211 protein-coding genes, 2 tRNA genes and 2 pseudogenes (1 of these 215 running past the window's edge) are annotated in these 226022 nt (G+C 60.8%); 126 read left to right on the top strand and 89 right to left on the bottom strand.

The window, feature by feature from the left end; translation table 11 throughout:
* From FHT76_RS12280 to FHT76_RS12260, 5 genes are all read left to right on the top strand, one after another.
* Positions 1-474 carry the 3' end of a short-chain fatty acyl-CoA regulator family protein gene (locus FHT76_RS12280; protein WP_183860157.1) on the top strand. It extends 939 nt beyond the left edge of the window, so the window shows 474 of its 1413 coding nt (coding positions 940-1413); its start codon lies off the left edge, out of view; it ends in the stop codon at positions 472-474.
* A gap of 129 nt (positions 475-603) precedes the next feature.
* A complete protein-coding gene (locus tag FHT76_RS12275; protein ID WP_183860155.1) occupies positions 604-1704 on the top strand; it encodes a polyamine ABC transporter substrate-binding protein in 1101 nt (366 codons plus the stop codon).
* 93 nt (positions 1705-1797) lie between these two features.
* Positions 1798-2940, top strand: coding sequence for an ABC transporter ATP-binding protein (locus FHT76_RS12270; RefSeq protein WP_183860153.1), 1143 nt, complete (start codon positions 1798-1800; stop codon positions 2938-2940).
* A 3-nt stretch (positions 2941-2943) separates the two neighbouring features.
* Positions 2944-3855, top strand: a complete 912-nt coding sequence (locus tag FHT76_RS12265; RefSeq protein ID WP_114711504.1) for an ABC transporter permease subunit — start codon at positions 2944-2946, stop codon at positions 3853-3855.
* 2 nt (positions 3856-3857) lie between these two features.
* Positions 3858-4676, top strand: a complete 819-nt coding sequence (locus tag FHT76_RS12260) for an ABC transporter permease (RefSeq protein ID WP_016552816.1) — start codon at positions 3858-3860, stop codon at positions 4674-4676.
* Here FHT76_RS12260 and FHT76_RS12255 read toward each other — a convergent pair whose 3' ends face one another.
* Complete coding sequence (locus FHT76_RS12255; protein WP_183860149.1) at positions 4677-6557, bottom strand: AsmA-like C-terminal region-containing protein; 1881 nt, start codon at positions 6555-6557, stop codon at positions 4677-4679.
* A gap of 161 nt (positions 6558-6718) precedes the next feature.
* Here FHT76_RS12255 and FHT76_RS12250 point away from each other — a divergent pair, with 161 nt between their 5' ends.
* Positions 6719-8671, top strand: a complete 1953-nt coding sequence (locus FHT76_RS12250) for an acetoacetate--CoA ligase (protein WP_183860147.1) — start codon at positions 6719-6721, stop codon at positions 8669-8671.
* Between the two features lie 222 nt (positions 8672-8893).
* On the opposite strand, the gene FHT76_RS12245 is transcribed toward FHT76_RS12250, so the two are convergent.
* Positions 8894-12616 carry a PAS domain-containing sensor histidine kinase gene (locus tag FHT76_RS12245; protein WP_183860145.1) on the bottom strand — a complete coding sequence of 1241 codons (3723 nt, stop codon included), beginning with the start codon at positions 12614-12616 and terminating at the stop codon, positions 8894-8896.
* A gap of 213 nt (positions 12617-12829) precedes the next feature.
* Here FHT76_RS12245 and FHT76_RS12240 point away from each other — a divergent pair, with 213 nt between their 5' ends.
* The 3 genes from FHT76_RS12240 to FHT76_RS12230 all read left to right on the top strand — a co-directional run bounded on the left by FHT76_RS12240 (position 12830) and on the right by FHT76_RS12230 (position 14687).
* A complete protein-coding gene (locus tag FHT76_RS12240) occupies positions 12830-13279 on the top strand; it encodes a phasin (RefSeq protein WP_259185609.1) in 450 nt (149 codons plus the stop codon).
* Between the two features lie 127 nt (positions 13280-13406).
* A tRNA-His gene (locus FHT76_RS12235) sits at positions 13407-13483 on the top strand.
* Positions 13484-13697: 214 nt separating this feature from the next.
* On the top strand, positions 13698-14687 hold the full coding sequence (locus tag FHT76_RS12230; RefSeq protein ID WP_183860143.1) for an aldo/keto reductase: 990 nt from the start codon (positions 13698-13700) through the stop codon (positions 14685-14687).
* A 124-nt stretch (positions 14688-14811) separates the two neighbouring features.
* On the opposite strand, the gene ppk2 is transcribed toward FHT76_RS12230, so the two are convergent.
* Both ppk2 and FHT76_RS41400 read right to left on the bottom strand, forming a co-directional pair.
* Entirely contained in the window at positions 14812-15729 is a 918-nt protein-coding gene (gene ppk2 / locus FHT76_RS12225; protein WP_183752579.1) for a polyphosphate kinase 2, read from the bottom strand.
* 58 nt (positions 15730-15787) lie between these two features.
* Positions 15788-16105 (bottom strand): annotated as a pseudogene (locus tag FHT76_RS41400) (inorganic phosphate transporter); the annotation flags it as partial.
* 682 nt (positions 16106-16787) lie between these two features.
* Here FHT76_RS41400 and FHT76_RS12215 point away from each other — a divergent pair.
* The 4 genes from FHT76_RS12215 (at position 16788) to FHT76_RS12200 (ending at position 19407) form a co-directional block, all read left to right on the top strand.
* Entirely contained in the window at positions 16788-17444 is a 657-nt protein-coding gene (locus tag FHT76_RS12215) for a hypothetical protein (RefSeq protein ID WP_246712554.1), read from the top strand.
* A gap of 492 nt (positions 17445-17936) precedes the next feature.
* The gene (locus FHT76_RS12210) at positions 17937-18182 is read left to right on the top strand and encodes a helix-turn-helix domain-containing protein (protein ID WP_016552825.1); all 246 of its coding nucleotides are present in this window, start codon (positions 17937-17939) and stop codon (positions 18180-18182) included.
* A gap of 236 nt (positions 18183-18418) precedes the next feature.
* The gene (locus tag FHT76_RS12205; RefSeq protein ID WP_259185607.1) at positions 18419-18874 is read left to right on the top strand and encodes a hypothetical protein; all 456 of its coding nucleotides are present in this window, start codon (positions 18419-18421) and stop codon (positions 18872-18874) included.
* A gap of 65 nt (positions 18875-18939) precedes the next feature.
* Positions 18940-19407: a DUF4174 domain-containing protein gene (locus FHT76_RS12200; RefSeq protein ID WP_259185606.1), complete on the top strand. Its 468-nt coding sequence runs from the start codon at positions 18940-18942 to the stop codon at positions 19405-19407.
* A 21-nt stretch (positions 19408-19428) separates the two neighbouring features.
* Here the strand turns inward: FHT76_RS12200 and FHT76_RS12195 are convergent, their stop codons facing one another.
* Both FHT76_RS12195 and FHT76_RS12190 read right to left on the bottom strand, forming a co-directional pair.
* Positions 19429-20310 carry a LysR family transcriptional regulator gene (locus tag FHT76_RS12195; protein ID WP_183752571.1) on the bottom strand — a complete coding sequence of 294 codons (882 nt, stop codon included), beginning with the start codon at positions 20308-20310 and terminating at the stop codon, positions 19429-19431.
* Positions 20307-20621, bottom strand: a complete 315-nt coding sequence (locus tag FHT76_RS12190; RefSeq protein WP_183860136.1) for a putative quinol monooxygenase — start codon at positions 20619-20621, stop codon at positions 20307-20309. Before FHT76_RS12190 ends, FHT76_RS12195 begins: the two co-directional genes overlap by 4 nt.
* A 186-nt stretch (positions 20622-20807) precedes the next feature.
* On the opposite strand from FHT76_RS12190, the gene FHT76_RS12185 reads away from it, so the two are divergent.
* From FHT76_RS12185 to FHT76_RS12150, 8 genes are all read left to right on the top strand, one after another.
* Positions 20808-22304, top strand: coding sequence for a CoA-acylating methylmalonate-semialdehyde dehydrogenase (locus tag FHT76_RS12185; RefSeq protein ID WP_183860134.1), 1497 nt, complete (start codon positions 20808-20810; stop codon positions 22302-22304).
* A 211-nt stretch (positions 22305-22515) separates the two neighbouring features.
* Positions 22516-22998, top strand: coding sequence for an iron-responsive transcriptional regulator RirA (gene rirA, locus FHT76_RS12180; RefSeq protein ID WP_016552831.1), 483 nt, complete (start codon positions 22516-22518; stop codon positions 22996-22998).
* 331 nt (positions 22999-23329) lie between these two features.
* Positions 23330-24925 carry an ABC transporter substrate-binding protein gene (locus tag FHT76_RS12175; protein ID WP_183860132.1) on the top strand — a complete coding sequence of 532 codons (1596 nt, stop codon included), beginning with the start codon at positions 23330-23332 and terminating at the stop codon, positions 24923-24925.
* Positions 24926-25015: 90 nt separating this feature from the next.
* The gene (locus FHT76_RS12170; RefSeq protein ID WP_183752561.1) at positions 25016-26020 is read left to right on the top strand and encodes an ABC transporter permease subunit; all 1005 of its coding nucleotides are present in this window, start codon (positions 25016-25018) and stop codon (positions 26018-26020) included.
* A gap of 9 nt (positions 26021-26029) precedes the next feature.
* A complete protein-coding gene (locus tag FHT76_RS12165) occupies positions 26030-26920 on the top strand; it encodes an ABC transporter permease subunit (protein WP_183860130.1) in 891 nt (296 codons plus the stop codon).
* 1 nt (position 26921) lies between these two features.
* Positions 26922-27758, top strand: a complete 837-nt coding sequence (locus FHT76_RS12160) for an ABC transporter ATP-binding protein (protein WP_183860128.1) — start codon at positions 26922-26924, stop codon at positions 27756-27758.
* Positions 27755-28594, top strand: coding sequence for a dipeptide ABC transporter ATP-binding protein (locus FHT76_RS12155; RefSeq protein WP_259126546.1), 840 nt, complete (start codon positions 27755-27757; stop codon positions 28592-28594). Before FHT76_RS12160 ends, FHT76_RS12155 begins: the two co-directional genes overlap by 4 nt.
* Before the next feature lie 52 nt (positions 28595-28646).
* Positions 28647-29180: a gluconokinase gene (locus FHT76_RS12150; protein WP_259126547.1), complete on the top strand. Its 534-nt coding sequence runs from the start codon at positions 28647-28649 to the stop codon at positions 29178-29180.
* Between the two features lie 8 nt (positions 29181-29188).
* Here the strand turns inward: FHT76_RS12150 and FHT76_RS12145 are convergent, their stop codons facing one another.
* The 3 genes from FHT76_RS12145 to FHT76_RS12135 all read right to left on the bottom strand — a co-directional run bounded on the left by FHT76_RS12145 (position 29189) and on the right by FHT76_RS12135 (position 32063).
* A complete protein-coding gene (locus FHT76_RS12145) occupies positions 29189-30436 on the bottom strand; it encodes an FAD-binding oxidoreductase (protein ID WP_259126548.1) in 1248 nt (415 codons plus the stop codon).
* Positions 30437-30510: 74 nt separating this feature from the next.
* Positions 30511-31011 carry an isoprenylcysteine carboxyl methyltransferase family protein gene (locus FHT76_RS12140; RefSeq protein WP_183752551.1) on the bottom strand — a complete coding sequence of 167 codons (501 nt, stop codon included), beginning with the start codon at positions 31009-31011 and terminating at the stop codon, positions 30511-30513.
* On the bottom strand, positions 31011-32063 hold the full coding sequence (locus FHT76_RS12135; RefSeq protein ID WP_259126552.1) for a type III polyketide synthase: 1053 nt from the start codon (positions 32061-32063) through the stop codon (positions 31011-31013). Before FHT76_RS12135 ends, FHT76_RS12140 begins: the two co-directional genes overlap by 1 nt.
* A gap of 162 nt (positions 32064-32225) precedes the next feature.
* On the opposite strand from FHT76_RS12135, the gene FHT76_RS12130 reads away from it, so the two are divergent.
* The 3 genes from FHT76_RS12130 to FHT76_RS12120 are packed head-to-tail and all read left to right on the top strand — an operon-like array spanning position 32226 to position 34259.
* Positions 32226-32813, top strand: coding sequence for a tetratricopeptide repeat protein (locus tag FHT76_RS12130; protein ID WP_259126553.1), 588 nt, complete (start codon positions 32226-32228; stop codon positions 32811-32813).
* A gap of 52 nt (positions 32814-32865) precedes the next feature.
* Positions 32866-33471, top strand: a complete 606-nt coding sequence (locus tag FHT76_RS12125; RefSeq protein ID WP_259126554.1) for an RNA polymerase sigma factor — start codon at positions 32866-32868, stop codon at positions 33469-33471.
* Positions 33468-34259 carry an anti-sigma factor gene (locus FHT76_RS12120; protein WP_259126556.1) on the top strand — a complete coding sequence of 264 codons (792 nt, stop codon included), beginning with the start codon at positions 33468-33470 and terminating at the stop codon, positions 34257-34259. Before FHT76_RS12125 ends, FHT76_RS12120 begins: the two co-directional genes overlap by 4 nt.
* A 137-nt stretch (positions 34260-34396) precedes the next feature.
* Here FHT76_RS12120 and FHT76_RS12115 read toward each other — a convergent pair whose 3' ends face one another.
* The 5 genes from FHT76_RS12115 to FHT76_RS12095 all read right to left on the bottom strand — a co-directional run bounded on the left by FHT76_RS12115 (position 34397) and on the right by FHT76_RS12095 (position 39531).
* Positions 34397-36610, bottom strand: coding sequence for a xanthine dehydrogenase family protein molybdopterin-binding subunit (locus FHT76_RS12115; RefSeq protein WP_259126557.1), 2214 nt, complete (start codon positions 36608-36610; stop codon positions 34397-34399).
* Positions 36607-37584: a xanthine dehydrogenase family protein subunit M gene (locus tag FHT76_RS12110; protein ID WP_183860112.1), complete on the bottom strand. Its 978-nt coding sequence runs from the start codon at positions 37582-37584 to the stop codon at positions 36607-36609. Before FHT76_RS12110 ends, FHT76_RS12115 begins: the two co-directional genes overlap by 4 nt.
* A 3-nt stretch (positions 37585-37587) precedes the next feature.
* Positions 37588-38229 carry a (2Fe-2S)-binding protein gene (locus FHT76_RS12105; protein WP_210296591.1) on the bottom strand — a complete coding sequence of 214 codons (642 nt, stop codon included), beginning with the start codon at positions 38227-38229 and terminating at the stop codon, positions 37588-37590.
* A gap of 183 nt (positions 38230-38412) precedes the next feature.
* Positions 38413-39318 carry an AraC family transcriptional regulator gene (locus FHT76_RS12100; RefSeq protein ID WP_246712553.1) on the bottom strand — a complete coding sequence of 302 codons (906 nt, stop codon included), beginning with the start codon at positions 39316-39318 and terminating at the stop codon, positions 38413-38415.
* Between the two features lie 139 nt (positions 39319-39457).
* Positions 39458-39531: transfer RNA gene (locus tag FHT76_RS12095), tRNA-Gln, on the bottom strand.
* 256 nt (positions 39532-39787) lie between these two features.
* Between FHT76_RS12095 and FHT76_RS12090 the strand changes: the two genes are divergently transcribed.
* Genes FHT76_RS12090 through FHT76_RS12080 form a run of 3 tightly spaced genes read left to right on the top strand, consistent with a single transcriptional unit; the run spans position 39788 to position 42491 of the window.
* Complete coding sequence (locus FHT76_RS12090; RefSeq protein ID WP_183860111.1) at positions 39788-41320, top strand: Ppx/GppA phosphatase family protein; 1533 nt, start codon at positions 39788-39790, stop codon at positions 41318-41320.
* A 9-nt stretch (positions 41321-41329) separates the two neighbouring features.
* Positions 41330-42049 carry an RlmE family RNA methyltransferase gene (locus tag FHT76_RS12085; RefSeq protein ID WP_183860109.1) on the top strand — a complete coding sequence of 240 codons (720 nt, stop codon included), beginning with the start codon at positions 41330-41332 and terminating at the stop codon, positions 42047-42049.
* A gap of 58 nt (positions 42050-42107) precedes the next feature.
* Entirely contained in the window at positions 42108-42491 is a 384-nt protein-coding gene (locus FHT76_RS12080; RefSeq protein WP_183752531.1) for a VOC family protein, read from the top strand.
* 3 nt (positions 42492-42494) lie between these two features.
* On the opposite strand, the gene FHT76_RS12075 is transcribed toward FHT76_RS12080, so the two are convergent.
* Positions 42495-43919: an MFS transporter gene (locus FHT76_RS12075; protein ID WP_183860108.1), complete on the bottom strand. Its 1425-nt coding sequence runs from the start codon at positions 43917-43919 to the stop codon at positions 42495-42497.
* A gap of 253 nt (positions 43920-44172) precedes the next feature.
* Here FHT76_RS12075 and FHT76_RS12070 point away from each other — a divergent pair, with 253 nt between their 5' ends.
* From FHT76_RS12070 to FHT76_RS12060, 3 genes are all read left to right on the top strand, one after another.
* The gene (locus tag FHT76_RS12070) at positions 44173-45165 is read left to right on the top strand and encodes an MBL fold metallo-hydrolase (protein WP_183860106.1); all 993 of its coding nucleotides are present in this window, start codon (positions 44173-44175) and stop codon (positions 45163-45165) included.
* Positions 45166-45343: 178 nt separating this feature from the next.
* Positions 45344-46828, top strand: coding sequence for an IMP dehydrogenase (guaB, locus tag FHT76_RS12065; protein WP_183860104.1), 1485 nt, complete (start codon positions 45344-45346; stop codon positions 46826-46828).
* 2 nt (positions 46829-46830) lie between these two features.
* The gene (locus FHT76_RS12060) at positions 46831-47391 is read left to right on the top strand and encodes a hypothetical protein (protein ID WP_183860102.1); all 561 of its coding nucleotides are present in this window, start codon (positions 46831-46833) and stop codon (positions 47389-47391) included.
* Between the two features lie 2 nt (positions 47392-47393).
* Here FHT76_RS12060 and FHT76_RS12055 read toward each other — a convergent pair whose 3' ends face one another.
* On the bottom strand, positions 47394-48311 hold the full coding sequence (locus FHT76_RS12055; protein ID WP_183860100.1) for a LysR family transcriptional regulator: 918 nt from the start codon (positions 48309-48311) through the stop codon (positions 47394-47396).
* Positions 48312-48406: 95 nt separating this feature from the next.
* On the opposite strand from FHT76_RS12055, the gene FHT76_RS12050 reads away from it, so the two are divergent.
* The 3 genes from FHT76_RS12050 to FHT76_RS12040 all read left to right on the top strand — a co-directional run bounded on the left by FHT76_RS12050 (position 48407) and on the right by FHT76_RS12040 (position 50668).
* Positions 48407-49162 (top strand): SDR family oxidoreductase, encoded by a 756-nt coding sequence (locus FHT76_RS12050; protein ID WP_183860099.1) that lies wholly within the window; start codon positions 48407-48409, stop codon positions 49160-49162.
* A 101-nt stretch (positions 49163-49263) separates the two neighbouring features.
* Positions 49264-49686 (top strand): MAPEG family protein, encoded by a 423-nt coding sequence (locus tag FHT76_RS12045; protein WP_183860097.1) that lies wholly within the window; start codon positions 49264-49266, stop codon positions 49684-49686.
* Between the two features lie 106 nt (positions 49687-49792).
* Complete coding sequence (locus FHT76_RS12040) at positions 49793-50668, top strand: dienelactone hydrolase family protein (RefSeq protein ID WP_259185605.1); 876 nt, start codon at positions 49793-49795, stop codon at positions 50666-50668.
* On the opposite strand, the gene FHT76_RS12035 is transcribed toward FHT76_RS12040, so the two are convergent.
* Positions 50669-51574 carry a hydrogen peroxide-inducible genes activator gene (locus FHT76_RS12035; protein WP_259185615.1) on the bottom strand — a complete coding sequence of 302 codons (906 nt, stop codon included), beginning with the start codon at positions 51572-51574 and terminating at the stop codon, positions 50669-50671.
* A 375-nt stretch (positions 51575-51949) separates the two neighbouring features.
* Between FHT76_RS12035 and FHT76_RS12030 the strand changes: the two genes are divergently transcribed.
* Complete coding sequence (locus tag FHT76_RS12030; RefSeq protein ID WP_246712551.1) at positions 51950-52582, top strand: TetR/AcrR family transcriptional regulator; 633 nt, start codon at positions 51950-51952, stop codon at positions 52580-52582.
* A gap of 3 nt (positions 52583-52585) precedes the next feature.
* On the opposite strand, the gene FHT76_RS12025 is transcribed toward FHT76_RS12030, so the two are convergent.
* Complete coding sequence (locus tag FHT76_RS12025; RefSeq protein WP_210296590.1) at positions 52586-53542, bottom strand: LysR substrate-binding domain-containing protein; 957 nt, start codon at positions 53540-53542, stop codon at positions 52586-52588.
* Positions 53543-53743: 201 nt separating this feature from the next.
* On the opposite strand from FHT76_RS12025, the gene FHT76_RS12020 reads away from it, so the two are divergent.
* The gene (locus FHT76_RS12020) at positions 53744-54043 is read left to right on the top strand and encodes a DUF1127 domain-containing protein (protein ID WP_114711580.1); all 300 of its coding nucleotides are present in this window, start codon (positions 53744-53746) and stop codon (positions 54041-54043) included.
* 86 nt (positions 54044-54129) lie between these two features.
* Here FHT76_RS12020 and FHT76_RS12015 read toward each other — a convergent pair whose 3' ends face one another.
* The 5 genes from FHT76_RS12015 to FHT76_RS11995 form a co-directional block, all read right to left on the bottom strand.
* Positions 54130-54990 carry a DUF937 domain-containing protein gene (locus FHT76_RS12015; RefSeq protein ID WP_183860090.1) on the bottom strand — a complete coding sequence of 287 codons (861 nt, stop codon included), beginning with the start codon at positions 54988-54990 and terminating at the stop codon, positions 54130-54132.
* Between the two features lie 86 nt (positions 54991-55076).
* Positions 55077-56450 (bottom strand): glutamate--cysteine ligase, encoded by a 1374-nt coding sequence (locus FHT76_RS12010; RefSeq protein ID WP_183860088.1) that lies wholly within the window; start codon positions 56448-56450, stop codon positions 55077-55079.
* Between the two features lie 149 nt (positions 56451-56599).
* The gene (locus FHT76_RS12005) at positions 56600-57337 is read right to left on the bottom strand and encodes a 16S rRNA (uracil(1498)-N(3))-methyltransferase (protein ID WP_183860086.1); all 738 of its coding nucleotides are present in this window, start codon (positions 57335-57337) and stop codon (positions 56600-56602) included.
* Positions 57338-57350: 13 nt separating this feature from the next.
* Positions 57351-58850, bottom strand: a complete 1500-nt coding sequence (locus tag FHT76_RS12000; protein ID WP_259126583.1) for an inorganic phosphate transporter — start codon at positions 58848-58850, stop codon at positions 57351-57353.
* Between the two features lie 64 nt (positions 58851-58914).
* Positions 58915-59427: an NUDIX hydrolase gene (locus FHT76_RS11995; RefSeq protein WP_183860082.1), complete on the bottom strand. Its 513-nt coding sequence runs from the start codon at positions 59425-59427 to the stop codon at positions 58915-58917.
* 255 nt (positions 59428-59682) lie between these two features.
* Here FHT76_RS11995 and FHT76_RS11990 point away from each other — a divergent pair, with 255 nt between their 5' ends.
* Together FHT76_RS11990 and FHT76_RS11985 are read left to right on the top strand one after the other, a co-directional pair.
* The gene (locus FHT76_RS11990) at positions 59683-60573 is read left to right on the top strand and encodes a LysR substrate-binding domain-containing protein (RefSeq protein ID WP_183860079.1); all 891 of its coding nucleotides are present in this window, start codon (positions 59683-59685) and stop codon (positions 60571-60573) included.
* Between the two features lie 92 nt (positions 60574-60665).
* A complete protein-coding gene (locus tag FHT76_RS11985; protein WP_183860077.1) occupies positions 60666-61823 on the top strand; it encodes an adenosylhomocysteinase in 1158 nt (385 codons plus the stop codon).
* Between the two features lie 30 nt (positions 61824-61853).
* On the opposite strand, the gene FHT76_RS11980 is transcribed toward FHT76_RS11985, so the two are convergent.
* On the bottom strand, positions 61854-62852 hold the full coding sequence (locus FHT76_RS11980) for a zinc-dependent alcohol dehydrogenase family protein (protein ID WP_183860075.1): 999 nt from the start codon (positions 62850-62852) through the stop codon (positions 61854-61856).
* Between the two features lie 106 nt (positions 62853-62958).
* On the opposite strand from FHT76_RS11980, the gene FHT76_RS11975 reads away from it, so the two are divergent.
* Positions 62959-63810, top strand: a complete 852-nt coding sequence (locus FHT76_RS11975) for a LysR family transcriptional regulator (protein WP_183860073.1) — start codon at positions 62959-62961, stop codon at positions 63808-63810.
* 12 nt (positions 63811-63822) lie between these two features.
* Here the strand turns inward: FHT76_RS11975 and FHT76_RS11970 are convergent, their stop codons facing one another.
* A complete protein-coding gene (locus tag FHT76_RS11970; protein WP_259126586.1) occupies positions 63823-64719 on the bottom strand; it encodes a LysR family transcriptional regulator in 897 nt (298 codons plus the stop codon).
* Positions 64720-64853: 134 nt separating this feature from the next.
* Between FHT76_RS11970 and FHT76_RS11965 the strand changes: the two genes are divergently transcribed.
* From FHT76_RS11965 to FHT76_RS11950, 4 genes are read left to right on the top strand one after another with little or no spacing between them, the layout of a single operon-like run.
* A complete protein-coding gene (locus FHT76_RS11965; protein WP_183860071.1) occupies positions 64854-66293 on the top strand; it encodes an FAD-linked oxidase C-terminal domain-containing protein in 1440 nt (479 codons plus the stop codon).
* Positions 66290-67495 carry a glycolate oxidase subunit GlcE gene (gene glcE, locus FHT76_RS11960; protein WP_183860069.1) on the top strand — a complete coding sequence of 402 codons (1206 nt, stop codon included), beginning with the start codon at positions 66290-66292 and terminating at the stop codon, positions 67493-67495. The genes FHT76_RS11965 and glcE overlap by 4 nt, the downstream gene beginning before the upstream one ends.
* 5 nt (positions 67496-67500) lie before the next feature.
* The gene (gene glcF / locus FHT76_RS11955) at positions 67501-68814 is read left to right on the top strand and encodes a glycolate oxidase subunit GlcF (RefSeq protein ID WP_183860067.1); all 1314 of its coding nucleotides are present in this window, start codon (positions 67501-67503) and stop codon (positions 68812-68814) included.
* A gap of 36 nt (positions 68815-68850) precedes the next feature.
* Positions 68851-69291 carry a hypothetical protein gene (locus FHT76_RS11950; RefSeq protein ID WP_259126589.1) on the top strand — a complete coding sequence of 147 codons (441 nt, stop codon included), beginning with the start codon at positions 68851-68853 and terminating at the stop codon, positions 69289-69291.
* A gap of 30 nt (positions 69292-69321) precedes the next feature.
* Here FHT76_RS11950 and FHT76_RS11945 read toward each other — a convergent pair whose 3' ends face one another.
* Both FHT76_RS11945 and FHT76_RS11940 read right to left on the bottom strand, forming a co-directional pair.
* Positions 69322-70002 (bottom strand): L,D-transpeptidase, encoded by a 681-nt coding sequence (locus tag FHT76_RS11945; RefSeq protein ID WP_183860065.1) that lies wholly within the window; start codon positions 70000-70002, stop codon positions 69322-69324.
* A 135-nt stretch (positions 70003-70137) separates the two neighbouring features.
* A complete protein-coding gene (locus tag FHT76_RS11940) occupies positions 70138-70881 on the bottom strand; it encodes a L,D-transpeptidase (protein WP_183752468.1) in 744 nt (247 codons plus the stop codon).
* Between the two features lie 209 nt (positions 70882-71090).
* Between FHT76_RS11940 and FHT76_RS11935 the strand changes: the two genes are divergently transcribed.
* Complete coding sequence (locus tag FHT76_RS11935) at positions 71091-71720, top strand: DNA-3-methyladenine glycosylase I (protein WP_183752466.1); 630 nt, start codon at positions 71091-71093, stop codon at positions 71718-71720.
* Positions 71717-72193, top strand: coding sequence for a hypothetical protein (locus tag FHT76_RS11930; protein ID WP_183860063.1), 477 nt, complete (start codon positions 71717-71719; stop codon positions 72191-72193). Before FHT76_RS11935 ends, FHT76_RS11930 begins: the two co-directional genes overlap by 4 nt.
* 7 nt (positions 72194-72200) lie before the next feature.
* Here FHT76_RS11930 and FHT76_RS11925 read toward each other — a convergent pair whose 3' ends face one another.
* Positions 72201-72905: an HAD family hydrolase gene (locus FHT76_RS11925; protein ID WP_016552882.1), complete on the bottom strand. Its 705-nt coding sequence runs from the start codon at positions 72903-72905 to the stop codon at positions 72201-72203.
* Between the two features lie 233 nt (positions 72906-73138).
* Between FHT76_RS11925 and FHT76_RS11920 the strand changes: the two genes are divergently transcribed.
* On the top strand, positions 73139-74188 hold the full coding sequence (locus tag FHT76_RS11920) for an aldo/keto reductase (RefSeq protein WP_183860061.1): 1050 nt from the start codon (positions 73139-73141) through the stop codon (positions 74186-74188).
* Between the two features lie 53 nt (positions 74189-74241).
* On the opposite strand, the gene FHT76_RS11915 is transcribed toward FHT76_RS11920, so the two are convergent.
* The 6 genes from FHT76_RS11915 to FHT76_RS11890 all read right to left on the bottom strand — a co-directional run bounded on the left by FHT76_RS11915 (position 74242) and on the right by FHT76_RS11890 (position 78917).
* A complete protein-coding gene (locus FHT76_RS11915; protein WP_183752460.1) occupies positions 74242-74601 on the bottom strand; it encodes a DUF305 domain-containing protein in 360 nt (119 codons plus the stop codon).
* Between the two features lie 71 nt (positions 74602-74672).
* The gene (locus FHT76_RS11910; RefSeq protein WP_183860059.1) at positions 74673-75038 is read right to left on the bottom strand and encodes a hypothetical protein; all 366 of its coding nucleotides are present in this window, start codon (positions 75036-75038) and stop codon (positions 74673-74675) included.
* A gap of 187 nt (positions 75039-75225) precedes the next feature.
* Positions 75226-75963: a class I SAM-dependent methyltransferase gene (locus FHT76_RS11905; protein WP_183860057.1), complete on the bottom strand. Its 738-nt coding sequence runs from the start codon at positions 75961-75963 to the stop codon at positions 75226-75228.
* Positions 75938-76912 carry a ketopantoate reductase family protein gene (locus tag FHT76_RS11900; RefSeq protein ID WP_183860055.1) on the bottom strand — a complete coding sequence of 325 codons (975 nt, stop codon included), beginning with the start codon at positions 76910-76912 and terminating at the stop codon, positions 75938-75940. The genes FHT76_RS11905 and FHT76_RS11900 overlap by 26 nt, the downstream gene beginning before the upstream one ends.
* A 208-nt stretch (positions 76913-77120) precedes the next feature.
* The gene (locus FHT76_RS11895; RefSeq protein ID WP_183860750.1) at positions 77121-78008 is read right to left on the bottom strand and encodes an amino acid ABC transporter substrate-binding protein; all 888 of its coding nucleotides are present in this window, start codon (positions 78006-78008) and stop codon (positions 77121-77123) included.
* A 150-nt stretch (positions 78009-78158) separates the two neighbouring features.
* A complete protein-coding gene (locus FHT76_RS11890) occupies positions 78159-78917 on the bottom strand; it encodes a hypothetical protein (RefSeq protein WP_259185604.1) in 759 nt (252 codons plus the stop codon).
* A gap of 138 nt (positions 78918-79055) precedes the next feature.
* Between FHT76_RS11890 and hisS the strand changes: the two genes are divergently transcribed.
* From hisS to hisG, 3 genes are read left to right on the top strand one after another with little or no spacing between them, the layout of a single operon-like run.
* On the top strand, positions 79056-80570 hold the full coding sequence (hisS, locus tag FHT76_RS11885; RefSeq protein WP_183860051.1) for a histidine--tRNA ligase: 1515 nt from the start codon (positions 79056-79058) through the stop codon (positions 80568-80570).
* Position 80571: 1 nt separating this feature from the next.
* Positions 80572-81690 carry an ATP phosphoribosyltransferase regulatory subunit gene (locus FHT76_RS11880; RefSeq protein WP_183860049.1) on the top strand — a complete coding sequence of 373 codons (1119 nt, stop codon included), beginning with the start codon at positions 80572-80574 and terminating at the stop codon, positions 81688-81690.
* Positions 81690-82385, top strand: coding sequence for an ATP phosphoribosyltransferase (gene hisG / locus FHT76_RS11875; RefSeq protein ID WP_183860047.1), 696 nt, complete (start codon positions 81690-81692; stop codon positions 82383-82385). The genes FHT76_RS11880 and hisG overlap by 1 nt, the downstream gene beginning before the upstream one ends.
* A gap of 79 nt (positions 82386-82464) precedes the next feature.
* Here the strand turns inward: hisG and FHT76_RS11870 are convergent, their stop codons facing one another.
* Positions 82465-82908 (bottom strand): DoxX family protein, encoded by a 444-nt coding sequence (locus FHT76_RS11870; RefSeq protein WP_183752443.1) that lies wholly within the window; start codon positions 82906-82908, stop codon positions 82465-82467.
* A 219-nt stretch (positions 82909-83127) separates the two neighbouring features.
* On the opposite strand from FHT76_RS11870, the gene FHT76_RS11865 reads away from it, so the two are divergent.
* Positions 83128-83838, top strand: a complete 711-nt coding sequence (locus FHT76_RS11865; protein ID WP_183860045.1) for a glutathione binding-like protein — start codon at positions 83128-83130, stop codon at positions 83836-83838.
* A 64-nt stretch (positions 83839-83902) separates the two neighbouring features.
* Here FHT76_RS11865 and FHT76_RS11860 read toward each other — a convergent pair whose 3' ends face one another.
* The 3 genes from FHT76_RS11860 to groES form a co-directional block, all read right to left on the bottom strand.
* Complete coding sequence (locus FHT76_RS11860) at positions 83903-84349, bottom strand: hypothetical protein (RefSeq protein ID WP_183860748.1); 447 nt, start codon at positions 84347-84349, stop codon at positions 83903-83905.
* A gap of 709 nt (positions 84350-85058) precedes the next feature.
* Complete coding sequence (groL, locus tag FHT76_RS11855) at positions 85059-86699, bottom strand: chaperonin GroEL (protein ID WP_183752439.1); 1641 nt, start codon at positions 86697-86699, stop codon at positions 85059-85061.
* A gap of 72 nt (positions 86700-86771) precedes the next feature.
* Positions 86772-87068, bottom strand: coding sequence for a co-chaperone GroES (gene groES, locus FHT76_RS11850; RefSeq protein ID WP_004675403.1), 297 nt, complete (start codon positions 87066-87068; stop codon positions 86772-86774).
* A 324-nt stretch (positions 87069-87392) separates the two neighbouring features.
* Here groES and chrA point away from each other — a divergent pair, with 324 nt between their 5' ends.
* From chrA to FHT76_RS11815, 7 genes are all read left to right on the top strand, one after another.
* On the top strand, positions 87393-88802 hold the full coding sequence (gene chrA / locus FHT76_RS11845; RefSeq protein WP_183860043.1) for a chromate efflux transporter: 1410 nt from the start codon (positions 87393-87395) through the stop codon (positions 88800-88802).
* Between the two features lie 101 nt (positions 88803-88903).
* The gene (locus FHT76_RS11840; RefSeq protein ID WP_183860041.1) at positions 88904-89752 is read left to right on the top strand and encodes a TIGR01459 family HAD-type hydrolase; all 849 of its coding nucleotides are present in this window, start codon (positions 88904-88906) and stop codon (positions 89750-89752) included.
* A 27-nt stretch (positions 89753-89779) separates the two neighbouring features.
* On the top strand, positions 89780-90763 hold the full coding sequence (locus tag FHT76_RS11835) for a bifunctional riboflavin kinase/FAD synthetase (protein ID WP_183860039.1): 984 nt from the start codon (positions 89780-89782) through the stop codon (positions 90761-90763).
* A gap of 133 nt (positions 90764-90896) precedes the next feature.
* Complete coding sequence (locus tag FHT76_RS11830; RefSeq protein ID WP_114711644.1) at positions 90897-91094, top strand: DUF3311 domain-containing protein; 198 nt, start codon at positions 90897-90899, stop codon at positions 91092-91094.
* Positions 91084-92559, top strand: a complete 1476-nt coding sequence (gene mctP, locus FHT76_RS11825) for a monocarboxylate uptake permease MctP (RefSeq protein ID WP_259126605.1) — start codon at positions 91084-91086, stop codon at positions 92557-92559. The genes FHT76_RS11830 and mctP overlap by 11 nt, the downstream gene beginning before the upstream one ends.
* A 281-nt stretch (positions 92560-92840) precedes the next feature.
* Complete coding sequence (gene ileS, locus FHT76_RS11820) at positions 92841-95765, top strand: isoleucine--tRNA ligase (protein WP_259126606.1); 2925 nt, start codon at positions 92841-92843, stop codon at positions 95763-95765.
* 133 nt (positions 95766-95898) lie between these two features.
* On the top strand, positions 95899-96525 hold the full coding sequence (locus FHT76_RS11815; RefSeq protein ID WP_114711652.1) for a hypothetical protein: 627 nt from the start codon (positions 95899-95901) through the stop codon (positions 96523-96525).
* 192 nt (positions 96526-96717) lie between these two features.
* On the opposite strand, the gene FHT76_RS11810 is transcribed toward FHT76_RS11815, so the two are convergent.
* Positions 96718-97155 (bottom strand): nucleoside deaminase, encoded by a 438-nt coding sequence (locus tag FHT76_RS11810; protein ID WP_259126822.1) that lies wholly within the window; start codon positions 97153-97155, stop codon positions 96718-96720.
* A gap of 90 nt (positions 97156-97245) precedes the next feature.
* Between FHT76_RS11810 and FHT76_RS11805 the strand changes: the two genes are divergently transcribed.
* Genes FHT76_RS11805 through FHT76_RS11795 form a run of 3 tightly spaced genes read left to right on the top strand, consistent with a single transcriptional unit; the run spans position 97246 to position 100710 of the window.
* Positions 97246-99249: a pseudouridine synthase gene (locus FHT76_RS11805; protein ID WP_259126608.1), complete on the top strand. Its 2004-nt coding sequence runs from the start codon at positions 97246-97248 to the stop codon at positions 99247-99249.
* Positions 99230-99790 (top strand): 16S rRNA (guanine(966)-N(2))-methyltransferase RsmD, encoded by a 561-nt coding sequence (gene rsmD, locus FHT76_RS11800; protein ID WP_183860027.1) that lies wholly within the window; start codon positions 99230-99232, stop codon positions 99788-99790. Before FHT76_RS11805 ends, rsmD begins: the two co-directional genes overlap by 20 nt.
* 23 nt (positions 99791-99813) lie before the next feature.
* Entirely contained in the window at positions 99814-100710 is an 897-nt protein-coding gene (locus FHT76_RS11795; RefSeq protein ID WP_259185602.1) for a patatin-like phospholipase family protein, read from the top strand.
* A gap of 15 nt (positions 100711-100725) precedes the next feature.
* Here the strand turns inward: FHT76_RS11795 and FHT76_RS11790 are convergent, their stop codons facing one another.
* On the bottom strand, positions 100726-100875 hold the full coding sequence (locus tag FHT76_RS11790; RefSeq protein WP_183752417.1) for a hypothetical protein: 150 nt from the start codon (positions 100873-100875) through the stop codon (positions 100726-100728).
* 977 nt (positions 100876-101852) lie between these two features.
* Complete coding sequence (locus FHT76_RS11785; RefSeq protein ID WP_259126611.1) at positions 101853-103661, bottom strand: monovalent cation:proton antiporter-2 (CPA2) family protein; 1809 nt, start codon at positions 103659-103661, stop codon at positions 101853-101855.
* Positions 103662-103780: 119 nt separating this feature from the next.
* Here FHT76_RS11785 and FHT76_RS11780 point away from each other — a divergent pair, with 119 nt between their 5' ends.
* From FHT76_RS11780 to lpxK, 6 genes are all read left to right on the top strand, one after another.
* The gene (locus tag FHT76_RS11780) at positions 103781-105127 is read left to right on the top strand and encodes a TldD/PmbA family protein (RefSeq protein WP_183860021.1); all 1347 of its coding nucleotides are present in this window, start codon (positions 103781-103783) and stop codon (positions 105125-105127) included.
* Positions 105128-105144: 17 nt separating this feature from the next.
* Entirely contained in the window at positions 105145-105954 is an 810-nt protein-coding gene (locus FHT76_RS11775; RefSeq protein ID WP_183860019.1) for a 3'(2'),5'-bisphosphate nucleotidase CysQ, read from the top strand.
* A 61-nt stretch (positions 105955-106015) separates the two neighbouring features.
* On the top strand, positions 106016-106261 hold the full coding sequence (locus FHT76_RS11770) for a DUF4170 domain-containing protein (protein WP_113571286.1): 246 nt from the start codon (positions 106016-106018) through the stop codon (positions 106259-106261).
* Between the two features lie 141 nt (positions 106262-106402).
* Positions 106403-107722: a lipid IV(A) 3-deoxy-D-manno-octulosonic acid transferase gene (gene waaA / locus FHT76_RS11765; protein ID WP_183860017.1), complete on the top strand. Its 1320-nt coding sequence runs from the start codon at positions 106403-106405 to the stop codon at positions 107720-107722.
* A 14-nt stretch (positions 107723-107736) separates the two neighbouring features.
* Positions 107737-108450: an HAD family hydrolase gene (locus FHT76_RS11760; protein WP_183860015.1), complete on the top strand. Its 714-nt coding sequence runs from the start codon at positions 107737-107739 to the stop codon at positions 108448-108450.
* A 106-nt stretch (positions 108451-108556) separates the two neighbouring features.
* Positions 108557-109597 (top strand): tetraacyldisaccharide 4'-kinase, encoded by a 1041-nt coding sequence (lpxK, locus tag FHT76_RS11755; RefSeq protein WP_183860013.1) that lies wholly within the window; start codon positions 108557-108559, stop codon positions 109595-109597.
* Positions 109598-109640: 43 nt separating this feature from the next.
* Here lpxK and FHT76_RS11750 read toward each other — a convergent pair whose 3' ends face one another.
* Both FHT76_RS11750 and mutL read right to left on the bottom strand, forming a co-directional pair.
* Complete coding sequence (locus tag FHT76_RS11750; protein WP_007530431.1) at positions 109641-109871, bottom strand: DUF2093 domain-containing protein; 231 nt, start codon at positions 109869-109871, stop codon at positions 109641-109643.
* A 69-nt stretch (positions 109872-109940) separates the two neighbouring features.
* A complete protein-coding gene (gene mutL / locus FHT76_RS11745; RefSeq protein ID WP_183860011.1) occupies positions 109941-111755 on the bottom strand; it encodes a DNA mismatch repair endonuclease MutL in 1815 nt (604 codons plus the stop codon).
* A gap of 177 nt (positions 111756-111932) precedes the next feature.
* On the opposite strand from mutL, the gene FHT76_RS11740 reads away from it, so the two are divergent.
* On the top strand, positions 111933-113654 hold the full coding sequence (locus tag FHT76_RS11740) for a response regulator (RefSeq protein ID WP_183860009.1): 1722 nt from the start codon (positions 111933-111935) through the stop codon (positions 113652-113654).
* A gap of 176 nt (positions 113655-113830) precedes the next feature.
* Positions 113831-115132 carry a bifunctional diguanylate cyclase/phosphodiesterase gene (locus tag FHT76_RS11735; RefSeq protein ID WP_246712550.1) on the top strand — a complete coding sequence of 434 codons (1302 nt, stop codon included), beginning with the start codon at positions 113831-113833 and terminating at the stop codon, positions 115130-115132.
* Positions 115133-115191: 59 nt separating this feature from the next.
* Here the strand turns inward: FHT76_RS11735 and FHT76_RS11730 are convergent, their stop codons facing one another.
* The 5 genes from FHT76_RS11730 to FHT76_RS11710 all read right to left on the bottom strand — a co-directional run bounded on the left by FHT76_RS11730 (position 115192) and on the right by FHT76_RS11710 (position 119281).
* Complete coding sequence (locus FHT76_RS11730; RefSeq protein ID WP_183860007.1) at positions 115192-115809, bottom strand: PRC-barrel domain-containing protein; 618 nt, start codon at positions 115807-115809, stop codon at positions 115192-115194.
* Positions 115810-116061: 252 nt separating this feature from the next.
* Positions 116062-116949 (bottom strand): SMP-30/gluconolactonase/LRE family protein, encoded by an 888-nt coding sequence (locus FHT76_RS11725; protein WP_183860005.1) that lies wholly within the window; start codon positions 116947-116949, stop codon positions 116062-116064.
* 5 nt (positions 116950-116954) lie between these two features.
* On the bottom strand, positions 116955-117587 hold the full coding sequence (locus FHT76_RS11720; protein ID WP_183752391.1) for a 2-dehydro-3-deoxy-6-phosphogalactonate aldolase: 633 nt from the start codon (positions 117585-117587) through the stop codon (positions 116955-116957).
* Between the two features lie 15 nt (positions 117588-117602).
* Entirely contained in the window at positions 117603-118520 is a 918-nt protein-coding gene (locus FHT76_RS11715) for a 2-dehydro-3-deoxygalactonokinase (protein ID WP_259185599.1), read from the bottom strand.
* The gene (locus FHT76_RS11710) at positions 118520-119281 is read right to left on the bottom strand and encodes an SDR family NAD(P)-dependent oxidoreductase (protein WP_210296617.1); all 762 of its coding nucleotides are present in this window, start codon (positions 119279-119281) and stop codon (positions 118520-118522) included. The genes FHT76_RS11715 and FHT76_RS11710 overlap by 1 nt, the downstream gene beginning before the upstream one ends.
* A gap of 112 nt (positions 119282-119393) precedes the next feature.
* Here FHT76_RS11710 and FHT76_RS11705 point away from each other — a divergent pair, with 112 nt between their 5' ends.
* The 11 genes from FHT76_RS11705 to FHT76_RS11655 all read left to right on the top strand — a co-directional run bounded on the left by FHT76_RS11705 (position 119394) and on the right by FHT76_RS11655 (position 130357).
* Complete coding sequence (locus FHT76_RS11705; protein ID WP_183859999.1) at positions 119394-120188, top strand: IclR family transcriptional regulator; 795 nt, start codon at positions 119394-119396, stop codon at positions 120186-120188.
* A gap of 198 nt (positions 120189-120386) precedes the next feature.
* Positions 120387-121118, top strand: a complete 732-nt coding sequence (locus tag FHT76_RS11700) for an autoinducer binding domain-containing protein (RefSeq protein ID WP_183859997.1) — start codon at positions 120387-120389, stop codon at positions 121116-121118.
* Positions 121119-121624: 506 nt separating this feature from the next.
* The gene (gene apbC / locus FHT76_RS11695) at positions 121625-122779 is read left to right on the top strand and encodes an iron-sulfur cluster carrier protein ApbC (RefSeq protein ID WP_183859995.1); all 1155 of its coding nucleotides are present in this window, start codon (positions 121625-121627) and stop codon (positions 122777-122779) included.
* A 397-nt stretch (positions 122780-123176) separates the two neighbouring features.
* The gene (locus FHT76_RS11690; protein ID WP_183860744.1) at positions 123177-124151 is read left to right on the top strand and encodes a magnesium transporter CorA family protein; all 975 of its coding nucleotides are present in this window, start codon (positions 123177-123179) and stop codon (positions 124149-124151) included.
* Positions 124152-124169: 18 nt separating this feature from the next.
* A complete protein-coding gene (locus FHT76_RS11685) occupies positions 124170-126068 on the top strand; it encodes a potassium transporter Kup (protein ID WP_259185597.1) in 1899 nt (632 codons plus the stop codon).
* Between the two features lie 161 nt (positions 126069-126229).
* The gene (locus FHT76_RS11680) at positions 126230-127408 is read left to right on the top strand and encodes a cell wall hydrolase (RefSeq protein ID WP_183859993.1); all 1179 of its coding nucleotides are present in this window, start codon (positions 126230-126232) and stop codon (positions 127406-127408) included.
* A 281-nt stretch (positions 127409-127689) separates the two neighbouring features.
* Complete coding sequence (locus tag FHT76_RS11675) at positions 127690-128034, top strand: AtpZ/AtpI family protein (protein WP_183752378.1); 345 nt, start codon at positions 127690-127692, stop codon at positions 128032-128034.
* 73 nt (positions 128035-128107) lie between these two features.
* Positions 128108-128860 carry a F0F1 ATP synthase subunit A gene (locus tag FHT76_RS11670; RefSeq protein WP_016552933.1) on the top strand — a complete coding sequence of 251 codons (753 nt, stop codon included), beginning with the start codon at positions 128108-128110 and terminating at the stop codon, positions 128858-128860.
* Positions 128861-128929: 69 nt separating this feature from the next.
* Positions 128930-129157, top strand: a complete 228-nt coding sequence (locus tag FHT76_RS11665) for a F0F1 ATP synthase subunit C (protein WP_016552934.1) — start codon at positions 128930-128932, stop codon at positions 129155-129157.
* Between the two features lie 78 nt (positions 129158-129235).
* Complete coding sequence (locus tag FHT76_RS11660; RefSeq protein WP_183752376.1) at positions 129236-129862, top strand: F0F1 ATP synthase subunit B; 627 nt, start codon at positions 129236-129238, stop codon at positions 129860-129862.
* A 3-nt stretch (positions 129863-129865) separates the two neighbouring features.
* Positions 129866-130357: a F0F1 ATP synthase subunit B gene (locus FHT76_RS11655; protein WP_114711695.1), complete on the top strand. Its 492-nt coding sequence runs from the start codon at positions 129866-129868 to the stop codon at positions 130355-130357.
* An 80-nt stretch (positions 130358-130437) separates the two neighbouring features.
* Here FHT76_RS11655 and FHT76_RS11650 read toward each other — a convergent pair whose 3' ends face one another.
* Together FHT76_RS11650 and FHT76_RS11645 are read right to left on the bottom strand one after the other, a co-directional pair.
* The gene (locus tag FHT76_RS11650; RefSeq protein ID WP_259185596.1) at positions 130438-131127 is read right to left on the bottom strand and encodes a ribonuclease HII; all 690 of its coding nucleotides are present in this window, start codon (positions 131125-131127) and stop codon (positions 130438-130440) included.
* Between the two features lie 111 nt (positions 131128-131238).
* Complete coding sequence (locus FHT76_RS11645) at positions 131239-132396, bottom strand: PA0069 family radical SAM protein (protein WP_183859991.1); 1158 nt, start codon at positions 132394-132396, stop codon at positions 131239-131241.
* Between the two features lie 137 nt (positions 132397-132533).
* Between FHT76_RS11645 and FHT76_RS11640 the strand changes: the two genes are divergently transcribed.
* Together FHT76_RS11640 and FHT76_RS11635 are read left to right on the top strand one after the other, a co-directional pair.
* On the top strand, positions 132534-133052 hold the full coding sequence (locus tag FHT76_RS11640) for a glycosyl transferase (RefSeq protein WP_183859989.1): 519 nt from the start codon (positions 132534-132536) through the stop codon (positions 133050-133052).
* A gap of 176 nt (positions 133053-133228) precedes the next feature.
* Positions 133229-133546 carry a hypothetical protein gene (locus FHT76_RS11635; protein ID WP_183752362.1) on the top strand — a complete coding sequence of 106 codons (318 nt, stop codon included), beginning with the start codon at positions 133229-133231 and terminating at the stop codon, positions 133544-133546.
* A gap of 30 nt (positions 133547-133576) precedes the next feature.
* Here the strand turns inward: FHT76_RS11635 and moaB are convergent, their stop codons facing one another.
* The 4 genes from moaB to FHT76_RS11615 form a co-directional block, all read right to left on the bottom strand.
* On the bottom strand, positions 133577-134128 hold the full coding sequence (gene moaB / locus FHT76_RS11630) for a molybdenum cofactor biosynthesis protein B (protein WP_183859987.1): 552 nt from the start codon (positions 134126-134128) through the stop codon (positions 133577-133579).
* A complete protein-coding gene (locus FHT76_RS11625) occupies positions 134112-135020 on the bottom strand; it encodes a 4-(cytidine 5'-diphospho)-2-C-methyl-D-erythritol kinase (protein ID WP_183859985.1) in 909 nt (302 codons plus the stop codon). Before FHT76_RS11625 ends, moaB begins: the two co-directional genes overlap by 17 nt.
* A 6-nt stretch (positions 135021-135026) precedes the next feature.
* Positions 135027-136856 (bottom strand): tetratricopeptide repeat protein, encoded by a 1830-nt coding sequence (locus FHT76_RS11620; RefSeq protein WP_183752357.1) that lies wholly within the window; start codon positions 136854-136856, stop codon positions 135027-135029.
* Positions 136857-136985: 129 nt separating this feature from the next.
* Positions 136986-138002, bottom strand: coding sequence for a polyprenyl synthetase family protein (locus tag FHT76_RS11615; RefSeq protein WP_016552944.1), 1017 nt, complete (start codon positions 138000-138002; stop codon positions 136986-136988).
* A gap of 108 nt (positions 138003-138110) precedes the next feature.
* Here FHT76_RS11615 and FHT76_RS11610 point away from each other — a divergent pair, with 108 nt between their 5' ends.
* Both FHT76_RS11610 and FHT76_RS11605 read left to right on the top strand, forming a co-directional pair.
* On the top strand, positions 138111-138338 hold the full coding sequence (locus FHT76_RS11610) for a DUF2007 domain-containing protein (protein ID WP_016552945.1): 228 nt from the start codon (positions 138111-138113) through the stop codon (positions 138336-138338).
* 7 nt (positions 138339-138345) lie between these two features.
* Positions 138346-139122, top strand: a complete 777-nt coding sequence (locus tag FHT76_RS11605) for a tRNA1(Val) (adenine(37)-N6)-methyltransferase (protein WP_183860742.1) — start codon at positions 138346-138348, stop codon at positions 139120-139122.
* On the opposite strand, the gene FHT76_RS11600 is transcribed toward FHT76_RS11605, so the two are convergent.
* A complete protein-coding gene (locus tag FHT76_RS11600; protein WP_183859983.1) occupies positions 139119-140459 on the bottom strand; it encodes an Nramp family divalent metal transporter in 1341 nt (446 codons plus the stop codon). The two genes, FHT76_RS11605 and FHT76_RS11600, sit on opposite strands and share 4 nt — an antisense overlap.
* A 168-nt stretch (positions 140460-140627) precedes the next feature.
* Here FHT76_RS11600 and FHT76_RS11595 point away from each other — a divergent pair, with 168 nt between their 5' ends.
* From FHT76_RS11595 to FHT76_RS11560, 8 genes are all read left to right on the top strand, one after another.
* Positions 140628-141488, top strand: a complete 861-nt coding sequence (locus FHT76_RS11595; protein ID WP_183752353.1) for a S49 family peptidase — start codon at positions 140628-140630, stop codon at positions 141486-141488.
* 19 nt (positions 141489-141507) lie between these two features.
* Positions 141508-141702 (top strand): hypothetical protein, encoded by a 195-nt coding sequence (locus FHT76_RS11590; RefSeq protein WP_016552949.1) that lies wholly within the window; start codon positions 141508-141510, stop codon positions 141700-141702.
* 77 nt (positions 141703-141779) lie between these two features.
* The gene (locus FHT76_RS11585) at positions 141780-142739 is read left to right on the top strand and encodes a glycine--tRNA ligase subunit alpha (RefSeq protein ID WP_183752351.1); all 960 of its coding nucleotides are present in this window, start codon (positions 141780-141782) and stop codon (positions 142737-142739) included.
* Between the two features lie 336 nt (positions 142740-143075).
* Positions 143076-143627, top strand: coding sequence for a LemA family protein (locus FHT76_RS11580; RefSeq protein WP_114711716.1), 552 nt, complete (start codon positions 143076-143078; stop codon positions 143625-143627).
* A gap of 92 nt (positions 143628-143719) precedes the next feature.
* Positions 143720-144979: a 3-phosphoshikimate 1-carboxyvinyltransferase gene (gene aroA, locus FHT76_RS11575; RefSeq protein ID WP_183859981.1), complete on the top strand. Its 1260-nt coding sequence runs from the start codon at positions 143720-143722 to the stop codon at positions 144977-144979.
* 40 nt (positions 144980-145019) lie between these two features.
* Positions 145020-146960 (top strand): DUF2207 domain-containing protein, encoded by a 1941-nt coding sequence (locus FHT76_RS11570; RefSeq protein WP_183860740.1) that lies wholly within the window; start codon positions 145020-145022, stop codon positions 146958-146960.
* A 124-nt stretch (positions 146961-147084) separates the two neighbouring features.
* Positions 147085-148356 (top strand): phosphoribosylamine--glycine ligase, encoded by a 1272-nt coding sequence (gene purD, locus FHT76_RS11565; RefSeq protein ID WP_183859979.1) that lies wholly within the window; start codon positions 147085-147087, stop codon positions 148354-148356.
* 103 nt (positions 148357-148459) lie between these two features.
* Positions 148460-148924 (top strand): plant virulence effector HPE1-like domain-containing protein, encoded by a 465-nt coding sequence (locus tag FHT76_RS11560; protein ID WP_183859977.1) that lies wholly within the window; start codon positions 148460-148462, stop codon positions 148922-148924.
* Positions 148925-149359: 435 nt separating this feature from the next.
* Here the strand turns inward: FHT76_RS11560 and FHT76_RS11555 are convergent, their stop codons facing one another.
* Complete coding sequence (locus tag FHT76_RS11555; RefSeq protein ID WP_183859975.1) at positions 149360-150886, bottom strand: winged helix-turn-helix domain-containing protein; 1527 nt, start codon at positions 150884-150886, stop codon at positions 149360-149362.
* A gap of 292 nt (positions 150887-151178) precedes the next feature.
* On the opposite strand from FHT76_RS11555, the gene FHT76_RS11550 reads away from it, so the two are divergent.
* Positions 151179-152996 (top strand): methyl-accepting chemotaxis protein, encoded by a 1818-nt coding sequence (locus FHT76_RS11550; protein WP_183859973.1) that lies wholly within the window; start codon positions 151179-151181, stop codon positions 152994-152996.
* A 77-nt stretch (positions 152997-153073) separates the two neighbouring features.
* Here the strand turns inward: FHT76_RS11550 and FHT76_RS11545 are convergent, their stop codons facing one another.
* On the bottom strand, positions 153074-153580 hold the full coding sequence (locus FHT76_RS11545; protein ID WP_183859971.1) for a DUF523 domain-containing protein: 507 nt from the start codon (positions 153578-153580) through the stop codon (positions 153074-153076).
* 96 nt (positions 153581-153676) lie between these two features.
* On the opposite strand from FHT76_RS11545, the gene FHT76_RS11540 reads away from it, so the two are divergent.
* A complete protein-coding gene (locus FHT76_RS11540; RefSeq protein ID WP_183859969.1) occupies positions 153677-154117 on the top strand; it encodes a YqaA family protein in 441 nt (146 codons plus the stop codon).
* Positions 154118-154230: 113 nt separating this feature from the next.
* Here the strand turns inward: FHT76_RS11540 and glyS are convergent, their stop codons facing one another.
* Positions 154231-156408, bottom strand: a complete 2178-nt coding sequence (gene glyS, locus FHT76_RS11535) for a glycine--tRNA ligase subunit beta (protein WP_183859967.1) — start codon at positions 156406-156408, stop codon at positions 154231-154233.
* Positions 156409-156612: 204 nt separating this feature from the next.
* Between glyS and FHT76_RS11530 the strand changes: the two genes are divergently transcribed.
* The 5 genes from FHT76_RS11530 to ubiA all read left to right on the top strand — a co-directional run bounded on the left by FHT76_RS11530 (position 156613) and on the right by ubiA (position 162745).
* Complete coding sequence (locus FHT76_RS11530) at positions 156613-158922, top strand: Tex family protein (protein ID WP_259185595.1); 2310 nt, start codon at positions 156613-156615, stop codon at positions 158920-158922.
* A 135-nt stretch (positions 158923-159057) separates the two neighbouring features.
* Positions 159058-160317, top strand: coding sequence for a cyclopropane-fatty-acyl-phospholipid synthase family protein (locus tag FHT76_RS11525; protein ID WP_183859963.1), 1260 nt, complete (start codon positions 159058-159060; stop codon positions 160315-160317).
* A gap of 57 nt (positions 160318-160374) precedes the next feature.
* Positions 160375-160956 (top strand): histidine phosphatase family protein, encoded by a 582-nt coding sequence (locus tag FHT76_RS11520; protein WP_183859961.1) that lies wholly within the window; start codon positions 160375-160377, stop codon positions 160954-160956.
* 70 nt (positions 160957-161026) lie between these two features.
* A complete protein-coding gene (locus tag FHT76_RS11515; RefSeq protein ID WP_183859959.1) occupies positions 161027-161746 on the top strand; it encodes a hypothetical protein in 720 nt (239 codons plus the stop codon).
* Between the two features lie 39 nt (positions 161747-161785).
* Complete coding sequence (ubiA, locus tag FHT76_RS11510; protein WP_183859957.1) at positions 161786-162745, top strand: 4-hydroxybenzoate octaprenyltransferase; 960 nt, start codon at positions 161786-161788, stop codon at positions 162743-162745.
* Between the two features lie 73 nt (positions 162746-162818).
* Here ubiA and FHT76_RS11505 read toward each other — a convergent pair whose 3' ends face one another.
* A complete protein-coding gene (locus FHT76_RS11505; RefSeq protein ID WP_016552966.1) occupies positions 162819-163385 on the bottom strand; it encodes a DUF6101 family protein in 567 nt (188 codons plus the stop codon).
* A 299-nt stretch (positions 163386-163684) separates the two neighbouring features.
* On the opposite strand from FHT76_RS11505, the gene FHT76_RS11500 reads away from it, so the two are divergent.
* Entirely contained in the window at positions 163685-166405 is a 2721-nt protein-coding gene (locus tag FHT76_RS11500; protein WP_183859955.1) for a DUF1217 domain-containing protein, read from the top strand.
* 21 nt (positions 166406-166426) lie between these two features.
* Here the strand turns inward: FHT76_RS11500 and FHT76_RS11495 are convergent, their stop codons facing one another.
* Genes FHT76_RS11495 through FHT76_RS11485 form a run of 3 tightly spaced genes read right to left on the bottom strand, consistent with a single transcriptional unit; the run spans position 166427 to position 169514 of the window.
* Positions 166427-167854: an FAD-binding oxidoreductase gene (locus tag FHT76_RS11495; RefSeq protein WP_259126636.1), complete on the bottom strand. Its 1428-nt coding sequence runs from the start codon at positions 167852-167854 to the stop codon at positions 166427-166429.
* A 19-nt stretch (positions 167855-167873) separates the two neighbouring features.
* The gene (locus FHT76_RS11490) at positions 167874-168848 is read right to left on the bottom strand and encodes an L-threonylcarbamoyladenylate synthase (RefSeq protein WP_259126637.1); all 975 of its coding nucleotides are present in this window, start codon (positions 168846-168848) and stop codon (positions 167874-167876) included.
* 57 nt (positions 168849-168905) lie between these two features.
* On the bottom strand, positions 168906-169514 hold the full coding sequence (locus tag FHT76_RS11485) for a DUF6656 family protein (RefSeq protein WP_183859950.1): 609 nt from the start codon (positions 169512-169514) through the stop codon (positions 168906-168908).
* A gap of 415 nt (positions 169515-169929) precedes the next feature.
* On the opposite strand from FHT76_RS11485, the gene FHT76_RS11480 reads away from it, so the two are divergent.
* Entirely contained in the window at positions 169930-171174 is a 1245-nt protein-coding gene (locus FHT76_RS11480) for an aromatic ring-hydroxylating dioxygenase subunit alpha (protein WP_259126640.1), read from the top strand.
* Between the two features lie 72 nt (positions 171175-171246).
* Here FHT76_RS11480 and FHT76_RS11475 read toward each other — a convergent pair whose 3' ends face one another.
* Complete coding sequence (locus FHT76_RS11475) at positions 171247-172236, bottom strand: glycoside hydrolase family 25 protein (RefSeq protein ID WP_259126642.1); 990 nt, start codon at positions 172234-172236, stop codon at positions 171247-171249.
* A 155-nt stretch (positions 172237-172391) separates the two neighbouring features.
* Here FHT76_RS11475 and FHT76_RS11470 point away from each other — a divergent pair, with 155 nt between their 5' ends.
* Complete coding sequence (locus FHT76_RS11470) at positions 172392-172925, top strand: BA14K family protein (protein WP_259126643.1); 534 nt, start codon at positions 172392-172394, stop codon at positions 172923-172925.
* A 52-nt stretch (positions 172926-172977) separates the two neighbouring features.
* Here the strand turns inward: FHT76_RS11470 and FHT76_RS11465 are convergent, their stop codons facing one another.
* Positions 172978-173973: a transporter gene (locus FHT76_RS11465; RefSeq protein WP_183752309.1), complete on the bottom strand. Its 996-nt coding sequence runs from the start codon at positions 173971-173973 to the stop codon at positions 172978-172980.
* A 215-nt stretch (positions 173974-174188) separates the two neighbouring features.
* Here FHT76_RS11465 and FHT76_RS11460 point away from each other — a divergent pair, with 215 nt between their 5' ends.
* The 4 genes from FHT76_RS11460 (at position 174189) to FHT76_RS11445 (ending at position 181086) form a co-directional block, all read left to right on the top strand.
* On the top strand, positions 174189-175967 hold the full coding sequence (locus tag FHT76_RS11460) for an acyl-CoA dehydrogenase (RefSeq protein ID WP_183859942.1): 1779 nt from the start codon (positions 174189-174191) through the stop codon (positions 175965-175967).
* Between the two features lie 9 nt (positions 175968-175976).
* Complete coding sequence (locus tag FHT76_RS11455; RefSeq protein ID WP_259126646.1) at positions 175977-176729, top strand: crotonase/enoyl-CoA hydratase family protein; 753 nt, start codon at positions 175977-175979, stop codon at positions 176727-176729.
* Between the two features lie 193 nt (positions 176730-176922).
* The gene (locus tag FHT76_RS11450; RefSeq protein ID WP_183859938.1) at positions 176923-179010 is read left to right on the top strand and encodes a methyl-accepting chemotaxis protein; all 2088 of its coding nucleotides are present in this window, start codon (positions 176923-176925) and stop codon (positions 179008-179010) included.
* A 252-nt stretch (positions 179011-179262) separates the two neighbouring features.
* Positions 179263-181086: a HAMP domain-containing methyl-accepting chemotaxis protein gene (locus tag FHT76_RS11445; RefSeq protein WP_183859936.1), complete on the top strand. Its 1824-nt coding sequence runs from the start codon at positions 179263-179265 to the stop codon at positions 181084-181086.
* Positions 181087-181145: 59 nt separating this feature from the next.
* Here the strand turns inward: FHT76_RS11445 and FHT76_RS11440 are convergent, their stop codons facing one another.
* Both FHT76_RS11440 and FHT76_RS11435 read right to left on the bottom strand, forming a co-directional pair.
* On the bottom strand, positions 181146-182396 hold the full coding sequence (locus FHT76_RS11440; RefSeq protein WP_259126649.1) for a class I SAM-dependent RNA methyltransferase: 1251 nt from the start codon (positions 182394-182396) through the stop codon (positions 181146-181148).
* Complete coding sequence (locus FHT76_RS11435; protein ID WP_259126652.1) at positions 182393-183139, bottom strand: TlyA family RNA methyltransferase; 747 nt, start codon at positions 183137-183139, stop codon at positions 182393-182395. Before FHT76_RS11435 ends, FHT76_RS11440 begins: the two co-directional genes overlap by 4 nt.
* Positions 183140-183423: 284 nt before the next feature.
* Here FHT76_RS11435 and FHT76_RS11430 point away from each other — a divergent pair, with 284 nt between their 5' ends.
* The gene (locus FHT76_RS11430; RefSeq protein ID WP_259126653.1) at positions 183424-185361 is read left to right on the top strand and encodes a methyl-accepting chemotaxis protein; all 1938 of its coding nucleotides are present in this window, start codon (positions 183424-183426) and stop codon (positions 185359-185361) included.
* A gap of 196 nt (positions 185362-185557) precedes the next feature.
* Positions 185558-185956, top strand: coding sequence for a VOC family protein (locus tag FHT76_RS11425; protein ID WP_259126655.1), 399 nt, complete (start codon positions 185558-185560; stop codon positions 185954-185956).
* A 48-nt stretch (positions 185957-186004) separates the two neighbouring features.
* On the opposite strand, the gene dxs is transcribed toward FHT76_RS11425, so the two are convergent.
* From dxs to FHT76_RS11405, 4 genes are all read right to left on the bottom strand, one after another.
* The gene (dxs, locus tag FHT76_RS11420) at positions 186005-187927 is read right to left on the bottom strand and encodes a 1-deoxy-D-xylulose-5-phosphate synthase (RefSeq protein ID WP_259126656.1); all 1923 of its coding nucleotides are present in this window, start codon (positions 187925-187927) and stop codon (positions 186005-186007) included.
* A 106-nt stretch (positions 187928-188033) separates the two neighbouring features.
* A complete protein-coding gene (locus FHT76_RS11415; RefSeq protein ID WP_259126658.1) occupies positions 188034-188957 on the bottom strand; it encodes a pirin family protein in 924 nt (307 codons plus the stop codon).
* Between the two features lie 120 nt (positions 188958-189077).
* Positions 189078-189329, bottom strand: a complete 252-nt coding sequence (locus FHT76_RS11410; RefSeq protein ID WP_003545921.1) for an exodeoxyribonuclease VII small subunit — start codon at positions 189327-189329, stop codon at positions 189078-189080.
* Positions 189330-189331: 2 nt separating this feature from the next.
* Positions 189332-190267: a histone deacetylase family protein gene (locus FHT76_RS11405; protein ID WP_183859924.1), complete on the bottom strand. Its 936-nt coding sequence runs from the start codon at positions 190265-190267 to the stop codon at positions 189332-189334.
* A gap of 159 nt (positions 190268-190426) precedes the next feature.
* Between FHT76_RS11405 and FHT76_RS11400 the strand changes: the two genes are divergently transcribed.
* A complete protein-coding gene (locus tag FHT76_RS11400; RefSeq protein ID WP_183859922.1) occupies positions 190427-190822 on the top strand; it encodes a thioesterase family protein in 396 nt (131 codons plus the stop codon).
* Here the strand turns inward: FHT76_RS11400 and FHT76_RS11395 are convergent.
* Genes FHT76_RS11395 through FHT76_RS11385 form a run of 3 tightly spaced genes read right to left on the bottom strand, consistent with a single transcriptional unit; the run spans position 190819 to position 192688 of the window.
* Positions 190819-191382, bottom strand: a complete 564-nt coding sequence (locus FHT76_RS11395; RefSeq protein WP_016552984.1) for a biotin transporter BioY — start codon at positions 191380-191382, stop codon at positions 190819-190821. The genes FHT76_RS11400 and FHT76_RS11395 overlap by 4 nt on opposite strands.
* A 23-nt stretch (positions 191383-191405) precedes the next feature.
* A complete protein-coding gene (locus FHT76_RS11390; protein ID WP_183859920.1) occupies positions 191406-192014 on the bottom strand; it encodes an energy-coupling factor transporter transmembrane protein EcfT in 609 nt (202 codons plus the stop codon).
* Positions 192011-192688, bottom strand: coding sequence for an energy-coupling factor ABC transporter ATP-binding protein (locus FHT76_RS11385; protein WP_183859918.1), 678 nt, complete (start codon positions 192686-192688; stop codon positions 192011-192013). The genes FHT76_RS11390 and FHT76_RS11385 overlap by 4 nt, the downstream gene beginning before the upstream one ends.
* A gap of 147 nt (positions 192689-192835) precedes the next feature.
* Between FHT76_RS11385 and FHT76_RS11380 the strand changes: the two genes are divergently transcribed.
* Positions 192836-194026, top strand: a complete 1191-nt coding sequence (locus tag FHT76_RS11380; protein ID WP_183859916.1) for a winged helix-turn-helix domain-containing protein — start codon at positions 192836-192838, stop codon at positions 194024-194026.
* A gap of 123 nt (positions 194027-194149) precedes the next feature.
* On the top strand, positions 194150-194494 hold the full coding sequence (locus tag FHT76_RS41395; RefSeq protein ID WP_246712549.1) for a KTSC domain-containing protein: 345 nt from the start codon (positions 194150-194152) through the stop codon (positions 194492-194494).
* 91 nt (positions 194495-194585) lie between these two features.
* Here the strand turns inward: FHT76_RS41395 and ribB are convergent, their stop codons facing one another.
* The 3 genes from ribB to FHT76_RS11360 all read right to left on the bottom strand — a co-directional run bounded on the left by ribB (position 194586) and on the right by FHT76_RS11360 (position 200132).
* Positions 194586-195689 carry a 3,4-dihydroxy-2-butanone-4-phosphate synthase gene (ribB, locus tag FHT76_RS11370; protein WP_183752277.1) on the bottom strand — a complete coding sequence of 368 codons (1104 nt, stop codon included), beginning with the start codon at positions 195687-195689 and terminating at the stop codon, positions 194586-194588.
* A gap of 10 nt (positions 195690-195699) precedes the next feature.
* On the bottom strand, positions 195700-196797 hold the full coding sequence (gene aroC, locus FHT76_RS11365) for a chorismate synthase (protein ID WP_183859914.1): 1098 nt from the start codon (positions 196795-196797) through the stop codon (positions 195700-195702).
* A 161-nt stretch (positions 196798-196958) separates the two neighbouring features.
* The gene (locus FHT76_RS11360; protein ID WP_183859912.1) at positions 196959-200132 is read right to left on the bottom strand and encodes an EAL domain-containing protein; all 3174 of its coding nucleotides are present in this window, start codon (positions 200130-200132) and stop codon (positions 196959-196961) included.
* A 245-nt stretch (positions 200133-200377) separates the two neighbouring features.
* On the opposite strand from FHT76_RS11360, the gene FHT76_RS11355 reads away from it, so the two are divergent.
* Positions 200378-200638: a DUF1344 domain-containing protein gene (locus tag FHT76_RS11355; protein ID WP_016552992.1), complete on the top strand. Its 261-nt coding sequence runs from the start codon at positions 200378-200380 to the stop codon at positions 200636-200638.
* A gap of 6 nt (positions 200639-200644) precedes the next feature.
* Here FHT76_RS11355 and FHT76_RS11350 read toward each other — a convergent pair whose 3' ends face one another.
* The 4 genes from FHT76_RS11350 to FHT76_RS11335 form a co-directional block, all read right to left on the bottom strand.
* Positions 200645-201235 carry a histidine phosphatase family protein gene (locus FHT76_RS11350; protein ID WP_183859910.1) on the bottom strand — a complete coding sequence of 197 codons (591 nt, stop codon included), beginning with the start codon at positions 201233-201235 and terminating at the stop codon, positions 200645-200647.
* 82 nt (positions 201236-201317) lie between these two features.
* Positions 201318-202136 (bottom strand): enoyl-ACP reductase FabI, encoded by an 819-nt coding sequence (gene fabI, locus FHT76_RS11345; protein WP_016552994.1) that lies wholly within the window; start codon positions 202134-202136, stop codon positions 201318-201320.
* 123 nt (positions 202137-202259) lie between these two features.
* Positions 202260-203426, bottom strand: coding sequence for a DnaJ C-terminal domain-containing protein (locus FHT76_RS11340; protein ID WP_183859908.1), 1167 nt, complete (start codon positions 203424-203426; stop codon positions 202260-202262).
* A 234-nt stretch (positions 203427-203660) separates the two neighbouring features.
* Positions 203661-204119 (bottom strand): RT0821/Lpp0805 family surface protein, encoded by a 459-nt coding sequence (locus FHT76_RS11335; protein WP_016552996.1) that lies wholly within the window; start codon positions 204117-204119, stop codon positions 203661-203663.
* Positions 204120-204185: 66 nt separating this feature from the next.
* On the opposite strand from FHT76_RS11335, the gene pdxH reads away from it, so the two are divergent.
* On the top strand, positions 204186-204806 hold the full coding sequence (gene pdxH, locus FHT76_RS11330; RefSeq protein ID WP_183859906.1) for a pyridoxamine 5'-phosphate oxidase: 621 nt from the start codon (positions 204186-204188) through the stop codon (positions 204804-204806).
* 12 nt (positions 204807-204818) lie between these two features.
* Here the strand turns inward: pdxH and FHT76_RS11325 are convergent, their stop codons facing one another.
* Positions 204819-205871: a polysaccharide deacetylase family protein gene (locus FHT76_RS11325; RefSeq protein ID WP_183859904.1), complete on the bottom strand. Its 1053-nt coding sequence runs from the start codon at positions 205869-205871 to the stop codon at positions 204819-204821.
* Positions 205872-206099: 228 nt separating this feature from the next.
* Here FHT76_RS11325 and FHT76_RS11320 point away from each other — a divergent pair, with 228 nt between their 5' ends.
* Positions 206100-207380 carry a D-alanyl-D-alanine carboxypeptidase family protein gene (locus FHT76_RS11320; protein ID WP_183859902.1) on the top strand — a complete coding sequence of 427 codons (1281 nt, stop codon included), beginning with the start codon at positions 206100-206102 and terminating at the stop codon, positions 207378-207380.
* Positions 207381-207438: 58 nt separating this feature from the next.
* On the top strand, positions 207439-207741 hold the full coding sequence (locus FHT76_RS11315) for a pyrophosphatase (protein WP_259185594.1): 303 nt from the start codon (positions 207439-207441) through the stop codon (positions 207739-207741).
* A gap of 3 nt (positions 207742-207744) precedes the next feature.
* Here FHT76_RS11315 and FHT76_RS11310 read toward each other — a convergent pair whose 3' ends face one another.
* The 3 genes from FHT76_RS11310 to FHT76_RS11300 all read right to left on the bottom strand — a co-directional run bounded on the left by FHT76_RS11310 (position 207745) and on the right by FHT76_RS11300 (position 210347).
* Entirely contained in the window at positions 207745-208242 is a 498-nt protein-coding gene (locus FHT76_RS11310) for a GNAT family N-acetyltransferase (RefSeq protein ID WP_183859898.1), read from the bottom strand.
* An 18-nt stretch (positions 208243-208260) separates the two neighbouring features.
* Positions 208261-209676: a metalloprotease TldD gene (gene tldD, locus FHT76_RS11305; RefSeq protein ID WP_183859896.1), complete on the bottom strand. Its 1416-nt coding sequence runs from the start codon at positions 209674-209676 to the stop codon at positions 208261-208263.
* Between the two features lie 83 nt (positions 209677-209759).
* Entirely contained in the window at positions 209760-210347 is a 588-nt protein-coding gene (locus FHT76_RS11300; RefSeq protein WP_016553003.1) for an invasion associated locus B family protein, read from the bottom strand.
* A 338-nt stretch (positions 210348-210685) separates the two neighbouring features.
* Between FHT76_RS11300 and coxB the strand changes: the two genes are divergently transcribed.
* From coxB to FHT76_RS11270, 6 genes are all read left to right on the top strand, one after another.
* On the top strand, positions 210686-211579 hold the full coding sequence (gene coxB / locus FHT76_RS11295; protein WP_183859894.1) for a cytochrome c oxidase subunit II: 894 nt from the start codon (positions 210686-210688) through the stop codon (positions 211577-211579).
* Between the two features lie 17 nt (positions 211580-211596).
* Positions 211597-213300, top strand: coding sequence for a cytochrome c oxidase subunit I (gene ctaD / locus FHT76_RS11290; protein ID WP_016553005.1), 1704 nt, complete (start codon positions 211597-211599; stop codon positions 213298-213300).
* A 69-nt stretch (positions 213301-213369) separates the two neighbouring features.
* The gene (locus FHT76_RS11285; protein ID WP_183752256.1) at positions 213370-214326 is read left to right on the top strand and encodes a heme o synthase; all 957 of its coding nucleotides are present in this window, start codon (positions 213370-213372) and stop codon (positions 214324-214326) included.
* Positions 214326-214460 (top strand): hypothetical protein, encoded by a 135-nt coding sequence (locus FHT76_RS11280; RefSeq protein ID WP_259126687.1) that lies wholly within the window; start codon positions 214326-214328, stop codon positions 214458-214460. Before FHT76_RS11285 ends, FHT76_RS11280 begins: the two co-directional genes overlap by 1 nt.
* A gap of 1 nt (position 214461) precedes the next feature.
* Positions 214462-215067: a cytochrome c oxidase assembly protein gene (locus FHT76_RS11275; RefSeq protein ID WP_040673970.1), complete on the top strand. Its 606-nt coding sequence runs from the start codon at positions 214462-214464 to the stop codon at positions 215065-215067.
* Between the two features lie 58 nt (positions 215068-215125).
* A complete protein-coding gene (locus FHT76_RS11270) occupies positions 215126-216004 on the top strand; it encodes a cytochrome c oxidase subunit 3 (protein WP_114711812.1) in 879 nt (292 codons plus the stop codon).
* 61 nt (positions 216005-216065) lie between these two features.
* On the opposite strand, the gene FHT76_RS11265 is transcribed toward FHT76_RS11270, so the two are convergent.
* Positions 216066-216707, bottom strand: coding sequence for a chloramphenicol phosphotransferase CPT family protein (locus FHT76_RS11265; protein WP_183752254.1), 642 nt, complete (start codon positions 216705-216707; stop codon positions 216066-216068).
* A 130-nt stretch (positions 216708-216837) separates the two neighbouring features.
* Here FHT76_RS11265 and FHT76_RS11260 point away from each other — a divergent pair, with 130 nt between their 5' ends.
* From FHT76_RS11260 to FHT76_RS11235, 6 genes are all read left to right on the top strand, one after another.
* Positions 216838-217221 carry a DUF983 domain-containing protein gene (locus FHT76_RS11260; RefSeq protein WP_183752252.1) on the top strand — a complete coding sequence of 128 codons (384 nt, stop codon included), beginning with the start codon at positions 216838-216840 and terminating at the stop codon, positions 217219-217221.
* A complete protein-coding gene (locus FHT76_RS11255; protein ID WP_183859892.1) occupies positions 217214-217963 on the top strand; it encodes an SURF1 family protein in 750 nt (249 codons plus the stop codon). The genes FHT76_RS11260 and FHT76_RS11255 overlap by 8 nt, the downstream gene beginning before the upstream one ends.
* Before the next feature lie 62 nt (positions 217964-218025).
* Entirely contained in the window at positions 218026-219027 is a 1002-nt protein-coding gene (ispH, locus tag FHT76_RS11250) for a 4-hydroxy-3-methylbut-2-enyl diphosphate reductase (RefSeq protein ID WP_183859890.1), read from the top strand.
* A gap of 108 nt (positions 219028-219135) precedes the next feature.
* On the top strand, positions 219136-220101 hold the full coding sequence (locus FHT76_RS11245) for a homoserine kinase (protein WP_183859888.1): 966 nt from the start codon (positions 219136-219138) through the stop codon (positions 220099-220101).
* Positions 220098-220538 (top strand): ribonuclease HI, encoded by a 441-nt coding sequence (gene rnhA / locus FHT76_RS11240; RefSeq protein ID WP_183859886.1) that lies wholly within the window; start codon positions 220098-220100, stop codon positions 220536-220538. Before FHT76_RS11245 ends, rnhA begins: the two co-directional genes overlap by 4 nt.
* Before the next feature lie 92 nt (positions 220539-220630).
* Positions 220631-221434: an endonuclease/exonuclease/phosphatase family protein gene (locus tag FHT76_RS11235; RefSeq protein WP_183859884.1), complete on the top strand. Its 804-nt coding sequence runs from the start codon at positions 220631-220633 to the stop codon at positions 221432-221434.
* Between the two features lie 63 nt (positions 221435-221497).
* Here the strand turns inward: FHT76_RS11235 and fdhA are convergent, their stop codons facing one another.
* Positions 221498-222688, bottom strand: coding sequence for a formaldehyde dehydrogenase, glutathione-independent (fdhA, locus tag FHT76_RS11230; protein ID WP_183859882.1), 1191 nt, complete (start codon positions 222686-222688; stop codon positions 221498-221500).
* 259 nt (positions 222689-222947) lie between these two features.
* Here fdhA and FHT76_RS11225 point away from each other — a divergent pair, with 259 nt between their 5' ends.
* The gene (locus FHT76_RS11225; RefSeq protein ID WP_183752238.1) at positions 222948-223256 is read left to right on the top strand and encodes a Dabb family protein; all 309 of its coding nucleotides are present in this window, start codon (positions 222948-222950) and stop codon (positions 223254-223256) included.
* A gap of 15 nt (positions 223257-223271) precedes the next feature.
* On the opposite strand, the pseudogene FHT76_RS11220 reads toward FHT76_RS11225, so the two are convergent.
* The 3 genes and pseudogenes from FHT76_RS11220 to FHT76_RS11210 all read right to left on the bottom strand — a co-directional run.
* A pseudogene (locus FHT76_RS11220) lies at positions 223272-224168 on the bottom strand (metal ABC transporter solute-binding protein, Zn/Mn family); the annotation flags it as partial.
* 16 nt (positions 224169-224184) lie between these two features.
* A complete protein-coding gene (locus FHT76_RS11215; RefSeq protein WP_183859878.1) occupies positions 224185-225057 on the bottom strand; it encodes a metal ABC transporter permease in 873 nt (290 codons plus the stop codon).
* Entirely contained in the window at positions 225054-225794 is a 741-nt protein-coding gene (locus FHT76_RS11210; protein ID WP_183859876.1) for a metal ABC transporter ATP-binding protein, read from the bottom strand. Before FHT76_RS11210 ends, FHT76_RS11215 begins: the two co-directional genes overlap by 4 nt.
* Between the last annotated feature and the right edge of the window lie 228 nt (positions 225795-226022).

Here is a 226022-nt window from a genome sequence, read left to right as displayed (position 1 = left end):
ACGCTGCAGCGTCCGGGTGCCTCCGGCATTCCATTCTTCATGATGGAGATCGATGCGGCCGGCCACCGGCTGCGGCGTGCGGGAGCGCAGGGCTTCCCGCATTCGCGTTTTGGCGGCGGCTGTCCCAAGCTGAACATTCATGCGGCCTTCCTTCAGCCCGGCCAGATTCTTGCCGAAACGGTCGAACTGCCGGATGGCGGTCGCTACCTCACCGTCGCCCGGACGCTCGAGGGGCCGAACGTTGCGTTCGGCGAGCGGGTGAGGCGCACGGCATTACTACTCTGCTGCGAGGCGGCGACCGGTGAAGCGTCGGTCTATGGTCAGGTTGTAACTGCGCAGCAGCCGGTCCTGATCGGACCCGCCTGCCGCTTGTGCGAGCGGCGCGGTTGCCTCTCGCGCGCTGAACCACCCGTCACACGACCGCTAGGCCTCGATGAGATGGTTACAGGCCTCAGCAGCTTCGACTTTCAATGACTGTGAAATGATTGAGACTACTGGTTTTTGCGCTTGTGGGCTCTCGAAAACCTTTCTAGTCTGCCTGCAAAACCAGAGGGGCGGCGTCCGCAAACGGCACCGCAAAGCAAGAAGAAAACAGGAGATAGCATGAGGTCAGTAATCGCAAGACTTGCAGCGGGCGCCGTTATACTCGCGTTCGCCGCTGCGCCGTCCTTTGCGCAGGAGCGTGTGGTCAACATCTACAACTGGTCGGACTACATCGACAGCTCCATCCTAGAAGACTTTACCAAGGAAACCGGCATCAAGGTCGTCTACGACACCTTCGATTCCAACGAGACGGTTGAAACAAAGCTGCTCGCTGGCGGCACCGGTTACGACGTGGTCGTGCCGAGCGGTGACTTCCTTCAACGCCAGATCCAGGCGGGCGTCTTCCAGAAGCTCGACAAATCCAAGCTGCCGAACCTCTCCAATATGTGGGATATGATCCAGCAGCGCACCGCGATGTACGACCCCGGCAACGAATACGCCGTGGACTACATGTGGGGCACCAACGGCATCGGTTACAACAAGAAGAAGGTCGCCGAGATCCTCGGACCCGACGCAAAGGCGCCGGGCCTTGAAGCAATCTTCGATCCGGCGGTTGCGGCAAAATTCAAGGATTGCGGCATCTATATGTTGGATGCACCAAAGGACGTCATGCCGTCGGCCTTGACCTATATCGGCCTTGACCCCAATTCGAGCAAGCCGGCCGATCTGCAGAAGGCCGGCGAACTGCTGGAAAAGGTAAGGCCCTTCGTCCGCAAGTTCCATTCCTCGGAATATATCAACGCCTTGGCTAACGGCGATATCTGCATCGCGTTCGGTTACTCCGGCGACATCTTCCAGGCCGCCAACCGCGCGACCGAAGCCAAGAATGGCGTCGAAGTCGGTTATTCCATTCCGTCACAGGGCGCGCAGATGTGGTTCGACATGATGGCGATCCCGGCGGATGCCAAGCACGTCGCCGAGGCGCACGAATTCCTCAACTACATGATGAAGCCTGAGGTCATCGCCAAGGCCAGCAACTATGTGTTCTACGCCAACGGCAACAAGGCGTCGCAGCAATTCATCGACAAGGAAGTCCTTGACGACCCGTCGGTCTATCCGAGCGAGGACGTAATGAAGAAGCTCTACAGCGTCACACCATGGGATCCGAAAACGCAGCGCACCGCGACCCGGATCTGGACGAAAGTCGTCACCGGCCAATAACGAAGATTAGGCCCGGCCGGTAACGCCCGGGCCTTTTCTTTCCGTGCCGGCCTCGGGGAAGCCGGCTCTTAGAATGACTTTTCGGGGCACAATATGAAGTCACTTGGCAATATCCGCCGTTCCTTTTCACCGTGGACAGACCCGGCATCGAAGCCGTTTATATCGTTCAACAACGTCACGAAGCGATTTGGCGACTTCACGGCCGTCGACGACCTGTCTTTGAATATCTATCACCGCGAATTCTTTGCTTTGCTCGGGGCTTCCGGCTGCGGAAAATCGACGCTGCTGCGCATGCTTGCAGGCTTCGAGCAGCCGACTTCGGGCGAAATCGTCCTCGACGGCACAAACCTTGCCGGCACGCCGCCCTACAAGCGGCCGGTCAACATGATGTTTCAGTCCTACGCGCTCTTTCCGCATATGACCGTGGAAAAGAATATCGCCTTCGGCCTGCGCCAGGATGGCATGCCGAAGGAGGAGATTGCCGAGCGCGTTCTGCAGATGCTGAAGATGGTGAAGCTCGAAAAGTTCGCCGCGCGCAAGCCGAACCAGCTGTCTGGTGGCCAGCGCCAGCGCGTTGCTCTGGCGCGTTCGCTCGCCAAGCGGCCGAAGGTGCTACTGCTCGACGAGCCGCTTGGCGCGCTGGACAAGAAGCTGCGTGAGGAAACGCAGTTCGAGCTCATGGATCTGCAGCAGAACCTCGGCCTGACCTTTGTCGTGGTCACCCACGACCAGGAAGAGGCGATGACCATGGCCGATCGAATTGCGGTGATGAGCCACGGCAAGGTCGTCCAGGTGGCGACGCCGGCCGAGATCTACGAGGCGCCGAACTCCCGCTTTGTTGCTGACTTCATCGGTGACGTGAACATCTTCGATGGCAAGGTCGCGAGCGCGAATGACAGCACCGTCGAGATTGCCGTCGACCAAGATTTCTCGATCAGCGTCGTCACCCCCGAAAAGCCGACCATGGGCTCGTCTGTCGGCTTCGCGATCCGTCCGGAAAAGCTCAAGGTTTCACGCAAGCCGCCTGCCAATCCAAAGGTGAACGCGGCCTCCGGGGAACTGTGGGACATCGGCTATCTCGGCGACATGACGGTTTTCCACGTGAAGCTGACGAGCGGCAAAGTGGTCAAGGCCTCGCTTCTCAATGCCCAACGCGCCGTCGACGATCCGTTTACTTACGATCAGGAAGTCTGGATCACCTTCGCCGAGGATGCCGGCGTCCTTCTCAAGGATTGAACCATGGGCAAGCTCGGTTCCGCTTTCTACAATCGCCTGGTCATCATCGTTCCCTATGTCTGGCTGCTGCTGTTCTTCCTGGCGCCGTTCTTCATCGTCTTCCGCATATCGCTGTCGACGACGGCAATCGCCATGCCCCCCTACGAGCCGGTTTTTTCGCTCGGTGATGGCTTGGCCGGTTTCTGGGAAAAAGTCGGCACCTTTTCCTTCGACAACTATAGCTACCTCATCGATGATCCGCTCTATGTGAACGCTTACATATCGAGCCTGGTGATCGCCGGCATCTCGACGTTCCTGACGCTGCTGATCGCCTATCCGATCGCCTACGGCATGGCACAGGCGCCGCGCAGCATTCGTCCGACGCTGCTGATGCTGGTCATCCTGCCGTTCTGGACGAGCTTCCTTATCCGGGTCTACGCCTGGATCGCGATCCTGAAGCCGGAAGGATTGTTCAATCAGCTTCTGCTATCGCTGCACGTCATCGACACCCCTCTGATCATCCTGAACACCAACGTCGCGGTCTATATCGGCATCGTCTATTCCTACCTGCCGTTCATGGTCCTGCCGCTCTACTCCTCGCTGGAAAAGATGGATGGCACCTTGATCGAAGCTGCGCAGGATCTTGGCTGCACGCCGATCAGCGCGTTTTGGCGAGTGACTTTCCCGCTGTCGCTGCCCGGCGTCGTCGCCGGCTGCATGCTGGTGTTTATCCCCGCTGTCGGCGAGTTCGTTATCCCCGATCTCCTTGGCGGATCGCAGACGCTGATGATCGGCAAGACGTTGTGGAACGAATTCAATTCCAACCGCGACTGGCCAGTGTCCTCGGCGGTCGCGACCATCCTGCTGCTGATCCTGGTGATCCCGATCGTGTTCTTCCAGAACGCGCAGGCCAAGGCCGATGAGCAGGGGAGATAGACATGCTGAGATGGACCCGTTTCAACGTCGCTTCCGTCGCGCTCGGCTTCGCGTTTCTCTACCTGCCGATCGTTCTTCTGGTCGTGTTTTCCTTCAACGAGTCGAAACTCGTGACCGTCTGGGGTGGCTTTTCGGCCAAATGGTACGTCTCGCTCCTTCATAATCAGGCTTTGCTCGATGCGGCCTGGGTGACGATCCGCGTCGGGATACTCTCGGCCACCGCGGCAACGATCCTCGGAACGCTCGCCGCGATCGCTCTGGTGCGTTACACGCGCTTTCGCGGGCGCATGCTGTTTTCCGGCATGGTGTACGCGCCGCTGGTCATGCCCGAGGTGATCACCGGCCTGTCGCTTCTGCTGCTCTTCGTCGCAATCGGCCTGGACCGCGGCTTCTGGACGATCACGCTGGCGCACACGACGCTGACCATGTGCTTCGTTGCCGTTGTCGTGCAATCGCGGCTGCTGAGCTTCGACCGATCGATCGAGGAGGCAGCCCAGGATCTCGGCTCGCCGCCCGTGCGGACGTTCTTCGAAATCACGCTGCCGATTATTGCGCCTGCAGTGCTTTCCGGCTGGATTCTCGCCTTCACATTGTCGCTGGATGACCTTGTCATCGCGAGCTTCACCTCCGGCCCCGGAGCGACGACGCTGCCGATGAAGATCTACAGCCAGGTCCGCCTCGGGGTAACGCCCGAGATCAATGCGGTCTGCACTATTCTGATCGGCATCGTGGCGATTGGCGTCATCTGTGCATCGACGATCACGAAGCGCCGCGAACTGCAGCGCGAGCGGGACGAGCGTGCGGCGGCAAACGCGCCGTGACTATTTGGTCGACCCCTGCTGCGTGACCGGGGCAGGCGAGATAACCGGCTCCGGCCACGCACCGCCAACGAAGAATGGCAGAGGCGGCAAGCTCGGTGATACCGTTGGGTCGGTCGCCTCGATCGTTCCCGACAAGGCCAATCCACTCGACCGATAAGGAATGACGCCCGAAAGGATCAGCGTCTGCTGCGGTCCCTCGATCCGTGCCCCGTGGATTGTCGCTGCGCCGTCCGCGAGGTCCGCGGTGATGTCGAAATTGTCGAAAGCGAAGGCGCGATGGGATACTGAATTCAAGGGAAAGAAGTCGGCTCGTGCTGCCTCTTCGCGCACCGCTTCCGCATCAAATCCTGGAAGTGAGCCCGACCGCGCGCGGAAGGCGATCCTTCCCGTCACGTCGCTGGCCCCAGCCTTCCAGAGCGGCATCGATGTCTTCACCGACATGTCCAGAGAACCCGTTGCAAGCGGCAGCGGTCCTTGGAGCTGAAGCCGCTCGATCAGGCCGGCAAAGTCGGCACCCCGGATCGACAGTTGCAATCTGCCACCGCCGTCGAAATCTCCACGCATCGCCTCCAAGTGAGCAGATAGTTCGCCGCCCTCGAATTGGCTGTCGCCGATGTCGAACTTCGCCTCGTTGCTGGAAACGATGATGCTGGCCCCGACGTCCGATAGCGTGAAAGGCTCCACCAGCGCCTGCTTGGCGGAAAGCCGCAGGTCGAGGTCCAGCTTTTGCAGAAGTCCGCCATCGGGCGGTCCATCCGCCTCACCGGCGGCCAGGCGCAGGATAAACGCATCGAACAGCGACCGGAAGTTCATTTGGTCGAAAGCGAGCGTGCCACCAAGCTTGGCGCGCTTGCCCGGTGGAAAGGCCACATCCATCGCACCGCGCGCATTCGATCCATTCATGCTCATGTTGACATTGTCGAAGCGGAAGCCGTTCGGCACCGACGCGACATCCGTCTCGAGCGAGAAGGTCCGAAGGGTCGCGATACCCGGCAGCGATCGGTCGACCCATGTCAGCAGTGCCGGCATGTCGGGGATGCTGAGCGCCATGTTGCCGGAGAGGTCGAAGAGATGCGAGATATTTGCCACCCCTTGGAACCGCGCTGTAAGCAGGCCGGAAGTCAGCGACGCCGTCATCTCCGCGCTCTTGCCGCCGAAGATGAGCAACGGGCTGCGGGAGGAAAAATCGAGCTTCAAATCCTGTCCGCTCGTCCGTGCGATCAGCACGGCGGTGATTGGGCTCGACAGTTTGCGCCAGCTGACATCGGCCGTCACGCCGTCGAAACGGAACGTCCTGCCGCTGGCGACGTCGGCGACATTCACTGTCCCGTCCTCAACGGTAATCGCCCCGATGGCGGCATCCAGTTTTTTGTCGAGGACTTCTCTTCCGCCTTCTTCGCGCGCATTGGCGATCGCCTTTGCCAGAAGCCCCTCATTGGTCCAGTCGATCACGCCGCTGCTTTCACGCGTCAGCAGCAGGTTGGGGCGCAGAAGATGGAACTCGTGGAAGCTTGCACGCCCTCTGATCGCGTCAATCAGGCTGAATTCGGCGGAAAGGCTTTCGACCGTTCCAAGCAGCTTGGCGCCGTCGTCTTTCTGGCGAACGGAGATCTTGCTGAGGATAATCCGAGGCGTCGGCCAGAATTCGATGACCGGCTTGCCGGCGATCTCTGCACGATAGCCTGCCCATTTCGAAAGCGCATCCTCAATGCCGGATCGAACAAGGCCGGTGGAAATCAGATAGGGGGCGGCCACCCGAAGCGCGACGAAGATAGACAAGACAACGAGCAGCGTGACTGTTACCAGCCTCGCAAAGCTTGGCAACCAGCCGGTCACTGGCCTGATTTTGTTCCACCACCGCGGCTGTCGTGACGTCCCCATATAATCCGCCAGTCTCTTTGGGTAATTGCCCTTAATGCTCTGAAATGCCGGATATATCAAATGCCGTTTGCTTGCAAATACATGCCGCTGGCCGTGCTCGTCACTGCCTTTATAAGCTGATATTGCATTGTATATAGGCGAGCGAACAGAAGGAGTGTCGAATGCGCGACGATAAGCCACTTTGGGTGCCATCTCAGGCATCGATCGAGGCAAGTCCGATGTATGCCTTCATGAAGAAGTGCAACCGCGACTTTGGGCTCTCACTGGCAGGCTATGGCGAACTGCACGCATTTTCTGTCGCTGATCGGGAGCGGTTCTGGACATCCGTCTGGGACTTCTGCGGTGTCAAAGGCGAGCGCGGAATGCCGGCGCTTATCAATGGCGATGTCATGTTGGATGCGCGCTTCTTCGCTGATGCCACCCTGAATTTTGCCGAGAATCTGCTTTGCCAAGAAGGCGCCGACGATGCCCTGATTTTTCGCGGCGAGGACAAGGTCGCCGACCGCTGGAGCTGGGATCGGCTGCGCGATTTAGTTTCCAGGCTGCAGCAGGCGTTCAAGGCGATGGGCGTCGGCTCCGGGGATCGCATTGCGGCGATGATGCCGAACATGCCGGAAACGGTGGCCTGTATGCTGGCCGCCGCTTCGATCGGCGCGATCTGGTCGTCGTGTTCGCCAGACTTCGGGGAGCAGGGCGTGCTCGATCGGTTTGGTCAGATCGAGCCGAAGCTCTTTATCGCCTGTGACGCCTATTGGTACGGCGGCAAGCTGCAGGATGTGAAGACCAAGGTCGCGGCCGTGACAAGGCAACTTGGCGTGCCCTGCCTCGTCGTCCACTATGCCGGCGATGCAGCCTCTGTTGTCAACGAGACACCGGGTGGCAAGACGCTGGAAGACTTCATTGCGTCCTTTGAACCACGTCCGGTCGAGTTCACGCGGCTGCCGTTTTCCCATCCCCTCTATATTCTCTTCTCGTCGGGAACGACCGGCGTTCCGAAGTGCATCGTGCACTCCGCCGGCGGCACATTGTTGCAACATCTCAAGGAACACCGGCTGCATTGCGGCATTCAACCCGGCGAAAAGCTCTTCTATTTCACCACGTGCGGCTGGATGATGTGGAACTGGCTGGTAAGCGGACTGGCGGTCGGGGCCACTGTCTGCCTCTTCGATGGCTCGCCTTTCGCGCCCGATGGGAATGTGCTGTTCGACTTTGCCGCAACCGAGAAGTTCGCCGTTTTTGGAACGTCGGCGAAGTATATCGACGCGGTCCGCAAGAGCGGGCTGACACCACGAACAAGCCACGACCTTTCCAGCCTGCGGCTGATGACGTCGACCGGATCACCGCTTTCGCCCGAGGGCTTCACCTTCGTCTATGAAGGTATCAAGGAAGACGTGCAACTCGCTTCCATTTCCGGAGGGACGGACATTGTCTCCTGTTTCGTCCTCGGTAATCCTTTGCAGTCGGTCTGGCGTGGCGAGATCCAAGGCCCCGGCCTTGGTCTGGCGATGGATGTCTGGGATGACGACGGCAAGCCGGTTCGGCAGGAAAAGGGCGAACTCGTTTGCACCAAGGCCTTCCCTTCGATGCCCGTGATGTTCTGGAACGATCCGGACGGCGCAAAGTACAAGGCAGCCTATTTCGAGCGTTTCGACAACGTCTGGTGCCACGGCGACTTTGCCGAGTGGACAGAGCATAACGGCATCGTCATTCATGGACGATCCGACGCCACGCTCAACCCCGGCGGCGTCCGCATCGGAACGGCCGAGATCTACAACCAGGTGGAGCAGATGGGCGAAGTCGCAGAAGCGCTCTGCATCGGCCAGGAATGGGATGACGACGTCCGAGTCGTTCTCTTCGTTCGCCTGGCGCCCGGCGCAGCCCTTACCGAGGAATTGACGAAGGCGATCAAGAGCCGCATTCGCACCGGCGCCTCGCCTCGCCACGTACCTGCGAAGATCGTTGCCGTCAGTGATATTCCCCGCACCAAGTCGGGCAAGATCGTCGAGCTTGCCGTGCGCGAAATCGTCCACGGCCGGCCGGTCAAGAACAAGGAGGCGCTCGCCAATCCAGAGGCACTGGAGCTGTTTGCGGGGCTCGAGGAATTGCGTATCTGACCGAGAGAAATAACGAGCCGGTTACAAGCTTTCACCTTTGAGAGATTGAGGACCGTGGCAACCTTTTGTTAAGAGACGTTGGTCAGAAGTGAATTCAACTTGGGGCTGCGCATGAACGATGCAGCCGGAGCGGTTGGCTCCCAAAACATGATGTTGGACTGACTAAGCCCTTGTTGAACAGCACCCAAACTCTGAGGCAGCCTTTTGGCTGCCTTCTTTTGTTCAGCCTGCGAGGACCCGCTGCGACGGGAAGGCGATCTCGACCAATGTTCCTTCGTTGGGTGCGGAGCTAATCGCGAAAATCGCGCGGTTGGCATCTACCATCGCCTTGGTGAGCGGCAGGCCAAGCCCCGTGCCGTCACCGCGGTGTCGCGACTGTGCGGAAACCTGGCGGAATGGCTTCATGGCCTGCTCGAGTTCGCTGCGCGTCATGCCGACACCGGTATCACGCACGCGCAAGACGACGCTGCCGTTTGCCTCGTAGGAGGTTGATACGACGATCTGCCCCCCAGCCGGCGTGAACCGGATCGAGTTGGAAAGGACGTTGAGCGCGATCTGCTTGATCGAGCGAAGATCCGCAACGACATCGGGCACAGCCTGGGAGAGGGCGGTGCGGATGATCACGCGTTGGCTGTTTGCCTGCGGTTGGAGCAACGAAACTGCCTCCGAAATCGCATTGTTCAGGTCGATGGCGCCGAAGTCCAGTTCCATTTCCCCGGCCTCGATCTTCGAGATGTCCAGCAGGTCGTTGACGATGTCGAGGACGTGGCGGCCGGAACGACCGATGTCATTGGCGTATTCGACATAGCGCGGATGCCCGATGGGACCGAAGCGCTCGGTTGCCATCATGTCGGAAAAGCCGATGATTGCATTGAGCGGTGTGCGAATCTCGTGGCTGACACGCGCCAAGAAATCCGTCTTGTGTTCGTTGGCGGTCTCCGCAGCGCTCTTGGCGTTTCGAAGTTCGTCTTCCGTGCGTTTCCATTGGGTAATGTCGCGAATGACCGCGCAATAGCCGCTGGAGGAGGTGAGCCGTCCCATCGTCATGAAGAGCGGCACAAAACCGCCGCCGGCCTCGCGTCCGATCACTTCGCGGCCATCGTTGAGCACGCTTGCGACGCCATGGCCCGACAGGCCGCCGAGGTAGTCGAGTACAGCCTTCTGGCTCTCATGCGCAAACAGCATGACGAACGGCTTCCCGCGGGTTTCGTCCTCGTCGTAATTAAAAAGCGCGCTGGCGGAGCGATTCATCGAACGGATGTCACCCTCCGCGCCGATCACCACGACCCCGTCTGTTGCCGTTTCGAGGATCGACCGCAGCTCCTCGACCTCCACCTGCAGCTTGGCGACCTTCTCCAGCATCCTTTCGAAGGAGCGGGGCTCCGCAGGCGGCACAGGTCGCGTCGGAACCACCGCATCACTTGCTGCCGGCATCAGGGCGAGCATCAAGGCGCTGCTTTCTTCCCAGCGAATGGACTGCAGCCGTGCCGTGACTGGAATGAGACTATCGTCGGCCGTTACCAGCATCATCGAGCCGGAGCTGCCGGCGCTGCCTTCGAGCTCCGAGCGCTGCAGCAGCGCATCGATGCCGCCCACCTCGCTTAATTCCTCAAGCGTGTTGTAGCCGGTCAGTCGCATGAACTCCGGGTTCGCGTGGATCAATTCGTCGCCGGCGTGCACGAGGACGGCGACGGGGAGCTGGTCGACGGTCGCGGCGGACAGTCCCCCGATCATTTTGGCGCGCGGCGGAATGAAGCTTGCCAGCATATCCATTTGGCTGACGGTTTCTTCCAGCCCTTCGGTCACATCGTCTTCACCAGGCTCGCTGGTATCGACCGTCTCGCCTTCACCGGCCTCAGCCTTGGTGATGTCTTGATCTTCAAACGAGGCGTCTGTGGCCGCTTCATCAACATGCCCGGTGATTGCCTGCGTATCCGCTGCGGGCGCGTCATGCCGTTCAGTCTCGCTCACCGTAGGCTCTTCGTCGCGCACTTCCGGCTCTCGGACGCCGAAGGCTTCGAGCCGTTTGGCGATCTCGCGGAAATTTGCCTGCTCGGCCGAGGTTAGCCGCGGGCCGACGCCATGCAGTTGCACGATCTTGTCCGTCAGGCGACGGCTTGGGGTTTCGACAATCCGCAAGGCCGGCGGCTCGGCGGCTGGCGACGGATTGACTGACAGCTCGGTCCTCACTTCATCGTCAGAGTCGGCGGTAGCAGGTTCCTCTGCGGCGGGCGCTTCGGATGGGGGCGTCGTTGCCTCTGTCTCGTCGCTGGCCGCCACTTCTTCGGCGCGCGCCGGCGCCGCATCATCCTCGGAGGCCTCTGGCTGGTCGGGTATTGCGGCGTCATCGATCAAGCCGTTCGGACCAAGCGTCAGTCCAAGCGCCAGAGGGTCTTCGGCCGCATCGGACAGGCGCACGACGCCAAATCCTCGAAAGCCGTCGAATTCGCGGCTGCGTGTATAGGTGGGCAGGGCTGCGAGATCGACCGGTACGGCCAGGCTCGTTCCCTCGATTGGCCAATGAATCGTCTTGCCGGACCAGGTGTCGCGGCGCGCCAGAGCTTCGCTGATCTTGCCTTCAGGATCGAGATTGAAGAGCGCCGCAATGTCGCTGAACGGCGTGCCGATGATATCAGCCGCATGCGGTCCCACCGCTTCGGCAAACTCATTTGACACCTCGCTGAACCGCCCTGCCGCGTCGATTTTCCAGACGAAGCGGGTGGCGCGGCTGTTCGGGTGGAAAACGAAGGCATCAGCCTTGGCAGCCGGCTCAGGTTCCGGCTGCTCTCTCTCTGCAGCGATTTCGACACCATGATCGGTTGTCCCCGGGCTTTCCACAGCTGGCGTTTCTGCCGGAATCTCTCCGGCCGCCGTCGATTCCTCGCTCGAGGCGATAGAACCCGGCTCGTTCCCGGCTCCATCCGATATTGTTTCCATTGCCGGTACGTCCGCATAGGCTTGGACAGAGTGTCCTTCGACCGGCGCGGGCGACTCACCGGCGTTTTCCGATACCGGCCCGTCCTCGTGGCTCATCACCTCAGGAGCCGGCTCGGCGTCCATCGCTTCTTCGGCGATTGCAGCAGGGTCCGAGTTCACCGCTTCCACGACATCGCTTTCATGGAGGTTCTCGTCGAGAGGCTCTTCCAGGTCTTCGATGCCGGCAATTGCATCGATCGCATCGACGAAGTTTGCTGTCTCTGGCGCCTCGTTATGGTTAACGGCGGCTGTGGATAAGTCGTCTTCAGGGGCCGTCGGGGTGTCAATCGGGTCGAGGTGCCCGATGACGGTTTCCACCGCAAAAAGCAGATTGAGCACCGGCTCATCGCTGAGTCGTCCGACGGCCGCCGGAAGGTAGCCCTTGCCGGTCGCGACGGGCCGCTTCACCAATCGATCGGCATGATCGCCGGCCATCGTGGTCATGGCCTTGGCGGTCTGCTGTGTGACACTGAGCGCTGCGAAACCGGGGGAGGCGGCGATGATTTCGCCGCCAGCGCCGATTACAGCCATATGCGTATCCGGGTCGTCGAGCCCTTTGAGCATCTGTTCTGCGGAGGCCTTGATCGACAGTGCACGAGTCGCGACCGGCAGCGACAGGAGAACGGCGCGCTCGCCCGAGGAAAGGCGGATTAGTTCTACCGTTGCCTGAACGGCAACGCGCTGGAAGCCCCTGGCAATTCGGATCATGAAGTTGCGGCTGTCGCCCACATTCACAAGCTGCCGGGCTGTCACCTGCAACTGGCGAAAGGTGATGTCGGCGCCGTCGATGCCCTGGTCCAGCAGGTCGTAGACTGCCGATTGCCCGAAGAGTTCAGCGCCAGCGCCGTTTGCCCAGAGAGCACGGCTGAGATCCGCCGAAAGCAGCACCATCGCTTCGCCGCGCGAAAAACGTTCCCGCACGCGTGGATGCACGGCGATGTCGATGAACGGATATTGGACTGCGGGCATGATCGAACCTTCAGCTTCGGTCATTCTGAAATTAATAGTCTATTAATAACGATAGGCCGGAATGGGGTCCAGAACAGCCCTCGGCTTTCGGCCGAAAAGGTTAACGTGTTGTGCGACGCACAAAGATGTTGCAATGCACAAATACTTGCGCTATATAATGAACATCTAACCTACGAGGCGATATCCATGCCGAGGCAAAAGGAGCACAAACCAATGGCGACCATAAAGATGGACGACGTTTTTTCAATGTCGTCGTTTGATCCTTCCAAGTTCACTGAATCCTTCCGGGATTTCGCGGAAAAGGGCGCGCAGCAGTCGCGCGAAGCCTACGCGAAGATGAAGACCGCTGGCGAGGACGCGAGCAAGACGCTCGAAGCAACGGTTCAGACAGCCCAGGCCGGCGCTGTTGAAATCGGCCACAAGGCAATCGACGCTCTGCGCACGAACGCCGAAAACTCGCTGACGCACATGGAAGCTCTGCTTGCCGTCAAGTCAGTCGCCGAACTCGTCGAACTGCAGACCACCTTCCTGCGCAAGCAGGTCGAGCTGACGATCGAGCAGGCCAAGGCGATGCAGGAAACCTCCAAGCAGGTTGCCGAAAAGCTTGCCAAGCCTTCCAAGGAAGCTGCTGAAAAGGTCATGGCCTCCTTCAAGGCGGCCTGATTTTTCGAGACGACACACGAAGAGGCTGGACCATTTGTCCGGCCTTTTTGTATATTGGGGAGAGATAGGACTTGAATTAATTTCCAAGTCCTCGTATGTGACCCCCGTCGCGTCGGACGCGATTTGTGCGGTTGTAGCTCAGTTGGTTAGAGCGCAGGTTTGTGGCACCTGAGGTCGGAGGTTCGAGACCCCCCAACCGTACCATTCTCCCCCAAGAAAATTAGTTGCAGTACGCGGGTGGTGAAGAAGCCATCCTTATACGTCGCTCCGACGAGCGATGTCGCCTCGCCCGCCTTTCCGCGGCAGGTCCTTCACTCCGCACTCTCACTTTTTGCCTTGCACCCGAGCGCGATAAGGCTAGGTTCGCTACGAACAGCCGCCCGGCTGGTTTCTTATAAACATTCGTAGGAGATTCGTGATGGAGTATCGTCGTCTTGGCAAATCAGGCCTGAAAGTCAGCGAATTCTCCTTCGGATCTTGGGTCACCTTTGGCAAGCAGGTGGAGGGCGGCGATGCGGTCAGCCTGATGAAGCTCGCCTATGACAACGGTGTGAACTTCTTCGACAATGCCGAAGGCTATGAGAGTGGAAAATCCGAACGTGTCATGGGCGAAGCGCTCAAGACGCTCGGCTGGAGCCGCGATAGCTTCATCGTCTCCAGCAAGGTCTTCTGGGGTGGTGAGAAGCCGACGCAACGCGGGCTGTCGCGCAAGCACGTGACCGATGCCGCTCACGCCGCGCTGAAACGGCTGCAGGTCGAGTACCTGGACCTCTATTTCTGCCACCGGCCGGATATCGATACGCCGATCGAAGAGACGGTTCGGGCGATGCACGATCTCGTGGCGCAGGGGAAGATCCTCTACTGGGGAACCTCGGAATGGTCGGCGCAGCAGTTGACCGAAGCCTATGCCGTCGCGCGAGATCTTCGCATCACGCCGCCAACGATGGAGCAACCCCAATACAACATATTCGAGCGCCAGAAGGTGGAAGCCGAATATCGGCCACTCTACGATCTTCTGGGTCTCGGAACCACGATCTGGTCGCCGCTTGCGTCGGGCGTCCTCACCGGCAAATACAATGACGGTGTGCCGGCTGACAGCCGCATGAACCTTCCCGGATACGAGTGGCTGAAGGAGAAGCTATCGAGCGATGCAGGCCGCGCCCAGCTCGCAAAGGTCCGCGAGTTGGCGAAGCTTGCAGACGAGATCGGGATATCGATCACGCACCTGGCTCTGCTGTGGTGCCTGGCCAACAAGAACGTCTCGACCGTCATTCTTGGCGCATCGCGCACAAGTCAGTTGCAGGATAATCTTGCCGCCCTTTCGCATAGGGACAAATTGACGCCAGACGTGCTCGACCGGATCGACACAATCACCGGAAACAGACCGGCGGCGCCCCAGCGGTTCTAACTGCGCTAGACCCGCAGGGCCGCACGCGAGCCGACCGTCTTGCGACCGGCCGGAGCACTTGGCTGGATGCGTCGTCACGCGGAGGCCCGGTCTGGCGGGCGTAGCCCGTCAGACACAAGGCGGGTCAATACTTCGGGGGAACGTAGAGCTCCTGCGGCAGCACCTTGCGCTCGTAGTCGGGATTGAAGACGCGGTCGGGCAGCGTGATTTCCTCGTGTGGAACATCGCCGTAGGGTATTTGCTGCAGCAGGTGATCGATGCAGTTCAGTCGGGCACGCTTCTTGTCGTTGCCTTCCACGATATGCCACGGCGCTTCGGGAATATTGGTGCGCGCGAAAGTCTCTTCCTTGGCCTTCGTATAGGCCTCCCAGCGGACGCGCGATTGCAGGTCCATCGGCGACAACTTCCACTGCTTCAGGGGATCGTGAATGCGCACGAGGAAGCGCATCTGCTGCTCTTCGTCGGTGATCGAGAACCAGTACTTGACGAGCCGGATGCCGGAACGGACGAGCATGCGCTCGAATTCCGGAACGTCGTTGAAGAATTGATCGACCTGGTCCTCGGTCGCAAATCCCATGACGCGCTCAACGCCAGAGCGATTGTACCAGGAGCGATCGAAGAGGACGATTTCACCGCCGGCTGGCAAATGCGGCACGTAGCGCTGGAAGTACCACTGCGTCTTCTCGCGGTCGGAAGGGGCGGGCAAAGCGACGGTGCGGACGACACGCGGATTGAGGCGCTGCGTGATGCGTTTGATCACGCCGCCCTTTCCTGCGGAGTCGCGACCTTCGAAGATCACGACAACCTTCTCTTTGTTATAGACCACCCAATCCTGAAGCTTGATCAGCTCCGCCTGCAGCGACAACAGCGCGCGGAAATAGTCGAGCCTCGGGATCGAGACCGGATGGGCGTTTCGATAGATCTTGCGGATTGCGTCGGAGAGTGCCGGTTCCGAGAGTTCCAGCTCATAATCCTCATCGAGGGTGTCGGCCAGTTCGGCCTCAAGCCAATCTGAATGTTCGGTGTCGGATTTGTTGTTCATGGACGTTCACCCTCAATGCGTTCGTGGCAAGGTTTGAAGTAAGGTTGCCGAGCCGGCGTCAGAACAATTGGCGCAAGACGACAAACAAAAGAAAGGCGATCATGGTCGAGGCAGGAAATGTCAAAATCCACGCCGTCAGCATGTTCCTGACCGTCGACCATTGCAGCCCCGAGCCGTTCGCGGCCATCGTCCCGGCCACACCGGACGATAGTACATGTGTCGTGGAAACCGGCAATCCCAGGTGATCGGCTGCACGGATCGTTGCCATTGCCACGACTTCGGCAGCGGCACCTTGGCCATAGGTCAAGTGCGTCTTGCCGATTTTCTCGCCGACCGTGACGACGATGCGCTTCCAGCCGACCATTGTGCCGAGCCCCCCAAGTTCCGCCGGCATCGACCGTGTGTAGATGACGGTCGCAACGGCGTTGGCCGTGTCATGGAAGCCGTTTACGAACTCGAAGCCGAGCGCAATGAGCAGCGCGATCCCAAGCAGAATCCAGGAAACGGCGACGGCGCTGGTTAGCTCCCGGCCAAGCGCGTAGGCAACATAACCAAGTCCTGCAAGGAGCAGAATCAAGAAGACTGGGAGGAACCATCTTCCTGCGCTGCGTCCCTCCAGTGGGTGGCTCGCTCGATCGTGACGATGTTCTTCACCCTGAACTATTGTCATCTTTCGGCTCCTCTTGGGACTGGCCCTTAGTCGGGTCTATTCCCATAGAATGAAGCTCCTGTGACATCAGGCGCCCGGCCTGTGCATTGAGTGCAAAGAATTTCTCATCTTATACGTGCGGCTTTCCTTGAATTAGGCAAAGATACATTGCGATATCTCTATATGGACGCGGTTCAGCCACCTTCTCGCCGCCCTTTGTTCATTCTTTACTAATAAATCCATTGCCGGGGAACGGGGCACCAAAGAGGGATCACAGACTGTCGGAACGTTAATTCGCTCACTTGTAGATGCCGATCGATATCGGCGCCTGGTGCGATTTCCCGTGTCCTGACACTCAGACCTACCTGCGTTCCAACGCTGTGATCCAAAGAATGAAAGGTGCATAAGTATGGGATTTACTCTCCTTATTCAGACTCTCAGCCAAGATCCTGCAGTATCAATCAAGTCTGCATTGAGAATAGTGCATTTCATTGGGTTGGCACTCGGGCTTGGCGCCGCAACAGTGCTCGATCTTCTTGTGTTGCGGTTTTTGGTCAGAGGCAAGATCACCGAAGATCATTGGAAGGTCTTCAAGTTCGGCTCTAAAGTCGTTAACTGGGGCCTGATCCTGCTCTGGGCCACAGGACTTGGTTTTCTCACTTATTATGGTGCGTTCGATCCGGCGAAGCTGGGCAATGAGAAGATCTGGGCCAAGATGACCATCGTGCTCATCCTGACCGTCAACGGCGGCTTTATCCACTCCGTCATCCTTCCGCGTGTAAAGAAGCAGATCGGTCGTTCGATTATGGAAGGCCTGCCGTCGTCGCATCGTAGTGTGTTTATCGTCTCTGGTGCGATTTCGGCCGTCTCCTGGTACGTGCCGATGATGCTCGGCGCGCTGCCGCAACTCAACTTCGCAGTGCCGATGGGTACAATCCTGCTCGCCTACGCGGCCCTGCTGGGCTCGGCGATCTTGTTTGCCCACGCATTGCTGTTCGTCGTCCCGACCGGAAGCTCTGAGGACGCTTCAGAGGAAGACGTCGCTTTGTCCGCCAAGTTTGCGTGACAGCCACATTGAGGCGCGTGATCTTCGGGCCACCCGCTACATGATCCCTTGACCTAGCGGTATCGTTGGATCCTACCTTTATCCGCTCGGCCTGGACTTGCTTCGGAAAATGCCTTGCCCCTTTTCGAAGCAAGTCCGGCCACGCATCGGTCTTTGCCGATGCGCCTAACCAGGAGCCTTGGCTCTTGTCTCATTTGCCCGATTTCGATCGCAATGATTCGTCCTCAAGCCGATGTGAATGCCTAAAAATAGGTGACAAATCGCCGCGTGCCGGCCGTTTTTTACATCGATGGCAGCGTGGATGAAGCGGGCGGGACTGTCAGGCAAATGTGCTTTGCTTACAAAGGACAATGGGGTTTTAGGACCCGGTTCGGCTTCCCGCTGGCGGGCTCTGGCCGATCACGAATTAACCATACTGCATTGCAAATCGTGATCGGGAGTGCCATTTTCCCGCCGGGGGCTAATTCAGAGTGATTTCAGAAGGAGACTTAAATGTCCATTTCGCTCAGCAATCTGGATGCATCCAAGGCTACCGCCGTTTCGGCCGTGAATGTAGCCGGTGCTGTACGTGCCGCTCGTGAGGCGGTCGGCTATAGCGTCGACGACCTCGCAGTAACCTGCGGTTTGGTTGTTAATGAGATTGAGGAAATCGAGAGCGGTGAGGATGCTGATCCCGCCAAGCTCAAGCGGATCGCCTCTGCACTGCAGGTGCCGGTCTCATCGTTTGTTCCGATGTGAACATAATCTCAGGGCCGGGCGGCATTTGCCGCCTGGCCTTGCCTGCCTTCAGGCACCTTAAAACGACCCTTAATCCTTCTTTAACTTTTCCCTCCGAACCGGCTGAACGCTTTTGCCCGCAAAGGGTAGTTTTACCGTCGCTGATTGTGCGGTGCGTTAGCAACTTCATAGCAAATCTCCCTCGAACGAGCCGAGCGCCACCGCGCTGCGGTGGTTTACTGTATCGGGGAGGTAGAATGAGCCGGGTACGCATTGGCGCCACGCGGATTGACTTGAACGAAATCATCAAGCGCGGCGTGCTTGCCGTCTTTTCCGTTCTCGCGGTCTTGCTGCCGATCCTGAAGGTTAGTTCCCTGGGTGAATCCGACGATGTTGTTCTCGGTGACTTTCCGCTCCTGGGCGGCGCTGCCTATCTGTTACCGGTGGCATTTCTCTGCGGCCTTGCGACCGTTGTCATCGATGGCATGAGGGCGCATGCGCGCTTCATCGACATGGCCGGACTGATCGTCGCGTTCGTCGCCGTCCTGCGCGGCGCCTATGCTCTTGGCTCAAGTTCTGCGCCGGGCGCGGCAGCTGGATCCATGCAGAGGCTGGATCAGCTGGCGCAGGTTTCCCTGTCCTACGGCAGCATAGCCTTGTTGCTGGTGCTGCTCGGTGCCATCTGGCAATTGCGGAAATCCTGGCGCAGCTGAGCCCCGTTGCGGTGGATGGAACCGTCCATACTCCTTCGACGTTCCGTCGAGAGGAGATAATGTGCATGTCGAAAACGCTTCTATATGGTGCCACCAAGGTGGATGAGGACAACAGCGCCTATTCCGCCCTCACAAGTCTCGAGCAGTTTCAATGGCGCAATCGCGTCCTGGTCATCTTCGCGGATAAGAAGAATGCACGGGCCGCGCGCCAGGAAAATCAACTCCTTGCCAACCGGGATTCCTTGCAGGAACGCGACATCGTCCTTCTCAAGATTGTCGGCGGTAGCGTGAGAGTGCTTTTCGGGGCAGGTGAAAATCTCGACGCTGCGGCGATCGCAAGCGAACTCAGCAATCCGACGGTTGGAGATTTTGTCGCCTTTCTTGTCGGCAAGGACGGGACGGTGAAACTGAAGGTCGGCGAGCCGATCACGAGCGGCGAATTGTTCACGATTGTCGATGGCATGCCAGTGCGCGCAGCGGAGGTCGCTGCAGAGAAGCAGCAGATCAGCGACGAGCCTGACAGGCGCGACTGACCATCATGCGCTGCGCCGGTGTCACAGGAATATGTGGCGCTCGGCAGCGACGAGTTCCTGCAGGAAATCGGAAACCGTGCGCACCCGCACGAGTTCCCGCGCGCTCTCGTGAAATGTCGTCCAATATGCCCGCCGGATCGAAATATCCGGCAGGATGCGTACGAGTGCCGGGTGCTGGCGCGCGATGTAATCATGCAGGATGCCGATGCCGGCGCCTGAGAGCACCGCTTCTGTCTGCCCCGTCGCCGATGAAATCTCGAAGCCGGCGTTCCAGTTGCGCATCACCTCTCCGGTGAAATTCAGCGACTGCGAGAAGATCAGATCCTCGACATAGCCGATACGCCGATGCTGCTTCAACTGCTCTGCATCGGCGGGCAGGCCATTGAGTTCGGCGTAGCTCCTCGACGCATAAAGTCCGAGCGTGTAGTCGGTCAGTTTGGCCGAGACCAGGCGGCCTTGCTCGGGCCGCTCCAGCGTGATGGCGATATCGGCCTCGCGCTGTGAGAGTGAGAACGACCGCGGCACCGGCACAAGCTGGATCTTCAGTTCCGGATGGCGCTCGATCAGCCGACCGATGCGGGGCGCAAGAAACGAAACCCCGAAACCATCCGGTGCTCCCACGCGCACGGTTCCCGCGATTGCCGTATCCGTGCGACCGAGATTGGCCTGCACGGAAAGCATTTCGGTTTCCATTCGCTCTGCGGAGGCAAGGAAAACCTCGCCTTCCGCCGTCAGTTCGCAGCCGTTTGTGCGGCGGACGAAGAGGCGGCTCTTCAGTGCCTCCTCCAGCGAAGTAAGGCGCCGCGAGAGCGTGGCGTGGTTTAGACCCAGCCTCTTTGATGCGGCCAGGATCTGACCTGTGCGGGCAACGGCGAGGAAGATGCGAACGTCGTCCCAGTTCATGGCTTGCCGTGCATGGCGATTGGATCGACGTCGAGCAACGTCAGGGACGTCACCATACCCGCGGTCGCGCTCTTGTATTTGAGGAAATGCGGAGTCTGCAGGTGTGCTTCATACGCCGCCTGGCTCGCGTACACCTCGAGAATACGAATGCTGTTGGGACTGTCCTTGACGGAGACCGCATTCAGCGACAGAACGCCGGGCTCCAATGCGACGGACGCCTCGATCTCCTCGGCCAGCAGAGCCCGATAGGATTCAAGCTGATCGGAGTCGATCTCGAGCTCCGCTATTCTGACAACCAGTTTCCCGCTCATCGAGCACTATCTCCTCTCCAGTTTGGGCCGGCCGTGGTAGTCTGGTCATGTCCTTTGCAGGCCTTGAGGAAGCGCAGCTCGATTTGCCGGGCTTCAATTTGTGCACAACGGTTGCTTATCGCAGCTCATTGATTTGTGCAAATTGTAGTGCGAATGTTCGCCATCCAAAAAACAGGAGGAGCACTCATGCGTGAGATTGGTCATTTCATCGGCGGCAAGCATGTCGCCGGCACCAGCGGCCGCACCAGCAATGTCTACAATCCGGCCACCGGTGAAGTTCAGGCAACGGTAGCGCTCGCGAGCGTCGAGGACATGCGCGCCGCGGTCGAGAACGCCAAGGCCGCTCAGCCGAAGTGGGCCGCCACCAACCCGCAGCGTCGTGCACGCGTTTTCTTCAAGTTCGTCGAGCTGCTGAACAAGCATATGGATGAACTCGCCACCCTCCTGTCCACCGAGCACGGCAAGACGGTCGAGGATTCGAAGGGTGACATCGTCCGCGGTCTGGAAGTCTGCGAATTCGTCTGCGGCATCCCGCACCTCCAGAAGGGCGAATTTACCGAGGGCGCGGGTCCGGCAATCGACATGTACTCGATGCGCCAGGCAGTCGGCATCGGCGCGGGCATCACCCCGTTCAACTTCCCGGCCATGATCCCGATGTGGATGTTTGCGCCGGCAATCGCCTGCGGCAACGCCTTCATCCTGAAGCCGTCCGAGCGCGATCCGTCCGTTCCGATCCGCCTGGCAGAACTCATGATCGAAGCTGGTCTTCCGGCCGGTATCCTCAACGTCGTCAACGGCGACAAGGCTGCAGTCGACGCGATCCTCACGGATCCCGATATCGGTGCTGTTTCCTTCGTCGGCTCCACACCCATCGCCCGTTACGTCTATGGAACGGCTGCCATGAACGGCAAGCGCGCCCAGTGCTTCGGCGGCGCCAAGAACCACATGATCATCATGCCGGATGCCGACATGGATCAGGCCGTCAACGCTCTGATGGGCGCAGGCTACGGCTCTGCCGGCGAACGCTGCATGGCGATCTCCGTCGCCGTGCCGGTCGGTGAGGACACCGCCAACCGCTTGGTCGAGAAGCTGGCACCGAAGATCGAGTCGCTGCGCATCGGCCCTTACACCGACGACAAGGCCGACATGGGTCCGCTCGTCACCAGGGACGCCTATAACAGGGTCAACGGCCTCATTGACCGCGGTGTGGAGCAGGGTGCCAAGCTCGTCGTCGATGGCCGCGGCTTCAAGCTGCAGGGATACGAGGACGGCTACTTCGTCGGCGGCACGCTGTTCGATCATGTCACGCCCGACATGGACATCTACAAGACCGAGATCTTTGGGCCGGTCCTTTCCGTCGTCCGCGCCAAGAACTACGAGGAAGCCCTCGATCTGCCGATGAAGCACGAATACGGCAATGGCGTCGCGATCTATACCCGCGACGGCGATGCCGCCCGCGACTTTGCATCGCGCATCAACATCGGCATGATCGGCATCAACGTGCCGATCCCGGTTCCGCTCGCCTACCACTCCTTCGGCGGCTGGAAGGCATCAAGCTTCGGCGACCTCAATCAGCACGGTTCGGACTCGATCAAGTTCTGGACCAAGACCAAGACGATCACCGCCCGCTGGCCCTCAGGCATCAAGGACGGCGCCGAGTTCGTCATGCCGACGATGAAGTAAGGCAAAGGAACGAACCTTATCGAATTGGGGGCTGCGGCCCCCAATTTGCATTTCGGGATGTCGGCGCGTAGGCACCTGGGAACTGTTGCAGAAGCAATTGTCGCGGCAATCGGTCTCACATAAGGTGAATATGGTTTTCATATTTTGGAATTGTTCAAAACTAGCAAAGCCCCTATATAGACGATTGTAGACGACGATTCTGGAGATCGGCATGCGTTTGACCAAGCAGACCAACTATGCGGTTCGCATGTTGATGTATTGTGCTGCCAACGATGGGCAGTTGAGCCGGATTCCTGAGATTGCGAGGGCATACGGCGTTTCTGAACTGTTCCTGTTCAAGATCCTGCAACCCCTCAACAAGGCAGGTCTCGTTGAAACCGTCCGCGGCCGCAACGGCGGCGTGCGGCTCGGCAAGCCGGCGAAGGACATCAGCCTGTTCGACGTCGTTCGCGTCACTGAGGACAGTTTTGCGATGGCAGAATGCTTCGAAGACGACGGCATGGTCGAGTGCCCGCTTGTCGATAGCTGCGGTTTGAACTCTGCCTTGCGCAAGGCCCTCAACGCCTTCTTCGACGTGCTGACGCAATATTCGATCGACGACCTCGTCAAGGCACGACCGCAGATCAACTTCCTGCTTGGCCTGACCGGCGAACAGGAACACCGCAAGCCTCGCGTGGCGGCACCCGCCGCCTGATCAGCGATGACAAAGTTTTGATAGGCCGTGGCTGCGTCAAGCGCCGCGGCCGTTCCGTTTTAGGGGAGTTTTTGTCGGTAAATTCGCGTGAAGCGTGTGCGCAAAAGTCGCCATCGACGCGAAATTATACCAAATGCGACAAGAATCGAGTTTATCCAGTCCGATTATTTCTAAATACGGCCCATTTTTGGCGGAAAATTACTAAAGTTGTCCGCGTGGAAAAATTTTCCACTTCGGTCGTTGATTTCAGCAAACAAATGTCGTTCCATCTGCCGTCATTCCGGGGTCCCCCGGGGTCTCAAATAAAAGAACAAATCTGGGAAATGATATCATGAAAAAGATGTCTGTCTTGCTGGCCGCGACGGTCCTGGCTTCGGCCATGGCATCCGCAGCCTGGTCCAAAACGCTCGTTTACTGCTCCGAAGGGTCGCCGGAAGGCTTCGATCCGGGCATCTACACTGCAGGCACCACCTTCGACGCTTCCTCGCGTACGGTTTATAGCCGTCTCGTCGAGTTCCAGCACGGGAAGACCGAAATCGAGCCGGGCCTGGCCGAAAGCTGGACGGTTTCCGACGACGGTACGGTCTACACCTTCAAGCTGCGTCCGGGCGTAAAGTTCCAGACGACGGAATTCTTCACGCCAAGCCGTGATCTGACCGCTGACGACGTCGTCTTCTCGTTCGAGCGCCAGCTGAAGGCTGATAGCCCGTGGGCGAAGTACGTTGCTGGCGTTTCCTACGAATATGCTGCTGGCATGGGCTTCCCGGAACTCATCAAGTCGGTCGAGAAGGTCGATGACCTGACCGTCAAGTTCACGCTGAACCATCCGGAAGCACCGTTCCTTGCCGACCTCGCAATGGACTTCGCGTCCGTCGTGTCCAAGGAATATGCCGACAAGCTGCAGGCTGACGGCAAGATGGAACAGATGAACCAGATGCCGCTCGGCACCGGTCCGTTCACCTTCGTTGCCTACCAGCCGGATGCCGTCATCCGCTACAAGGCCAACGAAACCTACTTCAAGGGCAAGGAAAAGATCGACGATCTCGTTTTCGCGATCACCCCGGACGCTTCCGTCCGCGCTCAGAAGCTGAAGGCCGGCGAATGCCACATCATGCCTTACCCGAACGCTGCTGACGTCAAGGATCTTCAGACGGACTCGAGCCTCAAGGTTCTGGAACAGCCGGGCCTGAACGTTTCCTACCTCGCCTACAACACGCTCCAGGCCCCGTTCGACAAGGCCGAAGTGCGTCAGGCGCTGAACATGGCGATCAACAAGCAGGCGATCGTCCAGGCCGTCTTCCAGGGCGCCGGCCAGGTTGCCAAGAACCCGATCCCCCCGACGATGTGGTCGTATAACGACGACATCAAGGATGACGTCTACAACCCGGACGAAGCAAAGAAGATGCTCGAAAAGGCTGGCGTCAAGGATCTCTCGATGAAGATCTGGGCAATGCCGGTTTCGCGCCCGTACATGCTGAACGCACGTCGCGCCGCTGAACTGATGCAGGCTGACCTCGCCAAGGTCGGCGTCAAGGTCGACATCGTCACCCATGAATGGGCTGAATACCTGAAGCTCTCCAAGGACAAGGCCCGCGACGGTGCTGCGATCCTCGGCTGGACCGGCGACAACGGCGACCCGGACAACTTCCTTGACACTCTGCTCGGCTGCGAAGCCGTTGGCGGCAACAACCGCGCGCAGTGGTGCAACAAGGAATTCGACGATCTCGTGAAGAAGGCCAAGAAGACCGCCGACGTCGCAGAGCGCACCAAGCTCTACGAACAGGCACAGGTCGTCTTCAAGAAGGAAGCTCCGTGGGCGACCATCGATCACTCCACGGAATTCGTACCGATGAGCGCCAAGGTTTCCGGCTACGTGCAGGATCCGGTCGGTGTTCACCGTTTCGACGGCGTTGATATCGCCGAGTAATCAAAATTATGCAAAGATGCCCGGCAATCCCGGGCTTGGCCGGCGGTCAGGTTTGATACCTGACCGCCGGAACACTATGGACACTTGCCAATGTTGCGATTTCTCATCGGACGCCTTGCGATCCTGATCCCAACCTTCATCGGCGTTTCACTCATCGCCTTCTCGTTCATCCGACTGCTGCCCGGTGACCCGGTCATGCTGATGTCGGGCGAGCGCGTGATGGCGCCGGAACGCCATGCCCAGGTCATGCATGATCTCGGCCTCGATCGACCGGTCTACGTTCAATACCTTGATTACCTCGGCAACGTGGTGCAAGGCGATCTCGGTTCGTCGATCGTTACCAAGCGCCCGGTTCTGCAGGAATTCGGCTCGCTCTTCCCGGCGACGCTCGAGCTTTCGCTTTGCGCGATCATTTTTGCCATCGTGCTTGGCATTCCCGCCGGCGTCTTTGCCGCGGTCAAGCGAGGAACCTGGTTCGACCAGAGCGTGATGGGCGTTGCCCTCGTCGGCTATTCGATGCCGATCTTCTGGTGGGGCCTGCTGCTCATCGTTCTCTTCTCGAACACGCTGCACTGGACGCCCGTGTCCGGTCGTATTTCGCTGATGTATTTCTTCAAGCCGGTGACCGGCTTCATGCTGATCGACAGTCTGCTCTCCGGCCAGGCCGGTGCATTCAAGTCGGCGTTCGTCTCGCTCATCCTGCCGACAATCGTCCTCGGCACCATTCCGCTTGCGGTCATCGCGCGCCAGACGCGCTCGGCCATGCTGGAAGTGCTCGGTGAAGACTATGTACGAACCGCTCGCTCGAAGGGCCTAGCGCCCTTGCGCGTCGTCGGCTTGCACGCGCTTCGCAACGCGATGATCCCGGTCGTGACGTCGATCGGTCTGCAGGTCGGCGTGCTGCTCGGCGGCGCGATCCTGACGGAAACGATCTTTTCCTGGCCGGGCATCGGCAAATGGATGGTCGATGCCGTCTTCAAGCGTGACTACACCGTTGTGCAAGGCGGCCTGTTGCTCATTGCCGGCATCATCATGATCGTCAACCTGATCGTTGACCTCATGTACGGTCTCATCAATCCACGTATTCGTCACTAGGAGCGGCTTATGAGTGCGATAACCACCAAGTCGACCCAGCCGTCAGGGCTCTCTGAGTTCTGGTATTACTTCTCCCGCAACAAGGGCGCCGTCATCGGCCTCGGCGTCTTTCTGTTGGTGCTGGTGATGGCGATCTTCGCGCCGTTGATTGCACCGCATGATCCGAACGTTCCTTTCGACGGCATGCAGCGCGTCCCGCCGGTTTGGGCGGAAAAAGGCAACCCGATGTTCCTGCTTGGAACCGATGCCGTCGGTCGCGATATGCTGTCGCGCCTGATTTATGGAACGCGCTTCTCTCTGTTCATCGGCCTTGTCGTCGCGTCGCTTTCGGCTGTCGCCGGCGTGCTGCTCGGTCTTGTCGCCGGGTATTTCCGCGGCCGCACCGATACTTTCATCATGCGCGTCATGGATATTATCCTGGCTTTCCCGTCGCTGCTGCTCGCTCTGGTGCTGGTCGCCGTTCTCGGACCGGGCCTGCTGAACGCCATGATCGCCATCTCGATCGTCAACCAGCCGCATTTCGTGCGCTTGACGCGCGCCGCCGTGATCAGCGAGCGCGAGAAGGAATATGTTGTCGCATCGCGCGTGGCCGGCGCAGGCACTTTCCGTCTCATGTTCAAGACGATCCTGCCGAACTGCCTGGCGCCGCTGATCGTTCAGGCGACACTCGCATTCTCCGCTGCGATCCTCGATGCCGCCGCCCTCGGCTTCCTTGGCATGGGCGCCCAGCCTCCGACATCGGAGTGGGGCACGATGCTCGCCGATGCGCGCGAATTCTTCCAGAGCTCTCCGTGGCTCGTCACTTTCCCGGGTCTTTGCATTCTGATCACCGTTCTCGCTATCAATCTGATGGGCGACGGACTGCGCGATGCGCTCGACCCCAAACTGAAGAGGTCCTGAGATGGCACTTCTTGAAATCGAAAATCTCGTCGTCGAGTTCCAGACCTCCACGGGTCCGTTTCGTGCCGTCGATGGCGTATCGCTGAAGGTTGATGCGGGCGAAGTCCTGGCAATCGTTGGCGAGTCGGGATCCGGTAAGTCGGTCTCCATGCTGGCTGCGATGGGCCTCCTGCCGTGGACCGCAAAGGTGACGGCAGACAAGATGGTCTTTGACGGCCGCAATCTGCTTGGCATGTCGGCAAGCGAACGACGCAAGATCATCGGCAAGGATATGTCGATGATCTTCCAGGAGCCGATCGCCAGCCTCAATCCGTGCTTCACCGTAGGCTTCCAGATCGAGGAGGTCCTGCGGATCCATCTCGGGCTTGATAAGGCTGCGCGGCGGAAGCGCGCGATTGAGCTGTTCGAGGCTGTTGGCATTCCCAACCCGGCCGAACGGCTCGGCCACTTCCCGCACCAGATGTCGGGCGGCCAGTGCCAGCGCGTCATGATCGCCATCGCGATCGCCTGCAATCCGAAGCTCTTGATTGCCGACGAGCCGACTACCGCACTCGACGTCACCATCCAGAAGCAGATCCTCGATCTGCTGATGCGGCTGCAGACGGAGCACCGCATGGGTCTCATCATGATCACCCACAACATGGGCGTGGTCGCCGAGACGGCCGATCGCGTGATCGTGCAGTACAAAGGACGCAAGATGGAAGAGGCCGACGTCCTGTCGCTCTTCGAGTCTCCGAAGAGCGACTACACGAGAGCACTGCTCGCCGCCCTGCCGGAAAACGCCACCGGTGACCGACTGCCGACCATCGGCGAGATTTTCAAGGGAGCGGCCCAATGACGCCAGTCCTCGAAGCAAAGAACATTGTCCGCAACTATTATCTGCCGGGCGGTCTCTTCAAGAAGGAGAGAACCGTACATGCCGTCAAGGGTGTGAGCTTCAAGGTGGAGCAGGGCAAGACACTGGCGATCGTCGGCGAAAGCGGTTGCGGCAAGTCGACGCTCGCCCGCATCGTCACGATGATCGATCCGGCGAGCGGTGGCGATCTCTTCATCGACGGCAAGAAGGTCGATATCGCTGCAGGCGATCTGACACCGGAAATTCGCCGTAAGGTGCAGATTGTCTTCCAGAACCCCTACGGCTCGCTGAACCCGCGCAAGAAGATCGGCGACATCCTGATGGAGCCCCTGATCATCAACACCGATACGCCCGCCCCCGAGCGGCGCGAATTGGCGATGGCGATGCTCAAGAAGGTCGGCCTGCAGGAGATCCATTTCAATCGCTATCCGCACATGTTCTCCGGCGGCCAGCGCCAGCGTATCGCGATCGCCCGCGCTTTGATGCTGAAGCCGCGGCTCCTGGTTCTCGATGAGCCGGTGTCTGCACTCGACCTTTCGGTCCAGGCTCAGGTTCTCAATCTGCTCGCGGATTTGCAGGACGAGCTGAACCTCACCTATGTCTTCATCAGCCACGATCTCTCGGTCGTTCGCTACATGGCCGACGACGTCATGGTGATGTATTTCGGTGAGGCTGTGGAGTATGGCGCGCGGGATCAGGTTTTCAACGATCCGCAGCACAGCTATACGAAGACCTTGTTTGCTGCGACACCGCGCGCCGATGTCGACACCATTAAGGCTCGCCTTGCGCGCAAGAGTGCGGCACTCGCCGCGTCATAGGAATATGGTTCTCCCCGTTCCGGGAGTGCCGGAACGATAAGAGAGATAAACGATGCCAGAGACCAACAAGACCCCTCATGCCATCATCGTCATGGGGGTCAGTGGTTGTGGCAAATCCTCAATCGGCCTGAAGATTTCGGACGCCCTCGGCATGCAATTTGTCGAGGGTGACCAGCTTCATCCTGCGTCGAATGTCGAGAAGATGTCGAAGGGCATTCCGCTGACCGATGACGATCGTATTCCGTGGCTCGACCTCATCGGTCAAACTATGAAACAGGCGCTCGATCGCGGGCAGGGCGTCATCGTTTCCTGTTCGGCGTTGAAACGCACCTATCGCGACCGGCTGCGCAACGCCGTGAACGGCAACCTGTTCTTCGTTTATCTGTCAGGTTCGAAAGAGCTGCTGACGAAGCGGATGGGTGAGCGGAAGGGCCACTTCATGCCCCCATCATTACTTGAAAGCCAACTCGCGACACTGGAAGTGCCGACCGGCGAGCCCGGCGTGGTGACGGTCGATATCGATGACAGCATCGACGGGATTGCAAGGGCGGCACTCCGGGATTTGTCGGGACTCGGTATCGCCTAGGGGAGAGTTCACGGATTGAAACGCTGCGGCGAATAGGCGGAAAGATCGACGAATGGCCTCTCGCCGGTCATGACCTCAGCCAGAGCACGGCCTGTAACCGGCCCCAGCGTCAAGCCGTGGTGGGCGTGGCCGAAGGCGAACCAGAGCCCATCATGCCGCGGCGCTTTTCCAATGATAGGCATCATATCAGGGGTGCACGGGCGAGCGCCCATCCAGGGCTCCGGATCAAGCCTTTCGCCGAGCGGAAAGACCGTGCGCGCCACCTTCTCGGCTCGATCGAGCTGCACGGGCGTCTTTGGCGCATCCATGGCGGCGAATTCAGCGCCCGTCGTCAGTCGTATGCCGCGGTTCATCGGTGCAAGGAAATAACCGCGCTCAGCATCGAGCGTCCAGTTGTTGAGGGTCGCATCCTTTGCCGCGGCATAGTGCATGTGGTAGCCGCGCTTGACGCCGAGCGGAAAGGCATAGCCGAGCCGTCGGGTTGCTACCGCGGCCCAGGGGCCGAGCGCCAGGACCGCATCCTCCGCGTCCAGCGAGCCTTCGCTGGTTACCACCCTCCAATTTGCCCCAGAGCGGCCGAGAGAGTTGGCATCACCGGTCAGGTATCTACCGCCCAGGCTTTCGAAATAAGCGCGATAGGCCATCGTCAGCCCGTGCGGATCGAGAACCGACCAAGGATCGCGCCAGCGTAGGCCGCCGACGAAATCTCCGTTGATGTGGGGCTCCAATCGCGCAACGCCAGCAGCATCCAGCTGCTCATAGCTGATCCCGAATTCCGCCCGCAGCCGTTCGGCCTCGGCAAATTCTGCATCACGCTTGCCGGCCGTGCGGAAGATCTCCATCCAGCCATTCTTGCGGATCAGGTGCTGCGCATTGGACGCCTCGATCAGATCATTGTGCTCCGATATCGAGTGCTGGATCAGCGGCGCATAGGCGCGGGAAATCATTTCGTGGCGTTTGGCGTTGGAATTCCACCAATAGCGGGCGAGGAAGGCAAGTTGGCCGGGCAGCGCCTTGAGATGATAGTGGGCATCGATCCGGTTGTTGAAAGCGTAGCGGACCAGAACGCCGAGCTGTTGTGGAAAGCCGTAGGGAACGACACCCTCGCGTTGAATGAGTCCGGCATTACCAAAGGACGTTTCCTTGCCTGGCGCCTTGCGATCGATCAATGTCACCTGCCGTCCCCGGCGCTGCAGATGGATGGCTGTCGATACGCCGACGATCCCGGCGCCAAGCACAATTGCGTTCTTTGTCATTTCCGTGCATTCCACCTATTTCAGGCAATGAAAATGCCGCTCCGGCAAGTCGCACGCAAACGAAAAATTGCGTTTCATTTCAAAAACATTGCGGTTCTCAACGCCTCATTTTCCGCTTTGATGCGGACGTAGAGTACCGCCGCGTTCAGCGCCGAAAATATCGCGGCGTAGACGGGCATCCCAAAGGCGAGGGGAAGGACGGCGATCTCGCCGGCGACGACCGCATAGTTCGGATGCGTCATGAACCGGTACGGTCCACCGCTGACGAGGGGAGCGCCGGGCAGCACGATGATGCGTGTCGTCCACCGCCCCTTGAGCGTGCCGATGACCCAGAGACGACCTGCCTGCAAAACCACGAAAACGGCCAACCACACTGGGTCGATCGGGCGACCAATTGCCAGCAGCCACAATCCGGCAATCCAGCAGCTGTGCAGCGCCACCATGTAGCGATAGTGCTCCGGCGCGACCTCCTTCGCGCCGCTGTCCAAAAGCGCCCGCGTATTGCGGCGGGCGAGAACGAGTTCCGCGAGGCGCTGGGCCGTCACGAAGGCGAGGAGGGCAACAGAGGGCCACATTACGCGACCCTCTTCAACGTTACGCAGCTCGCCGCAAAGCCTGGCCCCATTGCGACCATGGCGCTACGTGGCGGCAATCCGGCCTTCAAGACGCGTTCCAGTACGAAAAGGATCGTCGGCGAGGACATGTTGCCATATTCGGCGAGCACGGCGCGCTCATGATCCAGTTTTCCTGCTTCGAGTGACAGAGCGCTTTCCAAAGCTGTCAAGACTCGCGCGCCGCCGGGGTGACAGATGAAGCGATCGATATCGCACCGGGACAGGCCGTTACGCGCCAGTATTCCGTCGACGGCGGGGCCGAGTTCAGCCTCGGCAAAGGGCGGCAGCGACTGGGCGAGAACCACGCCAAAGCCGGTATCGTCGATCTTCCAGCCCATGATGCCCAGCGTATCGGGGAAAAGGTGCTCGCCCGTCGACTCGACCTCAGCCTTGCCATGCGGCCCCGCCCGGAGAACGCAGGCCGCCGCGCCATCGCCGAAAAGAGCCGTGGCGATAATGTTGGCGCGTGTCAGTTCGTCGAGCCGGAACGCGAGCGTGCAAAGTTCGATGGTCACGAAAAGCACGGTCTTGCCCGGCCGGTCGCGGGCAAACCGCGAGGCAATGGCGAAGCCCGAAACGCCCGCAGCGCAGCCGAGCCCGAAAACGGGAACACGTTCGATATCCGAGCGAAAGCCCATTTTTTGCGCGAGCTGTGCATCAAGGCTCGGTGTCGCGATCCCAGTGGATGAGACGGTGACGATGCAGTCGACGTCACGCCCCTGCAGTCCCGCCTGTTTCAGCGCGTTGGTGGCGGTTTCGAAGAACAGGCTGCGTGCCACCTCGCCATATGCTTCCATCCGGTCCTGCCAGCCGTGCGGTTCGATGAACCACTCCAGTGGACGCGCGGCATAGCGCTTCTTGATGCCGGAATTTTCGAAGACGCTGGCAAGGTGAGAGAAATCCTTGAATCGGGACGAAAACAGCCGGGCGGACGTCTCCGCTGCTTCCTTCTGGGTGATGACATGCTCTGGTGTCGCGACGGCAAGACTCAACAGTTTTACGGTATCACTCACGGAATGCTCCTTTTGGCCGGCGCGAACGGCTAACACCTCAGCTTCGCATTTATTCGCCGGCGGTGCAGCGCAGCGCTCCAAAAAAGAAGAACAAGCAATCGAATAAACTGCCATTCAACAGTGTTCACTCGCCGCCAACGTCATTTTCTTAGGAGATATCCCATGACGATCGCGACTGTTCGTATTGCTTCCATCCTGGTCGGCGGCTGCATTGCCGCTTTCGCGCTTTCGGCTCCCGCTTTTGCAGTGGGTGGCGGTGGCAGCGGCGCTGGTGGCGGCAGCGGTGCCAGTGGCACGGGCGGCAGCAGCGGCACCATGCCGACCTGCAAGAAGGGCCAGCTGTATGACAAGAAAACAAGGAGATGCGTCAAGCAGAGCAGCGCCAACGTGACGGAGGAAAACCGCACGGACTATGCCTATTCGCTGGCAAAGGCTGGCCGCTACGAAGAAGCGATTGCCATGCTCGATACGCTGAAGGACCCGAACACGGCTGAAGCCCTGAACTACCGCGGCTACGCCACCCGCAAGCTCGGCCGCACGGACGAAGGTATTTCCTACTACCTGAAATCCGTCGAGATCGATCCGAAATATGCGCAGGTTCGCGAATATCTCGGCGAAGCCTACGTGGTTAAGGGTCGCCTCGATCTCGCCAAAGAACAGCTCGAAGTGATCAAGACGCTTTGCGGCAGCACCGAGTGCGAGGAATACGAGGACCTCCACGAAGCAATCATGAAGCCCTCTAAGATGTGATTTCCGGCGACTGGACAGGAGCGCGCAATCACGGTTGACAGGAACCCTCCAAATGCCGTTCGCGTACACCACATTTCCTGCCTATAGTCCTGCAACGCCAAAGCCGCCGGTACAACCGGCGGCTTTGGAAGGAAAACTTGTGGCGGAGGCTCACATCGCAAGCGAAGCCGATATCAGAAGCGGCCTGGCGGACAATCTGCTGCGGCTGTGGCGCTATGGCCTTGTGCTTTCGCATCGCCGCGACGTTGCCGACGATCTCGTGCAGCAGACCTGTGTCCGCGCGCTTGAGCGTGTCGGGCAGTTCGAAACGGGAACCCGGCTGGATCGATGGTTGTTTTCCATCCTGCATTCCATCTGGCTGAATGAGATCCGGTCGCAACGAGTGCGCCTTGGTCGGGGCTTCGTTGATGCCGACGAGGCCTTGGTCGTCGATGGTGCCCGCGAAACGGAAACACATGTCATGGCGAACCAGGTTCTGCGACTGGTCAATACGCTGCCGGACGCGCAGCGGGCAGCCGTGTTCCTCGCTTACGTAGAAGGTCTTTCCTACAAGGAAGTAGCAGACGTATTGGACATCCCGATCGGAACGGTGATGAGCCGCCTTGCTGCCGCGCGCGCCAAGATCGCAGCCAGCGTATCGGGGGGAGGGGACACATGAGCGACAAGAACAAAATCCCCTCCGATGAGGAATTGACGGCCTATATCGACGGTGAGTTGTCGAATGCCGAGGTATCGCGCATCGAGGCGGTTCTGGGCTCTGACGAGCATGCGGCCGCAAGGCTGGCGTTCCTGTCGCAGAGCAGCCTGTCATTCCAGCAGGCCTTCGAACCATTGCTGTCCGCGGCACCGAAGGCGAGGCTCGATGCGATGCTGGGCATTCTGCCGGCCGAGGCAAGGCCGGTTCGGGCGCGCTCCAATCGCCGCGGCTTCCTGGCTGCGCTTGCCGCCTGCCTGGTCGCCGGTGTTGTGGCCGACCGGGCCGTCATCGGCATTCGCAACCGCGTTCACGCACCCGACGAAAGCAATGAATGGCGGGCCGTGGTCGCCGAATACATCGCTCTCTATACGCCAGACACCCTGGCCGGACCGTCGCCATCCGCCGAAGCACAGGTCGCCCAACTCGCGCGCCTCGACGACAAGCTTGGCCTCTCGTTGTCCCCTGAAGCCGTGTCGCTGCCGGGCATCGAGTTCAAGCGCGCACAGATGCTGCAGTATGACGAAAAGCCGCTCGCGCAGATTGCCTATCTCGATCCCGAGACCGGACCGCTGGCGCTCTGCATCGTTCGCTCGGATGTCGGCATGAAGGAGCCTGACGTCGAAGGCCGAAATGGCATGAACGTCGTCTACTGGTCGAACGCAACGCACGCCTTCATGTTGATCGGCCGCATCCCGATCGATCGGATGCAGGAACTGGCGGATGGTGTCAGGGCAAGGATGTCGGCGTAGTCTCGGCCAGGTGTGGCCGAGTGGGCATCGGTTGGCCCTCTAGGCCAGGCTCTCCTCGTCTGCGCGAGGCCAGGATATTGTCTTCCAGACCGAGGCAATTCCATTGCCTGCATCCGATCCGGAAGACCATTTGATGGCTATGCGGTCAGCATATCTTCGATCCGGATCGGCAGGGTTCGCACGCGTTTGCCTGTCGCATGGAAGATTGCGTTTGCGATCGCTGGAGCGGTGCCGACGAGTGCTATCTCGCCAAGGCCCTTCACGCCGAGCGGGTTAACGTGAGGGTCGACTTCCTCCACGAAGTGTGCCTCCAACGTCGGGATGTCGAGGTTTACCGGCATCAGATAGTCGGCCATGTGAGCGTTGACCGGGCGGCCATCGCGCGGATCGAGTGCCGTCTGCTCCATAAGCGCCATCCCCATGCCGCCAATCATGCCGCCGGTGCACTGACTGCGGGCGAGAAGAGGATTGACGACGCGACCGATCCCATAGGCACCGACGATGCGGCGGACGGTGATCGTGCCCACATCCGGATCGATGGCGACCTCCGCAAATACAGCTCCGAAGGAGTGCATCGAATATCGCTCCGCCACGCTCGGATCGCGCTGCGCGGATCCACTGGCTTCGATCGGACCGCGGTTGGCGACAACAATGTCCTGATAAGAAATGCCCAATGACGCTTCGCCGCGGCGCCGAAGCGTGCCTTCGCGCCATTCAAAATCTTCTATCGACGTTCCCGAAACCGGCAAGTTGGCGCTTGTGGTTGCAAGCCGAGTCGCTTCTGCCTGCACCTCGAGACAGGCAGCACGGATTGCCGACCCGACTGACGCCATCGTCCAGGAGCCACCGTGCGAGGGTGTTTGCGGATAGTCCGACCTTCCAAGCTTGAAACGGATTCGCTCCAACGGGAGGCCGAGGAATTCCGCCGCCACCTGGCTCATGGAAGTATAGGTTCCTGGACCCATGTCGCTGGCGGCTGCCTCTACCTCGGCCGTTCCGTCTGCAAGCAATCGCACTCTCGCGTTTGCCGGTGCATGGAAGGCCGGATAGGTCGCGCTGGCCGTTCCCATGCCGATAAGAAGACGCCCGTCGCGCATGGAGCGCGGTTGGGCGGTTCGTCGCTTCCAGCCAAAACGCTCGGCGCCGAGGTCGTAACATTGGATGAGCGACCTGCTGGAGAACGGCTTGTTTTCGCCTTCATCGATATCAGGTTCATTACGACGCCTCAGCTCGATGGGGTCGATACCGAGTTTGTAGGACAATTCGTCGATAGCGCTTTCGAGCGCAAAGATGCCGCTCGCCTCGCCGGGACCGCGCATATGATTTGGCGTGCTCGTGTCGAGCTGCGCCAAGCGGTAGCCGGTCTGGACGTTGGGGCAGGAATACAAGTAGTCGGTGACCGAGGTTAGCGCCTCCGTAAATTGCTCATAGCGGCTCGTTTCTCCCGTACCTTCATGGATCACAGCGGTAAGCCTGCCCTCTGACGTAGCACCGAGCGCAACCCTCTGAAAGGTGCGTGGCCTGTGACCGGTTGTGAAGAACATCTGCTTGCGGGTGAGCACGAGCTTGACCGGCCGTCGGATCTGGCGCGCCGCCAGTGCTGCCAGCGTAACGTGCGGCCACGTCCTGAGGCTGGTTCCGAAGGCGCCTCCGATAAAGGGACAGATGACTTCGACATTCTCCAGCGGCAAGCCGAATACTGCCGCGATTTCGGCTTGCTCATTGACCAGATATTGGCTCTTGCTCCATAGGGTCACACGGTCGCCGCTCCAGGATGCGACCGTTGCGTGCGGCTCCATTGGATTGTGGTTCTCACGCGCAATATTGTAGGTCTCGTCAATGACGACAGGCGCCTCGGCCACTGCCTTATTGGCATCCCCTCGTGATCTGTCGACGCTACCCGCTTCCGGAATGATGCGCTCAACCCTCCGATCCGTCGGGTCCGTGAGCGGCTGCTGGGCTTCATAGGAAATGTGCAGTTCTGCGGCAGCCCGCTCGGCATGATCGATGCTGTCCGCAACGACTACGGCGACGGGCTGGCCGTAGAAGCGCACCTTGTCGTCCTGCAGGACATGAAGGCGGTCCCCCGACGCCGGATCGATGATGGCCCTATGCGGCAGATAAGGCAGCCGTTCGGCGTTACGATGGCTGATGACGGCGATGACGCCCGGCATCTTCTCGGCGGAAGTGCTGTCGATATCGGTGACCGTACCGAGGCCGATCGTGGAACTGACGATGGCGGCGTAGGCTTGGCCAGGTTGATTGAAGTCGGCCGCGTATCGGGCGCCGCCCGTCACCTTCTGCGGGCCGTCGACTCTAGTTCTGGCTGTGCCGATGAGATTGGTTGTCATGCGACTTCTCCTGCCATTTCGAGGGCACGGACAATGGTCCGCGGCAGTAGCTCCACCTTGTAGTGGTTATGGCTTAATGGACGGGCACCGTCGGTCGCCAGATGGGCGGCAGCCTCGAAGCTTGCGCGATCTGCGGCATTGCCGGCAAGGGCCGCCTCGCAGGCTCGCAGACGCCAGGGCTTGGTGCCGACCCCGCCCACAGCGATACGCGCTGAGCGGATCAGCCCGTTGTCGACATCGATCGCGACTGCCGCCGAAACAAGCGCGAACTCATAGGAAGCCCGGTCGCGTACCTTGAGATAGCGTGCGCGTCGGCTGTGGGGTCCGCCGGGGACGCGGATCTCCAGGATCAACTCGGCCGGAAGGAGCGTATGCTCCAGATGCGGAGTGTTTCCGGGCAATCGGAAGAGGTCTTCGACGGGGAAACTGCGCTCGCCTTGCGGACCCCTGACCCGCATTGTCGCGCCGAGTGCGACGAGCGCGACCGCGACATCCGAGGGATGTGTCGCGACGCATTGATCGCTGGTGCCAAGGATCGCGTTGCCCGCATTGAGGCCGTCGATCGCGGCACAACCGGAGCCGGGAGCCCGCTTGTTGCAGGCAGCGTCCAGCATCCGGAAATAAGGACAGCGGCATCGCTGCAGCAGATTGCCGCCCATCGAAGCCATATTCCGCAATTGTGGCGAAGCGCCTTCGATCAGGCTCTCCGCGATCACCGGCTGCAGGCGCTGCACGTCCGGGTGGGTAGCAACGTCGGACATCCGGGCGAGCGCGCCAATAACCAGATCCTCACCATCCACTCGAACATCGCCCAAGGGGAGGGCGTTGATATCCACGAGCTGATCCGGCCGTTCGACCTCCTCGCGCATAAGATCGACAAGCGTCGTTCCGCCGGCGATGTAGCGCGCGCCGGCGGCTGCGGAGGCTATCGCGGCTTCGGTGTTACGTGCCTTTTCCAATACAAACGGAAGCATGGGTCAGCTCCTTTCGGCCGCGTCAGCGATCGCAGCGACGATGCCTGGATAGGCGCCACAGCGACAGATATTGCCGCTCATCCAGAACCGGATATCCTCGAGGGACGCCGCATGGCCCTCGGCAATGCAGCCTAGTCCCGACATGATCTGGCCAGGAGTGCAGAACCCACACTGCAGGCCTTCATGCTCCACGAACGCCTGTTGCAGTGGATGAAGCTCGCCGTTCCTTTCGAGCCCTTCGATGGTTTCGATTTCGGCTCCGTCATGCATGGACGCCAACGTCAGACAGGAAACGATACGTCTGCCGTTGAGGAGAATAGTGCATGCGCCGCAGGCGCCCTGGTTGCAGCCCTTCTTCGTGCCGGTGAGATCAAGAGTTTCACGCAAAACGTCGAGCAGGGATTGCCGGGAATCGACCTGAAGTTCTCTTGCCGTTCCATTCACGACGAGCCGAACCGGCCCTGTCACGCCGCTGGTTGTCACGCTTGGCGGGGACGACTGCGATTCAGCATGGGACACGGACGCGAGTGACACGACGCCTCCCGCCATCTGAAGAACCGTGCGGCGTGAAACCGATATCGAAGCGGCGGAAGAGTGCTCCTCCGGTCCAGCCTCATTTGACAATGTCTGGTTTTGATTGGTCATCTTGGCCTCCTGACGCGGACCGCGTGCGAGGCTTGGCCAGTTAGCCAGCCCCCACCGCACCTTCGCTTAACGCTATCTGCCGATTGCTCGCAGACCAGTGCACAGAGTGCTGTTTTTTGTATGCCAGTGCTACCTTGCAATAAAGCGCCGTGGCCCGACGGGACCGTGTCGGATGGAGCTTGCCTAGAGGCTGCGAAGGCGCCGCCACGAGCCGGGTGTGACACCAACCGCCTTGGAAAAGCTACGCGTGAAGTGGCTCTGATCGGTAAAACCGCATTGATGGGCGATCAATTCGATCGGCACGGAAGGCTTCAGAAGTAGATTTTTTGCTCGTTCTATCCGCTGCGCCTGCAACCACTGAAGCGGCGGCAGGCCCGTCGTGGCCTTGAATTCGCGTGCGAAATGGCTGCGTGACAGGCCACACCCGCGAGCGAGTTCCCCAAGACCGATCTTGCCGTCGAGGTTCGCCAGCAGCATCTCCTTCGCCCGACGCTCTTGCCACTGCGCCAGTCCCCCACGGATCGCATGTACGACCGCAGGCCGCTCGGCATACGCAACGCTGATGTGCGTCAACAGAGCCAGCGCAATGCCATCAGCAAAAAGCTGAGTCGCAGTCTCCTGCTGCTCGAAAGCGGTTACCAGGCATTCGCCCAGATTTCTGATCACGCCATCATCGAAGGCCACGCCGCTGGCGGTGCGGAGCGACCCGACCGACCCCAGATCGTGCTCGTCGTGGAACTGCTGCAATGCCTCATGCGACGCATACATGGACACACAGTCGACAGCTCCACGAGTCAGCGAGGCATGTTCCTCGTTGAGGTCAAGGAAAAGAAACTGCCCGGCATTGAGCGGCATCGCGGGCATTGGTCTGTCATTGACCCAATAGGGATACTCGGCGAGATAGCGCCGCTGGAGGCAGATCAAGTAGCCGTTGCTCCGTTCCATGCGGACCGGAGCTTCGTTTTCCGGTTCATTCCAGCGCAATCGACCGCCGGTAACTTCCGCCAGTTGCAAAAAGCGCGTGGAAAGGGTGCGAGGTTGCTCCAACCCCACAAATCGACCGATGCTCCGTCCAAACTCCTTCGCCATCGTCGCCCCCGGTGTGGAAACCAGCCATGTAAATAGCATTGCGCAGGGGAATTCAAAGCGAAATCAAGTTACCGTGGGAGGTGGTAGGGCTGCCGGGACTAAGGTCAGAGGGAGATCGGCACGCAGCAAAGTGGAGAATTGGCTGGGGAACCTGGATTCGAACCAAGATCGACGGAGTCAGAGTCCGCTGTTCTACCATTGAACTATTCCCCAGCAGCTGCGGCGCTCGAAGCGGCTCCGCTGGTGTGCGGCGCTTATAAACAAAAGCTGGCGGATTGCAAATACCTGTTTCGAAAAAAATGACCAGGGATTTTGCAGCGGGTTTTGATCTCAAAAAGTTGGCTTATTTCGCAACTGCCAAAAAGAATTTGGTGATTTCGCGATGCGCTGGTATCTTCGCGGCAACGCAAAATCGAATGAGCGCCTGCTGCATACCTTCTGGACTTGCGCGGTGCGATGGAAAAAGAACGTGGAAGACCCCGAAGGCGGCCAAGGGCCGCAAGGTAACGGGGCGTTGGCGGCAGGGCGCAAGGACGGCAAGAAGTCCAGGCGCCGCAAGGGCAAGCGTGGCGGGCAATCCCGCAGCGCGAACCAGTCCGCTCAGCATGTCCTCTCAGGCGAGACCGGAGAGGCGGCACGCCCAATCGAAGCCGGCAACGCGGCGCGCAAGCGAAAGCGTCGCCGTCGTGGTATAGGCGCCTCAGGCGAAGCCGCGCAACAACATCGTCAAAGCAACGAAGTTTCCGCCATCGCAGCGCAAGCAGCTCGCGTTGACAGCGAGTCGGTACCGAGCCGCCGCAATCGCCGCAAGCATCGCGGCAAACGCGGTCTGCAGGGACGTCCCCTGGTGCATGAGAAGCCGGTCGGACGTCCAGCTCAGCCGCAGCAGGCGACCCAAGGGAGCGACACCGCTGAATCGCGGATAGGTCAGAACGAGAATCGGGCGCCGCGGCAGGCCGAAAATGGGTACCGCAATCACGGCGAACATCCGTGGCCGGACGAGCTCTATGCCGCTCTCGATCTCGGCACCAACAATTGCCGCCTGTTGATCGCGCAGCCGACGCGGCCCGGCCAGTTTCGCGTCGTCGATGCCTTTTCGCGGATCGTGCGCCTCGGCGAAGGATTGGCGGCAAGTGGTCGGCTCTCCGACGATGCGATGGATCGGGCGGTCGATGCGCTGCGCGTCTGCGCTTCCAAGCTGAAAAGCCGTGAAATCCGCCGGATGCGGCTGATCGCCACCGAGGCCTGCCGGCAGGCGGTCAACGGCGCCCAGTTTCTCGAGCGCGTTGTGGCCGAGACCGGCCTCGAACTCGAGATTATCGATAGGGAGACGGAAGCGCGGCTCGCCGTTTCCGGCTGCTCGTCTCTGGTCGGTCGGGAGACACGGTCGGTTGTCCTCTTCGATATCGGCGGCGGCTCCTCCGAAATCGCGGTCATCCGCATCGGCGATAGCCGCTTCAATCGCCTCGCCAATCACATCACGCATTGGACCTCGCTTCCCGTCGGCGTCGTGACGCTTTCGGAGCGTCACGGCGGGCGGGATGTCACGCCGGACGTCTTTGAAGGAATGGTCGTGGAGGTGGAGGGCATGCTTGAGCGCTTCGATTGCCCTGCGATCGACATCGGTCATGCCGGTGACTTCCATCTCATCGGCACATCAGGAACGGTGACGACGTTGGCCGGCGTTCACCTCGATCTGCCGCGCTACGACCGGCGCAAGGTCGATGGTATCTGGCTTTCCGACGACGAGGTCTCGGCTATGCAGGCCAAGCTTCTGTCGTGGGATTTCGCCAGCCGCGCCGCCAATCCCTGCATCGGGCCGGATCGCGCCGACCTGGTGTTGGCCGGTTGCGCCATTCTCGAAGCGATCCGCCGTCGCTGGCCGAGCCCCCGTATGCGTGTTGCCGATCGCGGCTTGAGGGAAGGCCTGCTGACGGACATGATGGCGGATGACGGCGTCTGGCGGCGCCACCGCAACCGCCGCGGTCAGCGCGGCAAATAGGGGACAAGCATGGCGAAGCCAACCATTGCGGGCAACCGCACCGGCCGCAAACTCGGTCAGCGCGTCAAGAACAAGAAGATGAAGGCGTCGTCGCGGCAATGGCTGCAGCGCCACATCAACGATCCCTATGTGCAGCGTGCCCAGCTGGAAGGCTATCGCGCCCGCGCCGCCTTCAAGCTGCTAGAGATCGACGAGAAGCACAACATTCTGAAGGGCGCCCGCCGCATCATCGACCTCGGTGCCGCACCGGGGAGCTGGTCGCAGATCGCCGCCAAGGTCACAGGCTCCACGGACGAAGATATCCGCGTCGCGGCGATCGACTTCCTGGAGATGGATCAGCTGCCGGGCGTGAAGATCCTGCAACTCGATTTCCTGGATCCGTCGGCGCCGGCGCAGCTGATCGAGGCGGTCGGCGGCACGCCGGATGTGGTGATCTCGGACATGGCGGCGCCGACGACCGGCCACCACCGCACCGACCATTTGCGTACCATGCATCTCTGCGAAGTCGCGGCCCACTTTGCCGTCCAAGTCCTGGGTGAGGGCGGCCACTTCCTGGCGAAGACCTTCCAGGGCGGCACGGAGCGCGATCTTCTCAACATGCTGAAGCGGCATTTCAAGCAGGTAGTTCACGTCAAGCCGCCGTCGTCGCGTGCGGAGTCGGTCGAAATGTTCCTGCTGGCGAAGGGCTTCAAGGGACGGCAACCCGAACCAGATATTTCGGAAGCTTGATCTTTGGGCTGGTCTTGAGTGATGATCGATGCCCCCAGACCTGGAATGCCCGGCTACCATGCTCCTATACGTTACCCTCGGAACCAATGATATCGATCAGGCGAGGCGGTTTTACGACATCGTCCTGCCAGTGCTCGGTTACCGCCGTCAACGCTATTCCGAAGAAGAGATCGGCTACGCCGCAGATGGCGACACCCGCTGCCGGCTCTGGGTCGTCACCCCGTTCAATCGCCGGCGGGCCTCCAACGGCAATGGTTCTATGGTCGCGCTGCATGCCGAACGCCGAGCGGATGTGGATGCGTTCCACGCTGCGGCACTGGCCGCAGGCGGCGTCGACGAAGGCGCGCCGGGATTGCGGCCGTTCCATGCCAATTTCTATGCCGCCTACGTTCGAGATCCGGACGGCAACAAGCTGAGCGCTGTCTGCGAAACTCCGGAATAGCCCTTACTTCACCGCTTGCTGTGCGGCCTCGATTGTTGCTGGGGAGATGCGCTTTACCCGGTGGCCGGAGACGACCGCCCCGGCGCTCTTGTCCATCCGGATGAAAGGGATCGTTGCCACGACCGTCAGGACCGCGATGACATAGAAGGCGATGTGGAAGTCGGCCACCTGCAGTGCCTCGCCGCGGAAATAGATCGAGGTCTCGAGGATTGCCGCGGCAACCGCGACACCAAGCGCCAGGCTAATCTGCTGCATCACCGAACTCATGGAGGTAGCCTGGCTCGCCTGCGCATCTTCGATGTCGGCAAAGGCCAGCGCATTGACGCCCGTGAAGAAGAACGAGCGCGAGAAGCCGCCGACAAGAAGGACGGCGATGATGACCAGGTGCGGTGTTTGCGGCGTGAAGAAGCCCGTCACCACCGTCACAATCGTCGTGACGCCCGCTGCCGAAAGCAGCGTCGTGCGGAAGCCTGCCGCCGCAAAGACGCGGCGCGCCATGAACTTGGTGGTGATCGCGCCGATCGCGCCGGCAAAGGTGATGAGGCCGGATTGGAACGGCGTCAGACCGAAGCCGAGCTGCAGCATCAGCGGTGTCAGGAAGGGCATTGCGCCGATGCAGATGCGAAACAGTGTGCCGCCGGTGGTCGATGCCCGGAAAGTCGGGTTTTTGAAGAGGTTCAAATTGAGGATCGGCGCTGGATGCCGTTTGGCATGGCGTACATAGAGAAAACCGCAGATGAGACCGATTGCCGTCGCCGTGATGCCGATCACAGGCGGCAGAGCCGGCAGGCTGACGACCGAGAGGCCGAAGACCACGCCGGCCGCCGAAAACGATGTCAGCACGAAACCCGTCACGTCAAGCTTTGGCGGCGCGGTCGCTTCCACCTCCGGCAGGAAGATTGTCGCGAGCCAGACGCCGATGATGCCGACCGGCACATTGATCAGGAAGATCCAGTGCCAGGTAAAATAGGTGGTGATGAAGCCGCCGAGTGGCGGTCCGGCCAAGGGGCCGACCAATGCCGGGATGGTCAGCAGCGCCATCGCCGAGACGAGCTCGCTTTTCTTCGTCGTCCGCACCAGCACCAGGCGGCCGACCGGCGTCATCATCGCGCCGCCCATGCCCTGTAGGAAGCGGGCGACCACGAACTCGATCAGGCCGGACGAGATCGCGCAGAAGATGGAGCCGACGACGAAGACGCAGATGGCAAGGCGAAAGATGCGCTTGGCGCCGAACCTGTCAGCCATCCATCCGCTGATCGGAATGAAGACAGCGAGCGATACCATGTAGGAGGTCAGCGCCAGCTTCAGCGTGATCGGCCCGACATGGAGGTCGTTGGCGATGGCGGGGAGGGCGGTTGATATGACGGTGGAGTCCATCTGCTCCATGAAGAGAGCGACGGCGAGGATCAGCGGAACAATGCGGTTCATGCGCGAATGCCTTGAGGGTCTTGCGAAGGCGTCTGGGGGCCTGTGCTCTGTAGTCCTCGGGAAGACCTCTGCCAACCCCTCATTCCGCTTCTGAAACACGTTTGCATCACGTCTGCGTGAGACTGCTTGCTCAGCAATTTCAACGGTCAAGATTGACATATGTTCGTTTCGGCCAGCTGCAAGAAAGATGGCAGCGGTTCGCTATTTGGGGGCTGGGCGGCAACGATGTCGAACGCTATTGGAAGGATGGGATATGGCAGTACCGTCGGGGATGAAACGGCGCACCTTATTTGCAGCGGGCATCGGCCTGCTGGCGGCGCCGATGATTTTGACAGAGACGGCCGCAAGGGCCGCAAGCGGAGACAAGACCAAGATGGATGCGACGACGCAGCCCCAGTTCAATCAATTCAAGCTCGGCTCCTATAAGTTTACCGTCTTTAAGGACGGCGCCAATGTTGGTGAAAAGCCCTACGAGACATTCGGGACCAATCAGAAACCGGAAACTGTCCAGGAACTGCTCGCGAAGAATTTCCTGCCGACCGAGAAGTTCGTCAATTCCTATGCGCCGACGTTGATCGATACCGGCTCGGACGTCATCCTTGTTGATACCGGCTTTGGCGAAGGCGGCCGTGCGCGAGGCAATGGCCAGCTTCGCGATGGCCTGAAGGCGGCTGGCTATTCGCCCGACGACATCACTGTGGTCGCGCTCACCCACCTGCATGGCGACCATATCGGCGGGCTGATGGAAGGCGGGGCTCCGGCCTTCAAGAATGCGCGCTACGTCATCGGCCAGATCGAATATGACTTCTGGACCGACAAGGCCCGCGAGGGCACGCCGGCCGAAGGCGGCCACAAGGCGGTTCTCGCCAACGTGGTGCCCCTTGCCGAAAAGGCGACGTTCATTGGCGACGGCGGCACCGTCACAAGCGGCATTACCGCGATGCTGGCACCGGGTCACACGCAGGGTCACATGGTTTTCCACGTCGAATCCGAGGGCAAGCGCCTGGTGGCAACAGGCGACACCGCCAACCACTATATCCTGTCGCTGCAGAAGCCGGATTGGGAGGTTCGTTTCGATATGGACAAGGCCCAGGCCGCTGCCACCCGTCGCAAGGTGTTCGGCATGATCGCCGCCGAGAAGATCGCCTTTGTCGGCTACCACATGCCGTTCCCGTCGGTCGGCTTCGTCGAGACCTACGAGGACGGCTATCGCTTCGTTCCGAAGACCTACCAGTTCGACCTGTGAAGTCGCTGCATGGCAGCCATACCGGGCCCGGCGGACACGCCGGGCTTTTTGCTATTCCCTTCCTGTCATAGACGTGTTACCAGCCCTCGCCAACTTCCAAAGCAACCCTTGCACACCGCCGGTGCGGACGATTCGTTCCGGGAGGCGTTGCATTTTTCTTAATTGAAGGAAATTGGCCATGGCTCGCATCATAGAAACGCCAACCGGTTTGGACGCACTCACCTTCGATGATGTGCTCCTGCAGCCCGGTCATTCCGAGGTTCTGCCCGGTCAGACGAGCGTCGCAACCCGCATCGCGACCGACTTCGAGCTGAACATTCCGATCATCTCTTCAGCCATGGACACTGTCACGGAAAGCCGTCTCGCGATCGCCATGGCGCAGGCCGGCGGCCTCGGTGTCATCCACAAGAACCTGACGCCGGCCGAGCAGGCCGAGCAGGTCCGCCAGGTCAAGAAGTTCGAAAGCGGCATGGTCGTCAACCCGGTGACGATCGGCCCCGACGCGACGCTCGCCGACGCGCTCGCCTTGATGAAGATCCACAGCATCTCCGGCATTCCCGTCGTCGAAAAGACCGGCCGTCTCGTCGGCATTCTGACGAACCGCGACGTTCGCTTCGCCTCCGATCCGAGCCAGAAGATCTACGAGCTGATGACGCGAGAGAACCTCGTCACCGTCAAGGAAAGCGTCGACCAGCAGGAAGCCAAGCGCCTGCTGCACGCTCATCGCATCGAGAAGCTGCTGGTGGTCGATGGCGAGGGCCGTTGCGTTGGCCTCATCACCGTCAAGGATATCGAAAAGTCGCAGCTGAACCCGAATGCATCGAAGGATGCGCAGGGTCGCCTGCGGGCCGCCGCCGCCGTCGGCGTCGGTGACGATGGTTTCGAGCGCGCCGAGCGCCTGATCGAAGCCGGAGTCGACCTTCTCGTTGTCGATACCGCGCATGGCCATTCGCAGGGCGTTCTGAATGCCGTGGCGCGCGTGAAGAAACTCTCCAACTCCGTGCGGGTCATGGCCGGCAACGTCGCCACATCTGATGGTACCAAGGCGTTGATCGATGCCGGTGCGGATGCCGTCAAGGTCGGTATTGGCCCGGGCTCGATCTGCACCACGCGCATCGTTGCCGGTGTCGGCGTCCCGCAGCTCGCCGCCATCATGTCGGCCGTCGAGGCAGCACGGGCGCAGGATATCCCTGTCATCGCCGACGGCGGCATCAAGTTCTCCGGCGACGTCGCCAAGGCGATCGCGTCAGGCGCCTCCGCCGTGATGATCGGCTCGCTGCTTGCAGGCACCGATGAAAGCCCCGGCGAAGTCTATCTCTACCAAGGCCGTTCCTTCAAAGCCTATCGCGGCATGGGCTCCGTCGGCGCCATGGCGCGCGGCTCGGCAGACCGTTACTTCCAGGCGGAAGTGCGTGACACGCTGAAGCTCGTGCCTGAAGGCATCGAAGGCCAGGTTCCCTACAAGGGTCCAGTATCCGGCGTCCTGCACCAGCTCGCAGGCGGCCTCAAGGCGGCGATGGGCTATGTCGGTGGCAAGGACATCAAGGACTTCCAGGAGCGCGCGACCTTCGTGCGCATCTCGGGTGCCGGTCTTCGCGAAAGCCATCCGCATGACGTGACGATCACCCGCGAGAGCCCGAACTATCCGAGCGCTGGCGGCTGAGAATGAACGCGGGCAGCCGTATTCCACTCTGGATTATCGCGCTGCTCGCGGCCATCTGCATCGGTGTGCTTGCGTGGACGACATTCGGCTTTGTCGTCCCCTTCAAGCACGAGACCGGGCAAGCGGTTCTCGATATCTATTTCGCCGGCTATGACGAGTTGACCGTCGGTCGCATGCAGCGGCTCCTCGGCGAGAACGATGTTGCCAATAGTCTGCTGCGGGCCATGTACGCCGGTCCCGAGCTGATCTTTCCGGCACTTCTGACCGCACTCCTTTTGCTGGTCTTGATGAAGTTGCGGCCGGGCGGATCCTATTTTGCGCGTCCGATCAGTCCTGCCCTCATTAAGCTCATCTATGTGCTGCCCTTTGTTTACGGTCTTGCGGACTATGGCGAGAACATCGCTAGCTTGATTGCCTTTGGCGGCAGTGCCTGGGCAGACCGGGCCGCCGAGCTATTGCCATGGATGACTCGGCTGAAATTCGCGAGCCTCGCCATCTGCCTGATCATCATCGCCCGTTTTGCTATCGTTCGAGCCATGCACCGCGGCGACGGCGAACGGTAGCCTTATCGCGGCCACCTCCAGGGCGGATTGGTAAGGCGGGCTGCCATGAACTCCGCCAACACCTCGACCTTTGCCGGTCTTGCGCGTGCAGATGGCGTGACAAAATAGAGTGCACCGCTCGGCAGGCTCCAATCAGTCAGGATCGCCTTCAAACGCCCGTCAGCCAAGTATTCGCTGGCCATGAACTCCGGTAGTTCGCAGATGCCGAGGCCGCGCAGCGCCATTGGGATCAATGCCTCCGAGTTGGTCGCCCGGAGCGGACCGGTTGGCGTGACGAATTCCTCGTCGCCAGCCTTGTTCGTCAGGCGCCAAATGTCCTGTCGCGGGCGATAGGCATAGCCGAGGCAGTGGTGAGCGGCCAGCTCGCGTGGATGCTGCGGGCATCCGTATTTCTCAATATAGGCGGGCGACGCCAGAATGAACGGGGCAACCGGCGCGAGCCGCCGGGCGATCAGCGATGAGTCGGGCAGGACCGCGATGCGCAGCGCTGCATCAAAGCCTTCCGCCACAAGATCGACGCTCGCGTCGCTCATGTGAAGGTCGATTGTGATATCCGGGTAAAGCTCGAAGAAGTCAGGCAGGATCGGCGCAATCCAGTGGACACCGAACGTCATCGGCGCCGCCAGCCGGATCAGACCGCGCGGACGGCTCGACAATTCGAGCGCCGCTTTCTCGATTTCCTCGGCATCCGTATAGATCCGCGACGCCCGTTCGGCGAGACGGAGGCCGAACTCGGTTAGCGATAGCTGGCGCGATGTGCGATTGAACAGCCGGGCGCCCAGCCTCTCTTCCAGGCGTGCGACGCCGCGCGAAACGGTTGCCACGGAGATGCCGAGTGTCTTCGCGGCGCGGGCGAACGACCGTTCCTCCGCCACTTTGGCAAACATTGCGAGACCTTCGAAATCCGGCAGCTTCATCATTTCATTTCTGCAACAATGGATTTCATGCCTTTCTATTCCGAAATGATCGCGTCGTCCATATCTCCTGCTCAGTCGAACAAAAGGAGACGACTGATATGACACAGAGACTGAACGGGAAGATTGCGGTCATCACAGGCGCGACATCGGGGATCGGCCTCGCCACCGCCAAGCGTTTCGCTGCCGAAGGCGCGCGCCTCTTCATCACTGGACGCCGGGCGGATGTGCTCGAGGCGGCCGTCGCCGAGATCGGCGGCAACGTCACCGGCATCCAGGCTGATTCCGCCAAGCAGGCTGATCTCGATCGCCTCTTCAATCGCGTGAAGGACGAAGCCGGTCGCATCGACGTTCTCTTCGTAAATGCAGGCGGCGGCTCATTCGCGCCGATTGGCCAGATCACCGAAGAGCAGTTCGACGACACGTTCAATCGCAATGTGAAGGGCGTGCTCTTCACGGTGCAGACGGCGCTGCCGCTGCTCGGCAACGGCTCGTCGGTCATTCTAACCGGCTCGACCGCTGGCGCGACCGGTACGCCAGCCTTCAGCGTCTACGCTGCCTCCAAGGCAGCGATCCGCAACTTCGCACGCAACTGGATCCTTGACCTGAAGGATCGCGGCATCCGCATCAACACCCTGAGCCCCGGCCCGACCGAAACCACCGGCCTGGTCGAACTCGCCGGCAAGGACAAGGCACAGCAGCAGGGTCTTCTCGACTATCTCGGCTCGCAAGTTCCGATGGGTCGCGTTGGCCGCGCCGAAGAAATCGCCGCCGCCGCTCTGTTCCTCGCCTCGGATGAATCGAGCTTCGTCACCGGCGCAGAACTCTTCGCCGATGGTGGCATAGCTCAGGTCTGATGCCAGCCTCGCCCGTCGCAGAATTGCGGCGGGCATTTGCGGCGTTCGCGGTTTTCCTCTACAGCACGGAAATAAAACGGAAAACTGCAAGGAAAGACAGCATGACCGGCTACGAGATGTTTTGGCCCATTATCGCCCACGTAGCCTTGGTTTATTTGCTCTACATGCTGCTCGGCTATCGCCGCCGGCAGCTGGTTCAGGCGGGCAAGGTTCGCCGATCGAACTACCGCGAAAATCGCGACGAGCCGCTGGAAGGTCTCGTCGTCAAGAATTGCTTGGCCAACCAATTCGAACTCCCCGTGCTGTTCTATGCCTGCTGCGTCCTCCTCTACATGACCGAAGCCGACAATCTGGTCGCCGTCGGGCTTGCCTGGGCCTTCGTTGCACTCCGCTATCTGCACGCCTTCGTGCACGTCACCAGCAATGACCTCCGTTACCGCAGTCCGCTTTTCGGGGCTGGCTACGTGGTGCTCGGCGCTATGTGGGTTTGGCTGGCCATCTGGATGGTCTTTCCTAATGGCTGATCGGCTGAACCGCTTGAAGTAACGCAGTTTTGTTCCCGCGTTACCGGTCACTGACCTATCTTCCCCGACAGGTGAAAGCCAACAGGTAGGGAACGGGAGACCTCACATGGACAAGCCGGAAATCACGCAGGCGATGATCAACGCCTACGACGAATATACGCATCTGACACTCGACCGCCGCAACTTCATGGACAAGCTGACGAAACTGGCCGGTTCCGCCGGTGCAGCGGCCGTCATCGCGCCGATGCTCGCTGCCAACAAGGCGAGCGCGGAGATGATCTCGGCCGATGACAAAAGGCTGGTGGCCAAGGACGTCACCTATCCCGGCGGCACTGGCGAAATGAAAGGCTACCTCGTCGAACCCAAGGATGCCTCCGGAAAGCTCGGCGCCGTGATTGTCATCCACGAGAACCGCGGCCTGAACCCGCACATCCGCGACGTTGCGCGCCGCATGGCGCTGGAGGGCTTCATCGCCTTGGCCTCGGACTTCCTTTCCCCTCAGGGCGGTACGCCTGAAAACGAGGACAAGGCCCGCGAGATGTTCGCCAAGCTCGATCGGCCCGCTACCGTCGCGAATGCCGAAGCGACGCTGACCTATCTGGGCAAGCTCGATAATTCCAACGGCAAAGTCGGTGTGATTGGATTCTGCTGGGGCGGAGGGCTCGTCAACGATTTTGCTGTTGCCTCACCGGACCTGAAGGCCGGCGTCGCTTACTACGGTGCTCAGCCGAAGGCGACCGATGTACCAAACATCAAGGCGGCGCTGATGCTGCATTATGCTGGCCTCGACGACCGCATCAACGCCGGCATCGACGCCTACAAAAAGGCATTGCAGGAAAACGGCAAGGACTTCCAGATCTTCGTCTACGACGGCGTCAACCACGCCTTCAACAACGATACGTCGTCGGCGCGATACGACAAGAAGGCCGCCGACCTTGCCTGGACGAGGACGGTCGAATTTCTGAAGAAGAACCTCGGCTGATCAGGCGGGCAGCTCGCGCGGGGTAGGGGCGACGGCAACGATCGCCTCCGCCAGCGCCTCCATCTCCTTGCCGCGATGGTTGCTGCGCCGCCAGGCAAGGCCGATTTCGCGCGACGGCTGTGGATCGGTGAAGGGAACGATACGGATCGAATTGCGGCTGGTCTCGGTCGGAATGGCCATTTCGGGGATAAGTGTCATCCCCATGTCGTGCGACACCATCTGCAGCAGCGTCGCCATCGACGTCGCGCCGAAATTGACCAGGCTGCGCTTGCCGGCGCTGCAGACGGCGAGCGCCTGGTCGCGCAGGCAATGACCCTCCTCGAGCAGCAGCAGGCGATCGACATTTACTTCATGCTCGGTCAGCGGGGATGTCAGCACGGCCTCGCCGTTATCCGCCACCGCCATGAAGAAGCGGTCGGTGAAGAGTGGCCGCGTCTGGATGCCTTCGATATCGAGCGGTAATGCCGCGATCACGGCGTCGAGCTTTCCGGTCAAAAGGTCCGCCATCAATCGATCTGTGACCGCTTCCCGCAACTCCACCTCAACGCTTGGATAGGTCTTACGCAAATGCGGAACGAACTGTGGAACGAGGTAGGGGGCAACCGTCGGAATGATCCCGATGCGGATCAGTCCTTCAAGCGTGCCGCCGCCCTTTCGCGCGGTCTGCTCGAGCAGGTCGACCTGATGCAGAATGGCGCGGACGTAGTGCAGGACTTCCTCGCCCTTCGGCGTCAGGATGGTGCTCTGCCGGGTTCGCTCGACAAGCTTGGCGCCGAGATACTCTTCCATCTCCATGATCTGCGTCGACAGGGCCGGCTGGCTGATGTGGACCATTTCGGCCGCCCTGCCGAAATGGCGTGTCGTTGCCAGTGCATCGAAATAGCGCATCTGTCGCAGGGTCAGCATGATAAGTTCTTTCAATCGAATGTCTCAGTAAATACGATTGGAAGTTATCGAAGGTCAATGAATTTACGACAGGGGCCGCTGGGTAGTCGGCATTGTAGCAGCCGATGGCGGGATGGGTGCCGCGACGCCGGCTGCTGCGAATCGGTAGTGCCCAAACAAGCGGCACGAGCGCGCATCGAGCGACCGCGATTGCGTTCGCTTGCGGTCGAAACTGGACCAAATCCGGGTGTATCACCCCGATTTTGCTATGCTTTTCTGGATCCGTACAATCCAATCTATCTCGTTTACGAGTCGTGAAGACCTGCATGTCATATCGGCAAAAAGGCGCCGGCATGAATGTCCTCCGTCGCTCCACATAGAACAAATGGGAACGACATGAAGGTCGGAAGTTTGGATCGTATTGGCCTCCGCCGGAAGCCAAAGCAGGAACGCAGTATTCAAAGGCTCGACCTGATCTTGTCGGCCGCAGCAGCAATTATTGCCGAAAAGGGCGTAAGCGCCATGCGAATGACGGAACTGGCCGTCGCCGCCAAGGTGCCGATCGGCTCCGTCTATCAGTATTTTCCAGAGAAGGCCGCGATCGTCAAAGCGCTCTTCGACCGCCATGCTTCGGCAATTCAGGCCCGTATCGCCGAGGCTTTTTCGTCAGTGCACTCTGTCGATCATGCGCTTGAGGTGCTCGCGGCGACGATCGACTGGCACTACGAAGACTATCGTAACGACGCCGCCTATCTCGGTATCTGGATGGGCACCGAGACTGACCACGATCTGTTGCGCCTCAACATCGAGCACAGCAAGCGGATTGCCGACATTTTTCAAGATGCCGTCCGCCGCGTCGCCCCCGAACTGTGTGCGGCCGACATGCAGGCCAGAACCTACCTCTTCAGCCATTTGCTCGGCGCCTCGATCCGCCTTGCGGTCGTCAGCGAGGACACGCTCGCCAGGCGCATTCTCGACGAGTGGAAGCGCGTGATCCGCACGGCCTTCCTCTCGCCGGTTGCTGCGTGACGGCTACCAGCTCGGAACGACGCTGGCGACCTTGAGGCGGGGCTGGACCCGCCCATAGGCGTTCTTCACATCAGGCTCCAGATTGTCGTCGACGACAGCGGGCGTGATGTTGTCAAGGCAAGCGGTGATATGGGCGGTGATCGCGTTCATGAGCGACAGGGAGACGCCCGGCCGTTTCATGATGCCGATCTGGACCGGGGGGAGGGCAGGGAAGCCATCCGCCTGGCTCAGCACCTTCATCCCCGTGCGCAGCGCCGATTCCGGCATGACGGAAACGGCCATGCCAGCGAGGACCGCGGCTGCAACGACCGTGCACGACCAGCTGGTGAACAGAATTTGATGTTCGCGGCCGACGGCATCGAGTGCTGAGCAGGCAAGCTGACGCCACTGGCAGTCGCGACGCCCGACGGCAAGCGGCACCGGCGCATCGTCACGGATAGGATGGTTCGCCGAGCCGACCCAGCAGAGGGGTTCGGTTCGCACGACGTCCGACATGCGCTCGCGCGGATTATGCGTCACCAGCGCGATATCGAGTTCGCCGCGATGCATGCGCTCGGCGAGGTCCACCGAAGGCTCGCAGACGATATAGAGTTCGACGTTCGGATGCGTCTTGGCGAAGCGGCCAATGATCTCCGGCATGTAGCGGTCGGCATAGTCATCGGGCGTGCCGATGCGCAGCGTACCCTCGAGACGGTTGTCGTCGAAGGCGGCGATCGCCTCGTTGTTGAGGCGGATCATGCGTCGAGCATAGTTCAAGAGCTTTTCGCCCTCGGCGGTCAGGCGGTTGCCGCGACCGTCCTTGATGAAGAGCTGCTTGCCGATGCGCTCTTCAAGCCGTCGCATCTGCATGGAAACGGCCGATTGCGTCTTGTAGACCCTGTCGGCAGCCTTGGTGAAGCTGCCGGAATCCACGATTGCGATGAAAGTCTGCAACTGATCGATATCAAGAGGCGCTGACATGATCTCACCCATAAAGTTCTCTGATGGTAATCATTAGAAACATTCGTTGGACTGATCAATAGGTGTTTGGCATCTTCGGGATGCAAATCAAGCAAAGTGAAGGACAGACATCCTGCCTGTCCGAACCGATTTCAACCGATGCCCTCCCGCTCGACCTCGCGGGAGGGGTGGGTTGTTGCGCGCCTATGAAAGGATCGTCCCATGCGCACGACAGACCGGATACTCGAACTCGACTGCAGCCCGACCTCGCTGACGTTTGCTCAGCGCGTCGCACATGGCTTTGCAACGCTGTCATCCGTACTGCGCGTGTTCCGCAATCGTATGGAGATCAACCGGCTGCACGAGCTCGATGACAATCAATTGAAGGATATCGGCCTTTCAAGGACCGATCTCACTTCCGCGTTCCTGGCGTCCACCTTCTTTGAAGATCCGTCGGAACACCTGACCCGCTCCGCGAGCGTTCGCGGACGTAAGTCGCTCTTCCGGTCCCGAAAGGATTAAGGCCGGCCCAGTTTTTCCCCGCAGGGTGATAGCCAATAGCCCTGCCTCTTGCCCGGTGCCGGCCTCCCAGCCGTCTCCGGGTTTTTTTATGCCTTGGGGGGAGTGGGGGGCGCCTTGGGCATATAGGTCTCGAAGATCGCTTCCATGCTTTTCTGGTAGTTCTTCTGGACCTCGAGTCCGCTATCGAACATGTTGTTCAGCATGTCCATGTAGTTTTCGGTTTCAGCCTTTGCCTGCTCCTTCGGCGCTTCGGCTGGTTTCGGTTCGACCGGCTTTCCGAGCGAGCCCATCATTTCCTGAAACGCCTTTGCAAAAGGATTGTCGAAAAACGGGTTGGTGACGGCCTTTTGGGCCTCTGGCTTTTGCATGCCGAACATCAGCTGCATCGCCTGCGTGAAAGGGTTGTCGAAGATGCTGGGCTCGGGTGCCGCCGCCTGCTTCGGCGCAAAGCCGGTGCTTTCAAGCCATTTCTGAATGCTCTCACCCATCGCCGTGTTGACGAACGGATTGACTGGCGCCGTCATCTGTCCCATCGACTGCTTGAAGAGGCCCCCCATCAGCGTATCGGCCATGACGGGCAGCATCTGCTTGTAGATCTCCTGTCCGATGCCGGTCATCTGGGCCGCCTGCGCCGCGACGGCCCGCGAGACTTCCTTGGAACCGAACAGCTGCGCGAGGATGTTGTTGCCGTCCGAGATCCCTTGCGGCGTAAAGGCCTTGCTCATGTCCTCAAAATATTTGGTGTAGTTCCCGGAGGCGACCGCCTGCATCAATCCCATGAAGTCGTAAGGGTTGCTGGTGCTTCGCTTCAGGCCGGCGGAAAATGCCGGCATGAGCGCCGCAATCGCCTTGGCGGTCTGCTCCTGAGCCAGATTGAACTGCTTGGAGACCGCATCCATCGCCGCGCCGTTCTGGGCCTGCATCATCATGTCGAAGAGTGGCAGCATGGTAATCCCCTTCCCGGTTTCGCAACGCGTAATTGCGTCACTATAGCCGGAAAAAGGAATGCGCAAACCCCTTTTTGTAGAAGGGCTTAGTATTGATATTCTTCGAAGACCGGCTCAACCGAACCGTTCCAGCGGCCGTGATAGAGCGCCAACAGGTCCTCGGCCAACGTCGCCTTCTTGGCCATGACTTCGTCGAGCGGTGCAAGGAAGATGGTTTCGTCCTGGCCTTCCTTGTTGAGCTTGTTGCGCGCCGTTAGACCCGCCTTCGAAACGGCGATCACTTCGCGCGCGGTTTCATAGAGCTCATGCCCGCGGAACTTTGCCTTTAGGCCCTGAGAGGGGACGGCGTCACGCAAGGCGTTGACCTCGTCGAATGTCCAGTCCTTGGTCAGCATATCGGCGTCTTCGAGCGCCGCGTCATCGTAGAGAAGGCCGACCCAGAAGGCCGGCAACCCACAGATGCGCCGCCAAGGCCCGCCATCCGCACCGCGCATCTCGAGGAAGCGCTTCAGGCGCACGTCGGGGAAAAGCGTCGAAAGATGGTTCGTCCAGTCCCCCATGGTCGGCTCCCATGCGGCGACTTCGCCCTTCAGTGCACCGTTCATGAACTGCCGAAAGGTGACGTGGGTACAGTCGTGATAGTGCCCGTCGCGCACGATGAAATACATCGGAACATCGAGGGCCCATTCGACATAGTCATGGAAGCCGAAATCGTCGCGGAACGTGAAGTCCAACAGACCGGAGCGATTGTTGTCGGTGTCGCGCCAGATGTCGCCACGCCAAGAGAGCAAGCCGTTGAGCTTGCCTTCGGTAAAGGGCGATGAGGCAAAGAGGGCGGTTGCCAGAGACTGCAGCTTCATCGAAACGCGCATCTTCTTGCGCATGTCGGCTTCCGAAGAGAAGTCGAGGTTCACCTGGATCGTGCAGGTGCGATACATCATGTCGAGACCCTTGGATCCGACCTTCGGCATGTAGCGGGTCATGATCTCGTAGCGGGATTTCGGCATGACCGGCGTCTCGGCCAGCGTCCACTTGGGGCTGCCGCCGATACCGAGGAAGCGGATGCCCATCGGTTCTGCGATCTCGCGCAGCGTGGCCAGGTGAGTATTCGATTCCTTGCAGGTCTCGTGGATCGTTTCCAGCGGTGCGCCGGAAAGTTCGAACTGGCCGCCTGGCTCGATCGAGATGGCGCCCATTCCCTTCGGTTCGCCAAGGCCGATGATGTTCTCGCCATCCATGATCGGATCCCAGCCTGACTTTTGCTGCAGTCCTTTCAATAGCGCCGAAATGCTGGCCTCGCCGAAGTACGGCACGGGGCTGTTGTCGGCACGAAAGAAGGCGAACTTCTCATGCTCGGTGCCGATGCGGAATTTTTCTTCAGGCTTGCTTCCCGCAGCAAGATAATCGGTCAGCTCCTGAACCGAAGAGAGTGGCGTCTGGTCGGTGGTATCGCGAGCCATTCAAGTCTACCTGCAATGGGAGAGCGCCTGGGAAAACCCGGGCAATTGGAAGGGTGATTAGGACCGCTCCCACGTATGTTGCAAGTGAAATTGTTTCAACGGTCCATCAAAAAAATAGCAGCATATTTCGGCCGCGACCGATCCTAAGGTTAATTCCAGTCGCCAATCGACGCCTGAATGACCGCCATGGCAGCCACCGCCGCCGTATCCGCCCTGAGGATCCGCGGCCCGAGCGGGATCGCGGTGACGAAATCGAGGCTGCGCAGTCGCGCGCGTTCCTCCTCGGAAAAGCCGCCCTCCGGGCCGACGAGGAGCGCCAGCTTTCGCTCGCTGACTTTGGACAGGAGTGGAAGTGGGTTCTGCCCTGCATCGCCTTCGTCGCAATAGACGATGCGGCGATCGCTCGGCCAAGTATCCAAGAGGTCGAACAACCTCACCGGCTCGGCAACTTCAGGGATAGCAAGAATGCCGCATTGCTCCGCAGCCTCGATGACGTTTGCCCGCAGCTTGTCGAGATTGGTGATCTTACCTTGCACATGCTGGGTCAGCACGGGCCGCAACACGCCGGCACCCATCTCGACCGCCTTCTGCACCAGATAATCCAACCGGCCGACTTTCAGCGGCGCGAAGAGATAGTGCAGGTCGGAAGGGACCGGTTGTGGTCGCGTCTGCTCCTCGGGGATCATTACAATCCGCTTCCGCGACGGAAAGGTCAGGCGCGCCTTCCACTCGCCGTCGCGACCGTTGAAAACGAGCAACTCGGCGCCTTCGGCCATCCGCAGCACGTTGGCGAGATAGTTGAATTGATCTGCCGTTGCCTCCACCGTCGCTCCGGCAGCAAGAGGGGCATCTACGAACAACCGTTGCATCCGGAAATTGGCGCGCATCGAAAGGTCCTGCTCAAACAAAGAGCGCGAACATAACCCAATAGATCATGGCTGCAAGCGCTGCGGAGGCCGGAACGGTGATGATCCAGGCAGCGATGATCGTCATGAAATGCGAACGGCGAACGAGATAGCGACGGCGAACCTCATGTGTGTTCGGATCTTCGGGCTCGTCGGTCGCGAAGCTTTCGGCCTTCCGGCGCATGTATGCGATGCGGCGCTTCGAATGCCGGGTGTACCACTCGCGGAAGAAGCCGACGCCGAACACGGAGCCGACCGCGATATGCGTCGTGCTGACGGGCATACCGAGCCATGAGGCGACGATAACGGTGAAGGCCGTCGACAGCGCCACGCAATAGGCCCGCATGGGGTTGAGCTTGGTGATCTGCTCACCGACCAGACGGATCAGGCGCGGCCCGAAGAGCAACAGACCGATGGAGATGCCGAGAGCGCCAATCAGAAGCACCCAGATCGGCGGCTTCCCATGCGTACCCTCAGGGGACGCACCGACCGCGCGCACGATTGCTGATAGCGGGCCGACGGCGTTCGACACATCGTTGGCACCATGCGCAAAGGAGAGCAAGGCGGCCGAGCCAATCAAGGGGATTTGGAAAAGGACGCGCAGCGAGCTGTTGCGGTTTTCAAGCCCAACCGACTGTCTGCGGACGAACGATCGTGCTGCGAGCCACCCGACGATCCCGGCGCCGAACCCGAAAAGGATGATGGTGAGCGGGGTGAACTCATTGGTCGCTTCGAGCTGCAGGGCCATGTACGACGTGAAGCCACCGATCATCATGGCAATCAGCACCGGCACCCAACTCCGCGCCGCCGCGATCTTGTCATCGCGGTAGATAATAAGGGTTTTCACCATAAAGAGCAGGCCGGCTGCTATCACCCCTCCGAGCAGAGGGGACGTCACCCAGGCCGAGGTGATCTCGATCATCACCCGCCAGTTCACTGGCGCCGGACCGACCGCGCCGACGCCGGCTCCAATCACCGCGCCGACGATCGCATGCGTGGTCGAGACCGGTGCATTCATCCAGGTCGCAAGGTTGATCCACAAGGCGGCGGCCATTAGTGCCGCCATCATGATCCAGCCAAGCGTCCCCGGAGGCACCTGCACAGTATCGACGATGCTTGAAGAGATGGTCTTGACGACCTCGCCGCCGGCAATTGTCGCTCCAAGAATCTCGAAGATGGCGGCGATGACGAGCGCTTGCGCCATCGTCATCGCACGCGCGCCCACCGCTGCGCCGACGTTGTTGGTGACGTCGTTCGCGCCGATGTTCATGGCCATGTAAGCGGCGAGCGCCGCGGCGGCGATTACGAGGACGGCGCCGGGCCGGTCAAAGACATAGACGCCGGCAAAAAGCATCGCGAGCCCGAGAAAGACCAGCGCGATGCCTGGTGCCACCAGCTTTCGCAACACGAACTTCGTGGCGTCCTCGACATGCGTAAGCTTGTCGAGATCCTTGTCGAGCGTTCGTTTCGTGAGGACGGCTGGTCGTTCGGGCATGCTATTCCTTGGCGTTCATTCCTGCTTTAACGTTGCCAAGTTTAGCAGTGCAAGATGGCAGTATTCACTCCGCCGGAATTTGTTTTGGCACACTTGCCGCGAATTGGTCCTGCATGCGGCGCTTGAAAAGCAGAAAGATCTCCCGAAGCTCCGGTTCGTGGACGCACGTCGCGGCTTCGTCGCAGGAAACCCACTCGGTCTTGCGCTCGCCTTTCTCTTTGAAATTCTTGGCGATGCTAGCGACTTCGAGGGCGTAGACCTGAACCCTGCAGGTTACGCTGAGGCCGTTCTTCAAGACCTTGGGATAGGAATAGGTACCGAGGATTTCACTCTCGACCGTCCCGCGCACGCCGGCTTCCTCATAGGCCTCGCGGGCCGCGACCTCGTAGGCGGTACGTCCGTCCATCGGCCAGCCTTTGGGGATGACCCAGCGGCCAGTGTCGCGGCTCGTTAGCAGCAGCACCTCGATCTCGCCTGTCTTCTTCTTCACCCGATAGCAAAGCGCAGCATATTGTTGACGCGGTGGGCGTCTGAACATCAGCTGTACGTCAGAAGCGAGACGGGCGAGGAGAGTCAACGGTCGGGTCACCTTTTATTTTAGTTCCTTCGATCAGCTATATTAGTATCCAATGGAAAGCTTGCGCGATCCATACGTCTTTCAAGTTTTCCAGCGGGATTTGATACTTATCAATAAGGCAGCTTCCGCTTCGCTACGGTTCGGAAAATCCGCCAAATACTATCCTGATTCCGCCATTGCACAGGTGTTCAATGTGCACCCGTCTTGCATTCGGATCAACGACGGGGTCATGTCATACACTGTTATGTCAATACTATGGTAACCATGCGTCTTCCTCCTCTAAAAGCAGTCCGTGCCTTCGAAGCCGTTTGCCGTCACGGAAGCATTCTCGGCGCTGCCGCCGAGCTTGGGGTGGTCCGGGGCGCGGTGCGCCAGCAGATCTCAATTCTGGAAAACTACTTCGGCGAGAAACTATTCGAACGCGACGGGAGAAAATTGGCTGCAACCACGAAAGCTGTACAGTTCGCGGAGGCCTCCAATGCCGCACTTGCGACGCTGGAACGCGCCGCTGCAGATTTTGTCGGTGCGGGGCATCGCCGCATCCGCTTGGGCGTACCTTCCGCCTTTGCCATATGGTGGCTGATGCCACGGCTTGCAAACATGCAGGATGCGCTTGGCGTCGTCGAGGTCGATATCGTGCCGATGACGGTCGTCGAGCCGTTGGCGCTGCATCCTGAACTCGATGCGGTCATTATGGGCGCCGAATACCGGCCGGCGGTAGGAGTGACGGCGGTCAAGTTTATGGAGGACGAATTTGGGCCCATCGCGACGCCCGATCTTGCAGACCGGATCGCGAGAGATCCTCGGCTGATGGCGGAGGTCACGGCTCTTTTCAGCCGCACTGCGCCAACCCTTTGGCAGGAGTGGTTTGCCGAGAGCGGTACACTGGCAGTGACGTTTCGGCGCAAGCAGGAGTTTGAAGATCTGCTTCTGGCAATCGGGGCGGCCCGATCAGGAATCGGTGTCGTTCTCGCGCCACGCGCAGCCATCGAGGATGATTTGCAGCGCAAAGTGCTTGCGGCACCCTACGGCTTCGTTCGCCGATCGGCCGGCTATAGCCTGTCGTGTCGCGACGCTGACACGAAGAAGCCTGCATTCTCCGCACTTCGAGATTGGTTGGTCCGGTTGGGCGCGGCAACCCAATAGGCAGATTTTCTGCCCTATTGCGAAGAATTATCTCCATGGCCGAAAAGCGTGGCCGGGTCTAACACTGCATTAGCAGCAGAAGGACACGGAATATGCAGAGAGACGCAACCCGCATCGAATGGATCGGCAACAGCTGCCGATTGCTCAAGGCAACGGCGGCGGAATTCGAGAAAACCCAACCGTTCGCCGGTCTGACCATCGGCACCGGCATCCATCTGGAGCCGAAGACCGTAGCGCTGCTGATGACACTCAAGGCCGGTGGCGCACGGCTCGTCTGCACCGGAAACCTGAACAGCACGCAGCCTTCGACCGTCGAGTTTCTTCGTTCGCAAGAGATCACCGTGTTTGCGACCCAGACGACGGACCCGGTCGCGCATCACAAGAGCCTCGAGGCGGTTGTTGCGGAAAGGCCGGATCTGCTGCTCGACAACGGCGGCGACCTTTTTGCGATCGCGGCCGAGGCTCCTTACGCTGGCCTTCTCGGGGGGACGGAGGAGACGACGTCCGGCCGCACACGTCTGCTGCCGATGCGGGAAAAATTGAATATGCCGATCCTGGTCATCAACGACAGCCCGATCAAGCAGTTCGCCGAAAACAAGCATGCCGTCGGCCAGAGCCTGTTCGAAAGCTACATGCGCTTCACCAATCGCTCGACCAACGGCAAGCGTGTGACGGTTTTCGGCTATGGCGCCTGCGGCAAAGGCACTGCAGCCTGCTTCCGCAATGCGTTTTCAACCGTCAGCGTCGTTGATATCGATCCAGTGACTGCGCTAGAGGCGCACCTCGACGGCTTCTCCACGCCGCTGCGCAACGAGGCGATTGCCTCAGCCGACGTGCTTGTCACCGTTACCGGCTTTCCCGCGATCGTCACCGCCGCCGACCTCCCGCTGATCAAGGATGGCGCGATCCTGATGAATGGTGGACATTTTCCGCATGAGATCGATGTTGCGGCGTTTCGACAGCACCCCGAAGTCGTCCGGATCGATCGCTACGAGGCGGACCATATCGAGACCTTGCACCTGAGGGATGGCCGCTCTTTCCATATTCTTGGCGGCGGGCATATGGCAAACCTTGCCGGCCCCCGGCCGCTCGGCAATTCCGTCGAATCGATGGATCTTGGTTTTACGCTGCAGGCGCGCTGCCTTGAGCGTGTCGCCAGGCGCGAAGTCGGCGCCGAGAGCTGCATCGTCCCGGTGCCGAGGGATATCGACGCGATGGTGGCAAGCGCCTATCTCGATCTGGCGCGTTAAGGAGAGGGCGCGGCGCGCGCCCTTCAAACTTTAGGCGATCTCAACCACCAGCTTGCCGTTTGCCTGACGGCTTTCGATTAGAGCATGGGCTTCCGCGACATCGGAAAGTCCGAAGCGACGCGCGTCCAGCCTTGGCATCAGCTTTCCGGCCTCGACGAGTTTGCCGACCTCACGCAGGATCTTGCCGTGGTGGCTTCGACCTTCGCCGGTCAGAAGCGGCAGCAGCGTAAACACTCCCGAATAGGTTGCCGCTTTGAACGACAGCGGGGCAAGCGCGTGTGTTCCCCATCCGAGCGCGCTGACGACGTGACCGAAGCGGCCGATCGCCTGGAAGGCAGTGTCAAGGCTGGCGCCGCCGACCGTATCGTAGACGATGTCGAAGCCTTTGCCCCCCGCGTGATTGACGACATAGTCCGTCACGGTCTCCACCCGGTAGTCGATCGGCGTTGCTCCGAGGCTTCCGAGGTAGTCAGCCTTGGCGGCACCGTCGACGGCAAATACATCGGCACCTACGGCTTTTGCGATCTGTACGGCAATGTGCCCGACGCCGCCGCCGGCGCCGAGGACAAGAACCTGCTGACCATCGCGGACATTGGTGCGATCGACCAGGCCCTCCCAGGCGGTAATGGCGATCAGCGGCAGCGCTGCTGCCTCCCGCATCGAGAGATTGTGGGGCTTCGGCGCGAGCAGCCTGGCGTCAACCGCCGCGAATTCAGCCAGCGAGCCTTGGATGCCGCCGACGCCACCGGTCATGCCGTAAACCTCGTCGCCACGGCGGAACTCGGTGACGCCGGGACCTACCTGCTCGACGACTCCGGCCAGATCAATGCCAAGAACGGCGGGAAACGGATGCCGCGCATGGGCGGCATTGCCGGCACGGATCTTGGTGTCCAAAGGATTGACGCCGCTCGCCTTGATCCGAACCAAAATCTCACCCTCGCGTGGCGTCGGTTCGGCGATCTCGACCAAGCGGAAATCGGCGTTCGGCGCGTCGATCAGGAGCGCCTTCATCGTTGTGGACTGAGACATGCAACTCTCCGTTCGTTTGAATTGCCCGGAGAATGCGCCGTTGATGTGCGAATGGAAATGAAAGAGAATGCACGATGTCCATGCATTTTTGTTTGGGAGCCGGATAGTGGAATGGAGCGATCTCAAGCTGTTCCTGGCGATCGCCCGCCATGGAACTCTCGGCGCTGCCGCCCGCAGCCTCGGCCTGACGCAGCCGACGATGGGGCGTCGCCTTCGCGCTCTGGAAGTTTCGCTCGGCCAGACGCTGTTTCAGCGGACAGCCGACGGCTTTGTGCTGACGGACGAGGGCACGGCCGTCTTCACGCACGCCGAACGGATGGAAGAGGAAGCGCTGGCTCTCGAACGTGAACTCGCCGGACAAAGCCGGCAGTTGAGCGGCTTCCTACGCCTGTCGTCGTCGGAGTGGTTCGGTGCACATGTGCTTGCGCCGGTGCTTGCGGAATTCTCGCTGCGCCATCCGAAGATCGTCGTCGAATTGCTGACCGATAGCCGCCTGCTCAGCCTCTCCCGCCGCGAGGCGGACGTCGTCGTTCGGATCGCGCCCTTCACCGAGCCTGATGTAATATCGCGCAAGCTGCTGCATATCGAGTACCAGCTCTATACGCGCCGGGGCGCAGAGCATCCGAAGGCAGGGGATGGCGCAGGCGCGCGCCTGGTCACGATGGACGAAGCCTTCGGCGGCATGCCCGATGTCATGTGGCTGGCGCGCGTCCTGCCAAAGGCCGAGATCGCCATGCGCAGCAACAACCGCGATGTGCAGGCGACGCTGTGCAGGAATGGCGCGGGGCTCGCCGTCCTGCCGCGCCCCCTCGGCGATGCGATCGCTGACATCGAGCCGGTCGATCTCGGCGAAGCCCCGCCTGGGCGCGACACCTGGATCGGTTATCACCGGGACATGAAACGGCAGGCCCGCCTGCGGGCGCTCCTCGATCTCGTCATCGAGAGGCTGGCGAGTTGACCAGTGAAAGCTCTAGCGTTCCCAATAGGGGACCGGGCCGTAGACCTCGGCGAGATAGTCGATGAACAGCCGCACCTTGGCCGGCAGGAACTGGCGGCTTGGGTAGATTGCCGACAGCGTCACGCTGCGCGACCCCTCATAGGCAGGGAGAATGTGCACCAGCCGACCATCCTTCAACTCGCGGCTGATGTCCCAAGTGGAGCGCAGCGCAATGCCGAGCCCAGATATCACGGCCTCACGCACGACCTCGCTGGAGTTCGTCACAAGCATCCCTTCCGGCCGGAGTGAAAGCGGGCCCTCAGGCCCTTCCAGTCGCCAGGCATCGTTGTTGTGAGCAGGCAGACAGCGGTGCTGCTTCAGGTCTTCGATCGTTTCCGGCGTGCCGTTGGCGGAAAGATAATCGGGGGAGGCGCAAAGCAGGCGCCTGACCGGCGCGAGTCGCCGCGCGACGAGGCTCGAATCCGTCAGTTCCGCAATCCGGATAGCAAGGTCAAAGCCTTCACCGACGATGTCGGTGAACTCGTCGCTGAGCACGAGATTGATCGCAACCCCGGGATGCATGTCCATGAAGGACTTCAGGTGTGGGGCGACATGCGTGCGCCCGAAGGAGGTCGGCGCCGTCACCTTCAGCGTCCCCTGCATCTGCGCCGAGCGCCCGGAGATATAGTATTCGGCCTCCTCGATCCCGGCGAGAATGCCGAGGACGCGATCGTAAAAGCCCTGGCCAGCTTCCGTCAGCGAGATTTGCCGCGTCGTGCGCTGCAAAAGCCGCGTGCCCAGCCGATCTTCCAGCCGTTTGATGCGTTTGGAGACTACGGCCGGTGAGAAACCGAGCGCCCTGCCGGCCAGCGACATGCTCCCGGTCGAAACGACTTTTGCGAAAATTTCAAGGTCACCCAGATTGGTCATACGCTTAGATTGTTTGTCCTTTTGGAATAAGTGCTTAGCATTTGCGCCATAATCGGGAAAGTGTTAAGCCCGTTCGAGCCGGCAGCGCGGAGGATGCGCCGGGTTTTCGCTGCCGCCGGCGAAGGGAGGGAGCCATGTCCGACACCATTTCGTTTCTCGCCCCGCGTGCCGACGTGCTTGCTCGCCGCCGGCAGATTGTTGCCGATCTCATCGACCTGCTGCCGCCGGAATGCTTGGTTCATGAGGCGCGCGAACTGATGCCGTTCGAGACCGATGCCTTCGTTTCCTACCGCCGCATGCCGCTTGCTGTTGCCTTGCCGCGGACAACCGCGGAGGTGGCCGCCGTGATGAAATACTGTCACCGCTACGGTGTCCCGGTGGTGCCGCGTGGTGCGGGAACCTCGCTGTCGGGCGGCGCGATCCCGCAGGAGGATGCGGTCGTCGTCTGCGTCTCAAAGATGAACCGCATCCTCGATATCGATCTTCCCAATCGCGTGGCGGTTGTCGAAGCCGGCGTGACCAATCTGAATATCTCGGAATCCGTCTCGGTGGATGGTTTCTTCTATGCGCCCGATCCCAGCTCGCAGCTGGCCTGCACGATCGGCGGCAATATCGGCATGAATTCGGGCGGCGCGCACTGTCTGAAATACGGGGTTACGACCAATAACCTGCTCGGCGTCAAGATGGTGATGACTGACGGCACTGTCATCGATCTCGGTGGCAAGGCGTTAGATGCGGCAGGCTACGATCTGCTCGGCCTCGTCTGCGGACACGAGGGCCAGCTGGGGATCGTCACCGAAGCGACGGTCCGCCTGATTGCCAAGCCCGAGGGCGCGCGGCCGGTCCTGTTCGGCTTCGATACCTCAGAAGAGGCAGGGTCCTGCGTCGCTGACATCATTGCGTCAGGCATCATTCCGGTTGCCATCGAATTCATGGACAAGCCGGCGATCGAAATCTGTGAAGCCTTTGCCAAGGCCGGCTACCCCCTGGATGTCGGCGCGCTGTTGATCGTGGAGGTCGAGGGATCGGAAGCGGAAATGGACGACATGCTGAAGAGCATCGTCGAAATCGCCCACAGGCATGGCGTGAAGACCGTCCGCGAATGCCAGTCGGCAACCGAGGCGGCGCTGATCTGGAAGGGCCGGAAGTCGGCCTTCGGCGCCACCGGGCGCATCGCCGATTATATCTGCATGGACGGCACCGTGCCGCTCAGCCAGCTTTCCTACGTGCTGAAGAAAACCTCTGAAATCATCGATCGCCATGGGCTTCGCGTCGCCAACGTGTTCCATGCCGGTGATGGCAACATGCACCCCCTGATCCTCTTCAATGCCAACGATCCGGACGACGCCGCACGTGCGGAAGCCGCGGGCATGGAAATCCTGAAGCTGTGTGTCGATGCCGGCGGCTGCCTGACGGGCGAACATGGCGTCGGCATCGAAAAGCGAGACCTGATGCGCCATCAATATTCCGAGGCGGACCTGGCGCAGCAGATGGCGGCACGCGCCGCTTTCGATCCGGCCTGGCTCCTGAACCCGTCCAAGGTCTTCCCGCTCGAGGGACGTCCGGCCGCATGATCGATCTATTGCCTATGACGGATGACGAGGCTGCGGCAATCGTCCGCAGCCATGCACAGGCAGGCAAGCCGCTGGCGATCTGCGGCGGCAACACCCGTTCCGGTTTCGGAAATGCAGTCGCGGCGGAAAGTCGGTTGCGTTCGTCCAACCTGAGCGGCATCACGGCTTATAATCCCGGCGAGATGGTTTTGACTGCACGATCTGGAACGCCAATGTCCGAGATCGAAGCCGCACTCGCTGAGAACGGCCAGATGATGGCCTTCGAACCGATGGATCATCGGCCGGTCATGGGTACATCGGGCGAGCCGACCATCGGCGGCGTTTTTGCCGCCAACGTTTCGGGGCCGCGCCGTTTTGTGGCCGGGGCCGCACGCGACAGCCTGCTTGGCGTGAGCTTCATCAATGGCAAGGGCGAACTGATCAAGGCGGGCGGCCGCGTGATGAAGAACGTGACCGGACTGGATCTCGTCAAGCTGATGGCCGGCTCGCATGGAACGCTGGGGTTGCTGACGGAAGTGACCTTCCGCGTGCCGCCGCGACCGCGAACTGAAGCGACGATTGTCGTTTCCGGCCTCAACGATGCCGAAGCCGCCAACGCCATGGCGGCGGCGATGGCCTCGCCAGTCGAAGTCTCCGGCGCCGCGCATCTGCCGATGACCGTATCCTGGAAATTTCTCGACAGTACGCTTTCGGGAGGCGAGGCGACCTGTCTGCGCATTGAAGGCCTGCCTGGCTCCGTTGAAGCCCGCGCAGCCAAGCTCGTTGCGGCCATGCAAGCGTTCGGATCGGTCACGCGGTTGGAGCAAAACGAGAGCGTACGCCTTTGGAAAGACATCCGGGATGCCGCCCCTTATGCTGACGGCACGATGCGGCCCGTTTGGCGGGTTTCTGTCGCGCCAACCATCGGCCATCAGCTGGTCGCGGCCCTCCGCCTCGAAGCCGGCGTCGACGCATTCTACGACTGGCAGGGCGGGCTGATCTGGATGCGGATGGAGGCGGATGCCGATGCGGATCTCCTGCGCCGTTTCATCAAGGCGCTGGGCGGTGGCCACGCCACGCTGATGCGGGCGCCCGAACCAATGCGGGCATTGACGGCCGCCTTTCAGCCGCAGCAGGAGGCGGTGGCCTTGCTCTCGCAGCGACTGAAACTGAAATTCGATCCCGCCGGCATCTTCAATCCCGGGAAGATGGCAGGAGCCTGAAGGCAATGCAGACCAATTTTACGCCCGCCCAGCTTGCCGACCCTCATGTCGCCGAATCCGAGCAGATCCTGCGCAAATGCGTGCATTGCGGCTTCTGCACCGCGACCTGTCCGACCTATGTGACGCTCGGCAACGAACTCGACAGCCCGCGCGGGCGCATCTACCTGATCAAGGACATGCTGGAAAACGGGCGCCCGGCGGATGCCGAGGTGGTCACCCATATCGACCGCTGTCTCTCGTGTCTCGCCTGCGTGACGACCTGTCCCTCCGGGGTCGACTACATGCACCTCGTCGACCATGCACGGGCACACATCGAGAAGACCTACAAGCGTCCTTTCATGAACCGGCTCGTGCGCGCCATCCTTGCCGCTGTCCTGCCATATCCTGATCGGTTTCGCCTTGCGATCAAGCTGTCGTCGGTGGGCCGACCGTTTGCCGGGTTCCTTCAGCACTCGCCCGCATTGAAGCCATTTGCCGCAATGCTGGCGCTGGCGCCGCGACATATCCCTCCCGCCTCGATCTATGCAGCACCGGCAAGCCACGCGGCGGCCGGTGAAAAGCGCGGACGCGTCGCGATCCTAACCGGCTGCGCGCAGCCAGCCCTCGATCCAGGCATCAACGAGGCGACCATCAAGCTGCTGACGCGACTGGGTGTTGAGGTGGTCGTACCCGAGGGGGAAAGTTGCTGCGGCTCGCTCGTCCATCACATGGGACGCGAAGAGCAGGCGTTAGCAAGCGCACGCGCCAACGTCGATGTGTGGACGGGTGAACTCGAAAAGGGTGGGCTCGACGCGATCATCATCACCGCTTCCGGCTGCGGCACGACGATCAAGGATTACGGTCACATGCTGCGGCTCGATCCCGCCTACGCCGAAAAGGCGGCGCGCATCTCGTCGCTGGCGAAGGATGTCACCGAGTACCTTGCGTCGCTTGACCTGCCGGCCCAGATGCCGAAAGGCGTCATCGTCGCCTATCACTCCGCCTGCTCGATGCAGCACGGCCAGAGGATCACGATGGCGCCGAAGCAGCTGCTGAAGGCGGCCGGCTTCAACGTCCGCGATCCCGCGGAAGGCCACCTCTGTTGCGGATCTGCCGGTACCTACAACATCATGCAGTCCGATATTTCCGAAGCGCTCAAGACCCGCAAGGTCAGGAATATCGAGGCGACGAAGCCGCATGTGATCGCAACCGGCAACATCGGCTGCATGATGCAGATCACGACCGGGACAGCAATTCCGATCGTTCACACGGTCCAACTGCTGGACTGGGCCTACGGCGGAGATGTACCGGAAAAATTAAAGGATTTGCCCTTAGCTTAGCGGCGCTGGATCGTCCGGCAATCTCAGGAGCCCGCTATGTACCGCACCATCCTCGCGTTCACGCTTCTCTGCGGTGCGACCAATGCCGCCCACGCAGCCACTCGTTTCTTCTGCTCGGCGGATGACAAGAATGTGCGCTTCACGGTGGAAAGCGGCTTCGAGGCGGAAGGCGGCCACAAGCTCAATCATTTTCGCGGCGCTCTTGTGGTGAAGAGCGGCGATGCACCCCAGGCGCTACAGAAGATTGCCGTGACGTCGGAGAACCTGACGCACCACTGGTCACACGATGGCGAATTGCGGCTGGAAGTATTCTATGAGGATGGAGACGACCCTAAGGGGCAGGGCGCCAGCCTGATCGTGACCGCCGGCCAGCGCGGCAAATCGATGACGACATTCTCGGGCGCCTATGAGCTTGCTCTTGAGGGCGGCGCGAAGCCGCTTAGCGTGACCGGCAAGGTCAGTTGCGGATCGAAGTAGGCGGCCGTCGCCGGCCGCCAAATATTTGCATTAGCCGCCGAATAGCGTCCGCAGGATGTCGATGCCGCGATCGTCGAAGCTGATTTCGCCCTGCTTGTTGCCTGGGCCGACAACGATGACCTTCGTGCCGACAGGAGCGCGATCGTAGAGATCCATCACATCCTTGTTCATCATGCGAATGCAGCCGGACGACATGTTGAGGCCGATCGACCACGGCTGGTTGGTGCCGTGGATGCGGAAGGACGTGTCATTGCCACCCTTGTAGAGATACATCGCGCGGGCGCCGAGCGGATTGTCTTCGCCACCTTCCTGGAAGGCCGGGAGGATGTGGCCTTTCGCAGCTTCGCGAACCCGCATTTCAGGCGGTGGCGTCCAGCCCGGCCACTCTGCCTTGCGGCCGATCTTGACGACGCCCGACCAGCCGAAGCCTTCGCGACCGACGCCGATGCCGTAGCGCGTCGCGCGGTCCTTGGTCTCGACGAGATAAAGGAACTTGTTGTTGGTATCGATGATGATCGTGCCGGGTGCCTCGTTGGTGACGAGGTGGACGCGTTGGCGCTTGAACTGCGGCTTGACCGATTTCGGCTGCACGGCGACCCGAACGACAGGCGCAGCGTCATGAGCGGGCGCGATCGGCTGTGCCGACACAGATGTGGATACGGAAGAGACCAGAAGGCCGGCGGCTGCGAGAGCCGTCGCGAATTTCAGCATATTTGATTCCCTCAAAGCAAAACCGGACCGAAGCTAACCGAACTTCGATCCAGTTCAAGATGTCGGGGGCGGAATGAAGCGGCTGCGATGTTTAATTGCAACTATGCTTGGCTCCGCGCCGGTATTGATGAGCCTTTACATGACGATGACGCGAGTTCCAACCTTTACGCGCTCGTAAAGGTCAACCACGTCTTCGTTGCGCAGTCGGATGCAGCCGGAAGAAACGGCATTGCCGATCGTCCAGGGGGCGTTGGTGCCGTGGATGCGATAAAGGGTAGAGCCGAGGTACATGGCGCGTGCGCCAAGTGGATTCGCAGGCCCACCGTCCATGCGCGCCGGGAGATAATGGCCCTTGGCGGCTTCGCGACCGATCATTTCCGACGGCGGCGTCCAATCCGGCCACTCGGACTTGCGGGTGATCTTGTGCACGCCAGCCCATTCGAAGCCCGGCTTGCCGACGCCGACGCCATAACGCCGAGCCTTGCCGCCGTCCATCACCAGATAGAGGAAGCGGTTGTTGGTATCGATAACGATCGTGCCGGGCCGCTCCTTGGTGTCGTAGCTGACAATCTGCGGCAGATACTGTGGCTCAAGCTGACGACGGATGACGGGAACGCCGGGATTAGTGGCGGATACCGGCTGTGCCCTGGTAGCAGGAGTGCCACCGAAGACGCCGGACGTGAATAGACCACGCGGCGCGAAGGCCGGTTGCCGGTAAACGACGGGGCGAACCTTGCCGCCGCCGAGCTGCATGGTCCACGGGGCTGCGAGATCTGGGCTCAACACGACCGGCGGGCGCGTCGTGTAGCGGTCGTCGCCGAGCGCAGCCGTGGAAAAGACGCCGAGCATCGCTGCGGCGAGCAAAAGGGATTTCATCATCGGACGGACTCTCTACAAATGGCCGAAAATGTGCGGACGGCAGCGGCCGCCTTGCTTCACGCTGCCACCGTTCCCGCCAGTGAATGGTAAATCTGAACTCATTCGAATCCGAAGCGGGAGATAAACTTTTCGTCAGGGTTATCGTTCGGTTTGGAAACAGAGTTTGCAAATGGTAAAGCCGGATTCGCAGCAGGAGAGCGAAGCGAGACATGAGCGATACGGGCATCATCATCGGTGAAGACGGCAAGAGCCGCTGTCACTGGCACGCCAACCTCCCGGACTACCTCAAGTATCACGACGAGGAGTGGGGACGACCCGTCACCGATGATATCCGCCTCTTCGAAAAGATCTGCCTGGAAGGGTTTCAGTCGGGTCTCTCCTGGCTCACCATCTTGCGTAAGCGCGAGAACTTCCGCGCTGCCTTTGCCGGCTTCGACTTCGAGAAGGTCGCGCTCTTCGACGACGCCGATATCGCGCGCTGCCTTGCCGATCCCGGCATTGTGCGTCATCGCGGCAAGATCGTTTCGACGATCAACAATGCTGGCCGAGCGATCGAGTTGCGGCAGGAGTTCGGGTCGCTCGCCCGCTATTTCTGGAGCTTCGAGCCCGGCCATAGCGATCGCCCGAAGGTGGTCGATCGCGCCACTGTCATGGCCAACCCGACAACGCCGACATCGGTCGTCATTTCCAAGAATCTGAAGAAGCGCGGCTGGACGTTTGTCGGTCCGACCACAGTTTATGCCTTCATGCAGGCAATGGGTCTCGTCAACGATCACGTCGAAGGTTGCTACTGTCGCGCCGAGGTGGAAGCGATGCGCGATGCGCTGGTGCGCCCATGAAGGGGCTCGCGGCAACCGTCGCGTTGTGCCTGCTGGCGTCCGCTGCGTTCGCGCAGTCACCTGAGCTGCAGCCTGGCGAACGACTGGAGAAACTGCAGTTTCCGGCCGCCACTATGGAACTCAAGGGCTGGACGAAATTCGGCAACGGACGCGTCTACACGCTTCCCGTCAAGGCTGGCCAGCATGTGAAGATCAGCTTCTCGACCAAGAGCAAATTTGCTTTCCTCTCGATCTTTAATCTCGCGACACCCGATGAGGAGGCGATCTTCGGGACGGACGAGGATGGCGAAAGCTATAATATCACCGTGAAGGACAGCACCACCTGGCTGCTGCGGCCCTACTACTCCAAGGTCTCGCCACGCAGGGGGCTAGGCGCGCCCTACAGCATTCTCGTCGAGCCTCAGGCGGCAGCACCGCCACCGGCTGCTCCCGCCGACAAGCAATCGCCGTCGCCGCTCTTTCCTCCAAGGTGACAGCAGGTTAGCCGAGGCCTTCGATCAGGCCGCGCAGTTCCCCCAGATGTTCGATCTTGCGGAAGCGCGGCGCATCTTTCGGCTCCTCGACATGCTCGACCACCCAGGTGAGCTCGTGCGGCACGAAGACGCCGTAGCTGCCGGCGGCGATCGCCGGGACGATGTCTGATTTCAGCGAATTGCCGACCATCATCGCCCGTTCCGGGCCACCCCCGACCTTGGAGAAGATCCGGCGGTAGGTTACAGCAGTCTTGTCGGAAACAATCTCGACCGCGTGAAAGAAATCGCCGAGCCCGGATTGCGCCAACTTGCGCTCCTGATCGAACAGGTCGCCCTTGGTGATCATCACCAGCAGGTAGTTCTCCGAGAGTGCCGCCAGCGTCTCCTGAACGTGCGGCAGGGTCTCGACCGGGTGGGAAAGCAGGTCTCGGCCGGTGTCGAGAATGCTGGCAATGACGCTGGCAGGGACCTTGCCTTCAGTGACTTCGATCGCCGTCTCGATCATCGACAAGGTAAATCCCTTGATGCCGAAGCCGTAGTGGCGGAGATTGCGCTTCTCGGCCTCGAGCAGTCGCTCCGACACCCTCGGGCCGTCTGCAAAATCAGCCAGCAGTTCGGTGAAATGCGCCTCGGTCAGCCGATAATATTGCTCGTTCTGCCAGAGCGTGTCGTCGGCATCGAAGCCGATGGTTGTCAGCGCGCGGGTCGTCATCCGTCATCTCCGAGTCATCAAGTAGAATTTATTGGAGGCCGGGCGCGAAACAAGGGGATGCGAATGGTCGGATGGTAACGGACACGTTGAAATACCGTCGGTTCGCCTTACATCGATAGGGCCTCTCGCACAGCCGCATTTTGGCTGTTCCTGTCTCGACCAGGCCAATAACCAAAAATCAATTCAACCGTCTTTAGGTCGCGCTCGCGGCCGTCACAAGGAAATCTCCGACCATGCGTTACAATCAACTTGGAAATACTGGACTGTTCGTCTCGGAAATCTGCCTCGGCACGATGACATTCGGTGCCGCCGGCGAAAACAATCTCTGGGGTTCCATCGCTGACGTCGACCAGAAGGCTGCCGATCAAATCGTCGAAAAGTCGCTGGCATCAGGGGTCAACTTCATCGATACGGCAGATGTCTACTCCTTCGGTGAGTCCGAAAAACTGCTCGGCCAGGCACTGAAAAACCTCGGCGTTCCCCGCAAGGACGTCGTGATTGCCACGAAGGTCTATGGCACCATGGGCGACAAGCCGAATGATCGTGGCGCTTCGCGCGGGCACATCATGGATTCGGTCGAGGCCAGCCTGAAGCGTCTTCAGACCGATCATATCGACCTTTATCAGATCCACGCCACCGACACGGTCACGCCGATCGACGAGACGCTGCGCGCCTTCGACGATCTCGTTTCTCGTGGTTTGGTGCGCTATGTCGGCGTTTCCAACTGGCAGGCATGGCGCATTGCCAAGGCGCTTGGCATCTCCGAGCGTCGCGGCTTCGCTCGGTTCGAGACGGTGCAGGCCTATTATTCCATCGCCGGCCGCGATCTGGAACGCGACATCGTGCCGATGATGCAGGAGGAGAAGCTCGGCCTGATGGTCTGGTCGCCACTGGCGGGCGGCCTACTCTCCGGCAAGTATGGGCCGGGAGCGCCTGGCAACGGCGAAGGTCGCCGCGCTGCGTTTGACTTCCCGCCAGTCGACAAGAATCGCGCCTGGGCCTGCGTTGCCGTGATGCGCGAGATCGCCGAAAAGCACGGCACGAGCGTCGCTACTGTCGCGCTTGCCTACATTCTCGCGAAGCCGTTCGTGACAACCGTCATCATCGGCGCCAAGCGGGTCGAGCAGCTCGACCAGAACCTGGCGGCGGTCAACCTGAAACTCGATGCGGACGATTTGAAGAAACTCGATGAGGTCAGCGAGCTTGCGCCTGAATATCCGGGTTGGATGCTTTCGCGACAGGGTGCCGGCCGTCGGCCGGAGCCATTCCAGCCGAAGGCCTGATTGAAGTTTCGTGAAACGGACGCCGGGGCTTGCTGCTCCGGCGTCCTTGGCTATTACTTGCCGTGCGCCTTCAGCCAGGCCTGCATGTCGGCGATTTCGGCCTCCTGGGCCTTGATCACGGCTTCCGCCAGCTTGCGGATTTCCGGATCCTTGCCGTATTGCAATTCGATCTTCGCCATGTCGATCGCGCCCTGATGGTGCGGGATCATGCCCCGGACGAAGTCGACGTCGGTATCGCCGCTATATTTGAGCATCATGTCCTTGTGCATCTTCGCGTTCGCCTCCGCGAACGCGTGGCTCGATGCACTGTGATCGCCCATCGGCTTGCTCATGTCCATCGGCGCATCCTCCGCGAAGAGGGGCGTGGCAGAGAGGGCAAGCGTTGCAGCAAGAGCGAGAGTTTTCAGAGACATGGGATTACCTTCCTCTGTCTGATACTGGGGTTCAATGCGCGGCCGAAGCCGCGGCGTTTCATGAAAACCGGTCAGACAAGCCGGGGAGGCGGCGCCAGGGGCTGAGGGCGTGCATCCCGCATCGCATCGGCCGGTCCAGGGGCAGGATAGGAAAATACGTGCTTTCCGGCTGCCGCGAACACCATCGGCGGCGGCACGACGAGACAGGCTGAGCAGAAGGGCATGTGCACCATGCCGCTGGCTGAACACGGATCCTGTTGCGCAGGCGCGGATTTCGCGTTCTCGCCCATGTCCATTCCGGCCACATGATGGTGTTCGACACTGGAGGTCGCTGCGACGGTCTGCATCGACAGGCATGTCGGACAGCCAGCCCAGGCGGACATGGTGCCGTAGGCCATCCAGGCAAGTGCCATCGCGATGATTGCAAAAAAGCGCATGCCGTCAAAATAGGAACACGACGCAAAGAAGCCAAGCTGCATTTTGCGGATTTGGCAGACACTGGTCGCGTGGGCCACATCGGCCCGAGGCGAACATCAGATGGCGGTCCGAAAGACATCGGAGGATGCGCGGCCTTGAAGGCCACTCCTTCCGGCAGGGCCACCCACCAAGCACGGCGAGCTGACACTAGTTCCTGTATTGGTAGACTCTCCCGAAGCGATTGGGCATCAGGAATATTTGTTCAGCTTCGGAGAACCCGGCTTCACGGCCCATCGCCTTCCATGTGTCGGCCTTTTCCGGGAAGTCGGCGAGCCTCATATGCGCGTCCATCGCCGCAAATTCTTCGTCCGTTAATGCAGCCCACACATTACGATAGGCCGAGAACCGATCAAAATGTTCTTCCCGGTTTTCCTCGTCGAGAAGGGTGGGTTCCCAGATCAAAAACAGGCCGTCACGGCTCAATGTATCGCGCACATCTTTCATCAATCGGACCTTTCCGTCCGGCTGGAGATGATGCAGCGACATGCCAATCCATACGAAGTCCACGGTGTCGGACCAGTCGGCCATTGCTTCGGCAAAATCGCCACACCGCAGGTCGATAGGGCACGGCAAGTCCTTCAGCGATTCCCTCGCGAGATCCAACGACTGCGGAGAGAGGTCGATCCCGTAATAGTGGCCGATGGCACTCCCCTTCAACGCACCCGCCGAGGCAACTGCATCCCCGCAAGCGATATCGAGAAATTTGAACGGCTTGGGCATCTCCTGGGACAACAGTGTGCGCAGCAAGCCATAGACCTCGCGGTGAAACATGAGGTTTTCGCCGACGATCTTCCGGTAAGTTGCCAGATGTTTATTGAACATGGCTTGTGCATCGTCGGTGGCCGCCGAAGCAGTGCCTTCAGCCTGATTTCGCAAGGTCTCCATTCGTTTCCCTCCCAGAAAAGCCGTCAGCCGTGGAGTTGAGTGTACCCTTCGCGTAGAGATGCAGCGCGCGATAAACCGCCGTGTGTGATGGCGTCGGTATGCCAAGGCCGTTCCCAAGCGCGTGCATTCGCCCTGAAAGCCAGGCAAGTTCCAGTGGTTTTCCGTTCAAGAGATCATTGGCCATCGATGAGCACGTATCGGGCGGCAGGTTCTGCCAGATCGATTCAGCGTACGCTTCATATTCGTCCTGCATCGGGTGACCGGCTGCCTTCGCCACCGCCATGCCCTCATCCCGCAACTGGGCAAGCAATGTGCGAGACTCAGGATCTGTCAGGATCGATCCAATTCCGGATCGAATTAAGCTGGTCGCACCCGAGAACGCGCAGAGCGTCACGAACTTGGTCCAGAGCGTCTGATCGATATCTTCGACCGTCTGCAGCCCAATGTCTCCGGCCTGGATGGATGCCGCGAGCAACGCACTGATCACCGGGTCACGATGCCCGCCGATATAGAACTGCCCTGCACCACCGAGATGCACGATCAGGCCGGGCTGTTTTATGTATCCCGAAATGTAGGCAGCGCCGCCGACAACCTGTGACGGCGGCACCAGCCGACCCAGGGTCTCGACGCTGTCGATGCCGTTTTGCAACGTCACCACTCTCGTTTCCGGCCCGACCATCGGCACGATTGCCGCAGCCGCCGTGTCGCTGTCATAGAGCTTAACGGCGAAGAAAACGATGTCGACATGGCCGACCTCGCCGGGCGTCGCAGTCGCCTTCACATGTGGCAGGCTGAGATTGCCGAGCGGACTTTCAAGCTGCAGTCCGTTGCTTCGCATTGCCTCGAGGTGGGGCCCCCGGGCAATAAAAGTGACATCATGGCCCGCGACAGCGAGCCGTGCACCAAGATAGCCGCCGATGGCGCCCGACCCCATGATCGCGATCCGCATGGCCGCCCCCTCCGACGACAAACCTGTGGCTGCAAAATCAATATAGCCATTGCTACCTTAGACCACAATCAAGTGGTTCGCATGACAGCGTCGCAGGGACGCTGCTGGCTCAAGATGGTCTTCCCTTTCGAAGTCGCTCTTCGCACCGTCCGCCCAAGCGCCCATCCTCCCAAATAGACGGGCCGTACGCTTCGCTCCGCATTTGATATCAATCGGGCACATGCTCCATGATGATTTGCGTGTGCAGCATCGGTGCCGCCTCCGCTCCGAAATAGCTTTCCAGCAGCGGCAGAAAATCGTCTGACAGGTAGAAAGCCGTCAAGGCACGATCGGCCAGCAAGCGGAAGTCGGCGTCGTCGCGACGCAGCCCTATCGCATAGGGTTCGTGCGTAAACAGGCGATCGCCGATCTCAAGCGAGGACGGATCGCGCGCCCGCGAAGCCAGGCTGGCGAGCAGCGCCTGATCCGCGATATAGGCATCGATCTTGCGATCCTCGAGTGCGGCGAGCCCGTCCTCATGCGTCTGGAAATCGGCAAGCTTGGTCTTCGATACCTGGGTTGCCAGCGCCTCGCGCAGTGTCACTCCCGTCGTCGTATTGGCACGCACGCCGATGACGCGCGTCGAGGCGACATGCTCGCTAACGGCGCGAACAGCAGGCTTCTCGAGAAAAAGCGTTTGCAGATAGTTGGGCGAATCCTTGCGGAGCAGTGCAGTCGCCCCGGTCAGGAAGATGGGCTGCGAGAAGTCGACTATTTCGCGCCGCTTCAAATTGACGGTGATCGCGCCGCAAAGCAGATCGACCTCTCCATTTTTCACCGCGTCGAAGCCGCTGGCGAGAGTCGTCTCGATGTATTCGCGCTTCAGCTGCGGAACCTGGTGTTCTATTTCATCGGCGATCTTGCCACAGAGGTCGATGGCGTATCCCGTCGGATTGGCGCCCGCCTTGCTGGAGGAAAAGGGCGCTTCGTCGGCGATGTAGCCGATGCGCACGCTGCTGCGCTCAGTGATCGTATCGAGCGTCGCAGCGGCCGCCGCGAAAGCCGTAAGGCAAAGAGCAAGATGCGCTAGCAGAAACCGTCTCATGCACTTCGTCATAGGCATGATCCTCATCCTCGAGCGGTTGCGATTTCAAAGGCGTACACGCAGACTATGGGCTGCCTGCCATTTGTCAACCAAGGACACGTCGGCGGTGCTCGAACTGGCGACATCGCCCCGAGCGAGACCCGGGCTCGGACGAGCCGACGCTCAATATGCCGCAACAACCTTGTGCACGATCTGATAGTCGGCGCTTTCCTCGCCGATCGGCGCCACGGGCCATGTCCAGTCGGCTTGAACCGATCGCAGCGACACACCATGCAGCAAGTCGGCCTCTTCATGGACCTTCCCGGTGCGGTCGATGACGGCATAGGAGACATCGGTGATCAGGCAAGTCTTGCAAGGCGCCGCTTCCAATGCCGACCGGTGCGCCTGGATCAGCTGTGCGACAGTATCGGCGGGCAGGGCGCCTTCCTGCTCCGCCTCGAAGCGTCGTTTCACGCCTCGACCGATCTGCGAGAGGAGATTGGCCGAGACCACGAAGTCGACATACGGAACGGTTCTCAGGAAGGCGAGGGGTTCCGGCTGCCTGCCCGCCGCGAGGTCGTCATAGCCTGAAAGGTCGCGCTCAATCAGCCGAACGTTCTTGTAGCCTTTCCGCCGCAGCCACAAGCGTGTCGAGGCGAGATGCACGAGATCGACGAGCACGACAGTATCAAACGTCTGGGCCAGCTCCTCGATCGGTACGTCGCGCAGCAAGCCGGATCCCAGGATGACCGCCGTTCTCCTCTGCCGCAGGCCGGTCATGGCGCTCCTTATGGCGTCCTTGCTCCTCTCCTCGTGCTCTGCCCATTGCCGGCTGCAGCGGCCGGCGCGGGACCAGAGATTGACGGAGTATCGGATGAACCGGCGATGCGCCTTCAGCGTCACCGGAACGGTCGCGGCATAGAGAAGCGCCTCCGCGATCATGATAGAGCTCCTGCCATTCGATCCATTCCTACTCGTTCAATCGATTCTGTGTTCCGGATCAAGGGCCTTCGCCCTTGCCGCATCCGGCCCTTTCCGCTAGGAAACCGCCACTGTCACAGCGAGCGGAATACCTTGGAAATGAACGACAAGCAGAAGAAACCACAAAAGCTCAAGGCCAGACTTCCCCGCGGCTTCGTCGATCGTTCGGCAGCCGACATTCGCGCCGTCAACGAAATGACCGCGAAGATCCGGGAAGTCTATGAGCACTATGGTTTCGATCCTGTCGAAACCCCGCTCTTCGAATACACCGATGCGCTCGGCAAGTTCCTGCCCGATGCCGACCGGCCGAACGAAGGCGTCTTCTCGCTGCAGGATGACGACGAGCAGTGGATGTCGCTCCGCTACGACCTGACGGCGCCGCTCGCCCGTCATGTCGCCGAGAATTTCAACGAGATCCAGCTGCCGTACCGCACCTATCGCGCCGGCTACGTTTTCCGCAACGAGAAGCCAGGCCCAGGTCGCTTCCGCCAGTTCATGCAGTTCGACGCCGATACCGTCGGTGCTCCCGGCGTGCAGGCCGATGCCGAAATGTGCATGATGATGGCCGATACGCTGGAAGCCCTCGGCATCAAGCGCGGCGATTACGTCATCCGCGTCAACAACCGCAAGGTTCTCGACGGCGTTCTCGAAGCGATCGGTCTCGGAGGTGATGACAAGGTCGGCCAGCGCCTCAACGTGCTGCGCGCCATCGACAAGCTCGACAAGTTCGGTCCTGAGGGCGTGGCACTCCTGCTCGGCCCCGGCCGCAAGGATGAGTCCGGCGATTTCACCAAGGGCGCAGGCCTCGACCAGAGCCAGATCGACAAGGTCCTCTTCTTTGTCGGCATCAAGGATTATGCCGAAAGCGCAGCCCAGTTGGCGGAACTCGTTGCCGGCACATCCAAGGGTGCTGAAGGCGTTGAAGAGCTGAATTTCATTGGCGCATTGGTCAGAAGCGCGGGCTACCAGTCCGACCGCGTCAAGATCGATCCGTCGGTCGTGCGCGGCCTCGAATATTACACCGGCCCCGTCTACGAAGCCGAGCTTCTGTTCGATGTCACCAACGAGAAGGGCGAGAAGGTCGTCTTCGGTTCCGTTGGCGGTGGTGGTCGCTACGACGGCCTCGTCTCCCGCTTCATGGGCCAGCCGGTGCCGGCTACCGGCTTCTCCATCGGTGTTTCCCGCCTGATGACGGCGTTGAAGAACCTTGGCAAGCTCGGCCAGGCCGAGGCCATCGAGCCGGTTCTGGTCACGGTCATGGACGGCGATGTCGACGCGATGGGCCGCTACCAGCGCATGACGCAGGACTTGCGCTCCGCCGGCATCCGCGCCGAAATGTTCCAGGGCAACTGGAAGAAGTTCGGCAACCAGTTGAAATATGCCGACCGCCGCGGCTGCCCTGTCGCCATCATCCAGGGAGGTGACGAGCGGGCGCAGGGCGTCGTGCAGATCAAGGACCTGATCGAGGGCAAGCGCCTGTCGGGCGAGATCGAGGACAATGCCAGCTGGCGTGAGGCCCGTGTTGCCCAGGAAACGGTTGCGGAAGGCGACCTCGTCGCCAAGGTGAAGGCAATTCTGGCGGCGCAGGCCGAAGACCGGAATAGGGCGGGCTGAGATGGCCCTGATCAATCTGCCGGACTTTTCCGGCGAGCTTCTCTCAGAGTTTGCGGCGCGAAAGACGGAGCGGGTGGATACGCCCGTCATCCAGCCGGCCGAACCGTTTCTTGATATTGCCGGTGAGGATCTTCGCCGGCGTATCTTCATGACCGAAAACGAGACGGGCGCCAGTCTTTGCCTGCGGCCGGAGTTCACGATCCCTGTCTGTCTGCGCCATATCGAGAGCGCCACCGGCACGCCGAAGCGCTATTCCTATCTCGGTGAAGTTTTCCGCCAACGGCGCGAAGGCGGGAGCGAATTCTATCAGGCCGGGATCGAGGATCTTGGCGACATCAACATAGCCGCTGCTGATGCACGGGCGATCGGTGACGCGATCGGCGTCTTGGAGCGCGTCGTTCCCGGCAAGTATCTTTCGGTTACGCTGGGCGACCAGGCCGTCTTTGAGGCAGTCGTACAGGCGCTTGGTCTGCCGCTCGGGTGGCAGAAACGGCTGATCCATGCCTTCGGCAACATGAGTCAGCTCGAAGCTCTGCTGGCGAGCCTCGTCAGCCCTCAGTTCGTGACCGGGCTCAGTGACGAGATCGCGCGTCTGATTGCCGCCGACAATGAAGCAGCGCTTGTTGCACACATCGATGCGACGATGCAGGCGACCGGCTATTCGACGAATGCGAGCCGCTCGCCGCTGGAGATCGCGCGCCGCTTGAAGGAGAAGCTGATCCTCTCCGAAACGCGCCTTGATGATGCGGCCTTCCGCGTGCTGGAGGAGTTCCTGTCGCTGAACGTGCCGCTGATCAATGCCTCGGCCGCGCTGGCCGGTTTTGCCGATGCCGCGGGCCTCAAGCTTGGCAACGCCCTTGCGCGCTTCGACGGCCGTGTGGCCGCTCTGGCCAATGCCGGCGTCGATCTGGCGCTGATCGACTACCGCGCAGCCTTTGGGCGTCCACTGGATTACTACACCGGTCTGGTTTTCGAGATCGGCGTGCAGGGCACTTCGGCCGTTCTCGCCGGTGGCGGTCGTTTTGACCGGTTGATGACCTTCTTGGGCGCCAAGGAACGCATTCCCGCCGTTGGCTTCTCGCTCTGGCTGGATCGCATCGAAGCGGAGAGGGCTGCCTGATGACGATTACCATCGCATTGCCTTCCAAAGGCCGGATGAAGGACGATGCCTCGGCGATCTTCGAACGCGCCGGCATCAGGATCACCGCTGTCGGCAACGATCGCTCCTATCGCGGACGCGTCGAAGGCTGGGACGACGTCGAAGTCGCCTTCCTCTCGGCTTCGGAGATTTCTCGCGAGCTTGGCAACGGCACCGTCGATTTCGGCGTCACCGGCGAAGACCTCGTTCGCGAAGGTTTGGCGGAGGCTGACAAGCGCGTCGAGGTCTGCGCGCGGCTCGGCTTCGGCCATGCCGATGTCGTGGTTGCCGTTCCCGAAATCTGGCTCGATGTCGACACCATGGCCGATCTCGGCGACGTTGCATCCGATTTTCGCGCCCGTCACGGCCGCCGTCTGGCGATCGCCACGAAATATTGGCGGCTGACGCAGCAATTCTTCTCCAGCCAGCACGGCATCCAGCTGTACCGGATTGTCGAGAGCCTGGGGGCAACCGAAGGGGCGCCTGCCTCGGGATCAGCCGATATCATCGTCGACATCACCTCGACCGGCTCTACCCTTCGCGCGAATAATCTGAAGGTCCTGTCCGACGGCGTCATCCTTCGCTCGGAGGCCTGCTTCGTCCGGGCGCGCAAGGAAACCCACGCTGGCGATGCGACTGTTCAGCGGCTGATCGACGCCGTTCGTTCGGCACTCTGAGCGATCGTCAGACCGAAACGTAAAAAAACCCGCCGTCAGCTGACGGCGGGTTTTTTATGCTTGGGAGGAGCCTGATGGCTTAGGCGACTGCGTAGACGCCGCGGCGTGCGTCGAGCGAATAGAGGCCGGGGCCGACGATCGCGAGGAAGATGTAAGCGCCGGCCAGCGTGAAGTTCTTCATGACCATGATCTGGTTCAGGGCATTGATCCAGCCGAGGGCAGCAGCCGGGAAGTCCGGAACGTTGACCGTAGGCAGGTGGAAGACAATGGCGGTGAATGCACAGAACGCGGCCAGCAGCCAGCCGATGATCTTGGTCTGGTAGCCGACGAGGACGGCAAGACCGGTCACGAATTCAAAGGCACCTGCGAGATAGGCAAGCGCGCTGGAGGCCGGAAGACCAGCACCGGCGATCATGCCGGCCGTGCCAGCCGGATCGGTCAGCTTGCCGAAGCCGGCATAGATGAACATGAAGGAGAGGAGAATACGAGCAACAAGAATGATGGCGTTATTGGTATTCGACATGGGACAAAGTCTCCGTTTGTGAATGACGTTTGAGGTCTCTGTGCCCCCGGCACGGTTTCAACCTCGGATGCCGTTTTGTCGCCTTTTTTTGCCGTCGTGAAAAGATAGACGGAAGCGGACGCTTTGTTCTCTATTATTGAACGACGCATCGGTCGCGATGGCGGCTTGCCATTGGCAATAACCCTCTTCTATGGTCGGCCACCCAAGATGGAGACCCCAATGGCAGATCTTTCCGCTTTTCCGATCACGACGCGCTGGCCGGCAGCGAACCCCGACGTTATCCAGCTCTATTCGTTGCCGACGCCGAACGGCGTGAAGATATCGATCGCGCTTGAAGAACTCGGCTTGTCCTACGAGCCGCACCTGATCTCGTTCAACACCAATGACCAGAAATCGCCTGAGTTCGTGTCGCTCAATCCGAACGGCCGCATTCCGGCGATCATCGATCCCAATGGTCCGGACGGAAAGCCGATCGGCATTTTCGAGTCCGGCGCGATCCTGCTCTATCTCGCCGAGAAGACCGGCAAGCTCATTCCATCAGACGCAGCAGGGCGCTACGAGACGATCCAGTGGGTCTTCTTCCAGATGGCTGGTATCGGACCGATGTTCGGGCAATTCGGGCACTTCTACAAGTTTGCGGCCGACAAGGTCGCCAACAACTCCTACCCGATGGAGCGCTATCGCGACGAATCCAAGCGCTTGCTGAGCGTGCTGGAAGCGCGCCTCCAGGGCCGCCAGTGGATCATGGGCGATCTCTATACCATCGCCGATATCGCGACCTTCCCATGGCTGCGCGGCGCCGACATTTTCTATGGCGGACGCGAAGTGCTTGACTACAAGAGCTTTCCGGCGGTCGTGGACTGGCTCGACCGCTGCATCGCCAGGCCGGCATCGGAGAAGGGATTCAACATCCCGGCGCGCCCGGCATAAGCCGAAACATGGCAACGACAAAAGCCGGCCTTTCAGGGGCCGGCTTTTTTGTGCGCGGAAGGTATTACTGGCGCCGCGCGAACTCGCTGCCGGTGTTGGTTTTGAATCGCGGAAAGACAAAAACGCCGAGCAAGCTGCCATGGGAGGCGTCATCATGACCGTTCGACTCGCCCATACAGAACAAGGGCTGGCGGAAGCCATTCGGCATCATGATCGTGGTCGAGAAGCAGAACGATGAAGAGAGAGTCGCGGCCTGCTCGAAGAGGTCCAGGATGTGATCGTGATCCTTCGGGTCGTAGCAGCGCATAAGGCTGACAAGGCCGCATTCACGCGCCGGCAGCCCGTGCAGCATCGCGCTCCATTCCTTCAGGTGGATGATGCCCGTGGAAAAATCTCCGACCCAGGTCTCGGAAATGGAAAACTGCGCCAGCAGGTCAGGGTCGTGATTGCTGACGTCGAGTGAACCCGGCATGAGCGGTGCCGCGGTGGTGGTTTTAGCAATTTTGAACAAATTTTTCCCCAGCTTAGGTACAGCTTCCCCCGCTGCACGTCCGGCAAGAATGGGCAGGTTCATGCTGCGCCGCGCATCATGCTCGGCCACCTGCGAAATGGGGTCTGGATGTCGGCACTGCTAACGGAGCCGCTTCCAATTCCGCGGGAAAAACGCACAACTTATGGTATATTTTCTGGAGGGGTTTTTCCCGAGCTCGCCCTCGCGTTCCCGTGGTCGGCAGCGAATTGGATCGCGACCGTCGGCGGATGAACGCGCGCCGAATGCAGCGCGGATTTATAGGCGCTTTTATGCAAACGGCAATCTGCTTTTTGCATAGTGCCGGTCTCCACTGTGAGTGGAAAAACGGCAGGAAAACTGCTCGAGGGGCGCAGAAAGCACCAAAGGTGGACAATTTTCTGAGGTGTAAGCGGTTTCACCTGCCATTTGTGTGAAAAAACATGCACGAAATTGCGTCAGCGAGGAAAGCAGTCCGCGGTAGAAAAAATGCAAGCGCGCAAGCCTTGCGAAAGCCTCGAATAACGCGAGGCATGCTCACATCGCTGCTTAAACGTTTTTTCTGAGGATTGAAAAACGAACACAGTTGCTGTTCCGCGAATCGCACGCCCAAACCAAAAAGGGCGGTCCGAAGACCGCCCTTCCTGTTCCGGGGAAACCGGAGATAGATCGGTGAAGCTTTATGGACGCTTCAGCGATAGGCTTGCGCCTATCACATCATGTCCATGCCGCCCATGCCGCCCATGCCGCCCGGCATGCCGCCAGGAGCATCCTTCTTCGGCAGCTCGGCGATCATGGCTTCGGTGGTGATCAGCAGCGAAGCAACCGAAGCTGCGTTCTGCAGAGCCGTACGAACAACCTTGACCGGGTCGACGATACCCATGGCGATCATGTCGCCATATTCGGACGTCTGGGCGTTGTAGCCGTAGTTGTCTTCGTTCTTGTCGAGGACCTTGCCGACAACGATCGAAGCTTCGTCGCCTGCGTTTTCAGCGATCTGGCGAACCAGAGCCTGCAGGGCGCGGCGAACGATGTTGATGCCAGCTTCCTGGTCGTCGTTTGCACCCTTTGCAGCGATCTTCGTGGAAGAACGGAGCAGGGCGATACCGCCGCCGGGGACGATGCCTTCCTGAACAGCAGCGCGCGTCGCGTTGAGCGCGTCGTCGATGCGGTCCTTCTTTTCCTTGACTTCGACTTCCGTGGAGCCGCCAACGCGGATGACGGCAACGCCGCCAGCGAGCTTGGCAAGGCGTTCCTGCAGCTTTTCGCGGTCATAGTCCGAAGTGGTTTCTTCGATCTGAGCCTTGATCTGTGCAACGCGGCCTTCGATGTCGGACTTGGCGCCAGCGCCGTCGACGATCGTGGTGTTTTCCTTGGAGATCGAAACCTTCTTCGAACGGCCGAGCATGTCGAGCGTTACGGATTCGAGCTTGATGCCGAGGTCTTCGGAAATGACGGTGCCGCCAGTGAGGATAGCGATGTCTTCGAGCATGGCCTTGCGGCGATCGCCGAAGCCAGGAGCCTTGACAGCAGCGATCTTCAGGCCGCCGCGCAGCTTGTTGACGACGAGCGTAGCAAGCGCTTCGCCTTCGACGTCTTCAGCGATGATGAGGAGCGGCTTGCCGGTCTGAACGACAGCTTCGAGAACCGGCAGCATGGCCTGGAGGTTCGAGAGCTTCTTCTCGTGCAGGAGGATGAAGGCGTCTTCGAGGTCCGCAATCATCTTTTCCGGGTTGGTCACGAAGTACGGGCTGAGGTAGCCGCGGTCGAACTGCATGCCTTCGACGACTTCGAGTTCGGTTTCAGCGGTCTTGGCTTCTTCGACGGTGATGACACCTTCGTTGCCGACCTTCTGCATGGCCTCGGCAATATCGAGACCGACCTGCTTTTCGCCGTTTGCGGAGATCGTGCCGACCTGTGCGACTTCTTCCGACGTGTTGATCTTCTTGGCCTTGGCCTGGAGATCCTTGACGACTTCAGCGACAGCGAGGTCGATGCCGCGCTTCAGGTCCATCGGGTTCATGCCGGCAGCAACTGCCTTGGCGCCTTCGCGAACGATCGCCTGGGCCAGAACCGTTGCGGTCGTCGTGCCGTCGCCGGCGATGTCGTTGGTCTTCGAAGCAACTTCGCGGACCATCTGGGCGCCCATGTTTTCGAACTTGTCTTCGAGTTCGATTTCCTTGGCGACCGAAACGCCGTCCTTGGTGATGCGCGGAGCGCCGAAGGACTTGTCGATGATGACGTTACGACCCTTCGGGCCGAGCGTTACCTTCACTGCGTCAGCGAGAATGTCGACGCCCTTGAGCATCTTTTCGCGCGCTGTGCGGCCAAACTTGATTTCTTTAGCTGCCATGATTGAAACTCCTGAATTCGAGTTGTCCGGGCTTTGGGCCCGTGGCTAAAATCGGAAAGGGAAAACGGCTGATTAGCCGATGATGCCCATGATGTCGGCTTCCTTCATGATCAGAAGGTCTTCGCCGTTGATCTTGACTTCGGTGCCGGACCACTTGCCGAACAGAACGCGATCGCCAGCCTTGACGTCGAGAGCGACGACCTTGCCGGACTCGTCACGAGCGCCGGAACCGACGGCGACGATTTCGCCTTCCTGCGGCTTTTCCTTGGCGGTGTCCGGAATGATGATGCCGCCCTTGGTCTTTTCTTCGGACTCAACGCGGCGAACGACGACGCGATCGTGAAGGGGGCGGAAGTTGGTGCTTGCCATTGTCTAATCCCTCGATCAAATGACACTCGCAGGCCGAGAGCGGCCCGCACGGATGGGTGTTAGCACTCGCCATTGGGGAGTGCTAGCGAGGCAGCATTTAGGAGTGGCCCATCGGGGAGTCAAGGACGGCCTGAATTTTTCTTCGCCGTCTTCTCAAGCAGGCTTAACAGCATATCCTTGTCGGAAGTGCGACAGGCAGTGCGGTGACCACCGTTCCCTAAGCTTCTTTCCTCGAAAGAGATCACTGCCGCCCACCTGTCGCTAGGATTGTCGTAAGGACGTGCCAATGATATCGAGCGCCTTGGGGCAAGAGGGGCGGCAACCGTGAATAAGGCGATCGCGGCAGAAGACATCGTGGCGGCACCAGCGCTGCGAGAGGCGGTTCGCGTCTGGGCGTGGATCGGCTGCCTGAGCTTCGGCGGGCCGGCCGGTCAGATCGCCCTCATGCACAAGACCATTGTCGACGAGAAGCGCTGGATCTCTGAGGAACGCTTCCTGCACGCGCTTAATTTCTGCATGCTGCTGCCCGGCCCCGAAGCCCAGCAACTGGCCACATATATCGGCTGGCTGATGCACGGTGTCCGTGGCGGGCTGATTGCCGGCCTGCTGTTCATACTACCGGGCTTTCTGCTCATCCTGATCCTGTCGAGCCTTTACGCCGTCTTTCAGGAAGCGGCCTGGCTTCCCGCGCTTTTCTTCGGAGTGAAAGCTGCGGTCCTGGCCATCGTCATCGAGGCCTTGCTCCGGGTGAGCCGCCGGGCTCTGAAGGAGCGCTTTCACTACTATGTGGCCGGCGCCTCGTTCCTGGCGCTTTTCATGCTGAACCTGCCGTTTCCTCTCATCATTGTCCTCGCCGGCGCAGCAGGACTGCTGTGGATGAAGTATCGCCAGCGTGGGTTGGCAACGCCGATGCCGCAAACCGCCCGCCGCGGACGACTTCCTGCAGTCACGCCGCATGCGATCGCAAGGCCGCTCGTGGTATTGGTGTTCTGGATCCTCGTCTGGCAGTCACCGCTCTTCTTCATTCGTGGCCTCGACGCGCCGATGGACCTGATCGCCGAAACGTTGAGCGGCGAAACCAATGTATTCGGCGCCGTCTTCATCTTCTTCTCCAAGATGGCCGTCATCACTTTCGGAGGCGCATACGCCGTGCTTTCCTATGTCGCGCAGGTTGCCGTCGGCCACTACGCGTGGCTTCAGCCCGGCGAGATGCTCGATGGACTGGCGCTTGCCGAGACGACGCCTGGGCCGCTTGTCCTCGTCCTCTGTTTCGTCGGTTTCCTCGCTGGCTATCGCAATCCCATTGCGATGGCGCCCCTTGCCGGTGGCGTTCTCGGCGCCTTCCTCGCTGCCTGGGCGACGTTCGTGCCGAGCTTCATCTGGATTTTCGCCGGGGCTCCCTACATCGAGAAGCTGCGCAACAACGAGAAGCTCTCTGCCGCCCTTTCGGCGATTACGGCTGCGGTCGTCGGCGTCATTCTCAATCTTGCGCTCTGGTTCGGCCTGCATGTGCTCTTTGCCGAAGTTGGCCGCGTCGCACTCTTTTCCGGCAAGACCGGCCTGCCGATCATCAGCGTTGCCTGGCCGCAGTGGGGGACGCTCGATGCCGCCGCGCTCGTGATCTTCTTGCTGGCGTCCGTTCTGCTGTTTCGCTTCAAGAAGGGCATCCTGACGGTGATTGGCATATCCACCGCCGCAGGCCTGTTGGCCAAGGCTGCCGCCGCCGTCCTCTAGTCGGCTCGTTTCGGTTTTTTACAGCCGCAGCGCAAAATGCCTTGCCATCCCGGCAGGCCTTTGCGATGTCACCCGTGACTTAACGACATCGGGACATCGGAATGGCCAAGCGGATCGAAAACTTTGCGGAAATCACCAGCCAGTATGACGCGGTGTTCTGCGATGTCTGGGGTGTCTTGCACAATGGCGTCGATCCGTTCCCGAAGGCGGCTGCCGCGCTGGAAGCGGCCCGCGGCGAGGGGTTGACCGTTGTTCTCATCACCAATTCGCCGCGTATTGCTCCGCAGGTGGTGGCACAGCTCCGGCAGATCGGCATCCAGGATGGCGCCTACGATCGGATTGTCACGTCGGGCGATGTCACGCGGGGCCTCATTGCCGAGGGGCCGAAGAAGGTATTTCTTCTCGGGCCGGAACGTGATCTGGCGATCATCGAGGGGCTTGGCGTGGAGCGCGTCGATGCGGGGGATGCCGACTCCGTTGTATGCACCGGCTTCTTCGACGACGAAACCGAGACGCCCGAAGACTATACCGAGATGCTGAAGGCGTTTCAGGTGCGCGGCGTGCCGATGATCTGCGCCAACCCCGATCTGGTTGTCGAGCGCGGCCACAAGATCATCCCCTGCGCCGGCGCGATGGCGGCATACTACAATCAGCTCGGTGGGCAAACCCGCATTGCCGGGAAGCCGCACAAGCCGATCTACGACGCCGTATTGTCCGTTGCCCGCGACGCCCATGGGGAATTTCCGAAGGGCCGTGTCCTTGCAATCGGGGACGGAATGCCGACCGATGTTCGCGGTGCTCTCGATTACGGCCTCGACCTCCTCTATATCAGCGGCGGCATCCACGCGAAGGAATACACGCTGAACGGAGAGACGGACGAAGCCATCCTGACGGCCTTTCTGGAGCGCGAAAAAGTATCACCGAAGTGGTGGATGCCTCGTCTCGCATAAAGACCTCAGCACAAGAAAAGCCAGCCGATGACCGTTTTTCACCGCAACGAAACCCGTGAACCACTGCCGGCCCAGCTGCGTGGCGGCGTGGTCGCCATTGGCAACTTCGACGGCGTGCATCGTGGGCATCAGTCCGTGCTGAACCGGGCTTTGGAGATTTCGCGGCATCGCGGCATTCCGGCGCTTGTCCTCACCTTCGAGCCGCATCCGCGTACGGTCTTCCGGCCCGATCAGCCGGTCTTTCGCCTGACGCCTGCGCCGCTCAAGGCTCGGCTTCTCGAAGCGATCGGCTTCAACGCCGTCATTGAATACCCCTTCGACAGGGAGTTTTCGCAGCGTTCGGCCGACGATTTCATCCATTCGATCCTCAAGGACTGGCTTGACGCCTCAGAGGTCGTGACCGGCTTCAACTTTCATTTCGGCCGAGGCCGGGAAGGCGGTCCGGCCTTCCTGATGGAAGCCGGCCAGAGATACGGCTTCGGCGTTACGCTGATCGACGCGTTTCGTGACGAGAATACTGACGTCGTCTCCTCGAGCCATGTGCGCGAATTGCTGAAAGACGGCAATGTCAGCGAGGCAGCGGCGATGCTCGGCTATCACTATACCGTCGAAGCGGAAGTGATCGGCGGCGAGAAGCTAGGGCGCCAGCTCGGCTTCCCGACTGCGAACATGCGGTTGCCGGCCGAAGCCGATCTCAAGGCGGGCATTTACGCCGTTCGCTTCCGTCTTGATGACGGTACGCTGCACGACGGCGTCGCCAGCTACGGTCGGCGGCCGACGGTCACCGACAATGGTGCGCCGCTGCTCGAAACCTACCTCTTCGATTTCAGCGGCGACCTGTACGGGCAGATCTGTTCCGTATCCTTCTTCGGCTACCTGCGCCCTGAACTGAAGTTCGACGGCCTCGATCCCCTTGTCGAGCAGATGAATCGAGACAAGGAAGAGGCAAGGGCGCTGCTAACAGGTGTGCAGTCGCTCGGAGAGCTTGATCGCAAGATCTGCTTCGTCTGAGGCTCTAGCGACCTTCGAAAATTGTGGCTCTTACGGGGCGGCGATGCTTGTCGTGTGCGCTCGCAGGGATATGTCATCTATTTGATAAGACGCGGATTCGCTGCGCCCCCCAGCATCGAAAGGCATTCTTCAAATGGATAAGAGGTTTGGAACGGCGGTCTGCTGGCTGCTCATCATTCCCTATATCGGGCTCCTATGGGTTCCCTTCTACAACTTTCACGACCCTGTCCTCTTCGGCTTCCCCTTCTTCTATTGGTATCAGCTGGCCTGGGTGCCGGTTACCGCCTTTCTAACCTGGATCGCCTACCGGAGCATGCGCGATGACGACTGATCTCAACGCCACCGCGCTTGCCGTTTTCATCTTCTTCTTCGTGCTAGTCACGGTCATGGGCTTCGTCGCCTCCCGCTGGCGCAAGCCGAAAACACTTGACCATCTCGACGAGTGGGGTCTTGGCGGCCGCAGCTTCGGTACCTGGGTCACCTGGTTCCTGGTTGGCGGTGACTTCTATACCGCCTACACCGTCATCGCCGTTCCGGCTTTGGTTTATACTGTCGGCGCCTACGGCTTCTTCGCGCTGCCCTACACGATCGTCGTCTATCCGTTCGTCTTCATGGTCATGCCCGTGCTTTGGAAGCGGGCGAGTGATTTTGGCTACGTGACGGCCGCCGACGTGGTTCACGGCCAGTACGGATCGCGGGGGCTGGAGCTTGCGGTCGCCGCCACCGGCGTGATCGCCACGATGCCCTACATTGCCCTACAGCTCGTCGGTATGACGGCAGCCCTGAAGGCGCTCGGTCTCCACGGAGAGGTGCCGCTTGCGATCGCCTTCATCGTACTCGCGCTCTACACCTATTCGGCGGGCCTTCGGGCACCGGCGCTGATTGCCTTCGTCAAGGACATCATGATCTACATCGTGGTCATCGCCGCCGTGGCGCTGATCCCATCGAAGCTTGGCGGCTATGCCAACGTCTTTGCCGCCGCCGATGCGGCGTTCCAGGCCAAGGGTTCCGGCAGCCTACTTCTTCTGCCAAACCAGTATGTCGCCTACGCGACGCTGGCGCTCGGATCGGCGCTTGCAGCCTTCATGTATCCGCACACGCTGACTGGCATCTTTGCCTCGAAGAGCGGCAACACGATCCGCAAGAATGCGGTGCTGCTGCCGGCCTATACGCTGCTGCTCGGCCTTCTGGCGCTGCTCGGCTACATGGGACATGCGGCTGGCTTGAAGCTCGAAAGTGCCAACGATGTCGTGCCGGCGCTTTTCCAGACGTTGTTCCCGAGCTGGTTTGCGGGCTTCGCCTTCGCGGCGATTGCCATTGGCGCGCTGGTGCCGGCGGCAGTGATGAGCATCGGCGCTTCCAACCTCTTTACCCGCAATTTCTGGAAGGCCTATGTCAATCCTCAGGTGACACATGCCGGCGAGGCCAAGGTGGCGAAGGTGACCTCACTCGTGGTCAAGGTCGGTGCGCTGCTGGTGATCCTCTTCCTGCCAACCCAGTTCGCGCTTGACCTCCAGCTTCTCGGCGGCATCTGGATCCTTCAGACGCTTCCGGCGCTGATCTTCGGCCTTTATACCAATTGGTTCCGGGCACCGGGGCTGCTCGCCGGCTGGTTCGTCGGCTTCTTCGGCGGCACCTATCTGGTTTGGAATGCCGGCTGGAAACCGCTACAGCCGATCGCCATGGGAGAGACCGCTTTCACGGTCTACATCGGTCTGTTGGCATTGGCGTTGAACATCATCGTCGCGGTCGTGGTGAATGTGCTGACCCCGGCAAAGGTGACGGCACGCGCCTGACCATTGCTTCAAAACGGAAGCCGCGGACCGAGGTGTCCGCGGCTTTTCTGTGCCGCGCGGCCATGAAATCCCTCTTCCTTTTCCCTGTAAAAGCGCCTATGAACCGGCGCGATGAACAAGTTCCGGCTGGCGATCACGATACGAATTATCGGCCCGGCCTTCCGCGCGCGCTGAGCGGCCGGAAGGTCCGGGTATTTGGCGCTTGGACGACGAGCGCCTCCGTCACCATTTTTCAAGCCCGTTGCGCCCGCTTCCGTGGCGCCTAGAGACGATTGCTAGACATGACCGATACAGCCGAAAAGATCGACTACTCGAAGACCCTCTACCTGCCGGAAACCGACTTCCCGATGCGCGCCGGTCTGCCGCAGAAGGAGCCGGAAACCGTTGCCCGCTGGCAGCAGATGGGTCTCTACAAGCAGCTGCGCGCTTCCGCCGCCGGCCGCGAAAAATTCGTGCTTCACGACGGCCCTCCCTATGCCAACGGCAACATCCATATCGGCCACGCGTTGAACAAGATCCTCAAGGATGTCATCACCCGCTCGTTCCAGATGCGCGGCTTCGACTCCAACTACGTTCCCGGCTGGGATTGCCACGGCCTTCCGATCGAGTGGAAGATCGAGGAGGAGAACTATCGTTCCAAGGGCAAGAGCAAGCCCGACCTTTCCGAGCCGGCGGCAATGATCGAGTTCCGCCGCGAGTGCCGCGCCTATGCCGAAAAGTGGATCGGCATCCAGGGCAGCGAGTTCCAGCGCCTCGGCATCATCGGCGATTTCGAAAACCCCTACCTGACGATGAACTTCCATGCGGAGAGCCGTATCGCCGGCGAACTCTTGAAGATCGCCAAGTCGGGCCAGCTCTATCGTGGCTCCAAGCCGGTCATGTGGTCGGTCGTCGAGCGCACGGCGCTTGCCGAAGCCGAAGTCGAGTATGCCGACGTCGACAGCGACATGATCTGGGTGAAGTTCCCGGTCGCCAAGGGTGCGGACGAGCTTTCCGGCGCCGCAGTCGTTATCTGGACGACGACACCCTGGACGATCCCCGGTAACCGCGCGATCGCGTATTCCTCGCGCGTCTCCTACGGCCTCTATGAAGTCACGGCTGCCGAGAACGATTTCGGTCCCCGGCCCGGCGAGAAGCTGATCTTCGCCGACAAACTGGCGGAAGAATCTTTCGCCAGGGCCAAGCTTCAGTACAAGCGCCTGCGCGACATTTCCGCGGCCGATCTTGCGGGCATCAACTGTGTGCATCCGCTGCACGGCCTCGGTGGCGGCTACCATTTCGAGGTGCCGCTCTTGGATGGCGATCATGTGACCGACGATGCCGGCACCGGTTTTGTCCATACCGCGCCGAGCCACGGTCGCGAAGACTTTGACGCCTGGATGGATAACGCCCGGGCGCTCGAAGCCCGCGGCATCTCGTCCGCGATCCCGTTCCCGGTCGATGATGCGGGCTTCTTCACTGCAGATGCGCCCGGCTTTGGTCCGGATGCCGAAGGTGGTGCGGCTCGCGTCATCGACGACAGTGGCAAGAAAGGCGATGCCAACGAGCGTGTCATCAAGGCGCTGATCGGCCGGCATACGCTCTTCGCGCGTGGTCGCCTCAAGCATTCCTACCCGCACTCCTGGCGCTCGAAGAAGCCGGTGATCTTCCGCAATACGCCGCAATGGTTCGTCTACATGGACAAGGACCTTGCCGACGGCACGACGCTGCGCTCCCGCGCCCTGAAGGCGATCGACGATACTCGTTTCGTACCGGGTGCTGGCCAGAACCGCCTGCGCGCCATGATCGAGCAGCGCCCGGATTGGGTGCTGTCGCGCCAACGCGCCTGGGGCGTGCCGATCTGCGTCTTCGTCGACGAGCACGGTGAAGTGCTGAAGGACGATGCCGTCAACCAGCGCATCCTCGATGCCTTCGATGCCGAGGGCGCTGACGCCTGGTTCGCGGAAGGCGCCAAGGAGCGTTTCCTCGGCAACGAGCATGATCCGGCCAAGTGGGCGCAGGTCATGGATATCCTCGACGTCTGGTTCGACTCTGGCTCGACCCACACCTTCACGCTGGAAGATCGTCCCGACCTGAAGTGGCCGGCCGATGTCTATCTGGAAGGGTCGGACCAGCATCGCGGCTGGTTCCATTCCTCACTGCTGGAATCGGCTGCGACCCGCGGCCGCGCGCCTTATAACGCTGTCATCACCCATGGCTTCACCATGGATGAGAAGGGCGAGAAGATGTCGAAGTCGAAGGGCAACGTGGTCTCCCCGCAGGACGTCATGAAGGACGCCGGCGCGGACATTCTGCGCCTGTGGGTCATGACGACGGACTACTGGGAAGACCAGCGCCTGGGCAAGACTATCATCCAGACGAACGTCGATGCCTATCGCAAGCTGCGCAACACCGTGCGTTGGATGCTAGGTACGCTGGCTCACGACAAGGGCGAGGTCATCGCGCTTGGCGATCTGCCGGAGCTGGAAAGGCTGATGCTGCACCGCCTGGCGGAACTCGATCAGCTCGTCCGCGAAGGTTATGACGCGTTCGAGTTCAAGAAGATCGCCCGCGCGCTCATCGACTTCGCCAACGTCGAGCTCTCGGCCTTCTACTTCGACGTCCGCAAGGATGCGCTCTACTGCGATGCGCCGTCGAGCCTGCGCCGTCGCTCGGCTTTGCATGTCATCCGCAACATCTTCGAATGCATGGTGACGTGGCTGGCGCCGATGCTGCCGTTCACGACGGAAGAGGCCTGGCTGTCACGCAATCCTTCGGCCGTTTCGGTTCACCTCGAGCAGTTCCCGACCCTTCCGGCGGAATGGAAGAACGACGCTCTGGCCGAGAAGTGGAAGAAGATCCGCGCGGTCCGTACGGTTGTCACGGGCGCTCTCGAAATCGAGCGCAAGGACAAGCGCATCGGCTCCTCGCTGGAAGCGGCTCCCGTCGTCCACGTCACCGACGCGGAGCTTTTGAAGGCGCTGGAAGGTCAGGACTTCGAGGAGATCTGCATCACCTCCGGCATCGTCATCGACCGCACGGAAGGGCCTGCCGATGCCTTCCGCCTGCCGGAAGTGCCGGGTGTCAGCGTTGAGCCGAAACTGGCCGAGGGCACGAAATGCGCTCGCTCCTGGCGCATCACCACGGATGTCGGCTCTGACCCCGAGTATCCCGATGTCTCGGCCCGCGATGCGGCTGCATTGCGCGAACTAGCAGTGCAAAACTGAAGAATATTGCCGGGTGAATTGCCTAAACGCGGTTCATCCGGTAAAAGCTGCCTGAAAATGGCCGGATTTTTGCGTCAGGGGGACGATTGTCCGGTTGGGCGATGATTGCACCGGCATGGCTGGAAGGGTTTTCATGTTATCACCACGTTGGTTCCGTGTGGGCGTCTGCTTGACTGTTGCTATGGCAGGCGGCGCGATGATCACCGGCTGCATGGGGAGCCCGCGCTACGGTACGGACAAGACAGCGATGGAACAGTTGACCGACGACCTTGGTCAGTCCGTTTCGCTGACCGGCGACGGACCGAAGAACAAGGGCGTCAAGTACAGCGCTCGCCCGGGTCTCGTCCTGCCGTCCACAGCCGCCAAGGAAACCCTCGTCGAGCCACAACAGAGCATTGCTAGCACGGCAAATCCGGCGTGGATCGAGTCTCCGGAAGAAACCCGCGCGCGCCTCGTCAAGGAAGCTGACGAAAACAGCGACAACCCGAACTACCGCTCGCCGCTCGCAAGCGACAAGGTGGAAGGTGGCCGGCAGACGACGGAAGCCCAGAGCAAGGCCTATCGCGAAGCTCGCGCCCTCCAGAAGGGCACCTATTCCGATCGCCGCTTCATCTCGGATCCGCCGACCGAATATCGACAGGTCGACGATCCGACAAAGCTGGACGATCTCGGCGAGCCGGAACTGAAGAAGGCGAAGAAGAAGAAGAAGGAAGCCGCGATTGCCGGTACCGGCAAGCAGTGGTGGAACCTCCTCCAGTAAGATTTCAAGCGGGGCTGTCAGCCCCGCTTTGCTTTTGACCGGTTGTCAACCAGCACGCCATGCAGGCCGCCCGGCGCCCACCAGTTCGCATGTCCGGAAAGTGACGTTGCATTGGGATCGATGCGCTATGCGGGGCGATCCTCGTATAGGCATAGACGGCGACCATCACAACGAGTTCGCCGGCGAGCAATGTCATGGCACATCCCGTTTCTGCTGGAAGAATGTCCGCAGGATGTCGGCGGATGTGGTTTCCTGCAAACCGGAATAGACCTCCGGAGCGTGATGACAGGTCGGTTGCGCATAGAAGCGCACGCCATTGTCGACGGCGCCGCCCTTGTGGTCTTCCGCGCCGTAGTAGAGCCTGCGAATGCGCGCGAAGGAAATCGCGGCTGCGCACATCGTGCACGGTTCCAGGGTCACATAGAGGTCGGCGCCCGTCAGCCGTTCCTGACCAAGCGCCTCGCAAGCCATGCGAATGACGGCGACCTCGGCATGCGCCGTTACGTCGTTGACCTCGCGCGTGCGGTTGCCGGATGCCGCGATCACGGTTCCGTCAATCACCAGAACCGCTCCGATCGGCACCTCGCCGCGTTCGCCGGCAGCGCGGGCCTGGTCGAGCGCCAGGTCCATAAATTGATTTGTCTTCACGATCCGACAATTTCCACTTAACCGCAAGGGCGCGACCTGATAGGAAGGCCCGAAAAGGCAGGCAAACAACAAATGACATTCAAAGACAAGCCAAAACGGCCAGGCGGCAAGCCATCTCCGCGCGATGCCGGGCCAAAATCGGCAAAGACGGCCGTCAAGGCCGAGGCGAGCGACGTTGCCGAAGGCGACGCCAAGGCTGAGCGCATCTCGAAGGTGATGGCGCGCGCCGGCGTTGCATCGCGCCGCGATATCGAGCGCATGATCATGGACGGGCGCGTCAAGCTGAACGGCAAGCTCCTCGACACCCCTGTTGTCAACGTGACGCTGGCCGACAAGATCGAAGTGGACGGCGTTCCGATCCGCGGCATCGAGCGCACCAGGCTCTGGCTGTACCACAAGCCGGCCGGCCTCGTGACGACCAACGTGGATCCGGAAGGACGCCCCACGGTATTCGACAATCTGCCGGACGACCTGCCGCGCGTCATGTCGATCGGCCGCCTCGATATCAACACCGAAGGCTTGCTGCTTTTGACCAACGATGGCGGCCTGGCTCGCGCGCTGGAACTGCCGACGACCGGCTGGCTGCGCCGTTACCGTGTGCGCGCCCACGGCGAGATCGATCAGGACGCGCTCGACAAGCTCAAGGACGGCATTGCCGTCGACGGAGTCCTCTACGGTTCGATCGAAGCCACGCTGGACCGCACGCAGGGCTCGAACGTCTGGCTGACCATGGGCCTGCGTGAAGGCAAGAACCGCGAAATCAAGAATGTGCTGGGTGCGCTCGGTCTCGACGTCAATCGTCTGATCCGCATCTCGTATGGTCCCTTCCAGCTCGGCGATCTGCCGGAGCGGGAGGTGGTCGAAGTGCGCGGTCGCACCTTGCGCGACCAGCTCGGTCCGCGTTTGATCGAGGACGCGAAGGCCAACTTCGACGCGCCGATCTACAATTCGCCCGCCGTTGCCGCCGAAGAAGAGGTGGAAGCAAAGCCGGAGCGCCGTGAGCGCCCCCGCAAGCCGGAAGACAAGCGCGAGCGTGCGCTGAGCCGCCTCGACACCAAGCGCGACGATCGTCGTGATGACCGTCGCGAGGGTGGTCGCAATGACGATGATCGTCCGAAGCGCCCCGCGCTCGGCAGTCGCCGCAATGCCAATGTCTGGATGGCTCCCGGCGCTCGCCCGCTCGGCGAGAAGGCAGCTGCGAGGGCCGAGAAGAACGCGAAGACGGCGCAGCGCCGTGGCGAAAAGCCCGACCGCGACAGGCCGCAGGCCGCAAGCTTCGGTGATGACCGCCACCGCGTGCAGATCAACCGAGCCACCGATGAAGAGGGCGAATGGATCCGCTCCAGCGAGGTGAGCCGCGACGACGGTGACCGCAAGCGTTCCGGTGATCGCGGTGATCGCGGTGATCGCGGCCCGCGCGGCGACCGTGGTTTCGGTGATCGCCCGTCCCGTGGCGATAGGTCCTTCGGCGATCGTGGCGACCGTTCCGGCGGCGACCGCCCGGCGGGCGACAGACCTTATGGTGACCGCCCACCGCGCGGCGATCGGCCGTTCGGCGACAAGCCTCGTGGCGAGCGCAAGCCGCGCGAGGACGGCGACCGTCCACGTTCCTTCGGCGACCGCCCGGCGCGCGGTGACCGGCCAGCCGGTGACCGTCCATTCGGCGGCAAGCCGCGTGGCGACCGCAGGCCGCGCGAGGACGGTGATGAGCGTCCCCGTTCCTTCGGTGATCGGCCGCCGCGTGGCGACCGGCCGTTCGGCGACAAGCCGCGCCGTCCGCGCGAAGAGGGCGACGAGCGTCCCCGCGCCAAGCGTTTCTCCGGCGAGGCTCGTTCCGAGCGTCCGGCCGGCGACCGCTCCTTCGGTGATAAGCCCAGTGGGGCGCGTCCCTTCGGCGACAAGCCGCGCGGTAAGAGCTTCGGTGGCAAGCCCGGCGGGGCGAAACCCGGTGGCAAGTCTTTTTCCGGCAAGCCTTCGGGCGATCGACCGGGTGGCGGTGGCAAGCCTGCGGGCGGGCCGTCGCGTGGTGGACCTAAGGGCAAGGGAATAGGACGCGGTGCGGATCGTCGGCGGTGAGTTTCGCGGACGGTCGCTCGCCGTACCTAAATCCAACGACATCCGGCCGACTGCCGACCGGACGCGTGAGAGCCTGTTCAATATTCTGAGCCATGCCTATCCGGAATGCGTCGATGGCACCCGGATCCTGGATCTTTTTGCCGGTACCGGCGCCGTTGGCCTCGAAGCCGTTTCCCGCGGCTGTCGGCATGCGCTGTTCGTGGAAAACAGCGTCGAGGGCAGGGGCCTGCTCTGGGAAAACATCGATGCACTCGGCCTGCATGGCAGGACGCGCATCCTGCGGCGCGATGCGACCGATCTCGGCAGCGTCGGCAACCTCGAGCCGTTCCAGGTGCTGTTCGCCGATCCGCCCTACGGCAAGGGGCTAGGCGAAAGGGCGATGGCCGCCGCTGCCAAGGGCGGCTGGCTGCAACCGGGCGCAATTGCGGTTCTCGAGGAGCGCGCGGACGTTGCCGTTTCGGTCGACCCTTCCTATCTTTTCCTCGAAAGCCGGATATTCGGCGATACCAAGGTTCATTTCTTCCGCTATCAGCCCGAATAGGGCGGCGGAAATCGGGGGCAGCGGTGCAGCAGGTAGAGAAGATCGAAACCGAGTTGCCTGCCCCGACCGACCCCTCCAGCCGTTCGACACCCACAGTTGCGGTTGCCTTCGGCGGTGGTGGCGCGCGCGGCCTGTCTCACATCCACGTCATTGAAACCCTGGATGAGCTCGGCATTCGCCCCGTGGCGATTGCCGGCTCCTCGATCGGCTCGATCATGGGCGCTGGCATGGCGGCTGGCATGACCGGCGAAGCCATCCGCGAACATGTCATGATGACGGTCGGCAACAAGGCCGCTGTCGTCAGTCGCCTATGGGGCCTGCGCCCGCAGACGGTGCGCGATGCGGTCGCCAATGGCGTGCGCATCGGCCAGTTCAATCTCGAGCGTATCCTGAAAGCCTTCCTCCCCGCCGACCTGCCGGAACGTTTCGAGGATCTGCCGGTGCCGATGACGGTGACGGCAACCGATTATTACGGTCAGTGCGAGGTATTGACGAGCCACGGCGCGCTGTTTCCGGCGCTGGCGGCTTCCTCGGCAATCCCCGCGGTCTTCATGCCGGTGAGGCTGCACGGACGGGTGATGATCGACGGGGGGATCAGCAACCCCGTCCCCTATGAATGCCTGATGGATCGCGCCGACATCGTCATCGGCATCGACGTCGTCGGTGCCCCGGAGGGCGATGGCACCCACATTCCGAACCGCATGGAGAGCATCTTCGGCTCCGGTCAGCTGATGATGCAGACAGCCATTTCTTTGAAACTGCGCCTGCAGGCACCGCACATCTTCTTGCGCCCCGCCGTCGGGCGCATCGGCGTGATGGACTTCCTCAAGGCGCGCGAAGTCCTGTCAATGTCGGTCGGCATCAAGGACGAACTGAAATATGCGCTCGATCGGGAGATCGAAGCGCGGATCGCCCCTTAGAGGCTTTGCCTAGGACTAATAGCCGTTGATGCCGGCGCCACGAACCGGGCCGATCCCGGCAGGGGTTGCGTAGGTGGTGTTCCCTGCGCCCGAACCGGTGGTTGCGCATCCGGAAAGGGTAAAGAGCGTGATGGCCACAGCGGCCAAAAGATAGCGTAGAGGCATGGCATTGTCCTCTCATCGGAGACTGCGCGGGCCTCAGGGGCCGAGACCGGATACTCCCTCAAATCTACGGCAATCGCAACGGGTAGCTAAGTGCTTAGGTTCGAGGCTCTGCCCGGGTTGATCGCCGGATGCATCCTCGCGTGCCCGGGCTACGGCTCACAGGAGCGACGAGCTCAAGGCAACAGGCAAGTCCACATTCGCTCAGGCAGTTCGTCGTACATATGCAAAAACACGGATCCTCGCCTATCCTCTTTCCAACAGGCGAGTACAGGTTCACCATGTCATGGCGGTCCGAGCCCGGAACTAGCACCGATTTATTTGGGATCGAAGGTTTCGGCGGTCAGGCTTTGTAGGATCCCCAATTTTGGAGAGTTCTCATGATCCACTTGTACAAGCCAATAGCAGCTTTCGCTTTTCTCTTGCTCGCCGTAATCAGTTCATCATGCACTACCGGTGGCCCGGGGGCCCGCTCGCTGAACGAACCATTGAACCCCGCCTGCGCAGAGGGCTTCCAGCCCAGAGGCGGCGGCTCATGCGACTTTTAAGATCCGAGGTCGATGAAATATCGCCAGCCGCCAGGCGAACTGACGGAATCCCGTAGGGGATATGCCGCCTGATCGGCGGCATCAATGAGGAGCCTTCGGGCGGTCAAGTTCTCAGCCTCGCGAAACAAACGAGAGTGGCGTTTCAGTAGGACCTACTGAGTAGGCGACGGAGGCCGAAGATAGCGGTAGCCGGTCAAGGGTGGGCAAAGCCCTTCTCAGCTTGGCGGCGACCAGGCTTCGGGAATTCGTTCCGCTGGCATCTATGAGGGGCCGCCTCCGGCGATTTAGCTCGGGAAATAAATGGGAGTGGCATTGGTGAGGCATGCTGTAACTATGGGCCCCGCTGCACTCTCTGACGATGATCCTTGCTTGCCTATCCGGCTTCTTTCATCGTTGGAGCCATAAGAGAGTTTCAATTCAACCCTGAAAGGCCTAAGCGTCGGCCGTCACCTCTGCCGTGCCTGCCAGCGGGTCCTCGTCGAAGCTTGCGGCGCGCTTTGGCTTCATGAGCGGCTCCGGTTTGACCGGCTGGGAGAACAGCATGTCGCGGCCGGCCTGCAGGCCTTCCGTGACCTGGAGCACCAGGCGGGCTTCGTCGCGCTTGCGGATATCCTCCCCGATTTCATAGGCCTCCGCCTCGCCGATACCCAATGCCTCGAGCGTGCGCCTGCCGAACAGCAGACCGGATTCCAGCGTTTCGCGCAGTTCATAATCGACATTGAGATTGCGCAGCGCGATCGAGTGAATGCGGTCGTAGGAGCGCACGAAGAGCTTGGCATGCGGATAGTCCGCCTGTACCAGCTCGACGATCTTGTCGGTAACTTCGCGTTTCTGCGTACAGACGACGACGATCTTGGCACGGTCGATGCCGGACGCGCGAAGCACATCCTTGCGGGTGCCGTCGCCGAAGTAGATCCGGAAGCCAAAGGATGAGGCCTGCCGGATGCGATCGGCCGAGAAATCGATGACAGTCACGTCGCGTCCGCCCGCAAGCAGGATCTGGGCGGCGATCTGCCCGAAACGCGAAAAGCCGACCATCAGCACATCGGCACCGGCGCCTTCGAAATCTTCGTCGAGCTGTTCCTCCTCTTTGCCGGAGAGGAGACGCTTGGCCAGCATCGTTCCGATCGGGGTGAGCGCCATCGACAGGGTGACGATCGCGATCAGCAGCGAGGCGGTGCTTGTCGGCATCAGGCCGGCAATGCCGGCGGCGGTAAACAGCACGAAACCGAACTCGCCGCCCTGCGGCAGCAGGAAGGCGATCCTGATGGCGTCGTCATGCGGCGAGCCGGTTGCGCGGCAGAGAACATAGATGACGAGCGCCTTCGCGGCCATGATGACGGGCACGGCAACGATGATGAACAGGGCGTTGTCCCTGAGCACGTCGAGCTCGATCGAAAGGCCGACGGCGATGAAGAAGATAGCGAGCAAGACGCCGCGGAAGGGCTCGATATCGGCTTCCAGTTCGTGCCGATAGGAGGATTCCGCCAGCATCACGCCGGAAAGGAAGGCGCCCATCGCCATCGACAGTCCGGCAAGCTGCATCAGGCTCGCCGACCCCATCACCACGAAGAGGGCGGCGGCGATCATCGCCTCGCGGGCCCCGGTGCGGGCGATGATCTGGAAGAGCGGCGTGAGCAGGTAGCGTCCCATGACGATCATCGCGGCGACCGCCCCAATGGCGACTGCGAAGTCGAGCAGCGGCGTGCCGCTGCCCTTGCCGCCATCGAGAATGCTGATCAGGGCAAGCAGCGGCACGATCGCGAGATCCTGGAACAGCAGCATCGAGAAGGAACGCTGCCCGTAACGAGTATTCACGTCGCCTTCGTCCTCGAGTATCTGCATCGCAAATGCAGTGGAGGAGAGGGCAAGCCCGAAACCCGCAACGATGCTGCCGCGCCAATCCAGCACTCCGGAAAGATAGGTCAGGAGCGTCAGCACCAGACCGGTCGCCACAACCTGCGCGGTCCCGAGCCCGAAAATATCGCGCCGCATCTGCCAGAGGCGCGAGGGCTTCAGCTCGAGCCCGATGATGAACAGGAGGAAGACGACGCCGAGCTCGGCCACGTTCAGGATCTCTTCGCCGTCCGTCAATCCATGAAAGATCGGACCGATCACCACGCCAGCGGCCAGGTAGCCGAGCACCGTTCCCAATCCGAGTCGCTTGAAGATCGGCGCTGAAACAACGGCGCCACCTAGCAGCAGGATCGTCTCGGTGAAAAGAGTATTGGGCTCTGACATCAGGCGAGTCTCTTTCAAATGCGGGGAGGCATGCAGGCGACGGGCAAAAGAATCGATGCGCGCGGCCTTGATGCTTTTGGTAGTGCACAATAAATGGAACGCGAAGGAAAGGCCAAATCATGTCCTCAGAAATCGACTCCTCGACGCTTCTTTCCCGCGCAAGCCAATTGATCGACCTGGCAAAAAAAGCTGGGGCCGACGCTGCTGATGCGGTGGTCGTGCGCTCTCGTTCGCAATCGGTCAGCGTGCGCCTCGGCAAGGTCGAGGGCACAGAGTCGTCGGAAAGCGACGACTTCGCGTTGCGCGTCTTCATCGGCAAGCGCGTTGCCAGCGTCTCCGCAAATCCGGGCTTCGATCTGACTGCTCTCGCCGAACGTGCGGTGGCGATGGCCAAGGTGTCACCGGAAGATCCCTTCGCCTGCCTGGCTGATGAAGACAAGCTGGCGAAATCCTATCCGGACCTCGAGCTTCTCGACACAACCGAGGTGTCTTCCGACCAACTTCGCGAGGCTGCGCTCGAGGCGGAGGCCGCGGCGCTTGCCGTCAAGGGGGTCACCAATTCGTCGGGTGCCGGTGCTTCGGCCGGGATGGGCGGTCTCGTGCTCGTCACCTCCCACGGTTTCGAGGGCAGCTACATGGGCTCGCGCTTCGGCCGCTCCGTCAGCGTCATTGCTGGCGAAGGCACGGGCATGGAGCGTGACTACGATTTCGACAGCCGAATCTATTTCGGCGAGCTGGACGATGCCTCCGAAATCGGCCGCAGGGCAGGCGAGCGAACCGTCAAGCGCGTCAACCCGCGGCAGGTTGATACGGGCAAGGACATCACCGTCGTTTTTGATCCCCGCGTCGCCCGCGGCTTCGTCGGGCACATCGCCGGGGCGATCAATGGCGCTTCCGTTGCGCGCAAGACCAGCTTTCTGCGCGACAAGATGGGCCAGCAGGTCTTGAAGTCGGGGCTCACGATTTCCGATGATCCGCTGATCGTCCGCGGCCCGTCGTCCCGACCCTTCGATGGCGAGGGCATCTCCGGCGAGCGGCTCTTGATGATCGAGGACGGCATCCTCAAGCACTGGTTTCTCTCGACCTCGACCGGCCGCGAGATCGGCATGGAGACCAACGGGCGCGGCGTGCGTGGCGGAAATTCGGTGACGCCATCGGCGACGAATCTTGCGCTCGAGCCGGGCGACATCTCGCCGGAAGATCTGATCCGCAGCGTTGGCAATGGCTTCTATGTGACCGAGCTGATCGGTCAGGGCGTCAACATGATCACCGGCGAATATAGCCGCGGGGCGACCGGCTTCTGGATCGAGAATGGCGAGCTGACCTTTGCCGTCTCCGAAGTGACGATCGCTTCGAACCTCAAGGACATGTTCATGCGGGTGACACCAGCAAACGACATCGACCGCAAGTACGGTGTCGCCGCTCCGACGCTTGCGATCGAAGGAATGACGCTCGCCGGGCGCTGATGGATTGGATTGCTGACATGACTGACGTGGACACAGCCCTCTGGCGGAGCGATCTGGAATTGATCGCCGATGCCGCCAGGCAAGCCGGTCGTGTCGCACTCGGCTATTTCAATCAATCGCCTGAAGTCTGGTGGAAGAACGAGGGGCGATCACCCGTCAGTGCTGCCGACTTCGCCGCCAACCAAAAGCTTGAATCGCTTCTCCGCGTCGCTAGGCCGGACTATGGTTGGCTGTCCGAAGAGACCGACGACGACGCCGAGCGCCTGTCGAGGGAGACACTGTTCATTATTGATCCGATCGACGGCACGCGCGCGTTCTTGGCCGGCCTGGATCTATGGTGCGTCAGTGTCGCGGTGGTGCGCCACGGGCGGCCCGTTGCCGGCGTTCTCTACGCTCCCGCCTTGGACGAGCTTTACGAGGCTATCGCAGGCGGCGTGGCTTTGAAGAACGGCAGGCCGATCACGGTATCGACAGCAAGCGTCGATACGCCCGGGCGCTTTGCCATCGCCGAAGATGTCCTGGCGACGTTCCCCGAGCGCCTCAAGCATCGCATTGAGCGCGTCAAGTACGTACCGTCGCTGGCTTATCGCATTGCCATGGTTGCAGACGGTCGGATTGAAGGCACCTTCATCAAACACAATTCGCACGATTGGGATCTCGCAGCGGCCGACTTGATACTCGAGCGCGCCGGCGGCCAGCTGGTCGATCTCCACGGCGGCGCACCGCTCTATAACCGGACCAGAGTCAGCCACGACGAACTTTGTGCCGCAGCCGCGCCGCGGCTCGCCGACCTCCTGACCGGGATTGGTGAACGACGAGGCAGTTGACGTTTCCGTCAAAATCCCTCAGATGATGCGGCGGAGGAGATTAGAGCAGAAAGAGAAGAAAATGACGGAATCCGGTGGCAAAAAGCAGCTCTTGCATCTCGTATTCGGCGGCGAACTGGAAAGCTTGGACGATGTTCAGTTCAGGGACCTGAAGGACCTCGATATCGTCGGCATTTTTCCGGACTATGCCACGGCCCTGACGGCCTGGAAGGCAAAGGCGCAGTCGACTGTGGATAACGCGCACATGCGCTATTTCATCGTCCACATGCACCGCTTGCTCGACCCGGAAAGCAAGTCCGCGCAGTAACCCTCCCGCGGTCGCGGTCTAAAGGCCGCGAACCGACCGACTGCTGCCTGACGCATTCTGGACAAACTGATTGGCCATTGCGGCCGCAACAATAATTGGGAATGGGTTTATGTCGATCATTTGTGATCGGAGAATTGGCAGATGAGCGGTCGCATGGCGCGATTTGCGCTGGGCGCCTATCAGGCAACGGGAACGTTACTGACACCGTTCGTCGGCGGATACCTTGCCTATCGGGCGGCGAAGGGCAAGGAAGATCGTGCGCGCCGTTTGGAACGCACTGGCTATGCCAGTGCCGACCGTCCGGCTGGACCGCTGGTCTGGTTCCATGCTGCGAGCGTCGGCGAAACCAATGCCGTCATCCCGCTGATCCGCGAAATTCGCCGTCGCGACATTCACGTCATTCTGACGACGGGGACGATGACCTCCGCCAAGCTTGCCGCGGAGCGTCTTGGTGAAGAGGCGATCCACCAATATGTGCCGCTCGACCTGAAGCCGGCCGTCAGCCGCTTCCTCGAATACTGGCAGCCTGACTGCGCGCTGATTGCCGAATCCGAAATCTGGCCGGCGACGATGATGGAACTCGGACGCCGCCGCATTCCGCAGATCCTCGTCAACGCCCGCATGTCCGACCGCTCCTTCGCACGATGGAGCCGGCGTCCGGCGCTTGCCGAGGCTCTGTTTGAGAACCTGGCGCTGGTCATTGCCCAGTCGGATGTCGATGCCGAGCGCTTCCGGGATCTGGGTGCGCGCCACGTCATGATGTCGGGGAACCTCAAGGTGGATACCGACGCTCCGCCTTATGATGCTGCCGTGTTCGCCGGTTACAAGAAGCAGCTCGGCGAACGCAAGACCTGGGCGGCAATCTCCACCTTTGACGGGGAGGAAAAGGCGGCGGGCGTCGTTCATCGTGTTCTCAGAGAACGAAACGGGCAATTGACGATCATCGTCCCGCGCCATCCGGAACGGGCTGACGAGGTCGAAGCCGAGCTCGTCAACCTGGGCCTCAAGGTGGCCCGCCGGACGCGCGGCGATGCGCTTTCTCCTGACGTTGATGTGTTCCTCGGAGATACCATCGGCGAAATGGGTCTGTACCTGCGCCTGACCGAGGTTGCCTTCGTCGGTCGCTCGTTGTTTGCCGAGGGTGGCCAAAATCCGTTGGAGCCGGCGATGCTGGGCTGCGCGGTCCTGTCCGGCAGCAACGTGCAGAATTTCCGTGAAGCCTATCAGAAGCTGGCGCGCCGTGGCAGCGCACGCATGGTGCGCGATACCGAGATGCTCGCCAAGGGCGTCCACTATTTGCTCACCAACGACGAGGCGCGTCGCAAGATGATCGAGGCCGGGGTCGGCGCCGTGCAAGAAATGCGCGGTGCACTGACGGCAACGGTCAAAGGCCTGGAGCCCTACATCAATCCGCTGACGGTGAAGGCGAGGCTGCTGCCGAAGGCAGCTGTACAACGCTGAGTGCGGGAGCGGACATGAAGGCGATCAAGGGAATCCTCTTCGACAAGGATGGTACGCTGCTCGATTACGACGAGAGCTGGCTGCCGGTGAATCGCGAGCTGGCACGGATCGCCGCAGAAGGCGATGTCGAACTGGCCGACCGGCTGCTTCTGGCCTGTGGTATGGATCCAGTTACAGGCCACATTATTCCCGATAGCCTGCTCGCGGCCGGCAACACGCGCCAGATCTCGGAAGGACTGATCGCGGCCGGATCGAAGCTCGACGTGATCGAGCTGACGATCAAGTTGGATGAGCTCTTTTCTCATGCCGCCGAGTTTTCCGTTGCGGTCACCGATCTCGCAGCGTTCTTCAGTCGCCTGCATTCCCGTGGCTTTCGGCTCGGCGTTGCCTCGAGCGACAACGAGCGCTCGATCAGACAGACCGCCCTGCGCTTTGGCTTTGCGCCCTTCATTGACTATGTGGCCGGATACGACAGCGGCTTCGGCACCAAGCCGGAGCCGGGAATGGTGCTTGGTTTCTGCGCGGCGACCGGCCTCGACGCCTCCGAAGTTGCCGTTGTCGGCGACAACAACCACGACCTGCACATGGGCCGCAACGCCAAGGCCGGCATCACCGTGGCCGTGCTGACCGGTACCGGATCGCGAGAATCGCTAGCCGCCGCATCCGACTACTGCCTGAACGACATCACCGAGCTGGAGCGGCTGCTGCCCGACCTTCAGCTTGCCTGATTGACCAAGGGCTTGCTTTTTCTTGAAAATTGCCCTCTCTTTTCGCCCGGTTAAGGACAAGATCCGCCAGCATGATGCTCGGCGTCCAAAGGGCAGGACGGGAAGAATGGTATCCGAAGCGCCGCCGTTTTGGTGGTCGAAAGCCGATTGGCGTGCCTGGACGCTCTATCCGATTTCCTTTCTGTATGGGCGTATCGCTGGCTATCGCATGGCCAATGCGAAGCGCGCCTCGGTCCCGGTGCCGGTTATCTGCGTCGGTAATTTCACCGTCGGGGGTGCCGGCAAGACGCCGACGGCACTGACGATCGCCCGTGCGGCAAAGGCAAAGGGCCTGAAGCCCGGCTTCCTCAGCCGTGGCTATGGCGGCTCGCTTGATGTCACGACGGTGGTCGATCCGGCCCATCACCGTGCGCTTGCCGTCGGTGACGAACCTCTGCTTCTCGCTCGGGAAGCGTTGACGGTGATTTCCCGGCGCCGCGTCGAAGGTGCCCAGCGCCTCGTCAAGGAAGGTGTCGACCTGATCATCATGGATGATGGCTTCCAGAGCGCACGGCTAGCGATCGACTACGCGCTGTTGGTCATCGATGCCACGCGCGGCCTAGGCAACGGTCATACCGTTCCGGGCGGTCCCGTGCGCGCTCCCATCCGTCAGCAACTGCGCTATGCCACCGCGCTTTTGAAGGTCGGCGCCGGCGAGGCAGCCGACAACATTGTCCGGATCGCTGCACGCGCTGCCAAGCCCTATTTCACCGCTTCGCTGAAAGTGTGCGATAGCACCGAACTGTCCGGCCGGAACGTACTGGCCTTTGCGGGGATTGCTGACCCGTCGAAATTCTTCCGCACGGTCGAATCTGTCGGCGCGCATGTCGCGGCTCGCCGCTCGTTTGGTGATCATGAGCATCTGACTGATGACGAGGTCGACGACATCCTCTCGACAGCAGAGCGCGAAGGTCTTCAGATCGTCACGACGTCCAAGGATTTCGTCCGTCTCGCCGGACATCATGGCAAAGCCGAGGAGCTTGCCGCCAAATGCCGGGTGATCGAGGTGGAAATGGCCTTTGCGGATGCGCTGGCACCGGGGCTCATAATCGACCGCGCGATCAACACCTGTAGAGACCGGCGCCTAAAGGAAGGCCGCAAGGCCTAAGAGGCGCGGCAGGCGCGACCGCGGTCGTGTGTTGCGCCTGTGTTTAACGCTTCTGGTTGGGCAAAACGCCAGCACGCTTGTCTGCCTCCAGCGAAGCCACGGCATCGGCGTATGGCTCCTGGCGCGCAACACTCCAGTAGCGCAACTCATCGAGCGGGATTTGTTTGCCGGTAATCGCACAGACAACATAGGATCCCGGCGACAGGATCTGAAAATCCGCATCGAGATAGCGTATCTGCGCTTCGCGGTTTCCATTTCCTTCGAACAAGTTCATGCGCTCCGTTTCCTTACAGGCTGTAACAGGCCCTGCCATAACGCGCCGCCGCGGCCATTTCCAGCTTTTTCAACTGCGGCCGAACAATCGCTCGATATCCGATAGCTTGAGCTCGATATAGGTCGGGCGTCCGTGATTGCACTGCCCGGAGCCGGGAGTGACTTCCATTTGGCGCAGCAGTGCGTTCATTTCCTCCGGCCGTAGTCGCCGTCCCGAACGCACGGATCCATGGCAGGCCATCGTCGCGGCCACATATTCGAGCTTCGCCGACAGACCGGACGCGGTATCCCATTCGGCTATCTCGTCAGCCAACTGCCGCACAAGTCCCACGGCGTCCACCTCGCCGAGCATGGCGGGCGTTTCACGCACCGCGATGGCACCGGGGCCGAAGCGTTCGATCGCCAATCCGAGTTCGCCGAACTCGGTCGCGAACTGCATCAGCCGGTCGCAATCCTCTTCGGGCAGATCGACGATTTCGGGGATGAGGAGAACCTGCGAGGCAAGCCGCTTTGAGTGCAGCGCCTTGCGCATCGTCTCGAACACCAACCGTTCATGCGCGGCGTGCTGATCGACGATGACGAGGCCGTCATCCGTCTGCGCCACGATGTAGTTTTCGTGGATCTGCGCCCGGGCGGCACCCAGCGGATAGCGCAGCGGTGGTTCCTCCGGCGCGACCGGCGTTCTCGCGGTCGGCGCGGTGTCGCCGCGTGCCGTTGGCGTCACGAGGCCGTCGAAGGAAGCCTGCGGACGTTCGCCGAAGGCGCTGGTCGCGGGCTGATAGAAGGGGCGCGAGGGCGATGTCGCCGCCGACCATGGCTGTTGCGGCCGCTGCGCGCCCGGCTGGAAGCCGGGCCGGAAAGAGCGCAGCATCCCGTCCGCACCGGTCGTCGCTGCACGGCTACCGTCGCGCGCCAGCGCTTCGCGCACGGCGCCGACGATCAGGCCGCGCACCAGTTGCGGGTCGCGAAAGCGCACGTCTGATTTTGCCGGATGCACGTTGACATCGACAAGTGCTGGATCAAGCCGGATCGACAACACCGCAACAGGATACCGGCCCGTGGGGATCGTTTCGGCATAGGCGCCGCGGATCGCGGACAGGATGAGCTTGTCCTGCACCGGACGCCCGTTGACGAACGCGTATTGATGGGCCGAGTTGCCGCGGTTGAAGGTCGGCACACCGGTGAAGCCGGTGAGCGATATGCCTTCGCGCTCGGCGTCGATTTCTATGGCGTTGTCGCGGAAGTCCTTGCCGAGGATCTGTGCCATGCGCGCCAGATGGTCATCACCTGTCGCCGGTAACTCCAGCGTCGTGCGGTCCGTTCCGGAAAGCACGAAGCGCACGCCCGGAAAGGCGATTGCCATACGCTTGACGACCTCAGTGATCGCCGCAGCCTCGGCCTTTTCGGTCTTCAGGAATTTCAGGCGGGCCGGCGTCGCAAAGAAGAGATCGCGAACCTCGACGATCGTGCCCGGATTGCCGGGCGATGGACGCAGATGGGTAATTCTGCCGCCCTCGATGGCAATCTCGTTGCCGCCGGCGCTGTCCCGGCGGCGGCTGGAAATGCTGAGCCGCGCGACCGACCCGATCGATGGCAGCGCCTCGCCGCGAAAACCGAGCGTTCGGATGTCGTCCAGCGTATCGGAGATCTTGGAGGTGCAATGCCGACGCACGGCAAGCTCAAGGTCGGCAACATCCATGCCGGAGCCATTGTCCGAAACCCGCAACAGGCCCTTGCCGCCGCCCGACGTTGCCACCTCGATGCGCGTGGCGCCTGCGTCGAGGGCGTTCTCGATCAACTCCTTGGCAGCGCTCGCCGGCCGCTCGATGACCTCGCCGGCGGCGATTTGGTTGATGAGTGTTTCTGAAAGCTGTCTGATGGCCATGCGCCTATTCTCTTGGATTCGCGGCACAGAGGGAAGGGTGAAAGCGCTGGCCGGATGCTGTTCTGCACGCTCCAATTCGGGCTGCTTAACGTTAAGCGCGCCTTAAGACAAAGCTGCCATTTTGCAACTTGCTTCCGAGGAGTGGGTTTCAATCGGACAGATGTGGGACGCGTAAGAATGAGTGCCGGCTCCGAAAAGGCGGACGCATCATCCGTGAGTAATGAAATGCCGGCTGATATCAGCCTGCAGACGGCTCTGTTTGACGCGGTTTGCGAGAGCCTCGGCGCGGCTTTCATCGTCTACGACAAGACCGACCAAATGATCTTCGCGAGCCGTCAGGTGCTCGATTTCTTTCCGGTATCGGCGACCGTGCTGAAGCCGGGAACGCGGTTGCGAGACTTCCTGGGTGCGATCTACGACACCGGCATCCGTACGCAGTCGAGCGGCAAGCAGGGATCGCTGAGCCGTGAGGACTGGCTGTCCCAGAAGATCGCCTCGCATTGGCGCGAGCGGTTCGAGGCGGTCGAGCGCCACGGCACCGATCGCTGGATTCGGTTTGGCAAGCGGCGCCTTGCGAGCGGCTACGGTGTCTGCGTCATCCAGGACATCTCCGAAGACAAGAAACGGGAGGAACAGTGGCGCTCCGATCTCGAGCGTGTGCAGCTTACCGAGGACATCCTCGATAACCTGCCATTTCCGCTCTTCGTCAAGGATCGCAACCTGAATTACGTCGCCGTCAACATCGCCTTCTGCGAAAAGTACCAGACGACGGTCGATGAGGTACTCGGTCGCAAGAGCAGCGACCTGTTCTCCGAGGAGGTCGCCCAGCGTTTCGAAGAAAGCGACCGCCATGTTCTGGACACCGGTGAAATGTCGATTTCCCGCCAGCGGCAGGTCGCGCGCGACGGCGTGGAACGCGACATCGTTACGCGCAAGCACCGCATCGGCAAGCCGGGGCGCTATTTCCTCGTCTCGACCATGCAGGACCTGCCGCGAGACGGCGCCGATCTCGATGAGTTCAGGTTCGCATCGAGCGTCATGACCTCGAGCAAGAATTCCTATCGACGCGCCTATGTTCCGATGAATGGCAGCGGCGAGCGGCGCGAACCGGCGGCCATGGAAGCGATCGTTCCGGAGAACTTCTCCGGCCGCAAGATCCTGGTGGTGACGTCGGATGTCGTGGCTGAAGCCGCAGCCTTGCGCACGCTTGCGAAATACGGCTTCGAGGCGTGCTCGGTGCGTGGCGAGGACGAACAGGAGCACTTCCTGGAAATCGCGAGCTCGTCCGGCATCTCGCTCGACCTGCTGGTGATCGACAACCAGCTGGGGATGCGTTGCCTGGAGCTCGCCGAACAGTATGGCATTCCGGTGCTCGTCATGGACGGCTTCCAGCTCGCCAACGAGCTCACCTTCCAGATCGCTCGGCATTTCAATCGCAGCAATCGTGGTCAGCTCGCTGAAAGCATCGACACCGATTGGGAGTTCACCACCGTCGAGGAAGCAAATGCGCTTGACGTGCTCGTTGCGGAAGACAACGACATCAACCAGATCGTCTTTTCGCAGATCCTCGAGGGTCTCGGCTACCGCTACCTGATTGCCCCAAGCGGCGACGAGGCGGTTCGCCTGTGGACCGAGCACCGGCCGAAAATCATCCTGATGGACATCTCGCTGCCGGGCTTCAACGGTTTCGAGGCGGCGCGGCTGATCCGCCAGACAGAAGAAGGCGGCAGTTCGAGAACGCCGATCGTCGGTGTTCTTACCCAGGCTTTCGAGCGCGACCGCGCCGAATGTGCAAAGGCCGGGATGGACGACGTGATCATGAAGCCGGTAAGCCCCGATATTCTTCAGGGGATCTTTCAGAAGTATCTTGCCGAGGATGTGCGGCAGGTCGCCATGTGACGACAAAGCTCGTCAACTCCCTAAATGTGGGGACGGTACACGGTTTCAATGCGGCCGTTCCACTATCGAATTCTTAAGACTTGCCCGCCATCCTTCCAGCGTGTGCAGTCTGGGTCTGAGTGATGATGTCGGCTGAAATGCCTCTGGTGCCCGTAAGTCAGAATGAGCTTCAGACCATGGCCTATACCGACCCGCTGACCGGGCTCGGTAACCGCTACCGTATGCGTGATCGGGTTGCCCAGATTTCTGCGGAACGCGCCAGCGATCCCGCGCCCTTCACGATCGGCATCGCCAATCTCGATTCCTTCAAACCGATCAACGATCTCTTCGGCGCATCGGCGGGCGACGAAATTCTCTGCCAGGTCGCCCATCGGCTGAAAGCCTGCATTCCCGATGGCGCGCTGGTCACGCGTCACGACGGCGACGAATTTGCCTTTGTGCTGCCTCTGGTGTTCGAGCGGGCCAGCGCCGAGAAATTCGGCCAGATGATCCGCGAGGTGCTTTCGGCACCCTATGATCTCGGCGACCGCAACGTCCGGCTTTCGGCATCCTTCGGCTTTGCGATTTACCCCTTTGCCGGCGAGGAGTTCGAGGAGCTGCTGAAGAGCGCAGAGACGGCGCTTTATCGCTCCAAGCGCCGCGGCCGTGGCCAGATCACCGTCTATTCCCGCGAGATCGTCCAGGAAATGAAGCGCGCGACGCAGTTGGAGCAGGCGCTGCGCAATGCCATCATCTCCGACGCGATCGATGTGCATTTTCAGCCGATCGTTGCGCTCTCCAACAGCCAGGTCGTCGGCTTTGAAGCCTTGGCGCGCTGGAACGATCCTGATCTGGGCTTCGTATCGCCAGGCGTCTTCGTTCCGCTCGCGGAAGAACGCGGTTTCATCGACGCACTATCAGAGGCATTGCTGCGCAAGGCCGCGGAAGCGGCCCTTTCCTGGCCACGCGAACTCTTCCTCTCCTTCAACCTTTCCTCGGCGCAGCTGATGGATCCGGGTACGAGTAGCAGCGTCCTGTCGATCCTCGGCCGGGTTGGTTTCGACCCGCACCGGCTGGAACTGGAGATCACCGAGACCGCCGTGATGGGCTCGGCCGATACGGCAAACCGCATCATCGCCGACCTGCGCCAGGCAGGCGTCCGTATCTCGTTGGATGATTTCGGAACTGGCCAGTCGAGCCTTGGTCGCCTGCGCGACTTCATGTTCGACAAGATCAAGATCGATCGCGCCTTCGTGTCGCGCATCAATTCCGACCGTGCCTCCGAGCACATCATCAAGGCGATCCTTGCCATGTGCGAAGGCCTCGACCTTGAAGTGGTCGCCGAAGGGATCGAGGACTATTCGGAAGCCGTCAAGTTGCGTTCGCTTGGTTGCGGCATGGGGCAGGGCTATCACTTCGGCAAGCCTGCCGACAGTATCGCGACGCTTCGCTTCCTGCACGAAAACTATTACGATACGGCTGACCGCGTCAGCGCCTGAAACGCCGATGGCGCCCCGTCGGACGCCATCGGTTACGCTGTACTCACTGCGCAGTATTCTTACTTGTTCGTTGTCGAACCCGTCGCCGTGGTGTCTGTTGAGCCCGGTGCCGGAGCCTTCTCGGCGGCGAGCATCTGCAGCGTTTTGAATTCCGGAGCCGCCTTCAGCGTTTCCGCGGTTTCGGAGGTTGTCAGCTTGACGCTGCCGTCCTGCGTGTTTTGAGCAACGGTGATCTTATCCATCGGAACGGCGACATTCTTCTCGCCGATGCCGAGGAAGCCGCCGACGCCAACAATTGCGGCAACTAGACCGCCGTCTTTCTTCATGATGAGGTCGTTGACGTTACCGATGCTTTCGTTTTGGCCGTTATAGACCGACTGGCCGATATAGGTGTTGGCGCTAATCTGGTCTGCAGCCTGCTCGGTCAGGTACCCGCCGCCCGCTTGCGCAGTGTCGGTCGTGGCGGCCGGTGCTGGCGCCTGAGCCGCGTCACCTGCCGGGGCCGGAGCTGTGACATCCGGGACCTTCGGCGGAGCAGTCGGATCGCTCGGCGCTGCCTGCGTTGTCGGGGCGCTCGGATCAGCCGGCTGGGTCGAGCTCTGCGAGAATGCCGCCGGTGCGAAAGCCGTGGCAAACAAGGCACCAGCGGCAACGGTTGTGAGGAGTTTGCGTGTCATTTCGAACCTACCTTTTCAGTTCAAATAGTGATCTCTAGCCCGTGTCCCGCCAGCTTGCGCAGGCGGTAGCCACCGGCCGGCTCCCTTTTGAAATGAATGGCATTTCTATTGGTTCCCGAAAAAAATCGCGCAAAAATTGCTAATTTTGCGGAACTTTTAGCGAAAATGCTACAGGCATCTCAGCTATCAAATGAATCGAAAACAAAAAGGGCGCCCGCGGAGGACGCCCTGGTGACTTCGACGTGTGTCGCGTCAGATCGCGTAAACGGGATCAAAAATCCCCTTCACCGTGACCTCTAGCTCGAGCAGCGAACCGGCCTGCGGTTGCATGGACCGCGCGTCGTCATCCAGTCCCTCCCATGCCGTGGTGACGGCAAGCCGATCGCCATTCTTCCCGATGAAAGCGGGACAGGAGGGCTGGGCGGCGGGTACCTTGTAGCGGGAGATGCGCAGTCCATCCGGGCTGTATCGATCAACGGCGCCCGCACCCCACCGCGCATTCCAGATGTATCCGTCGGCGTCGACGACCGAACCGTCGAGTCCACCCGGCTCATCCATAGTATCCACCAGCACAATCGGCTCCCCGGTCGGCAGACCCGTCTGCGGATCAACCATCACCCTCATCAGGCGGCTGAGGCGTGTGTCGGTGAAGTAGCCAATCGTGCCGTCCGGCGAAAAGCAGATTGAATTCGGAATGCTGATGCCGTCGAAGATCCTGGTCACGCGACCACCGGCCACGTGATAGATGGCGCCCGCGCGATTTTCCGCGCGCTTGCTCATCGTGCCGATCCACAATGCACCGGAAGAATGTGTACGGCCGTCGTTCGAGCGGTTATCCAGATTGTCGTTTTCGAGGGCCGCATAAAAGGTGAGATTGCCGCTCTTGGTATCACGAATGAAAAGACCCTGTTCGGTGGCAAGCAACTGCCGCCCAGCATCTATGCGAGCGAGCACGCTCGCCATCATCGGCAGTGCGTGCACTTTCTTCTCCTCGGTGGAGAGGTTCAGTTCGTGCAACTCCTTGCCGATGATATTGAACCACCAGACCGTGTTCGTGTCCGGATCGTAGGTGGGGCCTTCTCCAAGCACGGAGTTGGTGCTGCAAAGGGTCTTGCCTGCGAACTCGTGAATTTCCGTCATACGCCTTAAGCTCCTACCGCTGCGTCATAGGCGTAAATGGTCGCCTTCGCACGCTCGGCAACCTCCGCTGCGGTCATTCCCGGCTTGTAGAGGCTGGTGCCGAGGCCGAACGCATGAATGCCAGCCTTGGTGTACTCGGAGAAATTCTTGTCTGAAACGCCGCCAACGGCAGCGATCACCAGCTCCGGCGGCAGAATTGCGCGGATCGCGGTGATGCCGGCAGGGCCGAGCACGCTGGCGGGGAAGAATTTCAAGCCAGTCGCGCCTGCACGGGCTGCCGCCAGCGCTTCCGTCGGCGTGAAGACACCCGGCATGGTGACCATCCCATAGTTGCGCGCAAGAATGATCACTTCGGGCTCGACGTTTGGGGTGACAAGCAGCTTGCCACCGGCGGAATGGAGGCTGTCGACCGCCTCCGTGGTCAGCACGGTGCCGGCGCCGATCAGGCAATCGGCCGGCGCCATCTTCGCTGCGATTTCGATCGACTTGAAGGGTTCCGGCGAGTTCAGCGGGATCTCGATGGCGGTCAACCCGTTTTCGATCAGCGCGCCGACCACGCTTTCGGTTTCTTCGGGTTTGATGCCGCGCAGAATGGCGATCAGTGGACGCTTCATCGTGGGGAAGGGGATGCGGTTCATTGCTTCGGTGCTTTCTTAATTCGGCCAAATGGCTTTGGCGGCGGCAGCAAGGCCGCCACGGACTGCCGTATCAGCGTCAATGGTCTTATAGGACAGAGATAGTGCCTTGAAGGCCGCTTCATAAAGGCCTTGCAGCCGGCCCGCGGCAACGAGCGTGATGCTGACGCCGGCTCCCGCATTTGTCATGGCGCCGGCGATTTCCAGCCCGATGAGCGTTCCGGAGATCTTGGCCTGTGCTGCGGCAGCGCTCAAACTATGCAGCAGCTGGCCGGAGCGCGCCGTAAAGAAGAAGTTGGTCGCCATTGCCGGCTGCTCATAGGCAGCCTTGATCGCACTTTCGAAGGCGACCTCGTCTGCCGGCGACTGATCGGCCCCGGCGACGGCGTGCGACAGGATCGTGTGCTTGGAGATCGCGTCGAAAAGCTCACCGGTCATGAAGCTGGAGAAGCCGGTAACCCGCCCATCCCTTACGTGGACCCACTTTGAATGCGTGCCCGGCATGCACACTGCCTGTGATCCGGTGCTTGCCGGACCAAGCGTGCCGAGAAGCTGCGTTTCCTCTCCGCGCATGACGTCGGGCCTTGCCTGATCTCTCTGGGCAAGGCCTGGAAGGATACGGACATCGCGGCGTTGGCCGGGCACAACGACTGCGCCCGTCAGAATTGAGGACAATGATGCCGGAACGTCGATATAGCCCGCCTCGACCCATCCCTGCTTTGCACCTGCCATGCCGCAGATGATGACCGGAAGATTTTCCGGCGCACTCACCTTGGCCAGATGCGAGGCGAGAACCTCGGCGAAGCCGGTTTTTGCAGCCGTCGTCATACCCTCATTGCTGCGGCTTTCGCCCAGGATGCTGCCATCCTTGGCGATCAGCCAGAGCCGAAAACTGCTTGTTCCCCAATCTACCGCGACATAAGCGGGATCCGTCATCAGAAAATGCCTCCATCGACAATAAGAGATTGTGCGCTGATTGCTGCCGCGCAGCTTGACGCCAGAAACAGGCACGGTCCGATGATCGCGTCGGCGTGCAGAACTTTCTTGATGCACTGGCGATGCACCGTCCGCGCAATGCCTTCCTCGGTGAGCCAGAGTTTCATCTGACGATCCGTCACGATCATGCCCGGCAGGATGCAATTGACGCGGATGTTGTCAGGCCCAAGCTTGCCGGCCAGGCTCTTTGTCAGCCCGATCACGCCGGCTTTCGCCGTCGAATAGGCGGGAAATTCCGGCATGTTGAGCAGAAAAGCAATCGACGACATGTTGATGACCGCACCGCCGCCTGCTTCGCGCATCGAGGGCGCAACAGCCTGGGTCGTGAAGAAGACATGGCGCAGGTTGGTCGCCTGGTTGTCGTCCCAGTATTCCTCGGTCACGGCCTCGAAATCGTGCCGGTCGTCGCGCGCGGCATTGTTGACGAGAACGCTGATTGGGCCGGAGTGAGCGACGACCTCATCGACCGTCCTGCGGATCTCTGCAACGTCACGCAAATCCGCCTTGTGGAAGCGAACCGGGTGAAGGGTGTCGCGCGACAGCCGTTCGACGAGGTCATGGCTTTCCGCCTCGGCGACGTCAATGAACGAAACCTTGGCCCCTTGCCGGGCGAACCCCTCGACAATCGCTGCCCCGATGCCGGACCCGCCTCCGGTAATCAGCACGCTTCGATCCCTGAATTCAGGAAACTGCGCAAGCATAGCCGTCACTACGTCCTCCCGACGCTATTCTGTTCTATTATTTGGAACTCTATTTGACTATGTGGAATTATCCGACTAGCGTGGCCTCTCTGTCAAGGTATTTGGGGCGACGATGAGTGCGGCAAAAGAGAATGAGCTCGGGCGGCGCGACACCGGCACCCTCGGCAAGCTGATGGTCCTTCTCGACGTGGTGACCCATGCCGACGGTCCCATGCGGTTCACGGACATATTGGCGCTTTCAGATCAGCCGCGCGGCACGCTTCATCGTCAGCTAAGCCATCTCGTCGAAGAAGGTCTTCTTGAGATCGATGCCGACGGCCGCTACTCATCTGGCTTGCGGCTTTTGGATCTCGCCTCTCGCAGCTGGGCGCGCAACGAGTTTCGCCTCATAGCCGAGCCTCACCTCAGGGCCCTCCAGGATCTGACGGGCGAAACGGTTCATCTTGGTGTGCTTCGCGGCAGCTCGATCATCTACCTCGACAAGTTCGAAGGCCAGCAGCCTGTCAGAATGTACTCGCAGATTGGCAACACCTCGCCGGTTTACTGTACAGGTGTCGGCAAGGCAGCCCTGTCGATATTGCCGAGAGAGCGGGTTGCGGCACTGGTGGCCGACCTTGCCTTCCACCAGTTCACCGCAAATACGCATACGGCGGACACTCTCCTTGCCGAGATCGAGGAAATACGCAAGCAAGGTCATGCCTTCGACCGTGAGGAGCACGAAGTCGGCATTCGCTGTGTCGCCGCCCCTATCTGGTCCGAAAACCTTTCGCTTGTCGGTGGTGTATCGGTAACCGGGCCGGCTTATCGGCTTACGATGGAAAGGCTTTCGGAATGGGCGGCCCCGATCCGGAAGACGGCAGAACAGATCAGAGAAGCCATGCGCATTGGACTTGGTCCACGCCGCTAAACCTTACTCAATGTCGCCCAATACAAGGTTGAAGCTTAAAATATTGTGATTTTCTGACGAATCATCACAATTTACGCTCGTCAATCCCCCGTCTTGGGGTGTATGTGCTGGGTTAATCGTTAACCGGCGATGCAAACTTAGCTGCGACGACGAGACGACATCCATCAGACATTCCATCTATTCGAGTTGAATAAATAAATGAATCCATCGCAGCCAGGATCTTCCGTGGACGTCCACGTTAGCGAGATCGCCGGACTGAAAACGCAGTTCGATATTTTCCGCTTCATGAAGAAAGTGACGGAAGCCTATCGAGCGCGGGCCTTCATGGTCTTCAACATTCCCTCGGTGACAGCCGTCAATCTGCAGAACAGTACAGTCATCTCGAGTTGGCCAGTGGAATTGCTGGCGGCTTACGACCATGAGGGGCTGGTGGCCAATAGTCCGGTCATGAAGCGGCTGCGGACCTCGACCACGCCGTTCTTCAACGACGTGTCGCAGGTAAAGCTGGAAAGGCCCGATGGCAAGGCAGGGATCGTCAAGGCCCTCTTTGAACGTTTCCGCATGATGCGTTGTGCCTATTTCCCGGCGCATGAGCCCTCTGGCAGCCGGGGTGCTGTATCGTTTTCGGGTGACCGTGAGGCATTCAGCGCGGAGGAAATGCGCGAACTCCACTATATTTCCATCCACGTCTTCGACCGATTGGCGGAAATTCGCAGCCACGACAACAGGGTCACGGAAACCCTGACTGACAGAGAGATTGACTGCCTGAACTGGACTGCCGCCGGCAAGACCAGTGTCGAGATTGCGGAAATCCTCACGCTGTCCGAGCACACGGTGAACCACTATCTCAACCGTGCGACCAAGAAGCTCGATACTGTGAACCGTACGCAGGCCGTCGCCAAGGCATTGCGGATCGGACTCATAAAGTAGGGTGGGCAAATTCTGGGCTCGCGCGCCTAAAACTTCACCAATGCGCACGACTTTGTCCCCGGTGCACATCGGCTTTCGCGGATGTTTGCCATCTGGCACGTTTTCTGCTTCTTTGTTTGCAGCGGTCCAGAGGGGACCTGGTCACGACGCCGGATAAACGGCGCGACCCGCACACCGTCGGCCGACGCTACTATGTCTGATCTCGGGCTAAGGCGTCGGCGGCGGTTGTTGCTTTTGGGACACGCCGCCGCCCGCAAACCCTAAACCTTCAGCGCCCGATGCACGTTTTATACTGGCCTTTTGCCGTGCTTGCTCTAGGTGGCAAGGCTTGCCTCGGTATCCCGGAAGGCTGTTGTAACCATCAGGGCGAAAGCCCGGCGGACTTGATGGACGCATCGGCCTTCCGGTTGAACTCGCTCCTCATTTGCTGCGTCGACCGCCGATTTTGTTTGGCGAAGACGCGGCGCTCCTCTATCTAGAATGCCAACATAGGCAGTGAGGATGGAATGACCGGCGTCACCAAGGAACAAGTTCTCGAAACGCTGAAGACGGTCCGCGGACCCGATCTCGAACACGATATCGTCGAGCTCGGCATGGTCTCTGATGTCTTCATTTCCGACGGCAAGGTCTATTTCTCCATTACGGTCCCTGCGGAGAACGCCAAGGAGCTGGAGCCTCTTCGTCTCGCCGCCGAACGGGTCATCAAGGAAATGCCGGGTGTCAAGGGAGCCTTGGTTGCGCTGACGGCGGACAAGAAGGCTGGTGCGGGTTCGGCGCCGGTCTCGCGCCCGCAGCCGCAGGCTGGACATGAGCATCACGGCCATGCCCACGCGCCGCAACAGCAGCCCCGCGCCGGCAAGCTCGGCGTTCCCGGTATTGGCTCGATCATCGCCGTTGCCTCCGGCAAGGGCGGTGTGGGAAAATCCACGACCGCCGTCAACCTTGCGCTCGGCCTCCAGGCCAATGGCTTGCGGGTCGGCATTCTCGACGCCGATATTTACGGCCCGTCGATGCCGCGCCTGCTCAAGATCTCCGGCCGCCCCACCCAGATCGATGGCCGCATCATCAACCCCATGGAAAATTACGGGCTGAAGGTGATGTCAATGGGCTTCCTCGTCGACGAGGAGACGGCAATGATCTGGCGTGGCCCCATGGTGCAATCGGCGCTGATGCAGATGCTGCGTGAGGTTGCCTGGGGCGAACTAGATGTCCTTGTCGTCGATATGCCGCCGGGCACAGGCGATGCGCAGCTGACGATGGCGCAGCAGGTACCGCTCGCGGGCGCCGTCATCGTTTCGACACCTCAGGATCTCGCGCTCGTCGATGCCCGCAAGGGATTGAACATGTTCAAGAAGGTCGAGGTTCCCGTGCTCGGCATCGTCGAGAACATGAGCTATTTCATCGCCCCCGACACGGGCACGCGTTACGATATCTTTGGTCATGGCGGCGCTCGCAAGGAAGCTGAACGCATCGGCGTGCCTTTCCTCGGCGAAGTGCCGTTGACGATGAACATTCGCGAGACCTCCGACGCCGGAACGCCGCTGGTTGCAACGGAGCCCAACGGCATCGTCGCCGGCATCTATCGCGAGATCGCCGCCAAGGTCTGGCAGCAGCTCGACGTGCAGCCGCAGAAGGCCGCGCCGGCCATCGTTTTCGAGTGAATGCTTCGCCGCCGCTAGACTCCCAATTGCGGAGGAAATGTGGTCAAACGGCGCGGTGAACGTAAGATGTCTTGATTCTTTCGCAGCTTTCCGTCATATGGCGCGCCGTCGCCATGAGGGCGGCGTGTTGCGAATGCTCGATGATGGCCGGTGGGACTGGCCGCCTGCATACTCGGAGTTATCTTGGTCGAAGGATTGGTGACTGCGATGCGGTTGAGCACGTTGCATATCTCGGCGGTCGCCGGATGTGCCGGGAGTCATATGAACTTTCTTCAATCGCTTTCGTTACAATCTGGAACTTGCATCCCACGCGCTCTCGCGGGCAGCGCGCCGTGGAAGGGCGTTCGATGAAGACAGCGATGTGCGCAACACGCCCGGATTACCGGAGGTCCAACCGGTGATCGCGGCCTACTGTTCCGATTGCAAGCCGGTTGAAATTCGCGATTTGTCGCAAGGTTCCTTGCGCGACGACGTCATGTGGATCGACCTGGTCGAGCCATCGCGTGACGAGGAGATGTTCGTCGAAAGGGTGCTGGGCATCGAAGTCCCGACACGCGATGATCTCAAGGATATCGAACCGTCGGCCCGCCTCTACGTCGAAAACGATGCCGTGTTCATGACGGCGTCTCTCGTCTGGAAGGTAGAAACGGACGCGCCGACCCTGACCGACGTTGCCTTCATCCTGGTTGGCAAACGGATGGTCACGATCCGCTACGCACAGCCGAAGTCCTTTTCACTATTCATCGCCGCGCTTCATCGCGTACCGCAACAGTGGCGGAGCGGTGCGGCACTGCTGGCTAAGCTCTTTGAAACCGTCATCGATCGCACCGCGGAAATCCTGGAGCTTTCGGTTGCCCGTATCGACATTCTGTCGACGCATGTGTTTGGCGACCGTGCGAGGAAGGTTCGCAAGCCGTCGAACTATCTCGAAGAGAAGCTTAGGGACATTGCCGGCCATCATCGCCTCGTCAGCAAGATCCGCGATAGTCTCGCGTCGCTGTCGCGGCTGATGACGTTTTTCTATAATGTCCCCGCGGTCCAGCAGGATCGTGACACCAAGGAACTCTGCCGGACGGTCTCTCGCGATATTCAGTCGCTCAACGAGCATGCGTCCTTCATCGCTGGCAATATTACCTTCCTGCTCGACGCCTCGCTTGGCCTGATCAACATCGAGCAGAACTCGATCATCAAGATTTTTTCGATCGCGTCCGTGGTGTTCTTGCCGCCGACCCTGGTCGCCTCCATCTACGGTATGAATTTCGAATTCATGCCGGAACTGCACTTCGCCCACGGATATCCGTATTCGATTGGGCTGATGGTGTTATCCGCCATCATTCCCTTCTTCTTTTTTCGATGGAAAGGCTGGCTCTGAAGAGCCTGTTTTCATTTCATGCACGAAGGCAGCCATTCACACGAACGTAAAATGAAGCCGCGCAAGCTGTTCTACCTTGCGCTCGGCTCCGTTGGCGTCGTCTATGGCGATATCGGTACCAGCCCGCTCTACGCATTCCGCGAAGCGTTGAAGCCCGTCGCGATCGACGGCCTCACTCGCTTCGAGGTCATCAGCCTCATCTCGCTGATGATCTGGGCCCTGACCATTATCGTCACCATCAAGTACGTGCTCTTCCTGTTGCGCGCCGACAACGAAGGCGAGGGCGGTACGCTTTCCCTGCTTGCGTTGTTGATGAAGACCGCAAACGGGCATACCGCGATGCTGATGCTGCTCGGCCTTGTTGGGGCGGCGCTGTTCCTTGGCGATGCGATGATCACGCCGGCGCTCTCGGTATTGTCGGCCGTCGAAGGTCTGAAGCTCGTGGCGCCAAGTCTGACCAGTTACATCGTGCCGATTTCCGTTTTCATCCTGGCGTTGCTGTTTGCAGTCCAGTCGCGGGGGACCGGTGCCATGGCCCGTTTCTTCGGACCTATCACCGCGCTCTGGTTCATCGTGATGGCCGCCGCGGGCATTTCGCATATCTCCGATGACTTCGGCATCCTCGCCGCCTTCAATCCTTACTATGCAGTCAGCTTTCTGCTGCACGAAGGATTCTATGGTGTCGTCGTGCTCGGCGCGGTGTTCCTGACCGTGACGGGTGCGGAAGCGCTTTATGCTGACCTTGGCCACTTTGGCCGTCGGCCGATCCAGTGGGCCTGGTTTGCGTTGGTCTTCCCTGCGTTGACGCTGAACTATCTGGGGCAGGGCGCTCTCGTTCTCGGCAATCCCGCAGCGATGTCGGATCCCTTCTACTTGATGTACCCGCAGTGGGCGTTGCTGCCGGTCGTCATCCTGGCGACTGCCGCCACAATCATCGCCAGCCAGGCCGTCATCACGGGTGCTTTCTCGCTCGTCCGCCAGGGCATCAACCTCGGCTTCCTGCCGCGGATGGAGGTTCTCTTTACCTCCGAGACGAATACGGGGCAGATTTTTGTCCCGTCTGTAAATGCGGTGCTTTTCTTTGGCGTCATCTTCCTCGTCATCAGCTTCAAGACATCGGATGCGCTGGCAATCGCCTACGGCATCTCGGTGACAGGCGCGATGGTCGTCACCTCGATCATGGCCTTCGAGTTTGTCCGCGTCCGCTGGAATTGGTCGATCCTGGTTGCAACTGCGGCGCTTGCGCCGCTGCTTTGTCTGGAAATGATCTTCCTGGGCGCCAACCTGCTGAAGATTCACGATGGTGGCTATATTCCGGTGCTGATTGCGGCCGTGGTTACGATCATCATGTGGACGTGGCGCCGCGGCTCGGCGCTTCTCCTCGAGAAGACTCGCCATACCGACATCCCGCTCGCGTCTTTCGTCAGTTCAATCGAGCGCAAGAGCGACCATTCCCCGGCGCAGGTGCCCGGCACCGCGATCTTCTTGACCAGCGATCCGGAATCGGCACCCGCGGCGCTGCTGCACAATCTGAAGCACAATCACGTTCTGCACGACAAGAACGTCATCCTGACCATTCGCACGATCAACAAGCCGCGCGTGTCGAGCGCCGATCGCTACAAGGTCGAGCAGATCTCAGAGCGCTTCTCGCGCGTCGAGTTGCTGTTCGGCTTCATGGAATCGCAGAATGTCTCTCAGGCGCTTGCGACGCTGCGGAAGACCGGGCTGAAGTTCGACATCATGTCGACGTCTTTCTATCTCGGTCGCCGCAAGCTGGTTCCCGATGCCAAGTCCGGTATGCCCTACTGGCAGGACCGCCTCTACATCGCGCTTGCCAATGCCGCGGCAAATCCGTCGGACTACTTCCGGCTGCCCGCAAACCGCGTCGTGGAGCTCGGCTCGCACGTCATTATTTAAGCGAGCAAAATCATTTCAATAGGAGCCCGGCATCGACCGGGCTTTTATTTTGCCTGTTGCTAATGCTTTCGCCGTCGCGCGGCATCCGCATTAACCAAGCATCAAGGTTAATGAGACATTTTCAACGGCATGTTCATGCGTCTCATGCCGGAGTCTTCGCGTTGCGTCGAAATAGCCGTTCCCGTGGCAAGCTGCGCCTCTTGCTTCAAAATTGGAGTTCCCCCGCGCTCTTCGGCGTCTGCGGATGGCTGATGTCGCCGACTGTGGCGTCTCATGCGGACCTCGCTGCCTTGCTTGCCGGCCTCGATCAGGGTCGGGAGAACTGGCGGATGGTGCTCACCAATTCGCCGGCCGGCTCGATCCATCAGGCGGAGCTGACCTTTGCCGATCCTGTTGTGACCGGCACGATCGCGGCCGGGGCAGGCATGGTTCTGCCCGACGGCCGCAAGGTCGCCTTCATGGCGAAGGAGAAGGGGCATGGGGCCTCGCCGGACGAAGACCGCGTCAATCGCCCACTCAAGAAGGGCCGCGTCGTCGCTGTTGAAAAGGTGCAGCCGCCCAAGGATTTTTCCGCCGGCTCTATTCTCCAGAGAACACGCCTGCTCTTTCAGCCGAGCTTGGACCTGAAGGATCGGTCGGCTTTCGTGAAGCCTAAGATCAAGGGTAAGGAAATCCAGATCGCCACGAATTTCTACAAGAAGGAGCCGCCGAGACCGGATCGCGGCGTCTCACCGATGCTGGCCGGTCTCGTGACCAACTCCAAGGCCGATGTCCTGGCGACGGCATATGCGCCGGCCGCTCCGGACTACGCTCGCCAGTCGCCGTTCGATTCGATTTTGACCGACAAGGCCGACGATGGCCGCTTCGTGCCGCAGATCGGTCCGCGCGATCACGCTTGGGCGGCAAGCATTCTGCCGCCTTCAGTATTCTCGGCAGCCGAGCAGCAGTGCTTGGCGTCCGGTATTTACTTCGAAGCGCGTGGCGAAACGGTGAAGGGACAAGCGGCTGTCGCCCAGGTCATTCTCAATCGCGTTCGCAATCCCGCCTACCCGAAGACCATCTGCGGCGTCGTCTACCAGAACGAGGATTGGCGCAATCGCTGCCAATTCTCCTTTGCCTGCGACAATATCAAGGATCGTGTGAACTCGCAGTATCATTGGAGAATCGCCCGCGAAGTCGCCATGGCTGTTACCGCCGGCAAGATCTGGTTCCCGCAGGTAGGCTCGGCAACGCATTATCATGCTGTCTACGTCCGCCCGAAATGGGCAAAGACGATGGAAAAGGTCGGCCGCATCGGCCTGCACGTCTTCTACCGCACCTACGGCGGCGGCTGGAGCTGAGGAAAAGCCGATCTCAGCGCGATTTCGCGTCTCATCGCTGCACGCGAAAGCGGATTCTTTCGGTCGATTTTGGCTAACCTCGCCAGGATCGGCCTAAGCGTATGTTTTCTCTTGTCTATTTTATGGCTGGACATCGACTGCCTACGCCTTGACTATGCTTTTTGCTAAAACTATGTTGCGCGCGACTTCAGAACGGGCCGAAAGGTTCTCAAACCTTGGGGTCGTTGTCCGGAAAACCGGGGTAGCGGGATCGCGGACAGCGGCTGGCGGAGGAGAGCACCATGACGGACGACCGCGAGGAAGGTCTAGAAAAGCGCCGGGCGCAATTGGGGGCGGAGCTCGCAACCAAGCGTGTTGAAGCGGGGAAGGAAGAGGCTATCGAAGCCAGCGCCGAGGCGAGCCGCAAAGGCTATGCCCAGGCGATGAAGCTTTCGAGCGAATTCATCTCCGCTATCGTTGTCGGTGCCGTTCTTGGCTATGTCCTCGACCGTTTTGTCGGCACGGCGCCTTGGGGATTGATTGTTCTTCTTCTTCTCGGATTTTGTGCCGGTGTATTGAACGTTCTGCGGGCTGCGGGGAAGGTTGCAAAGCCAGATCCGACCGGCCGCGAGAATGGTGGAAAATAGGGCAGGGCGCTCCGGCGTTCGATCCAGTGCAATAATCCCGTCTTGCGCGGGCTAAAGATAGAGAGAACAAGCGGTGTCTAACGATCCGACCCATCAGTTCCTGATCCAGAAGATTGTGCCGATCGAAGTCGGTGGAATTGATTTCTCGTTTACGAATGCATCGCTCTTCATGGTGGCCTCTGCTGCCGTCGCTGCTGGCTTTCTGTACTTCTCGACGTCGAATCGGGCGATCGTGCCGGGCCGTTCCCAGTCGGTGGCCGAGATGTCCTACGAGTTCATCGCCAACATGCTGAAGGAAGGCGCCGGGTCCAAGGGGATGAAGTTCTTCCCATTGGTTTTCTCGCTCTTCATGTTCGTGCTGACTGCAAACCTGCTCGGCATGTTCCCGTACTTCTTCACGATCACCAGCCAGATCATCGTGACCTTCGCGCTGGCGCTGCTCGTCATCGGTACGGTTCTGGTCTACGGTTTCTATAAGCACGGCTTCCACTTCCTGAATATCTTCGTGCCGCAGGGCGTTCCGGGCATTCTTCTGCCGCTGGTCGTGTCGATCGAAATCATCTCCTTCCTCTCCCGCCCGATTTCGCTCTCCGTTCGTCTTTTCGCCAACATGCTGGCTGGCCACATCACCCTGAAGGTGTTCGCAGGCTTCGTCGCCTCGCTTGGAGCGCTGGGTGCGCTCGGCGTTGGCGGTGCCATCCTTCCCCTCATCATGACGGTCGCCCTGACCGGTCTCGAGTTCCTCGTTGCCTTCCTCCAGGCTTACGTCTTTGCGGTGCTGACTTGCATGTACCTCAATGACGCGATCCATCCGGGCGGCCACTAAGGATACCGATGTTGACGTCCATGGGCGTCAGTCAATTCGCCGTAACAACCATTTCAAAGGAGTGAAAATATGGATCCCATCGCAGCAAAGTACATCGGCGCAGGTCTGGCTTGCCTCGGTATGGCCGGTACGGCTCTCGGCCTCGGCAACATCTTCGGCAGCTACCTGTCCGGCGCGCTGCGCAACCCGTCTGCCGCTGACAGCCAGTTCGGCCGTCTGGTTTTCGGCTTCGCCGTTACGGAAGCTCTGGGCATCTTCTCGCTGCTCGTCGCTCTCCTCCTGCTCTTCGCCGTTTAATACAGGCGCATTGAAGGATCACGGCCTGCAGCCCGCATGCCGTGATCCTTTGCATTTGCAGTACACCTGGAGGTGAGCATGTTTTTTGTGACCCCGGCTTACGCCGAAGAGGCCCCGGCGGGAACCGCAGAAACTGGTGCAGACGCGCATGCCGCCCCGGCTGCAGGCGATGTCCACACCGAGACCGGCGTACCAGCCGAGCATCATGGTGGCGGCGTATTCCCGCCTTTCGATGCGAAGACCTACCCCTCGCAGCTGCTGTGGCTGGCGATTACGTTTGTCGCCTTCTTCGTGCTCATGCAAAAGGTCATCGCACCGCGCATCGGCAATATTCTCGAGCAGCGCCACAGCCGCATCTCGCAGGATCTCGGTGAGGCAAGCCGCCTGAAGGCGGAGGCCGACGCCGACGTTGCCGCTTACGAAGCCGAGCTGGCCGCAGCCCGCGCCAAGTCAAATTCGATCGGTACCGCAGCCCGCGACGCTGCCAAGCTGAAGGCCGAAGCCGACCGCAAGGCCGTTGAAGCAAGCCTGGCTGAAAAGCTGAAGGCTGCCGAAGGCCGCATCGCCGACATCAAGGCGAAGGCGTTCGCGGACGTCGGTGCGATCGCTGAAGAAACCGCAACCGCCGTCGTAGAACAGCTGATCGGCACCTCCGCGAAGGCAGATGTTGCCGCTGCGGTTGCAGACATCAAGAAGGGGGCTTGATCGATGGAATTTGCACTCGACGCAACATTCTTCGCATTTGTCGGCCTCGTCCTGTTCCTGGCGCTGGTTGTCTACCTGAAGGTTCCGGGTATGATGGCAAAGTCGCTGGACGACCGTGCTGATCAGATCCGCAACGAACTGTCGGAAGCCAAGCGTCTGCGTGAAGAGGCCCAGCATCTGCTGGCCGAGTATCAGCGCAAGCGCAAGGAAGCTGAAGCCGAAGCCGCACACATCGTTGCTGCGGCCGAGCGCGAAGCCGAAATGCTGACGGCTGAAGCCAAGAAGAAAACGGAAGAATTCGTTGCCAACCGCACGGCCGTTTCCGAACAGAAGATCAAGCAGGCTGAAGCCGACGCGATGAAGGCTGTTCGTTCCGCTGCCGTCGATCTGGCTATTGCCGCTGCCGAGAACGTTCTGGCGAAGAAGGCAGACACGAAGGTTCAGTCCGAGCTCTTCAGCGACGCCATCGGTAACGTCAAGAGCCGCCTCAACTAAGGTGAGCATTACGCTTTCGAAAAGCCCCGCTTTGCGGGGCTTTTTTAGTTTGGGACCTTAGTTGTCGTCGGTAAGCGAGATCAGTCGATTCCGATATCGACATCGATATCGACGCCCTGCACCTTCTTCAGCGGGCTGAAGGTCATGCGATGCAGCGAGCACGGACCGTGCTTCTCGATGCCGGCGCGGTGTTGCGCGGTGCCATAGCCGACATGCGCAGCAAAGCCATAAGCGGGAAACGTACTGTCGGCACGCGCCATCATGCGGTCGCGCGTCACCTTGGCGACGATGGAGGCTGCGGCGATCGAGACGGAGCGCGCGTCTCCCTTGACGACAGCCTGGCCGGGGCAGAGAAGGCCAGGCGGCACATCGAAGCCGTCTGTCAGCACATAGCTAGCAGGGATCGACAAGCCACAGATGGCACGCCGCATGGCATCCAGGCTCGCCTTGCGGATATCCGTTTCATCGATGCGTGTAGAACTTGACGAGGCGATCGACACCGTTGCGGTCGCGAGGATCTGCGCAAAGAGCTCCTCGCGCTTCTGTGCCGAAAGCTGCTTCGAATCGTTCAAGCCATCGGGAATACGCTTGGGGTCGAGGATGACGGCGGCTGCGACCACTGGGCCAGCGAGAGGACCGCGTCCAGCTTCATCCGCGCCGGCGACCGGCCAGTGGCCAGCCTTGCGCGCCTTCAGCTCGAGCCGAAAATCCGGCACGAGGGGGACGTCTTCGAAAAGCATAGGAGAATCGGGTGGCGTGCGACGTTTCATGCGGCTGACCTTCGCACGCCAACCCGATTTCCTGCAAGTCCCCGGATCAGGGCGGCGGGCCGGGGACTTGAGCGCGGAAGGGCAGGGCGACCATCCGCGAAGCTGGAAAAATCAAAGCAGCGAAAGCTGCACGCCGCTGCCATCGGGCGGAACGAAGAGATCATCCCGCAACGGCATGCTGCGGCGGGTCATGCCGAGCCGTTTCGTCGCCATTTCGAAACGGCGCGCAATCTGCCAAGCGTAAGGCCCAGCGCCCTTCATTCGCTTGCCGAACTCCGCGTCGTAATCCTTGCCGCCGCGCATCGAGCGGACGAGCGACATGACATGCCGGTAGCGGTCGGGATAATTCTGCAGCAGCCAGTCCCGAAATAGCGGCGAGACTTCGAGCGGCAGACGCAGGATGACATAGCCCGCCTCTGTAGCACCCGCCGCATGGGCTGACTCCAAGATACGCTCGAGTTCATGGTCGTTGAGCGCCGGAATCATCGGGGCAGCCATCACCGATGTCTGGATGCCTGCCTCTGAGAGGGCGCGGATGGCTTCCAGCCGACGCGTGGGGGTCGAGGCGCGGGGCTCCATCGTCCGCGCGAGCTTTCGGTCGAGCGTGGTGACCGACAGTGACACGCGGACGAGATTCCTCTCCGCCATCGCCGAGAGAATATCGAGGTCGCGCATGATCATCGCCGATTTGGTGACGATCGAAACCGGATGGTTCGCCTTCTCAAGCACCTCGAGAATCTGCCGCATGATGCGCCATTCCTTCTCGATCGGCTGGTAGGGATCGGTGTTGGTGCCGATCGCGATCACGCGCGGCTTATAGCCGGGCTTTGCCAGTTCACGTTCCAGCAGCTTGGCTGCATCCGGCTTCGCAAAGAGCTTGGCTTCAAAGTCGAGACCGGCGGAAAGCCCCATATAGGCGTGCGTTGGCCGCGCGAAGCAGTAGATGCAGCCGTGCTCGCAGCCGCGATAGGGATTGATCGAGCGGTCGAAGGGAATGTCCGGTGACTCGTTGCGGGTGATTGCCGTCCGAGGCTTCTCGATCTGAACCTCGGTCTTGAACGGCGGCAGGTCTTCAAGATTCTGCCAGCCATCATCGATGGCCTCCCGGCGCATAGGTTCGAAACGTCCGCTTGGATTCAATCCCGCCGCACGTCCGCGGCGACGGTCGACATCGATCCGCAAGCCGGCAGATACGATCATCGCATCGGCAATATCTGCCGTATTGGCAGGCGCGAATGCGGCCTGCCCTGCAAGGGACTGCTCGTTCATCGGATTCTCCGCTGGCGAAAGCTTTGCTTTCGTCCGTTTTGATGATTAAATTCCTATCGATAAAATGAGAACAATGCAAGAACAAAATGAGGAAAGTGCCGCTGGCAAAATTTTGTGCGGCGCTCTATGAATAGGCAATGTTGACAGTAGTACTGGAATGCCAGGATCAGGAACCTGAGCTGGCGCAGACGTTATCGGTGTTGGTTGCAGGCGCGGTGGAGGGGCTCGTCAGCGACGTGGTGGTGCTGGACCATGACTCGCGGGACGGGACGTCGCGGGTGGCCGACGCCGCCGGCTGCCGCTTTCATTCGCAATGGGATATCAAGGATATAGTGCACTCTGCGCGAGGCGAATGGTTGCTTTTCGTGGAGCCGGGGGCACGACCGCAGACCGGCTGGATCGATGAGATTGCTGAGTATATGGCCCTCAACAAGCTGCCGGCGCGGTTCACCGCGTCGCGTGGATACCGGCGGCCTTTCCTGCAGCGTATTAGCCGGGCCTCTTCGCCACTGGAACTTGGACTTCTCCTTCCCAAGAAGCAGGCGGTGGCAACCGCAAGAAGCGGCATGCGCCTTTCCGAATTCGCAAAGGGGCAGAAGCTGCGGAAGCTTTCCAGCGAGCTGATTCCATCCTGGGTCGCGCGCGCCGCCCGATAGCGGTTATCTCCATCTCCGCAATAATGGCGCCCGATACGATTTCGCGCTATAATTCGGTCATGGCGCCGCCCGAGCGCCGCGCTTCGTGACGGTCGACCATGGAATGCCGGCAGACGGCAGAACAGGTCAGCGGAAGTCTCCTCTTCTGCCGGTTATCCGGCAAAGGGAGGTGCGTCATGAAACGCAATATGATCCACGGCCTTGTATCGGCGGTCATATTGGCGACATTGATGATCGCGCATCCGCATTCGGCAGCATCGCAGATGATGCGCAGTTGCGCAGCCCGATCCGAGGTCGTCAATTTTCTCGACAAGAACTTTGCCGAAAGGCTGACGGCAGTCGGACTGGTCAATCAGAACGCCATGCTTGAGGTCTACGCTGCGCAGAGCGGCACGTGGACGCTGCTCATTACCGATACCAGAGGCATAAGCTGCCTTCTGCTGTCGGGCGATAGTTGGGAAACGATGCCCAACCTGCCGGGCATTGGGACATAGCACGACGGACTGTGTGGCCGGAGAAGATCCTTACTTGCCGGCGCCGCGCTTCAGATGCTCGTCGAGGCGCGGCATGATCTCCACGAAGTTGCAGGGCATGTGGCGATAGTCGAGCTGGGATTTCAGGATGCCGTCCCAGGCATCCTTGCAGGCGCCGGGGGAGCCCGGCAGGACGAAGATGAAGGTTGCGTTGGCAACGCCTGCCGTGGCTCTGGACTGAATGGTCGAGGTGCCGATCTTGTCGTAGGAGATGCGGTGGAAGACCGCCGAAAAGCCGTCCATCTTCTTCTCGAAAAGCGGCTCCAGAGCCTCCGGCGTAACGTCGCGGCCGGTAAAACCCGTTCCTCCCGTCGTGATCACGACGTCGATATCGTCTCGTTCCGTCCAGGCCTTGACGCGCGAGGCGATTGCCAGCCGATCATCGGGAACGATCGCACGATCGATCAGCCGGTGGCCCGCCTCCTTGATTCTGGCAGCCAGCGTATCGCCGGAGCGATCATCGGAAAGCGTCCGCGTATCCGAGACCGTCAGCACGGCAATGCCAACCGGAATGAAGGTTCGCGTCTCATCCAGCCCTGGCATCACGACCTCCAGCAATCGTTTCCGTTGCTTCGAAATACCAGTCCGGCCGGTCGTTGTGAAGCATCGCAGCCGCGCCTTGAGCCGCTGCAAGCGACGCAAAAATGCCGTAGCACGTGGCGCCGGAGCCTGACATACGAACGAGCGAGGCTCCCTGCGTCCTGAGCATCGCCGAGATTTCGGCGATCTCAGGCAGTATCTCACGCGCGACCGGCTCAAGGTCGTTGCGCATCGCGCCTATCGTCTCTACCCAGCTAGGGCGAGGTGCCATGTCGAGCGGCGGATTGGTCTTTGTTGTCAGCTTACGGAAGACTTCCGGCGTCGATACACCCTTCAGAGGGTTTGCCAGTACGATGGCAAAGATCGGCATGTCGTTGAGGAGGGTGATTTTCTCGCCGATGCCCCGGGCGACAAGCGGCTGACTGGCCAGGCACATCGGCACGTCGGCGCCAAGGCGAACGGCGATTGCCGCAACTGTCTCAGGCGGAAGCGACGCGTCCCACAGCTTCATCAGACCGCGAAGCGTCGCCGCGGCATCCGCCGAGCCGCCGCCGATCCCCGACGCGATCGGAAGGTTCTTCTGGAGCTGGATCCGGACGGAGGGAGTGCTGCCACCCTCGCGAGCGATCGCGTCGCGCAAAAAATCTCGGGCCTTAAGGACAAGATTGTCGTCACGGCTGTCGCCAAGCGCTTCGGCGAAGCGCCCGGAGATCTCGAATTCGTCCTGCTGGGCCGGCGTAAACTGCAACCGATCTCCATGCCGGGTGAAGGTCACCAACATATCGAGGAGATGGTATCCATCAGATCTCTGGCCCGTCACATGCAGGGCCAGATTGATCTTTGCCGGAGCGTCCTCGATGACGGTCACGTCATCGCGCAAACTCGCCGTTGGCATCGCCTATCAGGACTTCTTATCCGTGGGCTTCGGCTCGACGGGCGCCGGGTCCGGCTGCTTTTTGTCGGCGGCCCTTGAGCTGTCGGTATCCTGCGGCAAGCCGTTGGCGATCTTTTCCTTGATCTTCGGGATCTCGGCGGCCTCAGGCTCCGAGCTCAGCGCACGGTTCCATTGGTAGACGGCTTCGAGTTTGCGCCCGACACGCCAGTAGGCATCGCCCAGATGGTCGTTGATCGTGGCGTCGCCAGCCTTGATCTGAGCGGCCTTCTCCAACTCGTTAACCGCGTCATCGAAGCGGTTCAGTCGGAAGTAGGCCCAACCGAGCGAGTCGATGATGTAACCGTCGTCGGGCCTCAGATCGACGGCCTTCTTGATCATCGCCAGTCCCTCATCGAGGTTCCGGTTCATGTCGATCCAGGAGTAGCCGAGGTAGTTCAGCACTTGCGGCTGGTCCGGATTGAGCGCCAGCGCCTTGCGGAAATTCGGCTCGGCCTGGTCCCACTTCTTGAGGCGTTCATAGGCGATGCCGCGCTGGAAGAAGACTGTCCATGCGCTCCTGCCGGGTAGTGGACCAAGGACTTCGACCGCCTTGTCGTAATTGTCGGCCATCGCGGCATAATCCTTCGCATCCGACAGTACGCTGCCATAAGCGAGGTAGCTGCGAACGTCCTTCGGATCCGAGGCGATCAGGCTCTGCAGGTGCTTGCGTGCTTCTTCCACCTTGCCGCCTTGAGCCAGGGCAAGGCCGAGCTGAAGTTCGGAGATGCGGCGCATCGGCGAGGTCTCTGGCACCTGCTTGTAGAGAGCAATCGCGCGGTCCATCTGCTCCTGCTTCTCGGCAATGCCGCCAAGCATGACAAGCGTATCAGCACTGTCCGGATCAAGCGTCTTCGCGGTCTGCAGATAAAGCGAAACGATGTCTTCAGCCCCGTCGCGGTTCAGCGCGCCGCCGATGGAGAATAGGACGCCGGCCGCTCCCTGCTTGGCAGTCTGAACCTGCTGTTCCTGCTTTTCGCCCTTTTCGATGCTTTGGCGCAACGCGTTCAGCGGAGCGTAGTTGGGCAGCAGGTTGTCTCCGACGGAAATCGCGTCCAGCGCCTTCTGCTTGTTGCCCTGCGAGGCTTCCAGGCGGGCAAGCGCCATGACAGCGCGCATGAAGGTATCAGGCGCCGTCGCGCCGCCGTCCTTGTCGAGCACGGCATCGTTGAGGTTCTGACGGGCGGCCTTGACGTCGCCGTTCACGATCGCGATTGCCCCGGCATTATAAGACTTGAAGATACCGACCCAATCCGGTCCCTTCATCCTCTGCACCATCGACAGGGCATCCTTGCCACGGCCGGAGCCGACGCGAGCCCAGGCGGCAAGCAGATCGTTCATCATGCGGTCGAGATCGTTCGGCCCGGTATATTTCAGGAGCGATTCAGCCGTCTTGTATTCGCCGCGACGAATGGCATCCATGCTGCGCACGATCGTCGTGATGCGCTCGACCGTCGGGTCGCCCTTGAGATCGTTGGCGTATTTCACGCCGTCCTTGATGTCGCCGTTCAGAAGCAGCGAGATCATCAGGCGCTGGCGAATTTCCGGATTGCCAGGCTCGATCTGCAGCGCCTTCTTGTACAACTCGATCGCCGTCTCGTAATCGTGATCGACGTCGGCAGTCCGGGCAGCCAAAAATGCGCCGGAGAAGCTCGTGACGCTATCCGGATCGAAGATTACTGTGGCGGCATCGTCCTTCTTGGCCGTCTCTTCGGCATTCACGCCGCCGAGCGCTGCCAGCGAGATGACCGCTGCCATGGCTGCGCTCGAAAGAAGACGGATGGCAAGTTTTTGCCGCATTAGAAAACCTCTCTTGTCGGGCAGCCGGCCTCGTCCGGCTGCAAATCAGTTGAATTGACTGACTCACAACAGGATGGCTTTTTTGAAGCGGTCCTGCAATAAAATCAGTCCGCGATCAGTGACCGTCGATTAGTTGACGCGCTCGATGCAGAAGTCGATGACTTCCATCAGAGCCGATTTCCATGCCGTGTCCGGAAGCGGCGCGAGCGCATCGCGTGCGATCGTCCCGTAATGAACCGCGCGGGCAATGGTATCGTTCAGCGTGCCATACTTGGTAATCAGGCCAAGCGCCTTTTCGAGATGCTGATCGCTGCTCTCGCCGCCTTCAATGGCTTGTCGCCAGAAGGCCCGTTCTTCCTCGGTCCCGCGGCGATAGGCCAAGATAACCGGTAGCGTGATCTTGCCTTCGCGGAAGTCGTCGCCGACATTCTTGCCGAGATCGGCTGCCTTGCCGCCGTAGTCAAGCGCGTCGTCGACGAGCTGGAAGGCAAGGCCGAGGTTCATGCCGTAGGATTTCAGCGCGTTGCGCCCGGATTTGCCGGCATCGGCGACGATTGGGCCGACTTCGGCAGCCGCGGCGAACAATGCCGCCGTCTTGGCCCGGATAACGGCAAGGTAATCGTCTTCCGTCGTTTCCATGTTCTTGGCGACGGAGAGCTGCAGCACTTCGCCTTCGGCGATCACGCAAGCGGCCGCGGAGAGGACGTCCAGCGCATCGAGCGAGCCGACATCCACCATCATACGGAACGCCTGGCCGAGCAGGAAGTCGCCGACGAGCACGCTTGCCTGGTTGCCCCAGATCATGCGGGCCGTGGACTTGCCCCGACGAAGGTCGCTTTCATCGACGACATCATCATGCAGCAACGTCGCCGTGTGCATGAACTCGACGGATGTCGCGAGCTTGATGTGGTTCTCGCCCTTGTAGCCGAACAATGCGGCCGACGCCAAAGTCAGCATCGGACGCAGACGCTTGCCGCCGGACGAGATGAGATGGTTGGCCACCTCGGGAATCATCTGGACGTCGGAGCCGGCCTTGGAAAGGATAAGCTGGTTCACCCGCTCCATGTCCGCCTTGGTCAAATCGACCAGCGGCTTGACGGATGCCAGTTTGTTTTTGCTTTCTTCAAGCGGTATGACCACGCCCAACGACCCGGACTCCTGTTAAATTATTGAGTTCGACAATAGAAAGGGGCGATTGGCGCGGCAAGGGGTGAATTGTCGCGTCGCGCAAATTTGAAAGGGATTTTCCCGCAAATGCATGAACTTATTCGCGCCAACGATCCCGTGCTGCTCTCCTTCGCGGAAAGTCTGCTGAAGGATGCCGGTATTCACTGCTTCATCGCCGATCAGGGCATGAGCATTCTGGAAGGGTCGCTCGGCATGCTGCCGCGCCGACTCCTTGTCGATGACGAACAAGCCGATCGAGCGCGACGCATTCTGGTGGATGCCGGACTAGGCGGCGAACTGCGCGCTCCGAAGTGAGTCTATGATGACGGGGAATATTGCCGAAACCATAGACGCCTTCCATCGGGGGCTCTTCCATGTGCTGCAGCCGAAGGGCAGGGGGCACCGTTCCGGCATGGACGCGATGTTGCTTGCTGCGCTCGTCGCCGATGACCGTCCGGTCAAGGTTGCCGATCTTGGCGCCGGCGCCGGTGCTGCCGGCTTGGCCGTGGCGTCGCGTCTGCCGAGGGCCGAAGTCGTGCTTTTCGAACGCTCCGGCGAGATGGCTGACTATGCGCGCCGCAGCATCCTGCTGCCGGAAAATGCACATGTCGCGGACCGTGTCGCCGTAGTTGAAGCGGATGTGACCCTGAAGGCGAAGGCGCGCAATGAGGCCGGCCTTGTCGACGAGAGCTTCCATCACGTCATCATGAACCCGCCGTTCAACGATGCAGGTGATCGCCGCACCCCCGATGCCTTGAAGGCGGAGGCACACGCGATGACGGACGGACTGTTCGAAAGCTGGGTGCGGACGGCCGGGGCGATCATGATCCCCGGCGGGCAGCTATCACTCATCGCGCGACCGGAATCGATTGCCGAGATCATTGACGCCTGCGGGCGCCGCTTCGGCGGCATCGAAGTCACCGCGATCCATCCGCGCGAGGGCGAGAACGCCGTGCGCATCCTGGTCACGGCGATAAAAGGGTCGCGCGCGCGGCTTTCGCTGCGCGCGCCACTCATCATGCACGAGGAGGGGACGCATAAATTCTCCCCCTTCGTCGACGATCTCAACAATGGCCGGGCGGCCTATGCCAGGCGCTAACCGACGACGAAGTCGAATAGCAGCTTGACGTTCAGGCCGGCAATCAGGACCGCAATCACATAAGCGATTCCGCTCAGCCAGCGTGGAGCGACCAGCGCGCCCATCTTCGCCTTGCTGGCCGTAAACATTACCAGCGGGAAGACAGCGAAGGAAAGCTGCAGGCTGAGCACCACCTGTGTCAGGATCAGCAGTTCCGCCGTGCCCTTGTCTCCGTACCAAATGGTGACGAAGGCGGCCGGAATGATGGCGATCGCACGCGTGATCAGGCGGCGGACCCATGGCTGGAGTCTGATCTTCAGGAAGCCTTCCATGACGATCTGGCCCGCAAGCGTTGCGGTTACGGTCGAATTCAGGCCGCAGCAGAGCAGCGCGATGCCGAACAGTGTCGGCGCGATTGCAAGGCCGAGCAACGGCGCAAGCAGCGACGAGGCTTCGCCCAATTCCACGACATCCGTCTTGCCATTGGTATGGAAGGCAGCCGCCGCGAGGATCAGGATCGAAGCGTTGATCAGCAGCGCAAAGCACAACGCGATGGTCGAGTCGATCGTCGCATAGGTCAGCGCCTCGCGCTTCTCCGGTATCGTATGGCCGTATGCGCGCGTCTGGACGATACCGGAATGCAGATAAAGATTGTGCGGCATCACGGTGGCGCCGAGAATGCCGAGCGCGAGATAAAGCATCTCGGGATTGGAAACGATCTCGGTCGTTGGGAAGAAGCCCCGGATTACAGCGCCCCATTCCGGATCCGCCAGGAAGATCTGCACGCCGAAGCATACAGCGATGATGCCGAGCAGGGCAATCACGAAGGCTTCCACCCAGCGGAAGCCGATCTTCTGCAGATAGAGAATAAGGAAGACGTCGAGCGAGGTGATAAGCACGCCGAGTTCTAGTGGGATGCCGAAGAGCAGGTTGAGGCCGATGGCTGTGCCGATCACTTCGGCAATATCGGTTGCGATAATGGCGATTTCCGCAAAAGCCCACAGTGGCACCGAGACGTATTTCGGATAGGCGTCACGGCAGGCCTGGGCAAGGTCCCGGCCGGAGGCGATAGCAAGCCGAGCACAGAGCGATTGCAGAACGATCGCCATCAGGTTGGACAGCAACGCGACGGTCAACAGCGCATAGCCGAACTTCGAACCACCGGCGAGCGAAGTCGCCCAGTTGCCGGGATCCATATAGCCGACGGCGACCATGTAGCCGGGACCGAGGAACGCAGCGACGCGGCGCCAGCGCGAGCCCTGTTTGTGCGTCTGGACCGAACGGTAAACATCGGAAAGCGATGCCTCTTCGCGCTCGTGTCGCCAGCCGGTCTTCGCGTTCGGATTTACGATGTCCATGAGTGTCCGCCTATTTTCGATGCAACCAGTATGTCTGATTGGAATGATAATGCAAGTCATTCGCAACAAGAATTGTGGTTCGCAGATGTTTTCTGCGGCAGCCATTGCGTTTGTCGCTCCGTTGCATACATGGAAGACGTTCGCTGATCTTGTCGCAAAGGATGGAAAATGGCCGGATTTTTGAAGAGGTTGCTGCCGAAGCGTTTCCGTAGGGACGGCGTGGTAATCCCCGTCGTCCGGCTTCACGGCCCGATCATGAGCGGTGGAAGCCAATTCCGGCCGACGCTCAATCTGGCCTCCGCCGCGCAGGTCCTCGAAAAGGCCTTCAGCTTCAAGGATGCGCCGGCGGTTGCCATCTCGCTCAATTCTCCAGGCGGCTCTCCGGTTCAGTCGCGCCTCGTCTTCAGCCGCATCCGCGACCTTGCGCGTGAAAAGCAGAAGAAGGTTCTTGTCTTCGTCGAGGATGTTGCCGCATCCGGCGGCTACATGATCGCTCTTGCCGGCGACGAGATCATTGCGGACCCCACCTCCATCGTCGGCTCGATCGGCGTCGTCTCCGGCGGCTTCGGCTTTCCGGAGCTGCTAAAGAAGATCGGAGTAGAGCGCCGCGTCTATACGGCGGGTGAGAACAAGGTGATCCTCGATCCGTTCCAACCGGAGAAGGAAAAGGACATTGAATACCTGAAGACCCTTCAGCTGGAGATTCATCAGGTCTTCATCTCCATGGTTCGCGAACGGCGCGCTGGTAAGTTGAAGAACGACGATGTGGTCTTTTCTGGCCTTTTCTGGACCGGCACTCGCGGCCTCGAACTCGGCCTTATCGACGGACTGGGCGACATGCGTCAGGAATTGAAGCGTCGCTATGGGGCGAAAACCAAGCTCGAACTGGTGATGCCAGCGCGCGGTCTTTTCGGAAGGCGCATTCCGGGTATATCGTCAGCCAACCTGGAAGGCGCAGGCGCCGGTCTCGCAACCGGGCTCGTCGACGCCGCCGAGGAGAAAGCATTGTGGAGCCGCTACGGGCTCTGAGGGATTAAAGGCTGGCATCATGCCGCAACTGATAATCATCGTCGTTCTGCTGGTCGGCGCCTGGCTTCTCTATCGCCGCTTCGTCGCCGACGCGCAACGACTGGCCGCACGATCCCGTCGGGAAGAGAAGGAGCGCCAGACCGGCGCCATCGGCACGCTGGTCAAGGATCCGGTTACCGGCGAATACCACCTGAAAAAGGACGAGGACGAGTAGGGCCGTAAAAGCCTTGACCCGTCTGGCCGGGCGTGGCACCTGTCCGCGCACTTTTGTACGAATTCGGAAGCCGTTCCATGTCTGCAGCAATCCCCGACCATATGAACCCGAAGCGCTCGTTCCAGGCGCTGATCCTTACGCTCCATAACTATTGGGCGGACAAGGGTTGTGCGGTGCTGCAGCCTTACGACATGGAGGTTGGCGCCGGCACGTTCCATCCGGCAACGACGCTTCGTGCGCTCGGCCCGAAGCCATGGAAGGCTGCTTATGTGCAGCCGTCGCGCCGTCCCTCGGACGGCCGTTATGGCGAGAACCCGAACCGCCTGCAGCACTATTACCAGTATCAGGTCCTGCTGAAGCCAAACCCGCCGAACCTGCAGGAACTCTATCTCGGCTCGCTCGCCGCCATCGGCCTCGATCCGCTGCTGCATGACATCCGTTTCGTCGAAGACGACTGGGAAAGCCCGACGCTCGGCGCCTGGGGTCTCGGCTGGGAGTGCTGGTGCGACGGCATGGAAGTGTCGCAGTTTACTTATTTCCAGCAGGTCTGCGGTATCGAATGCTCGCCCGTCGCGGGCGAGTTGACCTATGGTCTCGAGCGTCTGGCGATGTATGTGCAGGGCGTCGACAACGTCTACGACCTGAACTTCAACGGCCGCGAAGGCGACGAGAAGATCAGCTACGGCGATGTCTTCCTACAGGCCGAACAGGAATATTCACGGCACAATTTCGAATACGCCAATACGGAAATGCTGCATCGCCACTTCATCGATGCCGAAAAGGAATGCCAGGCGCTTCTCGCCGCCGGCGCTCCTGGCGACAGCGATAATCAGAAGCTGCACAAGTGCGTCTTCCCGGCTTACGATCAGTGCATCAAGGCGTCACACGTTTTCAATCTGCTGGATGCGCGCGGCGTCATCTCGGTTACCGAACGTCAGAGCTATATCCTGCGTGTGCGGACGCTGGCGAAGGCCTGCGGTGAGGCCTTCCTGCAGACGGATGCGGGTGGGGTGAACTTGGCGAAAACCGCCGCTTGAAGAGCGGCAGTCAGCGGCGCTCGTCGCTTCTGATCTCGACGCGGCGTTCCACCGGACGAGCCTTGCTCTGGACGAAAAAGTACGTTGCGATGGCCAGTATGTTGAGCAGGAAAATAAACGCGCTCATGGTCTGAATGATCCTTGTCGCAGTTTGCGTATGCACGCCAGTTCAACGTGCAGAGTGAAAATAGGGCTTCGGCCGGTGCGACGGTATCGTGATTTTTCACTACCCCCGTCCGGTGATTGCCCCGAAAGAGGGCCGGAATGCGGGATGACAATCTGCGGTAACCCGCATAGTCTCCGGGCATACTTTCGGTCGTTGCGGGGGATTCGCGAATGTATGTAATTCTTGGCCTTATTGTTCTGGTCGCGCTCTATGCCGTCTTTGTCTACAACGGCCTTGTTCGCGCGCGGCAGATGGCCGAGGAAGCCTGGTCCGGCATCGATGTGCAGCTGAAGCGCCGCGCCGACCTGATCCCGAACCTGATCGAGACGGTCAAGGGCTATGCCGCCCACGAGAAGACGACACTCGAAGAGGTCGTTGCCCTGCGCAATAAGGCGCAATCGGTTCCGACGGGCGACGTCGCCGGCCGCGCCCAGGCGGAAGGTCTACTCGGCCAGGCGCTCGGCCGTGTGCTGGCCCTGGCCGAAGCCTATCCCGACCTGAAGGCGAACGAAAATTTCCGCGAGTTGCAGACCTCGCTGGAGACGATGGAAAGCGAAATCCAGATGGCCCGCCGTTACTACAATGGCGCCGCCCGTGATCTGAACGTCAAGGTCGAAAGCTTCCCCTCCAACCTTGTCGCTGGCCAGTTCGGCTTCCAGAAGCGGGACTATTTCGAGATCACCAACGAAGCGGATCGCGCCGTTCCGACGGTAAAGTTCTGATATCCGCCATTTGCCTTTGCGTAAAAACTGCTATGAGCAGGGCATGATCGTGGCCTGATATGGCCCTCGCGCAAAGACGGAAAAGACAGGCAATGAGTAAAGACAAGCTCACCATCATCCCGCCGGACAAGCCGCTGACAGGTCGCGCCGTCCCGCCCGGCTCGAAATCGATCACCAACCGCGCGCTGCTCCTGGCAGGTCTCGCCAAGGGCAGGAGCCGCCTGACCGGCGCTTTGAAGAGCGACGACACGCGCTATATGGCCGACGCTCTCCGCGCCATGGGTGTCATCATCGAAGAGCCGGATGACACGAGCTTTGTCGTCACGGGCAGCGGCAAGCTGCTGCCGCCGCAGGTGCCGCTTTTCCTCGGCAACGCCGGAACGGCGACGCGCTTCCTCACGGCCGCTGCCGCCCTGGTGGATGGCACCGTCGTCGTCGACGGCGACCAGCACATGCGCAAGCGCCCGATCGGTCCGCTGGTCGATGCACTGCGTTCGCTCGGCATCGACGCGTCGACCGAAACCGGCTGCCCGCCGGTCACCGTCAAGGGCACTGGCCGTTTTGAGGCGAGCCGCATCCAGATCGATGGCGGCCTGTCGAGCCAATATGTCTCGGCGCTGCTGATGATGGCTGCTGGCGGCGACAAGGCGGTGACGATCGAACTGCTAGGCGAGGACATCGGCGCGCTCGGCTACATCGATCTGACCACAGCGGCGATGCGCGCCTTCGGCGCCAAGGTCGAGAAGACGAGCGCGGTGACCTGGCGCGTCGAGCCGACCGGCTACACGGCAGCAGATTTCGTGATCGAGCCCGACGCCTCTGCCGCGACCTATCTCTGGGCGGCCGAAGTGCTGACATCGGGCAAGATCGACCTCGGTGTCGCGAATGGCGCGTTCACGCAGCCGGACGCGAAGGCCTATGATCTGATCGCCCAATTCCCGCATCTTCCAGCCGTTATCGACGGTTCGCAGATGCAGGATGCTGTTCCGACCTTGGCCGTTCTTGCGGCTTTCAACGAGACGCCGGTCCGCTTCGTCGGCATCGCCAATCTGCGCGTCAAGGAATGCGATCGTATCCGCGCCGTCTCGACCGGGCTCAACAACATCCGCCAGGGGCTCGCGGCCGAGGAAGGCGACGATCTGGTTGTCCAGTCCGATCCATCGCTGGTTGGACAACGCCTGCCTGCCAACATCGACACCTTCGCCGACCATCGCATTGCCATGAGCTTTGCGCTCGCCGGCCTGAAGATCGCGGGCATCACGATCCTCGATCCGGACTGCGTCGGCAAAACCTTCCCGGCCTATTGGCGCATGCTCGCAGGGCTTGGCGTGACCTATACCGACGAGGGCTGAGATTATCTGAAGCGGCCGCGCGCCGCAGGCGAGGGGTATGATGATCCGACGGCTTTCCGGCCTTTGCTTCGTTCTGTTTCTGATGCTTGCGGGGCGTGGCGCCATCGCTGCGGAGGTGATCGACGCCTTCACCTCTGACATCGCGCTTGAGAAGAGCGGTGCGATGACGGTGACGGAGACGATCTCCGTCAATGCCGAAGGCAATCGTATCCGGCGCGGTATCTTCCGCGATTTTCCGTTGACCTATCAGGATGCGGAAGGCCGTCTCCGCCGCGTCGATTTCGACGTCATATCGGTGAAGCGCGATGGCCGCGACGAGCCATGGCATACCGAGTCCATCAGCGGCGGTATCCGCATCTATGCCGGCTCGGAAGACGTCACCGTGAGCTACGGCCGCCACGACTACGTCTTCACCTACCGCACCAACCGCCAGATCCGCTACTTCGACGATCATGATGAACTCTATTGGAATGTCACCGGCAACGGCTGGATCTTCCCAATCCTGACGGCGACGGCCGCGGTAAATCTGCCTGGCGGTGTCAATGCGACCGACACGGCTTTCTTCACAGGGCCCCAAGGCGCGACCGACAGGAACGCGAAGGTGTCCGGCGGCGGGGCGCGACTGCTGTTTTCGACGACCCAGCCGCTCAATGCCGGGGAAGGACTGACGATCGCCGTCAAGATGCCGAAGGGCTCGATCAATCCGCCGAGTGCCGACGATGAACGTCGCTGGTGGCTGAGCGACAACCGCGACTACTTCCTCGGATTCGGCGGGCTCATTCTTGTCTTCCTCTACTACACGCGCTCCTGGCTGAAGGTCGGCCGTGACCCGGCGCGCGGCGTGCTGGTGCCGCGCTGGGATCCGCCCGACGGCATATCGCCGGCACTGGTGAACTATATCGACAATCGTGGCTTCTCCGGCCAGGGCTGGACGGCGCTGTCGGCCACTGCCCTCAATCTGGCGGTGCGCGGCTATGTCGTGCTGGACGACCTCAAGAATTCGATCATCATTCGTCGCACCGACAAGCCGGTTGGCAAAGAAAGGCTGGAAGCCGGAGAAGCCAGCCTGCTCAACGCAGTGGGAACCAAGGGCTCGCTGGCGATCGACGAGGCTAACGGAACGAAGGTGAAATCGGTGGGCGACAGCTTCCGCGCCGCCATCGAGCGCGAGCACCGCGGCAAGTACTACAACGCGAATACCGGCTACACGACGGGCGGCATCGCGCTCAGCGCCGCGTCACTGGTGGCCCTTTTCGTCTTCGGAACGCTGGAGCCCGATACCATCGCCTTGATGATCATTCCGATCGTCGTTGTCGTCTTCCTCTCGGTTTTCGTTGCCGGTTTCGCCAAGTCACTCCGTCCGGGCAGATCGCTTGGCGCCAAGATCATGTCCGTGATCGCGATCGCCTTTGCCGTCTTCATCGGCTTCAGCATCGTGTCGTCACTGGCACTGGCGCTGTTCTCCTCGCTGGTCGAACTCCACGAAACGCCGATGCTCTTTGCCATCGGCGGCATCATTCTCCTGAACCTGCTCTACGTCTTCATCATGGGAGCGCCGACCCCGCTCGGTGCCAAGCTGATGGACGGCATCGACGGTCTGCGCCAGTACATGACGCTGGCCGAGAAGGACCGCATGAACATGGCGGGCGCGCCTCAGATGTCGCCTCAGCATTTCGAGAAACTGCTGCCCTATGCCGTGGCGCTCGGCGTTGAAAAGCCCTGGTCGCGCGCCTTCGAGACATGGCTTGCCGCAGCAGCGGCAGGCGCCGCGGCCGCTTACGCCCCATCGTGGTATTCCGGCAATTTCGGCAGCGGCAACTTTTCCGATCGTATCGGCGGCTTCTCCTCGTCGATGGCCTCAACCATCGCGTCCACCATTCCGGCGCCGCCGTCCAGTTCATCCTCCGGCTTTTCCGGTGGCGGTTCCTCGGGCGGCTTCTCTGGTGGCGGCGGTGGCGGTGGCGGCGGTGGCGGCTGGTAGGACCCCGCGAAGCAATCCGGCTTGCCCAGCGGTAAGCATTCCTGCTTGACCCGGGCAAGCATTCTCGCTTGACCTTTCGGCGCTCTCCCCTTAACCGCCAGACGGAAACGTGAAAGGGACGGGCATGAAGGTTCTGTTGATCGGATCGGGCGGACGCGAACACGCATTGGCCTGGAAGCTGGCGCAATCGCCTCTCATGACGGAATTCTACGCCGCGCCCGGCAATCCCGGCATCGCCGAGCATGCGACCCTGATTGCCCTCAATGTCGACGACCATGATGCCGTCATCGCCTTCTGCAAGGACAAGGCGATCGACTTCGTCGTCGTCGGCCCGGAAGCGCCGCTCGTCGCCGGCATTGCCGACAAGCTGCGCGCCGAAGGCTACGCCGTCTTCGGCCCGTCGGCGGCGGCGGCCCAGCTCGAGGGCTCGAAGGGCTTCACCAAGGATATCTGCGCCCGCTACGACATTCCGACCGGCGCCTACCAGCGCTTCAACAACGCTCCGAAGGCCAAGGCCTATATCCGTGAGCAGGGCGCCCCGATCGTCGTCAAGGCCGATGGTCTTGCTGCCGGAAAGGGCGTGACCGTCGCCATGACCGTCGATGAGGCGCTCGCCGCCGTCGACGACTGCTTCGAGGGTGCCTTCGGTGCGGCTGGTGCCGAGGTTGTCATCGAAGCCTATCTCGACGGCGAGGAGGCGAGCTTCTTCTGCCTCTGCGACGGCAAGCATGTCCTGCCGCTCGCAACGGCCCAGGATCACAAGCGGGTGGGCGAGGGCGACACCGGCCCGAACACGGGCGGCATGGGCGCCTACTCCCCTGCGCCTGTGATGACATCAGAGATGGTCGAGCGCACGATGAAGGAAATCATCGAGCCGACCATGCGCGGCATGGCCGAGAGCGGCTATCCCTTTTCCGGCGTCTTCTTCGCCGGCCTGATGATAACAGCCAAGGGCCCCGAGCTTATCGAATACAATGTCCGCTTTGGCGATCCCGAGTGCCAGGTGCTGATGATGCGCCTGAAGAGCGATCTTCTACCGCTCCTCCATGCTACCGCCACCGGCACGCTCGATCAGGTGTCCGCCGAATGGACGGATGATCCGGCCCTCACGGTCGTCATGGCATCGAAGGGCTATCCGGGCCCCTACGACAAAAACACCTCCATCCGCCATATCCCGGAAGCAGGCGAGGGCGCCAAGGTGTTTCACGCCGGCACAGCCCTGAAGGATGGAGCACTGGTCGCAACCGGCGGCCGTGTCCTGAACGTTACCGCGACAGGCAAGACCGTTGGCGAGGCGCAGGTTCGTGCCTACACGCTGCTCGACAAGGTCGATTGGGACAACGGTTTCTGCCGCCGTGACATCGGCTGGCGCGCGATCGAACGCGAAAAGGCGTGAGCAAACCCGAAATCGGGTCAGTTCTCTAAATTTTTACCCTTTCCCCTGACGGGATGGAAACAAAGCCGCGCTAATCTCCTCTCAACGTGAGACGGAGTGTTCCATGCGTCAGGTTCTCTTGGGTGCGATAGCTGTGTTTGCGGCAGGTTCTGCCTGTGCCTCCTCGATCGAGGTGGTCGGCAAGGACGCGCATACCGATGGCGGGAGCATCAGCCAGGAAAGCTGCCAAACCTGCCCACCGCTTGAAACCGTCGAACGCAAGAAGGACTACACGGTCCCGACGCTCGCGCCCGGCTCGCTGCAATCCTCGGAAATTCGCGATGTCGATGGCCAGAAGAAGCTTTATCGCACCGAAGGCTGGATGGGTGGCTCGCCGGTCGTTTTCGTAACCAAGGCCCCAACCGAGTCCATGACAGCCGCCAAGCAGCCGGCCGACAACATTGACCGTGCCTCGACGACGGCGGCGGTTATCGGTGGCGACGTCAAGCCGATCGCGGCGGGCCTGGGAGCTGCGCCGAAGGAACAAATGACGCCGCTCGACGTTTCTAAGTTCGAGCTTCGGCCCTGATTTCCAGTTCCCTGCCCCAGCCTGACCAAGGTTTCGGTCGACCGGGGTCCACCCCCGCGGTGGATAAAATGCGTCCCTGAGAGAAGCAGGGGCGCATTTTTCGTTTCTAGTGCGCCTTGCCGAACGGGGGTGCTTCCGAAGGTCGGGACAAGCAGACGTGTAAGTGCCTGCCATCCGGTCGAAGCATTCAACCAGCGCAGATGCTGTTTGGTACCGTGCCTGACGGCCGCCACTCCTGCTTCGCTTTCGTCAGGGGCCAAGTCGGCACTGGGTTCCGGCTGAGGGGAATAAATGCGTCCCTGATCGAGGGAAAGGATGGTCAGTGTCGTAATCATTGCCGTCTCCCACTTGCGGTTTTGCAGTGGAAGCAGTCTCTGCTGGTTGCGGTGTTCCGGTCCTGAACCGCACGCGGAAAAGTTCCGAAACAATCCGAATCTATCGCTCCGAAACGCCCGCCAATCGCAACCCGTCGAGGACGCCGGCGATGCGATCCGGATATTTGCTGGCCTGGCCGGCGCGGATGCGCTCGATCGTGATGTCGGGCGTCAGTCGTCTCAACGCTGCAAGATGACGATGGGCTTCCTCCATGCGCCCGAGATGCGCGCTCGCAGCAATGAGGACCCATAAAGTAGCTTCGAAATTCGGATTGCTGGCAAGCGCCCTCGACGCCCACGCGACGGCCTGATCGTACTCTCCAAGGACGACATAGGCATGCGCGATACCGCAAAGCGAGAAATGTGCGCCCCGATCGCCGGGCGTTAGCCGATTGGCCCTGTGGAAGTGGCTGAGCGCATCGCTGATGTCGCCGCAATGAAGATGCCCGACGCCCGCCCTGACAACCGCCATCGGATTGTTGGGATTGGATTCGGCGGCCGCCTGCAAAACCGCGAGCCCCCAATCATAGTCCTTCACCGTCTGCATCAAGGCGACGCCGCAATGGGCCATGACCATGGCGTCACCCGCGCCATGCTCCAGCGCCTTCCGGGCCAGCGCGGCACATGCACGCACATCGTCGTCGGTGAGCGCCGGCCAGCCCATCGTGTAGCGATGCTCGAGTGCCCATGCAGCATGGGAAAGCAGCTGCGCGTTGTCCGGCTCGACCGCGAGCCCCTGCATGAGAAGGGCATAGGCGGCCGCGTTGTCGCTTTCAATTTCCGTCGAGATCTTCGCCAGTGCCTGCAGGTAGATGTCGTAGGTGGCGACGCTTCCCGGCCGCTCGCGCCGTGATCGCTCGATCTCGGCTGTCTGTATCAGCGGTTCGATCAGCGTCGCGACGCGTTCGGTGATGCGATCCTGAAAATCGAATATCTCGTCCAGGGTGCCATCGAAGGTCTGCGCCCACATATGTGTTCTGCCTTGACCTTCGACGAGTTCTGCCACGATACGGAGCCGATTGCTCGACTGGCGGATGCTCCCTTCAAGCACGTAGCGGACGCCGAGTTCGGCGGCAATCTTTCGCACATCCATTCCCCTATAGGCAAAGGAACAGTCCCGGGCGATCACGGCAAAGCTTCGGAACCGGCTCAAGGCCGCTATGATTTCGTCGACGATCCCGTCGGCAAAATAATCCTGCCTCGGATCGCCACTGAGATTGCTGAAGGGCAGGACTGCGAGTGCCGGCCGCAGCTCCTGGGTCGCAGCCGCTTTCGCCTCCACGGTTGTCGGCATGAAGCGGTAGCCGGTGCGCGGCACCGTCGCGATCCATTCCTGCCCATCGGGCGCCGGCCCAAGCGCCTTGCGCAGCGCGGCGACCTGGACGGTCAGGTTGCTCTCCTCGACGGCAATTCCGGGCCAGACGCGCTCCATCAACGCATCCTTGGAAACAACGCCGCCGCGGCCTTTAAGTAACGCTTCAAGAAGGGCAATGCCGCGTTGGCCAAGCGGGACCACCCGCCCGTTCCGCAGCAGGCCGCGGCCGGGATCGAGAACGAATTCACCGAAGGCATACGAAGGCTCAGCCATGTCAGAAATATAGCTCAACCATCGGCCTCGGAAAACCGTGCGGCGAGCCTTGCGAAAGCACTTCAACTTTCGGGCGCACGGATGAATCAAGCTCTCCGCGGACTGCAAGAATGCACTGATTACATTTGATAATCCTGCAGGCGTTCATCACTTGGCAATTGTTAATTCCTTCACTCTAATTCTAACGACCAGGCCGGAAGACGCATGTTGTCGTCGCCAAGCGCGGGTCAGCGCAGAGGTCGGGAGTTCACCGATCCGGAATTGCCGAACCCACCGTTTTCGCGAGACATTCATGAAAAAGCTTAAGATTGCTCATCAACTGTTCGCCCTTGTGGGCGTGCTCATGGCAGCCTTCGCCATCGCCACTTATTTCCAGATCAAAACGACCTCGCAGGCGATCTACGACGACCGCTTCGACCTTCTGCGTGCGCAGGTTCAGTCCGGGATCTCCATTCTCGACTCCTACTACCAGCGTGAAAAGTCAGGCGAGATGACGCATGAGGCCGCGCAGGCCGAAGCATTCAAGGTTCTCTCCAAGGTCAAGTTCGAACCGGCTGGCTACTTGTTCGGCTACGATTACGACGTCGTCCAACGCTTCCACCCGAAGCCGGACAATATCGGCAAGAACATGGGCGGGCAGGTGGACCAGAACGGCACTTATTTCAGCAAGGACATGGTCGCCAAGGGTCGGGCCGGCGGCGGTCGCACCATCTACTACTGGAGCAAACCCGGCCAGCCTGACGACAAGCTGTTCGAGAAGGGTTCCTACTCGGCCGCCTTCGAGCCTTGGCAGCTGGTCGTGTCCAGCGGCGTCTACCTCGACGACCTGCAGGCGCAGATCAATGAGGCGATCTGGAAGGCGCTCATTGCCTGCGCGATCATCGCGGTCGCCGGTATCGCTGCCGCCTTCTATTTCATCCGCGGCATCTCCAAGCCGCTGCAGGATGTGCATCAGGCGCTGGAAGCGGTTGCCGACGAGAACGTCGCGCTTGCAATCCCGCATGCCGACATGAACAACGAAGTCGGCATGATGGCAAAGGCGACGCAGTCGCTGCAGCAGAAGGTCAAGGAACGTCACGCTATGTCCGAGCGCGAGGCTGCCCAGCAGATGGCCCTCGACGGCGAACGCGAAAACAGTCAGCGCCTGCAGCGCGAGGAAACGGTCGCCCAGAACCACGTCGTCTCGACCATCGGCCAGGCATTGGAGCAGATCGCACGCGGCGACCTCACGGTGCGTTGCGCCGATCTCGGTCAGAAGTACGCAGCCCTCCGCGACAACTTCAACGACGCGCTATCGCACCTCGAAGCGGCGATGGCCAAGGTCAGCGCCAAGGGCGGCGACATCGCCGTCAGCAAGGAAGAGATCCGTCGCGCCTCCAACGATCTGTCGCAGCGCACCGAGCGTCAGGCCGCGAGCCTCGAGGAAACCTCGGCAGCGCTCGACGAGCTGACCGTTGCCGTTCGTCAGACCGCCGAAGGCGCCCATGAAGCGAGCAAGCGCGTCGAGGCCGTCAGCGGCGAGGCGAGCCGCAGCGATGCGGTTGTCTCCGAAGCGATCGAAGCAATGAGCGGTATCGAGAAGTCGTCGGCCGAGATCGGCAAGATTATCGGCGTCATCGACGACATCGCCTTCCAGACCAACCTGCTGGCGCTGAACGCCGGCGTCGAAGCCGCCCGCGCTGGCGAATCCGGCAAGGGCTTCGCGGTCGTTGCTCAGGAAGTCCGCGAACTGGCGCAGCGTTCGGCCGCCGCCGCCAAGGAGATCAAGGATCAGATCGCCCGCTCGTCAGGTCAGGTCGATCAGGGCGTTCGCCTGGTCGGCGAAGCCGGTGAGGCGCTCAAGCGCATCTCCGACCAGATCAAGGCCGCCAACGAGATCGTTGCCAAGATCGCCCACAGCGCCTCCGAGCAGGATACGACGCTGCGCTCTATCTCCTCGTCGATGAACCAGCTCGACGCCGCGACCCAGCAGAACGCCGCAATGGCGGAGGAAACCACTGCGTCGGCCGAGTCGCTGGCAACCGACACCGACGAGCTTCTCAACCTCATCCGCGGTTTCCGCGTCGGCAACAGCCAAGACTACAGCACGCAGGTTCGCCGCGCCGCCTGAGCGTAGGCAGCAATACAAATGAACGGCCGTCGGAGCGATCCGGCGGCCGTTTTTTACATGGAGGTCGCTAGGTAGTTTCAGGTGGCGCTGTTGGCCTCGTCGGCATCGAGCCGTGTGACCAGGGCCTCGATATCGCGGTCGGAGTAGACGGCAATGCCGGCCCTCCTCAGAAAAGCCGCTGTCACGCCGTTCCCCGTGTGCTTGTTTCCGGAGAACGTGCCGTCATAGACAAAACCCGAGCCGCATGAGGGGCTCCCATCGATCAGCAACGCATAGCGGCAGCCGGCCTCGGTGGCGAGGTCAAGCGCATTTTCGGCTGCCTGCTTGAACTCGTCGGTCACGTCGCCGCCGGTGATCTCGACGACGCGGGCGGTGCCATCAAGCACATCCTCGCCGGTGGCGCCGCCCTCGATTTCGGCCGGCGGACGCGGCACCGGCATTCCGGCGGACATCTCGGGACAGATGGTCACCAGCCGCCCTTCCTCGATCCAGCGCGCGATCGCCGGATGGGCGAGCGGCTTCGACTGGCCGTCATAGCGGACGGCATGTCCCATGAGGCAGGCGCTGACGAGAATCTTGTTCATGGCTTTGGCATAGCCCCAAGGACGTGATAGTTCCAGCCCGCTATCTGGCGCGATGAAGGGGAATTGGGTGCGGCGATGCATTGGCGCCAATAATTCATGACCGATCTTGCGGTCTATACCGGCCTTTTCCTGATGGCCTTTGCAGCAGCGACGATTTTCCCGATGCAATCGGAAGCCGGCCTTATCGCGCTTATCCTGGCAAACCAGCATCCGGTCTTCGCGCTGATTTTGGTGGCAACGATAGGCAACGTCCTTGGGTCGACCATCAACTGGCTGCTCGGGCTCGGAATCGAGCGGTTCCGCGACAAACGCTGGTTTCCCATCCGCCAGCCTGCGCTCGACAAGGCGCAGCGCTGGTATCGCCGCTATGGCAAATGGTCGCTGTTGCTGAGCTGGGTGCCCGTTATCGGCGATCCCATCACCATTGTAGCCGGCGTCCTGCGCGAACCGTTCCCGATGTTCCTGTTACTTGTGACCATCGCGAAGACCACCCGCTACGCGGTTCTCGCTGCCGTCACGCTCGGTATCGCGAACTGATGCCAGCGGAATTCCGTCCTTGAATCAAAATCTGAATAGGCGAAATTCTGCAGATGACGCCGGAGGTTAGGGCGCCATCCGCATGTCAAACCTGACGCGCGGATGCCTGGGGCTTAGCCGGAGATCTTCGAGAAGTCGGCGACAGTCCCGGTTGCTTCACGGATCAGGCGCAGCAGGGCAAGACGATTGGCGCGAATGGCGGCGTCTTCGTCGTTGACAAGCACGTCGTTGAAGAAGCTGTCGACCGGCGCGCGAAGCTTCGAGAGCGCCTCCATGGCCGAGCGGAAGTCTTCCTTCTCTACGGCAGCGGATGCCTCGGCGGAAGCCTTGGTGATTGCCGCGAACAGTTGCTTCTCGGCGTCGAGTCGGAACAGATTTTCCGAAACACCGTCAGCGACGACCGTGCCTTTCTTTTCTTCAGCAGCCAGGATCTGTGTGGCGCGCTTGGTGCCCACCAACAGGTTCTTGCCGTCCTCCGAGGTGATGAAAGCCGTCAGCGCTTCGACGCGGCGAGCCACCATCAGCAGGTCGTCCGTTTCAGGGGTCAGGACGGAATCGATAAGATCGTAGCGTGCGCCCTGATCGCGGAGGTAGACCTTCAGGCGATCGTGGAAGAAGGAGAGAAGGTCGAATTGGCGCGACAGGTCGTTGTCGTCAACGGCCTTGCCGATATCCGTATCGATGCGGCCCATGTGGCTCGTGATGCGCGGCAACAGCGTCAGGCGCACGCGGCGCTCCAGCAGGATGCGGATGACGCCAAGGGCTGCGCGGCGCAGTGCAAATGGATCCTTCGAGCCGGTCGGCTTCTCGTCTACAGCCCAGAAGCCGATCAGCGTGTCGAGCTTGTCGGCAAGCGCCACGGTGATCGCAACTTTGTCCTGCGGCAACTGGTCGGATGGTCCCTGCGGCTTGTAATGCTCCTCGATCGCAGTCGCGACAACTGCGTCCTCGCCCTGAAGAGCGGCATATTTGCGCCCCATGACACCCTGCAGTTCCGGAAACTCGCCGACAGCCTCGGTGCGCAGGTCGGCCTTGGCAAGCACGACGGCCCTGTCGACCAGCTTGTAATCGGCGCCGAGAGGGAATGCGACCTTTGCGGCCATGGCGCGGATGCGCTCCACCCGCTCGCCCTGCGTGCCGAGCTTGGCATGGAACGTCACACCGAGCGCATCGAGCTTCGCCATGCGCTGGTCGAGCGGCTTCTTGAGGTCGAGACCGAATTTCTTTGCTGAAGCCTCGAGCGTTTCGAGATCTGGAAGATCGCCCTGGTCGCGCTTCCAGAAGTGCAACGCGTCAGAGAGGCGCGCGCGCACGACCTTGCCGTTGCCGTGGATGATTTCCTTGCCGCCGTCGCTGGCCTCGATGTTCGAGACGAGGATGAACTTGTTCGACAGTGCGTCGCCGCCAACCGGCCGGGTCACGAAACACTTCTGGTTCGTCTTGATCGTCAGGCGGATGATCTCCGCCGGAATCGAGAGGTAGTCTTCCTCGAAGCTGCCCATCAGCACCTGGGGCCATTCGACGAGGCCTGACACCTCTTCGAGCAGCCCTTCGTCCTCGACCAGCTCCAGGCCGTTCGCAAAAGCGACGTCACGGGCATCGTGGAGGATGATGTCCTTGCGGCGTTCGCCATCGAGGATCACCTTGGCCTTTTCGAGGCTCGCGATGTAATCGCCGAAACGCTTGACGGTGATGGCGCCGGGCGCATGGAAACGATGGCCGTAAGTCACGTTGGAGGCGACGATGCCGTCGATCGAGAACGGAATGACGACAGTCTCTTCGTGTTCAGTGCCGAACGTGCAGACGATCGATTGCAACGGCCGGACCCAGCGCAGCGAGCCCGGCTGAGCGGAAGCCGCGCCCCAGCGCATCGGCTTCGGCCAGGGGAAATCGCGGATGATGCCCGGCATGACATCGCTGATGATCTCTTCGGCGGCGCGACCCGGCTTGGAGATGATAGCGATGTAGAAATCGCCCTTCTTCGGGTCGCTCTGGATCTGCGCCTCGGAAACGGAAGACAGGCCGGCGCCGCGCAGGAAGCCTTCGATCGCCTTTTCGTTGGCGTCGGTGCGGGGGCCCTTCTTCTCTTCGCGCACGTCGGCGGAGCGCGCCGTCAGACCGCGGATGTCGAGCGTCAGCCGGCGCGGCGTCCAGTATTCGCGCGCACCCTCGTAGGAAAGTCCTGCCTCGACCAGCGCATCGGTGACGAGCTTCTTCAAGTCGCCGGCAGCCTTGCGCTGCAGGCGGGCCGGGATCTCTTCGGAGCGGAGTTCTAGGAGCAGATCTGGCATGTCACTTTCCTTGCCTTCCCCAGGGAAGGCGCCACAAAGGCGGGGCTAAAAACGGTCGCCTCTGCTAGCAAAGAATGGCGCATCTGCACAACCGCAAAAACGGCCGCCATCCGTGCTATGTTGCTGTGGATAGCAACGTCGGGCATTGCCTTGCCGTTTTCCGTCGCTATTGTCCCGCGACTTTTGTGAAACGCAGGAACTCCCATGGCCGCTGATCTTCGTTCGCTCGCCGCTGTCATCTCTTCCGAAATCAACGCCCGGCCGGATCAGGCCAAGGCTGCGATCGAGCTGCTGGACGAGGGGGCGACCGTGCCCTTCATCGCCCGCTACCGCAAGGAAGTGACGGGTGGGCTGGACGATACCCAGCTGCGCAATCTGGCCGAGCGGCTGGTCTATCTGCGCGAACTGGAAGCCCGCCGCGACACGATTGTCGAGTCCATCAACGGCCAAGGCAAGATGACCGACGAGCTGATGGCGAAGATCGCCAAGGCGGGCACCAAGGCCGAGCTTGAGGATCTCTATCTCCCCTACAAGCCAAAGCGCCGCACCCGCGCCGAGATCGCCCGCGAACGTGGCCTTGGACCGTTGGCCGAAGCCATCCTCGCGGATCGCTCAAAGGAGCCCGCGACGCTGGCGGAAGGCTTTATCAGCGCCGATGTGCTTGATGTGAAGACGGCGCTTGAAGGCGCACGCGACATCGTCGCCGAAGGTATTTCGGAAAACGCCGACCTGCTTGGAAAGCTGCGCGCCCACATGCGCAGTGCTTCCTTGCTGAAGGCGAAGGTCGTCGACGGCAAGCAGGCTGCGGGCGAAAAATTCTCCGACTATTTCGATCATTCCGAGCGCTGGGCGACGGCGCCCGGCCATCGCGCGCTTGCCATGCTGCGCGGCTGGAACGAGGAAGTGCTGACGCTGACAATCGAGGCCGATGCCGAGACCGTATCGCCGAACAAGCCGGTCGAGCGCATGATCGCCGCCGCCTACGAGATCGGCAGCAGCCGTCCCGGCGATCGCTGGCTGATGGAGGTGGCGAGCTGGACCTGGCGCGTCAAACTCTCCATGTCGCTGTCGCTCGACCTGATGCGCGAGCTGCGTGAACGCGCCGAGGAAGAGGCGATTCATGTCTTCGCCCGCAACCTCAAAGACCTGTTGCTGGCCGCCCCTGCCGGTTCGCGCGCCACGATGGGCCTCGATCCGGGCATCCGCACAGGCGTCAAGGTTGCCGTCACCGACGCAACAGGCAAAGTCGTCGCAACTTCGACCGTCTATCCGTTCCAACCGAGAAACGACGTGCGCGGCGCCCAATTGGAGCTCGCCTCGCTGATCCGCAAGCACAATGTCGAACTGATCTCGATCGGCAACGGTACCGGCAGCCGCGAGACGGAAAAGCTCGTCGCCGACATGCTCTCCGATCTGCCCGCACCGAAGCCGACCAAGGTGATCGTCTCGGAAGCCGGCGCTTCGGTTTATTCCGCATCCGAAACAGCGGCGCTTGAGTTCCCGAACCTCGACGTGTCGTTGCGCGGTGCCGTCTCCATCGCCCGTCGTTTGCAGGATCCGCTGGCCGAGCTCGTCAAGATCGAACCGAAGTCGATCGGTGTCGGTCAGTATCAGCACGACGTCGATCAGCAGAAACTGTCGCGCTCGCTCGACGCCGTTGTCGAAGACGCGGTGAATGCCGTTGGTGTGGATCTCAACACCGCGTCCGCGCCGCTGCTGTCGCGCGTCTCCGGCCTGGGCGCCTCGATCGCCGAGGCGATCGTCAAACACCGTGACAGCGAAGGCCGCTTCGAGAGCCGCCGTGACCTGCTGAAGGTCGCCCGTCTTGGCCAGCGCACCTTCGAACAATGCGCTGGCTTCCTGCGCATTCGCGATGGCAAGGAGCCGCTTGACGCCTCCTCGGTTCACCCGGAAGCCTACGGTGTCGCCAAGAAGATCGTCGCTGCCTGTGGCCGCGACCTACGTTCGCTGATGGGCGACAGCGCTGCCGTTAAGGCCGTCGATCCGCGCCAGTTCATCGACGAGAAATTCGGCCTGCCGACGGTGAAGGACATTCTCGCCGAACTGGAAAAGCCTGGCCGCGACCCACGCCCGAGCTTCAAAACCGCGACCTTCGCAGAAGGCGTCCATGAGATTTCCGACCTGGTGCCTGGGATGATGCTGGAAGGTACGGTCACCAACGTCGCGGCCTTTGGCGCCTTCGTCGATATCGGCGTCCATCAGGATGGCTTGGTGCATGTCTCGCAGCTTGCCGATCGCTTCGTCAAAGATCCTCATGAAGTCGTGAAGGCGGGCGACGTGGTGAAGGTTCGCGTCGTCGAGGTCGATGCCAAGCGCAAGCGCATTGGCCTGTCGATGCGAAAGGATGACGGTTCGCAGGCTCCGGCGCCGCGTGGCGAGTCGCGCGGAAATCAGCCGTCCCGTGGTCAGAACGACCGCCGCTCGGCTCCGGCAAAGCCAGAGAGCCAGGGAGCTTTCGGCGCCGCGCTGGCCGAGGCGATGAAGCGAAAATAAGCGCTTAGCCATCGAATTTGCAAAAATGTCACACTTTGGCGACCATGTTGCCGAGGTGTGAAATACGGCGCTTGTAAGGCGGCAGAGAGGTACTAAGTTGATTGGACCATCCTGTCACAATGCGAGGCCTTGCTTATGGCGTCGGCTTTCTTATCGATCGTCCAAAAACTCATCCGTAAGGGTAATCTGAGACTGACTCTCGCCAGCGGCGAGACGCATATGGTTGGCGACGGCACCGGTGAACTGGTTGTCGTTCGCATGGCCGATGAAGAGGCGGAACAGCTGATCCGCCGCGACCCCACCCTGAAACTTGGGGAAATGTTCATGGAGGGCCGGTTCATCCTCGAACAGGGCAACATCTACGATTTCCTGGCGATGGTGAAACAGAATACCACCAACGAGATCTTCGATATCCCGATGGCGGCCCTACTGATCGGACGCATTGCCCTGCAGCAGCTGAAAAGCCGCATTCCGATCAACCGCAACAGACGTAACGTTGCCCACCATTACGATCTGTCCGAAAAGCTCTTCGAACTCTTTCTCGACGAGGATTGGCAATACTCCTGTGCCTACTACAACCCGCCCGGCATCAGCCTGGAGGAGGCGCAGGTCGCCAAGAAGCGGCACATCGCCGCGAAGCTTCTGCTCGAACCGAACCAGCGCGTTCTGGAGATCGGCTCCGGCTGGGGTGGCATGGGCATGTACCTGGTGGAATCCACGCCAGGGCTGGAGCTCACCGGCATCACGCTCAGCAAGGAGCAGCTGAAGATCTCGCGGGAGCGTGCGCAGAAGCGCGGCCTTGCCGATCGCGCGCGCTTCGAGCTGCAGGATTACCGCACGATGACCGGCAGGAAGTTCGACCGGATCGTATCGGTCGGCATGTTCGAGCATGTCGGCATCGGCAATTTCGGCAAGTTCTTCAAGAAGGTGCATGAATTTCTTGCCGATGACGGCGTCATGGTGCTGCACTCGATTGCGCGTCCGAAGCCGAGTTTCGCGACCAATGCCTTCATCGAGAAGTATATCTTCCCGCAGGGCTATATCCCGTCGATCGGCGAGACGCTGCCGTTCATCGAAAGTGCGGGGCTGCTGGTTCGCGATGTCGAAGTGCTACCGCTGCATTACGCCTACACATTGCGCCACTGGCGCGACCGCTTCGTCGCGCGAAAGGCCGACGCGGTCGCGCTCTACGACGAGCAATTCTTCCGTATGTGGGAGTTCTATCTCGCCGGATCCGAGATCGGCTTCCGCTGGGACGAACTATTCGTCATGCAGATCCAGATTTCCAAGAACCAGTATTCGACCCCCGACAATCGCGACTACATCGCGGCGAACGAGGCAAAGCTGAAGGAATTCGAGGCGACGCGTCCGCCGCTCGAAAAGGTCATTCTCTGACCCAGATCAAAGGGCGCGGCAAGGACCGCGCCCTTTCAATTTCGGAGCCTGATGGCAATGGCAAACACCCTTCCGGAAATCTATCTTGTCCGTCACGGCGAAACCGAATGGAGCCTGTCCGGACGACACACTGGCCGCAGTGATATCCCGCTCACCGAAAACGGCGAGGTGGCCGCGCGTCAGGTCGGTCCACGTCTTGCGGGCAAGAGCTTCGCGGCCGTCTGGTCGAGCCCGTCGCAACGCGCCCGCAACACCTGCGAACTTGCCGGTTTCGGAGTTGGCGCGATTGTCAAGGACGATCTGGCTGAATGGGACTATGGCGACTACGAGGGCGTCACCAGCAAGGAAATTCATGCGACCCGACCAGGCTGGCAGCTGTTTCGCGACGGCTGCCCGAACGGCGAGGCGGCGAACGACGTTGGTGCGCGGGCTGACCGGATCATCGTGGAACTGCGGCAGGCCAATGCCGCCATCCTGATCTTCTCCAGTTCGCACTTCCTGCGCGTCCTCGGGGCCCGCTGGCTCGGGTTGCCGCCGGCGGACGGGGCGCGGTTCATTCTGGACACGACGAGCATCAGCGTTCTCGGCTACGAGCACGACCTGACGGAGCCGGTCATCCGGCGCTGGAACGGCATCTAGGAATACGACTTTGACGAGCAGTCTCGACTCAGATTGAGTGCGTACCCAGAAGCACAAGGGGGAAGGCGGGATGCTACGCGAGACGTTCGGCATTATCGGCAGAAACTGGTCCATGTATCTGGTCGTCGTCATTGCTGTCGTGGCGATTGCGGTATTCGACGAAGTTTCGGGCAAGACGACGTCGAGTGGCGCGACGACGTTCATGTGGAGCTATCTCGCTATGTGCGTCCAGGGCGCGGTGATCTACTCCTGGTCATTCGCCGAGATCGGAAAGCGTGCAGGCTTCGGAAGGACGTTTCCCTATTTCCTCAAGACGCTGGCGCTGTTGATTGCTGCGCTCGGGATCTCCCTGCCGATCTTCATGTTCTTGCCGTCGGGATTGGACATATCGGCAAGCGTGCTGATTTACACCTTCGCTGCGCTGATCGCCTATGCACTGGTGCTGTCGTTGTTTGGAACCTGGCCGGTCTCAAGCATTACCGGTGTCGGCACATCGCTTTTGGATGCGCTCCGACGCGGCGTCTCGCGACTGGTGTCGACGTTAGGTCGTCTGATCGCCGCGATCGTTCTGCCAGCGGTTTTGTCGATCCTGCTTGTTGTGCTGGCGTCTCACCTTTCGATCTCGCCATTGCTGCTGATCGATGGAAAGCCGAACGTCGTTATGCTTGCAATCTCGGCGATTGCGGCATTCCTTCAGGCGCTCAGCGTCAGCTACGCTGCGGTTGCGCTTGCCCGCATCTACCTTTCCGGCGAGCAGGGGTCTGTAGAGTTTGGCGCTGCGGCCGCATGACGGCTTGACCCGCGCCTTGACCGATCGCTAGATGGCGTCATGCAACAGATCGGCGGAATAAACGGGCGCGTTGCGGATGCGCCTTCGAACAACTGGGTATACCGGATCTTGCCTCCGTGGCTCTGGCCTTATGCGCAGCTTGCGCGCTGGGATCGGCCGATCGGTTGGCAGCTCTTGATGTGGCCTTGCTTCTGGTCGGCGACAATGGCTGCCAATGCCGCAGCCACTCTCGGCCAGTTTTCTGGCGGCCAGCTGGTTTTCCATCTCCTTCTCTATTTCATCGGTTCAGTCGCGATGCGCGGGGCAGGGTGCACATACAACGATCTCGTCGACCACAAGATCGACATGGAAGTGGCGCGAACTCGTTCGCGGCCGCTGCCGTCGGGTCGGGTGACGCGCACCCAGGCCAAGGCGTTCATCGTCCTGCAGGCGCTGGTTGGGCTGCTGGTCGTGCTGCAGTTGAACTGGTTTGCCGTCATCCTCGGCGTCCTCTCGCTCGCCATTGTGGCACTTTATCCCTTTGCCAAGCGCTTTACGGATTGGCCGCAGTTCTTCCTTGGCCTTGCCTTCTCCTGGGGTGCCTTGATGGGCTGGGCCGCGATTTTCGGGAGCCTCTCGCTGGCGCCTATTTTCCTCTACGTCGCCTCGGTGGTCTGGACGATCGGTTACGACACCATCTACGCCCATCAGGACAAGGAGGACGACGAACTGATCGGCGTTCGTTCCACCGCGCGGCTGTTCGGCGACAAGACGAAACAGTGGCTCGTCGGCCTCTATGGTCTGACCCTCGTGCTCGCCTTCTGCGCCTTCCTGGCGGCAGGTGTCGGACTGTTCGCCTATCTCGGCCTGCTCATTGCCGCCGGTATGTTTGCGTGGCAAATCGTAACGCTGGATATCAACGACGGCGAGCAATGCCTGGCCCTGTTCAAATCCAACAATCGCGTCGGACTGATCATCTTTGCCGGCCTTTTCTTGTCGCTGCTCTTTGTCTTGCCTTAGGCCAAGATACGGAAGACCAAGACGAAAAACCCGGCACAATGGCCGGGTTTTCGGTTTTGGCAGATCGCCCCGCTCAGCTGCGGGCGATGATTTCCTTGCCTTCGATCTTCATGGCGACGCCGAGCTTGCCTGTCGTGCGACGCACGAGGAAGCGCGGGCGGCGGTTGGCGAAGTAGGAGTGGCGGCGGCGCGGCTTCAATGCGCTGGTCCGCAGGTCGCCGAGATGTTCTTCCAGTGGACGGGCAATGCCATCTGCCTCGACCATCAGCATCGGAATGCGGAAGGCTTCCGACCAGCTGCGCCAGTCGGCGGCAATATCCGCCAGGTCGTGAGCGACCAGAAGGGGTACGCAGAGCTCCGGATCTTCGTGGTGAAGCTCCAGGGTTACGGTGACCTCGCCGTTGCCATGGTCGATGGCGCGGGCGGCAACGCCCTTGAAGGCGCGCTTGGGAAGTGCGATCGAAAGCGGCAGGCCGCTCGAGGGGAGAACCTTGCGCAGGATAGCGCCACGTTCGTCGATCGTTATGCTGACGTCACTTGTGGAGTCGTGGATGGCGTAGCTGACCTGTTGGGGAAAGCGAGACGGATCGAGACGCAGTGTCGTTCCAGCCCATACGGGCTTCATAACGGTGTTGTTCATGTTCATTCTACCCTTGTCTTACCTGAGAGCCGGTTTCCGGTCTTCTCCTCGGGGCTTTTCGCCCTCTATGGCTCGACAATAGGCGCCGCCTGTTCGAGACAGCTTAAAAATCGCGGTTAAGAAAACTTTGCCTCCCTGGATGGTTATCAAAACCGAAGCCGGCAAGGTTTCCGGAGGGTGAACGCCGGCTGTCTCATATTGCAACGCAAGATGGGTAAGTCTCGGGTAAGCTTTTTATCGCAAAATGGCGCAGAACCACTCTGTCATACTTTGAAGACTTTGCCGGAAAAGGGCGTGTTATGATCTCTGCTTCGATGGCCTACAACATAGTGTCGGGGAACATGAAGCAGAGCCTCGATCGCGTTGCCTCCCAGGCCACGGTCAAGCGCGACGCCGACTACTACAAGGACAACATCAACAAGGTCAAAGACGTCGACGATTTCCTCGGCAACTACAGGCTCTACAGCTATGCGATGAAGGCCTATGGCCTCGACGACATGACCTACGCCAAGGCCTTCATGAAGAAAGTCCTGGAGAGTGATCTGACCGATGCCGGCAGCTTCGCCAACAAGCTGACCGATACGCGCTACAAGGAATTTGCCGCCGCGTTCAACTTCAATTCGCCGGCAGCGGATGCGCAAAGCGACGCGCAGGAAGACGATCTGATCGGCCTCTACACGCAGTCCTTTGCCGACGAGAGCAAGAATGCGGCGACGGAGACCGACTACTACGGCAATGCGATCGATGCAGCGCAGGATGTCTCGGATATCGTCGGTGACAGCCGTGTCCGTACCTATGTCCTCAAGGCCTACGGCATTGATCCTACATACGTCTCCAATGACTTCTTGACGCAGGTTCTAACCAGCGACGTCAACGATCCGAACAGCTTCGTGAACGTCAACGGCAACGAAAAATATCAGGCGCTTGCTGCGCAATTCAGTTTTAATGCCGATGGCACTGTCAATGGCGCGGCGCAGACCGCTGCCCAAAAGGACGCCGTCATGGAACAGTACAACTTGACTGTTCCGTCGATCGTCACCCCTGCCGCAGCGGACTACAACAAAGCCTACTACCTGTCCAAGATCGGAGCGATCACCAGCGTCGACGATCTTCTCGCTGACAGCCGCCTAACGTCCTACATCAAGACGGCCTTCGGCATGTCTCAGGATTTCAGCACCGCAGCGCTGAGACTCGTGCTGACCGATGCCAGCTACGCGACGTCTCTGGATCTCAGCGAAGCCAATCAGGCGTTCAACTTCAATTCCGACGGGACGATCAACGGCGCGGCGGCGTCCTACACGGCGCAGACGCCCGATCAGATAAAGACCATGGGCGACCTGGCCGCCTCGGCGACCAGCTACTACCAGTCCACGATCGTTAACATCACCAACGTCGACGATCTCGTCGCCGACGCAGGGCTGACGCGCTATATCAAGGATGCCTATGGCATACCGCAGACCTTCAGCGATGCCGATCTCAAGAGCGTTCTCACCGACGCAACCTATGCCGCCAGCCTTGGCTATGATGCGGTCCATTCGGCTTTCAACTTCCAGGCAGATGGCAGCGTACCGGATGACGTCAATGCGCAGACCTCCGCTCAGGCGCGCGTGACCAGTTCAGGCGCGCGCTCCAACCTCGATTACTTCCAGAGCACGATCGGCACGATTTCCAATGTCGACCAGTTGATCGCGGATACGAAGCTGACCAGCTTTATCAAGTCGGTCTACCAGATGCCGGCCAATATCAGTGATGCTGATCTCAAGAACATCTTGATTGATCCCAGCTTCGCTGCCGCTCAGGGCTTCAGCAATGTCAACGCAGGCTTCAGTTTTGCTGCCGATGGCTCGGCCGCGGCCGCCTCCGGTCCGCAAAGCGCCGAACAACTGATGAACACCACCGACAGCTATTCGGTCCGCTATGACGACGCACAACAAGAGGCCATGGACGCGGCCGTCGCCAATTACAAGGAGCGGATGAGCGACGACAACATCAAGAAAGTGGACGATTTCCTCCGCTCCAACGCGACGGCGGATCTCGACAACAGCAACGATGGCTTGCCGGATCCCTATCAGATGGCGCTGCGCGCCTACGGGCTGACGGAGCAGGACGTGCCGCGTTCGACACTGCGCAAGTTGCTGAAGAGCGACCCCTATGATCCGAACGGCTATGTCGCCTCGTTCAAGGACGAGCGCATCACCAATCTCGTCCGCGCCTTCAACTTCGGCAGCGACGGCAAGATCACGTCGGAAGTACAGGCACTGTCACCCGCCGTCATGGCCAAGTATGCGACGAACTACAAGTCGCGTGCCACCTTGGGAATGGACGACGGCTCGATCAAGGACAAGGCTTCGAAGGACGCGACGAAGGCCGTCGATGATTTCGCCAAAGGCATGGCCGAGGTGAAGTCGCTTGATGATTTCCTGAAGAACGACAAGCTGACCAGCTTCGTGCTGAAGGCGAACGGTCTCGATCCGAAAAAGTACGACGACGAAACCTTGCGGAAGATCTTCACGTCGGATCCGTCCGATTCCAAGAGCTATCTGAATACAAAGGCAGACTCCAAGTTCAAGGAAATCGTTGCCGACTTTAACTTCGATACCGCCGGAGACCTGACACGCGCCAAGATCGGCGCCGTTCAGAATGTCGGCGCCGAGGATCGGACCCAGACGAACTATCTTCAGCAGACTCTCGAAACGCAGCAGGGTGAAAGCAACGACGGCGTGCGTCTTGCTCTCTATTTCGCCCGCAAGGCTCCCGACATAACCTCGCTCTACAGCATCCTCGGGGACAAGGCGTTGTTCCAGGTCATCACAACCACCTTCAGCCTGCCGAGCGGTATTTCCAGCATGGATGTCGAGAAGCAGGTCGATCTTCTGAAGAAGTTCGTCAATCTCGACGACCTTCAGGATTCGAAGAAGGTCGACAAGCTGTTGAAGCGGTTCACCGCAATGTATGACCTGCAGAACAATTCCAACAACTCACCGGCGCTCAGCATTCTGACCGGCGGCACATCGGGCTGACCGCCTTAGCAGCGACCTCCTCTAGTCGACGTTGACGACCTTTCCGGGATTCATGATGCCGGCCGGGTCGAAGGAGCGCTTGATCCTGCGCATCAGTTCCATTTCGATCGCCGGACGGATCGATGCCAGCTCATCACGTTTCAGCTGGCCGATCCCATGCTCGGCGGAAATCGATCCGCCATGTGCCAGGACGAAACCATGGACGATATGGTTCATCTCGTGCCAGCGCTCAAGGAAAGCCTGCTTGTCCGCGCCGACGGGCTGGGAAATGTTGTAATGAATATTGCCGTCGCCCATGTGGCCGAACGCGCAGATGCGGGCGCCCGGCATCGCAGCCATGACGGCTTCGCCGGCCTCATGCATGAAGGCCGGGATTGCCGAAACCGGCACGGAAACATCATGCTTGATCGATCCGCCCTCCGGCTTCTGCGCCTCCGACATGCTTTCGCGCATATGCCAGAGCGCCTTCTGCTGAGCGACGGAAGAGGAGATCGCCGCGTCTTGAACCAACCCGGCCTCGAAGCCTTGTTCGAGCAGCGCCGTCATCATCCGCTCGGCCGTCTCGGCGGAGTCGGACGTGGAAATATCGACGAGCACGTACCAGGGATGCGCCGACTCTAACGGATCGCGTACGCCCTCGATATTGCGCGCGGTGATTTCGACGCCGAAACGCGGCATGAGCTCAAAACCGGTGAGCGAGGTGCCGCAGAGGCTGGACGCAAGGTTGAAGAACGCAAGCGCATCCTCGACCGAATTGAGCCCGGCGAATGCAACCTGCTTGCCGAGCGGTTGCGGAAAGAGCCTCAGCACCGCGCCGGTGATGATGCCGAGCGTGCCTTCGGCGCCGATGAAGAGGTCGCGCAAGTCGTAGCCGGTGTTGTCCTTCTTCAGGCGGCGCAGCCCATCCCAGATCTCGCCGGTCGGCAGCACCACCTCGAGGCCGAGGCAGAGGTGGCGCATGTTGCCGTAGGCAAGCACGGCCGTGCCGCCGGCGTTGGTCGAGAGATTGCCGCCGATCCGGCACGACCCCTCGGACCCAAGCGATAGCGGAAACAACCTGCCATGCGCTTCTGCCGCCTTCTGCACCTCGGCAAGGATCGCGCCGCCATCGGCGACGAGAACGTTGGCAACCGGATCGACATCGCGAACCTTGTTCATGCGTTCGAGCGAGATGATGATATCGGACTTGCCTTCACGCGGGGTCTGGCCGCCGACGAGGCCGGTGTTGCCCGTCTGAGGCACCACCGCGGTGCCGGTTTCGCTCGCAAGCTTCAGGATTGCCGACACCTCTTCGACGGAGCCCGGCTTCAGCAGGAGAGGCGAGGAGCCATGGTAGAGGCCGCGGTTTTCGATGAGATGCGGCGCGAGATCCGCTTCGCTGCGGAGGGCATGTTTCTCGCCGACGATGGCGGTGAAACGGTCGAGAAGTTCGGGGGAAACGCTGCTCATCGAAACTCGGTCCTTCTTGTTATTCTCGTGGGGCGGCGGCCCGGCGCAGCCGGTCGTTGATGGCCTCGCCAAGTCCCTCGTCGGGAATGGTCGAGAAGGCGATCGTCACAGCGCCGCTGGCATCGGCTCTCTTCATATAGTCGAACAGGTTCGCCGCCGCTTCCGCAAGATCGCCGTCGTGGCTGAGGTTGAGAACGATCCTGGCATCATCGGCGCCGGCAACTGCGGTCTTGCCAAACGCAATCAACGCCTCGCCAGCATCGACGTGGGTTGCGTCCAGTCGGACAGTTGCACCCGGAGCGTAGTGGGACGCCAACATTCCTGGTGCCTCGATGGCTGCGGACGCTTTCCGGGATCGCAGAAGCTTTTGACCGGCCACGCGTTCGATCTCCGAGGCTGGCAAACCGCCTGGCCTGAGCAGCCTGACCTTGCCATCCTCGACCTTGACGATCGTCGACTCGACACCGACGGCGCTCGCACCGGCATCGAGGATCAGCCTGATGCGCTCGCCGAGATCGGCATCGACATGGTCGGCGCTGGTCGCGCTGATTTTGCCGGAGGTGTTGGCGCTGGGCGCTGCGAGCGGTCGCCCGAAGGCGCCGATCAGCTCGCCGGCAAAGCCCTTCGGAACGCGGATACCGACCGTTTCGAGACCTGCGGTCGCCAGGGAATGAATGGCGCTTCGGGGCTTCAGCGGCAGCACGAGCGTCAGCGGGCCGGGCCAGAAGGCTTCGGCCAGCGCGCGTGAAACCGGGTCGAACTCCGCATAGTCTTCGGCCATGGCAAGATCGGCCATATGGCAGATCAGTGGGTTGAAGCGCGGGCGGCCCTTGGTCTCGTAGATGTGGGCGATCGCCACCGGGTTTGTGGCATCGGCGGCGAGGCCGTACACCGTCTCCGTCGGGATCGCGATCGGAAACCCTTCGCTAAGCACCGCGCAACCGACCTTGATGGCCTCTTGCCTGTCCTTCGTGATGTCGATCGATCGTGCCATGCGCTGCCCGGATTGCTGTCCGGCAGTCCTTATGCTTTCCCGGCGACAGGATCAATATCAGAGCTGGCGGATGATCTCGCGCAGTTGTTCGTTGCGCGCGCCAAGTAGAAGTACGTTCTTGATGGCGACCTGCGGATCGTCGGTGCGGAAAAGTATGCCGTTGCCCCGCACCGAGCGGTCGATCGTCATCTTTTCCGGTGTGTGTTCGCCAGGCTTGATGGCGACCGCGAAGTACATGCGCGAATATTTGACATCGATCCTGTCAAAGAAATTGTCGTTGTCGCCGATGTCGGCGTAGAAATTCGCGATGTAGAAGGCCCAGCTGACCTCCTCGTAGCGGGCGAATTTCGTCCGCGACGCCGTTACGTGGCAGTAGCCGAGATGCGGGCTGTCCCGCAGCGTCCGATGGAACAGCATCTTCGGAAACTGGATCGAGCGGTGGAAGCCGTTGATATTCTGATGCGTCTTTTCGCCGGCATTCTCCAGCGTGCGGCCGGTCCTCTCGGCGACTTCGTCATGCGTGAGATAGCGCCGTTCTTCGGCGAGCCAGTGCGCCCGCGTCCGCGTGATCTTACCGGTACGCAGGAATTCCGAATGCGAAGCCGCCGGCGTCGCGTTGCGGGCATTGAGGCTATTACTGGCGTCGAAATAGCGAAGCTTCGCCATGGTAGGTATCCGCATGCGTGTCTGATGTGGCGAGGATAGGCAATCATGCTTAATGGTGTGTTAAACGCTGCCTCCATCGCGGATCGACAAGATCAGGGCCAGGTAGCTAGGTCGCAATTGCGACAGCGGTGGTAACACTACGTCGAAATCCCAAGTGTGAATTGGCTTGCGCTGATGTCGTAATTGACCTTTGTTGCCGGGAACGAGGCAAGCGGAAGCGGAATGATGCAGCCGATTCCGGGCTCCTTTGCTGCCTGTCGTCATTTTCGAAGCCGATGTCGCTTTACAACCAAGCGCAGCGGGCCGGCGGTGGTTAAATGCCCTTCAAGAAAATCTCCTGACGGAGAGGGAGCGAAGCTTCCGGCGGCTCTCGCCTTTGACCTAAGCGGCGGCCCAACTATACGAGGATGTGCAGATGGATATTCGCAACAACGTATTGCGGCAACTCAAGGCCCGCCGGGAAGGCTTCAGTCTCGAGCAGCCATTCTATATCGACGAGGATTATTTCAAGCTCGATATGGAAATGATCTATTACCGCGATTGGCTCTTCATGGGCCACGATTGCGAGCTGCCGAAAGCCGGGGCTTATTTCACGGTCCAGATCGGCCAGTATCCAGTCGTCATCGTGCGTGGACGAGACAACGTCATCCGTGCCTTCCACAACAGCTGTCGCCACCGTGGCTCGCGTGTCTGCACCAAGGAGCACGGCTCGTCCGTTCGTCTCGTGTGCCCGTATCACCAGTGGACCTACGATCTCGATGGCAAGCTCGCGTTTGCCCGTCACATGGGTGATGATTTCGACAAGACCGGTTATGGCCTGAAGCCCGTCCATTGCGAGAGCTTCGGCGGCTATATCTTCATCTGTCTCGCCGAGAACGCGCCGGACTTCCAGCCGATCCGCGACATGGTTGCGCCCTATATGCTGCCGCATCGCCTGAGCGAGGCGAAGGTCGCCTTCCAGAGCACGATCATCGAAAAGGGCAACTGGAAGCTTGTCTGGGAAAACAACCGCGAGTGCTATCACTGCGCGGCCAACCACCCCGAACTCTGCCGCACCTACCCGGAAGCGCCGAGCGTCACCGGCACGGATGGCGGCGCCGACGATCCGGAAATCGCTGGACATTGGGCACGCTGCGAGGCTGGAGGCCTGCCGAGCAAGTTCCAGATTTCTCCGGATGGCCAGTTCCGCGCGGCTCGCATGCCGTTGATCGAGGATGCCGAGAGCTACACTATGTCCGGCAAACGCGCCGTCAAGCTGCCCCTTTCGGAGGACGTGACGCTTGATCGCATCGGCACGATGCTGCTGTTTCATTATCCGACGACCTGGAACCACATTCTCGGCGACCACGCGATTTCGTTCCGGGTGCTGCCGCTCAGCGCCAACGAGACCGCGGTCACGACGAAGTGGCTTGTGCACAAGGATGCCGTCGAGGGTGTGGATTACGATCTGGCCGAACTTACCCACGTCTGGACCGAGACCAACGATCAGGATCGCCGTATCGTCGAGGAGAATGCGTTCGGCATCCACTCGCCGGCCTACGAGCCCGGCCCCTATTCGATGCTGCATGAGGGCGGCGTGATGCAGTTCCTCGAATGGTACTCGAACTTCATGGTCAATCGCCTGCAGGGCGATCAGGCGAAGCTCTCCGTCGTCGCCTGATCTGCTGAGAAAGCTACCTCCCGAGTGGCCTCGTCTCCCTGTGAGACGGGGTCTTTTTTTTGAGCGCGCGCCTCAGAAGTCGCGACGAGCTCGGACCACTTGGCTCTGTGGTATCGAAGAGCTGACGATGGGATCCGGGGCAAGAGCTGCGATGTCCATCGCCGGCCTTGCGCGCGGTTCCATCTCGATCTTGGCGAGAATGAGCGGCGGGTCGGGTTCGCGCGCCGGCAGAAGGTTGCCGCGCGCCCATATTTTTGCGAGTTCCGCCCGGCTCATCGGCGCGACGTTGACATCGATGTCGGTCAGCGTGCCCGGTACGCGATACGGACAGCGGCGCTTGCTGCAGTTCGTACCGGATGAGAACTGCCACATCAGATAGTTGTCCCAGTTGCCCATCGGGAACACACCCTTCACATCGGGCTTGTATCGCGCATACCAGATCGGCAGCCGCGCCAGCACGGGATAGTCGTTGCGGTAGGCTGCGATGTAACGGGCAGTGTTGTGGTTGGTATAGAGAACCGGGTAGCGTCCGGTTCGCGCCCTGATATGACCGGCGAATATCTGCGCGTCCTCCAACGACATGAATTTCTGAGGATCGATCCCCTCGAGGTCGAGAATCATCATCTCGTCGTCCTTGGGATCGGCGTATTCAAGGAAATGGTTGGCCTGGTCGACGGGATTTCCCGGTCGCGCAAGGTGATAGGAGCCCCAGAGAAGGCCCGCCGCCCGCGCCACAAGCCGCCGCGTCTGGAAGAGTTCGCGGCTCACCGCATATTTGCGCCACATGGTCCTGCAATGGGCCACGGTATCCCCGGCATGGTCGCCGGTGCAGGAGAAGCTCTCCGGAAGTCCGTCGGAGGCCTTCGAGATGAAGGCGGCGATGCGCTTGTCGGAGAGCAGAGAATTCCAGTCGATCGCGTTTAATTCATACGCGTCGACAACGAGCGCGTTGTTGGTGTTCTTCCAGGGAAGCGTGTCGGCAGAGGCGGCCTGCGTCGGTGCCCCCGCGGTAAGCGCTGGAACCACCAAGCGAAGCAGAAGATTTCTCCAGGATTGCCTCATGGAGTGAGCGTGATGAAAGGCGGTTAATGCCCGGTTAATCCGGGATCGCTTAAGAACGGAAAGTCGCGCCAACGTCATGAAAACCGGTCATTGGAACGTTTTCATAGCCTTCGCGTTATCGTGCGCGCGTATTCCAACCTGGAAATGGAGATTCCATGACTGGATTTTCTAAGAAGATAGCGATTGCCGTTATTTCCCTTGTCACGCTGGTAAGTGGCTATGCACCCTTGCAGGCGATGCAGATGCCAGCCTTGCCGCAGGTTGAAAAGTCCGGTGACATTCAGGACGTCCAGTATTGCCGAGGCCCGTACTGCCGCCCCGGCTATCGCCCCGGATACCGTCCGGGCTACTATCCCGGCTACCGCCCTGGCTACTATCCGGGGTACCGCCCAGCTTATCGCCCAGCCTATCGGCCTGGCTGGTACGGTGGCTACCGTGGGTATCCCTACTACCGAAACGGCTACCGTTACTACAACGGCTATTGGTTCCCGCTGGCGGCCTTCGGCGCCGGCGCTGTAATCGGTGGCGCGATCGCCTCGCAGCCGACCTATGTGGCGCCTCCGCCCGCCGCTCCACTCGCTTCGAGCCATGTCGCCTGGTGCGAAGCGCGCTATCGCTCTTATCGTGTCTACGACAATACCTTCCAGCCATACAACGGCCCGCGCCAGCAGTGCGTTTCTCCGTATTGAGTGAAGCTGGATACAACTCAAAAGCCCGGCAGCGATGCCGGGCTTTTTGCGTTCAGAGAATGCGGACGCGCTTCAGCAGCCACCATGCCAGCACGATCGAGGCGATGATCAGCGCCACTGCATATTCGGTGCCGCCGCTCCCTTCGGCAAAAGGCAGGTTGGTGGTGTTCATGCCAAAGAAACCCGTCACCAACGTCGGCGGCAGCAGGAAGGCTGTCATGATCGATAGAATGTAGAGGTGACGGTTCGTCTCGGACGACAGTTTCGAGTCGATTTCTTCATGCAGCAGGCGGGCGCGGTCTTGCAGGGCATAGATGTCGTGGTCGACCGTTTCGAGGCGGCTCGTCAACCGTCCGGCAACATCATCGAAGCCAAACGGCATTTCGTCGTCATGCGAAGCGGCGGCGCGGCGCATCAGGGCGAGCACCGTTCTCAGGTGCCGGTGTAACCGAACGACCGTGCGACGGACGGGCGCGAGCCGCAAGCGTTCGTCGCGCGGCGCTGCGTCATAGACGAAATCCTCGATGGCATTGAGCTCCTCGGTCATCTCCATCACGATCGAGATCAACGTACGCTGGAACTCGATCACCAGGGTTTCAAACAGATCGACAGGCCGTTCGAACTTCTTGGGGTTCTTCTCGACCATGACGCGAACGCGCTCGATGCTGCGCAGCGGCTGCAGCCGGGTCGTGATGATGAAGCAGTCGGAGATCGCAAAATGCAGCCAACCGAGATCGGCTGTTTCGCGATCGAACTCACGTTGGCAGTCGACGAGGGTGCCGTAGAGCATTTGTTCGTCCACGGTAATGGCCGCATGCGTATCGCGCGTGACCAACGCTGCCTTGGCATCGTCGCTTAAGCTCTCGATCGTATCGAGCAGACCGGGAACCCTGGCGTCGGCCAGGTTGAGATGCAGCCAGTAGAAGCCGCCGCCGTTCGTCAGTTCGGTCTGCGGCGCGCTGTTTGCGAGCCGCATTGCCTTGCCGCCGTCCGTCGGAAAGCGGTAGGCCCACACGAGTCCCGGGATGGTGACGGGCAAAGTATCCATTGGTGCGCCGGTCCTCTTGCGATGGCGGTATGTGTCCTTAGAGATTCTCTATGACGGCTGTTTGTGCAAGTGCGCAATACTGCCGATACCATACTCCCCGCCGGATTGTTGCCGGAAGTTTAAAATTGACGTTTACGTAAAAATCAATTAGCTCTGCCGATGGAGGTGCCGGAGGGCTTTGCGGCTCGAGGGCCTGCAATGCGAGGAGGTCAAGAATGTACAAAGCGCCTGTCGATGAGATTGCGTTCACGCTGAAGCACGTTGCCGGATTGGGGAACGCGCTCGACGCGGGTTTGCTCGGCGATCTTGGAGAGGATCTCGTCGATGCGATCCTTCATGAAGCGGGACGATTTGCCACAGATGAAGTGGCCCCGCTCGCGGAGATAGGCGACCGCCAGGGGTCGCGGCTGGTGGATGGAAAGGTCGTGACGCCGGATGGCTGGCGCGATCTCTATCGGAACTGGAGCGCCGGCGGCTGGAACGGACTGACGGCACCTGAAGAGTTTGGCGGGCAGGCGCTGCCGCACATGCTGAACGTCGCGGCGCTGGAGATGTGGAACTCCGGCTCCATGGCCTTCGCGCTCTGCCCGACGCTGACCATGGGGGCAATCGAGGCTATCAACAGCCATGGTTCCGACGAACTCAAGAATACCTATCTCGCAAAGCTTGTCTCCGGTGAATGGACCGGCACGATGAACCTGACGGAGCCGCACGCCGGCTCCGATCTCGGCGTGCTCAAGACCCGTGCCGAGCGCCGGGACGATGGTACCTACCGCATCTTCGGCCAGAAGATCTTCATCACCTGGGGCGAGCACGATGCGGCCGACAACATCGTTCATCTGGTCCTAGCCCGCCTGCCGGATGCACCAGCAGGGACGCGCGGTATCTCACTGTTCCTGGTGCCGAAGTTCCTTGTCAAACCGGACGGATCGCTTGGCGCCCGCAACGATCTCTTCGCGCACTCTTTGGAACACAAGCTCGGCATCCACGGCTCGCCGACCTGCACGATGATCTATGGCGATGGCAAGTTCGGCTCCGAGAAGGGCGCGATCGGCTGGCTGGTCGGCGAGGAGAATAAGGGCCTCGCCTGCATGTTCACGATGATGAACAACGCCCGCCTTGCCGTCGGCATGCAGGGCGTTGCCGTTGCCGAGGCAGCGACGCAGAAGGCGATCGGCTACGCCAAGGAGCGTACCCAGGGCAAGGCACCCGGGTGGACCGGTGGTGGCATGAGCCCGATCATCGAGCATCCCGATGTCGTCCGCATGCTGCTGACGATGAAGGCGCTGACCCAGGGCGCCCGGGCGATTTCCTACGCCTGTGCCCACGCCATCGACATGTCGCATCGCGCCTCCGACGGAAGGCCGCACTGGCAGGAGCGCGCTGCGCTGCTGACCCCGATCGCCAAGTCCTTCTCGACCGATGTCGGCGTCGACGTTGCCTCGCTCGGCATTCAGGTGCACGGCGGCATGGGCTTCATCGAGGAAACGGGCGCTGCGCGTTACCTGCGCGATGCCCGCATCGCGCCGATCTATGAGGGCACCAACGGCATTCAGGCAATCGATCTGGTCACCCGGAAACTGACACTCTCCAACGGCGATCAGGTCCGCGGTTTCATCGCCGAACTGAACGAGATTGCCGATCAGGTCCGCCATTCCAATCTCGAGGGCTTCGGCGCGACGGCAAACCAGCTCGATGCAGCGATAACCGACCTCGGCGAAGCGACGGACTGGCTGTTGGCGAAGGTTGGCGATGGCAAGACGACTGAGGCGTTAGCCGGCGCGACACCCTATCAGCGTCTCTTCGGCCTCGTCCTGACCGGCTGCTACCTTGCCAAGGGCGGGCTCGCACCGGCGCAGGATGGTGGCGCCGAGCGGCGGATCGCGCTCTGCCGCTTTGCTGCGGAAAATCTTCTTTCGGAAGTTACGGCGCTGAAGGACTGCGTCACCAACGGCGCCGCAAGTCTCGCAGCCGCCAAAATCATTCTTGCCTGAGGAACCATCATGACAGAGCACGTCATCGTCGAGCAGGATGCGGGGCATCCCGGCATCCAGATCATCCGTTTCAACCGGCCGGAAAAGAAGAATGCCATCACCCGGGCGATGTATCGAAAGATGGCGGATGCGCTGAGCGCAGCCAATGGCGACACAGGAATTCGCGCGACGGTCTTCCTTGGCACCGAAGGCTGCTTCTCCGCCGGCAACGATCTCGGTGATTTCCTGGCTGCTGCAATGGGTGGGGCCATGCCGCGGGAGATCGTCGAGTTTCTCTATGCCATGGTCCGCTCGGAAAAGCCGATCGTCTCCGGCGTGGACGGCCTGGCGATCGGGATCGGCACGACGATGCACATGCATTGCGACCTGACCGTCGCCTCTGCGCGCAGCCAATTTCGCACGCCGTTCGTCGATCTCGCTCTTGTCCCGGAAGCAGCGTCCGGCCTGCTTGCGCCGCGCATCATGGGACAGCAGCGTGCCTTTGCGCTTCTGGCTCTCGGCGAAGGCTTCTCCGGCGAGGAAGCGCGGGAAGCCGGACTCGTCTGGAGGCTCTGCGCGACCGATGAAGTCGAAACCACGACGCTGGCGACCGCTGCAAAGCTTGCAGCCAAGCCGCCCGAGGCACTGAAGATCGCCCGCGACCTGATCCGCGGCGACCTGGAGGAAATCATCGCCCGCATCGACGATGAGGCACGCCACTTCTTCGAACGCCTGCACAGCGCCGAAGCGAGGGCGGCCTTCGAAGCCTTCATGCGGCGTTGACGGGGAAAAATTCGAATTCCGTAGAATTTTAAGTCAGTTTTAAATGCCCCTCTAATATTAGGGGCTTGACGGCGCGCCGATGTCGCGGTCGTCCGGGCGCATGAGGCGCTTTGTTCAGCTTTGCCCATAGCCTGCGCATCGAGCAGCCCGCGTTCGTCAAACACGGCGCGGACCGCTCACGAAAGGAAAATCCTTGAAAAAGAAGACGAATCTGATGACGCGCATCCTCGTTGCCGCGTCTGCCGTTGTCCTCGTGGCGTTTGCCGCCTTTTCCTATTACATCAATTCCGTCGAGCAAAGCACCGCGACGGCGGCAATCGAAGCCAATATCAACTCTTCGGGCGAGCAGGCTGCGCACAGCCTGGCCAACTGGATGAACGGCCGCGTGACGCTGACCGCCATGGTGGCCAACGCCATCGGTCGCGCCGCCGATCAGGAGGGCGTCGAAACCGTGCTCCAGAACGATGTTCTGACCAGCCAGTTCGTCAGTACCTATTTCGGTGACGAGCAGGGCGTCTTCACCATGTGGCCGAAGCTGCCGATGCCGGACGGCTATGATCCGCGCAAGCGCCCCTGGTATCAGGATGCAGTCAAAGCCAACGCCAGCGTCATGACCGAACCCTACGTGGATGCCTCGAGCGGCGATCTCATCATCAGCTCGGCAGTTCCCGTCAGCCGCGGTGGCAAGCTGGCCGGCGTCGTCGGCAGCGACTTCTCGCTGAAGACCATGGTCGACATGATCAAGGAGATCGACCTTGGCGGCAAAGGCACCGCCTTCCTTGTCAACAAGAGCGGGCAGATCCTGATTCATCCGGATGCGAAGCTGGTGACGAAAACGCTCGCCGACGCGTTCCCGGCCGAGACCCCGGCGATCAAGTCGGGTCTTGTCCCGACCCAGTTCGCCGGCAAGGACGTGCTCGTCAGCTTCATGCCCGTTGCCGGTCTTCCGTCGGTCGAATGGTATCTCGGCTTCGTTGTCGACAGCGACGCTGCCTTCGCCTCGCTGAACGAGTTCCGCATTGCCGCAACCGTTGCCACTATCCTTGCCGTCGGTCTGATGATCGCAGCGATGGCCTGGTTGCTGCACGGCCTGGTGATCCGGCCAGTCACCGACATGACCGCCGCGATGCAGAAGCTTGCCGCAGGCGACCTGTCGGTTACGATTCCGGGCGAGCAGCGCCGCGACCAGATCGGCTCGATGGCCGAAGCTGTTGCGGTCTTCAAGAACAACGCGACCGACCGCGAACGTCTCGAAGGGGAGGCGGAAACCGGCCGCGCCCTCACCGAGCGTGAGCGTCTGGACCGCGAGCAGCAGAAGAACCGCGAGGCCACCGAAATCCGTCACGCCGTCGATGCGCTTGCAAGCGCTCTGGGGGCATTGTCGGAAGGCAATCTCGGCCATCGCATCGACACGCCGTTCGCGTCGCATCTCGACCGTCTTCGCACTGACTTCAACAGCGCCGTCACCAAGCTCCACGGTGCCCTGCATGCGGTCGGCAACAACGCTCATGCCATCGACGCCGGCGCAAGCGAGATCCGCATCGCAGCGGATGGTCTTGCCCGCCGTACCGAGCAGCAGGCAGCCTCGGTCGAGGAAACGGCCGCGGCGCTCGAGGAGATCACCACGACCGTCAAGGACACGGCGCGTCGCGCCGAGGAAGCCGGCAATCTCGTCTCGCGCACCCGCAACGGCGCCGAAGAGTCCGGCAACATCGTCCGCAAGGCCGTGTCGGCAATGACCGAAATCGAACAGTCGTCGCAGAAGATCGCCAACATCATCGGCGTCATCGACGATATCGCTTTCCAGACCAACCTGCTGGCGCTCAACGCCGGCGTCGAGGCGGCACGCGCCGGCGAAGCTGGCAAGGGCTTTGCCGTTGTTGCTCAGGAAGTGCGCGAGCTGGCACAGCGCTCGGCGCAGGCTGCGAAGGAAATCGAGAGCCTGATCACCGCCTCGAACTCGCAGGTTCGCTCGGGCGTCACCCTCGTCGGCGACACCGGCAAGGCGTTGGAAGCGATCGTCGGTCAGGTTCAGGAGATCAGTCGCCACGTCGATGCGATCGTGACTGCAACCCGCGAGCAGTCGACCGGGCTGGCCGAGATCAACACGGCCGTCAATACCATGGACCAGGGCACGCAGCAGAACGCCGCCATGGTCGAGGAGCAGACGGCGGCAAGTCACGGACTGGCGCAGGAGGCGGCAAAGCTGATGCAGCTTCTCAGCCAGTTCAATCTGCAGACTGCGTCTCAAGGCATGGCGTACAGCCGTCACGCCGCCTGATCGGCATCGAACAGCATCACGGAAACGCCCGCGCTCGTCGCGGGCGTTTTCGTTTGTGACGCACCGATCTCCAGTTGCTTAAAAAATAATACTTTTAATCAAATTTTACGGATGTTCGTCTTTAGTGACATGCAATGCATGACGCAGGCCGGACATCGTCCGGATACCCTCCGCAACAACCATCGGGACGAAAGCGCACCGGCGATCCATGCGATCGGCCGTGCCATGTCCTCCGTCGCATGAGATAGCCGCATGTCCAAACTGAAGATCAAAACGCTCCTTCCGCTTCTCTTTCTGTCTCTCGTTGTCATTGCGCTGGTGCAAGGTGCGATCGCGGCCTTCTCGCTGACCAATCTCGAAGCCAACACTCGGCAGATCGGCGCGCAGAACATTCCGAACACCGAGCGGCTCTATGCGATCGTCACGACGCTGAACGACGTTCGCCGCAGCTATGCCGACTATCTGCTCGCGACAGGCAAGACGGACTTCCGCAACGCTGAGACGACACTCAAGACCCGTCGCCAGCGTCTCAACACCGCAATCGAAGCCTTCGACAAGCAGCCGAAGAGCGACTACATGAGCCAGAACTTTGGCCGTCTGCAGAAGGCGCTCGCCAACGACGCAGCACTTGCCGACAAGATCATTGCGCTCGCGCTCGACAACAAGCGCAGCCTGGCAAACAGCATCTATCGCGGCGAACTTTCGATGTCTGCCAACAACATCCAGACCCTCGTCGATGGAATGCTGGCCAAGGACCGGCAGTCGACCGATGCGGCGCTCTTAGCCGCATCAGGCAACTACAGTGCAGGCATCCTGTCGATCGTCGGCGGCCTGGCCGTCGCCCTGGCCGTCGCCGTCGCCGCCGCCTTCCTTGCATGGAAGCGTATCTCGCAGCCGATCTCGACGATCGCCGTTCGCATGGCCCGTCTCGCCGATGGCGAGCTCGACGCTGCCGTCCCCTACGCGGGTCGCAAGGATGAGATCGGCGACATGGCCGCGGCCGTCGCCGTCTTCCGCGACAACTCCTTCGCGCGTCTCGATCTCGAGCGCAATGCCGAGCACAACCGCGAACAGGCGCAGCAGGAGCGCTCGCGCAACGAAGCCTCGAAGGCCCGCGAAGCCGCCGAGATCCAGCAGGCCGTCGCAGCTCTTGCGGATGCATTGGGCGCTCTCTCGGAAGGTGATCTGACGCGAACGATCGAGACGCCGTTTGCGGATCACCTCGATCGACTGCGGAGCGACTTCAACGCCTCCGTCGCCAAACTGCGCGCCGTCCTGCAGGAAGTCGGCGATAACGCGCACGCGATCGACGCGGGCGCCGGAGAAATCCGCACCGCGGCCGATGGGCTCGCCCGCCGCACCGAGCAGCAGGCCGCCTCTATCGAGGAGACGGCAGCAGCGCTGGAAGAGATCACCACCACGGTCAAGGACACCGCGCGTCGCGCCGAGGAAGCCGGTACGCTGGTCAGCCGCACCCGCAACGGCGCCGAGGAATCCGGCAACATCGTTCGCAAGGCCGTTTCGGCAATGACGGAGATCGAGCAGTCTTCGCAGAAGATCGCAAACATCATCGGCGTGATCGATGACATCGCCTTCCAGACCAACCTGCTGGCGCTGAACGCCGGCGTCGAGGCCGCCCGCGCTGGCGAGGCCGGCAAGGGCTTTGCCGTCGTCGCTCAGGAAGTCCGTGAATTGGCGCAACGCTCGGCCCAGGCCGCAAAGGAGATCGAAAGCCTGATCACCGCCTCGAACAGCCAGGTCCGCTCCGGCGTCACCCTGGTCGGCGACACCGGCAAGGCGTTGGAGGCGATCGTCGGTCAGGTGCAGGAGATCAGCCGCCACGTCGATGCGATCGTGACAGCAACCCGCGAGCAGTCGACCGGGCTCGCCGAGATCAACACCGCCGTCAACACGATGGATCAGGGCACGCAGCAGAATGCTGCGATGGTCGAGGAGCAGACGGCAGCAAGTCACGGACTGGCGCAGGAAGCCGCCAAGCTGATGCAGCTTCTCAGCCAGTTCAATCTGCAGGCTGCATCCTACGGTACGGGATCATCAGGCCGTTACGCCGCCTGATCGAGGCGGATACGGTACAGTCGAGAACGCCCGCTGGTCGCGGGCGTTTTTTGTTGCGCTTACTTCTCCAGCGTCGCCACGACCTCGACATGCGGCGTCCACAGGAACTGGTCGATCGGCGTCACGCTGGTGATGCGATAGCCGCCTTCGACGAGCAAGGCGAGGTCGCGGGCAAGCGTCAGCGGATTGCAGCTGACAGCGACCACTTTCTTGACCGCCGAGCGCGCCAATTCCTTGCACTGGAACTCGGCGCCGGCGCGCGGCGGGTCGAACACCACCGCGTCGTACGCCTTCAGTTCGGATGTCATCAGCGGTCGACGGAAAAGGTCTCGCCTTTCGACGCTGACGGGCTTCAGGCCCTGCGTGTTGCGGGCGGCATGATCGAGTGCCGCCAGTGGCTTGTCCTCGCTTTCGACTGCATGCACGCGGCCGACACGGGCAAGGCGGAGCGAAAACGTGCCGGCGCCCGCAAAGAGATCAGCGATCCGTTTCGCCTTGCCGACATGCGCGATAACCAGCTCGGCCATCGCTTCTTCCGCCGGCTTGGTCGCCTGCGTGAAGCTGGCGGGCGGCGGCACGACGTTGACGCCGCCGAAATCGACAACCGGCTTCGTCGGCTCGACGAGGATTTCGCCATTCAGCGAAACGCGGGCGATGCCGCGCATGGAAAGCACGGTCTCGATCGCCTTGCGACGCTGCTGGTCGGAGAGTTTCCTGATGCCGTCGGCGGCAAGATCGAGGCCCGACAGGGTCTCCAATACGGTGATGCGGAATGCCTCGGCGCTATTGGCAAGTGCCGCCCCAATTGCCTTGATCGCCGGCAGCCTGGCCATGATGCCCGCCGACGAGATGGGACATTCCTCGATGGCGACGATGTGGTGGCTCTCGGCCTGATTGAAGCCGATGAGCATGTCCTTCTCTGTCCGCCGTGCGGCAAACACAACGCGCCGCCGTTCGCCTGGATGAGCGGCAATGAGGTCACCGACCTCAGGCGCCAGCCCCTTCGATTTCAACGCATCGACGACCAGCTGGCGCTTGAAGCTGCGGTAGGCCGCATCGTTCATGTGCTGCAGGCTGCAGCCGCCGCAGGTGCCGTTGACGCCATCCGGTCCGAAATGCCGGCAGAGAGGATCCTGGCGTTCCGGGGATGGCGTGGTGATCGAGATCAGCGTGCCCTGGCTCTTGACCCGCGCGATGGCGACGGTCTCGCCCGGCAGGGTGAATGGCACATAGACCGGGCCGCCATCCGCGTGCACGATGCCGTCGCCTTGGGCGCCGAGCTTTTCAATCGTAACTGTTTGCGTGCTCAAGGTTTCGTTCCTGCGAGTAGATATTCCTGGTTTCCGTCGCCGCCAGCGATCGGGGAGGGGATGAGGCCGAGGCTCGTCCAGCCCATGTCCTCGACGAACCAGCGCTCCAGTTCAGCCGCGACATCGGGCGCGGACGACGGATCCTTGAGAAGGCCGCCCTTGCCGATCGCGTCGCGGCCGGCTTCGAACTGCGGCTTGACGAGGAGAACGGCAACCGCTCCCGTCCCGGCAAGATCAAGCGCCGGCGCGAGCGCCAGCTTCAGCGAGATGAAGGAGACGTCTGACACAATGAAGGTGATCGGGTGTCCGATGTCCTCTTCCGTCAGATTGCGTGCATTCAGGCCCTCGATGTTGGTCACGCGAGGATCGCCGGAGATACGCGGATGCATCTGCCCGTGGCCGACATCGATCGCCGTGACATCTGTTGCGCCGTTCTGCAGCAGGACCTCGGTAAAGCCACCCGTCGACGCGCCGACATCGAGACAACGGTGCCCCGAAGGATCGAGCTTGAAGTGGTCGAGTGCCGCGGCAAGCTTCAGGGCCGCGCGCGAGACATAGTCCTGCGCCGGGTCATCGATCTCGATGACGGCATCATCGGCGAATAGCGCACCGGCTTTCGTCACCACCTTGCCGTCGATTTTCACGGTACCGCGTTGCACCGCATCCCGTGCACGGGAGCGGCTGGCGAAAAGGCCGAGGCTGACCAGCAACTGGTCCAGGCGTTGTGTATCTTGATCGGGCATGGCGCAGTCCATGACCGGCAAAGCCATCCGTTGCAAGCCTTTTGTTGAGATCGCCGACACCGCTGGATGAACCGGCGCCGCTCCGCGACGTGCTGCGCCGCACAAATTTTTAAATAAATCGAAAGTCTTGCCGCCTATGGTTCGGCTGATTGCAGCGGCTCCTGGCCGCTTTTGCCATGATGGCCCTCAATCCGATCTGCCGATCATGTTCGCCGAATTACCAAGGTATGCCCTCCGCATGCCCTGGCTTTGCCATGCCTGTGCGCTTCAAGAGAGATTGATTGATGTTGGCCAAGAACATGTCCCTGAACGGTAAGCTCGCCGCGACTTTCGCCGCGCTGATCCTTATCTTTCTGTCCGTTTCCAGCTTTGTTTACTTCAAGGCGGATGTCGTTGCCGAAGCTGCTGTACAGCAGAAGAAGTCGGAGCTGCTCGTCAACCAGATCGACGACGCGCTTCAGGCGATGCTTGAGCAGGCCGTCAATCTCCGCGGATTCCTGCTGTTTCGCAGCGACAGCACCTATGGCGATATTTTCGCGAACCGCGAGCGCATGCTGAAGGCGATTGATGCGGCAAGGACGACGGCTGCCGGTAACAGCGATTTCGTCGCGCAGATCGACGCCATGCAGAAGGCCGCAGATCTCTATTTCCATCAGCTTGCCGAGCCGCAGTCGAAGGCTCGCAAGGAAACCGATATGCCCATCGACCAGATCGTCAAGATCGGCGTCAACGAAACCAAGGGTCAGCTCGACGGCTTCCGTCAGGCCTCCGCCAAGATCAAGGCGGCCGCACGCGACGAATCGAATGCGCTTGCCGAAAGCAAGGCGCAGGCGAGCCGGGCGCTGAACATCAGCCTGTTCACCGGCGGCATCGCCGCTGCCGCTGCCGCCGTCCTGCTTGCCTGGATGCTGTCGCGTAGCATCGTTCGCCCGATCGTCGGCATGACCTCCGCCATGGGCCGTCTGGCGGGTGGCCAGCACGACATCGACGTCCCGGCGCTCGACCGCCAGGACGAAGTCGGCCGCATGGCCCAGTCGGTTCTTGTCTTCAAGGATGCGGCGATCGAGAAGTTGCGCCTTTCGGGCGAAACCGATCGCATGCGCAGCGATGCCGAGCGCCAGCGCCAGATGAGCGACGAGCAGAAGGCACGCGAGGAAGCGGAACTCCGCTTCGCCATCGAAGGCCTCGCAGGCGGTCTGTCCGACCTCGCCAACGGCAATGTCGCCGTCCGCATCACGACGCCCTTCGCATCGCAGTTCGATCGTCTCCGCAACGACTTCAACAACGCCGTCGAGAAGCTGCAGGCTGCCCTTCAGTCGGTTGGCCGCAATGCGTCCGCCATCAATGCCGGCGCCGGTGAAATCCGCTCCGCTGCCGATGATCTCGCCCGCCGCACCGAGCAGCAGGCCGCGGCCGTCGAGGAAACGGCGGCGGCGCTCGAGGAAGTCACCACCACCGTTCGCGACTCCGCCAAGCGCGCCGAGGATGTCGGTCAGCTGGTCGAGCGCACGCGCCTCGGTGCCGAAAAGTCCGGCGATGTCGTCCGCAAGGCCGTTGCCGCCATGCAGGAGATCGAGAAGTCGTCTGACGCGATCAGCAACATCATCGGCGTGATCGACGATATCGCTTTCCAGACCAACCTGCTCGCCTTGAACGCTGGCGTCGAAGCCGCGCGTGCGGGCGAAGCAGGCAAGGGCTTTGCCGTCGTCGCGCAGGAAGTGCGCGAGCTCGCGCAGCGCTCGGCAAATGCCGCCAAGGAGATCAAGTCGCTGATCAACACCTCGGGCACGCAGGTCAATTCAGGCGTTTCGCTCGTCGATGAAACCGGCAAGGCGCTCGCCGAAATCGTCGGTGCCGTGCAGGAGATCAACAAGCACGTCAGCGCCATCGTCACCGCAACGCGCGAACAGTCGGTCGGCCTGCAGGAGATCAACACCGCCGTCAACAACATGGACCAGGGCACGCAGCAGAATGCGGCCATGGTCGAGGAACAGACGGCGGCCAGCCACTCGTTGGCGCAGGAAGCAGCTGCTCTCGACGATCTGCTCGGCCAGTTCAATCTCGGTCATGCCCGTGCCGAGGCACCAAGGGCAACCGTCGCCAGCCCCGCGTCGCATCCCGTAGCCTCTCCGGCGCGCGCGCTGACCCGTACGGTTGCCAAGGCGTTCGGCGGCAAGGCTGCAACGGCTGCTGCGGTTCAGGAAGACTGGACGGAGTTCTGAGCCTGAAGAAAAGGAAGAGCTCCGTTTCCGGATAGCCACTTACTGGAATGTGGAAATCGGTACCGGGGAGAAAAGTGAAACGCTCGCAGCAAGCCACTGCGAGCGTTTTTCGTTTCCGAAGATATTTCGTAGGTTTAAGCGGAGGCTTGTTCTACGGTGCGACGAGCAATGCCCGGCCATAGGAGATTGCGAATACATGCTTCATCACATCTCTTTCGGCGTCTCAAACATCGAGCGTTCAGCCGCCTTCTATGACGCTGCTCTTGCTCCCCTCGGTTATACGCGCGTTTGGGAAGATCTGAGGCCCGGAGAAGCAGATCAGGCGGTCGGCTACGGAATTGCGGGCGGCGGCGATAAGTTTGCGATCAAATTATACCCGGAGGGACAGAGCTCCCCTGGTCGCGGCTTTCATTTGGCCTTCGCCTCCACGAGCAGACGAGCCGTCGCCAAGTTTCATGAGGCCGCGATCGCGCACGGAGGCATCGATAACGGGCCGCCTGGTCTTCGTGCCCACTATGGACCGCACTATTTCGCGGCCTTCGTGGTCGACCCGGACGGTCACCATATCGAAGCCGTTTTCAATTCTCCCGACTAGTCGCGAGAAAAGTCAAAGGGCTGTGGGAGCTCGCGCTTCTCCGCCGGACTAGCCGGCGGCGCCGACGCCGAAGGCTGCAGGGCGCCCAAGCACCCGGAAGACCGTCGAGACGATCCCGGCGCGGTCAAGACCTGCATGGGCGTTCATCACCTCGGGCTTTGCCTGCTCCATCCAGAGATCGGGCATGACAAGCGAGCGGATCTTCAATCCGTTGTCCAGCAGGCCGTCCGTAGACAGGAACTGCATGACCTGGCTGCCGAAGCCGCCGACGGACCCTTCCTCGACCGTGATCAGGATTTCGTGGTGGCGGGCAAGCTGACGGATCAGGTCGTGATCCAGCGGCTTGGCGAAACGTGCATCGGCAACTGTCGTCGAAAGACCGGCTGCATCCAGATCCTCGGCGGCAAGCAAACAGTCAGCCAGCCGCGTGCCGAACGAAAGCAAAGCGACCTTAGCGCCTTCCTTGACGACACGGCCCTTGCCGATCTGCAGGATCTCGCCGCGGACAGGCATTTCGATACCGACGCCTTCGCCGCGCGGGTAACGGAACGAGATCGGACCGGCATCGTAGGCGGCGGCGGTCCGCACCATATGCTTCAGTTCGGCCTCATCGGACGCTGCCATGACGACGAAGCCGGGCAGGGTGGCGAGGAATGCCGTATCGAAGGAGCCCGCATGCGTCGGGCCATCGGCGCCGACAAAACCGGCGCGATCGATCGGGAAGCGAACCGGCAGGCCCTGGATCGCCACGTCGTGGACAACCTGGTCATAGGCGCGCTGCAGGAAGGTCGAGTAGAGCGCGGCAAACGGCTTGAAGCCTTCGGTGGCAAGGCCGGCCGCGAACGTCACAGCATGCTGCTCGGCGATGCCGACATCGAAGCACCGCGACGGGAAGACGCTTGCGAGCTTGTCGAGGCCGGTGCCATTCGGCATGGCGGCGGTAACGCCGACGATCTTGTCGTCGAGCTCGGCCTCCTGCACCAGCGCCTCGGCGAAAACGCTCGTGTAGCTCGGCGCATTCGGCTTCACCTTCGCCTGCGCGCCGGTGATGACGTCGAACTTGTTGACGCCGTGATACTTGTCGGCGGCCGCTTCGGCAGGCGCGTAGCCCTTGCCCTTCTGCGTCACGACATGGATCAGCACCGGGCCGTTGGCGTGGTCGCGCACATTGCGCAGCACCGGCAGCAGGTGTTCGAAGGAGTGTCCGTCGATCGGGCCGATGTGGTAGAAACCCATCTCCTCGAACATTGTCCCGCCGGTCACATAGCCCCGCGCGTGCTCGACGGCGCGGGTGATGGCGCGGTCGACATTCTTGCCGAGATAGGCCGTCAGCTTCTTGCCGAAATCGCGGAAGCCCATGTAGGTGCGCCCGGATGCAAGGCGCGCGAGATAGGCACTCATCGCACCCGTCGGCGGCGCGATCGACATGTCGTTGTCGTTGAGGATGACGATCAGCCGGGCATCGAGCGCGCCGGCATTGTTCAGGGCTTCATAGGCCATGCCGGCCGACATCGCGCCGTCGCCGATGACGGCGATGACACGGCGGTCCGTCTTGTCGAGGTCGGAGGCAACCGCCATGCCGAGGCCGGCGGAGATCGACGTCGAGGAGTGGGCGGCGCCAAAGGGGTCGTATTCGCTTTCGGCGCGACGCGTGAAGCCGGAAAGGCCGTTCTCCTGGCGCAGCGTGCGGATCCGGTCACGACGACCGGTAAGGATCTTGTGCGGATAGCACTGATGCCCGACGTCGAAGATCAGCCGATCTTCGGGCGTGTTGAAGACGTTGTGGATGGCGATCGTCAGTTCGACAACACCGAGGCCGGCGCCCAGATGCCCGCCGGTCTTCGATACCGCATCGATCATCTCGTCGCGAACCTCGCGCGCAAGCTGCGGCAGGTCGCGATCCTCCAGCTTTCGGAGGTCGGCCGGATAGGTAACCTTGTCCAGCAGCGGCGTCTTCGGCGGTTGTGTCACGGGTGGGCGCTCTTTCTTGTCTTTCTTGGGCGGGATGCCTTTAAGCCATAAATTGCGGTGAAAAAAGTCGATTTCAAGAACGGCTGTACCTCCTTTCTAGAGGAGATCAGCCTTCGGGCAAAGGTATGAATTCTTCTTCGTCCCCCGGAACGATGTCGAACTTGCCGGTCCGCCACTCTTCCTTTGCCTTTTCGATGCGCTCTTTCGAGGAGGAAACGAAGTTCCACCAGATGTAGCGTTTCGAGTTCAGCGCCGCTCCACCAAACAGCATGAGATGACAGCCCTGGTTGCCCGCTTCGAGCGTGATCTGGTCGCCTGGACGGAAGACGAGCAGCTGGTCGGCAGAAAACCTGTCGCCCGATATCACCACTTCGCCTGAGAGCACGTAAGCCGCGCGCTCCTCATGATCAGCCGCAAAGGGAAATTTCACGCCGGGTTCGAGGCTGATGTCGACATAGAGCGTGTCCGAGAAGACCTTCACCGGCGAGGACAAGCCCCCGAACGACCCGATGACGACGCGTCCGCGCATGCCACGCTCGTCGATGATAGGCATGTCGGTCTTTTCGGTGTGCGTAAAGGAAGGATCGATCTCCTCCTTGTCATCGGGCAGCGCCAGCCATGTCTGCAGGCCCGACATCAGCAGCGGATGGCCGCGCAGATTGTCAGGCGTGCGCTCCGAATGGACGATGCCGCGTCCAGCGGTCATCAGGTTGATGTCGCCGGGCCGGATGACCTTCTCGGTGCCGAGGCTATCCAGGTGCCGGATCTCGCCGTCGAACAGGTAGGTGACCGTCGAAAGCCCGATGTGCGGATGCGGCCGCACATCCAGCGCCTCGTTCGGCTTCAGGATCGCCGGTCCCATGCGGTCGAAGAAGATGAATGGTCCGACCAGACGGCGCTCGCGCGTGGGCAGCGCCCGCCGCACCTGAAACCCACCAAGGTCGCTGGTGCGGGGAATGATAAGGTTTTCGATCGCGTCGCAGGCGAAGGCATCGCCGGGCAGGGGGTCTTTACCGGGGAAGAAGGACATCGCAGGTCTCCGATGAGCGTTCGTTCTACGCTAGCCCCATTGACGATCGCGGACTAGGAAAACTTGTCGCCCGAAAGGCGACGCTCCGTTCAGAATGATGACGATTTCAGTTGCGTCTGCTTACGCTCCGTCCAGCGGCTCTACGCCCTGCGGTTTGCCAGCGCGATCGAGGCGGATCTTCTCGATACGGTTTTCAGCGGCCGACAGCAGCGTTTCGCAATGCTTCTTCAGCGCTTCGCCACGCTCGTAGATCTCGATGGATTCGTCCAGCGCCACGTCGCCGCGTTCCAGCCGGGCAACGATGCTTTCGAGTTCGGCAACGGCCTTCTCGAAGGAAAGACCGGAAACTTCCGGCTTGGCGCTGTCAGTCATACTCAACCCTTCATCATTCTGAGAATATGCAGGCCGGCCGATTCGGCGAGGCCTTCGAGATCATAGCCACCTTCGAGCAGACTGACGACCCGGTTGCCGGCACTTTTGTCCGCGACCTCGAGCAAGCGCCCGGTTGCCCAGTCGAAATCCTCGCCAACGAGGTTGATCTGCGCCAAGGGATCGCGGTGATGCGCATCGAAGCCGGCGGAGATGATGATCAGATCCGGCCGGAAATCGAACAGCGCCGGCAGCACCCGCGACTTGAACGCTTCGCGAAAATGGTCGCTGCCGACATTGGGCGACAACGGCGCGTTGACGATCGTCCCGTGCTTGCCGCTTTCGTCCTTCGCTCCGGTGCCGGGGTAGAGCGGCATCTGATGCGTCGAGCAGAAGAGCACGGAAGGGTCGTCCCAAAAGATGTCCTGCGTACCGTTGCCGTGATGAACGTCCCAGTCGACGATCGCCACACGCTCGGCGCCATGTGTTTTTTGCGCATGGCGGGCAGCGATCGCGGCATTGTTGAAGAAACAAAAGCCCATCGCCGTTGACTTTTCGGCATGGTGGCCGGGCGGGCGCGCTGCAACGAAGACGTTGTCGGCCTTGCCAGTGAAGACGTCATCGACCGCAGCCATGGCGCCGCCGATCCCCGTAAGCGCCGCCTCAAAGCTCTTTCTGCTGGCGTAGGTATCGGCTTCAAGCTGATTGATCTCGCCATCCTCCTCCGGCACCTGGCGCAGCACCGATAGCAGGTGTTCTTCGGGATGAGCGAGCAGCACGGCTTCTTCTGCCGCCTGTGGTGCGCGCTTGCGGTCAAGCCCCGCGAAGTTCGGATGTTCAAGAGCCACGTTGATCGCCCGCAAACGGTCGGACCGCTCGGGGTGGCCGGCGGGCGTCACGTGTTCCAGGAAGATCGGGTGCTCGTAAAGGCGGGTGGTCATGGGATCACTCTATCTATCCGTCCCGTCATGATCCACAGCAGATGGGGCTCGAGCCGGCGATTTCAACAAGCGCATAAGAGGATCGTTACGCGCACCTCCGTTTACTTCAACCGGTCCCGGGGCTAGTGTTCGATGAGGGGAAATTTGGCAGAAAGATCAATGAACGACGTTGTGCGCTCTGTGCAAATGAATGTGCCGTTTCGTGATGTGGACATGAACGGCCAGATGTTTCTGGGTTCCTATATTTCTCACGCGGAATCGGTGCTGGCGACCTTCTGGTTGCTGCGGCCGTCGCTGCAGGACGAACCACTCTACATTGCCAGCAAGGTGACCTGCATCCTGCACCGGCCGCTGCACTATGACGAGAGGGTCGTGTTCACCGCCTCGGTCGACAAGATCGGTGTTCGTTCGGTCGGCTTCATTATCGCAGCCGACGCGCTCGGCGAGCGCGCCGCCGAGGTCGAAATCATCTGGCAGGCGCGCTCACGCGAAGATCGTTCGCCAGTCCCGCTTCCCGAAGTGACGCGCGACTGGCTTTATGGCTTCGTCGATTAGCTGCGTACTGGTAGCAAGGGATAGCCGACCATGACGGCACGGCCGACAAGCGCCGCAACAAACGCCTTGACCACGTCACCGGGGATGAACGCCATCGAGCCGAGGAAGGCCTTGGAGAGACCAAGCTGGGCGGCGAACGCCAGGTAGACGATGCCGCAGGCGTAGAGAACGACTATGCCGCCGATCATGGCGGCGAGGAAGAAACCGACCGTCTGCACGAGCGCCGATTGCTCCGACTTTACCAGTCGCTCGCTGAGATAACCGGTAACGAAAGCTGCCAGCACCCAGCCGATCAGGAAGCCGGTGGTTGGGGCTGCAAAGGCCGCAAGCCCGCCACGACCGCCGGAAAGCACCGGCAGACCGATGGCGACAAGCACGAGAACGATGAGAACGGCGATCGTGCCACGGCGCGCGCCGAGCACGACACCGGCCATCATGACGCCGAGCGACTGCGCCGTAATCGGCACTGGAATGAAGCCGAGCGTGATCGGCGGCAGAATGCCGAGCGCGACGATGATAGCCGCGAAGAGGGCGGAGAGAACGAGGTCGCGAGTGCTCATGCAGGGCTCCTGTTAGCGAGTTCTCAATTGACATGCCGCCGAACGCCGCGCGCGTCAATTGCCGCAGCAATGTTATCCGCATCCCTCAGCGTCAGAATGACCAGTGGCACGAGCACGGTTGTTGGCCGCACCTTGATGCCACGCGCCGCGTGCGCCTCGCGGATGGCACGATAACGATCGATAATCTCGGGAACAAAGCGCACAACGAGCCCGACAGCAAGGCCGACATCGCCGGCCCGGAGAAGTCCGAGGCGCTCGAGCGGCCGGGCAAGCAGGGTAATTTCGTCGATGAATTGTGCAATCGTCGTCGTTGCCGTCACGGCAGCGGCAAACAGCATCAACGCCGTCAGGCGCAGCAGGGCAACAATCGCGACATGCCAAGGATTGAAGGCAAGGCTGAACAAGGCAACGATGAGGATCGTCAGGAAAATGGGCTTCAGCCGCGCAAGCGCGGATCGGGCCGGCAGGCCGATGCTGAAGGCGACCACCGCCGTCGCAAGCACGCCCAAGCCAAGCAACATCAAGTTCGTCGTAAGGAAGAGCACGACGCCGAGGGCCGCAAGCACCAGCAGCTTGGCGCGGGCCGAAACCCGATGCATCACGCTGTTGCCTTCGACGAAAAGCGACTTCATCGGCTAGCGATCTCCCTGTAACGGCGGATCGCCTCTCCGGCAGGTGCGTCGGCAATAAGGTTGCCTTCATGGAAAACCAAAACGCGCTCGTAGTCGGCGACCAATTCCAGGTCGTGGCTGATGACGATTGCGCTCTCGGGAAGGCCATCCACCAACCCCTGTACGAGACCGCGATTCTTTAGGTCCAACTGGTTGGTCGGCTCGTCCAGAATGAGAATGTCTGGACCTGTCGCGAGCACAGAGCACAGAGCTGCGAGTTGGAGCTCCCCGCCCGAAAGCTCGTGCGCCCGGCGCTCGGCGAGATGGCCCGCGCTGAAGCGCTGCAGGACCGCCTCCACCTTCGCCGCGATCTCCGCCGGCTTGTAGCCGCGGCTCTTCAGACCGAAGGCGATATCGTCGCGTACGACGGGCAGGATGATCTGGTTTTGCGGGGACTGGAAGATGAAGCCGACATCGGTCAGGACGGCATTGGCGTCGGTTGTATCGCGGCCGTTGACGATCACCCGCCCGACGCTCGGCTTTGTCAGCCCGTTGATGAGGCGCGCAAAGGTCGTCTTGCCCGAGCCGTTGAGGCCGATAATGCCAATGCGCTTTTCTGTGAGCTGCAGCGTCACGGGCGCCAGCGCGACGCGCGCACCATAGCTGACCCCTGCGCCTTCGAAACGGATATCCACCTGGTCCCTCGTGAATTGAGAGGCCGTTCTATAACGAATTTCGCGCTTTGAAAGCTCAAAATCTCGCAATGAATGCCGGCCGCTCCTACCTGATGATCGTGCCGACTTACCGGTAGCTAGGAACATTTTCCGTTCTATGATGTCCGCATGATGAATCTCATTTCGAATTCCGATGCCCGCCGCATATTCCTCGCCAAGCAGGGCCTGAGCGCGCCGCCGAACAAGGCGCTGACGAAGGCTGGCCTGCTGGAGCTCATCAACGAACTCGGCTTCGTGCAGGTGGACAGCATCCAGACGGTGGAGCGGGCTCATCACCAGATCCTGTTTTCCCGCAACCAGACCTACAAGCGCGAGCACTTGAAGGCGCTTCTGGAGAAGGAAGGCTCGCTCTTCGAGCATTGGACGCATGACGCCTCGATCCTGCCCAGTGCCTTCTTCCGATATTGGAAGCACAAGTTTCGCCATGAGGAAGAAGTGATCGGCGAGCGCTGGCGCAAATGGCAAGGGGAGGGGTTTGAACATGCCTTCGACGAGACATTTGAACGCGTCACGCGCGATGGCGCCATCATGGCACGCGAGATCAAGGCGGACGGGCACGTTTCCGGCGGCTGGTGGAACTGGCACCCCAACAAGACGGCGCTGGAATATTTCTGGCGCACCGGCAAGTTCGCCATCGCCGGACGATCCAACTTCCAGAAGATCTACGATCTCGTCGAACGCGTCATTCCCGCCGAGTTTCACGAGCCGGAGGTAAGCTATGAGGAGTTCGTCGACTGGGCCTGCCGCAGCGCGCTGACGCGATTAGGCTTTGCCACGCATGGCGAGATCGCCGCCTTCTGGGATCTGTTGTCGCCGGACGAAGCCAAGGCCTGGGTCAACGAGCATCGCGACGAGTTGACCGAGGCCCTGATCGAGCCGGCGCTTGGAGGCAAGCCGCGGCCTTCCTGGGCCTTCCCGGATCTGCTCACCAGCCTTCAGGACTATCCCGACGCGCCGCCGCGTGTGCGCGTGCTCAGTCCCTTCGATCCGATGATCCGCGACCGCAACCGCACCGAACGGCTGTTTGGCTTCTTCTACCGTATCGAGGTCTTCGTGCCCGAGCCGAAGCGAGAATACGGCTATTATGTCTTCCCGCTGCTCGAAGGCGACAAGTTGATCGGCCGCATTGACATGAAGGCGGACCGCAAGAACGGCCGTCTCGACGTCAAGCGTCTGTGGCTGGAGCCGGGGGTACGCGCGTCCGCCGGGCGTATCGAAAAGCTGCTCGCCGAACTTGACCGACTGGCCAAATTCACCGGCGTTGGACAGGTCGTTCTAATGGATGGTTGGCAAGGCTGAACGGCGCTCGTCGATACCAGGTATTTTATGAAATTTCGTCGCAATTACAAAGAATTAATGTTGATGCGCGCTTTACCATGCTTGTCTTGAACTCCTTAAGAGCCGCCTGCGTAGGTTGGCTGCATGAAAACACGAGCCATCAAATTCGCCGCATTGGCGGCACTGAACAGCCTTCGCCGTGAAGTGAGGGCCCTGCTGCGCAAACGGCGCGATGCGCGCGCCGCCACCATCGTCACACGGGCCGGACGACTGGCGAAGATGGAGCCGTTGGCGGTGAATTCGACGCTGATCGATGCGGTCTACTTCAGCCAGGAGGATGGCCGGCTTCGCGTCTGCCTGAGCAATGGCGAAGAGCGGCAGTTCGAGGGTGTGGCGGAATCAGAGGTGATCGCCATGGTCACCTCCCAATCGCCGGGAAAATATTATATCGAAAACGTCAGGGGCCGCTTCAAGCGCATCGCTGCTTGAGCGTGAAGCAGGCGGCGGCGACCGGCTCGACGCCGAGCTGTAACGCCTTGCGCGGCTCTCCGGCGTCGAGAAAGTCTGACGGATGGCGGGCTTAGTAGATCTCGGTCTTCGAAATCTTGATGCCGAAGCCTTCGAGGCCGACGTAATGGCGCTCGCGGCTCGTCAGCAACCGGATCGATGAAACGCCGAGATCCTTGAGGATTTGCGCGCCGAGACCGATTTCCAGCCATTCATTGTCGCGGACCTGGGCCTCCGCATGTGCCTCTCGGCCCTGGCTGCGAGCCTTGCGACCGCTGTCATGGTGACCGACTCCGACGGAGCCTTCGCGCAGGTAGACGATGATACCTCGGCCTTCCTCGGTAATCTTCTTCATGTATTGGTCGACAGGCCGGCGTTTGCCGAACAGGTCGTCGGCGACATTCTCCGGATGCAGGCGAACCGGAATGTCGATACCGTCGCGGATGTCGCCGAAAACGACGGCGAGGTGCTGCATCGTATCCCAAGGGAGCGAATAGGTGTGTGCCTTGGCCTTGCCGAAGGGCGTTTCGATGTCGAAGCTCTGACCGAGTTCGATTAGCGTCTCCTTGCGTTGGCGGTAGGCGATCAGGTCGGCCACCGACACCAGCTTGAGGCCATGCGTTTCCGCGAATTCGACCACCTGCTGTCCACGGGTGACGGTACCGTCATCGTTTACCAACTCGCTGATCACGCCAATTAGCGGAAGGCCCGCGAGCTTGCATAGGTCGACCGCAGCTTCCGTGTGGCCAGAACGCATGAGCACGCCGCCCTCGCGTGAAACCAGCGGGAAGATGTGACCCGGCCGCACGAAGTCGGTCGCCCCGACATTCGGGTTGGCGAGGTTGCGAACGGTCAGTGTCCGATCATCGGCAGAAATGCCCGTTGTCGTACCGTGCTTGAAATCGACGGAAACAGTGAAGGCGGTCGTGTGGGCCGAGTCGTTTTCGGCAACCATCGCATTGAGGTTGAGCCGCCGGGCCTCCTCTTTCGGCATTGGCGCGCAGACGATACCGGAGGTGTGACGCACGATGAATGCCATCTTTTCCGAGGTACAGTGAACAGCCGCAACGATGAGGTCGCCTTCGTTCTCACGGTCGTTGTCATCCATCACCACGACGATTTCGCCGGCCTCGAAGGCCCTGATAGCATCGACGACGCGCTTCTGATCGTAAGCCATGTGTGTATTCCTATTTCAGCCGGCCGGTCTGGCCGCGGTCACGGAGATAGTGGTCGGCGATGGCGCAGGCGACCATCGCCTCGCCGATCGGCACGGCGCGAATGCCGACGCACGGATCATGCCGTCCCTTGGTGCGGATATCGACATTGTTGCCGTCGGCATCGATCGACTGGCGCTCGGTCAGGATCGATGAGGTCGGCTTGATGGCGAAGCGGGCGATAACCGGCTGGCCGGTCGAGATGCCGCCTAAGATGCCGCCGGCCTTGTTCGACAGGAACAGTGGCTTGCCGTCATTGCCCATGCGCATTTCGTCGGCGTTTTCCTCGCCGGTGATCTCGGCTGCTTCGAAGCCGTTGCCGATCTCGACGCCTTTGACTGCATTGATCGACATCAGCAGCGAGGCGATGTCCTGGTCGAGCTTGCCATAGATCGGGGCGCCGAGACCTGCCGGCACGCCTTCGGCGACGACCTCAACAACCGCGCCGATCGAGGAGCCATTCTTGCGGATGCCGTCGAGGTAATCCTCCCAGACCGGAACGATCGCGGCATCAGGTGCAAAGAACGGATTCTGGTCGACTTGATCCCAATCCCAGTTCTGGCGGTTGATCTTGTGCTTGCCGATCTGCACCAAGGCCCCGCGCACCTTGACCTCAGGCACAACAAGACGGGCGATGCCGCCAGCCGCGACGCGTGCAGCTGTTTCGCGGGCCGACGAACGGCCACCGCCGCGGTAGTCGCGGATCCCGTATTTGACATCGTAGGTGTAGTCGGCATGGCCTGGCCGATACTGCCGCGCGATCTCGCCGTAATCCTTGGAGCGCTGGTCGGTGTTCTCGATCATCATCGAGATCGGGGTGCCGGTCGAAATCATCGTCTCGCCGTCCGCGTCCAGCATCACGCCGGAGAGCACCTTGACCAGATCGGCCTCGCGGCGCTGCGTCACAAAGCGCGATTGGCCGGGCTTTCGCTTGTCCAGCCAGACCTGAATATCCTCGAGCTTGAAGCGAAGACCGGGGGGGCAGCCGTCGACGACGCAGCCGAGCGCCGGCCCGTGGCTTTCGCCCCAGGTGGTTACGCGGAAGAGATGACCGAATGTATTGTGCGACATATGTCCCGACCGGATCACGCCAACGGGTCGTCACCGGCGGCGTCCTTCATCTGAAAATGCGCGACACTCATAGGCCAAAAAAACGCGGCGGCAAAAGCCTTTCTTTGCTCCAAACCGCCAACGAAAGGAAATGGTGTTTCCGCGGATTATAAACGATGGCCTCAGGAGGCGATGCGCCAGGAGCTTTCGATCGCCATCTGCGTGAAATCCTCGAAGGACAGCGGGCGGGAGAAGGCATAGCCCTGCAGGAGGTCACAGCCGAGTTCGTCAAGGAGGGTGGCATGCGCTGCCGTTTCGACGCCCTCGGCCACCGTTTCGACGCCGAGCGAGCGGGCGATGTCGATGATCGAGCTGACCAGCGCGCGCTCCTGCGGCGAATTCATGATCGGCTGAACCAGCTGCCGGTCGATCTTCAGCCGCTTCGGCTTCAGCCTGAGGAGGCTGACAATCGACGTGTGACCCGTTCCGAAATCATCGATCTCGATGTCGATCCCAAGCGCCTTGATCCGCTCGAGGTTATGGGCGGCCACGTCCTCGCTTTCATCGAGGAAGATCGACTCGACCAGTTCGAATGACAGTTCGCCGGGGCGCATCTGCAGGCCGCTCAGCGATTGCGCAAGCATTTCGTCATGCAGCCGTCGTGCCGAAACGTTGACCGAAATCTTCGGAATGGTGACGCCCCGTGCTGCCCAGCGCATCTTGTCCCTCAGAGCAGTGTCGAGAACGATCCGGTCGAGCGTCTGGACGACGTTGATCTCGTCGGCGATCTTCAGGAACTTTTCCGGCGTCAACAGCCCGCGAGACGGATGCTGCCAGCGAACCAGAGCCTCGACGCCGGTGAGCTGCATGGTACGCGCGGAAAACTGCGGCTGGTACCAGGCCGTGAACTCGCCGTTCTCGATGCCGGCGAGAATCTCGTCTGCCAAGCGCTTGTTATTGATGATGTCGGCCTGCAGATTGTGGGTGAAGAACTCGTGGCGGTTCCGTCCCTGGCTCTTGGCGCGATAGAGGGCGATGTCGGCGTTGATCAGCACTTTGCGGGCATCGACGTGCACGCCATTGGCGAGCGCGATGCCGATGGAGACGCCGCAACGGCAGGCAAACCCTTCGAAGTCGATCGGCTGGCGCATTTGTTCGATGATGCGGCCGGCGAGCGCCGACATATCGGCGTCATTGGCGTTCAGTGCGAGGATGACGAATTCGTCACCACCGATACGCGCCACGAGGTCGTCGCTGCGCAGATTGCTCGAGAGCACCCTTGATGCGTGGATCAGCATCGCGTCGCCGGCGGCATGCCCGAGCGTGTCGTTGATTTCCTTGAACCTGTCGAGGTCGATATGAAGGATGGCGAACTTCTGCCGTTCCTTGCGTCCATCCATCGTCAATGTTTCGAGTGCGATATCCAGCTTGCGGCGGTTGGCGAGCGCGGTCAGCGGATCGTGCAATGCGTTGTGTTCGATACGATTCTTGGCAATCTCGAGCTCGATGTTCTTGGCGATCGCCTCGTCCTTGGCGGCCTTGAGCTGCGCTGTCATCAGCGCATCCTCGGTCATGTCGAAGGCAACGCCGATAATCTTCAATTTGCCGCTCGGCGTTTGATGGACCTTGCCGGTTGAACGCACATAGCGCATCGAGCCGTCCTCGACAGGGACACGGCAGATCAAGGTATGCGTGTCGCCGAGCTGCTTGAAATGGCGCGCGCTCTCGACGGCCAGGTCCCTGTCTTCCGGCAGAATGCAGGAGAGCCAAACCGGTTCGGTCATGAATCCGGCTCTTGGCTTCAACCCATAGAGCTCGTGCATCCGCTCGTCCCAGATCGAGCCTTCGTCCCCGAGCGTGGCTTCCCAGATGCCGCACTGATAGGAGTCGAGCGCCAGGTCCAGCTTGCCCGAGAGTTCCGAAAGCTCTGCCTCGCGCCGTGACAGTTCGTCCAGCGCCATTTCGAGCTCGGCATTCTTGATGTCGCTGACATCCTTCGCTTTACGCAGGGTTTCCGCTGTCTCGGCGTCGGCAGTGACGTCCCAGACGATGCCGATGGTTTTGTCGTCGCCTGCCGCGTCGGTGTAGAAGGAGCCAATCGAGCGCAGATGTCGGATCACTCCGTTCTCAGCGACAACACGGTATTGCGTCTCATATGCGGAGCCGGCGACGTTGTAGTGGAAGAAGTGTACTTCCGCGATGTGTCGATCCTCGGGGAGGATCGCGGCAAGCCAGTCTTCCAGCGAATGGCTGCCGTCTTGAGCTGGCTTGCCGTGCAGCGCAGCGGCGCGGGCGTCCCAGAACAGGGTATGCCCGTGATCATGCAGTTCCCATATGCCGATATTCGACGATTCCAGCGCAAGGTTGAGGCGTTGCGATAACTTCAGCAAGGTCGCCTCACGCACCTTGAGCTGCTCGATATTGCGGTTGCGCTCGCCGAGCAGCAGGGTCGCGAAGAAGACCGGGATGATCGTGATGCAGGCTGCTGCCGCGATGATCAGCCGAAGCTCTGACTGGTTTTCCGGGATCGCGTTCCAGCCTGTCTTCGGAACGGCAGCGATCTCCCAGCGTCCGCCGGCAAAGGCGATCTTGCGTGTCACCGGCTGCTTGTCGCGCAGATCCGGCGAGCCGAAGAAGGGCGTCGTCGCGCCGTCCGCCAGACCAAGGTCGCGCACTGCTATCGAGAGGTGATCGAGATGCGGATATTTCTCCTGGTTTTCGCTGTTTCGCGCGGGCTTCAATCCGGTGTTCTGGTAGAACAAGTCGGCGTCGACCATCACCTCGACGGCGCCCCAGATGCGGCGTTGCCCATTCTCCTTCACAAAGACTGGAAAGAAGACTGCGAAGGCCGCCTTGCCGTCGGTCGTGGTGATCGGGCCATAGAAGCGCGCTTGCTGGGCGCCTGTCGTGCGCGTCACCGATTGATGGGCGGAGAGACCATCGCGGACGTCACTACCCACCCGTTCGTCCGCGGCCTGCGGCGGATAGACGGCGCCGACGATGAAATTCGGCGCTATGGCGACATTCAGGAAGTGCGGGTTCTGGATGAGCAGCCAGTTGATCTGACGCTCCATCTCCTCGGCATTTACGCTCGAGTTGACCGCGACCATGTTCGCCAGGTCGCGTACGACCGTGATGTCCATGTTGATCTGCGCAGTCATCCGCGCCCGAATCAAACTGATCTCATTATCGGTTCGGATAGTTACTTCGCGCAGATGAGTGGCAGTATTGGCGCGGTCGAGCCCGAAGCCGACGATGACGACAACAATAGCGACGAGGCCGGAAACTAGGAGGGCGATACGGGTATGCCTGAAGACGCGCAGCAGCGTGTTGCTGTCTTTAAGGCCAAATAGCAAAACCCAGTCTCCCATGTTCGGGGCGACTTTAAATAGAAGCCGTTAATTTACGATTTCCCGCAAATCCTCTTTGCCGAACGCAGAAACCTACTGGAAATGCAATTAACGAAACGATGGCGTTGTTGTTAAAATACTCTTCACCAATTTGGCGCAGCACGTCATTCTTCAGGGCAAATTTCGCCATATTCGGGAGGTTATCTGTGCGCAGTTGGATTATCGAGTCGCGTTTTCGAGGGAATGCAGCCATGCGCTTCGTAGTAGCTACGCTTTTGGCCACAGCCAGTTTCTTGTCGCCGATCAGCGGATTTGCCGAGAGCGCGGACGTCGAGGCGACGATCAAGAAGGTCGATATGACCAACCTTAGCCTGACCCTCGATGACGGTAAAACCTATCAGGCACCGGAAGAGTTCAATTTCGAGGGGCTGAAGGCGGGTGTGAAGGTTATCGTCTTCTACACCGAGGTAGACGGCAAGCGCGTCATCAACGATCTCGACGTCGTTCAGTAGTTCGACCTAGATCCAGCCAATCAATCCCTTGTCGCGATCGATCTTCAGGATGCGGTCTTGTGGGATCTCACCTTCGGCAGCCTCGTCCTTTGGCAAGCCGGCAATCGTCCTGAAAAGACTGCGTATGACGCCGCCGTGTGTCACGCAAACCGTTGGTTTGTCGACGGAACTCAACCAGGATGCAACGCGCCACGACATGATTTCGTAGCTTTCCGCATCATCTCCCGGCGGAATGAAATCCCATTTGTTGAGATTGCGCTCGGTGACGCGGTCCCGGGCCGTCGCTTTCAATTCCTTGATCGTGAAGCCTTCCCAATCGCCAAAGGAAACCTCGACCAGTCGCTCGTCGGTCCGATAGGATTTCGATGGAAGACCCATTGCCTCACGCATGATCTCCATCGTGGCGCGGGTGCGTGCGAGCGGGCTTGCGACGAAATCGAAGGGGATTGCCTCGACCTTGAGGATTTCTGCGAGGTCAATGCCGTTCTGCCAGGCCTGCGCCCTGCCGATCGCATTGAGCGGAATATCCTTCTGCCCTTGCAGGCGACGCTCGGCGTTCCAGTCTGTCTGGCCGTGTCTGACGACGTAGATAAGCAAAGATCGGCTCCGTTGGGCGCGCAACCCCTCAACCGCTGTCGCGAAGAAGGGGTCGCGAGCACGACGCAGCAAAGGAGTGCGATCAGTCCTTTATGACGGAAATGTCGGGCGCGTCTACCGCCTTCATGCCGATGACGTGGTATCCGCTGTCGGCGTGATGGACTTCGCCGGTAACTGAACGCGAGAGGTCGGAGAGCAGGTACAGGCCGACATCACCAACTTCTTCGATCGTTACTGTACGACGCAGCGGTGCATTGTATTCGTTCCACTTCAGGATGTAGCGGAAGTCACCAATGCCAGAGGCGGCAAGTGTCTTGATCGGTCCGGCAGAAACGGCGTTGACGCGAATGTTCTTCGGTCCGAGATCAACCGCCAGGTACTTCACGCTCGCTTCCAATGCCGCCTTGGCAACGCCCATGACGTTGTAGTTCGGCATGACCTTTTCGGCGCCATAGTAGGTCAGCGTCAGCATCGAGCCGCCGTCCGTCATCAGCTTCTCGGCGCGACGCGCGACCGAGGTGAAGGAATAGACGGAGATCTGCATTGTCTTGTTGAAGTTGTCAGCCGAGGTGTCGACATAACGGCCGGTCAGCTCGTCCTTGTCCGAAAAGCCGATCGCGTGAACGATGAAGTCGATCTTGCCCCACAGCTTTTCCACGTGGTCGAAGACAGCGTCGATGGTTGACTCGTCGCTGACATCGCAATGTCCGGCAAGAACGCCATTTACTTCGGCAACCAATGGTTCAACGCGCTTCTTCAGTGCGTCGCCCTGGTAAGTAAAGGCAATTTCGCCGCCCTGTGCATGAATAGCCTTGGCAATACCCCACGCAATCGAACGATTGTTGGCAACGCCCATGATGACGCCGCGCTTGCCTGACATGAGGCCTGTTGCCTGAGCCATATTTCGCCCCCTAAGGAATTCTGATCGGTCCTGCCTATGGCATAGGCTGCTAATCGGTTCAAGATTGGCAGCAATCATCAACTGTTAGGGATCGTAACAAAGGGTGCGCGTGTCACCAAAATTTCACAAAAACAGCCCGTTCTTCATGCTGCGCATCAAATCGGTGACTTTGTCGTCAGGTTTTTCCCACAACATAATGCGCAGCTCGACCACGAGATCAGCCCTGCCGCCGTCGGCGTTCGCGAGGCCTTGACCAGGGATTCGGATCGTCCTGTCAGAGCCCGACCACGCGGGAACCGTGACGTTGATGGGGCCATTGGGCCCCTCGATCCGCGCCTCGGTTCCGAGCACGGCATTTTCGATCGTCACCGGCAGTACTGTGTGCAGGTCGAAGCCATTGACCGTGAAGTTGTCGTCGGGGGCAATGTGGATGTTGATGACAGCATCGCCGCGCTGCATCCCGGCGAGCTTGTGGCCCTGACCTTTCAGGCGCACCTGATGGCCTTCCGTCGTCCCGGCGGTCAGCGCAAATCCGCCATCGCGGCCTTCACCGAGGTCGACGGTCACCCAGCTCCCTTTGATAACCTCATCGACTGTGACGGTCTTCGTTACGAACTGGTCCGGCGCCTTTTCGGGCGCAACTGTGCCGCCGCCGGTAAAGCGGCGAACGAGCGACGTCAGCAAGCTCAGCGGCTGCATGGAGACAGAGGCCTGAGCGGCGGCCTCATCGGCAGCTTGCTGTTCAGCCTCGGCCCTGCCGGCATCCGTATGTTTGTCTGCGGTTGCAGCCTCCGGTTCAGGCCGCCTTGGAGCGCCGGTGGAAAAACCTTGGGCTCGGCCGCCACCGGACGCAGCGCGTGCCTGCGTGCCGAAGATGCGCTCGATCACTTCTTCCGGCGGCTCCGCCGTGCCTGTCTTTTGCTGCTTGGAAGCGTCCGCGGCAGCCTTCTGCGCCGCGGCGCGCGCAAGTTCTTCCATCACGCGCTCGGCATTGGCCTGGGCCGCCTTGGCGCGAACGGCGGCTTCGCGAGCCGCCTGCCGTTGCTGCATGATCGTGCCTTCCTTGGCTTTGGCCTCGGCCATGCGGGCGGCATTGTCAAAGAGGCTCCGTTTCTTTGGATCCTTCAATGTCTCATAGGCGCGGCCGATTTCCGCGAAGCGAGCGCTCGCCGTCGGGTCGCCCTGATTGTGATCAGGGTGAACCGCCTTGGCCATATTGCGCCAGGCTGCTTTGATTTCGTCCTGCCCCGCGTCGCGCTTGACGCCCAAAATCTTATAAGGATCGCGCATGTCCCAAACCGCCGGTGTTCCGATGCGGTGTGCCTGCCCTTGCCCTGGCACCCCGAAGCCTCTCGTTCGGCGCCCGAGCTCATCCTGAGGATAAACCTGGCGCACATGAGGAACGATTGTCAGGAAAAGATGCTAATCAGTTCTTATCCGACGTGGCGGGTATCTCGCTTTTGCGCCGAATGGTTAGCCTTTTGCTAAACATCAAAAGAGGCGAAAGCATGCGTCACCTGGTACTCAGCTTTCCGGCTGGAAACTCAGGAGCTGCCAGTTGCCGCCGCCGACCAAGCAGGTCTTGCCATAGAATTTTGCAATTCCGACATAGGAGTGGCGCGTCGTACGGAACTGGCGGCAAACGTGGCCGGAATCGGTATTCTCGACGATTGTGTCGATCACGCCGGCGCTGCCGGTCGAAGCGTTCGCCCAGGGAAGGGGACGTCCCTCTAGTCTCTGGATGTCGGCCGATGTCACGGCGTTGCCGACCGTCATCTCGTCGGAAATCGAGTCACTCGTCGGCGCGGGCTGCGGCACGGTGCCCGTCGCAACCGAACGATCGACCTTCGAGCTGCTGAAGAGATCAAGGCCGCTGGACACGCAACCGGAAAGGGAGAGCACCGCCGTGCCGACAACGCAGAAGGCCGCACTGCGACGCAGCAGACCCTTTGTATGACGATCTGACTTTGCTATGACTTCCACCCTGCGTCCTGTCCGGTAGCTAAAAGCTGGGCAAACTTCGAATAAACCCGGGGCATTTGAGCTAATATGTCGGCAAATGAGTTAATAAGCGGTGACTTCACCGAGCGAAACGAACCGTTCGATCTTTTTGCCGAGTGGCTGAAGGAAGCGGAGGCTTCCGAGATCAATGACCCGAATGCGGTAGCACTTGCGACGGTCGATGAGGACGGCCTTCCCAATGTCCGCATGGTTCTCCTTAAGGGATTCGATCACGAGGGCTTTGTCTTCTACACGAATTTCGAGAGCCAGAAAGGCCAGGAAATCCTCGGGCAGAAAAAAGCGGCCATGTGCTTCCACTGGAAAACGCTGCGCCGGCAGGTTCGCTTGCGGGGGCCCGTGGAAATCGTGAGCGATGAAGAAGCAGATGCTTACTTCAAGACGCGGGCTCGCGGCAGCCGGATCGGTGCCTGGGCATCGAAGCAGTCACGGCCGTTGGAAAGCCGATTCGCGCTCGAGAAAGCTGTGGCGGAATATACCGCCCGCTACGCGATCGGCGAGATTCCGCGTCCGGCGCATTGGTCCGGCTTCCGGATTCGGCCGGTGTCGATCGAGTTCTGGAAGGACCAGAAGTTCCGCCTCCACGATCGCATCGAGTTTCGCCGGGCCTCGCCGGAAGAGAACTGGACGAAGGTTCGGATGTATCCCTGATCAACAGGATGTTCACACCTTGCTTGATGCAAACCGCAAAGGGATGCCGGAAGCAAGGCCGGAAACATGGCGTACGTTCTGATAGAGGCCGTTGACCGATAGCCTCGGCAGATGGGTGATGTGGCCGATCGAGCGCGGGGTGACGACGCCGGGCTGTGTCGTCACGGCAATATCGAAGCCCACCTCGCGTGCGATCGCCGCCTGCCTCTGTGTGACCGCCTGGCGCGTGCCATAGGGATAGGCGAAGCAGCCCGGTCGGGCGCCTGCGATCGCAGCCACATAGTCGCGCGAGGTTTCCATCTCGTCGCGAACCTCCTGGTCGGAAAGGCGGGACATCGCCCTGTGGCTGATCGTATGCGCGCCAAGGGAAGCGAGGGGACTGGCTTCCAGCAAATTGAGCTCCGCCGGGGTCATGACGAGATCGTCAACGATCTCGTGCGGATCGATCTCGTGCATCCGCGCCATGGCATCGATGGCTGCCACCACGGCGCTTTCGTCATGGCGATGAAGATGGCTCGCGAAACGCGCAAACGCATGCTCCTTCGAGGCAACCGTCGCGATATCAAATATCTCGTGGCCGTTGCCGAAATCGAAGCCGAACCTTTCCTCCTTGCGCAAAAGCGCCGCAAGTGTCTCCCACCAGATCGTATGGGTGCGTTCGGAAAGCCCTTTGGCGACGAAGATAGTGAAGGGCGCGTTGTGTCTCTCGAAGATAGGCAAGGCATAGACAAGATTGTTGCGGTAACCGTCATCGAGCGTGAAGGCCGCGAAAGGTTGGCTTGACGCGGACTGCGACAGCAACGCGGGAACTTCGTCAAGCGCCACGAACCGATAGCCGTCGCGCTTGAGGCGATCGAGGACCAGATCGAGGAATTCGGGTGTGATCTCCAGATGCGCATTGGGAGCGAACGCGGTGGCTTCCTGGGGGCGGACATGGTGGAGCGTGAAGATCGCGCCGCGCCCGCGGGCGCTTCGCATCACGCCGGCCGCACGCAGGAGGTTGGCAGCCTCAAGCGCACCGGTGATGGCAATTCGCCTTGCAAGCTTTTTCGCGCTGCCCGTCATCTCACTGGCTGCTGACCCGTTTCTGGAACGGCAAAACTAGCAAGCCCGGGGTTAAGTCTTGCTGAATGAAGATTTTTGAGTGTCCTCTTTACGGGATTTTCACTATGAAGGATAAAACTTGACAAAAATGGTACCAGTTGTCGCAAAGTCGCTCCAGATTGGCTGCTTCTGTAGCGGAACGGGACAAATCCGAATGGCGCCGGCTATTCGTTCATCAAGGGGAAATGCATGAATAAGCTGTTGGCCGCGATTATAGCCGCGACGCTCGTCGTTGCGGCGCCGTTGACGGCGATGGCAGGCAGTGCCTCCCTCATCCTGGATGCCCGAACCGGCAAGGTGCTCAGCGCCGAGAATGCCGACGTACTGAACCATCCCGCGTCGCTGACGAAGATGATGACCATCTATATGGCCTTCGAGGCGATCAAGCGCGGCAAGATCAGCTGGAACACGCCGCTTGTCATGTCGAAATACGCCGCCTCGCGGCCGCCGACAAAGCTCGGTGTTCGGCCCGGCGATTCCATTACCGTCCAAGAAGCAATCCTTGGCATGATCACCAAGTCTGCCAACGATGCTGCCGCGGCCATGGCCGAGAAGCTTGGCGGTTCCGAAAGCAACTTTGCCGCCATGATGACGCAGAAGGCACGGCAGCTCGGCATGACCCGCACGGCTTTCTACAATGCGTCTGGCCTTCCGGATGGCCGCCAGGTTACGACGGCGCGAGACATGTCCACGCTTGCCGTGGCCCTCATGCGGAATTTCCCCGGCGAGTATCGTCTGTTCTCGACGGCCAGCTTTACCTTCCGCGGACGCACGATCCGCGGCCACAACAACCTGATGTACCGCTATCAGGGCATGGACGGCATCAAGACCGGTTACACCAACGCGTCTGGTTTCAATCTGGTCAGCGCTGTCAGGGACGGAGACCGCCGCGTCGTCGGCGTCGTGCTCGGCGGCCGCACGGCCCGCAGCCGCGACGCCAAGATGGCCGGCCTGCTCGACAAGTATCTCGGTCGGTCGCCGGGCGGCGCGAATATGGTCGCAACCACCAACTCGCGCCAGCCAGTGGAAGTTGCCTCCGCGGCAGATGACGGCGGTATGCCGACCCCAGGCACCGCACCGCGCAAGAGTGAACTCTCGCCGAAGGCGCTCGGATTTCTCAGCGATGCGACGGTTCCAATGGAGCGTCCGTTTGACGCCGCCGATCCCAGCAAAGCTGGCAAGCCTGCCGCGAAGTCTGCCGCTGCGCCGACGGCAGCCGGCGACTGGCAGATCCAGATCTCGGCTGCATCGAGTGACGATGCGGCGCGCGCCCTGCTTGCCCAGGCCAAGGCCGAGGGCGGCGCTGCCTTGAAAATGGCCTCGCCCTATACCGAGGCTGTCGGCAATGGCGCGAACAAGATCTATCGTGCTCGCTTCGTCGGCTTCCATAGCCGCGAGGCGGCTACTTCAGCCTGCGATGCCCTGAAGCAGCGCTCCTACGACTGCATGCTGCTGCCCGATCACGGCTGAGGCTTCTGGACTTTCCAGCAGAATCAAGGTTCTCCTTTGTAAACAAAAGGAGAACATCATGCTGAATGATCTCGCCGAAAAATTCGAGCGTTCCTCTCGGGCCTACGCCGACGCAAACCACATCGAGCGGGATGCCGACTGGTTTCTGCTGAAGCTGCAGGAGGAAATGGGGGAACTCACCCAGGCCTGGAACCGCGTCAGCGGCAGAGGACGCCGGAAGGGGAGGTCAGACGAGGAATTGGCCCGCGATCTTGCCGATGAGGCGGCGGATGTGCTCGGCCACATTCTTCTTTTTGCACACAGGAACAGGCTGGATCTCTCTGCCGCGATCAAGCGCAAGTGGCTTTTCCAGGCTGTATAGACTTCAAACCGCGCCGATCTTGCGCCGATAGAATTTCGTGTCCAGGCCCATCAGCGGAAACGATCGCGGAAGCTCGCCTTTCGAAATCTCGATGAAACCGTTCTTTTCATAAAAGCGGTGCGCGGCGAGGAACTTGTCCGTCGTGCCAAGGAAGATATCCTTGACCTGCTGAGCCTCGGCATGTGCTATCAGTTCCGCAAGGAGCCGGGCCGCGACGCCATGCTCACGGCCGCGCACGCCAGCCGAAACGAACATCTTGCGCAGCGCCGCCTGACTGTTACCGATGTCCTTCAGCCCAATCGTGCCGACAATCTTGCCGCTGCGAGCTGCGACCCAGAACTGTCCCTTTCCCGACTGATAGAAATCGGAAATCACAGCCAGATCCGGTTGGTCGTCAGCTGTGATGGAGAAGCCGAATTCCTCGCGCTGAATCGGCAGGATTACCGAGAAAACGCCATCGATGTCGCCAGCAGCGAAGGGTCTGATCTCGATTTCGCTCATTGCGGTTCCCGTTCTCGGCTAGGCCTTCGTGCCGCCGACGGTGATCTGATCCATCCTAAGATGCGGTTGGCCGACGCCGACCGGAACCCACTGGCCGCCCTTGCCGCAATTGCCGATGCCGGTGTCGAGCTTCATGTCGTTGCCGACCATCGAAACACGCTTCATCGCGTCGGGTCCGTTGCCGATCAGCATCGCGCCCTTGATCGGTGCGCCGATCTTGCCGTTGTCGATCAGATAGGCCTCCGTGCAGCCGAACACGAACTTGCCTGAGGTTATGTCGACCTGGCCGCCGCCGAACGAGACCGCATAGATGCCCTTTTTGACCGACGAGATGATTTCCTCCGGCGTCTTGTCGCCGCCGAGCATGTAGGTGTTGGTCATCCGAGGCATCGGAACATGCGCATAGCCCTGCCGGCGTCCGTTGCCCGTCGGTGCCATGCCCATCAGGCGGGCATTCTGCCGGTCCTGCATGTAGCCGACGAGCTTGCCGTTTTCGATCAGCACGTTGTAGGCGGACGGCGTGCCCTCGTCGTCGATCGTGATCGAGCCGCGCCGGTTGTCGATCGTGCCGTCGTCGACGACAGTCACGCCGGGTGCCGCGACCATCTGGCCGAGAAGACCGGCAAAGGCTGACGTCTTCTTTCGGTTGAAATCGCCTTCGAGCCCATGACCGACCGCTTCGTGTAGCATGACGCCCGGCCAGCCGGAGCCGAGCACGACGTCCATGGTGCCCGCCGGCGCCTCGATCGCCTCCAAATTCACCAGTGCTTGCCGTAAGGCCTCGTCGGCGCCGTAGTGCCAGTTGTCTTCGGCAATGAAGTCGCCAAAGCCGATGCGGCCACCGGTGCCGTAGGAACCGCTTTCCTGACGATCGCCTTCGCCCGCAATGACCGAGATGTTGATGCGCGTCATCGGCCGTATGTCGCGAACGCGGTGACCGTCGGCCCGCAGGATGTCGACGACCTGCCAGCTGGCAGCGATCGATGCGGTGACCTGACGCACCTTGGGGTCCTTGCCGCGCAGATAGGCGTCGATGTCCTGCAGCACCTTGACCTTCTCCTCGAAGCTCGGCGTGCCGATTGGGTTGTCGTCGGAGTAGAGTTTCTTGTTGGTCCGCTGCGGAGCCGCCGCATAGCTCCCGGAATGACCGCGTGTGACTGCGCCGACAGCATCGGCCGCGCGCTTCAGGGCTGCCACCGAAAGGTCGCCCGCATGCGCGTACCCGACGGCTTCGCCGGCAACCGCGCGCAGGCCAAAACCCTGCTCGGTGTTGAAGCTGCCGCCTTTCAAGCGCCCGTTATCGAACATCAGCGACTCTGCCTGAGCATGTTCGATGTAGAGCTCCCCGTCGTCCGCGCCAGAAAGCGCTTCGGCAACGAGCGAACGCATCTTCGCTTCGTCGGCATCGAAAAGCGTTAGGAGATCCGTATTCATGTCTTTTGCTCCGCTGAAGCAGGAATGCTTTCAGCCGATGTAGGTCCGGGGGACGGTTCGAGCAAGCCCGAAAATCAAGACGATCAGGGGAGGGCGTCGTAGCCTTCGGCAAAGCCCTTGAGATCAACGGGGATGCCGATCCCTTCCTCGGGCGTCTGGAAGACGATGAACGTGGCGCTCGCGCCGCTGCGGAAGGTCTTCAGCAGTTCGTCTTCAAGAACAACCTCTGCATAGCAGCCATCTGCAAAGCAGCGGACGAAATAGGCGCGGCCGATATCCTTGCCGTCGACATTGAGGCCAAGGCCGTTCGGCAGCAGGACGCCGAGAGGCGCCAGAACGCGCAGTATCTTCGACTTGCGGTCAGCGGTCTTCAGCACAACAACGGAAAGACCGACTTCCGGCCGGTCTTCGGCGATCACGTTCTGCATCAGCGCGCACTGCTCAGCCGAGGCGCCGGCGGGCTTGTCGCACACGACAGACCATGCGCCGTGGTTCGACTTCACGGTGCCGGGCGCCTGCGGCTGTGTCTGCCCAGGCTGTGCCTGCGACGTCGGCGGCGTTGGCGCTGGCTGCCCCGGCGCGGGTTGCTGCTGGGCGAAGGCGGGAGCAGTCGCTGCGGCCGCAATGCACGCTGTCAGCACGAAGGGCCGTGCGAGGGAACGGAAACCCATGAAAACCTCTGCAATTCGAATCAGTGCCGCTAAGTTGGGGCGCGCCACCAAAAATGAAAAGCCCCACCCGCTGAAAAGCCGGGGACTACGGCGGAAATGGGACGTTTATCCGAGAATGTTTGTGCGACGGCACGGGCAACAACCGATATTTCACTGATTGCAACGAAAAAGATGGAATGTTTCGTTATGCTTGGGGCAATCTGTTTGAAAGCGAAAATGCCGCACGAACAAACGCTTTGGGCTGTTGCGATCAATGGCAAACTGTGGTTTGAAGCGCTGAGATGGCAAGGATTCTGTGCGTGATTTTGCGCAGATCAGCGCTCGAGGGAGATTTTAAGGTGATTAAGAAGGCTTATGCAGCTCTGACCGCGCTGGTCTGTCTGCTTTTTGCTTCCGGCAGTTATGCCGACCAACCGATGCCGTGGCAGGCGACATTGCAGCCGGCAGCCACGCCGATCATGCGGGACATTCATTGGTTCGAACAATATACCCTGTGGTTTATCGTTCCGATCACGCTCTTCGTTCTGGTCCTTCTTATCGTCGTCTGTCTCAAGTTCCGCGCCGGCGCAAATCCGGTGCCGTCCAAGACGAGCCACAATACGATGATTGAAGTTGCCTGGACCGTGGGACCGGTCCTCGTGCTTCTCTTCCTCGCTGTGCCTTCGTTCAACCTCTTGACCGCCCAGCTGACCCTGCCGGAAAATCCTGACGTCACCATCAAGGCGACCGCGACGCAGTGGCAGTGGAACTACGAATATGAAGGCTCGGGCGAAAACCCGCTCGCTTTCGATTCCTTCCTGCTTAAGGATGCCGACCGCGCAGCCGCCGGCAAGGAAGACAAGGCGATCTATCCGCGCCTGCTGACTGTCGACAACGAGCTTGTTCTGCCCGTCAACAAGACCGTCCGCGTTCTCGTGACCGCTGCCCCGACCGACGTTATTCACGCATTCGCCATGCCGTCCTTCGGCGTCAAGATCGACGCCGTTCCGGGTCGCCTGAACGAAACCTGGTTCCGCGCCGAGCGTGAAGGCCTGTTCTACGGTCAGTGCTCCGAACTCTGCGGCAAGGATCATGCGTTCATGCCGATCGCCATCCGCGTTGTTTCCGAGGACAAGTACAAGCAGTGGCTCGCCGGTGCCGCGACCGACTTGCCGGGCGCGTACAAGACACTCATGGCCGCAACCGATGGTGCCGCAAGCACCGTCAACGTTGCCGAAAACGTGGCTAAGTAAGGAAGAGGGAACGGGACATGGCTGGACCTTCCGCACACGACGATCATCACTCGCATGATCACTCTCATGGCGCGCACGCCCATGACGACCACCACGATCACTCGCACAAGCCGAGCTTCGTCAATCGCTGGTTCTTTTCGACGAACCACAAGGACATCGGCACGCTTTACCTGATCTTCGCGATCATTGCCGGCATCATCGGCGGCGCGCTCTCCGTTGCCATGCGCATGGAGTTGCAGGAGCCTGGCATCCAGATCTTCCACGGTCTGGCATCGATGGTCTACGGCTATGAAGGCGACGCCGCCATCGACGGCGCCAAGCAGATGTTCAACATGTTCACCACCGCTCACGCGCTGATCATGATCTTCTTCATGGTCATGCCGGCGATGATCGGCGGTTTTGCCAACTGGATGGTGCCGATCATGATCGGTGCGCCTGACATGGCGTTCCCGCGTCTGAACAACATCTCCTTCTGGCTGATCGTTCCGGCCTTCCTTCTGCTGATCCTGTCGATGTTCGTTGAAGGTCCTGCCGGTGCTTATGGCGCAGGCGGCGGCTGGACGATGTACCCGCCGCTCTCGAGCTCGGGTACGCCGGGTCCTGCCGTCGACCTTGCGATCTTTGCGCTCCACATTGCCGGTGCGTCCTCGATCCTCGGTGCGATCAACTTCATCACCACAATCCTGAACATGCGCGCTCCGGGCATGACGCTGCACAAGATGCCGCTGTTTGCCTGGTCGGTCCTGATCACCGCCTTCCTGCTTCTGCTGTCGCTCCCGGTTCTCGCCGGCGCCATCACCATGATGCTGACCGACCGCAACTTCGGCACCTCCTTCTTCGTGCCTGAGGGCGGCGGCGACCCGATCCTTTACCAGCATCTGTTCTGGTTCTTCGGTCACCCAGAAGTCTACATCCTGATCCTGCCCGGCTTCGGCATCGTCAGCCACATCATCTCGACCTTCTCGCGGAAGCCTGTTTTCGGCTACCTCGGCATGGCCTACGCCATGGTTGCGATCGGTGCCGTCGGCTTCGTCGTCTGGGCGCACCACATGTACACGGTCGGCCTGTCGCTCGACGCGCAGCGCTACTTCGTGTTCGCCACGATGGTCATCGCCGTTCCGACGGGCGTGAAGATCTTCTCCTGGATCGCGACGATGTGGGGTGGCTCGATCAGCTTCCGCACGCCGATGGTCTGGGCGATCGGCTTCATCTTCCTGTTCACCGTCGGTGGCGTCACGGGCGTCCAGCTCGCCAACGCCGGCCTCGACCGCTCGCTGCATGACACCTACTACGTTGTGGCTCACTTCCACTACGTTCTATCGCTCGGCGCCGTGTTCGCCATCTTCGCTGCCTGGTACTACTGGTTCCCGAAGATGACCGGCTACATGTACAACGAGTTCCTCGGCACGCTGCACTTCTGGGTCATGTTCATCGGAGTTAACCTGGTGTTCTTCCCGCAGCACTTCCTTGGCCTCGCGGGCATGCCGCGCCGCTACATCGACTACCCGGATGCATTCGCCGGCTGGAACTACGTTTCCTCGGTCGGCTCCTACATCTCCGCCGTCGGTGTGTTGATCTTCCTGGTTGGCGTCTTCGAAGCCTTCGCAAAGAAGCGCGTTGCCGGTGACAATCCGTGGGGTGAGGGTGCAACGACGCTCGAATGGCAGTTGTCTTCGCCGCCTCCGTATCACCAGTGGGAACAGCTCCCGCGCATCAAGTAAGATGCGAGAAATTGCGACCGCCGCGTGTTACAGTGCGGCGGTCGGCTTACAAGTTTGCAGGACAAGAGAATGACAGTAATCGGCAATCGCAAGGCTCTGGCGCACGACGGCGAGTTCCGCCTGTCGGAAGCGAGTGCGCGCGATTATTTCGAGCTTTTGAAACCGCGCGTCATGTCGCTCGTGGTCTTCACGGCATTTGCCGGTCTGGTTCTGGCTCCGGGGCACATCAATCCGGTCCTCGGCCTCATCGCCATCCTTTGCATAGCCATCGGCGCCGGCGCTTCCGGCGCGCTGAATATGTGGTACGACGCCGATATCGATGCGATCATGACCCGCACCGCCAAGCGTCCGATCCCGGCCGGCCGGATCGCGCCACGGGAAGCGTTGGCATTCGGTCTGGTGCTCTCCTGTTTTTCGGTGATTATCCTCGGGCTCGCCGTCAATTGGCTCGCAGCCTCGATCCTCGCCTTCACGATTTTCTTCTACGCCGTGATCTATACGATGTGGCTGAAGCGCTCGACGCCGCAGAACATTGTCATCGGCGGTGCCGCCGGCGCCTTTCCGCCGATGATCGGCTGGGCCTGCGTGACCGGTACCGTCACGATTGAAAGCTTTGTTCTGTTCATGATCATCTTCCTCTGGACGCCGGCCCACTTCTGGGCGTTGGCGCTGTTCAAGATGAAGGACTATGAGGCGGTCGGCGTCCCGATGCTGCCCAATGTCTCGGGCGAGCGCACGACCAAGCATCAGATTGTTGCCTATGCGGTGCTGACGGCGGTGTGCGGCGTGTTGCCGACGGCGCTCGGCTTTGCGAGCCTCGGCTACGGCGTGGTCGCCGCAGCCCTCGGCGCAATCTTTATCTACTGTTCCATCGCCGTCTGGCGGATGCCGGACGGCGATGAGAAGATGATCCCGGCGAAGAAGCTCTTCGGCTTCTCGATCCTGTATCTTTTCGCGATTTTCTCCGCCCTGATGTTCGACCGGCTCGCCGCCGTGCTCGTTTCTCACATGGGAGGTATTCTCTAATGGACGTCGTCAAGCTTACAGAGGCGCAGCGCAAGTCGCGCCGCAACCGCAACGTTGCGCTCGGTCTGGTTTTGGCCGGCCTCGTCGTGCTTTTTTACGCGATTACGATCGTTAAGTTTACGGGGCACGCGTGAGATGAGCGGGATGCCGAGCACGCCGCGAAAGCCACGCAACAACGGCGCTGTCGTTTTCATGTGCCTTGCCTTCGTCTTCGGCATGGGCGCTGCGAGCTATGCGGCGGTTCCGCTCTACCGGATGTTCTGCCAGCTGACTGGCTATAACGGCACGACGCAACGCGTCGAGCAGGCTTCCAGCGTGATCCTCGACCGCAAGATGCGCGTGACCTTCGACGCCAATGTGGCGCCGGGTCTTGACTGGGAGTTCAAGCCGGTCGAGCGCGAGGTCAACCCGCGCATCGGCGAAACCATTCAGGTGAATTTCACCGCGGTGAACAAGTCGAACGAGCCGCAGCGCGGTCAGGCTGTATTCAACGTGACACCTGGCGAGGCGGGCGTCTATTTCAACAAGGTGCAGTGCTTCTGCTTCAACGAGACCGTTCTGAAACCGGGCGAAAAGCTCGAGATGCCTGTCGTTTTCTATATCGATCCTGATATTACCAAGGCTGTGGAATCGAAGGATATCCACACCGTTACCTTGTCCTATACGTTCTATCCGAAAGAGGGTCCGAAGCCGGTGGCTTCGAATGAGGGTGGAACGGTAAAGCTTGAAAAGAAACTTTGATTGAGGTCCGTTTCCGGCTATGCCGGAGCGGAGAGGAAGAGATCCGGGGATAGCTTACATGGCTGATGCTCATCAGAAACATCACGACTACCACATCATTGACCCGAGCCCGTGGCCGATCCTGGCTTCGATCGGCGCGTTCATCATCACGTTCGGCGGCGTCGGCTTCATGCGCTACCTCAACGGCGGGTCGCTGCATCTCCTCGGCATCGAATGGGCTCATCCGTGGCTGTTCTTCATCGGCCTTGCGATCATTCTCTACGTCATGTTCGGCTGGTGGTCTGACACCGTGAAGGAAGCACACGAGGGCGCCCATACCCGCGTCGTCTCGCTGCACCTTCGCTACGGCATGATCATGTTCATCGCTTCCGAAGTGATGTTCTTCGTCGCCTGGTTTTGGGCTTACTTCGACGCAAGCCTCTTCCCGAATGAAGCAATCCAGGCTTCGCGCGTGGCCTTCACCGGTGGCCAGTGGCCGCCGAAGGGCATCGAAGTCCTCGACCCCTGGCACCTGCCGATCTATAACACTGTGATCCTGCTATTGTCCGGCACGGCCGTTACTTGGGCGCATCACGCGCTGCTGCACAACGACCGCAGAGGCCTGATCCAGGGCCTGACGCTCACCGTTCTGCTCGGTATCTTGTTCTCCTCGGTGCAGGCGTTTGAATACGTACATGCGCCGTTTGCCTTCAAGAACTCGATCTACGGGGCGACCTTCTTCATGGCGACCGGCTTCCACGGCTTCCACGTTCTGGTCGGCACGATCTTCCTGTTGGTCTGCCTGTTGCGTGCGATCCGCGGCGATTTCACGCCGAAGCAGCATTTCGGCTTCGAAGCGGCGGCCTGGTACTGGCACTTCGTCGACGTCGTCTGGCTCTTCCTGTTCTTCTGCATCTACGTCTGGGGCGGCTGGGGCGCTCCGCTGGCTGCTGGCTGAGCCGAGGCCATGAATTGAAAAAGGGCGGGTGCCACGGCACCCGCCCTTTTTGTTTTACTGATCACCGCATGGCGGCGATGCGCTCGAATGCTGAGGGTTCGGGAATGCCGAGATCCAGGCGGTGCCGGATCGCTTCGGCACATTCCAGCGGCGTCAGCACCGACGTGTCCACTTCAAGATCGTAGATGCCGGGGATATGAACCTGTTCCTGCCAGAGCTGGACCGGATGGGGGACGGCCTCATCGTCGGTTGCGGTGACGTACAGAGAGTGACGACCTGGCACTGGGATGTTCCGCCTTTTCATGATGACCTTGATCGGACACCTCACCCCGACGAAAAGCACTGGCAATCCCTCAAGCCGGCGCGCGCAATCGGCGAGAATACCGAGCGGCTGAGAGTAGCTGTCGTGATGGCCGAGGTCGGCCACGACATTGAGGCCGAGCCCAGCATGGATCGCGATCGACTCGTAGAGTGCCGCATAGAAAAACGGAATCATCTCCTCGAGGTCCGGGCGTTCTCCGCCCGGGCGCAGTCCGATTCCCGGCAGGTAGCGTTCCGCGGTCATCGAGTTGTAGGTGTCGACGCCAAAGTTCATCCAGGGGCCGTCGAAATGCTCCTGGATCGCGTTGGCGATCGACGATTTTCCACTGCGCGGGGCGCCGTTCAGAATGACGATCTGTCCGGCCGAGCTGTCGTATGTCATCAGTTTTCTTCTTCTGTTTGGCGCGAATCGCTGAGGCGAAAGAGCGCAGGTATTTCCCTTCCCTCTGTGATTACTTTATGGGTGAGTTATGGCGGAGCGAGCGGTTGGCCATAGGCCATTGGAAGGATGCATGAACGAAGACAGCGCACATTTTCCCCCGGTCGATCCTGTGAAGACAGGCATCAGGGGATGCTGCCCACGCTGCGGCCAGGGAAAGCTCTTCAACGGCCTGCTGGCGCTGCAACCGCGCTGCTCGGCCTGTGGCCTCGACTACGCCTTTGCCGATGCCGGCGACGGCCCTGCGGTATTCGTCATTTTGATCGTCGGCTTCATTATCATCGGCTCGGTGCTGTGGCTTGAGGTCAATTACGCGCCACCGATCTGGCTGCACATTCTGCTGTTCGGTCCTCTCACCATTGTTCTCTCCCTGCTGGCTCTGCGCTGGTGCAAGGGAATCCTGATCGCGATGCAGTATCGCCATAACGCCAGTGAAGGGCGCATTTCCCGTGACTGAATTTTATGTTTCGGCGCCAAGCCGAAAGCGGTCGGTACTCACCGGCATCGCTCTGCTTGTCGCGCTTGCCATCCTCCTGTCGCTCGGCACCTGGCAGGTCGAACGGCTGCACTGGAAGGAAAAGTTACTCGCCGATATCACCGAGCGCCGGCAGGCGCCGCCGGCATCGCTTGCCGATATCGAAGGCATCGCTGCAAAGGGCGACGATATCGATTATCGCCACATGACGGCCAGCGGCGAATACGTCAACAGCAAGGAGCGGCACTTCTTTGCCACCTGGCATGGCCAGACGGGCTTCTACGTCTACACCCCCCTGCAGCTTGCCGATGGCCGCTATCTCTTCGTCAACAGAGGCTTCGTTCCTTATGACAACAAGGAGCCGGAAATGCGCATGCAGGGCCAGCTCACCGATCAGCAAACGGTGACCGGCCTTGCTCGTGCAAAACTTCCGGGCAAGCCGTCCTGGGTGGTGCCTGATAATGATGTCGCCAAGAATATCTTCTACTGGAAGGACCTCGACGTGATGGCGTCGAGCGTCGGGCTCGACAAGGCCGAGGTGGTTCCGTTCTTCCTGGATGCGGACGATACCCCCAATCCGAAGGGGCTGCCGATCGGCGGGGTCACCGATGTCGATCTGCCCAACAACCACCTGCAGTATGCCTTCACCTGGTATGGGCTTGCGGCAACGCTTGTCATCATCGCCGTGATCGCCCGTTTCCGTAAGCGGGGTCCGGCGCAATAGTATCGCTTCAATTCCTGCCTATATTGGGCTAGACAGCGCTATCCCTACGAACCGGAACAGACATGAATATTGCGGCGAAACCTCCCTTGACGATCAGGCTCTGCGGACCGCGCGGCTTTTGCGCCGGCGTCGACCGCGCCATCCAGATCGTCGTCCTGGCGCTGAAATCCTACGGTGCGCCGGTCTATGTCCGCCATGAAATCGTTCACAACAGGTATGTGGTCGAAGGCCTGGAAGCCAAGGGCGCTGTCTTCGTCGAAGAGCTCGACGAGATCCCGAAAGAGCATCGCGCCCAGCCGGTTGTCTTCTCGGCGCACGGCGTGCCGAAGTCCGTGCCTGAGGATGCGAGCGCCCGCAATCTCTTCTATCTCGATGCAACATGCCCGCTGGTCTCCAAGGTGCACAAGCAGGCGATGCGCCACAACAAGCTCGGTCGCCATGTCGTCCTGATCGGCCACGCGGGCCACCCCGAAGTGATCGGCACGATGGGCCAGCTGCCGGAGGGCTCGGTATCCCTGATCGAGACGGTCGAGGATGCCGACGTCTATCAGCCGGCCGATCCTGACAATCTCGGCTACGTGACGCAGACGACGCTCTCGGTGGACGACACGGCGGGCGTGATCACGCGCCTGCACGAGCGCTTTCCCAATCTGACGGCACCTGCCGCCGACTCGATCTGCTACGCCACGACGAACCGCCAGGAAGTGGTGAAGCAGGCAGCCCCCGGCTGTGATCTCTTCATCATCGTCGGCGCTCCGAACTCGTCGAACTCCAAGCGGCTGGTCGAGGTCGCGCTGCGGGCAGGGGCGAAGAAGTCGCTCCTGGTGCAACGCGCCTCGGAGCTCGATTGGGATGACATCGGCACGATCTCGACGCTTGGCCTGTCAGCCGGCGCGTCGGCGCCCGAAGTCATCGTCAACGAGATCATCGAGGCCTTCCGTGCGCGCTTCGACGCCAAGGTCGAGCTTGCCGAGACGGTTCAGGAAAACGAGCATTTCCTCGTCAACCGCGAACTGCGCAACATCGAGTTGACGCATGAGGATATGGCGTGGGTGAATGGGTAAGGCGCCTCCCGTGATGCGGGAGTAATCGTCGAGGGGACGATTACAGCGCCAGTCACCGCCCGGTCCGGGCGGTGGTCTAACTGATCAAACATTTTCGCGGGACGTAAATTGGCAGTCTATACCGATATTTCCGAAGACGATTTGAAGTGGTTCCTGACGGAGTACGATGCCGGTACGCTGCTGTCCTACAAGGGCATCGCTGAAGGTGTCGAGAACTCGAACTTCCTGCTGCACACCACCAAGGATCCGTTGATCCTCACGCTATACGAGAAGCGCGTCGAAAAGAACGACCTGCCGTTCTTCCTGGGGCTGATGCAGCATCTGGCGGCCCGCGGTCTCTCCTGCCCGCTTCCCCTGCCGCGAAAGGACGGGGCCTTGCTCGGCACGCTGTCCGATCGCCCGGCAGCGCTGATCTCGTTCCTGGAAGGCATGTGGCTGCGTAAGCCGGAGGCCAAGCATTGCCGCGAGGTCGGCAAGGCCCTTGCCAAGATGCATGTCGCCGGCGAAGGCTTCGAGCTGAAGCGTCCCAATGCGCTGTCCGTCGATGGCTGGAAAGTGCTCTGGGAGAAGTCCGAGGCGCGCGCGGACGAGGTGGAGAAGGGACTTCAGAACGAGATCCGCACCGAGCTCGACTTCCTCTCCGCCCATTGGCCGAAGGACCTGCCGGACGGTGTCATCCACGCCGACCTCTTCCCCGATAACGTCTTCTTCCTTGGCGACGACCTGTCGGGCCTGATCGACTTCTATTTCGCCTGCAACGACCTGCTTGCCTATGACGTCTCGATCATCCTCAATGCCTGGTGCTTCGAGAAGGACGGCGCCTACAACATTACCAAGGGTATGGCGATGCTGGAGGGCTACCAGAGTGTGCGGCCGCTGAGCGATGCCGAACTGGCAGCACTTCCGATCCTCTCGCGGGGTTCGGCGCTGCGCTTCTTCCTGACGCGCCTCTACGACTGGCTGACGACGCCCGAGGGCGCGCTGGTCACCAAGAAGGATCCGCTCGAATATCTGCGCAAGCTGCGCTTCCACCGGCAGATCGGCTCAGCCGCCGAATATGGGCTCGTGGCATGAAGCACGTCGATATCTTCACGGACGGCGCCTGTTCCGGCAATCCCGGCCCCGGCGGCTGGGGCGCGGTGCTGCGCTACGGCGAGGTGGAAAAGGAACTGTCTGGCGGCGAGGCAGACACCACCAACAATCGCATGGAACTGCTGGCGGCGATTTCGGCGCTGACGGCACTGAAAAGCCCGTGCGAAGTCGATCTCCATACCGACAGCAAATATGTCATGGACGGAATCTCGAAATGGATCTTCGGTTGGAAGAAAAACGGCTGGAAGACCGCTGACAAGAAGCCGGTGAAGAACGGCGAGCTCTGGCAGGCGCTCGATGCCGCGAACCAGCGCCACAAGGTCAAGTGGCACTGGGTCAAGGGCCACGCCGGCCATCCGGAAAACGAGCGAGCCGACGAGCTTGCGCGCAAGGGCATGGAGCCGTTCAAGAAGCGGTAGCGGTCCACCCAAACCGCGTAAAAACAGCCACAAGAAACGCTTGCCTGAATCAATGCAGCAAGCGCTTGAATCACAGCATGAGGAGAGTTGTGGTGCGTGTGATCTCGCTGAACGCCTGGGGCGGCAAGCTCTATGAGCCGCTGATCCGGTATCTTCGCGATGCCGATCCTGATGTTCTCTGCCTGCAGGAAGTGACCCGCTCGGTCGGCGTCACCTCGGACTGGCTGGAGTACCGCGACGGCAGCCACATCCTGCCGCAGCGCGCCAACCTCTTCGACGAGATCAAGGCGATCCTTCCCCACCACGACGCCTTCTTCGCGCCGACGGCGCGCGGTACGCTCTTCGATGGCGAACAACAGCTCTCGTCCGAATTCGGCCTCGCCACGTTCGTGCGCAACAGCTATCCAGTCGTCGGTCATGCGATGGATTTCGTGCACGGCGATTTTTCCGGCGACGGCTACGGCGAACATCCGCGCCCACGCAACGCCCATTGCATCAGGCTCTTCGACTATAGCGCCAATCGACCTATCACCATCGTCCAGCTGCACGGCTTGCGCGACCTTGCCGGCAAGGGCGACACGGCGGCGCGTGGCGGGCAGGCGGACGCGTTGGTTGCTCTCATCCACCGCATCTGGCGCGAGGGCGAGCCACTGGTCGTGTGCGGTGATTTCAACGTGGTCCCCGGAAGCGTCATGTTCGCAGCGCTCGCCGAATTGGGCTTGACCGACCTCGTGACCTCGCGCGGCCACACGGATACGCGAACCTCGCACTACGCCAAGGAAGGCCGCTATGCCGACTACTTGCTGGTCACCGCAAACATAGACGTCGTGGCGTTCGACGTCGTTGAGCAGCCCGAGGTCTCCGACCATCGGGCGCTGTTGCTGGAGATCGCATGAGAGTTACGGATGGCGCAGCGGTGCAAGATGCACCCGCTGCGCCGAGCCTAGGGAGGCCTTTACCTAAGCCGCCTTGGCGACTTCGCCATGCGGGTCGAGGACAAACTTCGTCGCCGCGCCATGGTCGAAGCTCTCGTAGCCTTGTACCGCCTCTTCGAGCGGAATGACCTTGGCGTTGACGATATCGGCGATCGGCAGGCGGTCATGGAGGATCGCCTGCATGAGCTGGCGGTTGTACTTCAGAACTGGTGTCTGGCCCGTATGGAACGACTGCGCCTTCGCCCAGCCCAGGCCGAAGCGCAGCGCCAGGTTGCCATGCTTGGCAGCATTGTCGACGGCTCCTGGGTCCTCGGTCACGTAGAGGCCCGGAATGCCGATCGAGCCCGCCGCGCGGGTGATTTCCATCATCTGGTTCAGAACGATCGCCGGCTGCTCGCCGCCTGAATGGCCGCGTGCCTCGAAGCCGACGGCGTCGATGGCGCTGTCCACTTCGTTGCTGCCGGTCACCTGAGCGATCATCTCGCCGAGCCGGTCGCTCTTCGACAGGTCGATCGGCTCGAAGCCGACCTTGGCGGCATGGGCAAGGCGATCCTTGTTGAAGTCGCCGATCATCACGACCGCAGCGCCGAGGATGCGGGCGGATGCAGCCGCGGCAAGCCCGACCGGACCGGCACCGGCGACATAGACCGTCGACCCGACACCGACGCCGGCGCGCACCGCACCGTGGAAGCCTGTCGGCAGGATGTCGGAAAGCATGGTCAGATCGCGGATCTTTTCCATGGCGCGATCGCGGTCCGGGAATTTCAGGAGGTTGAAATCGGCATAGGGAATGGTCACGTAGCGGGCCTGCCCACCGATCCAGCCGCCCATGTCGACATAGCCGTAGGCGCCGCCGGCGCGCGACGGGTTGACCGTCAGGCAGACGCCTGTGTCCTGCGACTTGCAGCAGCGGCAGCGGCCGCAGGCGACGTTGAACGGCACGGAGACGAGGTCGCCAATCTGCAGCATCTCGACGTCAACGCCCTTCTCGATCACCTCGCCGGTGATTTCGTGGCCGAGAACGAGGCCGGGCATGGCGGTGGTGCGGCCGCGAACCATATGCTGGTCCGATCCGCAGATATTGGTGGAGATCACTTTCAGGATGACGCCGTGCTCGATCTTGCGGCCATCGGGTGCTTCAAGCTTCGGATCGTCGATATCGTGGATTTCGACCTTGCCGGGCCGCATGTAGACGACGCCTCGGTTCTTGCTCATTTCCATCTCCTCCGTTGAAAATGCTGCCTCGTGCAGGGCTCCTCTCCCCACGCGCAGGATACCGACAGATTAGACGAGAATGTAGGACGCGCCGTTCCGTTTACGACGGTTTACGGCGTCGAATTGGTCGCGTCTCGCATACCGGCCCTTACCGAAGCCATTCAGATGGGGATGTCTACAGAACGGCACGTCCTTGTCACTTGCCCCTGCGACGTTTCTCCTTATGCTCGCCTGAAAATGGAATCCGGGAGGTCAACACATGATCCTGCACTGCGTGCTGATGCGGCTGAAGGCAGCCATGACAGGGGAAGAAAAGCAGTCCTTGTTTGACGCGATCGTCGCATTGAAGCAGGTGATTCCCGGCATCATCGACATCAAGTACGGCCCGAATGTCTCGCCGGAGGGGCTTCATGCGGGCTACGTCGATGGCTTTGCTGTCACCTTCGAAAGCGCGGAAGCACGCGATGGATACCTTGTGCATCCCGAGCACGTTGGCGTCGGCGAGCGTATTGTCTCCTCAACGGATGGCGGCTTGGGTGGCCTGATCGTCTTCGATCTCAATTATTGAGGCCGAGCCGCGCCAGCTCGCTTTCCCCATCGCCGCCACGAGCTGGTCGACGTTGTAGCGGAACATCTTCTCGTAGCTCGAGGCCGGCCCCTTGGTGTCGGAAAGAGCCTCGACATAGAGCTCGCCGCCGGGTTCTGCCCCTGTCGCCTCTGCGATCTGCCTGACGAGGCGAGGATCGTTGGAGTTCTCGAAGAAATAGGTCTTCACGTGCTCGGCCTTGATCTGTTCGATCAGCTTGGCGACCTCCGCGGCGGAAGCTTCGCTCTCTGTCGAGACGCCGATCGGGGCTAGGAACTTCACGCCATACTCACGACCGAAGTAGCCGAATGCGTCGTGGCTCGTCAGCACCTTGCGATGGTCCTCGGGGATTTTGGCAAGCTCCGAGAGCGCGTAAGCATCGAGCCCGTCAAGCGTCTTGATGTACCTCTCGGCATTGGTCTTGAACGCCGCAGCATCGGCCGGCGCGACCTTCGCAAGCGCCTCTTCGATGTTGGCGACCCAGATCTTGACGTTGACGGGGCTGTTCCAGACATGCGGATCGGTGACCGTCTGCCCGTCCTCGTCCATGGTCCGGAACGTTATCCCTTCCGAGACGACGACCGGCTTGCCCTTGTAGCCTGAGGCGCTAATGAGGCGGTCCATCCAACCCTCGAGCCCTTCACCGCTGACGAAGGCGACCTGCGCCGCATTGAGGTTCCTTGCGTCGCTTGGCGACGGTTCGAACTCATGGGGATCGCCGTTCGGGCCGACAAGGCTCGTGACCGTTACGCGATCACCGCCGACCTGGCGGACGACGTCGGCAAGCACGGTGAAGGAGGCCACCACCTTGAGGGTCGCGGCAGAGGCCGAGCTCGTCGAAAGCGCCACCAGCGCCGGGATCATCACTGAGAAAAGCAGTCTGCGGGAAATCATCGGAAGGCTCCGGTTGTCAGCCCTTAAGATGCGGGCGAGGGAAATACCGCCGGGCGAGACCCGACGGGGCGAGAAAGATCGAGAAGCCGTAGAGCAGCGCCGCCGTCATGATGATCGTCGGTCCGGAGGCGAGCTCGAGATGGTAGGAGGCGACGAGCCCGAGATATCCGGAGGCAGTGGCGCTCGTGGCCGCGATCGCCATCATCGATGGGAGGCTGCGAGACCATAGCTGTGCAATGGCCGCCGGCAGCATCATCAGACCGACCGCCATCAACGTGCCCAAGGCCTGGAAACTGGCGACCAGATTGAGCACCACCAACAGCAAAAAGATGAAGTGATAGATCGGTCCGCGCCCGCCGATGGCCCTGAGGAAGCCGGGATCGAAACATTCCGCCACGAGCGGCCGGTAGATGATCGCGAGCGTCGCCAGCGTTGCTGTGCTGATCGCGCCGATCTCATAAAGGGCCCGAGCATCGATCGCGAGGATGGTGCCGAAGAGAACGTGCAACAGGTCGATATTGGAACCGCGCAACGAAACGATGAGCACGCCGAGCGCCAACGAGGAGAGATAGAAGCTGGCGAAGCTCGCATCCTCCTGCAGCGAGGTCGCGCGGCTGACGATGCCGGAGAGGAGCGCCACCGACAGCCCGGCAATCAGCCCCCCGAGGCCCATCGCCGTCAACGACAGCGAACCGGCGATCAGGTATCCGATGGCGGCGCCGGGCAGGACGGCGTGGCTCATCGCATCGCCGACGAGGCTCATCCGCCGCAGCATCAGGAAGACGCCGATCGGCCCGGAACCAAGACCGAGGCACAGGCAGGCGACAAGGGCGCGGCGCATGAAGCCGTAGTCGGCAAACGGCGCAAGAAGAAAATCGTAGGCGGTCATCTGGCAGGCTCGCAAACGCCGGCGCTCTCGTCCCAGCGTTCGGCCATCACCCGCGCCGTCGTCAGGTTTGCCGTGGTCATGACATCAGCGGTTGCCCCCCAGCCAATGACTTCGCGCGCAAGCAGAAGTGTTTGCGGAAAGTGGGCGCGGACCTGCTCGAAATCATGGAGGACAGCAAGCACCGTTCGCCCTTCGCTATGCCAGCCGGCGACGATATCCAGAAGTTCCCGCGTCGTGCGGCCATCGATGGCCGTGAACGGCTCGTCGAGGAGTATGACGCTCGCGTCCTGCAGTAGCAGCCGGGCAAAGAGCACGCGTTGAAATTGACCGGCTGAGAGGGAGCCGATACCGCGCCGATCAAAGCCTTCCATCCCCACCACGGCCAGCGCGTCGCGCGCTCTCTGCCGCTCAGGCGATGCGATCTGTGCGAAGGCTCCAGCCTGCCGCCAGGATCCGAGAAGAACCGTGTCGAGCACGGAGATCGGAAAGCGGCGGTTGATATCGGCTGCCTGTGGCAGGTAGCCGAAATCCGTCCGCTTCAGTCGGTGCCTTATCGTGCCGGAGGAGGGGCGGAGTTCGCCGATGACCGCTTTCAGCAGGCTGGATTTTCCGGCGCCGTTTGGACCGGTGATCGCCGTCAGGCTGCCGGCCGCAATGGTTCCTGAAAGATGATGGACCGCGGGATGCCGCTCATAGGCGACCGTCAGATCGTCAAGCTCGATCGCAACGTCGCTCATGGCAGCAACGTCGCCCAGCGGATTGCTGCCCAGAGTGGGATTCCAATTAAGGCGACATAAAAGACGCGCCGGCCGCCGGAGAGCGCCATCAGGCCCAGAGAATCTTGAAACTTCGAGAAATGCATACCGCACCAAATGTAATAACATTACCGTTATGTTATAACAAATGAGGCAAAAAAATGGCACGTCGCGAGGTTTTATAAGGAAACAAAAAAGCGGCCGCATGGG

This window comes from Rhizobium sp. BK176 (assembly GCF_024808055.1).
The sequence above is the reverse complement of the archived record's forward strand: the minus strand, read 5'-3'. Positions and strand labels throughout refer to the sequence as shown.

What these genes read in the sequence shown, in the direction of transcription:
- mutL (WP_183860011.1), bottom strand. Translation starts at nt 111,755, where the DNA reads ATGGCCATCAGACAGCTTTCAGAAACACTCATCAACCAAATCGCCGCC.
- glcF (WP_183860067.1), top strand. Translation starts at nt 67,501, where the DNA reads ATGCAGACCAATTTTACGCCCGCCCAGCTTGCCGACCCTCATGTCGCC.
- FHT76_RS11300 (WP_016553003.1), bottom strand. Translation starts at nt 210,347, where the DNA reads ATGGGTTTCCGTTCCCTCGCACGGCCCTTCGTGCTGACAGCGTGCATT.
- hisG (WP_183860047.1), top strand. Translation starts at nt 81,690, where the DNA reads ATGACGATTACCATCGCATTGCCTTCCAAAGGCCGGATGAAGGACGAT.
- FHT76_RS12035 (WP_259185615.1), bottom strand. Translation starts at nt 51,574, where the DNA reads ATGCTGACCCTGCGACAGATGCGCTATTTCGATGCACTGGCAACGACA.
- FHT76_RS11660 (WP_183752376.1), top strand. Translation starts at nt 129,236, where the DNA reads ATGTTTTTTGTGACCCCGGCTTACGCCGAAGAGGCCCCGGCGGGAACC.
- FHT76_RS41395 (WP_246712549.1), top strand. Translation starts at nt 194,150, where the DNA reads ATGAAAACACGAGCCATCAAATTCGCCGCATTGGCGGCACTGAACAGC.
- FHT76_RS11920 (WP_183860061.1), top strand. Translation starts at nt 73,139, where the DNA reads ATGCGTTACAATCAACTTGGAAATACTGGACTGTTCGTCTCGGAAATC.
- FHT76_RS11950 (WP_259126589.1), top strand. Translation starts at nt 68,851, where the DNA reads ATGTACCGCACCATCCTCGCGTTCACGCTTCTCTGCGGTGCGACCAAT.
- FHT76_RS12055 (WP_183860100.1), bottom strand. Translation starts at nt 48,311, where the DNA reads ATGATGAAGCTGCCGGATTTCGAAGGTCTCGCAATGTTTGCCAAAGTG.
- FHT76_RS12255 (WP_183860149.1), bottom strand. Translation starts at nt 6,557, where the DNA reads ATGGGGACGTCACGACAGCCGCGGTGGTGGAACAAAATCAGGCCAGTG.
- FHT76_RS11435 (WP_259126652.1), bottom strand. Translation starts at nt 183,139, where the DNA reads ATGCCCGATCAAGATACACAACGCCTGGACCAGTTGCTGGTCAGCCTC.
- FHT76_RS11675 (WP_183752378.1), top strand. Translation starts at nt 127,690, where the DNA reads ATGACGGACGACCGCGAGGAAGGTCTAGAAAAGCGCCGGGCGCAATTG.
- FHT76_RS11635 (WP_183752362.1), top strand. Translation starts at nt 133,229, where the DNA reads ATGAAACGCAATATGATCCACGGCCTTGTATCGGCGGTCATATTGGCG.
- FHT76_RS11395 (WP_016552984.1), bottom strand. Translation starts at nt 191,382, where the DNA reads ATGAGCACTCGCGACCTCGTTCTCTCCGCCCTCTTCGCGGCTATCATC.
- FHT76_RS12205 (WP_259185607.1), top strand. Translation starts at nt 18,419, where the DNA reads ATGAGCCGGGTACGCATTGGCGCCACGCGGATTGACTTGAACGAAATC.
- hisS (WP_183860051.1), top strand. Translation starts at nt 79,056, where the DNA reads ATGAACGACAAGCAGAAGAAACCACAAAAGCTCAAGGCCAGACTTCCC.
- FHT76_RS11985 (WP_183860077.1), top strand. Translation starts at nt 60,666, where the DNA reads ATGCAGAGAGACGCAACCCGCATCGAATGGATCGGCAACAGCTGCCGA.
- FHT76_RS11925 (WP_016552882.1), bottom strand. Translation starts at nt 72,905, where the DNA reads ATGACGACCCGCGCGCTGACAACCATCGGCTTCGATGCCGACGACACG.
- FHT76_RS11770 (WP_113571286.1), top strand. Translation starts at nt 106,016, where the DNA reads ATGACGGAATCCGGTGGCAAAAAGCAGCTCTTGCATCTCGTATTCGGC.
- FHT76_RS12245 (WP_183860145.1), bottom strand. Translation starts at nt 12,616, where the DNA reads ATGCCCGCAGTCCAATATCCGTTCATCGACATCGCCGTGCATCCACGC.
- FHT76_RS11525 (WP_183859963.1), top strand. Translation starts at nt 159,058, where the DNA reads ATGGCGTCGGCTTTCTTATCGATCGTCCAAAAACTCATCCGTAAGGGT.
- FHT76_RS11430 (WP_259126653.1), top strand. Translation starts at nt 183,424, where the DNA reads ATGTTGGCCAAGAACATGTCCCTGAACGGTAAGCTCGCCGCGACTTTC.
- FHT76_RS11355 (WP_016552992.1), top strand. Translation starts at nt 200,378, where the DNA reads ATGCGCTTCGTAGTAGCTACGCTTTTGGCCACAGCCAGTTTCTTGTCG.
- FHT76_RS12175 (WP_183860132.1), top strand. Translation starts at nt 23,330, where the DNA reads ATGAAAAAGATGTCTGTCTTGCTGGCCGCGACGGTCCTGGCTTCGGCC.
- FHT76_RS11780 (WP_183860021.1), top strand. Translation starts at nt 103,781, where the DNA reads ATGTCCTCAGAAATCGACTCCTCGACGCTTCTTTCCCGCGCAAGCCAA.
- FHT76_RS11785 (WP_259126611.1), bottom strand. Translation starts at nt 103,661, where the DNA reads ATGTCAGAGCCCAATACTCTTTTCACCGAGACGATCCTGCTGCTAGGT.
- FHT76_RS12045 (WP_183860097.1), top strand. Translation starts at nt 49,264, where the DNA reads ATGACCGGCTACGAGATGTTTTGGCCCATTATCGCCCACGTAGCCTTG.
- FHT76_RS11990 (WP_183860079.1), top strand. Translation starts at nt 59,683, where the DNA reads ATGGTAACCATGCGTCTTCCTCCTCTAAAAGCAGTCCGTGCCTTCGAA.
- FHT76_RS11980 (WP_183860075.1), bottom strand. Translation starts at nt 62,852, where the DNA reads ATGTCTCAGTCCACAACGATGAAGGCGCTCCTGATCGACGCGCCGAAC.
- FHT76_RS11640 (WP_183859989.1), top strand. Translation starts at nt 132,534, where the DNA reads ATGTTGACAGTAGTACTGGAATGCCAGGATCAGGAACCTGAGCTGGCG.
- FHT76_RS12160 (WP_183860128.1), top strand. Translation starts at nt 26,922, where the DNA reads ATGGCACTTCTTGAAATCGAAAATCTCGTCGTCGAGTTCCAGACCTCC.
- FHT76_RS11905 (WP_183860057.1), bottom strand. Translation starts at nt 75,963, where the DNA reads ATGGAGACCTTGCGAAATCAGGCTGAAGGCACTGCTTCGGCGGCCACC.
- FHT76_RS12275 (WP_183860155.1), top strand. Translation starts at nt 604, where the DNA reads ATGAGGTCAGTAATCGCAAGACTTGCAGCGGGCGCCGTTATACTCGCG.
- FHT76_RS11900 (WP_183860055.1), bottom strand. Translation starts at nt 76,912, where the DNA reads ATGCGGATCGCGATCATGGGGTCGGGCGCCATCGGCGGCTATCTTGGT.
- FHT76_RS11580 (WP_114711716.1), top strand. Translation starts at nt 143,076, where the DNA reads ATGTATGTAATTCTTGGCCTTATTGTTCTGGTCGCGCTCTATGCCGTC.
- FHT76_RS12130 (WP_259126553.1), top strand. Translation starts at nt 32,226, where the DNA reads ATGACGATCGCGACTGTTCGTATTGCTTCCATCCTGGTCGGCGGCTGC.
- FHT76_RS11610 (WP_016552945.1), top strand. Translation starts at nt 138,111, where the DNA reads ATGCATGAACTTATTCGCGCCAACGATCCCGTGCTGCTCTCCTTCGCG.
- FHT76_RS12190 (WP_183860136.1), bottom strand. Translation starts at nt 20,621, where the DNA reads ATGAGCGGGAAACTGGTTGTCAGAATAGCGGAGCTCGAGATCGACTCC.
- FHT76_RS11445 (WP_183859936.1), top strand. Translation starts at nt 179,263, where the DNA reads ATGTCCAAACTGAAGATCAAAACGCTCCTTCCGCTTCTCTTTCTGTCT.
- FHT76_RS11470 (WP_259126643.1), top strand. Translation starts at nt 172,392, where the DNA reads ATGACTGGATTTTCTAAGAAGATAGCGATTGCCGTTATTTCCCTTGTC.
- FHT76_RS12080 (WP_183752531.1), top strand. Translation starts at nt 42,108, where the DNA reads ATGCTCCTATACGTTACCCTCGGAACCAATGATATCGATCAGGCGAGG.
- FHT76_RS11725 (WP_183860005.1), bottom strand. Translation starts at nt 116,949, where the DNA reads ATGACGGAAATTCACGAGTTCGCAGGCAAGACCCTTTGCAGCACCAAC.
- FHT76_RS11705 (WP_183859999.1), top strand. Translation starts at nt 119,394, where the DNA reads ATGAGTGCGGCAAAAGAGAATGAGCTCGGGCGGCGCGACACCGGCACC.
- FHT76_RS12210 (WP_016552825.1), top strand. Translation starts at nt 17,937, where the DNA reads ATGTCCATTTCGCTCAGCAATCTGGATGCATCCAAGGCTACCGCCGTT.
- FHT76_RS12115 (WP_259126557.1), bottom strand. Translation starts at nt 36,610, where the DNA reads ATGACAACCAATCTCATCGGCACAGCCAGAACTAGAGTCGACGGCCCG.
- FHT76_RS11340 (WP_183859908.1), bottom strand. Translation starts at nt 203,426, where the DNA reads ATGCGCGATCCTTATAAGATTTTGGGCGTCAAGCGCGACGCGGGGCAG.
- FHT76_RS12150 (WP_259126547.1), top strand. Translation starts at nt 28,647, where the DNA reads ATGCCAGAGACCAACAAGACCCCTCATGCCATCATCGTCATGGGGGTC.
- FHT76_RS12240 (WP_259185609.1), top strand. Translation starts at nt 12,830, where the DNA reads ATGGCGACCATAAAGATGGACGACGTTTTTTCAATGTCGTCGTTTGAT.
- FHT76_RS11520 (WP_183859961.1), top strand. Translation starts at nt 160,375, where the DNA reads ATGGCAAACACCCTTCCGGAAATCTATCTTGTCCGTCACGGCGAAACC.
- FHT76_RS12025 (WP_210296590.1), bottom strand. Translation starts at nt 53,542, where the DNA reads ATGTCAGCGCCTCTTGATATCGATCAGTTGCAGACTTTCATCGCAATC.
- FHT76_RS11890 (WP_259185604.1), bottom strand. Translation starts at nt 78,917, where the DNA reads ATGATCGCGGAGGCGCTTCTCTATGCCGCGACCGTTCCGGTGACGCTG.
- FHT76_RS11585 (WP_183752351.1), top strand. Translation starts at nt 141,780, where the DNA reads ATGTCTGCAGCAATCCCCGACCATATGAACCCGAAGCGCTCGTTCCAG.
- ppk2 (WP_183752579.1), bottom strand. Translation starts at nt 15,729, where the DNA reads ATGAACAACAAATCCGACACCGAACATTCAGATTGGCTTGAGGCCGAA.
- FHT76_RS12250 (WP_183860147.1), top strand. Translation starts at nt 6,719, where the DNA reads ATGCGCGACGATAAGCCACTTTGGGTGCCATCTCAGGCATCGATCGAG.
- FHT76_RS12155 (WP_259126546.1), top strand. Translation starts at nt 27,755, where the DNA reads ATGACGCCAGTCCTCGAAGCAAAGAACATTGTCCGCAACTATTATCTG.
- FHT76_RS11730 (WP_183860007.1), bottom strand. Translation starts at nt 115,809, where the DNA reads ATGACACGCAAACTCCTCACAACCGTTGCCGCTGGTGCCTTGTTTGCC.
- ribB (WP_183752277.1), bottom strand. Translation starts at nt 195,689, where the DNA reads ATGGCTTACGATCAGAAGCGCGTCGTCGATGCTATCAGGGCCTTCGAG.
- FHT76_RS11870 (WP_183752443.1), bottom strand. Translation starts at nt 82,908, where the DNA reads ATGTCGAATACCAATAACGCCATCATTCTTGTTGCTCGTATTCTCCTC.
- FHT76_RS11595 (WP_183752353.1), top strand. Translation starts at nt 140,628, where the DNA reads ATGGCCGGATTTTTGAAGAGGTTGCTGCCGAAGCGTTTCCGTAGGGAC.
- FHT76_RS11605 (WP_183860742.1), top strand. Translation starts at nt 138,346, where the DNA reads ATGACGGGGAATATTGCCGAAACCATAGACGCCTTCCATCGGGGGCTC.
- FHT76_RS11910 (WP_183860059.1), bottom strand. Translation starts at nt 75,038, where the DNA reads ATGCGCTTTTTTGCAATCATCGCGATGGCACTTGCCTGGATGGCCTAC.
- FHT76_RS11735 (WP_246712550.1), top strand. Translation starts at nt 113,831, where the DNA reads ATGGCCTATACCGACCCGCTGACCGGGCTCGGTAACCGCTACCGTATG.
- FHT76_RS11645 (WP_183859991.1), bottom strand. Translation starts at nt 132,396, where the DNA reads ATGAACGAGCAGTCCCTTGCAGGGCAGGCCGCATTCGCGCCTGCCAAT.
- FHT76_RS11490 (WP_259126637.1), bottom strand. Translation starts at nt 168,848, where the DNA reads ATGGCACGATCGATCGACATCACGAAGGACAGGCAAGAGGCCATCAAG.
- FHT76_RS11720 (WP_183752391.1), bottom strand. Translation starts at nt 117,587, where the DNA reads ATGAACCGCATCCCCTTCCCCACGATGAAGCGTCCACTGATCGCCATT.
- FHT76_RS11465 (WP_183752309.1), bottom strand. Translation starts at nt 173,973, where the DNA reads ATGGATACTTTGCCCGTCACCATCCCGGGACTCGTGTGGGCCTACCGC.
- guaB (WP_183860104.1), top strand. Translation starts at nt 45,344, where the DNA reads ATGGCTCGCATCATAGAAACGCCAACCGGTTTGGACGCACTCACCTTC.
- ubiA (WP_183859957.1), top strand. Translation starts at nt 161,786, where the DNA reads ATGCAACAGATCGGCGGAATAAACGGGCGCGTTGCGGATGCGCCTTCG.
- FHT76_RS12010 (WP_183860088.1), bottom strand. Translation starts at nt 56,450, where the DNA reads ATGGCTCGCGATACCACCGACCAGACGCCACTCTCTTCGGTTCAGGAG.
- FHT76_RS11740 (WP_183860009.1), top strand. Translation starts at nt 111,933, where the DNA reads ATGAGTGCCGGCTCCGAAAAGGCGGACGCATCATCCGTGAGTAATGAA.
- FHT76_RS12040 (WP_259185605.1), top strand. Translation starts at nt 49,793, where the DNA reads ATGGACAAGCCGGAAATCACGCAGGCGATGATCAACGCCTACGACGAA.
- FHT76_RS11560 (WP_183859977.1), top strand. Translation starts at nt 148,460, where the DNA reads ATGCGTCAGGTTCTCTTGGGTGCGATAGCTGTGTTTGCGGCAGGTTCT.
- FHT76_RS12195 (WP_183752571.1), bottom strand. Translation starts at nt 20,310, where the DNA reads ATGAACTGGGACGACGTTCGCATCTTCCTCGCCGTTGCCCGCACAGGT.
- FHT76_RS12005 (WP_183860086.1), bottom strand. Translation starts at nt 57,337, where the DNA reads ATGCGCGCCAATTTCCGGATGCAACGGTTGTTCGTAGATGCCCCTCTT.
- pdxH (WP_183859906.1), top strand. Translation starts at nt 204,186, where the DNA reads ATGTCGGCAAATGAGTTAATAAGCGGTGACTTCACCGAGCGAAACGAA.
- FHT76_RS11425 (WP_259126655.1), top strand. Translation starts at nt 185,558, where the DNA reads ATGCTTCATCACATCTCTTTCGGCGTCTCAAACATCGAGCGTTCAGCC.
- FHT76_RS11390 (WP_183859920.1), bottom strand. Translation starts at nt 192,014, where the DNA reads ATGAAGTCGCTTTTCGTCGAAGGCAACAGCGTGATGCATCGGGTTTCG.
- apbC (WP_183859995.1), top strand. Translation starts at nt 121,625, where the DNA reads ATGACCGGCGTCACCAAGGAACAAGTTCTCGAAACGCTGAAGACGGTC.
- FHT76_RS11550 (WP_183859973.1), top strand. Translation starts at nt 151,179, where the DNA reads ATGAAAAAGCTTAAGATTGCTCATCAACTGTTCGCCCTTGTGGGCGTG.
- FHT76_RS12105 (WP_210296591.1), bottom strand. Translation starts at nt 38,229, where the DNA reads ATGACCAATCAAAACCAGACATTGTCAAATGAGGCTGGACCGGAGGAG.
- FHT76_RS12030 (WP_246712551.1), top strand. Translation starts at nt 51,950, where the DNA reads ATGAAGGTCGGAAGTTTGGATCGTATTGGCCTCCGCCGGAAGCCAAAG.
- FHT76_RS11320 (WP_183859902.1), top strand. Translation starts at nt 206,100, where the DNA reads ATGAATAAGCTGTTGGCCGCGATTATAGCCGCGACGCTCGTCGTTGCG.
- FHT76_RS12185 (WP_183860134.1), top strand. Translation starts at nt 20,808, where the DNA reads ATGCGTGAGATTGGTCATTTCATCGGCGGCAAGCATGTCGCCGGCACC.
- FHT76_RS11315 (WP_259185594.1), top strand. Translation starts at nt 207,439, where the DNA reads ATGCTGAATGATCTCGCCGAAAAATTCGAGCGTTCCTCTCGGGCCTAC.
- FHT76_RS11710 (WP_210296617.1), bottom strand. Translation starts at nt 119,281, where the DNA reads ATGCTTGCGCAGTTTCCTGAATTCAGGGATCGAAGCGTGCTGATTACC.
- FHT76_RS12070 (WP_183860106.1), top strand. Translation starts at nt 44,173, where the DNA reads ATGGCAGTACCGTCGGGGATGAAACGGCGCACCTTATTTGCAGCGGGC.
- FHT76_RS12060 (WP_183860102.1), top strand. Translation starts at nt 46,831, where the DNA reads ATGAACGCGGGCAGCCGTATTCCACTCTGGATTATCGCGCTGCTCGCG.
- aroC (WP_183859914.1), bottom strand. Translation starts at nt 196,797, where the DNA reads ATGTCGCACAATACATTCGGTCATCTCTTCCGCGTAACCACCTGGGGC.
- FHT76_RS11530 (WP_259185595.1), top strand. Translation starts at nt 156,613, where the DNA reads ATGGCCGCTGATCTTCGTTCGCTCGCCGCTGTCATCTCTTCCGAAATC.
- FHT76_RS11570 (WP_183860740.1), top strand. Translation starts at nt 145,020, where the DNA reads ATGATCCGACGGCTTTCCGGCCTTTGCTTCGTTCTGTTTCTGATGCTT.
- FHT76_RS11210 (WP_183859876.1), bottom strand. Translation starts at nt 225,794, where the DNA reads ATGAGCGACGTTGCGATCGAGCTTGACGATCTGACGGTCGCCTATGAG.
- FHT76_RS12170 (WP_183752561.1), top strand. Translation starts at nt 25,016, where the DNA reads ATGTTGCGATTTCTCATCGGACGCCTTGCGATCCTGATCCCAACCTTC.
- FHT76_RS11495 (WP_259126636.1), bottom strand. Translation starts at nt 167,854, where the DNA reads ATGAGCAGCGTTTCCCCCGAACTTCTCGACCGTTTCACCGCCATCGTC.
- FHT76_RS11410 (WP_003545921.1), bottom strand. Translation starts at nt 189,329, where the DNA reads ATGACTGACAGCGCCAAGCCGGAAGTTTCCGGTCTTTCCTTCGAGAAG.
- FHT76_RS12200 (WP_259185606.1), top strand. Translation starts at nt 18,940, where the DNA reads ATGTCGAAAACGCTTCTATATGGTGCCACCAAGGTGGATGAGGACAAC.
- FHT76_RS11700 (WP_183859997.1), top strand. Translation starts at nt 120,387, where the DNA reads ATGAATCCATCGCAGCCAGGATCTTCCGTGGACGTCCACGTTAGCGAG.
- moaB (WP_183859987.1), bottom strand. Translation starts at nt 134,128, where the DNA reads ATGCCAGGGCTGGATGAGACGCGAACCTTCATTCCGGTTGGCATTGCC.
- FHT76_RS12145 (WP_259126548.1), bottom strand. Translation starts at nt 30,436, where the DNA reads ATGACAAAGAACGCAATTGTGCTTGGCGCCGGGATCGTCGGCGTATCG.
- FHT76_RS11475 (WP_259126642.1), bottom strand. Translation starts at nt 172,236, where the DNA reads ATGAGGCAATCCTGGAGAAATCTTCTGCTTCGCTTGGTGGTTCCAGCG.
- FHT76_RS12215 (WP_246712554.1), top strand. Translation starts at nt 16,788, where the DNA reads ATGGGATTTACTCTCCTTATTCAGACTCTCAGCCAAGATCCTGCAGTA.
- FHT76_RS11685 (WP_259185597.1), top strand. Translation starts at nt 124,170, where the DNA reads ATGCACGAAGGCAGCCATTCACACGAACGTAAAATGAAGCCGCGCAAG.
- FHT76_RS11945 (WP_183860065.1), bottom strand. Translation starts at nt 70,002, where the DNA reads ATGCTGAAATTCGCGACGGCTCTCGCAGCCGCCGGCCTTCTGGTCTCT.
- FHT76_RS11830 (WP_114711644.1), top strand. Translation starts at nt 90,897, where the DNA reads ATGGATAAGAGGTTTGGAACGGCGGTCTGCTGGCTGCTCATCATTCCC.
- FHT76_RS11260 (WP_183752252.1), top strand. Translation starts at nt 216,838, where the DNA reads ATGAACGAAGACAGCGCACATTTTCCCCCGGTCGATCCTGTGAAGACA.
- waaA (WP_183860017.1), top strand. Translation starts at nt 106,403, where the DNA reads ATGAGCGGTCGCATGGCGCGATTTGCGCTGGGCGCCTATCAGGCAACG.
- FHT76_RS12020 (WP_114711580.1), top strand. Translation starts at nt 53,744, where the DNA reads ATGCGCACGACAGACCGGATACTCGAACTCGACTGCAGCCCGACCTCG.
- FHT76_RS11545 (WP_183859971.1), bottom strand. Translation starts at nt 153,580, where the DNA reads ATGAACAAGATTCTCGTCAGCGCCTGCCTCATGGGACATGCCGTCCGC.
- ispH (WP_183859890.1), top strand. Translation starts at nt 218,026, where the DNA reads ATGAATATTGCGGCGAAACCTCCCTTGACGATCAGGCTCTGCGGACCG.
- FHT76_RS11600 (WP_183859983.1), bottom strand. Translation starts at nt 140,459, where the DNA reads ATGGACATCGTAAATCCGAACGCGAAGACCGGCTGGCGACACGAGCGC.
- FHT76_RS11270 (WP_114711812.1), top strand. Translation starts at nt 215,126, where the DNA reads ATGGCTGATGCTCATCAGAAACATCACGACTACCACATCATTGACCCG.
- FHT76_RS11895 (WP_183860750.1), bottom strand. Translation starts at nt 78,008, where the DNA reads ATGACGAAGTGCATGAGACGGTTTCTGCTAGCGCATCTTGCTCTTTGC.
- FHT76_RS11835 (WP_183860039.1), top strand. Translation starts at nt 89,780, where the DNA reads ATGACCGTTTTTCACCGCAACGAAACCCGTGAACCACTGCCGGCCCAG.
- tldD (WP_183859896.1), bottom strand. Translation starts at nt 209,676, where the DNA reads ATGAATACGGATCTCCTAACGCTTTTCGATGCCGACGAAGCGAAGATG.
- FHT76_RS11310 (WP_183859898.1), bottom strand. Translation starts at nt 208,242, where the DNA reads ATGAGCGAAATCGAGATCAGACCCTTCGCTGCTGGCGACATCGATGGC.
- FHT76_RS11515 (WP_183859959.1), top strand. Translation starts at nt 161,027, where the DNA reads ATGCTACGCGAGACGTTCGGCATTATCGGCAGAAACTGGTCCATGTAT.
- FHT76_RS11405 (WP_183859924.1), bottom strand. Translation starts at nt 190,267, where the DNA reads ATGACCACCCGCCTTTACGAGCACCCGATCTTCCTGGAACACGTGACG.
- FHT76_RS11500 (WP_183859955.1), top strand. Translation starts at nt 163,685, where the DNA reads ATGATCTCTGCTTCGATGGCCTACAACATAGTGTCGGGGAACATGAAG.
- FHT76_RS11625 (WP_183859985.1), bottom strand. Translation starts at nt 135,020, where the DNA reads ATGCCAACGGCGAGTTTGCGCGATGACGTGACCGTCATCGAGGACGCT.
- FHT76_RS12125 (WP_259126554.1), top strand. Translation starts at nt 32,866, where the DNA reads ATGCCGTTCGCGTACACCACATTTCCTGCCTATAGTCCTGCAACGCCA.
- FHT76_RS11275 (WP_040673970.1), top strand. Translation starts at nt 214,462, where the DNA reads ATGAGCGGGATGCCGAGCACGCCGCGAAAGCCACGCAACAACGGCGCT.
- FHT76_RS11620 (WP_183752357.1), bottom strand. Translation starts at nt 136,856, where the DNA reads ATGCGGCAAAAACTTGCCATCCGTCTTCTTTCGAGCGCAGCCATGGCA.
- FHT76_RS12085 (WP_183860109.1), top strand. Translation starts at nt 41,330, where the DNA reads ATGGCGAAGCCAACCATTGCGGGCAACCGCACCGGCCGCAAACTCGGT.
- FHT76_RS11285 (WP_183752256.1), top strand. Translation starts at nt 213,370, where the DNA reads ATGACAGTAATCGGCAATCGCAAGGCTCTGGCGCACGACGGCGAGTTC.
- FHT76_RS12270 (WP_183860153.1), top strand. Translation starts at nt 1,798, where the DNA reads ATGAAGTCACTTGGCAATATCCGCCGTTCCTTTTCACCGTGGACAGAC.
- FHT76_RS12110 (WP_183860112.1), bottom strand. Translation starts at nt 37,584, where the DNA reads ATGCTTCCGTTTGTATTGGAAAAGGCACGTAACACCGAAGCCGCGATA.
- FHT76_RS12000 (WP_259126583.1), bottom strand. Translation starts at nt 58,850, where the DNA reads ATGCCCGAACGACCAGCCGTCCTCACGAAACGAACGCTCGACAAGGAT.
- FHT76_RS11400 (WP_183859922.1), top strand. Translation starts at nt 190,427, where the DNA reads ATGAACGACGTTGTGCGCTCTGTGCAAATGAATGTGCCGTTTCGTGAT.
- FHT76_RS12260 (WP_016552816.1), top strand. Translation starts at nt 3,858, where the DNA reads ATGCTGAGATGGACCCGTTTCAACGTCGCTTCCGTCGCGCTCGGCTTC.
- lpxK (WP_183860013.1), top strand. Translation starts at nt 108,557, where the DNA reads ATGGTATCCGAAGCGCCGCCGTTTTGGTGGTCGAAAGCCGATTGGCGT.
- rirA (WP_016552831.1), top strand. Translation starts at nt 22,516, where the DNA reads ATGCGTTTGACCAAGCAGACCAACTATGCGGTTCGCATGTTGATGTAT.
- FHT76_RS11460 (WP_183859942.1), top strand. Translation starts at nt 174,189, where the DNA reads ATGTACAAAGCGCCTGTCGATGAGATTGCGTTCACGCTGAAGCACGTT.
- FHT76_RS11880 (WP_183860049.1), top strand. Translation starts at nt 80,572, where the DNA reads ATGGCCCTGATCAATCTGCCGGACTTTTCCGGCGAGCTTCTCTCAGAG.
- FHT76_RS11715 (WP_259185599.1), bottom strand. Translation starts at nt 118,520, where the DNA reads ATGACGGATCCCGCTTATGTCGCGGTAGATTGGGGAACAAGCAGTTTT.
- FHT76_RS11650 (WP_259185596.1), bottom strand. Translation starts at nt 131,127, where the DNA reads ATGAAACGTCGCACGCCACCCGATTCTCCTATGCTTTTCGAAGACGTC.
- FHT76_RS11655 (WP_114711695.1), top strand. Translation starts at nt 129,866, where the DNA reads ATGGAATTTGCACTCGACGCAACATTCTTCGCATTTGTCGGCCTCGTC.
- FHT76_RS11940 (WP_183752468.1), bottom strand. Translation starts at nt 70,881, where the DNA reads ATGATGAAATCCCTTTTGCTCGCCGCAGCGATGCTCGGCGTCTTTTCC.
- FHT76_RS11225 (WP_183752238.1), top strand. Translation starts at nt 222,948, where the DNA reads ATGATCCTGCACTGCGTGCTGATGCGGCTGAAGGCAGCCATGACAGGG.
- mctP (WP_259126605.1), top strand. Translation starts at nt 91,084, where the DNA reads ATGACGACTGATCTCAACGCCACCGCGCTTGCCGTTTTCATCTTCTTC.
- FHT76_RS11280 (WP_259126687.1), top strand. Translation starts at nt 214,326, where the DNA reads ATGGACGTCGTCAAGCTTACAGAGGCGCAGCGCAAGTCGCGCCGCAAC.
- FHT76_RS11215 (WP_183859878.1), bottom strand. Translation starts at nt 225,057, where the DNA reads ATGACCGCCTACGATTTTCTTCTTGCGCCGTTTGCCGACTACGGCTTC.
- FHT76_RS12120 (WP_259126556.1), top strand. Translation starts at nt 33,468, where the DNA reads ATGAGCGACAAGAACAAAATCCCCTCCGATGAGGAATTGACGGCCTAT.
- FHT76_RS12140 (WP_183752551.1), bottom strand. Translation starts at nt 31,011, where the DNA reads ATGTGGCCCTCTGTTGCCCTCCTCGCCTTCGTGACGGCCCAGCGCCTC.
- FHT76_RS11970 (WP_259126586.1), bottom strand. Translation starts at nt 64,719, where the DNA reads ATGACCAATCTGGGTGACCTTGAAATTTTCGCAAAAGTCGTTTCGACC.
- FHT76_RS11325 (WP_183859904.1), bottom strand. Translation starts at nt 205,871, where the DNA reads ATGACGGGCAGCGCGAAAAAGCTTGCAAGGCGAATTGCCATCACCGGT.
- FHT76_RS12100 (WP_246712553.1), bottom strand. Translation starts at nt 39,318, where the DNA reads ATGGCGAAGGAGTTTGGACGGAGCATCGGTCGATTTGTGGGGTTGGAG.
- FHT76_RS11865 (WP_183860045.1), top strand. Translation starts at nt 83,128, where the DNA reads ATGGCAGATCTTTCCGCTTTTCCGATCACGACGCGCTGGCCGGCAGCG.
- FHT76_RS12230 (WP_183860143.1), top strand. Translation starts at nt 13,698, where the DNA reads ATGGAGTATCGTCGTCTTGGCAAATCAGGCCTGAAAGTCAGCGAATTC.
- ctaD (WP_016553005.1), top strand. Translation starts at nt 211,597, where the DNA reads ATGGCTGGACCTTCCGCACACGACGATCATCACTCGCATGATCACTCT.
- fabI (WP_016552994.1), bottom strand. Translation starts at nt 202,136, where the DNA reads ATGGCTCAGGCAACAGGCCTCATGTCAGGCAAGCGCGGCGTCATCATG.
- FHT76_RS12050 (WP_183860099.1), top strand. Translation starts at nt 48,407, where the DNA reads ATGACACAGAGACTGAACGGGAAGATTGCGGTCATCACAGGCGCGACA.
- FHT76_RS11790 (WP_183752417.1), bottom strand. Translation starts at nt 100,875, where the DNA reads ATGCCTCTACGCTATCTTTTGGCCGCTGTGGCCATCACGCTCTTTACC.
- glyS (WP_183859967.1), bottom strand. Translation starts at nt 156,408, where the DNA reads ATGCCAGATCTGCTCCTAGAACTCCGCTCCGAAGAGATCCCGGCCCGC.
- groL (WP_183752439.1), bottom strand. Translation starts at nt 86,699, where the DNA reads ATGGCAGCTAAAGAAATCAAGTTTGGCCGCACAGCGCGCGAAAAGATG.
- FHT76_RS11930 (WP_183860063.1), top strand. Translation starts at nt 71,717, where the DNA reads ATGAAGGGGCTCGCGGCAACCGTCGCGTTGTGCCTGCTGGCGTCCGCT.
- FHT76_RS11265 (WP_183752254.1), bottom strand. Translation starts at nt 216,707, where the DNA reads ATGACATACGACAGCTCGGCCGGACAGATCGTCATTCTGAACGGCGCC.
- FHT76_RS12265 (WP_114711504.1), top strand. Translation starts at nt 2,944, where the DNA reads ATGGGCAAGCTCGGTTCCGCTTTCTACAATCGCCTGGTCATCATCGTT.
- groES (WP_004675403.1), bottom strand. Translation starts at nt 87,068, where the DNA reads ATGGCAAGCACCAACTTCCGCCCCCTTCACGATCGCGTCGTCGTTCGC.
- rnhA (WP_183859886.1), top strand. Translation starts at nt 220,098, where the DNA reads ATGAAGCACGTCGATATCTTCACGGACGGCGCCTGTTCCGGCAATCCC.
- FHT76_RS11915 (WP_183752460.1), bottom strand. Translation starts at nt 74,601, where the DNA reads ATGTCTCTGAAAACTCTCGCTCTTGCTGCAACGCTTGCCCTCTCTGCC.
- FHT76_RS11935 (WP_183752466.1), top strand. Translation starts at nt 71,091, where the DNA reads ATGAGCGATACGGGCATCATCATCGGTGAAGACGGCAAGAGCCGCTGT.
- FHT76_RS11380 (WP_183859916.1), top strand. Translation starts at nt 192,836, where the DNA reads ATGATGAATCTCATTTCGAATTCCGATGCCCGCCGCATATTCCTCGCC.
- FHT76_RS11485 (WP_183859950.1), bottom strand. Translation starts at nt 169,514, where the DNA reads ATGGCGAAGCTTCGCTATTTCGACGCCAGTAATAGCCTCAATGCCCGC.
- FHT76_RS11590 (WP_016552949.1), top strand. Translation starts at nt 141,508, where the DNA reads ATGCCGCAACTGATAATCATCGTCGTTCTGCTGGTCGGCGCCTGGCTT.
- fdhA (WP_183859882.1), bottom strand. Translation starts at nt 222,688, where the DNA reads ATGAGCAAGAACCGAGGCGTCGTCTACATGCGGCCCGGCAAGGTCGAA.
- FHT76_RS11965 (WP_183860071.1), top strand. Translation starts at nt 64,854, where the DNA reads ATGTCCGACACCATTTCGTTTCTCGCCCCGCGTGCCGACGTGCTTGCT.
- FHT76_RS11480 (WP_259126640.1), top strand. Translation starts at nt 169,930, where the DNA reads ATGGATATTCGCAACAACGTATTGCGGCAACTCAAGGCCCGCCGGGAA.
- FHT76_RS11415 (WP_259126658.1), bottom strand. Translation starts at nt 188,957, where the DNA reads ATGTCCTTCTTCCCCGGTAAAGACCCCCTGCCCGGCGATGCCTTCGCC.
- FHT76_RS11805 (WP_259126608.1), top strand. Translation starts at nt 97,246, where the DNA reads ATGACATTCAAAGACAAGCCAAAACGGCCAGGCGGCAAGCCATCTCCG.
- FHT76_RS11760 (WP_183860015.1), top strand. Translation starts at nt 107,737, where the DNA reads ATGAAGGCGATCAAGGGAATCCTCTTCGACAAGGATGGTACGCTGCTC.
- FHT76_RS11555 (WP_183859975.1), bottom strand. Translation starts at nt 150,886, where the DNA reads ATGGCTGAGCCTTCGTATGCCTTCGGTGAATTCGTTCTCGATCCCGGC.
- ileS (WP_259126606.1), top strand. Translation starts at nt 92,841, where the DNA reads ATGACCGATACAGCCGAAAAGATCGACTACTCGAAGACCCTCTACCTG.
- FHT76_RS11665 (WP_016552934.1), top strand. Translation starts at nt 128,930, where the DNA reads ATGGATCCCATCGCAGCAAAGTACATCGGCGCAGGTCTGGCTTGCCTC.
- FHT76_RS12165 (WP_183860130.1), top strand. Translation starts at nt 26,030, where the DNA reads ATGAGTGCGATAACCACCAAGTCGACCCAGCCGTCAGGGCTCTCTGAG.
- FHT76_RS11815 (WP_114711652.1), top strand. Translation starts at nt 95,899, where the DNA reads ATGTTATCACCACGTTGGTTCCGTGTGGGCGTCTGCTTGACTGTTGCT.
- FHT76_RS12075 (WP_183860108.1), bottom strand. Translation starts at nt 43,919, where the DNA reads ATGAACCGCATTGTTCCGCTGATCCTCGCCGTCGCTCTCTTCATGGAG.
- purD (WP_183859979.1), top strand. Translation starts at nt 147,085, where the DNA reads ATGAAGGTTCTGTTGATCGGATCGGGCGGACGCGAACACGCATTGGCC.
- FHT76_RS12015 (WP_183860090.1), bottom strand. Translation starts at nt 54,990, where the DNA reads ATGCTGCCACTCTTCGACATGATGATGCAGGCCCAGAACGGCGCGGCG.
- FHT76_RS11775 (WP_183860019.1), top strand. Translation starts at nt 105,145, where the DNA reads ATGACTGACGTGGACACAGCCCTCTGGCGGAGCGATCTGGAATTGATC.
- FHT76_RS11840 (WP_183860041.1), top strand. Translation starts at nt 88,904, where the DNA reads ATGGCCAAGCGGATCGAAAACTTTGCGGAAATCACCAGCCAGTATGAC.
- FHT76_RS11505 (WP_016552966.1), bottom strand. Translation starts at nt 163,385, where the DNA reads ATGAACAACACCGTTATGAAGCCCGTATGGGCTGGAACGACACTGCGT.
- FHT76_RS11810 (WP_259126822.1), bottom strand. Translation starts at nt 97,155, where the DNA reads ATGGACCTGGCGCTCGACCAGGCCCGCGCTGCCGGCGAACGCGGCGAG.
- glcE (WP_183860069.1), top strand. Translation starts at nt 66,290, where the DNA reads ATGATCGATCTATTGCCTATGACGGATGACGAGGCTGCGGCAATCGTC.
- FHT76_RS11455 (WP_259126646.1), top strand. Translation starts at nt 175,977, where the DNA reads ATGACAGAGCACGTCATCGTCGAGCAGGATGCGGGGCATCCCGGCATC.
- aroA (WP_183859981.1), top strand. Translation starts at nt 143,720, where the DNA reads ATGAGTAAAGACAAGCTCACCATCATCCCGCCGGACAAGCCGCTGACA.
- FHT76_RS11750 (WP_007530431.1), bottom strand. Translation starts at nt 109,871, where the DNA reads ATGAACTTGTTCGAAGGAAATGGAAACCGCGAAGCGCAGATACGCTAT.
- FHT76_RS11540 (WP_183859969.1), top strand. Translation starts at nt 153,677, where the DNA reads ATGACCGATCTTGCGGTCTATACCGGCCTTTTCCTGATGGCCTTTGCA.